Annotated in this window: 209 protein-coding genes, 1 other RNA gene, 16 pseudogenes, 1 CRISPR repeat array, 3 riboswitches and 1 other annotated feature (2 of these 231 running past the window's edge); of the genes and pseudogenes, 57 read left to right on the plus strand and 169 right to left on the minus strand. The window is 33.6% G+C overall.

The features are described from left to right. Both F3I00_RS05050 and F3I00_RS05055 read left to right on the plus strand, forming a co-directional pair. Positions 1–696, plus strand: the 3' end of a protein-coding gene (locus F3I00_RS05050) for an ABC transporter ATP-binding protein (protein WP_020807385.1). 885 nt of this gene lie to the left of the window's left edge; only the last 696 of its 1,581 coding nucleotides appear in the window; its start codon lies off the left edge, out of view; it ends in the stop codon at positions 694–696. After that, positions 696–2,279 (plus strand): ABC transporter ATP-binding protein, encoded by a 1,584-nt coding sequence (locus tag F3I00_RS05055; protein ID WP_020807384.1) that lies wholly within the window; start codon positions 696–698, stop codon positions 2,277–2,279. The genes F3I00_RS05050 and F3I00_RS05055 overlap by 1 nt, the downstream gene beginning before the upstream one ends. Positions 2,280–2,365: 86 nt before the next feature. On the opposite strand, the gene fni is transcribed toward F3I00_RS05055, so the two are convergent. The 4 genes from fni to mvk are packed head-to-tail and all read right to left on the minus strand — an operon-like array spanning position 2,366 to position 6,406. After that, entirely contained in the window at positions 2,366–3,391 is a 1,026-nt protein-coding gene (gene fni / locus F3I00_RS05060) for a type 2 isopentenyl-diphosphate Delta-isomerase (protein WP_020807383.1), read from the minus strand. A gap of 24 nt (positions 3,392–3,415) precedes the next feature. Then, on the minus strand, positions 3,416–4,489 hold the full coding sequence (locus F3I00_RS05065; protein WP_020807382.1) for a phosphomevalonate kinase: 1,074 nt from the start codon (positions 4,487–4,489) through the stop codon (positions 3,416–3,418). A 34-nt stretch (positions 4,490–4,523) separates the two neighbouring features. After that, positions 4,524–5,489 carry a diphosphomevalonate decarboxylase gene (mvaD, locus tag F3I00_RS05070; RefSeq protein ID WP_020807381.1) on the minus strand — a complete coding sequence of 322 codons (966 nt, stop codon included), beginning with the start codon at positions 5,487–5,489 and terminating at the stop codon, positions 4,524–4,526. Beyond that, a complete protein-coding gene (gene mvk / locus F3I00_RS05075; protein WP_020807380.1) occupies positions 5,489–6,406 on the minus strand; it encodes a mevalonate kinase in 918 nt (305 codons plus the stop codon). The genes mvaD and mvk overlap by 1 nt, the downstream gene beginning before the upstream one ends. An 86-nt stretch (positions 6,407–6,492) precedes the next feature. Here mvk and F3I00_RS05080 point away from each other — a divergent pair, with 86 nt between their 5' ends. From F3I00_RS05080 to nth, 7 genes are all read left to right on the plus strand, one after another. Further along, a complete protein-coding gene (locus tag F3I00_RS05080) occupies positions 6,493–9,969 on the plus strand; it encodes a PD-(D/E)XK nuclease family protein (RefSeq protein ID WP_020807379.1) in 3,477 nt (1,158 codons plus the stop codon). Beyond that, on the plus strand, positions 9,970–13,584 hold the full coding sequence (gene addA / locus F3I00_RS05085; RefSeq protein WP_159311020.1) for a helicase-exonuclease AddAB subunit AddA: 3,615 nt from the start codon (positions 9,970–9,972) through the stop codon (positions 13,582–13,584). A 24-nt stretch (positions 13,585–13,608) separates the two neighbouring features. After that, a complete protein-coding gene (locus tag F3I00_RS05090; protein ID WP_020807377.1) occupies positions 13,609–16,422 on the plus strand; it encodes a helicase C-terminal domain-containing protein in 2,814 nt (937 codons plus the stop codon). After that, positions 16,415–16,909 (plus strand): PepSY domain-containing protein, encoded by a 495-nt coding sequence (locus F3I00_RS05095; RefSeq protein WP_159311021.1) that lies wholly within the window; start codon positions 16,415–16,417, stop codon positions 16,907–16,909. Before F3I00_RS05090 ends, F3I00_RS05095 begins: the two co-directional genes overlap by 8 nt. Positions 16,910–16,977: 68 nt before the next feature. Continuing rightward, a complete protein-coding gene (gene asnS / locus F3I00_RS05100; protein WP_003648867.1) occupies positions 16,978–18,276 on the plus strand; it encodes an asparagine--tRNA ligase in 1,299 nt (432 codons plus the stop codon). Positions 18,277–18,343: 67 nt separating this feature from the next. Further along, complete coding sequence (locus F3I00_RS05105; protein WP_020807375.1) at positions 18,344–18,988, plus strand: DnaD domain protein; 645 nt, start codon at positions 18,344–18,346, stop codon at positions 18,986–18,988. An 8-nt stretch (positions 18,989–18,996) separates the two neighbouring features. Beyond that, complete coding sequence (gene nth / locus F3I00_RS05110; protein WP_020807374.1) at positions 18,997–19,626, plus strand: endonuclease III; 630 nt, start codon at positions 18,997–18,999, stop codon at positions 19,624–19,626. Between the two features lie 86 nt (positions 19,627–19,712). Here nth and F3I00_RS05115 read toward each other — a convergent pair whose 3' ends face one another. Together F3I00_RS05115 and recU are read right to left on the minus strand one after the other, a co-directional pair. Continuing rightward, positions 19,713–22,091 carry a PBP1A family penicillin-binding protein gene (locus tag F3I00_RS05115; protein ID WP_020807373.1) on the minus strand — a complete coding sequence of 793 codons (2,379 nt, stop codon included), beginning with the start codon at positions 22,089–22,091 and terminating at the stop codon, positions 19,713–19,715. After that, complete coding sequence (recU, locus tag F3I00_RS05120; protein WP_159311022.1) at positions 22,081–22,710, minus strand: Holliday junction resolvase RecU; 630 nt, start codon at positions 22,708–22,710, stop codon at positions 22,081–22,083. Before recU ends, F3I00_RS05115 begins: the two co-directional genes overlap by 11 nt. Positions 22,711–22,778: 68 nt before the next feature. Between recU and F3I00_RS05125 the strand changes: the two genes are divergently transcribed. The 5 genes from F3I00_RS05125 (at position 22,779) to F3I00_RS05145 (ending at position 26,823) form a co-directional block, all read left to right on the plus strand. Next, positions 22,779–23,348, plus strand: coding sequence for a DUF1273 domain-containing protein (locus tag F3I00_RS05125; protein ID WP_020807372.1), 570 nt, complete (start codon positions 22,779–22,781; stop codon positions 23,346–23,348). Between the two features lie 213 nt (positions 23,349–23,561). Further along, the gene (locus F3I00_RS05130; RefSeq protein WP_003648861.1) at positions 23,562–23,999 is read left to right on the plus strand and encodes a DivIVA domain-containing protein; all 438 of its coding nucleotides are present in this window, start codon (positions 23,562–23,564) and stop codon (positions 23,997–23,999) included. Positions 24,000–24,023: 24 nt separating this feature from the next. Beyond that, positions 24,024–24,390, plus strand: an RNA gene (rnpB, locus tag F3I00_RS05135) — RNase P RNA component class B. Between the two features lie 73 nt (positions 24,391–24,463). Next, positions 24,464–25,588: a class I SAM-dependent RNA methyltransferase gene (locus F3I00_RS05140; protein ID WP_020807371.1), complete on the plus strand. Its 1,125-nt coding sequence runs from the start codon at positions 24,464–24,466 to the stop codon at positions 25,586–25,588. 2 nt (positions 25,589–25,590) lie between these two features. Next, complete coding sequence (locus F3I00_RS05145) at positions 25,591–26,823, plus strand: metallophosphoesterase (protein WP_020807370.1); 1,233 nt, start codon at positions 25,591–25,593, stop codon at positions 26,821–26,823. Between the two features lie 58 nt (positions 26,824–26,881). Here F3I00_RS05145 and F3I00_RS05150 read toward each other — a convergent pair whose 3' ends face one another. Beyond that, positions 26,882–27,805 carry a DegV family protein gene (locus tag F3I00_RS05150; RefSeq protein ID WP_020807369.1) on the minus strand — a complete coding sequence of 308 codons (924 nt, stop codon included), beginning with the start codon at positions 27,803–27,805 and terminating at the stop codon, positions 26,882–26,884. Positions 27,806–27,937: 132 nt separating this feature from the next. Here F3I00_RS05150 and F3I00_RS05155 point away from each other — a divergent pair, with 132 nt between their 5' ends. Genes F3I00_RS05155 through F3I00_RS05180 form a run of 6 tightly spaced genes read left to right on the plus strand, consistent with a single transcriptional unit; the run spans position 27,938 to position 35,579 of the window. Beyond that, positions 27,938–28,282 carry a hypothetical protein gene (locus F3I00_RS05155; RefSeq protein ID WP_020807368.1) on the plus strand — a complete coding sequence of 115 codons (345 nt, stop codon included), beginning with the start codon at positions 27,938–27,940 and terminating at the stop codon, positions 28,280–28,282. Next, a complete protein-coding gene (locus F3I00_RS05160; RefSeq protein WP_003648856.1) occupies positions 28,279–29,958 on the plus strand; it encodes a formate--tetrahydrofolate ligase in 1,680 nt (559 codons plus the stop codon). The genes F3I00_RS05155 and F3I00_RS05160 overlap by 4 nt, the downstream gene beginning before the upstream one ends. Beyond that, positions 29,959–30,423 (plus strand): signal peptidase II, encoded by a 465-nt coding sequence (lspA, locus tag F3I00_RS05165; RefSeq protein ID WP_003648855.1) that lies wholly within the window; start codon positions 29,959–29,961, stop codon positions 30,421–30,423. A gap of 14 nt (positions 30,424–30,437) precedes the next feature. Beyond that, positions 30,438–31,352 (plus strand): RluA family pseudouridine synthase, encoded by a 915-nt coding sequence (locus tag F3I00_RS05170; protein ID WP_020807366.1) that lies wholly within the window; start codon positions 30,438–30,440, stop codon positions 31,350–31,352. Positions 31,353–31,355: 3 nt separating this feature from the next. Next, entirely contained in the window at positions 31,356–32,411 is a 1,056-nt protein-coding gene (locus tag F3I00_RS05175) for a carbamoyl phosphate synthase small subunit (protein ID WP_020807365.1), read from the plus strand. Between the two features lie 3 nt (positions 32,412–32,414). Then, positions 32,415–35,579 carry a carbamoyl phosphate synthase large subunit gene (locus tag F3I00_RS05180; RefSeq protein WP_020807364.1) on the plus strand — a complete coding sequence of 1,055 codons (3,165 nt, stop codon included), beginning with the start codon at positions 32,415–32,417 and terminating at the stop codon, positions 35,577–35,579. A gap of 85 nt (positions 35,580–35,664) precedes the next feature. Here the strand turns inward: F3I00_RS05180 and F3I00_RS05185 are convergent, their stop codons facing one another. Further along, on the minus strand, positions 35,665–37,356 hold the full coding sequence (locus F3I00_RS05185) for an NFACT family protein (RefSeq protein ID WP_020807363.1): 1,692 nt from the start codon (positions 37,354–37,356) through the stop codon (positions 35,665–35,667). 188 nt (positions 37,357–37,544) lie between these two features. Here F3I00_RS05185 and F3I00_RS05190 point away from each other — a divergent pair, with 188 nt between their 5' ends. The 3 genes from F3I00_RS05190 to F3I00_RS05200 all read left to right on the plus strand — a co-directional run bounded on the left by F3I00_RS05190 (position 37,545) and on the right by F3I00_RS05200 (position 40,123). Beyond that, on the plus strand, positions 37,545–37,955 hold the full coding sequence (locus F3I00_RS05190; RefSeq protein ID WP_003648850.1) for a MarR family winged helix-turn-helix transcriptional regulator: 411 nt from the start codon (positions 37,545–37,547) through the stop codon (positions 37,953–37,955). Positions 37,956–38,059: 104 nt separating this feature from the next. After that, the gene (locus F3I00_RS05195; protein WP_020807362.1) at positions 38,060–38,947 is read left to right on the plus strand and encodes a DegV family protein; all 888 of its coding nucleotides are present in this window, start codon (positions 38,060–38,062) and stop codon (positions 38,945–38,947) included. Between the two features lie 84 nt (positions 38,948–39,031). Further along, positions 39,032–40,123: a hypothetical protein gene (locus F3I00_RS05200; protein ID WP_020807361.1), complete on the plus strand. Its 1,092-nt coding sequence runs from the start codon at positions 39,032–39,034 to the stop codon at positions 40,121–40,123. A gap of 69 nt (positions 40,124–40,192) precedes the next feature. On the opposite strand, the gene F3I00_RS05205 is transcribed toward F3I00_RS05200, so the two are convergent. The 10 genes and pseudogenes from F3I00_RS05205 to parE form a co-directional block, all read right to left on the minus strand. Next, positions 40,193–41,077, minus strand: coding sequence for a LysR family transcriptional regulator (locus tag F3I00_RS05205; RefSeq protein WP_020807360.1), 885 nt, complete (start codon positions 41,075–41,077; stop codon positions 40,193–40,195). Between the two features lie 68 nt (positions 41,078–41,145). Then, positions 41,146–42,216: a tyrosine recombinase XerS gene (xerS, locus tag F3I00_RS05210; RefSeq protein WP_020807359.1), complete on the minus strand. Its 1,071-nt coding sequence runs from the start codon at positions 42,214–42,216 to the stop codon at positions 41,146–41,148. A 284-nt stretch (positions 42,217–42,500) separates the two neighbouring features. Next, the gene (locus tag F3I00_RS05215) at positions 42,501–43,550 is read right to left on the minus strand and encodes an IS30-like element ISLga1 family transposase (protein WP_024273054.1); all 1,050 of its coding nucleotides are present in this window, start codon (positions 43,548–43,550) and stop codon (positions 42,501–42,503) included. A gap of 1,223 nt (positions 43,551–44,773) precedes the next feature. After that, the gene (locus tag F3I00_RS05220; RefSeq protein ID WP_003647298.1) at positions 44,774–45,472 is read right to left on the minus strand and encodes a YoaK family protein; all 699 of its coding nucleotides are present in this window, start codon (positions 45,470–45,472) and stop codon (positions 44,774–44,776) included. Positions 45,473–45,539: 67 nt separating this feature from the next. Then, on the minus strand, positions 45,540–46,127 hold the full coding sequence (locus F3I00_RS05225) for a peptidylprolyl isomerase (RefSeq protein WP_020807357.1): 588 nt from the start codon (positions 46,125–46,127) through the stop codon (positions 45,540–45,542). A 62-nt stretch (positions 46,128–46,189) separates the two neighbouring features. Beyond that, complete coding sequence (recQ, locus tag F3I00_RS05230) at positions 46,190–47,983, minus strand: DNA helicase RecQ (protein ID WP_159311023.1); 1,794 nt, start codon at positions 47,981–47,983, stop codon at positions 46,190–46,192. 73 nt (positions 47,984–48,056) lie between these two features. Next, positions 48,057–48,992, minus strand: a complete 936-nt coding sequence (locus F3I00_RS05235; RefSeq protein ID WP_003647301.1) for a manganese-dependent inorganic pyrophosphatase — start codon at positions 48,990–48,992, stop codon at positions 48,057–48,059. 119 nt (positions 48,993–49,111) lie between these two features. Then, positions 49,112–50,064 (minus strand): annotated as a pseudogene (locus F3I00_RS05240) (LysR family transcriptional regulator). Positions 50,065–50,300: 236 nt separating this feature from the next. Next, entirely contained in the window at positions 50,301–52,781 is a 2,481-nt protein-coding gene (gene parC / locus F3I00_RS05245) for a DNA topoisomerase IV subunit A (RefSeq protein WP_065169741.1), read from the minus strand. A gap of 16 nt (positions 52,782–52,797) precedes the next feature. After that, positions 52,798–54,756, minus strand: coding sequence for a DNA topoisomerase IV subunit B (gene parE, locus F3I00_RS05250; protein ID WP_020807354.1), 1,959 nt, complete (start codon positions 54,754–54,756; stop codon positions 52,798–52,800). A 99-nt stretch (positions 54,757–54,855) separates the two neighbouring features. Between parE and plsY the strand changes: the two genes are divergently transcribed. Next, complete coding sequence (gene plsY / locus F3I00_RS05255) at positions 54,856–55,515, plus strand: glycerol-3-phosphate 1-O-acyltransferase PlsY (RefSeq protein ID WP_020807353.1); 660 nt, start codon at positions 54,856–54,858, stop codon at positions 55,513–55,515. A 102-nt stretch (positions 55,516–55,617) separates the two neighbouring features. Here the strand turns inward: plsY and F3I00_RS05260 are convergent, their stop codons facing one another. After that, entirely contained in the window at positions 55,618–56,232 is a 615-nt protein-coding gene (locus tag F3I00_RS05260) for a sugar O-acetyltransferase (protein WP_020807352.1), read from the minus strand. A 128-nt stretch (positions 56,233–56,360) separates the two neighbouring features. Between F3I00_RS05260 and F3I00_RS05265 the strand changes: the two genes are divergently transcribed. Next, positions 56,361–57,011: an endonuclease III domain-containing protein gene (locus tag F3I00_RS05265; protein ID WP_020807351.1), complete on the plus strand. Its 651-nt coding sequence runs from the start codon at positions 56,361–56,363 to the stop codon at positions 57,009–57,011. A gap of 46 nt (positions 57,012–57,057) precedes the next feature. On the opposite strand, the gene F3I00_RS05270 is transcribed toward F3I00_RS05265, so the two are convergent. From F3I00_RS05270 to F3I00_RS10970, 16 genes and pseudogenes are all read right to left on the minus strand, one after another. Further along, positions 57,058–57,933, minus strand: a complete 876-nt coding sequence (locus F3I00_RS05270) for an aldo/keto reductase (protein ID WP_065169824.1) — start codon at positions 57,931–57,933, stop codon at positions 57,058–57,060. Then, on the minus strand, positions 57,902–58,378 hold the full coding sequence (locus tag F3I00_RS05275) for an aldo/keto reductase (RefSeq protein ID WP_020807349.1): 477 nt from the start codon (positions 58,376–58,378) through the stop codon (positions 57,902–57,904). Before F3I00_RS05275 ends, F3I00_RS05270 begins: the two co-directional genes overlap by 32 nt. A gap of 26 nt (positions 58,379–58,404) precedes the next feature. Further along, positions 58,405–59,274, minus strand: coding sequence for an ATP-binding cassette domain-containing protein (locus F3I00_RS05280; RefSeq protein ID WP_020807348.1), 870 nt, complete (start codon positions 59,272–59,274; stop codon positions 58,405–58,407). A 6-nt stretch (positions 59,275–59,280) separates the two neighbouring features. Beyond that, positions 59,281–60,528 (minus strand): tellurium resistance protein TerC, encoded by a 1,248-nt coding sequence (locus tag F3I00_RS05285; RefSeq protein WP_159311024.1) that lies wholly within the window; start codon positions 60,526–60,528, stop codon positions 59,281–59,283. Continuing rightward, positions 60,525–61,640, minus strand: coding sequence for an ABC transporter permease (locus tag F3I00_RS05290; RefSeq protein ID WP_020807346.1), 1,116 nt, complete (start codon positions 61,638–61,640; stop codon positions 60,525–60,527). The genes F3I00_RS05285 and F3I00_RS05290 overlap by 4 nt, the downstream gene beginning before the upstream one ends. Positions 61,641–61,734: 94 nt before the next feature. Next, positions 61,735–62,529, minus strand: coding sequence for a helix-turn-helix domain-containing protein (locus tag F3I00_RS05295; RefSeq protein WP_113533195.1), 795 nt, complete (start codon positions 62,527–62,529; stop codon positions 61,735–61,737). A gap of 41 nt (positions 62,530–62,570) precedes the next feature. Beyond that, a complete protein-coding gene (locus F3I00_RS05300) occupies positions 62,571–62,807 on the minus strand; it encodes a hypothetical protein (protein ID WP_020807344.1) in 237 nt (78 codons plus the stop codon). A 117-nt stretch (positions 62,808–62,924) separates the two neighbouring features. After that, on the minus strand, positions 62,925–63,638 hold the full coding sequence (locus F3I00_RS05305; protein WP_020807343.1) for a Bax inhibitor-1/YccA family protein: 714 nt from the start codon (positions 63,636–63,638) through the stop codon (positions 62,925–62,927). A gap of 106 nt (positions 63,639–63,744) precedes the next feature. After that, the gene (locus F3I00_RS05310; RefSeq protein WP_024272995.1) at positions 63,745–64,794 is read right to left on the minus strand and encodes an IS30-like element ISLga1 family transposase; all 1,050 of its coding nucleotides are present in this window, start codon (positions 64,792–64,794) and stop codon (positions 63,745–63,747) included. A gap of 184 nt (positions 64,795–64,978) precedes the next feature. After that, positions 64,979–65,883 (minus strand): annotated as a pseudogene (locus tag F3I00_RS05315) (amidohydrolase family protein). Beyond that, positions 65,873–67,153: a replication-associated recombination protein A gene (locus F3I00_RS05320; protein ID WP_020807814.1), complete on the minus strand. Its 1,281-nt coding sequence runs from the start codon at positions 67,151–67,153 to the stop codon at positions 65,873–65,875. Before F3I00_RS05320 ends, F3I00_RS05315 begins: the two are co-directional and overlap by 11 nt. A 78-nt stretch (positions 67,154–67,231) precedes the next feature. After that, positions 67,232–67,888, minus strand: coding sequence for an HI_0552 family protein (locus F3I00_RS05325; protein ID WP_020807815.1), 657 nt, complete (start codon positions 67,886–67,888; stop codon positions 67,232–67,234). 1 nt (position 67,889) lies between these two features. Next, entirely contained in the window at positions 67,890–68,381 is a 492-nt protein-coding gene (locus tag F3I00_RS05330) for a GNAT family N-acetyltransferase (RefSeq protein ID WP_020807816.1), read from the minus strand. Positions 68,382–68,512: 131 nt separating this feature from the next. After that, positions 68,513–68,965, minus strand: a complete 453-nt coding sequence (locus F3I00_RS05335) for a GNAT family N-acetyltransferase (protein WP_020807817.1) — start codon at positions 68,963–68,965, stop codon at positions 68,513–68,515. 99 nt (positions 68,966–69,064) lie between these two features. Then, entirely contained in the window at positions 69,065–70,153 is a 1,089-nt protein-coding gene (locus F3I00_RS05340) for an LLM class flavin-dependent oxidoreductase (RefSeq protein WP_024273058.1), read from the minus strand. Positions 70,154–70,280: 127 nt separating this feature from the next. Beyond that, positions 70,281–70,501: pseudogene (locus F3I00_RS10970) on the minus strand (ATPase); the annotation flags it as partial. Positions 70,502–70,705: 204 nt separating this feature from the next. Here F3I00_RS10970 and F3I00_RS05350 point away from each other — a divergent pair. The 3 genes from F3I00_RS05350 to F3I00_RS10915 all read left to right on the plus strand — a co-directional run bounded on the left by F3I00_RS05350 (position 70,706) and on the right by F3I00_RS10915 (position 71,541). Further along, complete coding sequence (locus tag F3I00_RS05350; protein ID WP_020807821.1) at positions 70,706–71,026, plus strand: multidrug efflux SMR transporter; 321 nt, start codon at positions 70,706–70,708, stop codon at positions 71,024–71,026. A gap of 85 nt (positions 71,027–71,111) precedes the next feature. After that, a complete protein-coding gene (locus F3I00_RS10910; protein ID WP_020807822.1) occupies positions 71,112–71,339 on the plus strand; it encodes an NAD(P)H-dependent oxidoreductase in 228 nt (75 codons plus the stop codon). A gap of 1 nt (position 71,340) precedes the next feature. Then, positions 71,341–71,541 (plus strand): NAD(P)H-dependent oxidoreductase, encoded by a 201-nt coding sequence (locus F3I00_RS10915; protein ID WP_035425615.1) that lies wholly within the window; start codon positions 71,341–71,343, stop codon positions 71,539–71,541. Between the two features lie 20 nt (positions 71,542–71,561). On the opposite strand, the gene F3I00_RS05365 is transcribed toward F3I00_RS10915, so the two are convergent. The 13 genes and pseudogenes from F3I00_RS05365 to F3I00_RS10975 form a co-directional block, all read right to left on the minus strand. Beyond that, complete coding sequence (locus tag F3I00_RS05365) at positions 71,562–72,083, minus strand: methylated-DNA--[protein]-cysteine S-methyltransferase (RefSeq protein WP_020807824.1); 522 nt, start codon at positions 72,081–72,083, stop codon at positions 71,562–71,564. Between the two features lie 121 nt (positions 72,084–72,204). Beyond that, positions 72,205–72,651, minus strand: coding sequence for a MarR family winged helix-turn-helix transcriptional regulator (locus F3I00_RS05370; RefSeq protein ID WP_020807825.1), 447 nt, complete (start codon positions 72,649–72,651; stop codon positions 72,205–72,207). 117 nt (positions 72,652–72,768) lie between these two features. Then, a pseudogene (locus F3I00_RS05375) lies at positions 72,769–73,634 on the minus strand (NAD(P)-dependent oxidoreductase). A 73-nt stretch (positions 73,635–73,707) separates the two neighbouring features. Beyond that, a complete protein-coding gene (locus F3I00_RS05380; protein WP_159311025.1) occupies positions 73,708–74,226 on the minus strand; it encodes a GNAT family N-acetyltransferase in 519 nt (172 codons plus the stop codon). A gap of 126 nt (positions 74,227–74,352) precedes the next feature. After that, on the minus strand, positions 74,353–74,982 hold the full coding sequence (locus F3I00_RS05385) for a Crp/Fnr family transcriptional regulator (protein WP_020807827.1): 630 nt from the start codon (positions 74,980–74,982) through the stop codon (positions 74,353–74,355). 17 nt (positions 74,983–74,999) lie between these two features. Then, complete coding sequence (locus F3I00_RS05390) at positions 75,000–75,551, minus strand: hypothetical protein (protein WP_003648812.1); 552 nt, start codon at positions 75,549–75,551, stop codon at positions 75,000–75,002. Next, positions 75,551–75,781 carry a heavy-metal-associated domain-containing protein gene (locus F3I00_RS05395; protein ID WP_020807828.1) on the minus strand — a complete coding sequence of 77 codons (231 nt, stop codon included), beginning with the start codon at positions 75,779–75,781 and terminating at the stop codon, positions 75,551–75,553. The genes F3I00_RS05390 and F3I00_RS05395 overlap by 1 nt, the downstream gene beginning before the upstream one ends. Positions 75,782–75,803: 22 nt before the next feature. After that, on the minus strand, positions 75,804–77,705 hold the full coding sequence (locus F3I00_RS05400) for a heavy metal translocating P-type ATPase (RefSeq protein WP_020807829.1): 1,902 nt from the start codon (positions 77,703–77,705) through the stop codon (positions 75,804–75,806). A gap of 143 nt (positions 77,706–77,848) precedes the next feature. After that, entirely contained in the window at positions 77,849–78,319 is a 471-nt protein-coding gene (locus F3I00_RS05405; RefSeq protein ID WP_020807830.1) for an ABC transporter permease, read from the minus strand. Continuing rightward, positions 78,300–78,951: pseudogene (locus F3I00_RS05410) on the minus strand (ATP-binding cassette domain-containing protein). The gene F3I00_RS05405 and the pseudogene F3I00_RS05410 overlap by 20 nt, the downstream one beginning before the upstream one ends. A gap of 109 nt (positions 78,952–79,060) precedes the next feature. Continuing rightward, positions 79,061–79,447 (minus strand): hypothetical protein, encoded by a 387-nt coding sequence (locus F3I00_RS05415; protein ID WP_003648806.1) that lies wholly within the window; start codon positions 79,445–79,447, stop codon positions 79,061–79,063. 73 nt (positions 79,448–79,520) lie between these two features. Then, positions 79,521–80,453 (minus strand): YafY family protein, encoded by a 933-nt coding sequence (locus tag F3I00_RS05420; RefSeq protein WP_020807832.1) that lies wholly within the window; start codon positions 80,451–80,453, stop codon positions 79,521–79,523. A gap of 341 nt (positions 80,454–80,794) precedes the next feature. Continuing rightward, positions 80,795–80,905: pseudogene (locus F3I00_RS10975) on the minus strand (ABC transporter permease); the annotation flags it as partial. Positions 80,906–80,967: 62 nt separating this feature from the next. Then, a riboswitch (FMN riboswitch) is annotated at positions 80,968–81,081 on the plus strand. A 112-nt stretch (positions 81,082–81,193) separates the two neighbouring features. Between F3I00_RS10975 and F3I00_RS05430 the strand changes: the two are divergent. Then, a complete protein-coding gene (locus F3I00_RS05430; protein ID WP_020807833.1) occupies positions 81,194–81,484 on the plus strand; it encodes a GTP cyclohydrolase II in 291 nt (96 codons plus the stop codon). Beyond that, complete coding sequence (gene ribH / locus F3I00_RS05435; protein WP_020807834.1) at positions 81,484–81,945, plus strand: 6,7-dimethyl-8-ribityllumazine synthase; 462 nt, start codon at positions 81,484–81,486, stop codon at positions 81,943–81,945. Before F3I00_RS05430 ends, ribH begins: the two co-directional genes overlap by 1 nt. A gap of 105 nt (positions 81,946–82,050) precedes the next feature. Here ribH and F3I00_RS05440 read toward each other — a convergent pair whose 3' ends face one another. From F3I00_RS05440 to F3I00_RS10785, 5 genes are all read right to left on the minus strand, one after another. Then, positions 82,051–83,415, minus strand: coding sequence for an FAD-dependent oxidoreductase (locus F3I00_RS05440; protein ID WP_020807835.1), 1,365 nt, complete (start codon positions 83,413–83,415; stop codon positions 82,051–82,053). Between the two features lie 312 nt (positions 83,416–83,727). Then, positions 83,728–86,406: a magnesium-translocating P-type ATPase gene (mgtA, locus tag F3I00_RS05450; RefSeq protein ID WP_020807836.1), complete on the minus strand. Its 2,679-nt coding sequence runs from the start codon at positions 86,404–86,406 to the stop codon at positions 83,728–83,730. Between the two features lie 75 nt (positions 86,407–86,481). Then, positions 86,482–86,648, minus strand: a riboswitch (M-box (ykoK) riboswitch). Positions 86,649–86,751: 103 nt separating this feature from the next. Beyond that, positions 86,752–89,262, minus strand: coding sequence for an excinuclease ABC subunit UvrA (locus F3I00_RS05455; RefSeq protein WP_020807837.1), 2,511 nt, complete (start codon positions 89,260–89,262; stop codon positions 86,752–86,754). Positions 89,263–89,295: 33 nt separating this feature from the next. Then, positions 89,296–89,649 carry a hypothetical protein gene (locus F3I00_RS10780; RefSeq protein ID WP_020807838.1) on the minus strand — a complete coding sequence of 118 codons (354 nt, stop codon included), beginning with the start codon at positions 89,647–89,649 and terminating at the stop codon, positions 89,296–89,298. Beyond that, complete coding sequence (locus F3I00_RS10785) at positions 89,643–90,014, minus strand: MerR family transcriptional regulator (RefSeq protein ID WP_020807839.1); 372 nt, start codon at positions 90,012–90,014, stop codon at positions 89,643–89,645. Before F3I00_RS10785 ends, F3I00_RS10780 begins: the two co-directional genes overlap by 7 nt. 161 nt (positions 90,015–90,175) lie before the next feature. Between F3I00_RS10785 and F3I00_RS05465 the strand changes: the two genes are divergently transcribed. Next, entirely contained in the window at positions 90,176–90,799 is a 624-nt protein-coding gene (locus F3I00_RS05465) for a sugar-binding domain-containing protein (RefSeq protein ID WP_024273060.1), read from the plus strand. A gap of 65 nt (positions 90,800–90,864) precedes the next feature. After that, positions 90,865–91,914: an IS30-like element ISLga1 family transposase gene (locus tag F3I00_RS05470; protein ID WP_159311026.1), complete on the plus strand. Its 1,050-nt coding sequence runs from the start codon at positions 90,865–90,867 to the stop codon at positions 91,912–91,914. 26 nt (positions 91,915–91,940) lie between these two features. On the opposite strand, the pseudogene F3I00_RS05475 reads toward F3I00_RS05470, so the two are convergent. The 4 genes and pseudogenes from F3I00_RS05475 to F3I00_RS05490 all read right to left on the minus strand — a co-directional run. Continuing rightward, positions 91,941–92,276 (minus strand): annotated as a pseudogene (locus F3I00_RS05475) (ABC transporter ATP-binding protein); the annotation flags it as partial. 179 nt (positions 92,277–92,455) lie between these two features. Next, positions 92,456–93,250 carry an SDR family NAD(P)-dependent oxidoreductase gene (locus F3I00_RS05480; protein WP_020806979.1) on the minus strand — a complete coding sequence of 265 codons (795 nt, stop codon included), beginning with the start codon at positions 93,248–93,250 and terminating at the stop codon, positions 92,456–92,458. Between the two features lie 96 nt (positions 93,251–93,346). Next, the gene (locus F3I00_RS05485) at positions 93,347–94,519 is read right to left on the minus strand and encodes a mandelate racemase/muconate lactonizing enzyme family protein (RefSeq protein ID WP_020806980.1); all 1,173 of its coding nucleotides are present in this window, start codon (positions 94,517–94,519) and stop codon (positions 93,347–93,349) included. Between the two features lie 55 nt (positions 94,520–94,574). Then, positions 94,575–94,868 (minus strand): hypothetical protein, encoded by a 294-nt coding sequence (locus tag F3I00_RS05490; RefSeq protein ID WP_020806981.1) that lies wholly within the window; start codon positions 94,866–94,868, stop codon positions 94,575–94,577. Between the two features lie 117 nt (positions 94,869–94,985). On the opposite strand from F3I00_RS05490, the gene F3I00_RS05495 reads away from it, so the two are divergent. Then, on the plus strand, positions 94,986–95,366 hold the full coding sequence (locus F3I00_RS05495) for a helix-turn-helix domain-containing protein (RefSeq protein ID WP_020806982.1): 381 nt from the start codon (positions 94,986–94,988) through the stop codon (positions 95,364–95,366). A 10-nt stretch (positions 95,367–95,376) separates the two neighbouring features. Here F3I00_RS05495 and F3I00_RS05500 read toward each other — a convergent pair whose 3' ends face one another. From F3I00_RS05500 to F3I00_RS05525, 6 genes are all read right to left on the minus strand, one after another. Continuing rightward, complete coding sequence (locus F3I00_RS05500; protein WP_159311027.1) at positions 95,377–96,222, minus strand: N-acyl homoserine lactonase family protein; 846 nt, start codon at positions 96,220–96,222, stop codon at positions 95,377–95,379. Between the two features lie 212 nt (positions 96,223–96,434). Further along, positions 96,435–97,811 (minus strand): branched-chain amino acid transport system II carrier protein, encoded by a 1,377-nt coding sequence (gene brnQ / locus F3I00_RS05505; RefSeq protein WP_020806984.1) that lies wholly within the window; start codon positions 97,809–97,811, stop codon positions 96,435–96,437. A 63-nt stretch (positions 97,812–97,874) separates the two neighbouring features. Next, positions 97,875–98,121: a binding site (T-box leader), on the minus strand. A gap of 152 nt (positions 98,122–98,273) precedes the next feature. Further along, entirely contained in the window at positions 98,274–99,020 is a 747-nt protein-coding gene (locus tag F3I00_RS05510) for a DUF4097 family beta strand repeat-containing protein (RefSeq protein WP_159311028.1), read from the minus strand. A gap of 289 nt (positions 99,021–99,309) precedes the next feature. Further along, positions 99,310–99,933, minus strand: coding sequence for an NUDIX hydrolase (locus F3I00_RS05515; protein ID WP_020806986.1), 624 nt, complete (start codon positions 99,931–99,933; stop codon positions 99,310–99,312). Positions 99,934–99,963: 30 nt separating this feature from the next. Next, on the minus strand, positions 99,964–100,563 hold the full coding sequence (locus F3I00_RS05520) for an HAD family phosphatase (protein WP_020806987.1): 600 nt from the start codon (positions 100,561–100,563) through the stop codon (positions 99,964–99,966). Between the two features lie 89 nt (positions 100,564–100,652). Then, on the minus strand, positions 100,653–102,149 hold the full coding sequence (locus F3I00_RS05525) for an adhesion exoprotein (RefSeq protein ID WP_020806988.1): 1,497 nt from the start codon (positions 102,147–102,149) through the stop codon (positions 100,653–100,655). 11 nt (positions 102,150–102,160) lie between these two features. Between F3I00_RS05525 and F3I00_RS05530 the strand changes: the two are divergent. From F3I00_RS05530 to F3I00_RS05540, 3 genes and pseudogenes are all read left to right on the plus strand, one after another. Beyond that, positions 102,161–102,451: pseudogene (locus F3I00_RS05530) on the plus strand (hypothetical protein); the annotation flags it as partial. 264 nt (positions 102,452–102,715) lie between these two features. Further along, the gene (locus F3I00_RS05535; protein ID WP_020806990.1) at positions 102,716–103,153 is read left to right on the plus strand and encodes a LytTR family DNA-binding domain-containing protein; all 438 of its coding nucleotides are present in this window, start codon (positions 102,716–102,718) and stop codon (positions 103,151–103,153) included. Position 103,154: 1 nt separating this feature from the next. Continuing rightward, the gene (locus F3I00_RS05540; protein ID WP_020806991.1) at positions 103,155–103,568 is read left to right on the plus strand and encodes a DUF3021 domain-containing protein; all 414 of its coding nucleotides are present in this window, start codon (positions 103,155–103,157) and stop codon (positions 103,566–103,568) included. 55 nt (positions 103,569–103,623) lie between these two features. Here F3I00_RS05540 and budA read toward each other — a convergent pair whose 3' ends face one another. From budA to F3I00_RS05655, 23 genes and pseudogenes are all read right to left on the minus strand, one after another. After that, entirely contained in the window at positions 103,624–104,340 is a 717-nt protein-coding gene (budA, locus tag F3I00_RS05545) for an acetolactate decarboxylase (protein ID WP_024273064.1), read from the minus strand. A 19-nt stretch (positions 104,341–104,359) separates the two neighbouring features. Continuing rightward, positions 104,360–106,039 carry an acetolactate synthase AlsS gene (gene alsS, locus F3I00_RS05550; RefSeq protein WP_020806993.1) on the minus strand — a complete coding sequence of 560 codons (1,680 nt, stop codon included), beginning with the start codon at positions 106,037–106,039 and terminating at the stop codon, positions 104,360–104,362. Between the two features lie 131 nt (positions 106,040–106,170). Further along, positions 106,171–106,929 (minus strand): annotated as a pseudogene (fetB, locus tag F3I00_RS05555) (iron export ABC transporter permease subunit FetB). Then, on the minus strand, positions 106,926–107,564 hold the full coding sequence (locus F3I00_RS05560; RefSeq protein WP_020806994.1) for an ATP-binding cassette domain-containing protein: 639 nt from the start codon (positions 107,562–107,564) through the stop codon (positions 106,926–106,928). Before F3I00_RS05560 ends, fetB begins: the two are co-directional and overlap by 4 nt. Before the next feature lie 232 nt (positions 107,565–107,796). Continuing rightward, positions 107,797–108,584, minus strand: a pseudogene (locus F3I00_RS05565) (Rpn family recombination-promoting nuclease/putative transposase). A gap of 370 nt (positions 108,585–108,954) precedes the next feature. After that, positions 108,955–109,332, minus strand: a complete 378-nt coding sequence (locus F3I00_RS05570) for a LysR substrate-binding domain-containing protein (protein WP_081275669.1) — start codon at positions 109,330–109,332, stop codon at positions 108,955–108,957. Between the two features lie 125 nt (positions 109,333–109,457). Continuing rightward, positions 109,458–109,805, minus strand: coding sequence for a LysR family transcriptional regulator (locus F3I00_RS05575; RefSeq protein ID WP_020806996.1), 348 nt, complete (start codon positions 109,803–109,805; stop codon positions 109,458–109,460). Between the two features lie 162 nt (positions 109,806–109,967). Continuing rightward, complete coding sequence (locus tag F3I00_RS05580) at positions 109,968–110,954, minus strand: YeiH family protein (RefSeq protein WP_370519042.1); 987 nt, start codon at positions 110,952–110,954, stop codon at positions 109,968–109,970. Positions 110,955–111,195: 241 nt separating this feature from the next. Continuing rightward, positions 111,196–111,657 carry a hypothetical protein gene (locus F3I00_RS05585; RefSeq protein WP_003648742.1) on the minus strand — a complete coding sequence of 154 codons (462 nt, stop codon included), beginning with the start codon at positions 111,655–111,657 and terminating at the stop codon, positions 111,196–111,198. Between the two features lie 267 nt (positions 111,658–111,924). Then, positions 111,925–112,488 (minus strand): metal-dependent hydrolase, encoded by a 564-nt coding sequence (locus F3I00_RS05590; RefSeq protein WP_020806998.1) that lies wholly within the window; start codon positions 112,486–112,488, stop codon positions 111,925–111,927. 158 nt (positions 112,489–112,646) lie between these two features. Next, positions 112,647–113,249, minus strand: coding sequence for a LysR substrate-binding domain-containing protein (locus F3I00_RS05595; protein WP_020806999.1), 603 nt, complete (start codon positions 113,247–113,249; stop codon positions 112,647–112,649). A gap of 59 nt (positions 113,250–113,308) precedes the next feature. Beyond that, positions 113,309–114,196 carry an aldose 1-epimerase family protein gene (locus tag F3I00_RS05600; protein ID WP_020807000.1) on the minus strand — a complete coding sequence of 296 codons (888 nt, stop codon included), beginning with the start codon at positions 114,194–114,196 and terminating at the stop codon, positions 113,309–113,311. Between the two features lie 27 nt (positions 114,197–114,223). Then, positions 114,224–115,618 (minus strand): ATP-dependent protease ATPase subunit HslU, encoded by a 1,395-nt coding sequence (gene hslU, locus F3I00_RS05605; protein ID WP_020807001.1) that lies wholly within the window; start codon positions 115,616–115,618, stop codon positions 114,224–114,226. A 10-nt stretch (positions 115,619–115,628) separates the two neighbouring features. Continuing rightward, positions 115,629–116,153, minus strand: coding sequence for an ATP-dependent protease subunit HslV (gene hslV / locus F3I00_RS05610; protein ID WP_020807002.1), 525 nt, complete (start codon positions 116,151–116,153; stop codon positions 115,629–115,631). A gap of 3 nt (positions 116,154–116,156) precedes the next feature. Further along, positions 116,157–117,080: a tyrosine recombinase XerC gene (xerC, locus tag F3I00_RS05615; protein WP_003648737.1), complete on the minus strand. Its 924-nt coding sequence runs from the start codon at positions 117,078–117,080 to the stop codon at positions 116,157–116,159. Between the two features lie 2 nt (positions 117,081–117,082). After that, on the minus strand, positions 117,083–118,399 hold the full coding sequence (gene trmFO, locus F3I00_RS05620) for a methylenetetrahydrofolate--tRNA-(uracil(54)-C(5))-methyltransferase (FADH(2)-oxidizing) TrmFO (protein WP_020807003.1): 1,317 nt from the start codon (positions 118,397–118,399) through the stop codon (positions 117,083–117,085). 97 nt (positions 118,400–118,496) lie between these two features. Then, positions 118,497–120,578 (minus strand): type I DNA topoisomerase, encoded by a 2,082-nt coding sequence (topA, locus tag F3I00_RS05625; protein WP_003648735.1) that lies wholly within the window; start codon positions 120,576–120,578, stop codon positions 118,497–118,499. 65 nt (positions 120,579–120,643) lie between these two features. Then, positions 120,644–121,489, minus strand: a complete 846-nt coding sequence (dprA, locus tag F3I00_RS05630) for a DNA-processing protein DprA (protein WP_020807004.1) — start codon at positions 121,487–121,489, stop codon at positions 120,644–120,646. A 51-nt stretch (positions 121,490–121,540) separates the two neighbouring features. Beyond that, positions 121,541–122,293: a ribonuclease HII gene (locus F3I00_RS05635; RefSeq protein ID WP_020807005.1), complete on the minus strand. Its 753-nt coding sequence runs from the start codon at positions 122,291–122,293 to the stop codon at positions 121,541–121,543. Next, on the minus strand, positions 122,290–123,129 hold the full coding sequence (gene ylqF, locus F3I00_RS05640) for a ribosome biogenesis GTPase YlqF (protein WP_020807006.1): 840 nt from the start codon (positions 123,127–123,129) through the stop codon (positions 122,290–122,292). The genes F3I00_RS05635 and ylqF overlap by 4 nt, the downstream gene beginning before the upstream one ends. Before the next feature lies 1 nt (position 123,130). Continuing rightward, positions 123,131–124,579, minus strand: coding sequence for a S41 family peptidase (locus F3I00_RS05645; RefSeq protein WP_065169695.1), 1,449 nt, complete (start codon positions 124,577–124,579; stop codon positions 123,131–123,133). Positions 124,580–124,586: 7 nt separating this feature from the next. Next, on the minus strand, positions 124,587–124,814 hold the full coding sequence (locus tag F3I00_RS05650; protein WP_020807008.1) for a YozE family protein: 228 nt from the start codon (positions 124,812–124,814) through the stop codon (positions 124,587–124,589). Further along, positions 124,814–125,671 (minus strand): DegV family protein, encoded by an 858-nt coding sequence (locus tag F3I00_RS05655; protein ID WP_020807009.1) that lies wholly within the window; start codon positions 125,669–125,671, stop codon positions 124,814–124,816. The genes F3I00_RS05650 and F3I00_RS05655 overlap by 1 nt, the downstream gene beginning before the upstream one ends. Positions 125,672–125,812: 141 nt before the next feature. On the opposite strand from F3I00_RS05655, the gene F3I00_RS05660 reads away from it, so the two are divergent. Continuing rightward, a complete protein-coding gene (locus F3I00_RS05660; protein ID WP_003651163.1) occupies positions 125,813–126,478 on the plus strand; it encodes a hemolysin III family protein in 666 nt (221 codons plus the stop codon). Between the two features lie 48 nt (positions 126,479–126,526). Here F3I00_RS05660 and F3I00_RS05665 read toward each other — a convergent pair whose 3' ends face one another. Then, a complete protein-coding gene (locus F3I00_RS05665) occupies positions 126,527–127,723 on the minus strand; it encodes a CCA tRNA nucleotidyltransferase (RefSeq protein WP_065169694.1) in 1,197 nt (398 codons plus the stop codon). Between the two features lie 55 nt (positions 127,724–127,778). Between F3I00_RS05665 and F3I00_RS05670 the strand changes: the two genes are divergently transcribed. After that, the gene (locus F3I00_RS05670) at positions 127,779–128,669 is read left to right on the plus strand and encodes a YitT family protein (protein WP_020807011.1); all 891 of its coding nucleotides are present in this window, start codon (positions 127,779–127,781) and stop codon (positions 128,667–128,669) included. A 202-nt stretch (positions 128,670–128,871) separates the two neighbouring features. Then, positions 128,872–130,086: an ATP-binding protein gene (locus F3I00_RS05675; protein WP_020807012.1), complete on the plus strand. Its 1,215-nt coding sequence runs from the start codon at positions 128,872–128,874 to the stop codon at positions 130,084–130,086. Positions 130,087–130,332: 246 nt separating this feature from the next. Here F3I00_RS05675 and F3I00_RS05680 read toward each other — a convergent pair whose 3' ends face one another. From F3I00_RS05680 to F3I00_RS05700, 5 genes and pseudogenes are all read right to left on the minus strand, one after another. Beyond that, positions 130,333–131,274, minus strand: a complete 942-nt coding sequence (locus F3I00_RS05680; protein ID WP_159311029.1) for a restriction endonuclease — start codon at positions 131,272–131,274, stop codon at positions 130,333–130,335. A gap of 153 nt (positions 131,275–131,427) precedes the next feature. After that, positions 131,428–131,565: pseudogene (locus tag F3I00_RS05685) on the minus strand (FMN-binding protein); the annotation flags it as partial. 148 nt (positions 131,566–131,713) lie between these two features. Further along, complete coding sequence (locus F3I00_RS05690) at positions 131,714–132,442, minus strand: potassium channel family protein (protein WP_024273065.1); 729 nt, start codon at positions 132,440–132,442, stop codon at positions 131,714–131,716. 5 nt (positions 132,443–132,447) lie between these two features. Then, on the minus strand, positions 132,448–132,984 hold the full coding sequence (locus tag F3I00_RS05695; protein ID WP_133258104.1) for a hypothetical protein: 537 nt from the start codon (positions 132,982–132,984) through the stop codon (positions 132,448–132,450). A 10-nt stretch (positions 132,985–132,994) separates the two neighbouring features. Further along, a pseudogene (locus F3I00_RS05700) lies at positions 132,995–133,540 on the minus strand (restriction endonuclease); the annotation flags it as partial. A 105-nt stretch (positions 133,541–133,645) separates the two neighbouring features. Between F3I00_RS05700 and F3I00_RS05705 the strand changes: the two are divergent. After that, a complete protein-coding gene (locus F3I00_RS05705) occupies positions 133,646–134,695 on the plus strand; it encodes an IS30-like element ISLga1 family transposase (RefSeq protein ID WP_087261310.1) in 1,050 nt (349 codons plus the stop codon). 28 nt (positions 134,696–134,723) lie between these two features. Here F3I00_RS05705 and F3I00_RS05710 read toward each other — a convergent pair whose 3' ends face one another. Beyond that, positions 134,724–135,107, minus strand: coding sequence for a winged helix-turn-helix domain-containing protein (locus tag F3I00_RS05710; protein ID WP_236547629.1), 384 nt, complete (start codon positions 135,105–135,107; stop codon positions 134,724–134,726). A 322-nt stretch (positions 135,108–135,429) separates the two neighbouring features. Next, a complete protein-coding gene (locus F3I00_RS05715; protein WP_198430889.1) occupies positions 135,430–136,812 on the minus strand; it encodes a HEPN domain-containing protein in 1,383 nt (460 codons plus the stop codon). A 130-nt stretch (positions 136,813–136,942) separates the two neighbouring features. Between F3I00_RS05715 and F3I00_RS10795 the strand changes: the two genes are divergently transcribed. Next, positions 136,943–138,076 (plus strand): restriction endonuclease subunit S, encoded by a 1,134-nt coding sequence (locus F3I00_RS10795; RefSeq protein ID WP_159311030.1) that lies wholly within the window; start codon positions 136,943–136,945, stop codon positions 138,074–138,076. A 35-nt stretch (positions 138,077–138,111) separates the two neighbouring features. Here the strand turns inward: F3I00_RS10795 and F3I00_RS05725 are convergent, their stop codons facing one another. From F3I00_RS05725 to F3I00_RS05740, 4 genes are all read right to left on the minus strand, one after another. Further along, the gene (locus F3I00_RS05725) at positions 138,112–139,047 is read right to left on the minus strand and encodes a site-specific integrase (RefSeq protein WP_020807019.1); all 936 of its coding nucleotides are present in this window, start codon (positions 139,045–139,047) and stop codon (positions 138,112–138,114) included. A 70-nt stretch (positions 139,048–139,117) separates the two neighbouring features. Then, positions 139,118–140,326 carry a restriction endonuclease subunit S gene (locus tag F3I00_RS10800; protein WP_020807020.1) on the minus strand — a complete coding sequence of 403 codons (1,209 nt, stop codon included), beginning with the start codon at positions 140,324–140,326 and terminating at the stop codon, positions 139,118–139,120. After that, the gene (locus F3I00_RS05735; protein ID WP_020807021.1) at positions 140,319–141,962 is read right to left on the minus strand and encodes a type I restriction-modification system subunit M; all 1,644 of its coding nucleotides are present in this window, start codon (positions 141,960–141,962) and stop codon (positions 140,319–140,321) included. The genes F3I00_RS10800 and F3I00_RS05735 overlap by 8 nt, the downstream gene beginning before the upstream one ends. A gap of 13 nt (positions 141,963–141,975) precedes the next feature. Continuing rightward, a complete protein-coding gene (locus F3I00_RS05740; RefSeq protein WP_113533101.1) occupies positions 141,976–145,077 on the minus strand; it encodes a type I restriction endonuclease subunit R in 3,102 nt (1,033 codons plus the stop codon). A 289-nt stretch (positions 145,078–145,366) separates the two neighbouring features. On the opposite strand from F3I00_RS05740, the gene F3I00_RS05745 reads away from it, so the two are divergent. Beyond that, on the plus strand, positions 145,367–146,377 hold the full coding sequence (locus F3I00_RS05745; RefSeq protein WP_231110775.1) for a DUF3800 domain-containing protein: 1,011 nt from the start codon (positions 145,367–145,369) through the stop codon (positions 146,375–146,377). Positions 146,378–146,527: 150 nt separating this feature from the next. On the opposite strand, the gene F3I00_RS05750 is transcribed toward F3I00_RS05745, so the two are convergent. The 16 genes from F3I00_RS05750 to F3I00_RS05830 all read right to left on the minus strand — a co-directional run bounded on the left by F3I00_RS05750 (position 146,528) and on the right by F3I00_RS05830 (position 163,748). Further along, positions 146,528–147,787 (minus strand): tetratricopeptide repeat protein, encoded by a 1,260-nt coding sequence (locus tag F3I00_RS05750; RefSeq protein WP_020807023.1) that lies wholly within the window; start codon positions 147,785–147,787, stop codon positions 146,528–146,530. Positions 147,788–147,887: 100 nt separating this feature from the next. Further along, positions 147,888–148,163: an HU family DNA-binding protein gene (locus tag F3I00_RS05755; protein WP_003647403.1), complete on the minus strand. Its 276-nt coding sequence runs from the start codon at positions 148,161–148,163 to the stop codon at positions 147,888–147,890. Positions 148,164–148,327: 164 nt separating this feature from the next. Then, a complete protein-coding gene (gene der / locus F3I00_RS05760) occupies positions 148,328–149,635 on the minus strand; it encodes a ribosome biogenesis GTPase Der (RefSeq protein WP_020807024.1) in 1,308 nt (435 codons plus the stop codon). Between the two features lie 76 nt (positions 149,636–149,711). Then, a complete protein-coding gene (gene rpsA / locus F3I00_RS05765) occupies positions 149,712–150,911 on the minus strand; it encodes a 30S ribosomal protein S1 (RefSeq protein WP_020807025.1) in 1,200 nt (399 codons plus the stop codon). 62 nt (positions 150,912–150,973) lie between these two features. Further along, positions 150,974–151,639 (minus strand): (d)CMP kinase, encoded by a 666-nt coding sequence (cmk, locus tag F3I00_RS05770; RefSeq protein ID WP_020807026.1) that lies wholly within the window; start codon positions 151,637–151,639, stop codon positions 150,974–150,976. Positions 151,640–151,744: 105 nt separating this feature from the next. After that, positions 151,745–152,338: an ECF transporter S component gene (locus F3I00_RS05775; protein WP_003648712.1), complete on the minus strand. Its 594-nt coding sequence runs from the start codon at positions 152,336–152,338 to the stop codon at positions 151,745–151,747. A 79-nt stretch (positions 152,339–152,417) separates the two neighbouring features. Then, positions 152,418–152,528, minus strand: a riboswitch (FMN riboswitch). Between the two features lie 71 nt (positions 152,529–152,599). After that, positions 152,600–153,340: a LysM domain-containing protein gene (locus tag F3I00_RS05780; protein WP_020807027.1), complete on the minus strand. Its 741-nt coding sequence runs from the start codon at positions 153,338–153,340 to the stop codon at positions 152,600–152,602. A 61-nt stretch (positions 153,341–153,401) separates the two neighbouring features. Next, entirely contained in the window at positions 153,402–154,121 is a 720-nt protein-coding gene (locus F3I00_RS05785) for a pseudouridine synthase (protein WP_020807028.1), read from the minus strand. 1 nt (position 154,122) lies between these two features. After that, complete coding sequence (scpB, locus tag F3I00_RS05790; protein WP_020807029.1) at positions 154,123–154,713, minus strand: SMC-Scp complex subunit ScpB; 591 nt, start codon at positions 154,711–154,713, stop codon at positions 154,123–154,125. Then, a complete protein-coding gene (locus F3I00_RS05795) occupies positions 154,703–155,446 on the minus strand; it encodes a ScpA family protein (RefSeq protein ID WP_020807030.1) in 744 nt (247 codons plus the stop codon). The genes scpB and F3I00_RS05795 overlap by 11 nt, the downstream gene beginning before the upstream one ends. Continuing rightward, positions 155,439–155,801, minus strand: a complete 363-nt coding sequence (locus tag F3I00_RS05800; RefSeq protein ID WP_003648707.1) for a hypothetical protein — start codon at positions 155,799–155,801, stop codon at positions 155,439–155,441. The genes F3I00_RS05795 and F3I00_RS05800 overlap by 8 nt, the downstream gene beginning before the upstream one ends. A 5-nt stretch (positions 155,802–155,806) precedes the next feature. Beyond that, positions 155,807–156,697, minus strand: coding sequence for a site-specific tyrosine recombinase XerD (xerD, locus tag F3I00_RS05805; RefSeq protein WP_035425666.1), 891 nt, complete (start codon positions 156,695–156,697; stop codon positions 155,807–155,809). Continuing rightward, positions 156,687–157,580, minus strand: coding sequence for a S1 RNA-binding domain-containing protein (locus F3I00_RS05810; RefSeq protein ID WP_020807032.1), 894 nt, complete (start codon positions 157,578–157,580; stop codon positions 156,687–156,689). The genes xerD and F3I00_RS05810 overlap by 11 nt, the downstream gene beginning before the upstream one ends. Before the next feature lie 113 nt (positions 157,581–157,693). Continuing rightward, positions 157,694–159,463, minus strand: a complete 1,770-nt coding sequence (gene pyk / locus F3I00_RS05815) for a pyruvate kinase (RefSeq protein ID WP_003648704.1) — start codon at positions 159,461–159,463, stop codon at positions 157,694–157,696. Between the two features lie 34 nt (positions 159,464–159,497). Further along, positions 159,498–160,457, minus strand: coding sequence for a 6-phosphofructokinase (pfkA, locus tag F3I00_RS05820; protein ID WP_003648703.1), 960 nt, complete (start codon positions 160,455–160,457; stop codon positions 159,498–159,500). Positions 160,458–160,631: 174 nt separating this feature from the next. Next, positions 160,632–163,748: a DNA polymerase III subunit alpha gene (locus F3I00_RS05830; RefSeq protein ID WP_065169689.1), complete on the minus strand. Its 3,117-nt coding sequence runs from the start codon at positions 163,746–163,748 to the stop codon at positions 160,632–160,634. A gap of 102 nt (positions 163,749–163,850) precedes the next feature. On the opposite strand from F3I00_RS05830, the gene F3I00_RS05835 reads away from it, so the two are divergent. After that, the gene (locus F3I00_RS05835; protein WP_003650447.1) at positions 163,851–164,051 is read left to right on the plus strand and encodes a YjzD family protein; all 201 of its coding nucleotides are present in this window, start codon (positions 163,851–163,853) and stop codon (positions 164,049–164,051) included. A 64-nt stretch (positions 164,052–164,115) separates the two neighbouring features. On the opposite strand, the gene F3I00_RS05840 is transcribed toward F3I00_RS05835, so the two are convergent. From F3I00_RS05840 to uvrC, 8 genes are all read right to left on the minus strand, one after another. Continuing rightward, positions 164,116–165,681, minus strand: coding sequence for a bifunctional UDP-sugar hydrolase/5'-nucleotidase (locus F3I00_RS05840; RefSeq protein WP_020807035.1), 1,566 nt, complete (start codon positions 165,679–165,681; stop codon positions 164,116–164,118). Positions 165,682–165,740: 59 nt separating this feature from the next. After that, a complete protein-coding gene (rpmF, locus tag F3I00_RS05845) occupies positions 165,741–165,932 on the minus strand; it encodes a 50S ribosomal protein L32 (RefSeq protein ID WP_003648698.1) in 192 nt (63 codons plus the stop codon). A 116-nt stretch (positions 165,933–166,048) separates the two neighbouring features. Next, positions 166,049–166,375: a lipopolysaccharide assembly protein LapA domain-containing protein gene (locus tag F3I00_RS05850; RefSeq protein ID WP_003648697.1), complete on the minus strand. Its 327-nt coding sequence runs from the start codon at positions 166,373–166,375 to the stop codon at positions 166,049–166,051. Between the two features lie 9 nt (positions 166,376–166,384). Further along, positions 166,385–167,179, minus strand: coding sequence for an SDR family oxidoreductase (locus tag F3I00_RS05855; RefSeq protein ID WP_020807036.1), 795 nt, complete (start codon positions 167,177–167,179; stop codon positions 166,385–166,387). 4 nt (positions 167,180–167,183) lie between these two features. Beyond that, positions 167,184–168,113 (minus strand): ribonuclease Z, encoded by a 930-nt coding sequence (gene rnz / locus F3I00_RS05860; RefSeq protein ID WP_065169688.1) that lies wholly within the window; start codon positions 168,111–168,113, stop codon positions 167,184–167,186. A gap of 13 nt (positions 168,114–168,126) precedes the next feature. After that, positions 168,127–170,052, minus strand: a complete 1,926-nt coding sequence (locus F3I00_RS05865) for an acyltransferase family protein (protein ID WP_020807038.1) — start codon at positions 170,050–170,052, stop codon at positions 168,127–168,129. Between the two features lie 30 nt (positions 170,053–170,082). Then, the gene (gene obgE, locus F3I00_RS05870; protein WP_020807039.1) at positions 170,083–171,369 is read right to left on the minus strand and encodes a GTPase ObgE; all 1,287 of its coding nucleotides are present in this window, start codon (positions 171,367–171,369) and stop codon (positions 170,083–170,085) included. Positions 171,370–171,476: 107 nt separating this feature from the next. Beyond that, the gene (gene uvrC, locus F3I00_RS05875; protein WP_159311031.1) at positions 171,477–173,279 is read right to left on the minus strand and encodes an excinuclease ABC subunit UvrC; all 1,803 of its coding nucleotides are present in this window, start codon (positions 173,277–173,279) and stop codon (positions 171,477–171,479) included. A gap of 143 nt (positions 173,280–173,422) precedes the next feature. On the opposite strand from uvrC, the gene F3I00_RS05880 reads away from it, so the two are divergent. Beyond that, complete coding sequence (locus tag F3I00_RS05880) at positions 173,423–174,349, plus strand: nucleoside hydrolase (protein WP_020807040.1); 927 nt, start codon at positions 173,423–173,425, stop codon at positions 174,347–174,349. Positions 174,350–174,357: 8 nt separating this feature from the next. Next, positions 174,358–174,969, plus strand: a complete 612-nt coding sequence (locus tag F3I00_RS05885; protein WP_020807041.1) for a DedA family protein — start codon at positions 174,358–174,360, stop codon at positions 174,967–174,969. Positions 174,970–175,043: 74 nt separating this feature from the next. On the opposite strand, the gene F3I00_RS05890 is transcribed toward F3I00_RS05885, so the two are convergent. Then, positions 175,044–175,685: an NAD(P)H-binding protein gene (locus F3I00_RS05890; RefSeq protein ID WP_020807042.1), complete on the minus strand. Its 642-nt coding sequence runs from the start codon at positions 175,683–175,685 to the stop codon at positions 175,044–175,046. 274 nt (positions 175,686–175,959) lie between these two features. Here F3I00_RS05890 and F3I00_RS05895 point away from each other — a divergent pair, with 274 nt between their 5' ends. Further along, positions 175,960–177,312 (plus strand): APC family permease, encoded by a 1,353-nt coding sequence (locus tag F3I00_RS05895; RefSeq protein WP_020807043.1) that lies wholly within the window; start codon positions 175,960–175,962, stop codon positions 177,310–177,312. 68 nt (positions 177,313–177,380) lie between these two features. Here F3I00_RS05895 and F3I00_RS05900 read toward each other — a convergent pair whose 3' ends face one another. The 3 genes from F3I00_RS05900 to F3I00_RS05910 form a co-directional block, all read right to left on the minus strand. Beyond that, positions 177,381–178,184 (minus strand): Rib/alpha-like domain-containing protein, encoded by an 804-nt coding sequence (locus F3I00_RS05900; RefSeq protein WP_020807044.1) that lies wholly within the window; start codon positions 178,182–178,184, stop codon positions 177,381–177,383. A 216-nt stretch (positions 178,185–178,400) separates the two neighbouring features. Further along, entirely contained in the window at positions 178,401–178,784 is a 384-nt protein-coding gene (locus tag F3I00_RS05905) for a DUF1828 domain-containing protein (RefSeq protein WP_020807045.1), read from the minus strand. Between the two features lie 76 nt (positions 178,785–178,860). After that, a complete protein-coding gene (locus tag F3I00_RS05910; protein WP_020807046.1) occupies positions 178,861–179,265 on the minus strand; it encodes a hypothetical protein in 405 nt (134 codons plus the stop codon). A gap of 189 nt (positions 179,266–179,454) precedes the next feature. Here F3I00_RS05910 and F3I00_RS05915 point away from each other — a divergent pair, with 189 nt between their 5' ends. Then, positions 179,455–180,114: a hypothetical protein gene (locus F3I00_RS05915; RefSeq protein WP_024273066.1), complete on the plus strand. Its 660-nt coding sequence runs from the start codon at positions 179,455–179,457 to the stop codon at positions 180,112–180,114. Between the two features lie 29 nt (positions 180,115–180,143). On the opposite strand, the gene F3I00_RS05920 is transcribed toward F3I00_RS05915, so the two are convergent. Next, positions 180,144–180,584, minus strand: a complete 441-nt coding sequence (locus F3I00_RS05920; protein ID WP_020807048.1) for an 8-oxo-dGTP diphosphatase — start codon at positions 180,582–180,584, stop codon at positions 180,144–180,146. A gap of 123 nt (positions 180,585–180,707) precedes the next feature. On the opposite strand from F3I00_RS05920, the gene F3I00_RS05925 reads away from it, so the two are divergent. Beyond that, positions 180,708–181,547: a hypothetical protein gene (locus tag F3I00_RS05925; RefSeq protein ID WP_003648682.1), complete on the plus strand. Its 840-nt coding sequence runs from the start codon at positions 180,708–180,710 to the stop codon at positions 181,545–181,547. Between the two features lie 204 nt (positions 181,548–181,751). Here F3I00_RS05925 and F3I00_RS05930 read toward each other — a convergent pair whose 3' ends face one another. The 12 genes from F3I00_RS05930 to F3I00_RS05985 form a co-directional block, all read right to left on the minus strand. Then, positions 181,752–182,669: a M48 family metalloprotease gene (locus F3I00_RS05930; protein WP_020807049.1), complete on the minus strand. Its 918-nt coding sequence runs from the start codon at positions 182,667–182,669 to the stop codon at positions 181,752–181,754. 89 nt (positions 182,670–182,758) lie between these two features. Beyond that, the gene (locus F3I00_RS05935; RefSeq protein ID WP_020807050.1) at positions 182,759–183,184 is read right to left on the minus strand and encodes an HIRAN domain-containing protein; all 426 of its coding nucleotides are present in this window, start codon (positions 183,182–183,184) and stop codon (positions 182,759–182,761) included. A gap of 290 nt (positions 183,185–183,474) precedes the next feature. Continuing rightward, the gene (locus tag F3I00_RS05940; RefSeq protein WP_020807051.1) at positions 183,475–183,690 is read right to left on the minus strand and encodes a cellobiose-specific PTS system IIB component; all 216 of its coding nucleotides are present in this window, start codon (positions 183,688–183,690) and stop codon (positions 183,475–183,477) included. Between the two features lie 151 nt (positions 183,691–183,841). Next, a CRISPR array of direct repeats spans positions 183,842–184,265; the repeat unit is 28 nt; unit sequence CCTTATTGATCTAACAACCATCTAAAAC. 32 nt (positions 184,266–184,297) lie between these two features. After that, positions 184,298–184,966, minus strand: a complete 669-nt coding sequence (gene csn2 / locus F3I00_RS05945) for a type II-A CRISPR-associated protein Csn2 (protein ID WP_020807052.1) — start codon at positions 184,964–184,966, stop codon at positions 184,298–184,300. Further along, on the minus strand, positions 184,963–185,268 hold the full coding sequence (gene cas2 / locus F3I00_RS05950; protein WP_003648677.1) for a CRISPR-associated endonuclease Cas2: 306 nt from the start codon (positions 185,266–185,268) through the stop codon (positions 184,963–184,965). The genes csn2 and cas2 overlap by 4 nt, the downstream gene beginning before the upstream one ends. Further along, on the minus strand, positions 185,246–186,154 hold the full coding sequence (gene cas1 / locus F3I00_RS05955) for a type II CRISPR-associated endonuclease Cas1 (RefSeq protein ID WP_020807053.1): 909 nt from the start codon (positions 186,152–186,154) through the stop codon (positions 185,246–185,248). Before cas1 ends, cas2 begins: the two co-directional genes overlap by 23 nt. Positions 186,155–186,359: 205 nt before the next feature. Continuing rightward, a complete protein-coding gene (gene cas9, locus F3I00_RS05960) occupies positions 186,360–190,520 on the minus strand; it encodes a type II CRISPR RNA-guided endonuclease Cas9 (RefSeq protein ID WP_020807054.1) in 4,161 nt (1,386 codons plus the stop codon). A gap of 332 nt (positions 190,521–190,852) precedes the next feature. Continuing rightward, positions 190,853–191,839 (minus strand): dTDP-4-dehydrorhamnose reductase, encoded by a 987-nt coding sequence (rfbD, locus tag F3I00_RS05965; protein WP_020807055.1) that lies wholly within the window; start codon positions 191,837–191,839, stop codon positions 190,853–190,855. Between the two features lie 16 nt (positions 191,840–191,855). Next, complete coding sequence (rfbC, locus tag F3I00_RS05970) at positions 191,856–192,464, minus strand: dTDP-4-dehydrorhamnose 3,5-epimerase (RefSeq protein ID WP_003647168.1); 609 nt, start codon at positions 192,462–192,464, stop codon at positions 191,856–191,858. Positions 192,465–192,496: 32 nt separating this feature from the next. After that, a complete protein-coding gene (rfbA, locus tag F3I00_RS05975; protein ID WP_020807056.1) occupies positions 192,497–193,381 on the minus strand; it encodes a glucose-1-phosphate thymidylyltransferase RfbA in 885 nt (294 codons plus the stop codon). Between the two features lie 6 nt (positions 193,382–193,387). Then, positions 193,388–194,425, minus strand: coding sequence for a dTDP-glucose 4,6-dehydratase (rfbB, locus tag F3I00_RS05980; protein WP_003647166.1), 1,038 nt, complete (start codon positions 194,423–194,425; stop codon positions 193,388–193,390). 81 nt (positions 194,426–194,506) lie between these two features. Beyond that, positions 194,507–195,682 (minus strand): methyltransferase domain-containing protein, encoded by a 1,176-nt coding sequence (locus F3I00_RS05985; protein ID WP_020807057.1) that lies wholly within the window; start codon positions 195,680–195,682, stop codon positions 194,507–194,509. Positions 195,683–196,302: 620 nt separating this feature from the next. Here F3I00_RS05985 and F3I00_RS10980 point away from each other — a divergent pair. Beyond that, positions 196,303–196,470, plus strand: a complete 168-nt coding sequence (locus F3I00_RS10980; RefSeq protein ID WP_113533095.1) for a DUF3938 domain-containing protein — start codon at positions 196,303–196,305, stop codon at positions 196,468–196,470. 649 nt (positions 196,471–197,119) lie between these two features. Here F3I00_RS10980 and F3I00_RS05995 read toward each other — a convergent pair. From F3I00_RS05995 to F3I00_RS06005, 3 genes are read right to left on the minus strand one after another with little or no spacing between them, the layout of a single operon-like run. Next, on the minus strand, positions 197,120–198,076 hold the full coding sequence (locus tag F3I00_RS05995) for a hypothetical protein (RefSeq protein ID WP_065169746.1): 957 nt from the start codon (positions 198,074–198,076) through the stop codon (positions 197,120–197,122). 1 nt (position 198,077) lies between these two features. Then, complete coding sequence (locus F3I00_RS06000; protein WP_065169747.1) at positions 198,078–198,653, minus strand: hypothetical protein; 576 nt, start codon at positions 198,651–198,653, stop codon at positions 198,078–198,080. Further along, a complete protein-coding gene (locus F3I00_RS06005) occupies positions 198,650–199,135 on the minus strand; it encodes a hypothetical protein (protein WP_065169748.1) in 486 nt (161 codons plus the stop codon). Before F3I00_RS06005 ends, F3I00_RS06000 begins: the two co-directional genes overlap by 4 nt. 596 nt (positions 199,136–199,731) lie before the next feature. On the opposite strand from F3I00_RS06005, the pseudogene F3I00_RS06010 reads away from it, so the two are divergent. Further along, positions 199,732–200,525 (plus strand): annotated as a pseudogene (locus F3I00_RS06010) (transposase); the annotation flags it as partial. Positions 200,526–200,703: 178 nt separating this feature from the next. Here the strand turns inward: F3I00_RS06010 and F3I00_RS06015 are convergent. After that, positions 200,704–201,951, minus strand: a complete 1,248-nt coding sequence (locus F3I00_RS06015; protein ID WP_215541168.1) for a hypothetical protein — start codon at positions 201,949–201,951, stop codon at positions 200,704–200,706. Positions 201,952–202,076: 125 nt separating this feature from the next. Between F3I00_RS06015 and F3I00_RS06020 the strand changes: the two are divergent. Continuing rightward, a pseudogene (locus F3I00_RS06020) lies at positions 202,077–202,600 on the plus strand (helix-turn-helix domain-containing protein); the annotation flags it as partial. Positions 202,601–202,618: 18 nt separating this feature from the next. On the opposite strand, the gene F3I00_RS06025 reads toward F3I00_RS06020, so the two are convergent. Then, positions 202,619–202,867, minus strand: coding sequence for a HigA family addiction module antitoxin (locus tag F3I00_RS06025; protein WP_020807940.1), 249 nt, complete (start codon positions 202,865–202,867; stop codon positions 202,619–202,621). Positions 202,868–203,379: 512 nt separating this feature from the next. Here F3I00_RS06025 and F3I00_RS06030 point away from each other — a divergent pair. The 3 genes and pseudogenes from F3I00_RS06030 to F3I00_RS10985 all read left to right on the plus strand — a co-directional run. Then, entirely contained in the window at positions 203,380–204,717 is a 1,338-nt protein-coding gene (locus F3I00_RS06030) for an AbiH family protein (protein WP_020807939.1), read from the plus strand. Between the two features lie 95 nt (positions 204,718–204,812). After that, positions 204,813–204,941, plus strand: a complete 129-nt coding sequence (locus F3I00_RS10920) for a hypothetical protein (RefSeq protein WP_020807938.1) — start codon at positions 204,813–204,815, stop codon at positions 204,939–204,941. Between the two features lie 366 nt (positions 204,942–205,307). After that, positions 205,308–205,950, plus strand: a pseudogene (locus tag F3I00_RS10985) (transposase); the annotation flags it as partial. A 410-nt stretch (positions 205,951–206,360) separates the two neighbouring features. Here the strand turns inward: F3I00_RS10985 and F3I00_RS06045 are convergent. The 6 genes from F3I00_RS06045 to F3I00_RS06070 form a co-directional block, all read right to left on the minus strand. Further along, positions 206,361–206,645: a hypothetical protein gene (locus tag F3I00_RS06045; protein ID WP_024273097.1), complete on the minus strand. Its 285-nt coding sequence runs from the start codon at positions 206,643–206,645 to the stop codon at positions 206,361–206,363. Positions 206,646–206,774: 129 nt separating this feature from the next. Continuing rightward, complete coding sequence (locus tag F3I00_RS06050; RefSeq protein WP_020807933.1) at positions 206,775–207,140, minus strand: hypothetical protein; 366 nt, start codon at positions 207,138–207,140, stop codon at positions 206,775–206,777. Continuing rightward, the gene (locus F3I00_RS06055; protein ID WP_020807932.1) at positions 207,140–207,652 is read right to left on the minus strand and encodes a Panacea domain-containing protein; all 513 of its coding nucleotides are present in this window, start codon (positions 207,650–207,652) and stop codon (positions 207,140–207,142) included. Before F3I00_RS06055 ends, F3I00_RS06050 begins: the two co-directional genes overlap by 1 nt. A gap of 64 nt (positions 207,653–207,716) precedes the next feature. Then, the gene (locus F3I00_RS06060) at positions 207,717–207,923 is read right to left on the minus strand and encodes a hypothetical protein (RefSeq protein WP_020807931.1); all 207 of its coding nucleotides are present in this window, start codon (positions 207,921–207,923) and stop codon (positions 207,717–207,719) included. 827 nt (positions 207,924–208,750) lie between these two features. Continuing rightward, the gene (locus F3I00_RS06065; protein ID WP_113532417.1) at positions 208,751–209,239 is read right to left on the minus strand and encodes an AbiH family protein; all 489 of its coding nucleotides are present in this window, start codon (positions 209,237–209,239) and stop codon (positions 208,751–208,753) included. 6 nt (positions 209,240–209,245) lie between these two features. Beyond that, positions 209,246–210,295 carry an IS30-like element ISLga1 family transposase gene (locus F3I00_RS06070; RefSeq protein WP_024273014.1) on the minus strand — a complete coding sequence of 350 codons (1,050 nt, stop codon included), beginning with the start codon at positions 210,293–210,295 and terminating at the stop codon, positions 209,246–209,248. A 447-nt stretch (positions 210,296–210,742) separates the two neighbouring features. Between F3I00_RS06070 and F3I00_RS06075 the strand changes: the two genes are divergently transcribed. Together F3I00_RS06075 and F3I00_RS06080 are read left to right on the plus strand one after the other, a co-directional pair. After that, positions 210,743–211,246 (plus strand): hypothetical protein, encoded by a 504-nt coding sequence (locus tag F3I00_RS06075; protein ID WP_020807953.1) that lies wholly within the window; start codon positions 210,743–210,745, stop codon positions 211,244–211,246. A gap of 89 nt (positions 211,247–211,335) precedes the next feature. Further along, positions 211,336–212,367, plus strand: a pseudogene (locus F3I00_RS06080) (transposase family protein). Between the two features lie 87 nt (positions 212,368–212,454). Here F3I00_RS06080 and F3I00_RS06085 read toward each other — a convergent pair. Both F3I00_RS06085 and F3I00_RS06090 read right to left on the minus strand, forming a co-directional pair. Continuing rightward, complete coding sequence (locus tag F3I00_RS06085; protein WP_113533225.1) at positions 212,455–213,222, minus strand: macro domain-containing protein; 768 nt, start codon at positions 213,220–213,222, stop codon at positions 212,455–212,457. Beyond that, positions 213,219–213,653, minus strand: a complete 435-nt coding sequence (locus F3I00_RS06090; protein ID WP_159311032.1) for a hypothetical protein — start codon at positions 213,651–213,653, stop codon at positions 213,219–213,221. The genes F3I00_RS06085 and F3I00_RS06090 overlap by 4 nt, the downstream gene beginning before the upstream one ends. 163 nt (positions 213,654–213,816) lie before the next feature. Between F3I00_RS06090 and F3I00_RS06095 the strand changes: the two genes are divergently transcribed. Further along, on the plus strand, positions 213,817–214,866 hold the full coding sequence (locus F3I00_RS06095; protein WP_024273054.1) for an IS30-like element ISLga1 family transposase: 1,050 nt from the start codon (positions 213,817–213,819) through the stop codon (positions 214,864–214,866). A 37-nt stretch (positions 214,867–214,903) separates the two neighbouring features. Here F3I00_RS06095 and F3I00_RS06100 read toward each other — a convergent pair whose 3' ends face one another. The 17 genes from F3I00_RS06100 to F3I00_RS06180 all read right to left on the minus strand — a co-directional run. Then, positions 214,904–215,674, minus strand: coding sequence for a tyrosine-protein phosphatase (locus F3I00_RS06100; protein ID WP_020807128.1), 771 nt, complete (start codon positions 215,672–215,674; stop codon positions 214,904–214,906). Between the two features lie 5 nt (positions 215,675–215,679). Further along, positions 215,680–216,441, minus strand: a complete 762-nt coding sequence (locus F3I00_RS06105; RefSeq protein ID WP_065169544.1) for a CpsD/CapB family tyrosine-protein kinase — start codon at positions 216,439–216,441, stop codon at positions 215,680–215,682. Between the two features lie 10 nt (positions 216,442–216,451). After that, positions 216,452–217,312 (minus strand): YveK family protein, encoded by an 861-nt coding sequence (locus tag F3I00_RS06110; protein WP_020807130.1) that lies wholly within the window; start codon positions 217,310–217,312, stop codon positions 216,452–216,454. Between the two features lie 6 nt (positions 217,313–217,318). Then, on the minus strand, positions 217,319–218,323 hold the full coding sequence (locus tag F3I00_RS06115; RefSeq protein WP_020807131.1) for an LCP family protein: 1,005 nt from the start codon (positions 218,321–218,323) through the stop codon (positions 217,319–217,321). Positions 218,324–218,568: 245 nt separating this feature from the next. Continuing rightward, the gene (locus tag F3I00_RS06120; RefSeq protein ID WP_020807132.1) at positions 218,569–219,042 is read right to left on the minus strand and encodes a hypothetical protein; all 474 of its coding nucleotides are present in this window, start codon (positions 219,040–219,042) and stop codon (positions 218,569–218,571) included. Between the two features lie 206 nt (positions 219,043–219,248). Further along, complete coding sequence (locus F3I00_RS06125) at positions 219,249–220,103, minus strand: hypothetical protein (RefSeq protein ID WP_020807133.1); 855 nt, start codon at positions 220,101–220,103, stop codon at positions 219,249–219,251. A gap of 117 nt (positions 220,104–220,220) precedes the next feature. Further along, positions 220,221–220,886 carry a DsbA family oxidoreductase gene (locus tag F3I00_RS06130; RefSeq protein WP_020807134.1) on the minus strand — a complete coding sequence of 222 codons (666 nt, stop codon included), beginning with the start codon at positions 220,884–220,886 and terminating at the stop codon, positions 220,221–220,223. Between the two features lie 67 nt (positions 220,887–220,953). Continuing rightward, positions 220,954–222,222, minus strand: coding sequence for a hypothetical protein (locus tag F3I00_RS06135; RefSeq protein ID WP_020807135.1), 1,269 nt, complete (start codon positions 222,220–222,222; stop codon positions 220,954–220,956). Positions 222,223–222,319: 97 nt separating this feature from the next. Then, positions 222,320–222,850, minus strand: coding sequence for a DUF4767 domain-containing protein (locus tag F3I00_RS06140; RefSeq protein ID WP_020807136.1), 531 nt, complete (start codon positions 222,848–222,850; stop codon positions 222,320–222,322). 242 nt (positions 222,851–223,092) lie between these two features. Next, positions 223,093–223,608, minus strand: coding sequence for a hypothetical protein (locus F3I00_RS06145; protein WP_020807137.1), 516 nt, complete (start codon positions 223,606–223,608; stop codon positions 223,093–223,095). Continuing rightward, positions 223,608–224,084 carry a low molecular weight protein-tyrosine-phosphatase gene (locus tag F3I00_RS06150; protein ID WP_020807138.1) on the minus strand — a complete coding sequence of 159 codons (477 nt, stop codon included), beginning with the start codon at positions 224,082–224,084 and terminating at the stop codon, positions 223,608–223,610. Before F3I00_RS06150 ends, F3I00_RS06145 begins: the two co-directional genes overlap by 1 nt. A gap of 212 nt (positions 224,085–224,296) precedes the next feature. Beyond that, complete coding sequence (gene yihA, locus F3I00_RS06155) at positions 224,297–224,881, minus strand: ribosome biogenesis GTP-binding protein YihA/YsxC (RefSeq protein ID WP_003648639.1); 585 nt, start codon at positions 224,879–224,881, stop codon at positions 224,297–224,299. After that, complete coding sequence (gene clpX / locus F3I00_RS06160; protein ID WP_003648638.1) at positions 224,881–226,146, minus strand: ATP-dependent Clp protease ATP-binding subunit ClpX; 1,266 nt, start codon at positions 226,144–226,146, stop codon at positions 224,881–224,883. Before clpX ends, yihA begins: the two co-directional genes overlap by 1 nt. Before the next feature lie 143 nt (positions 226,147–226,289). Then, on the minus strand, positions 226,290–227,639 hold the full coding sequence (tig, locus tag F3I00_RS06165) for a trigger factor (RefSeq protein ID WP_065169545.1): 1,350 nt from the start codon (positions 227,637–227,639) through the stop codon (positions 226,290–226,292). Between the two features lie 158 nt (positions 227,640–227,797). Continuing rightward, entirely contained in the window at positions 227,798–228,988 is a 1,191-nt protein-coding gene (tuf, locus tag F3I00_RS06170; RefSeq protein ID WP_003648636.1) for an elongation factor Tu, read from the minus strand. Between the two features lie 177 nt (positions 228,989–229,165). Next, on the minus strand, positions 229,166–230,023 hold the full coding sequence (locus tag F3I00_RS06175) for a hypothetical protein (protein WP_020807139.1): 858 nt from the start codon (positions 230,021–230,023) through the stop codon (positions 229,166–229,168). Next, a protein-coding gene (locus F3I00_RS06180) for a ribonuclease J (protein WP_020807140.1) crosses the window boundary here: on the minus strand, positions 230,023–230,686 show its end. The gene runs 1,112 nt beyond the window's last position; only the last 664 of its 1,776 coding nucleotides appear in the window; the start codon falls outside the window, past its right edge; its stop codon occupies positions 230,023–230,025. Before F3I00_RS06180 ends, F3I00_RS06175 begins: the two co-directional genes overlap by 1 nt.

Genomic DNA, 230,686 nt, shown 5'->3' on the forward strand with positions numbered 1-230,686 from the left:
TTACGTCAAGAAATTTCTGAACTACGTCGCAATGAAAAACGGACGGTTAAAGCAAACGCATATGGTGTTTCAGTAAAAAATCTAAAAATTTCATATGATCAAGGTGAAACTATTTCTTATCCTGATTTTACAATTAAAGCTGGAGATAAAGTGTTACTGACTGGTGATTCAGGAACAGGTAAATCTACATTATTTGCAGTTTTACTTGGAAATTTGAAGGCGCAAAGTGGAACTGTTACTTACTTAGATAAAAATAATCAACCACTTGAAAATGCTACAGTAGGTTATTTGCCTCAAGATCCTGTAGTTTTTCCAGTTTCAATTAAAGAAAATATTACGATGTTTACTAAAAAGCTTGAACAACAAGTACTTAATGTAGTTAACAAAGTTCAGCTAAGCACTGATTTAGCTAAAATGCCTGCTGGTATCAATACAGTTGTTGATTTAAAAAATGAAAACTTATCAGGTGGGCAAAGACAAAAAGTGGTTTTGGCAAGGAGTGAAATTCATCATCAGCCATTTGTTTTGATGGATGAAGTAACTAGTGCGATTGATCAAAAAGCCACTGAAAAAATTATTGATGAATTGCTAAAGACAGATCAAACAGTTTTAATGATTGCTCACAACTTTACACCAGAATTGAAGGCCAAGTTTGATCATGAAATAAAGTTAGAAAAGAAGGGAGGACACGAGTAATGAATTTTAGGGAATTAATAAAAATTAATCCAGTTAGATTTTGTCTATTTGTTATAATTACTGTTTTAACACCAATCACATTAATTGGTAATACAGCACTAGTTCAACTAGAAACGACAATTGTTCTGTCACGGAATTTACGTAATTTTATAATTATTTCAGCAATAAGTTTAGTGGTTGCTGCTCTAGGCTATGTATTTATATATATCAGTCAATATTTGATTACATATCAAGCACAAGACTTAAATAATTCAGTTAGAGATAAGATTGTTAAACATTACTTTTATGATGGCAAAAAACATCAAGTTTCTGAGATGCAGAATAGACTGACTAATGATTTACAAATGGTTAATGAAAATTACGTTGGTGCTATTTTTAATTTGCTATATGGTAGTGTCATGATTGTTTCAATTATCATATATTTAATTATGTTAAATTGGATCTTGTTACTAACAATTTGCTTAATTGTAGCAATTACTTTAGTCCTTCCGAAACTAATTGAGAAACCATTACAAAAAGCAAATCAACTTATTTCTGATAGCAATCAGGTTTATTTAGATACTCTGAATGATTGGCTTGCAGGTTTAGAGCAATTAAGACAATTTGCCGCTGGGGCAAAGCTGTTTTCAGTTTCTAAATTAGCAAGTAAGAAGCTTGAAGATGCAAACGTTAAGCAAACTACTTATACCAAATTGCTTAATGCTATTACTGGTATTGCCTCTGCAATTTTTGGTTTGATTATCTTTTTATTGTCAGGTTTTTTAGTTAAGAATGGTTTATTAGAGATTAGTGCACTTCTAATTGTAGGTAATTTTAGATTTTATTTAAATCAAGCTATTAATCAAATTTCAAATGCCCGTGGTCAGATGAAAGGTATTAAAAAACTAGTTACGGAAATAGATAAATCTGCAGAACCTGTCCATTCTTCAAGTAAAGATAGTTCTATTGCTCCTGCGATAATCAAGACAAAATCACTAGGTTTAAAGTTTTCAAATGGAGAAAGTTTAACTTATCCTGATCTTCAAATTAAAGAGGGCGAAAAGATCTTATTAACAGGCGATTCAGGTGCTGGAAAGTCAACTTTATTTAAATTAATTCTTGGAGAATTAAAGCCAAGTTCAGGAAAAATAATATTTGAAGACAAAAATGGCAATCAGATCGTGCCAGACTTACGTAAAATTGGATATCTTCCACAAGACCCAGTAGTTTTTCCCGCTTCGATTTTAGATAATATTACGATGTTTAATGACAAATTAGATAATAAAGTAGCTGAGGCAGTGAAAGAAGTAAATCTTTCTGCAGATCTAAAGAAGTTTGATGAAGGAATAGATAAGAAACTTAACTTGGATAAATTGAATATCTCAGGGGGACAAAGACAGAAGATTGTTTTAGCTCGTGCAAAGGTTCATGATAGTGATATTATTTTGATCGATGAAGGAACAAGTGCAATTGATCAAAAAGCGACAATGGATATTTTGAATAATCTATTAAAAAGTAAGGCAACTATCGTCTTTATTGCTCATAATTTTAATAAAAAAATGCATGATCTATTTGATCGAGAGATTCACTTAGTAAAAGACTAGAAGAAAAAGGCTTTTGTAAAAAATGCAAAAGCCTTTTTCGATGCCTTCAAAAAATGGCTGCAAAATGCAGTCATTAAAGAAAGTAACTAGTTATAAATTTGTCTAGTAAAATTATATAAATCGGTATCAAGATAATATTTAACTTCATCTACCTCAGCAATATTCTTTAATCCAAATAGGGCAGTTAGAAGACGTAACTCATATTTTAGATTTTGAATTGCGACAATCAAGGATTCGGTATCTTGATTAGCAAACTGTAAGAAATAATTTGCAATACCAACATATTGTGCCCCTAAAACTAAGGACTTGAAAATATCTAAAGCATTGGTAATCCCACCGGCTGCGATAATCGTTTTATTAACCGGAATAGTTCGTGCAGCAAGCAAAGTTTTAACTGTTGAAAGACCAATGTCTTCTAAAAACATTAATTTTTGATTTTTTCGTCTTTCATTTTCAATCTGAGCAAAATTAGTTCCGCCACTACCACCTAAGTCAATGATTGAAAAGTCATTGATCAAGAGGGTTCGTAAAGATTCGGGGTCAATTCCCATTCCCACTTCCTTGATGATGATTGGAACATCGACTGCTTGACGAATTGCTTTTAGATTATCAAGCCAATGAAAATCCCGATCTCCTTCAGGCATCACAGCTTCTTGAACACTATTAAGGTGAATTTGAAGGGCGTTAGCATTTAATACCTGCACAATCTTTTGGGCCACTTTAGGTTTAGTAGTTGGATTAACGTTAGCGAAAAGTAGGCCATCAGGATTTTCTTGTCGCGCAATTTCGAAACTTTTGATTTGATCAATTTCTTTTTCAAGAATGCTAGCAGAACCTAACGCCATCGGAATATTTTCTTTAGCAGCTGCTTGAGCTAAGCGTCGATTAATAGTATATGAAGCATCTGATCCACCTGTCATTGCATTGATAAAAAATGGGGCACTAATTTTTTGACCAAACATTTCTGTTGCAATACTTTCTTTGCTAACAGCACTTTCAGGAAGAGCGGGGCGAATTAGATGTATATGCTTGAAATCATTATTTTTATTACTATTAAAAAACATCTTAGCCAATGCTAGATGTTCTTCTTTTCTTTGGGATCTTTGTGACATAATCGTTTCCTAGTATTAAATTAATTAAGCTATTGAATGAACTAAAAAGTTCAGTGGCATAATTCCATTTTCACGCCAAATATTTTTCATTTCTTCAATATCAGTTTGCTCATCAGCAATCACAATGCCGCAATCGCCGTTTCCTGCGCCAGAAGTCTTAGCAGCACCATTAAATTGTTCTGCGATATTAATTAATTTAGTCAGACGTGGAATTTCGATAGCAATATGATTAAGTGCAGCAAAATCTTTTAGCAATTGACGATTTAGACGAATTTGCTTTTGAATTAAAGCAATATTCTTTTCATTAAAGCCCTTAATCATATCAAGAACGCATTGTCTAGATTGTTCTAAGAAAGTATCATATTGGGTCTTAATAAACTTCTTCTTAGCATTAGTCTTATCAACTAATTGTGAAGTTGAGGCGGGCTTTTGACTCCAACCAATTACTAAATTTAATCCTTCAGGGGGAGTTAATAATTGAATTTTTAGACCAGGCCAAGCTTCGTTTAAAACATCGCTAAGAGATTTGGTAGCTAATTCTTGCTTAAGCCATGCCTTGTCAAAAGTTTGATAAGCAAGCCATCCACCATAGACACTGGCAGCAATATCACCAGCTGATCCGTTTCCTTGAACACTATAGTGAGAGATAGCTGAAAGTTTAAAGATAAGATCTTTTGTACAATGTAAGCCATAAAAATTAAGAATTGCCTTTACAGTTGCAACTGTTACAGCTGCAGATGAACCAAGACCATACTTCTTACCATCAGCTGAATCAAGATCAGAATTAACATGTAAGTCATATAAAGACATTGGAACTTTTTGTTCTAAACAAAAACGTTCTGTAAATTTAATCGCAGATAAAATGTATTCAAACGGGTTATCACGATTATCGATTACCATTTGATTGCCTTTACGAATCCAGTGAATAGAATCTTGAGAATACTGCTTAGAGTGAATTAAACCACTAGTGCCAGTGCTCTTAGCAATAGATACACGTACAAATTCATTTACTGCAACTAAAATGGCAGGGCAGTTTTGCTCAAGAACTGCATACTCTCCCGCAATATACAATTTTCCTGGTGCTTGTTCTGTAATCAACGAATATTCCTCTAATCTTTTTATTTTCAAATTACTAAAGCAGAGTAACGCCTGGGCCGAAACTCGCAACGACTATTTTAACATTAGTCAATGATTTCTGAACAGCTGAAATAATTTCTTTTCTATTTCTTAAGGTACAGAGAATTTTTACATTTGGACCAGCATCGATTGTATAGTAACATTCAATGCCTTGCTGCCTTAAATTCTCTACTAATTTAATCGCTTTAATTGTCTCTGGTTCAAAGTATGTGAAGGGCTCATTAGCTGTTAGGTTGCAAGCATGCATTTCATTAGCGCTTAATTCACTGAGCTTGCCAATCTTAGTAAAATCTTTTTCCTTAATTGCTTGTTTTAGTTCAACAATTTCTTGTTTATTTCTAGCTAACCAAGGCTGATAGAAAGGAGATGTTTGAGCTAATTTCATCCCTTTTGTTGAAGAAATTTTCTTTTGTTTTGTATCAACTTCAAGTGCTAATAGGGACAGTTCAAGATCTGGATTTTCATCAATTGGAACAGCATAAGAACTTGCATCATCAATTCCTTTTTGCCATTCGACAAAACCGCCATAAATCGATCTTGTTGCTGATCCTGATCCAAGACGTGCCAATTTCGAAAGTTCTCTTCTTGAAAGATCTAAGCCATAACTTGCAGCAAAGCTGGTTGCTAAAGCTGCAAAGGCAGATGCTGACGAAGCAAGGCCAGCCGAAGTGGGAACGTGGTTAGTAGACTTGATTGTAAAATGATCATTAAAGCCAAATTTTTCTTGTAATAGGTGAATATAATTAAAAACTCGTTTACTTTCTTCAGGTGTTTGCTTTTGACCATTTAAAATAAATGTATCTTCAGTTAGTGAAGAATCATGTTCAAAAGTAGTATCGGTATAAAAGGCATCTAAGGTCATTGATAGACTAGACATGAGCGGGGTCTTCAAAGCTTGATTAGATTTTCCCCAATATTTGATTAGCGCAATGTTAGTATGCGCACGAGCAGTTTTTTTCATTAGATTTCCTCAATCCAGTAATTATCAAAATTTGCTTGAGCCTTTTTGGCAATTTTTTGTGCCGTTTCTTGATCAAGACATAGCGCAATCACGATTCCGCCAAGGCCACCGCCAGATAACTTAGTACCTAAGGCACCATTTTCGTTAGCAATTTTACAAATATTATCAATTTTTTTAGTTGAAAGGTCGAATGAGGCTAAAATGCTTTGAGCTTCGTTAAAGATCTTACCAATTTCTTTAGCATTTTGTTTTAGCCAATTCTCTTGAGTGGCAGTAGCAAGCTCACCAAGACGGGTAATTTGTTTCTTTTTGAGATCACTTTCGTCCATTTGCTTTTTAACTGCTTGAACCGCCACTTTGGTATTTCCAAGTTCGCCAGTATCCATAATCAAGAGGGTAGCACCTAATTTTTGAGAAAGTTGCTGCGGACCATCCTGTTTATTAAAGAAGACTAGATAGTCTGAGCTAACAGTAGCGGCATCAAGTCCAGAAGCTTTACCGTGGTTGATCATTTCTGCATGGTTAGTAATTTCCATGATTTCATCGTGATCTAAATTCAAATTTAAGAATTGTGATAAAGCCTTGGTTGTACCGAGAGCTACAACCGCACTTGAACCTAAACCACGTTCAATTGGAATTTCACCACTATAAGTAATTTTAACGTTAGGTGCATCTGCAACTTTAGCTAACATAGTTTTAACAATATATTTAATGCCGTCATATTCATCTGGTGCATCAAAAAAAGCACCGTGGTAGTGATTTGTATCCATCCAAGTAGGACCAGCAGTTTCTTCAACAGTTGTGCTGATATTTAGGGCTTGAATTGGTAAAGCAAGTGCATTATATCCATACACAACAGAATGTTCACCAATTAGAATCACTTTTCCATGTGCTTTAATTTCAACTTTCTTATTCACGATTATCGTTCCTATATTATAAATTTCATTAAGTCTATTTCGTTTGTTCCATATGCTAAAATATTTGCTAAGGAGACTTGAGACTTATGATTAATGTAATTACTGGTAGACAAGTAGACAACTTGCAAAATGATATTATTGATCAAGCTGTTAAGTCATATTACCAAGATAAAACGCACGATGTTTTTATTATCGTGCCAAACCATATTAAGTTTACCACAGAAGTACGCGCACTTAGCAAGCTCTCTGTTTTAACGAATAAAAAACAAGTAGCAGTTAATAAATTGCACATTTTATCGTTTTCACGACTAGCTTGGTATTTTTTGAAGGATGAAGCAATCAAGTTGCCCCAGATTTTAGATGATGCTGCTAGTGTGATGTTACTTGAGCAAATTGTTAAGGATCATCAGAACGAACTAAAACTATTTCAAAATAAGAATCAGATTACGTCTGGTGCCTTAAAGCAAATGTATGAAGCAATTTTATCCGTTCGGGCTGGAAATATTGAACTAGAAAATATTGATAATGAAAAATTAAATGAAGAAACCAGCTATAAAGTCCATGATTTGCGAATTATCTATGATGATTTTATCGAACGGCTATCTGAAAAATTTGCAACAAAAGATGAAATGCAGCTCCTGCTTAATGAGTTTCTAGCTAAAAGCAACAATTTGAGCAGCATGGAATTTTATTTTTCTGATTTTTCGCATTTTTCCTTGCAGGAATTAACTTCAGTGCGTTTAATTTCAAAAAAAGCTAAAAATACAACTTTAGCGTTTAAGACAAAAGTCGGCAAGATAGACAGTAAAGCGGAACCTGGAGACTATGATTATGTAGTTCAAAGAACAATTGGACAACTAGAGCATTTTTGGCAAAATCAGCAATTAAATTATCAAACTACTGAATTTCCACTCAGTCAGACTAATCCTAGCTCCCTGTTAAATGGTGTTTGGACTAAGACTAGCAGTTTTGATGAAAGTTTGAGTAAATTTTTGCAACCAGTTAAAGCAGATTCTAGATATGCTGAAGCATACTTTGTCGCACGGACAATCTACCAACAAGTTGCTTTAAACCACTATCGCTATCAAGACTTTTTAGTTTTAGCGCCAAATTTAAGTGAATATGAAACTTACTTAACGCCAATTTTGCGTCAAAATAATATTCCCTTCTTCAATGACCTGCAAAAGGAGATGAAATATCATCCCTTGGTTGTTGCAGTAGAAAATCTCCAGCAAATTTTTAAGCGTGGTTTTCAAACAGATAATGTAATTGCGCTAATGAAAACACAGCTGTTTATTCCCGAGTGGTATAAGAGTGTAGCACGTTATCAAAACTATGTGGATTTACTTGAAAACTTTGTGTTGGCACATGGTATTAAGGGAAGTCTTTGGAACAAGCCTTTAAAAAACTTTGTGGATGCGGAAGTAATTGCACTTGATAAGTCAGAGCAAGAGGTGGAAGAACTTGAGCGATTACGTCAATACTTTATCAGTATTCTAAGTAAATTTTTTGAAGAAATAGAAGCAGAGAAAGATCCGCAAGCTGGAGTGACAATTTTTTGGAACTTCTTAATTAAAAATCGAGTTGCAAAAAGACTAGAGGCTTGGCGAAAAGAAGCAAATGATGCTGGAGACTTACAGTTAGCGCAGCAGCCTGAACAAGTTTGGTCAACCCTAAACGATTTGCTAAAGGATTACTTATTGGTAGCCAAGGAATTTTCATTAGAACAATTTTTTGATCTTTTAATTAGTGGATTTAGTGAGGCTAATTTCTCGCAAATTCCATCTACTCTTGATGCAGTTAACATCTCTGAAATGGGAATGGTTCAAGGACAAGGTTATAAGCAAGTATTTATTATTGGGGCAACAAGTAGTAATTTACCGCAGATTGAGAAAATTCCAGGTTTCTTTAGTTCAGAGAACTTGGAACAGCTAAATGATGGGAATAATACTAGTGGCTATTTAGAGGATCAACAAAAAATTAATAATCTAGATCAGAATTATCAGTTTGGTAATGCATTAAGTTTAGCCAGTGATAAGATTTATATTTCCTATCCTGTAATTAATACGGCAAATGAACGATTAGAACCATCTATCTTTTATAAACAACTTCTTAGATTAACCCAGGCAGAAGAGTTTTCACAGCATGATTTACCTAATTCTGCTGATGATCTTTTAACCTTTATGACTAATCCGGAAGCTAGTTTGGGCTATTTAACTTACTTAAAGAGCAAGCAAGCCGTTAAGGTAGATTCTATCTTAGAGATGACTGAGCAGAAAATAGGCGAAGTAGCTCAAAATGTCCTTGAAGGAAGCAACTTTAAGAATATTCCCGAAAATCTCTCACCAGAATTGGCACAGGAACTTTACGGAGATCGGATAGAGACTTCAGTTTCACAACTTGAAACTTATTATCAGAATTCTTTTGAATATTTCTTAAATTACGGCCTACATTTAAAGAAGCGATTTGAAAATGAACTTGATGTAATTCAGGCAGGTAATTATTATCATGAAACTTTTGACTATTTAGTTAAAAAGATTAAAGAGAAAAACTTAAATTTCGCTGATTTAACTGATAGTAAGTTAACAGAGTTACTAATTGAAGTACGAGAGGAATTAAAAGAAAAAGGCAGATATCGTCAACTTTTAAATGATCCATTCAATAAATATTTGTTCCATAAGCTAGACCAAACCACATCTAATGTTGCTCATTATTGGCATAGCAATGTAAATAAAACAACTTTTAGGCCACAATATTCAGAATTAAGTTTCGGTAAAAATCAAAAAGTAACAGGTCTATCCTATAGTTGGAAAGATGAAAATAATAAAAAGAAGATTGTTGATCTACGAGGAAAAATGGACCGAGTTGATCTGGCTAAGGTAAATGATCGAGTTTTAGGAGAGGTAATTGACTATAAGTCTTCTGCTAAAAAGTTTGATTTAGGTCTCTTTGCTAATGGAATTTCGATGCAAATGATTTCGTATTTGGAAGTCTTAAAAAAGAATAATAAGTTTTTTGCTCAAGGTAAAGACTTAGATGTTTTAGGAGCTTTTTATCAAAATATTACTAGCAGCTTAGAACGCTTAAGTAGTGATAAGATGATTCTGAGCAACTATCAAATTAAGGACCTTCTCAAAGAAAGTACTAAGAAACTAATGTATAACGGAATTTTAATTGCTGATGAAGAGATTCTGGACCTGATTGAACCAGGAATGGAGAAAGATCGAGCTAATTCAGAAATATATAGTAGCGTTAAAAGAAAGGTAAATGGCGACATTAGTTGGCCACGAAATCAGAGTTTTACTCCTGATCAATTAGAATTGCTACTGGCATATAATTCCTACTTAATCAAGAATGCTGGTAGTGAGATTTTATCAGGTAAGATTAAACTTGATCCATATACTTACGGACAACAGAGTTCCTTAACTTATTCTGACTTTAAAGATATTTTCTTCTTTGATGCTATGTTAAAAGAAAATAATTACCATAAAATTAAAGCAATTGATAAAAAGACGCTTTTGAACTTAATTAAAGAAAAACTGGATTTGGATGGTGATGAATAGGTGACAAAGTTTACTAAAGAACAAGATCAGGCAATTAATGATTCTGGAAAAGATATCTTAGTTTCTGCATCTGCTGGTTCAGGTAAGACTACAGTTTTAGTTGAGCGAGTTTTAAAAAAAATTCTGTCTGGCACACCGGTTTCTTCTTTACTGATTATTACTTTCACTAAAGCTGCAGCACGTGAAATGAAAGAACGAATCAAACAAAAAATAAGTGATCAACTTGAAGTTGAACCGGATAACCAATTTTTACGTAACCAACTATTAGATATTGATACAGCCAATATTTCTACGATTGATTCTTTTTGTTTAGATGTGATTAGGCGTTTTTACTATGTAATTGACCTTGATCCGCAATTTAGTGTTTTAACTGATGAGACTCAAGGAGAGCTTTTGAAAGAACGCGCTTTGCGAGAGATAGAGGCGGATTATCTTGAAGAAGATAATCAAGACTTTCAGGATTTTTATGATAATTTTTCAGGAGATCGTGATGCAGAAGGAGCCCGCAACTTGCTATTGCAGTTGTATAATACAGTAACGACTCAACCGAATTATGAAAAATTTCTCGATGAGCTGCCAACTTGCTATGAAGTAGGCGACAATTTAATTCAATCTAATTTGTGGCAACAGCAAATAAAGCCGCTTTTACTTAAAGAAGTATCTGATTTAAAAGCAGAAGTAGAAGCTCTACTTGCTGAACCAGAAATAAATGGCTCTGATTTAGCTAAAGTTAAAGAAAATTATGACATTTTTTCTAACCGCCTAGATAGCTTTCTTGAATCTTTAAATAAGGACCAGCCTTATAATGAAATTCGTGCTAGTTTAATGAATTGTAAATTTGAAAAAGCAGTACGAAAATCTAAAAAATGGTCGGATGAAAGCATTGAAGTCTATCAAGAAAGTCAGGACTTAAAATCAGATTTAAATGATCAACTTAAGAAAATTTTTGCTAGCTTTTTTGTAGTTGAAGAAAAAGAGCAAGTAGCAGTCCTTCAAAAATCAGAAAAAATAGTTAAAACAATTGTTGCTGCTGAGAAAAAACTAATTCAAAAATTTGGTCAGTTAAAACGTGAGCAAAATTTAATTGACTATAGCGATATGGAGCAATTTGCCTTTAGTATTTTGACAACAGATACTTCAAACGCGCATATTGCACAAGAATATTATCAAGAAAAATTTAACGAGATTTTGATTGATGAATATCAAGATGTGAACGCGCTGCAAGAAAATATCATTAAAGCCATTAAAAAGAAGGGACAGAACACGCTTTTTATGGTTGGGGATGTCAAGCAGTCAATTTATGGCTTTAGGCAAGCACGACCAGACCTCTTTTTGAGTAAGTATCATACTTATGGCAAAGATAATGATAGTGAAAAAATCATCTTGGCTGATAACTTTAGATCAACAAAAAGGGTTACTAAAACAGTTAATGAACTATTTAATCCAGTTTTAACAACTAATTTTGGTGGCATTGACTATAAGAAAGAAGGTCAATTACAGTTTGGAGCTAGCTATTATCCAGCGGATTTACCGACAGCAAGCGAATACATTTTTACCGATAAAAAGCAAACACAGTCAGCTTATGAGGACCAATATGGCGATGAAATGGATTTTAGCGAAGTTCAGATGGTAATTGCGAGAATTAAGCAATTAAAAGCAGAAAATTTTCAAGTTTGGGATCGAAGAACGCAGCTTAAAAGACCACTTGAGTATTCAGATATTGCAATTATTACACGAACGAGAAGCGATAATTTACAGGTAATGCAGGAATTTGCAAAAGCAGATTTACCTTTATTTGTTACTGATGCGCAAAATTATTTTCAAACTTTTGAGTTGATTATGATTATGAATTACTTGAGGTTGATTGATAATCCTCAGCAAGATATCCCTCTAGTAGCTGTAATGAGATCGCCACTATTTAATTTCAAAGAACCAGAACTTGCACAACTTCGCGTTAAAACTCCAGCGGGCAATTTTTATACTGCACTTACTAGCTTTGCTTCAGTTAACTCGGCTTTAGGGAAGAAATGTAGCGAATTTTTAAAGCAACTTGAAACACTCCGTTCATTTGCTGCTACGCACCGAATTTCTGAGTTAATCTGGAGCATTTACGAAAAAACACATCTTTTAGAAATTGTTACTGGTCTGCCAAACGGGCAACAACGTAGGGTTAATCTTGAATCTTTGTATGAGCGGGCAACTTCGTATGAAAGTGCTGGTTTTAAAGGTTTGTATCAATTCATTAGTTTTATTGAACGAATGAGAAAAAATCAAAAAGATTTAGCTCAACCTCTTTTAAGCGATAAAGCAGATAATGCAGTGAAATTAATGACCATTCATGCTTCTAAGGGACTAGAATTTCCCGTTGTATTTGTAATGGGATTAGGGCATCAGTATCAAACTAGAGACTTAAGCGGGAACTTTACAATTAGTCAAAAAGAACTAGGTTTAACAATAAAAGAAAACAATTATCGTATTGATTCTCTGGTTAAATCTTTAGCCGATGTTCAAAAAAGACAGCAAATGCTTGAAGAAGAAGCGAGAATTTTATATGTTGGCTTAACTAGAGCACAGCAAAAATTGATCTTAGTGGCAAGCGTAAATGAAATTGAAAATAAACAAAAGAAATGGCTAAGCGAGCTTGATCAAAAGAAAGACACAATTCCATTAGTTAAAAAGATTAATGCTCAATCACCGCTTGATTTCTTAGGACCAAAACTAGAACAAAAACATGACTTTGACCAAACTATTCAAAATATGACTTCTGCCTTAGAAGAACAAGATAAGCTCTATTATTTAAAATTCGATCTTGACTTAGAGCCTGAGAAAGTTAAAAGTCAAAATGAGAACAGTCAAGAAGTAAATTCCAAAGTAAATAAGGTAGTCCAAGAATTGTACGACTTTAAGTATCCGTTTGAAGATGCTACTAAGACTACAGCTTATCAATCTGTATCTGAAATTAAAAAGGCTTTTAATGATCCAATCGATAAAGAACTTGAAAACTCTCGTCTTATTTCTTCAAGTAATCGTTATTTGCAACCAATTGATGAAACACCAACATTTTTAGAAGAACAAAAATTTACTGGGGCTGAAATAGGAACGGCAATGCACTTAGTTTTGCAATATTATAATTATGAAGGTAATAAAGACCTAGAAAATTTAGACCAAGAAATCGATCAGCTTGTTGAATTAGGGAAGCTGAATTCTTTAATGGTTCCATATTTGTCTAAAGAAGCTTTAAATTGGTTTGTAATGAGTGATTTTGCTAAAGAATTTTGGAAGCAACCTGATAAATTGCACAGAGAAAGCCAATTTTCAAGTCTCGTTAATGCTAGTGAATTATTTAGTGACTTTTCTGATCCATCCGCGAAGATTTTAGTTCACGGAACGGTGGATGGATATTTTGAAGCAAAAGATGGCCTAGTTTTATTTGATTACAAAACTGACTTTGTTGATAAAACAAATGAAGAGCAAGCAATTGAAAAAATTAAACAAAAATATACGGGACAATTGCGACTATACGAACAAGCCTTAAATGAAATGAATAATGATAAAAAGGTTATTAGAAAATATTTGATTTTGCTTGACGCAAGGAAAGTGGTCCCAGTAGACTAGAAACAGAATAGAAGGGAGATTATTATGAAAAAAGCCTTTACAGATGATGTTTTTGCGGTCGTCGATCTTGAAACTACAGGCACGCAGCGTAATCAAGGCGATCACATTATTCAATTTGGTTGTGCAATCATCAAAAAGCGTAAGGTAGTAAAAACGTATTCATTCTTAATCAATCCTCATCGTGAAATCCCTCAAGCTGTTGAAAATTTAACTCATATTAGTAATAGAGATGTTGCTCAAGCACGCGATTTTAAGTACTATGCTCCCAAAATTCGAAAAATTTTAGAGAATACAATTTTTGTTGCGCATAATGTTAATTTTGATCTCCCTTTTTTGAACTATGAGTTAGTAAATGCTGGCTTAGAGCCATTAACAGGAAAGGCAATTGACACAGTTGAATTAGCTCAAATTGCTTTTCCAACTTTTCCATCCTATAAATTACGCGACTTAACTGCTCGTTTAAAAATTAAGCATTTAAATCCCCACCGAGCTGATTCAGATGCTTTAGTAACAGCTAAGTTATTGCTAAAGGTTATTAAAAAACTTGAAAATCATCCTCAGGCAACGTTAAATACTTTAACTTCTTTATCTAAAGGCTTATTACGAGATACTGATTATATTTTTTATGAAATAGGTCAAGTTGCTCGTCAAACAAAGAGACCACTAGATAAAGATTTGATTCAAGTAAAGCATTTAATTCTTAAGAAACAAATTGGATCTACGCGGCAAATTGGAACTGCAAGTAAAGGCGAGTTCCCTCAAAGTGATGATGAGAAGAAGAAGTTATTTAAGAAAAATTTGCGATTTAGACGTGGTCAAGTAAGTTTAATTAATCGACTGCATGAATTCGTCTATAGTGATACAGATAACTCGTTAGTGGTTGAGGCACCAAATGGAAGTGGAAAAACTTTTAGCTATTTAATGGCGTATGCATATGAACTTTATTCAGGGAGAAAATTAGTTGTAGCAACGCCTACGAAGGTCTTGCAAGAACAGATACTAAAACAAGAGATACCGCAACTTTTAAGGGTAACTCACTTAGATTTAGACGCTCAAATTGTTAAATCAAGCAGTCACTATTTAGATTTAGACGGTTTCTATAATTCACTATATCAAACTGATAATCCAATTCAGCAAACTCTAATTTTACAAATGGGAATTTTGATTTGGCTTACTGAAACTGAAACTGGTGATTTAGATGAACTACAGTTAACTAATTATCAAGCACCATTATTCGCTGCAATTGAACATCCCGGGGATGCAAGAATTGGAACTGCATTTGCAGAATATGATTTTTGGAATCTGGCTCGGAGCAGACAAGAGCAAGCTGATATTTTAATTACGAATCATGCCTATTTGGCAAACCATTATATGGATTCAATTTGGGGACAAAACCCATTTTTAGTTGTAGATGAGGCTCATCGTTTTGTTGAAAATGTTGCAAGTTCAAGAAATGATTCGCTCCAGTTTGAAAGCTTTTGGGGCATGTGCAGCCATTTGCGCAACTTGCTTTTTTATGCAGAAGATAGTGCAAAAGTTAGATTTGGCAATAATATCGAGTTTAAGATAATTTTGGATAAACTTGAAAAAAATACCAACGATTTAATCCACTCGATAAACAAAGTTCAGCAAGCACTTTATGATAATCGAAATTTTGCTACCAGTCGGGAAGACAGAATACAAAATGCGGTTAGTTTAGGCTTTCAAGGACAGGATTTATTTAGAAGTGTTCCTCAGTTTAAACGTTTGCTAAGTCAAATGCAGGATAATATTGAAATTGTTCGTCAAGAAACAAATCAATTATTATTTTTGTTATATCATCAGCAAAAGAATCTTTTGACAAGTGATGATGTTTTAATAAGAGACTTACAAGAAGAGATAGACCATCTTGACTATTATTCAGAACAGAATTACCTTTTATTAGATCAGCTAAGCGAACCACAAAAATTAGATCATGAAGGATTTGTTTTGGAAATTAGTAACGAGGAAGATCCCTTATCAACCAATTTGACTTGGTTAATGCTTGATCCTGAAGAAGAAGTGCAACAATTATATCAATATTTTGACAAAAAGTTGTTTATTTCAGCTACTTTAGCGCAACAAGATGATTTTTCATATACAATTAAGAACCTATATTTAGATCCTGAAAAAACACTAACTTATCGTGCTAAGCCATCTTTTAAGGTTGAAAAACATTTAAAAATCTATGCACTCTCTGATAATGATGCGCCTGAAGATCCAAATAATCCTGAATATGAAGAGTTTATCAGTAATTTGCTTACACAAATTAAAAATTACAATCATATTTTGGTTTTGTTTACAAATTTAGATGTTATTCGTGATGTCTTTAGTAAGTTAAGTGAAAATAATAATTTAAAAGATTATGAAATTTTAGCTCAGGGATTAACTGGTTCAAATGAAAAGATTGCTAAGCGTTTTGGAATTGCTGAAAAAGCTGTTTTACTTGGGGCAAATAGTTTCTGGGAAGGAATTGACTTCAAGCATAATGGGGTAGACTTGGCAATTGTTACGCGCTTACCATTTGAATCGCCTGATCAGCCAGAAGTAAAATTGCGAACAGAATGTTTAAAAAAGCAGGTTGGTGCTAACAAAATTTTTGAAGTTGACACTTTGCCAAGGGCTATTTTGCGGTTTAGACAGGGATGTGGTCGCTTGATTAGGAATGAGCGTGATCATGGCATCTTTGTAATTTTAGACCAGCGTGTTTGGAATAAATCTTATGGTGAGCAATTTTTAGCTGGCCTTCCTGTAAGTGCCAAAAAAGTCAGCAAACAACAACTACTAAATGTTTTAAGGAATAGTAAGCAGAATGAATAAATATGTAAAAAAAGGGCTTAAAATTACTGGAATTGTGGTCGGAGTTATTGCAGTAATATATTTATGTTTATGTTTTGTGTTTTACTTTGCAACTAAACGGGCAGATGATCAAGTTAAACAAACTAATGAAATTGCACTTGAAAAAACACCAATTACTACGATCACCAAAAATTATCATCTGAGCCGAAGTGTAGAAAGTAATAGTTTAGCTGGGACTAGTAAGAAGGGAAAGAAGTATTACTTCATCTATTTGCCAAAAAGCAAAAAAGCTTATCTTTATCAAGCAAATAAAGGAAAAAGCGAAGAGCAAATATTAAAGATTTTTAATGAGGCTCATCCTGGACATGATAATCTTAAATGCCAATTAGGTTGGTACAAAGGAATGCCAGTCTGGGAAGTGACTTATAACAAGAAAAACGGCAATTATGGCTATGTTCTTTACAACTTTAAAAACGGAAAAGAATTAGCCTATGCGGACAATTTGTAAATTTGTTAAACTAACGAGCAATTTTTTAGTATAATAAAATTAAATTTAATTAAAAAGGTTGGTAAGTAATGACAGAATTAATCTCAATTAAAGATTCTTCTAAACATGTAGACCAAGAAGTTAAGATGCATGTTTGGTTAACTGATAAACGATCAAGTGGTAAGATTATCTTCTTGCAATTACGTGACGGAACTGCATTTTTCCAAGGCGTTGTTCGTAAGAACGATGTTTCTGAAGAAGTTTTTGAAGCAGCTAAGTCTTTACGTCAAGAAGCTAGTTTTTATATTACTGGTACTGTTCATGAGGATAAGCGTTCTCACTTCGGTTATGAAATTCAAATTTCAGATTTAAAAATTGTTTCTAATAATGAAGGCTACCCAATCGGTAACAAGGAACATGGTGTTGACTTCTTACTTGATAATCGTCACTTATGGCTAAGATCAAAGCGTCCATTTGCTATTATGCAAATTAGAAATACTATGTTTAAAGCAACTGTTGACTTCTTTGAAAAAGAAGGATTTATTAAATTTGATGCACCTATTTTTATGCATTCTGCTCCAGAAGGTACTACACAATTATTCCACGTAGAATACTTCAACAATGATGCTTACTTATCACAGTCTGGTCAATTGTATGGTGAAGCTGGTGCCATGGCTTACGGTAAGATCTTTACTTTTGGTCCAACATTTAGAGCGGAAGAATCTAAAGGCCGTCGTCACATGACAGAATTCTGGATGATGGAACCAGAAATGGCTTGGATGCACCAAGATGAATCCTTAGATATTCAAGAAAGATATTTAGCATACATGGTTAAGCAAGTTCTTGAAAATAATGAATACGAATTAAGAATCTTGGGTAGAGATCCTGAAAAATTGCGTCCAACTACTGAAGGTAACTTTACTCGTCTTCCTTACGATGATGCTATTAAAATGCTTCAAGAAGCTGGTCGTGATATTAAATGGGGTGACGACTTTGGTGCCCCAGATGAAGGATATATTTCAGAACAATTTGATCGTCCAGTCTTCATCGTTAACTACCCAACCACAATTAAGCCTTTCTACATGAAGAAGAATCCTGATAATCCTAAAGAATACTTATGTGCTGATGTAATTGCACCAGAAGGATACGGTGAAATTTTTGGTGGTTCTGAACGTGAAGGAAACTACGAAATTTTGAAAAAGCAAATTGAAGAAGCAGGGCTAAACTTAGAAGATTACCAATGGTACCTTGACTTGCGTAAATTTGGTGGCGTTCCTCACTCTGGCTTTGGTATGGGATTTGAGCGTACGATTGCTTGGATTTGTAAGTTAGATCATATTCGTGAAGCTATTCCATTCCCAAGATTGATTAACAGAATGCAACCATAATCAATAATTTAATATAATATAAAAAGTTGAACTATTTTAGTTCAGCTTTTTTTGAAAGGAAAAATGTATGGCGTCTTTTGCGGCTATCCAAAATGAAGGATTTACAGTCATTTCTAATAGTCTATTACGTTACTATCCCTCTTTAAAAATATCTGAAATTGAAGCAATGCTTTTATTGCAATTAGAATCATTCAAACAAATGAATAATTTCTTTCCAAGCAATAATGATTTATCAGAAAGAATGAATTTATCGCCAGTCGAAGTGTCGCAGCTAATTCAGGATTTAATTGATAAGGAATTACTTGAATTAGGGCAAAAGAGAGATAGCGAAGGTAGAATTACAAATTTTTATGATCTCAAGCCTTTATATCAAAAATTAGACACAATTATTGAAGAGAGAGAGACGAATGCTAACGATCAAGTTCGTTCAGGAGAACTAATAGAAGAAAGACAATCAGTAAATCCATTGCAAGAGTTAGTGAGACAATTTGAAATTGAGTTTGGACGTCTTTTAAGTCCAATTGAAAAGCAAGAAATTGCTGCTTGGCTTAATATTGACCATTACAATCCAGAGATAGTTAAATTGGCTTTGCGTGAAGCAATTTTAGCGCAGGTATATAATTTTAAGTATGTTGATCGAATTTTATTGAATTGGCAACGACATGGTCTGACAACTACAGATCAAATTAAAAATTTCCTGCAACGAAACTAGGTGATTAAATGGAAAAATTATTATCGGATGAAGAAGCTCGATTAGTTTTAAAAAGAATTTTATCTCTTTATCCGGATGCTAAAGGAGAGCTTCACTGGGATACAAAGTTTCATTTACTCTGTGCAGTTTTAATGAGTGCCCAAACTACTGATAAGATGGTTAATAAAACAACACCTAAATTTTTTAATGACTATCCTGACAGCGCCAGCTTAGCCCAAGCTAATATTAGAGATATCGAAGCACATATTCGCACCATTGGTTTGTATCGCACAAAGGCTAAGCATTTAAAGGAAACAGCACAGATCATTACAGACAAGTTCAATGGTGAAATTCCCCAGGATAAAAGGACTTTAATGACATTACCTGGCGTAGGAGAGAAAACAGCTAATGTTGTTTTAGCAGAAGGTTTTAAAATACCTGCAATTGCAGTTGATACTCATGTATCCCGTATTTCTAAAAGATTTAAGATAGTGGGGGAAAAAGCTACTCCCCACGAGGTAGAACAACGTCTTGAAGAATTACTCCCAAAAGAAGAATGGATTCGGACGCATCATGCAATGATTTTATTTGGTCGATATACAATGCCAGCTAGAACTAAAGATCAAGATCCGTATTCTTTTTTACCACCTTTAAAATGACTTTTTTTAATTAAAATACAATGCAAAAAAGCTCCAGAAGGCATCTCTGATATGATGCTTCTGGAGCTTTTATTTGATTTCAATAATTAATGATTATTACTGGAATTATTTCCCTGATGTTGTTGTTGATTTTGGTTATTTTGATTATTTGTATTTTGCTGGGAATTGTTATTTTGATTATCGGATTTATTTTCCGTTTGCTGATTATTGTTTTGATTCTGATTATTTGAATTATTATTGTTATTAGAAGTTGATGACTGCTTTTGACTCGATGATTGTTGTTCAGCATGACTTGATGAAGAGCTACTTTGAGAATGAGATTGCCCCTTAGATGATGTATCATCTTCTGTATCAAATCTCGTATCAACGTCGTCATCTTCATCTTTCCGTTTATCAACGGTTACTTCGCTATAAGGATTTTTTGGCGCATGGCCTTTGACAAATAATTGCCAGCTTGAATTGCTTGCAGTAGGAGAAACTACTTTATCTTGGGTACCATTAGCAATTCTGCGTCTAACAACTGTGCTAGGCTTTGTCCAATCTTTATTAGCTTTATCTGTCATGAGATAAGACATCATTTGCTTATATAGAAGTTGAGCTGAAGAAGAACCAACGCCTGAAGGGGTACCATCTTTCAAGTTATCGTATCCAGTCCAAATACCCATTGAATAAAGTTTAGTATAACCGACAAACCATGAATCTTTTGGCGAGTTCTTGTATTGAGGATATCTTACCAATTCTTCATCTGAATATTTAACAGTACCAGTTTTACCAGCTTCATATAAGTTTTTAATTCGAGCTTGTGTACCAGAACCCTTAGTTAACACACCCTTAAGCATATCAGTCATGATATATGCGGTTGATTCCTTCATTACTCTAGTACCACTGCTATCATAATTTCTAGTTAAACCATCCGGTGTTTCAATTTTAGAAACAAATTGTGGCTTGTGGTAAACACCATTATTAGCAAAAGCACCAAAAGCGCCTGCCATTTGAAGAGAAGAAGCATTAGCACCGATTGCAACTGATAAACCAGAATCAGAAGGAACGTTAACGCCAAGCTTTCTTGCAAAGAGCGATGCACGTGCAACTCCAACCCTGCTTAAGGTCTTAACTGCAGGGACGTTTCTGGATTGTTCTAGAGCATGGCGCATAGTCATTTTACCTTCGTATTTATTATCCCAGTCATAAAGCTGAATATTAGTACCAGGGTAAACATACTTAGAGTCGTCCAGTATATGAGAAGTTGGCCAGTTAAGATATTCAATTGCTGGACCATAATCTAATACGGGCTTAACAGTTGATCCAGTTGAACGGCCAGTTTGAACAGCGCGATTTAACCCTAATTGAACAGAAGGTAGCTTACGGCCACCAATAATAGCAATAACGTGACCAGTCCTTGGATCAATAATTGTTGCACCAACTTGCATCTTATCGTTAGTAAATGGAACTGATCCATTGTTTACTAGGTCATAAAGCTTTTGTTGTGCATCTTGATCAATATTAACTGTAATCTTTAAGTTGTCATTATAAGGATTAAATCCTTTGCTCTTAACTTCGCTGATTACTTCTTTAATATATGGATCGTCAACCTTCCTTAATTCTGAAGTTGCATTGTTCTTCTTTGGTTGTAATCCTTGAGTGATTGGCTCATTAACAGCTTGTGTATATTGAGACTTAGTAATCTTGTCGTTTTTAAGCATTGCTCTTAAAACAATATCTCTTCTATATTTAGCCTTTTCTGGATAAACATATGGATCATAGGTAACTGGTGCATTAGGCATCCCTGCCAGAAGAGCAGTTTGTGCTAAATCAAGATCCTTTAAATCCTTGCCATAGTAGAAATCTGCTGCAGTACCCATTCCATAGTTACCGTAATTCATATATACCTTATTAATATAGAACTCTAAAATTTGCTCTTTACTAAATTCTCGTTCAACTTTCATTGAAAGCCATGCTTCTTGTGCTTTTCTACGAAGAGTTCTTTGCGAAGCAGCAGTTGAAAAAACAGAAAGCTTAACTAATTGCTGAGTGATAGTTGATCCACCGGCAGCCACGCCCTTGCTTTTAGCGTTAACTAGGACAGAACCAACAATTCGAATTGGATCAAGCCCAATACCTTCTTTATAAAAACGCCTATCTTCGACAGAGACAATAGCATTTTTGAGTTCTTTAGGAATTTCATCATTATTAACGTAAGTTCTTTTTTCAGAACCTAAAGAAAGAAGAAATTTCCCATCTCGAGTATAAAGGCTACTCGTTCCTCCACTTTGAAGTTGAGCTTGTGAAATGCTAGGAGCGTCTTTAGCGTAATACGCAAATAGTCCTACCCCAGAAACAATGATTAACATTGCCACAATAAAGAACCATTTAATTATTTGTAGCCAAATTCTTTTACGTGGTTTACCTTCGGGGTGAAGGTTAGCCATTCTAGAATTGGTTGGCTTTTGATTGTTATCTGCCATTCTTTTTGTTCCTATCTATAAAATTATCTATTGCATCCAAGTAAGGAAGTGTTGGTCGAAATCCACTTTTGATTTCAATTGAATTGTCAATCAGCTCTTGAAGTGTCATCGAACTCTTATGCGGTGTTTTCCAAGCTTTAATTACAAAACTCGCTGGAGTTACAAAATAGCGATTAAGAGTTACGAAGCGGATTATTGTAAAACAAATTCCTTTTTGCTTTAAACATCTTTCAAGATGGATGATCTGATGTTCATGGAAATTTTTCAAAGGGAAAGATCTTTTATTTCTCGTTTCTTTAGCTTCAAAATCTAAATATCGACCTTGATAAACGCCATTATAATCAGTTGTAGAAGCCTGCCTAAAGTAAGCTTCTTTAATGACTGTACGAGAACGTTTGGGATAATCTACTTTGACAATTTGAACCGGAGTTGGCTTTTTATGAACTACAGCAATATCTTCAAGAAGATAATACTTATTAGATTCATTGATTTGTTGCTCTAGGTTCATTCCACGATCAGAAAATACAACATCTTTACGATGTTTTTGCTTTCTTGGATGCAGAAGGTCAGTTTGATCTTTAGTATAATGTGTTAGACTGCCTGTTGGATATTTTACCATCAACATCACTCCTGTTTAGCATTATAGCAAAGATTTTAAATCATTTTTAGAGAAAGAAAGGATCATCAATGAAGCGTCTATGGGTTACTGGATATCGTTCGTATGAATTAAGTATCTTTAGTGATAAGGATCCTAAGTTAACTGTAATTAAATATACTCTAACTAATTATTTTAAAAGCTTACTTGAAGAGGGAAAAATTGACTGGATAATTAGTGGCGCAAACTTAGGAATTGAGCAATGGGCATTAGAAGCAGCAATTCAACTTCAGAATGAATACAGCATTCATACGGCTTTGATGACGCCTTATTTAGAATTTTCTAAAAGATGGAATGAAAATAATCAGATGAAGTATCAAAATTTAACCGAACAAGTTGATTTCACTGCTGCTACTTCAAATTATCCCTATATGAGTCCAGCACAATTAAAAAATTATCAAAGTTTCATGTTGGAACATACCGACCGCGCAGTTCTGATTTATGATCCTGAACATCCTGGTAAGCCCAAATATGATTATGAAGCCATCCAAAAGTATCAAGAGGGACATGATTACCCTGTAGATATAATTGACTTTTATGATTTGCAGGAATCAGCAGAAGAATATGAAGAAAATCATCGACAAGAAATTAATTTTTATTAGATTTTAGAGTAATTTTTTTGCTTGTAGCTTATATAAGACTAATTTAATAAGAAATTTTTTAGAAACAGGGGCTATTATTGCCTGAAGAAAATTTATAACTTATACTAGTTGTATACGATATGGTGAGTGCCATTGAGCTAATAACTAGTTAACACCTTATCGCCTAAATTAAAGACAGACATTAGTCTGCAATTAAGGAGTTTGACGAAATAAATGGCAAGTTTAAATGATATTCAACTAAATCCACAAAGTATTTTAAAAAAGCAATTTAGGACCAAAATGAAGGGGTATGACTCAGATGAGGTAGATTCATACCTTGATACGATTATTTCTGACTATAGTACTTTTGCGACAATTATTGAAGATTTACAGGCACAAATTAGTGAGTTAAAAGCTCAACAAAAACAGGCACCAACTCAGAGTGATGCTCCTAAGTTAGATTTCAAAAATGAAGAAGTTGAGGATGATGTTAAGACGTACACTCCTCATAATATCCAGAAACCTATAGTAAATAGCGCAAATGAAGAAAAAGAAGCTCCTGAATTAACTACTAACGTAGCTATGATTCAACGTATTTCTACTTTGGAGCGTAAAGTCTACAACCTTGAGCAAAGAATGAATCAACAAGATAGAACTTACCAAGCTAATTAAAACTATGATATAATTGTTATTGCAAATTTCGAGCGATCGCGGTTAGCTTATGCTAGCTGAGGAAAGTCCACGCACGCACAAGCTGAGATGCTTGTAGTTTTTGTACTCAGCCCAATAAGCTGGGGGACTTGTTTTATCAAGTTACGGCGGAAAAAGCACTAAATCATTTTTGACATGTGTGACTATCCTGAAAAGTGCCACAGTGACGAAGCAGCAAGGGAAACTTTGCTGGTGGAACGAGGTAAACCCTGCAAGCGGGCAACCCAAATTTGGTAGGGGCGCTTTCGTCTAAGTAAATGAACTAAAGACGAAGTCATTTTTAATGAAGATAGATGGTCGCTGAAGATAAGGTTTAACCGGATCTTATTGGAACAGAACGTGGCTTATAGAGATTTGTAGGTTAGGGTTGAGCTTTGGCTCAACCTTTTTTTATAGAAAAATTTAGTATAGATAGAGAATAAATAATGAAAGAATATACATTATATGCGACAATGGGCGCTGGATTTGAAAGCGTTGTTGCAAAAGAATTAAATAATCTAGGCTATGAGACTAGTACCGAGAATGGACGTGTATTTTTTAAAGGTACACAAAAGGATGTTGTAAAGACCAATTTATGGCTTAGAAGTGCTGATCGAATCAAAATTTTATTAAAAGAATTCAAGGCATTTAGCTTTGATCAATTGTACGATGAAGTTTATAGCTATGATTGGGCAGAATTATTACCAGTTGATGCACAATTTCCTGTGAAGGGAAGAAGTGTTCGTAGTAAATTACACTCTGAGCCTGATGTGCAATCAATTGTTAAAAAAGCAATTGTAGATAAGCTGACCGATCAATATCGGAGACGTGGCTTTTTACCTGAAAGTGGAGCTGAGTATCCTTTAGATATTCATATTTATAAAGATGTAGCACGGTTAAGCTTAGATACAACTGGCCAGAGTTTATTTAAGCGTGGATATCGAGTTGAACATGGTGGAGCACCTTTAAAGGAAAATTTTGCAGCTGGATTAATTGAATTAACACCATTTGATGGCTCTCATCCTTTTATCGATCCTATGACTGGATCAGGCACGATTGCAATCGAAGCAGCCCTAAAGGCTAAAAATATAGCTCCAGGTATTTGGAGAGAGTTTGCTTTTGATAATTTTGACTGGTTTGATAAAAAAATTCATCCCGAATTAGTGGAAGAAGCAAAAACTAAAGAAAAACAAGAGCATGCTCCAATTTTAGCAAGCGATATTGATCAGTCAATTTTAGAAATTGCTAAGGTTAACGCACATAATGCTGGCGTGTTACAAGATATTAAATTTAAACAAGTAGCTGTAAAAGACTTTGCGACCGACTTAGAAAATGGGGTAATTATTGCTAATCCACCTTATGGTAAGCGATTGAAAGACCGCGAGGCAGCTGAAAAAATTTATGAAGAAATGGGACAAACTTTGCGTCCATTATCTTCATTTAGTCAGTATTATTTAACCTCTGATCCGCAATTTGAAAAATTCTTTGGTGCTAGAGCTACTAAAAAACGAAAATTTTACAATGGTAATTTAAGAACTGATTATTATCAATATTGGGCAAATAAGAGATAAAAATGTTAACGCAAGACAAAAAGACGAGCTTTTGGGTCATTAGTGATACTCATTTAATTGCAGATAGCTTACATGATGATGGTCAGGCTTTTTCTCAAATGCAAAAAACTAGTCAGGGCAAGGATCTTTATTATCAAGAAACTGCTCTTAGTGCTTTTGTTAGAATGGCAGAAGAAAAGAAGCCTGCAGCAATTATTGTTACGGGGGATGTAACTTTTAATGGAGAGCGGGTTTCAGCTGAGAGATTTGCGGAAATTTTTAAACCTTTGACTAAAACTAAACTTCTTGTTCTTCCTGGAAATCATGATATTTATGATGGATGGGCAAGAGAATTTCATGGTAAAAAGCAATATTATGCTGGGCAGATTAGTCCTCGAATGTGGCGTAATATTTTTAGAACTTCTTATGAAACTGCAGTTAGCGTTGATAATAGTTCATTAGCCTATAGTGTTCAGTTGAACCCAGATTATTTGTTAATCTTAGCAGATTCTAACGATTATGGAAAAGAAGAATCATCTACTGCTCCAGCTACAGCAGGCTTTTTAGGTAAAGAACAAAGAAAGTGGATTAAAGAGCAGCTTCAATATGCTAGTCAGAATAACTTGCGTGTAATTTTCTGTATGCATCATAATCTTTATGCACATAATCCAGCAGTAAATAAAGGCTATGTGGTTGATGACTATCGAGAATTACGTAAATTATTAGCTCAATATAATGTAAAACTAGTTTTTTCTGGTCATATTCATGCTCAAAATATCATGTCACCGCAAAATTCATGTCCAGCAACGGAAGTTGTAACTGCATGCTTTTGCTCTAATGATCAAGGGTATGGTGTAGTTAAAGTTTCTCCAAAAGAAATTAGCTACACATGTCACCATTTTAAGATGAAAGACTATCTAACTGATAAAGAAAAGCAAAATTGGACTTTGACTCATTTTCATGATTATTTAGAAAACATTCAGTTAGGGACTATTTCTGCAGAATTAATGCAAGAAGATTTGTATCGAAATCATGATGATTTAAAGAGTGTTCGACAGATGGGTCGTCTTTTTGGCGAAATGAACTATTATTTCTTTACTGGCAAGAATCATATCGATTTTGACGAATTACAAAAACTAAAAAAGTCTGAAATCTATCAACGACTAATTTCAGAAAATCCTCAATATGAATTATATTTGCAGACTCTATATGATACTTCTGTACATGATAACTTACATGTGAAAATTAAGTATTAAAAGGCAAATTAACTAAAAAAGGCAAGTACTATATGAAATTTATAGTACTTGCCTTTTTTTAATCTTCAACTACTTGAGAATTAATATTTAAAAGTGGCTTACCATTTTTATCAAAATAAGAATCTAAGTCTCGGCACCAGATCATTGCCATTGTATGTTGACCAACGTGAACTCCAACAACTGGACCGATAATACTTTGATCAACTTTAATTTTTGGAAAACTCGTTTGATAATCATTAATCCACGCAGCTTCTCTTTCTTCATCGTCAGCATGAAAAATTGTTAGCTGAATTGGATAAGGCATGTTAGAAGTTAGGCGACTGAAATCTTTTTTAATATGATTATAAGCACGTTTATACTGTCTTTCTTTTGCAATTGCAGAAATCTTACCTTCGTTTTGAACGTCCATAGATAAGATAGGCTTGATTTTTAAAATAGAACCAACAAAGCTAGCCGCATTTGATAAACGTCCGGTTCGTTTTAAGTGATTAAGATTATCTACCATAAATCTAACATCAGTAGTATTTCGTAGATCCTTTAAGTCATGCATGATTAGATTAATATCAGCTCCAGCCTTAACTAATCGACCAGCTAAGATTGCTGCATCTGCTTCTCCAGCACATGTGATTTTACAGTCAAAGGGATGAATATTAATACGCGTTTCTTCATTTGCTACGCTTAAGACATTACTATAAAAACTAGAAATACCACTTGAGAGCGTAATAATAATTAGATCTGTATAACCCTCATTAATATACTTTTCAACATATCTTTTAACTGTTCCGATTGATGGCTGAGAAGTGGTAGGAAGAGTTGTAGAGCTATTTAATTTTTTATAAAATTCATGAAAACCAATATCAATTAAATCAAGATATTCTTTATTGTCCCAAATAATTGGAATTGGTAGTACATCAATACCATATTTCTCACATTGTTCTTTCGTTAAATAAGATGAACTGTCAGTTAAAACGCCGATTTTCATAATATTAATTTCCTCCATATTCTTGCTTAATATTATAGTCTAGAACACAACTTTAAACAAAAACGTAAATCTGTTTTATTTTTGTTACAATAGAGATAATTAATAAATAGGGTGTGACCTAAATTCTAAATTATGAAAAAACATTTTATTTTTTTAGGAGCTGCCGGTGTAATTTATTACTCCTGGCTCTTAGCACTAATTTTTGTAGCCTTTATTGTTGGGTATGAAAGTAACAAGTCAATTAGTTATCCTGCAATTGCTTTAGGAACTATTTTTGCAATTATTGTTATTTATACCTGGCTTAATTCTTATTTTCAAAAAGAAGCAAGTGTTTATTGGTTAAAATTACCATATCGTCAAAAAATTCAGCTTCAGGACTTAAAAATTAAGTGGCAATGGAAGGCATTCGACATATATGAAGCAAGAGGTAAACTTAATACTTATTTGCTTTTAGCACTTAAGAGAAAGAAGAAATGAATTTGAAGTCAGATATCGAGATCGCTCAGAATACTAAAGAATTACCAATTACAGAAATTGCACAAAAGATAGATCTTCAACCAGAAGAAATTGAACTTTACGGTAATGATAAAGCTAAGATTAGCTGGAAAGGTATTAACCGAATTAAGAAGAGCCAAAAACTGGGAAAGTTAATCTTAGTTACGTCAATTAGTCCTACTCCTGCCGGTGAAGGTAAATCGACCATTACTATTGGTTTGGGGGATGCTATTAGCAACCAACTCCATAAAAACACTTTAATTGCTTTAAGAGAGCCCTCAATGGGTCCTGTTTTTGGATTGAAGGGTGGAGCTACTGGTGGTGGTTATGCACAAATTATTCCGATGGAAGACATTAATTTGCATTTTACTGGAGATATGCATGCTTTAACTAGTGCAATTGATACTTTAGCTGCTTTGGTCGATAATTATATTTACCAAGACAATAGTTTAAAGTTAGATCCAAATCGGATTTTGTTGAAGCGCGGAATTGACGTTAATGATCGTACTTTAAGAAAAATCACTATCGGTCAAGGATCACGTTTTAATGGAATCGAACATGAAGCTAGCTTTGCAATTACTGTAGCCAACGAACTCATGGCTATTTTGTGTTTAGCAACTGATATTAATGATTTAAAAAAGAGAATTGGAAATATTCTTGTTGGCTTTTCAGTAAAAGATGAACCTGTTTATGTTAAAGACTTAGGGTTTGAAGGAGCAATTGCTGCTTTACTATCAACTGCATTAAAGCCAAACTTAGTTCAAACGCTTGAACATACTCCAGCTATTGTTCATGGAGGTCCATTTGCTAATATTGCTCATGGTGCTAACTCAGTAATTGCTACTAACACAGCCTTACATTTAAGTGATTATGTTTTAACTGAAGCAGGTTTTGGTGCAGACCTTGGTGGTCAAAAGTTTATGGACTTTGTATCAAATCATTTAGATAAACGACCAGATGCCGTTGTAGTAGTGGCAACTGTGAGAGCATTAAAATATCAAGCTGAAGAAAGTACAGATCACTTAGATAAAGAGAACATTCCTGCTTTAGAAAAGGGATTTGCTAACTTGAAGCGTCATATGGAAAATATGGCTCATTATGGTGTACCAGTAATGGTCTTGATTAATAAATTCGCTAGTGATACTGATCAGGAATTGTCTAAATTAAAGGAATTAGTTCAAAATGATGGCTTTGACTGCGAAGTTGTTTCTTACCATGATGAAGGTTCAAGAGGCGGAATCAAGGCAGCTGAAAAAGTTGTTGAGTTAACTGGTAAAGCTAGTGACTTTACTCCTGTTTATGAGCCTGAGGATTCTGTAGAAGATAAAATCGCTAAAATTGCTCATAAGATTTATCATGCAAAGGATATCGAATATTCGGATAAGGCAAAGAAGCAATTAGCAGAAATTAAGAAGATGGGCAAAGATCAATTACCAGTAATTATTGCTAAGACGCAATATAGTTTTACCGATAAAAAGAAGATTCTTGGAGCACCAGAGGACTTTACTCTTCATGTTAAAGACCTTGCTCTTAAGAATGGTGCGGGCTTTATCGTGGTAGCAACTGGTTCAATTTTAGACATGCCAGGACTTCCTAAGCATCCTGCTGCTTTAGATATCGATGTAGACAATAATGGAAAGATTTCAGGATTATTCTAAATGAAGAGAGCTAAGCAAGTCTTATATTTAGTAATTTCTTTACTAGTGGTTGTTGCTGATCAATGGTTAAAAAACTATATTGTTACTAATTTTAAAATAGGTGACGAGAAAACTATTATTCCAGGAATTCTTTCATTTACGTATTTACAAAATGATGGAGCTGCATGGAATATTTTTAGCGGTCAAATGATCTTGTTTTACTTAATTAGTATCGCTGCAATTGCGGTGGTAGTTTATTATCTTTTTAATCCTAAATATAAAAATTGGCTTTTCGATACTGGTTTAGCCCTAGTTTTGGGAGGAATTGTCGGCAATTTTATTGATCGATTGCACTTGAAATATGTAATTGATATGCTGCAATTAGATTTTGTTCAGTTTAATATTTTCAATATTGCTGACAGTGCTATTACAGTTGGAATTGTCCTTGTTTTTATCTATTTGATATTTATAAGTGAAAAGGATTAAAGGCTGAAAGTTAAATGACCGAAAATTATCAATTAGTAATTGAAAAAGAAAAAGGACGCTTAGATAAAGTGATTGCTGAAAAGATTAAAGATCTAAGCCGAACAAAAATCAAAGAGCTAGTTAACGATAAAGATATTCTAGTTAATAATAAGGCCGAGAAAGTGTCATATAAGGTGCAAGCCGGTGATTTAATTGATATTACTGTTCCTCCAGCTAAACCATTATCTTTAGAGGCGCAAAATTTAAATCTTGATATTGTTTATGAAGACGCAGACGTGATTGTAGTTAATAAGCCGCAAGGGATGGTAGTTCATCCTTCCGCTGGTCATCCTGATCATACTCTAGTTAATGGTTTGCTATATCATACGCATGAATTAGCTGATAGTCCTGAAGGTTTTCGACCAGGTATCGTTCATCGAATTGATAAGGATACTTCCGGGCTGTTGATGGTAGCTAAGAATGATAAAGCTCGTGAAAGTTTAGAAAAGCAACTAGCAGAAAAAATAAATAAGAGAGAATATTTAGCAATTGTTCATGGTAACTTTGAAACAAAAAATGGGGTTATTGATGCTCCGATTGGTAGAAATCCTAATAATCGGAAACAAATGGCAGTTAATCCTAAAGGGAAAGCTGCAGTAACTCATTTTACTGTACTTGAACAATTTAAAGACTATAGTTTAGTTAAATGTGTTCTTGAAACAGGCAGGACTCATCAAATTAGGGTTCACATGAAATATATTGGTCATCCTTTAGCTGGAGATCCTTTATATGGACCTAAAAAGACATTGACAGGCCATGGTCAATTTCTGCATGCCGAAACTTTAGGTTTTTATCAACCATCTACACACAAATGGCTGGAGTTTTCTGCACCATTACCAGCTATTTTTGAAAAACAACTAGAAAATTTAAGACGAGAAACGAAGCATTAATTTATGAAACGATATTTAATTCTTGAAGATGGCACAGCATTTTCGGGACACGGTTTTGGTGCACCGATTACTGCTACAGGCGAACTTGCCATTCAAACTAGTAATTTTGGCTATCAGGAAGCTATTTCAGATCCTGCTAATTTTGGTAAAATCTTAGCTTTTACAACACCAATGATTGGAGGTAGTGGTATTAATGCCATCGATTACGAATCAATCGATCCAAGCGTGCGCGGAATAATTGCTAATGATATTGCCTTTCATATTTCTGCAAATCCAACTTTTCAAGACTTAAATGATTTTTTAAAGGAAAAAAGAATACCGGCAATCTATGGTGTTGATACACGGGCGTTAGTTCAAAAACTAAAAAATAAACAAGTAATCAAGGCATCAATTATGGATACCAATGATGCCCATGCATTTGATCAAATTAAGGCGCTTGTTTTGCCTAAAAATAAAACAGCTCAAATTTCTACTACGCATCCCTATGCTGCACCAAATGTTGGTAAAACTGTTGCTGTGATTGATTTAGGTTTAAAACATTCATTGCTACGATCCCTTTCATTACGCAAAATTAATAGTGTTGTTTTACCACACAATGCATCAATATACGACATTATTAATTTACGAGCAGACGCAATTGTGATTTCTAATGGACCAGGTAGGGTAGAAGAAGTTGCACCTTTTTTGAAGCCTGTTTTTGATAAATTTTATGGAAAATTACCAATTCTAGGAATTGGATTAGGCTTTCTTGCCATTAGTAATTTCTTAAATTTAGAGCTTTTAGACTTAATTCCGGCTTATAACGGTAGTAATTTTCCCGTTATTGAACAGACTAATAATCGAATTTGGCAAACGGCAATGAATATTGATCAATTAGTTGTTCCAGATAGTTTATCATTGAATCTTTCACGTAAATATTTTGACCTAAAGTCAGATTTATTAGCTGGTTTCAGTATTAAAAATGATAAAGTTTTGGCAACTGCATTCAATCCAGAAGGTTCACCAGGTAACTTTGATGCAGCTAGTATTTATGATCAGTTTTTGAATATGATGGAGTAAATTATGCCTTTACATAATGAAATTAATAAAGTTCTTGTGATTGGGGCCGGGCCAAGTATCGTTGGAGAAGTTACAGAGTTGGACATTCTAGCTAAACAAGCTTTAGCTGCATTTGAAGAAAGTAGTATTCAAGTTGTTCTAATTAATCCTAATCCTGCAACAGTAACAACTGATCCTCGTCCAGATGTAAACGTTTATCTTGAGCCAATGACGCTTCCCTTTGTGAAACGTATTATCCGAATGGAAAAGCCAGATGCTATTATTCCAGCTTTTGGAGGAAAGCCAGCCTTAAGACTTACTAAAGAGTTATTAGAATCTGGAATTTTAGCTCAAATGAACATTGAGCTATTAACCATTAATAGTTTGGCTTTAAGTTTATCAACACCTCATAATTTTTATACTTTCCTTAAGGCAAATAAGATTGCTGTGGCTAATCAATGGATCTTAGAAAAAGAAGAAGATTTAAGACGCATAGTTGAACATGCTCACTTTCCACTTCTTTTGTCAAAGAAACAGCATTATCGTCCAGATAATATGATCTCATTGAGCAATTTAACACAATTAGAGCAGTATTTTTTGGATGAAGAAAATGACGACCATTTTAATTGGCAAGACTATCGATTAAGTGAAGATCTCTCTAATTGGGAAGAATTGATTTTTGATATTGTCCGTGATAATAATGGCAATTTCTGTTTTGTTGGTAATACTGGTAGCTTAGAACCAGTAGGTATCAATTCTTCTGATTCTTTACTAGTTACGCCCATTTTAACCAGGAATAACAATCAGATTCAAAGATTACGAAATTGTTGTCGCAAAATTGCTAATTGCCTTAATTTGCATGGTGCATTAAGTATTCATTTTGCTGTTAAACAGAGTGGTGAATCTTTTAACTATAAAGTGTTAAGTATAAAGCCACGCCTAACACAAACTAGCCTACTTTCATATAGAAGTGGTGTTTATTCAATTGGCTATGTAACTGCAAAAATTGCACTTGGATATAATTTAAATGAAATAACTGATCCGCAATCTGGTATTTCAGCCGCAGTTGATCCAGTACAAGACGCTTGCTTTGTAAAATTACCTTATTGGTCATTTACTGAAGCAGGCTATAATCACTATGCTTTAAACAATAAGACTACTTCAGGGGGACAAGCACTTGGAATAGGTCGTAATTTTGAAAGTGCATTTTTAAAAGCCTTGCAATCAACAACTGGTTTTTCTAATAATGTAACAACTTTTAATAAAGAATGTGCTAAGAGTGAAGAACAGTTACTACAAGATTTAAGTCATCCTAATGAAATGCATTTAGTAACACTTTTAGCTGCCTTAGCTAAAGGAATTAGTTATCATAAGTTACACAAACTTTTACATGTTCATTTAGTATTTTTGCAGAAATTTAATCATATTTTGATTTTATTAAAAAAGCTGCAAGCAGATGAATTAACTCCTGATTTGTTACTTAAAGTAAAAAAGAACGGGTTTTCTAATCGATTAATTGCTGAAATTATTGGACGAGAAGAAAAAGCAATTGCTGATCTATGTACAAAATGGTCAATTAAGCCAAGTTATATTGAAATTGATGGTACAGCTGGATTAATACATCCTAATATTAAGGCAGTTTATAGTAGTTATGGGATTGAGGACGAAGTAAAACCATTAGCTAATTCTAAAAAATGTCTTCTTTTAGGGCTAAAACCATTTCAGGTATCTCTAACTGGAGAATTTGATTACATGCTCTATCATGCAGCGAAAACATTGAAAGAGCAGGAAATTAGCCCAGTAATTATTAGTAATAATCCTGAAAGTGTTAGTGCTGCTTATGATGTATGTGACCGGGTTTATTTTGAACCAATTACTTTAGAAAATATTTTAGAAGTAGCTTGGAAAGAAAATATTACTGAAGTTGTAACTCAGTTTTCTGGTAAACAAATTAATCAGTATCGAATTCAGCTTTTAGAGCATGGGCTGACGATTTTAGGACAACCTAATTTAAAAGAGATTTTAAAAGAAGACCATGCTGAAGAGGTATATCAAGCAGGTGTTAATCCTGTTCCTGCTCTTCAATGTGATAATGAGAAAAATATTTTTGCTTTTGTAAAGGATAATGGTTTTCCAGCTTTGATCGGTGGTACCAGCAATGGCAAGAAACAAAAGTCTGCTGTTGTTTTTGATTTACCTGCCTTACAAAGATATATTGCCGAGAATTCATTAGAACATATAACGGTTTCTAAGTTCATTGAAGGCAAAAAATACGAAGTCACTGCTATTTCTGATGGTAAAAATGTTACTATTCCTGGAATTATTGAACATTTCGAACAAACTGGATCACATGCCAGTGACTCAATAGCTGTTTATCGCCCCCAAAACTTATCAACTAATGATCAGCGTAGGTTACGCGATAGTGCAATTAGTATTGCAACTAAATTACACTTAAGAGGACCAGTTAATTTACATTTTTTATTAGCTCATGATCAGATATACTTATTGCAAATGAAGAGTTATTCAGGCCATAATGTAGCCTTTTTAACTAAAGCTTTGAAAAGAGATATCACTGCAATTACCATGAAAGTTCTTTTGGGAAGTAAGCTGTCTGAATTAGAATTACCTAGTGACATTTGGCCATCAAATAACCTAATTCATGTTAAAATGCCTGTATTTTCTTATTTATCTTACCAAAGTGAAAATACCTTTGATTCCAAGATGAAGACGTCTGGAAGCGTAATCGGACGTGCTAAGCATTTACCAACAGCCTTATTTAAGGGGTATGAAGGTAGTGATTTAATGATTTCGACATATGGGACCGTATTTATTTCTGTTAAAGATTCTGAGAAACAGAATGCAATTAAAATAGCTGCGAGATTCCACCAGTTAGGATTTAAATTGCTTGCTACTGAGGGAACAGCTAATGTTTTAGCTGAAGAAGGTATTACAACTGGAATTATTGGAAAGGTTCAAGAGGGTAGCAATAGTTTATTAGAAAAAATTAAGCAACATCGCATTAATTTAGTCATTAACGTTACTAGTTTATCTGACTCTGCTAGTCATGATGCAATCATGATTAAGGATGCAGCTTTAAGTACGCATATTCCTGTCTTTTCTAGTTTACAATCTGCGCAAGATGTACTAACGGTGCTTGAAACCTTAGCAATGACTACACAGCCATTATAAAACTAAATATTTAAAATTATGTAAACTAGAGGAAGCATAAAAACGCTCAATTTATAGAAAATGAAATCTATAAGTTGAGCGTTTTTTATATTTTTTTACTTAAAACGTCGTGTTCATCAGGGGTTACTTCAATTGAATTTTGACCAGTATAGATAACGAAACCAGGTTTAGCTCCATTTGGTTTCTTAATTCTTTTTACTTGAACATAATCTACGGGAACATGACCAGAAGTTTTTCCTTTTGAAAAGTATGCTGCAATTTCAGCTGCTTCTTTAATGTCTTCATCGCTTGGACTGCTATCTTGTAATATTACGTGAGAGCCAGGCATGTTCTTAACATGGAACCAATAATCACGTTTGTCAGCCTTTTTTAAAGTTAACCAGTCATTTTGATAATTGTTTTTTCCAACTAATACTTTCTTTCCATCACTCAATTTGAAAGTATTCAAATTCTTTTCGCTAATTTTCTTCTTGCGTCGACGGTTGTGAGTCTGTTCTTTCAAATAACCTTGATTAATTAATTCATCCCTGATTGCATCAATATCTTGAGGATCAGCATTATCAATCGCGGTCTGAATAGAATCAAAATAATCTAAATTTTCATTGGCTACTTTTATCTGCTCGTTAACGTGTTTAATTGAATTACGTAATTTTTGATAACGAGTAAAGTATTTCTGAGCATTTCTAGCAGGAGAGAGAGCAGGATCAAGTTTTATTTTCAATGGTTGATTATTTTCATAATAATTTGGTAAGTCAATACTTTCCATACCAGGTTTTACCTCATGAAGATAAGCATTAAGTAATTCGCCCTTGATTCGATAGCCTTCAGAATTTTCAGCTTGATCTAATTGTTTACGTAATTTAATAATTTTCTTCTTGAGCTTTTTAAGTTCATTATTAACGATATTTTCAACTTTTTTAGACTTTTGTTTTACCCATTTGCGATTAGCTTGCTCGCGGTAAAAGTTATCAAGAGTTTCGTTGATATCGTCATTAGAGTAAATCAGATTTAGCTCAAGATGATAGGGAAGATAAGTATATACTCTATCTTTATGCTTAATAGTCTGTAAAACATACCCCTTAGGTCTATTAAATTGATTAAAAAATGTTTGCAAGGAGCTATAGGAAAAGTCATCTTCTAGATAACCTGTGAATTCTTTTTTATCATCTCCATCTAAACCGTTAAATTGCTTTACAAAATCTATCGGTTCAGGATATTTTTTCTTTAAATCGTTGAAATGGTCTAAAGATAAGTGAAAACCATTAAGTCCTGGTAAAAGCGGTGGTAATTCATAAGATGCATGCGGAAGTAATAAACGAGCCCGGTTTTCATCAGGATTAATTCTCTTAAGCAAGTCAATAATCTTATTATCATCAGCATTATATAAGATGACATTACTGTGACGCCCCATTAATTCAACTGATAAGATAAGTTGCATTTCGTCGCCAAGCTCATTTCGATTAGAAAAATAAAAATTAACAATTCTTTCTACGCCGACTTGCTCAACTTTTTTAAGAATTGAACCTTCTAAGTATTTACGTAGAACCATGACAAAAGTGGGGGCAACATCAGGATTTGTAATTGTATCTGTTGTAATATAAAAACGCGGATTTTGAGCATTTGCAGAAATTAATAGACGTTGATTTGTACGATCTTTTCTAAAATTTAAAACTAAGTCTTGTTCGAATGGTTGATAGATTTTTGTAAGCTTTCCTCCAGTTAAAGTAGGATAGAGATTTTGTAAAAGACTATGAATAAATAAGCCATCAAAAGCCATAAGTGTCCTCCTTAAAAATAGTATATATATTATACTCTTTAATACTATAAATTTCCTTAGTTACCAATTACGTGATTTTTTCACAAATATTGTTAAATTTTCACAAGCCTTGTGAAAACTTAAATTATGTCTTAGAATTATTGTTGATTAGACAAAATGGGAAATATAAGCATAGGTGGTAAATAAAAATGGATGTCCTAATATTTAATAGTGTTAGTGAAAGTATTAAGCGGGCGATTAATAAAAAATGTGGGTTAAATCTTTCTCAAACTCGTTTATTACTTTTCTTCGACCGTCATCAGAATGAAACATTGACGATGGGAGAATTAGCACAAGCACTAAGTATATCGCTTTCTACCTTAAGTAGACAAATTAAGCAGAAAAAAACTGCTGCTTTAATTCAAGTTGAACGTTCAAAGAAGGATTCTAGTAAATCTTTAAATTTGAATGCTGAAGGACTAGCCAAAGCCCAGGAACTAAAAGATGTTTTAAGACAAATCGAGGCGCAGGTTTTTTCTACTTGGAGTCAAGAAAAAATTCAAGATTTTGATAGTAAGATGCAAATTGTTGTTAACAACTTAATGGCAGATGAGTTATAAATCAACGATTATATTTAAAAAACAATTGATTTTATGATATAATTTCATCTTGATAAGTAGTATTGCAGCATGTGCCATTTTAATTTTAAGGTAGGTTTTCACACGTGAAGATAGCACTCATTACAGATAGTACTAGTGATATAAGCCTAGAAGAAGCCAAGGCCAACGATATTACTGTAGTACCAATCCCAGTTATCATTGGAGATAAGCAATATATGGATGGGATAGATATTACTGCGGAAAAACTTTTTGAGCTAGAACGCGATGGAGCACCTTTTCCGAAGACTTCGCAACCTAGTCCAGGTACTATGCTTGAACTATGTCAGAAATTAAAAGATGAAGGCTATGAAGCAATTATCGCTATTCCATTAACGTCAGGTATTTCCGGTTTCTACAATAGCTTAGTTAACTTAGCACATAATCATCCTGAATTTAATCTTTACCCTTATGATCCAGCAATGACAGTTCGTTCAATGGGAAACTTAGTACTTGCAGCCGCCAAAATGATTAAAAATGGGTGGGAACCTAAAGAAATTTTAGCTAAGCTTGATGAAATCAGAGATACAATCGATGTTTTATTTGTTGTAGATGACTTAAATAATTTAGTTCGTGGTGGCAGATTAAGTAATGCGAGCGCCTTTATTGGTACTATGCTTCAAATTAAGCCACTGTTAACATTTAAAAAAGATGATTATCAAATTGTAAGCTTTGATAAAGTACGTTCAATGAAGCGTGCGGTAAAGAAAGCAGAAAATATCACTATTGAACGAATAAATAATTCACCAATTAAAGATAAAATAGCATTAACCGTTTATAATTCAAATGACTTAGAACAAGCTACTAAGGTTAAAGATGATTTTCAAGCCGCTTTCCCTAATATGACCATCAAAATGTTCAATTTTAGTTCTGTGATTGCCACATATTTAGGAGAGAAATCTCTTGGTATTACTTGGATGGCAGACATTGATAAAATGGACTTTAGTAAAAAATAATCATATGAAAAATAGGAGAGCTAGAGTTGCTTTCCTATTTTTTTAATAAATAAAGAAAAACTAAAGTGAGAGTGAACTAAATTAATGAAAAATAAATTTTTAAAAATTTTAGGCTTAGTCGCAGGGGTAGGATTTACGTTAGTAATAGTCTTTCAAGTGATTTTAGCAATGAATACGAGCGCTATCAAAAATTCAACTCCCGCAACTGTTAACTCAGCTACAAGTAATAGTAGTGATAAAGAAATTATTGCTGAAGCATTAAATACTGATTTTAAGAGTTACAAATTTAAAGTAAAGAATTCACCTGGAATTGAGGCTACTAGAACTTGGTCAGGCAAATATCAAAATGACCCGCTTAAAGCACAAGCTAAAGTAGATAAGACTTCTATGTGGCTAAATGGAGATAAGGTATATCAGAAGATGTGGGATAATACCGGAAGTCCAAAATGGAAGGCTTCATCTACAATGACGCCTAACAAGGTAGTCAGTCAGTTTGATCCAGCTATTATCTTAAGTGGAAGTAAAGCAATTAAGAATGATATGAAACTGAAAAAATCTGGCTCTGTTTATCGTGTTAGCTATAGCGGAAGTAGTTTACGTTTCTGGAATGAAACCCACAAGAAGCTAATTAAAAAGCTTAAGGGTAATGCTTCAGGTCTTGATAACGAAGGTGCACTTAAGCAACTAAAAGTTGAATATACTTTAAAAGAAAAAAGTGGACACCTAGTTTTGACTAGTTTTTCATTTTATTTGCGTTTTGCTTATGCTGGTTATAATATCTCGCAAGAGGGTACGTATTCAGAAATCAATGCTATTAAAGTAAGTACACCTAATGCATTAAAATCGAAGTCCTCTACCAAGAAGAGCCACAGAGTGTACCATCCAAAAGCTGATGATAGTTTTGATATCAATATAGATTCAGAAAACTCACATTCTTCTCAATCTAGTCAATCAAGTTCAAGCTCAAGTAGTCAGCAATCTAGTTCATCACAAAGTAGTAAATCTGAAGAGCATAATGATGCTAAGCAAGATTCACAAAACCAAAGTAACGCAACAAGCCAGTCAGCAGACAATAAAGAATCTAACCAACAGTCGCAAAACAATAATACAAATACTAATAATCAACAAGGGCAAAATCAAAATAATCAGCAGCCTGCATCAGGTCAGAGTCATTAGAAATAGATAATTTAAAAAGCTTTGAAAAATCCAATTTGGAATTTCAAAGCTTTTTTTACTGGACTAAACTTATTTTTCATTTTTTATAGAATTACGTAATAATTTAAGAAATAAACGCGCAACGTTTGATAGTTGAACTCGTGAATTCCAAATTAACCGATTGTGATCAATTATTTTGGGTTGAAGTGGAATAAAACAAAGGTTACTCTCCGGAGAAAGTTGAAGTAAATCTTTATAAATTAGTAGGCAATATAGTCCTTTTTCTACTAGATATTGCAGATTATCAGGTAAATTAAATGTGGCTACGATATTTAATTTTTGCGGATCAGTACACCAATCTCTAAAGTTATCAGAATCAGCTGTATGCTTAGAAATAATAAGTGGATATTTCTGAAGGTCTTCAGGGACAATATATGGTTGCTTGGCAAGAGGATGATCTTTACTTACAATTATTCCATATTCATTATTTTCAGGAAGCGTAAGGCTATTAAAGTTTTGAGTCGTGTCATATTGTCCCATTGTAATTCCAAAGTCTAAAATACCACGCTCAATTTTCCCTTCGATCATAGAAGAATTCCCATTAAAAACATGAATTTTTACTTGAGGGTAATTTTTAACAATATTATTTACAATATCCATTACACGCTTAATTGCAATACTTTCTCCAGCTCCAATATATAATTCACCAGAAATGATTTTAGAATGTTTTAAATTTTGTTGTGTCTTATTAGCTAAAGAAATAATTTCTTCAGCATGTTCTTGAAGATAATAGCCTTCCTGAGTTAACGTAATTTCTTGATGTCCGCGGTAAAACAAGGTTACACCAAGTTCTTCTTCTAGATTTTTTAACTGTCTTGACAAGGATGGCTGACTAATATGAAGAGAATTAGCAGCTTTTGATATATTTTTTTCTTCGCAAACTGCCAGAAAGTATCTTAAAACTCTTAACTCCATAAGTGATACCTCTCATTTTTAATATAAACTATCATATTTATTATAATTAAAATAGTACTATACTTAAATTAATCTTGATTCTTATGTCTATTGATCTTATTGAGAGCAGCTTTTTGCTTTTTTTGATCTACGTGAGTATACAAGTCAGTTGCCGTAGTTCCTTTTTGACCTAATTGTTGTGCTACGAGAACTTGATCTTTAGTTACTTCGTACAGCTCACTGGCCAAAGTATGGCGTAATTTATGCGGTGTTAGAGGTTTTCCAAAAGCAGCAGAATATTTATTGACCATCTTTTCAACAGCATTTGCAGTCATTCTTCTGGTTTCTCCATGCCATCTGGTTAAAAAGAAGGCTATATCATCTCTATCTGCATGGTAGCGATCGGCACGTATTTCTTGATATTTTTTTAAATAAGGAATAGTCCAGTCAGCAATCGGGACACTATCTTTTTGACCACCTTTTCTAATCACATCAAGCATTTCATCTTTTAAGTTAATATTACGAACATTCACACTAACACATTCTGAAACTCTAATTCCTGTACCTAAAATCAGTGCAATAATAGCTATGTCACGTTCATGATTTTTTTTGAAAGAAGGTAGAGACTGTTTATTACATTTATGCTCGTATTCATTTTCAATAAAATCTAAAAATTGATATTTTAAATCACCCATGTACATATGAGATTCTAGAACATGAGCTCGGTAATTCAATGTCTTAGTATCATTCAACGAATTAATTTTTAACATGACATTACGATCAAAGTATGGTTCTCCATGATTATTGTCTGAGGTAATTGTTAAGAATTTATATAAAGAACGCAGGGCATTAATTGATCGATTAATTGTAGTAGGTGAGTTTAATCGTCCTTGTTGGTTTTTGGTGTGTTTAAGATGATGAATATAAAGCATAACATCATTTCGTTGCATGTCTTCTAGTGTCACTAGTTCAATTTCTTTATTGGAAGAAGCTGTAGATAATTTATTTTGTCTCAACCAATCAAAAAAGCGACGAATTTCTGTTAAATATTGGTATGTTGTAGTTAATGAATGAGTGGTGCCAAGATTATATTCTTTTACAAAATCAGGCATATTCGCCAACTCTTGTTTAATTAAGGATAAATATTTGTTAGTTTCCAATTTATAGTCTCCTCGAACATAGGTTTGTATATATTATATCTTATTTAAGCAATTTAGTCTTGTCCCCTAATCTTTTCTAAGTAGGAGAGGGGGGAGAGTATCCATAAGTAAGAAGAAATTAGATAAATAATAACCTGAAAATGTAGAAGTTAATTTATAGATTGCTAGGAGGAACATAACTAAAATTGGAATGCGAAAATTCTAAGGTAATTTAATAATTGATGAACTGAAAAGTTACTTTAAATTAATTTCGTAAATTGCAATAATAAATTGAACACTTTTGGTTAAGCTGCTTGATAGATTCGATCTAATTCTCTTTCAAAGATTTCATCTGGTGTATGATAAGCTAAGATCTTTCTTGGCAATGAGTTGCACCAGGTTTCAATATCAATGATATTTTGTAAAGAATAGTTAGCTATTGCTTCTCCTTTAGGAATGAATCTGCGAATAAGACCATTGTGTCTTTCAACTGTTCCCTTATCACAAGAAGTGTAAGGATGGGCATAGTAAACCAGTGTATTGGATGCTTCTTCTAGGTTGGACAGATCCGCAAATTCTGAACCATTATCAGTGGTAATAGTTTTAAAAATATCATTCCAGTGTTCACTGTATTGTCTTTGGAGTTCTTTAAAGGCTTGCATGACACTGATAGAAGTCTTGTCGGGAATACGAATAATTAAGAATTCACGACTCATGCGCTCAGATAAGGTTAACAGCACTTCATCATCTTTAGTCTTATGTCCAAGAACCAAATCGCATTCCCAATGACCGAATTCATTACGTTCACTAATTTCTTTTGGACGTTCTTCAATACTTCTGCCAAGCTTTTTCTTGTTTTTGCGAACACGATGAAGCTTGGTATTGCGTTTAAGCTTCTCAGGCAAGTCGTAATTATAAATGCCTAATAAGCCCTTATCAACGTAATTATAAAGAGTTTTGGTGCAGACAACATCGCTGCTAGAGAATTCGCCAGCAGCAGTGGCACGATTACTGCAAACATCAAGCGACCAACCGTCTTTAAAGAAATGTTTGTGGACATAGTGAATAAATTGAGTTTTTTTGAGAAAGTCTGATTTGCGCCCACAATTTTTACGATGAGCTTGATATACATCATGTCCTTGAGTAGCCTTGTATCTTTTGACTTTACCATGATACAGTTTTACAGTGCCACGTTTAATCTCATAACTGATAGTAGAAGGAGAACAGTTGAGTTCACGAGCAATTGCACGCAAAGAGCAGCCATCTTTCAAACGCAATTGAATAATAACTCGCTCTTCAAATGATAAATGCTTTCCTTTAACGTGCTGGTTCATGGTAGAATGTAAAGAGTCCATTTTGACCTCCAATAGAAAGTTTTTGTGGTTATTAACATTCTATCAAACAGGTCCGAATGGACTTTTTATTTTTCTAAAGTGTTCAATTTGATTTTACAATCAACGTTTAAATTAATTTTGCTAATTTCACGATAATTAAGGGGTTGATTATATATTTAAAATTTGATTGAAAGTAGTATTTATGAGCTATATATTTACTAACTGAGGCGTTAAGGCTGTATAAATGTTTGGATTTAATTAGAGGAGAGCGGGATATAATTTCTAATTAAACATTAAACTAATTCACAGGAATTTTTTGCTGAAACTTACAGCTTTTTGGTATGTATGAGGAGGTTTTGTTCTTAGTATTTTGAAGACACCGATAAGACACTAATCAAGTGTAATTTTAAAGGTAAAAATAGAATTTTATAATAATTAAATGTAATTTGTAAGCATTAATTATCAGCAAAACATTGATGTTTCGGGAGAGTCTCTTATGCCTTTCATTAAAATTATTGTTTTAATGAAAGACCATTACGTATATATTGATAATTCTAGACTTTAATTTTAATAAGAAAATAAATTAAAATACCCGCAATAACAATTGATAGATAAAAATTATTATGACCAGGTTTACTATGATTATGCTTTATCTCTTTTTACCTTTTATTTTGAATGTTTCATAATAATTTTAAGAAATATTCAACTTAGTATCTAGCATATCCGAACTAACATGATCTAATTAAAAGCTTACTGGATTTAGATAAAAGAAATGTATCATGAACAAAAAAGTTTCGCATCCAGTAATTTATGAGTTCTTATAGCTAACAACTTAACAACTATTAATCAAGAACCATTTTAAAAGGCGTAGAATCGTCATCTCAACACTAAAGAAATAATCTAATCTGATTAATTGATAAAAATCTTTAGCTTAGTATTTTCAGCTGATTAATAAATGAAATAGAGGCTAAGAAAATTTCTGACTGTAAAAAGATTAATGTATTCTAATTGAAATGCTAGTAGATTTAAAAATGATTTTTAAAAAGTAACTTTTGATAAATAGTAGATAATTAGTTGATTGATGGTTGGGCTGTTGATTGTGATTAATTACAAATATGATATATTTTTATGTTCTACTTTACATAATATATATTACGCGAAGTATAGTCAAGATGAACTAAGCTACTCTCTTTTATAAGTAAAAAAAACTTTGAGTTTTATCATTCTCAAAGTTTCTCTATTAATTATTCATTTTTAGAAAAAGATAGTTTTTTTCTTTTATTTAAAGAGATCGTATAAACGATATTAATTGCTCCTAAAAGTAAAACAGCAAACCAAATAGTTTTTAAAACAAAGATCTTTTGGAGCAATGCTGATACAATTGCACCAAGTGCAAATGCAATAACCAAGAACATATAGTTAACAGCTGCGTTATGTTGTGACTTATCTTCACCAAAGAAATATGCGCTCCAAGCAACTACAGATTTTTTTAAGTTGCCAGTTGTAAATGCATTATTATATCCCATACCTTCAATTTTACTAAATGATGCATTCTGAACCGCTAAACCAAACGCAATTACCGGAACTACATAATAATTTGGTACGTTTTTAGGAACGAAACCAACGCCCAAGCAAATAAATAGAATTGGAAATAAACAAAATACACGCCAATAATTACTTTTTACATACTTATGAAAAAGTCCAACAAGTAGTAATCCTAAGGTAAAAGCAATAAACGTTGTTGCCCTGTTTAACATACCTGCAATATTATGGTCAGCAAATGCTGACGCAAAGAAGATGACGTTCCCTGTCTGTCCAGCAGATAAAGTATGTCCCCGTTGAATATAAGTGTAAGCATCAATAAATCCCGCAGAAAAAGTCAATGCAGTAGCTAAAATACGCGATTCAGATGGACGATATTTTTCATCTGAAAATATACCCACGATTAACCTCCAAGTTATAGTGAAAACAAATTAAAAACATGATCAATTTAGACCATGTTTAATTTGTTTAATCTTCAATATGAATACTCTTAATAATCACATCTTCTTTTGGCTTATCATTTGCTTTGTCACGTGGAACCTTTGCAATTTCATCAACAACATCCATACCTTTGATCACTTGACCAAAAACAGTATGGCGACCATCAAGCCATGGTGTTCCACCTTGCTTGTATGCCTTAACTAATTCTTTAGGATAACCTGCAGCATCCATTTCTTTAATCATGCGTTTAGGTACGTTTTTATTTTGAACAATAAAGAATTGGCTGCCATTTGTATTAGGCCCAGAATTAGCCATGGAAAGCGCACCACGTACATTGAATAATTTGTTTGAAAATTCATCTTCAAAAGGATGTCCCCAAATACTTTCACCACCAGTACCGTCACCCTTTGGATCACCGCCCTGGATCATGAAATCACTAATTACTCGATGAAAAGTAGTGCCATCATAATAGCCTTTTTTAGCTAAACGGACAAAATTTTCAACAGTCATTGGAGCTTCTTTTTCAAATAATTGAATTTTAATATCTCCATGATTTGTTTGAATTAAGGCTTTTGGACCTTTTGCATTTTCTAGGTCTAATTGTGGATATTCCATGCTAATCCTCCTGAATTTTATACTATTCTAATTTATTTTACACTTTATTTAACTACACTTCATTAGTCTGCGTCTTCTTTCAAGTAATTTTTGATTGCAGCTAGCATAATTTGACCATAGGATTTAAGCTTAGCTTGACCTACTCCTGAAATATTTAAAAATTCTGCTTTTGTCTTAGGTTTTTGCAGTGCCATTTCTCTTAAAGACTTATCTGAAAAGATATAAAAAGCTGGTATCCCCTGTTTTTTAGCTAAATCTAAACGAACTTCTTTTAAGCGAACAAATAAGTCATTCTCTTCTTTCGGAATTTGATTATAGGTTTGACTTAATTTTTCTATTTTTTTAGAAATCTTTTGAGTTACACGCTTTTTATTATCTAAAACGTCCCATCCTAAGTTAGTCACATGAACTACTGGATATTGACTATCAGTCAGTTGTAAATAATTATGGCTAATTAGATAGTTTATTAAGTTTATGACCCTACTCTTTCCAATCTTTAAACTGCCATAATGCCTTAAATGAGCTGCATCAATTTCTCTCATGCGTTGATCATTTGCTCCTGAAACTACATCAGCAACTACAGTCTTGCCAAAACGACCATCCAATTCATAAATAGTTGCAATAATGCTTTTACTTTCTGACGTAATGTCTTTTTCAATAAAGCTTCCTAAACAATTAGAACACTTACCACAGGGATCACACCTTTGTCCAAAATAACTGACAATAAACTGTTGTAAACACTCTGTGGTATTAACATATTTAGTAATCATAGCTAGTTTTTGATACTGTATTTTTTGATATTCATCAGCTAAATCAGATTGTTCAATAAACCAACGATAGAGCCGGATATCTTTAGGATGATAGATCAGGATACCCTCGCAACGCTCACCGTCTCTACCTGCTCTGCCAGCTTCTTGATAATACGATTCTAAGTTTGGCGTACTGTTAGCATGAATTACAAAGCGCACATTTCTTTTGTCAATCCCCATTCCAAAAGCATTAGTAGCAACTATCACTTGTACTTTATCGAATTGAAAAGCATCTTGTACATCTGATCTCTCTTCATTAGAAAGACCAGCATGGTAACTAGCTGTTAGAATACCATTTTGAGCTAAATAGTCAGTTAATTCTTCAACATGTTTTCTTGTACTGGCATATATAATTCCAGATTCATTAGGGTGCTTTTTAATATAGTCTAAAAGATACAAGTTAGTATTTTTAGGATTATCCACTACCTTGAAACTTAGATTTGGCCTTGCAAATGAAGTAATAACATAATTTTTATTAGGTATCTGCAATTGTTCTGCTATGTCTTTTTGAACTGAGGGTGTGGCAGTTGCAGTTAAGGCCAAAATATTCGGATTACTCTTAATTGATTTGACGCCATCCATTATTTGGCGATACGCTGGTCGAAAATCATGTCCCCACTGTGAAATACAATGTGCTTCATCGACTGCTACTAATGAAATATCTAAGAAGTTTAGCTGATAGCGAAAATAATCCATTGCTAATCGCTCAGGAGTCACATACAGAAGCTTTATTTTGCCTTCATATGCTTGTCTTAAAATTGGATTTACTTCTTCTTGAGGAGTCGCCGAATTTAGGGCTGCCGCATTAATACCATTTTGCTTTAAGGAATCAATTTGGTCTTTCATTAGCGAAATTAAGGGAGAAATTACTAAAGTCAAACCAGTATTAACTAAGGCGGGAATTTGATAGCACATTGATTTTCCTGCACCAGTTGGCATTACTGCTAGAACATTTTCTCCTTTAAGAACTAAATCAATAACTTTTTCTTGTCCTGGGCGAAATGTTGTGTAGCCAAATACATCTTTTAATACTTGTAATGATTTCATTTTTCCTAATTAAATAAAAAAACAAGTATGAAGGATCATACCTGTCTTTTCTAAAATTGAACTAAATAATAACTTAAGCTTCAAAAGCATTAGTTAATGGAGGAACAACTTGCTTCTTTCTTGAAACAACACCTGGTAACTTAACTTCTGAATCTGACAATTTAGTATTAAATGCCTTTTCAAACTTAGCTTTTGATTCATCACTACCTACTACTAAAGCTTCTGAATCTGAATCAAGAATATTAGTAATCAAAAGCATGAACATATCGTAGCCTTCACTCTTTGAAGCTTCATCCATAGCCTTTAAGAAAGCTTCTTTACGTTCTAAAGCCTCTGGCAAGTCAACAACATTAATTTGTGCTACACGAACGTTGCTGCCATTTAATTCAAAGCTCTTAGCGTCTAAATCGATTAAGTCTTCTTCTGACTTATCAGCAATATTGGTACCAGCTTTTAGCATTTTAAGACCATATTCTTTGTAGTTAACACCAGCAATGTTGGCTAAAGCTTCTACAGCTTCTTTGTCTTGATCTGTAGTAGTTGGTGATTTTAATAATAAAGTATCTGAAATAATAGCTGAGAGCATAATTCCAGCAATATCTTGTGGAATTTCAATTTCTTTTTCGTTGTACATTTGCCACATAATTGTACTTGTACAACCAACTGGAGCTGCACGGTAGTATAAAGGATCAGCGGTATTAAAGTTCATGATACGGTGGTGATCTACTACGTGAGTCACTTTAACTTTATCAATGTCAGAAACACTTTGTTGAGGTTCATTGTGGTCAACAAGCATAACTGCATCAACTTCGTTTGAAGCAGTTTTAATTACACGAGGTGCAGTAAAACCGAATTTATTCAAGGCATACTTAGTTTCATCGTTAGCTTCGCCCAAAGCTACTGCTTCAGTATCGTAACCTAATTTATTTTGTAAGTATGAGTATGCAATTGCAGTTCCGATTGCATCTGTATCAGGATTTTGGTGACCAAAAATCAATTCTTTTGCCATTATATAGAGCTCCTTTAAAATTATATCTACTTAATATTTTAGATTAAAATTTGAACTTAAGCAAATCAATCCCGCACTAAAAAGCATTGCTTTTAGTTATAAAAACAATGCTTCTAAAACTAGATATTAACTTTAACCTCTTCTAATCGACTATCATAATCTTTTTCATTAATAAATTTATCCCATTCTTTTAAGAAATTAACTAATCGAGGTATCTCACTCTTGTTTTTACGATAAATAAAGCAACTTTCAAAGTTTGTTTCATGCTTTGGCTCTAATGGAGAGAGCGTGATTTGAGCCTTGTGAGCCTTATAGAAGCTCTTTGAAACATAAGTGTCGTAATCAGTTTGTTCCGCAAATTTTATTAGTTGATAAGGAGCAGTAAAAGTAACTGGAGTTAGCAACTCATTATTTGGAAATTCAGTAGCATAAAATCGACGCACAATTTGAGGCAAGTAGTAATCCTTAGGGTAAGTTACCCACTTATGTTGTGCTAACTTATAAAATTTCGTTTCTGGATTATGAGTTAAAAATACTACTGATTCTGGATAAATTTGTTTAGCCATATATTGCTTCATGTTTTTACAGTAGCATTGTGATCTGGCATATAAAGAACTGCTAAGTCTAATTGATTATTATCTAATTTGTCCCAAAGCTCTGTTCTATTGTAAAAGCCGACATGTAAGGTTATCTCTGGATATTTCTGGTTAAATTCAATTAGAAATTGATCGATAACCCTAGCTTCAATAGTGGACAATACACCTAATGAAATAGTCCCAGTATCTGATTTTGTATATTGCTGGATACTATCAACGGCATTATTAACTGTTGAAAATAGTGCCTTGGCTGTTTCCTCCATTTTTAGACCAGCATCAGTTAAATAGAGCTTTTTCCCCATTTGACCAAATAAGGGAGATCCAACTGCACGTTCCAATTTCTTAATTTGTTGAGTTAATGCAGGTTGGGTTATTCCTAAGATTTGAGCTGCTTGAGTGTAACTCATGTTATCAATTAATTGAAGAAAGTAACGTAAAGATTTCGCAGATAGAACTGCATCAGTATTTGTTTTCATGATTGAATGCCTCTTATATAAATCTGGAATAACATCTAATTGATATAAATTTAAAATACATACAATTATTTTCTGATAGCCTTTTATAAAGCCTATTATTCATCCTACACTTTTTATCATAACACCTGTATCTAGATAATGAAAATATTTACATAAAATATAAGCTATTTTTCTATAATTATTTATCTTAATAAAAAAGCTAAGAGTAGCTTTAAAATGCTATTCTTAGCTTTCATTTAAAATAAGTCTTCTGTTCTATCTCTTCCGTCTGGTAATGGTTGACCTAGCGTTAATGAAATTGGTGTTCCATCTGTCATTGGATCTAAAACAAATGAACCATTTGAATATCGATCACCTAATGGAAATTCAGATGTATTTAATTCGATATGACGATCACTAGAAGTAGTTAAATGCAAGATATGATTCTCGCCGTAGCTACTAATTGCCATGATTCGATGAGGTTTAGTTTTAAGTTCACGTAGTACTAATACACCTCGTTTAGCACGAGTTACCTTGTTTATTAAGTTAAGTTTTAGCTGCTTAAATGCCCCACGTTGAGTAATAATCCCAATATGAATCAAGTCAACATATTTAGGATCGGCAAGAACATAATTTACGATATAATCATTGTCTTTAAGGTTAACGGATTTAACCCCTACTGCTTTAGAACCCGAAGTAGGAATTTCGCTAATATCAAATCTGACTGCATATGCTTGATTAGTTATTAAGGTGATTTCTTGCTTACTATCTGGTTTAACTTGATCAATTCTTACGACTTTACTGTCTTTACTCTTAAGCTTAATTGCAGTGATCGCACGAGATTTATAAGTTCTAGTTGGCTGCAAATCAGCTAAGGTAACTTGTTTAATATAGCCATCGTTTGTGGCAATTAAAAAGTTCAAACTTGCTTTTAAGTCATTAATTTCAAATACTCGAATGATTTCTTCGTCATTATCAAGTCCGATTTCTTGAGAAAGGTGTTGACCAGTTTCTTTCCACTTTGTTTCTATTAATTCATGGACTGGTCGATAAATAAGGTTTCCTTTATTGGTGAAAATATAAAGGTTATCTAAGGTTGACATTGTCTTTTCAAAAATAACCTTATCGCCATCAGGTAATCCATTATCACTTGTGTCAGTCGACTGGAAGGAACGAATGGATGAGCGTTTTAAGTAGCCATCTTTACTTACTAATACACGAACGTCTTCATCGGCAACTAAAGCTTTTTCGTTAATTTCAATTTTAGCCGCTTTAGCTGTGATTTCAGTTCTTCTTGGAGAACCAAATTCTTTTTTGACCGCGTTTAATTCTTTAACTACAACTTTTTCTAGAACTTTATTGTCGCTTAAAATTTTATTGAATTTGTCAATCTTTTTATTTAGTTCTGTTTGTTCTTTCTTAAGTTGGTTAACATCAGTATTAGTTAAACGGTACAGTTGCAAAGAAACAATAGCTTCTGCTTGATTAGGAGTAAATTCATATTTAGCAATTAAATTATTTTTAGCATCCTTTTTATCTTTAGAAGATCTAATTGTCTTAATAACTTGATCTAAAATATCCAGCGCATGAATCAAACCTTCAACGATTTCTAGTCGCTGCTTTGCCTTTTTTAAATCAAATTCAGTTCTTTTAGTAACAACCTCTTTTTTATGGGTTAAATATGAAGATAAAATTCGTTTCAAGCCAACTTGAACGGGAGTCATACGGTCAATTGCAACCATATTGAAGTTATATGAAACTTGCAAATCAGTGTTCTTAAAAAGATAGTTCAAAATATTTTGACTGTCTGCACCCTTTTTTAATTCAATAACGATTGAAAGTCCATGACGGTCAGTCTCGTCTCTTACTTCGGAAATTCCATCAATTTCCTTATTTAAACGGATTTCATCAATTTTCTTGACCATCATCGCCTTGTTGACGCCAAAAGGAACTTCAGTAACTACGATTTGTTGACGGTGTCCCTTAATATCTTGAATAGTGGTCTTAGAGCGAACTTGTATTCTTCCACGACCAGTTTCATAAGCTTCCTTAATGCCTTTTGTTCCAAGTACAATACCACCAGTTGGAAAATCTGGTCCTTTGACAAATTCCATTAAATCATCTGTGGTGGCATCGGGATGTTTCAAGAGATAAACAGCTGCGTCAATAACTTCAGCTAGGTTATGTGGCGGAATTTCTGTCGCATATCCAGCTGAAATTCCAGTTGAACCATTAACTAATAAATTAGGAAAATGCGCAGGTAGGACAGTTGGTTCATATTCTGTGTCATCAAAGTTCAAAATCATTTGAACTGTTTCTTTATCAATATCCTGTAAAAGCAAATTAGAAATTTTACTTAAACGAGATTCCGTATAACGCATTGCTGCTGGACCATCCCCATCCATCGATCCATTATTACCGTGCATCTCGATCAAGGGTTCACGCATCTTCCAGTCTTGAGATAAGTGAACTAGCGCACCATAAATAGAACTATCTCCATGAGGGTGAAAGTTACCCATTACATTTCCGACAGCCTTAGCAGCTTTTTTATAAGGTTTGTCATATGTATTATTATCTTTATACATTGCATAAAGAATACGACGTTGAACAGGTTTCAAACCATCTCGAATGTCAGGAAGAGCACGTTCTTGGATAATATATTTTGAATATCGTCCAAATCTTTCTCCCATAACTTCTTCAAGAGGTAATTCCCTAATTCTTTCAGTAGTTTTTACCATTTAAAAATCTAACCTCTTAATCTCTACTTGTTTCTAGAATTGAACCATCTTCGCCCATGCGGAATTTAACATTTTCGTCGATCCATTTTCTTCTCGGAGCAACCTTATCTCCCATCAAGGTTGTCACACGCTTTTCAGCAAGTTGTGCATCATCAATCTTAACTCTAATTAAAGTACGAGTTTCAGGATTCATGGTAGTTTCCCATAACTGATCAGCGTTCATTTCACCTAAACCTTTAAACCGCTGTAAAGCAAATCCTTTACCCATATCTTTAGAGTCTTCACTTAGTTCTTCATCAGTCCAAGCATATTTGATCTTAGCCTTTGCACCGTTTCCCTTTTGAAGCTTGTAAAGTGGTGGAAGTGCGATATAAACGCGCCCTGCTTCAACCATTGGACGCATATATCTGTAAAAGAAGGTTAACAACAAAATTTGAATATGAGCACCATCAGTATCCGCATCTGTCATGATGATGATTTTATCGTAATTAGCATCTTTAATTTGAAAATCAGAACCAACGCCAGCTCCAATAGTATGAATCATAGTGTTAATTTCTTCATTCTTAAAGATATCTTGTAATTTAGCTTTTTGTGTATTCAATACTTTACCACGCAATGGTAAGATTGCTTGAAATTTTCGATCTCGGCCTTGTTTTGCAGATCCTCCAGCTGAGTCACCCTCGACTAGGAATAATTCATTTTTCTTAGGATTACGTGATTGAGCAGGGGTTAATTTTCCAGAAAGAATTTCTTTCTTTCGTCTCTTTTTGCCGCTTCGACTTTCATCTCTGGCCTTTTTAGCAGCTTCACGCGCATCCCTAGCCTTTTGAGCTTTTTGAACTAAACTTTGGGCAAATTCTCCATTTTCCATTAAGTAATAAGAAAGTTGCTCGTAAACAATGCTATCAACAACACTTCTTGCTTGTGGAGTACCTAATTTACCCTTGGTCTGTCCTTCAAACTCTAATAATTCTTCAGGGATCTTAACAGATAAGACTGCACTTAGGCCTTCACGGTAATCACTACCTTCTAGACCCTTATCTTTATTTTTTAACAAGCCCTGCTTTTTAGCATAATCATTAAAAGCTTTAGTAAATCCACTTCTTGCACCTGCCTCATGACTACCACCATCAGCAGTACGAACATTGTTTACAAATGAAACAAAGTTTTCTGAGTACCCATCGTTATACTGACCAGCGAATTCTACCTCAATGCCATTTTGCTGACCAGAAAAGTAGAATACATCTCCCATCGTATCTTTATCTTCATTTAAGTAAGATACAAATGACTTAATTCCATCTTCATAGAGAAATTCATCATGATGTTCGGGTTCGCGTTCATCGGTTAAAGTAAATTTAACACCCTTTAAAAGAAATGCTGATTCACGAATTCGTTCTTGAATAGTTTCATAATTATAGGTAGTAGTTGAAAAGATAGTCGCATCTGGTTTAAAAGTAATCGTGGTACCATTCTTATCTTTAGTTTTACCCAAATGCTTAAGAGTGCCAATCGGATGTCCACCATTTTCAAATTCTTCTTCATAAGCCTGTCCGTCTCTAACGACTCTAACCTTTAGATAAGAAGATAATGCGTTTACGACAGAAGAGCCGACACCGTGCAAGCCTCCAGAGGTTTGATAATTTTTCTCAGTAAACTTACCACCTGCGTGCAAAACAGTCAGAATAACCTCAATTGTTGGAATTCCTGATGCATGCATTCCGGTTGGCATTCCACGTCCAAAGTCCTGAACTGTAACCGAATTATCTTTATGAATAGTTACGTTAATTTCTTTACCATAACCAGCCATTGCTTCATCAACTGAGTTATCAACGATTTCGTAAACTAGTTGATTTAGACCATGTCGATCAGTTGAACCGATATACATTCCTGGACGTTTTCTTACTGCCTCTAGTCCATGAAGAATCTGGATCGAAGAATCATCATATGAACTGGTCGTTTTATTTGTTTTAGCCAAATAAATGCCTCCATTTTTAACAGACAATCAAAATCAATCCCACAGCTATTATAATCTCTGTTAAAATAGCTTTAGATTTTAAATGGGGTTGAAAATTAAATGTCTACGTTGAATTATTTACTAGTTTTTATTTTAGCATACTTAATTGGGTCCTTTCCTACAGGTGTGTTAGTCGGAAAAATATTTTTTCATGAAGATATAAGAAATTTTGGATCAGGAAACATTGGAACAACTAATTCATTCAGAGTAATGGGACCGATAGCTGGAAGTGCGGTTTTAGTTATTGATGTATTAAAAGGAACACTTGCTACCGATTTGCCTTTAATTTTCCATTTAAAGGGACCAAAGTATTTATTATTAATTGCCGGTGCCTGCGCTATTTTAGGTCATACTTTCTCAATCTTTCTAAAATTCAAGGGAGGAAAAGCGGTAGCAACTAGTGCGGGTGTATTCCTAGGCTACAATCTAAAATTCTTTGGACTATGTGCAGTAGTTTTTTTACCAATGCTCTTTATTACTTCATACGTAAGTTTATCTAGTTTAGTTTCAATAGTGATAATTTTTATTTGTTCTTTCTGGTTTCATGATATCTTTCTGACTATTATTACTGGAATCATGATGGTCTTATTGTTTGTAAGACACCGTTCTAATATTAAACGATTAATCAATCATGAAGAAAATATTGTTCCTTTTGGATTATGGTATTGGTATAAAAAATCCCATGGATTACTCAATAGTAAATCTAAAATAAATAAATAGTAAGAACAAAAGACTGCTAAAGTTAATGCTTTAACAGTCTTTTTTCATAGTTATTATACTTCATTCAAACAAATGTTCGCAAGGCGATTCTATAGCAAATTTTTAGTAAGGATAATTATCTAAGCGATCTTTTTCGGTGATTTTTCTTACTACCCGACCTGGAACTCCTAAAACAAGTGAATTATCAGGAATATTTTTAGTTACTACGCTCCCTGCTCCGATAACACAGTTCTTACCAATAGTTACGCCCGGACAGACAGTCACGTTACTTGCTAGCCAACAGTTATCGCCAATTGTAATTGGAGCACCATATTCGATATCAGCAATTTTCCCATCTTTTTGAAGACGTGCATTACGTTGCTCAGGCAATAAGGAATGAAGTGGAGTTACTAATGAAGTATTTGGACCACACATTACATTATCACCAATCGTTACAGGACAAGTATCTAAAATAGTTAGGTTAAAATTGGCATAAAAATTCTTACCTAGTTTAGTAAATTTTCCATAGTCAACCTTAATTGGTCCTTGTAAATACACTCCTGTTTCATGATCTGGAAATAATTCATCAATAATTGCTTTTCTAACTTCTTTATCTTCATCGGCGGTTTGATTATAGTCCCTACTTAAACGATGAGCTTTCGTTGAAATTCTGCTTAACTCCTCAGTGTCTGGACGATATGGTAAACCGGCGAGCATTTTTTTAGTATTTTCTTCCATTATCAAAACCTAGTTTCTTATCTTTATCTTTATCTTTTTATTTTATCTATTAGTACCTAAAATATCATATTTTTGTTAAATTGAATGCTTAAGATTATGATAATTAATTAGTTAGTGGAGGAATAATAATGAAAAAGATCAATTTGAATGAACTCTATGACTTAATGTACGACCACTTAGATCCTAATGGCTGGTGGCCTGGGAGAAGCGACTGGCAAGTAATTTGGTCAACAATTTTGATTCAAAATACTAATTGGAAAAATGTTGATAAGGCCTTAGCAACTCTGTACCAAGCCACTAATTTTTGGCCAGAGAACATCTTAAAGATGCCCGATGATAAATTAGAAAAGGCCATTGCTTCTGCTGGCTTCTATACTAGAAAAGCTGCCACTCTGAAAAGATTGGCAACCTACTTTCAGAAATATGATTTTGACCTAGATAAATGTCGCCAATTATCTAAAGACCAGTTACGTTCTGAACTGCTTAGCATTAAAGGAATTGGTCCAGAAACAGCAGATGTAATCTTAATGTATGGTATTCAGAAAGGCGAGTTCGTCGTTGATAAATATGCTAGACGATTATTTAATTGTTTAGATTACCAACTTCCAGTTTCTTATCAAAAGGCAAAAGATTTAGTTGAAGCTAATGTCGATCATTTTACACTGCGTAATTATCAGAATTTTCATGCGATGATTGTTATATTTAACCAGCAATATAAACTTCCAAAAGATTTTGAAAATACTTTTTTGAATGGTTATCAATTAATAATTGAAAAGTAAAAGAGACTAGTACTAAGCTAGCCTCTTTTGTATTAGATTGACCTAATTATTCTGAATCACGAAGTTGTCTCAAACTTTCACCAAAGATGTTATCAATAGCAGCTGGATCACGGTGGTCGAAGAATTGACTTTCGCCCTTGTCTAGTTCCTTAATCTTTGCCATTTCATCTTGTGTTAGTTTAAAGTCAAAGATATTAATATTCTCTTTTTGATGTTCATCATGAACAGCCTTGGGAATAACTACGATGCTCTTTTGAGTTAACCAACGTAAGATAACTTGTCCAACAGTTTTATGATGATTCTCAGCAATTTCTTTCAAAACTTTATTATTGAAAATGTCGTGCTTACCATTTGCAAATTGTGCCCAAGCCTCAACTGCTACGTCTCTTCCTTGGAAGAACTTAACATCATTAGTTTGCTGGAACCAAGGACTAATTTCAATTTGATTAATTGCTGGCTTGTCTTCATGAGCTAATTCCAAGTTCATATATTGATCAGGATAAAAATTTGATAAACCAATTGAGCGAATTTTACCTGCGCGCTTAGCGGCTGCTAAAGCATCCCAAGCACCAAAAGTATCGCCATAGGGTTGGTGAAGTAATACCAAATCGATGTAATCAGTACCTAATTCTTTTAAGTCATGATCAATTGCCCTTGTAGCCTTTTCATACGACATATTTGAAACCCAAATCTTAGTAGTTAAAAAGATGTCATCTCTATTAACAGCACTCTCAGCAATAGCTTCACCGACTGCAATTTGGTTGTCATATGCCTCAGCAGTATCAATCATTCTATACCCATTTGCTAAAGCCATTTCTACTGTTTGTCTTGCTTTTTCATGGTCCGGAATTCTAAACACGCCTAAACCTAACTGAGGCATTTTATTACCATCATTTAATGTAATTGTTGGAACTTCTGTCATAGTATAGTCCTCCTTTTTCTAACAACTTCATTTTAGTGCTAGAAAAGTAATAAATAAAATAAATAAGACTATTTTCAGAGTCATTAATTAAATACTGAGTCCAATTATGTTCACGATTACGGTTATCATCCATCACGCCTTCTAGGTCATGCGCTTTATATAGCGCCTCGCGTGTGTGGACTTCGTCTTTACTTAAATTAATCTTGATAGCTTCTTCTAAGACATCTAAGTGGTGTGCCTTTGTAGCCCCAACAATCGGAGCAGTAACCTTAGTTTTAAGCCATGCTAGGGCAATTGTTGCCATTGAAGTATTGTGATTTTGAGCTATTTTTTCCACTTCATCAATAATTGGGCGATCAATATCGACAGTTTTACCATACTTATCTTTTTCTGAAAAAAGATCTTGTTTTCTTCTAATAGTTTGCGTACCAAATGGATGTGCCAATCGACCACTAGCTAAGGAGCTATAAATTAACCATAGAATTTATTAAATAGATTTTCTAAAGACATTTTCGTAACTGAAAATGAAATATTATTTTTAATCAAATAATTCGTTATTTGATTAAATGTTTCTTGATTTATATTATCAATTGCTATAAGACTAGTTTTATTTGGTAAAGTTTGAACTTCAACATTGTTCAGAATATCAGTAAGTAGAGCCGAACTCTTAAATTCTAAGTACCGCTCAGTTTCTGCCTTGTTATTAAAGTCTTCAATTATCTTCCCATCTTTTAAAAATAAGACTTGGTCCGCATATTGTTGGAGATTTTGCAATAAGTGGGATGCCATAATTATTAGCTTGTTTTGCGACCGCAAATCCAATAAAACTTGTGAAATTAATTGGACGTTCTGTTGATCAAGGCCATTCATAACTTCATCTAAAAGCATCACTGGAGTGTTGGCTGCCACTACCATTGCAAAGCATAAACGTTGTTTCATTCCTAATGAATAAGTTTCAACTTTTCGACTGACGTAGCTTTCCATTTTAAGAGTAGAAATAATCTTTTCAATACTTTCAGGATTATTTTTCCATAAATTAGCATAGAGTTTTAAATGATCTTTACCAGTCATAAAAGGAAATAAGTCACTTTGATCAGGAAAAGCACAAATTTTTTTGTGTAATCTAACAATTGTCTTCTCATTCTTGTATTGCAAATTATCGTACGCAATATATCCATTCTGCGGTTTCAAATTATTTAAGATGACATTCATTAAAGTAGATTTTCCTGTGCCATTTGGTGCAACTAATCCATAAATCTTACCACTTTGAAAACTATAATTTAAATTATCTAAGACTATATGATTCCCAAATGATAATTTAATATTTTTTAATTCAAGCATTTAATCTCATCTCCTTATCAGTTTAATTCTCTTTGACCTACTAATAATTAACATAAAAATTTCAATAATTACAATTGACAACATTAGTGGAACTATACCGGAATTAAATCCCCATCCTGGTGAATCCATTAGATAGGACAAATTTCCGGACAAGCTTTCTCCAATAGTAAAATAAGTCATTGGTAAACTTTGTAAAATTGGGTAGACAAATCCCATACCTAAAGAGAAATATAGAACTTTCCCACTTACTGCAAAGACGCTTGCTAATAATTCGGCTACATATTCACTTTTAAAAATAATTGAAAGTAAAATAGTAAGTCTAATAAATAGAAAAACAATTAAAATAGCAAATGTTCCAAACTGAATAAAGTAATTACCAAGCGTTGGATATTTAAAGGGCTGAATAAAATATAGTCTTCCAGTATAAAACGTTGTCCTTAGCTTAAATGAACCAAAACCATATCGAGGTGCAGTACACAAAGTGACCACGATAAAAGCTAGTAAGTAGTTGAAAAGTACACCTATTTCAACTACCCCAGTTTTAATCCAGAGAATAGTATTTTTGCTTAATGGGATATCTTTCAACACTGAATAGTATTTGCAATCATTAGTTACGATATCAGCTGCAAAAAGAACTACAAAAATAATTAGAATTAATGTTGTCCAACCAGAAATAGAATTTTGTAATATTTGTAAAGTCGTTTTCTCTTCAACAATATTTTTAGTTAGTGGCTGTTTGCTTTTAGCTAGTGCATCATAAAAATGAGCTGTTCGTTGATAAGCAAAGTGTCCATCTTCACGGTAATTATCATTCTGATAGTACTGAGAGGGATATAAGAACTGCTGATTTTCATCTACAAAAATCAAGTGATCAACGTATTTGTACCACTTACTTGAATAAATTACATATTCTTTCCAGTTGTTTGCCTTAATTCCATTAATTCGATGCTTATCAAAATTTAAAATATCTGGATACGTTTTGATTGCATTAACATATCCCTCATTAGGTACTTCATGAGTATTCTTAGATTCTTGCATTTCCTTTATTTTAGTTGTTGCTTTATTTAAGAATAATGTATATCTACGATACTCTCCGTTAATGGCATAGGGATCAACCTTTTCAATTAATTGACGATTGGGCACGCTAACTAATCCAAAATATAGAGAAAAGATAAAAGTTAAAGCAAATAAGCCAATATTTTTAGGGTTTGTGAAAAAACGTTTTAATTGAAATGAAAAATACTGCTTCTTCATTGCTTTTTCCTCCCTGCTGCCAAATATTGAAATAAGATAAGTAAAAATATCGACCATATTAATAAAACGCAATATCCTGTTAATAAATTAATGCTATTTAAATTTAGTTTATTGGCCAAATTGCCATTTAGTAAATCAGTTAAATTTAGGTATGGAAAAGGCAAAAATACTAGCCATTTTAGAGTAGCCTTAGGTAAAAACAATAAGGCATAAAGAATAACTTCAATAAAAATCGTTAAATAAACATTTTTAGTTAACTGATTTAAAAATAGGCTCAAACTAGTAGTAAAGATTATTAGGCCTGAAAGATATACTAAAAATAAAAAGCAATATAGCCATAGAGGAATAGCTAATATACTAGTAGTATAAAAAATCACTGGATAATTTAAAGTAACAAACCCATGACGTAAACCGGCAAATATATATGCTAGTATTATCCCTAATAAAAGCGGCAAAAAAACTAATGTAGAATTAATAATAATTTTTCCAAATACTTCATCTTTAAAACGATAAGGAATATTTTTTAAGATAGACTGATGTCGTAAATTAATAATCCAACTATCACTTGAAATAAAAGAAAGATAAAAAAATATAATAGTTCCTAAAACCGACAAAATATAAATTAGATATGTCGCAGAACTTTCATTATTCATAAAAATTGGAATTTTATGCTTAATTAGGTAATCTGTTTTATTCAATTCTTGCTTGATAAAGAATTGTGATGGTACGTTTAAAGTTTTAGCGCCTGCGTAGTGGTTGTGATAACCAGCTTGCATAGTATTTAATAAGTTGCGATAACTAGTCAGATATTGAACAGGATCTACAAAAACTTGACTATTTTGTAGACTAGCTAGCTCTTGTGACTGCTTGTTTAAGTTGTCATATGTGCTTTTATAAGTCGGTCTTTTTAGCATTTCGCTATCAAAATAATTTGCATTTGCTTGAAGAGACTGACCATAATTCTCCCAGCTTTTTGCTCCGTCTCCTATCTTTTGTTTTTCAACTATAAATAAAGAAAAGATAATAAACAGCACGAGTAGTATAATGAGAAGTTGATTTTTCTTAGACTTTAAACCAATTAATAGGTTTGATTTGAGATATGTTGGGTTCATCTGTAACACTTCTTAAAATTTATTTTAAGTATTAGTATGAATGGAAAATAAAAAAATGCTTAAATGTTTCATATTTGAAACACTTAAGCATAAGTTAAGGTAAGACCGTGTATATCTCTTTAAGATCATAATCTTTAAAAAAGTCTATGATTTTACTAGCTTCTTTTTGATTACCAGTAAAAAAATTTTGATAATAGTTTTTAATAATCCTATAAATGGCTAAATCAGGAAGTTTAGCTAAACTATCAATTATCTGATAGCCCCATTTGGCACAATCAGTTTGATGATTTTTATAGCAGTTATGGAAATAATTTATACAGATAGAACCAATCAACCGTTGTACATCAAAGGACAAAGAATTTATATTCTTTTGCTTTGTGAGTTGCTGCATATAAAAGGTTAAATCGTCAAAACTAAAAATAAGCATTGAATTACAAAACAACTGAAGCGTGTAAACGTTATTCCACCATTTTTCTACATTAAATAATTTTCTTTTTATTTCATTACGAGTATTTAAACTTATTTTATCTAATTGATTATTTAATATAGCGTTGATCAAAAGTGAAGATAGTTTGATTGTTTGATCACAATTTGATACTTGTATTTTTTTATTTAATTCTTGTACCTCATGTTTATTTTTATTATTAAAAGCAACTAAAATTTCCACTTTTAATCTATCGCTTTTACTAGTAGAACCTGCATTATTTATGAAATCATTTAGGTTAATATTATTTGCTTCTAAAATCGCAAACAAGTCCTTTGCGCTAATTTCATTTAATCCTCGTTCAACTTTAGAATAAAAAGATTTACTAATGATTCCGTGAATAAACTGATCTTGCGTTAGTCCTAACATTTTTCGCTTATTTCTTAGCATCGTGCCAATTTCCATAGTTTTCACTTCCTCGTATTTAGATTGACATGTTTAGTCTTTTACAGCATCTTATGCTTCTTCATTCTCTCTTCAAAAATACCATTTACTAGCTTCGTCATTTGTTGCTTTTCTTCTTCGGTTGGTTCAACACCTTTTTCAAAAGCGCTATATAAATCGGGATGCTCTCTAGCAATTAGTTTACAAGTTCCTTCAGTGGCATGCTTACGAAAAATAGCTGGTATTTTCTTTAAATATTCTGGCTTAACTAAGGCAATAATTTTCTCATTTGCTGTCATTTTTACATACTTCCTTTCTTTCAATTTAGTGATATTTTAACGACAGATCGTTTAATTTTCAAAAACATTTATTAAAAGTAAAAAAACGTTCAAGTTATTAAGCTTGAACGCTAAAGACTAATTATTATCATTAGAACCAAAAATATCTAAGAACTGTAGGAACAAGTTAACAAAATCCAAATATAATTGAAGCGCCCCTAGTACTGCTAGACCATTTGTTGAAAGCTCTCCATCAAACTGCAAATAGATATTCTTCATTCTTTGAGCATCCCAAGCAGTTAAAATAGTAAAAATAATGACTGCAATAAAAGAGAAAATATAATCTATTGTTGGATTTTTTAAGAAAAGGTTGATGAGCATGGCTACTATTAAGCCAATTAAGGCTGCTGATGCATAGGATCCAATTCTACTTAAGTCACGTTTTGTTACTGTTCCTAGAATAGCCATTACAATAAAGACACTTGCTGAAGCTACAAAGGCTGAAGCAATATCTTCGCCACTATAAGCACCAGCAATAAAGGCAAAAGTCACACCATATACAATTGCTGTGAGCATTAGCAAAACAAAGCTCATTACTGGACTTCTAGTAGCATTAAAATTAATGACTAAAGTTAAAGCTATTGGTAAGAGAAGTAAAAACCACATTGCCCAAGGATGATGATTCATTAAATTAAGCATCTGTTTAGCAAAAACAGTCATTGTTAGGTATGAACTTACAGCAGATACTAAAACTGCTAAAGCCATTAAACCATATAGTTTACTTAGAAATGTATTTAGGCCAGATTCATCGACTAAGTGCCGGCGTTCTGGTTCTTGATCAAAGTTATACATAATACATCCTCCAATCTCTACTCTTCATCTTTAATGTAGCACTTAGTCAGAACAAAGAAAAAAGAAATATATTCGTAAATTGCAATAATAAATTGAACACTTTTGGTTAAGCTGCTTGATAGATTCGATCTAATTCTCTTTCAAAGATTTCATCTGGTGTATGATAAGCTAAGATCTTTCTTGGCAATGAGTTGCACCAGGTTTCAATGTCAATGATATTTTGTAAAGAATAGTTAGCTATTGCTTCTCCTTTAGGAATGAATCTGCGAATAAGACCATTGTGTCTTTCAACTGTTCCCTTATCACAAGAAGTGTAAGGATGGGCATAGTAAACCAGTGTATTGGAGGCTTCTTCTAGGTTGGAAAGATCCGCAAATTCTGAACCATTATCAGTGGTAATAGTTTTAAAAATATCATTCCAGTGTTCACTGTATTGTCTTTGGAGTTCTTTAAAGGCCTGCATGACACTGATAGAAGTCTTGTCGGGAATACGAATAATTAAGAATTCACGACTCATGCGCTCAGATAAGGTTAACAGCACTTCATCATCTTTAGTCTTATGTCCAAGGACCAAATCGCATTCCCAATGACCGAATTCATTACGTTCACTAATTTCTTTTGGACGTTCTTCAATACTTCTGCCAAGCTTTTTCTTGTTTTTGCGAACACGATGAAGCTTGGTATTGCGTTTAAGCTTCTCAGGCAAGTCGTAATTATAAATGCCTAATAAGCCCTTATCAACGTAATTATAAAGAGTTTTGGTGCAGACAACATCGCTGCTAGAGAATTCGCCAGCAACAGTGGCACGATTACTGCAAACATCAAGCGACCAACCGTCTTTAAAGAAATGTTTGTGGACATAGTGAATAAATTGATTTTTTTTGAGAAAGTCTGATTTACGCCCACAATTTTTACGATGAGCTTGATATACATCATGTCCTTGAGTAGCCTTGTATCTTTTGACTTTACCATGATACAGTTTTACAGTGCCACGTTTAACCTCATAACTGATAGTAGAAGGAGAACAGTTGAGTTCACGAGCAATTGCACGCAAAGAGCAGCCATCTTTCAAACGCAATTGAATAATAACTCGCTCTTCAAATGATAAATGCTTTCCTTTAACGTGCCGATTCATGGTAGAATGTAAAGAGTCCATTTTGACCTCCAATAGAAAGTTTTTGTGGTTATTAACATTCTATCAAACAGGTCCGAATGGACTTTTTATTTTTCTAAAGTGTTCAATTTGATTTTACAATCAACGAAAGAAATATATTATAAAATTTTTGTAATAAAAAGACTGAGCAGTTCTTTAACCACTCAGTCTTGCATAAACGAACAAGTTATTTAATCATATGTTGGTAATTTGTCTCAAAGATCTTCTTATCATATAAATCGGAAATATTAAGATTCTCAATTGCATCAGTGACTATCTTATCAGCACCTGCTGGCATAACTGCAAATGGTGCATCAGTTCCAAACAAAACATGATTAATACCAAAATAATCAAGTGCTAATCGTAAAGCAGGAGTATTACCTAAGATAGCTGTATCTACATAGAAATTCTTAAACATTTCTGCATGCTCTTGATCTAAAATATGATCAATTCTACCACTAAAGAACGGCACCATTGCACCAGCGTGATGAACAAGAATCTTTAAGTCGGGTGCCTTTTTGAAAATATCACTTTGAACTAGCTGCAACATTGCTTGCGATAATTCATATTCCCAAGAAAAGACTAAATTATTATCTGGCTTACGATTATCAAATACAGGATGAAGCCATAACGGAAGATTTAGTTTTGCTGCTTTTAATAAAATAGGTTCAAATTCCGGATCAGCAATGCTTTTTCCTAAATGACGTGTGAAAATTTGTGCTCCCACTAAATAAGGACTTTTCTCAATATTCTCTAGAATCTTAAGTGAGGCAGGGATGTTATTCATAGCTAGCATCCCTACTCCAGCTTCAAAATACTTTGGATGATTTGCAACAATACCAGCTAATTCTTGATTAGCATATTGGGCAATCTTACTTACCTCGTCTCCGTCAACAAAGTCTTCTGATTAATATTTGCAAAAGAAACAACTTGCTTAGTATTTTTATTAGGCCACTTGGCTATTCTTTCATCTAAATTAACTAAAGTCTCTATCTTAATAAAGGGATACTTTTGCGGAATTGTCGCATCAATATCAAGCATTGCTTGATAAAATTCCGGCGTTAAAATATGTGCAAACGCATCAATTTTCATAGTTATTACCTTCTTTATCATAATCCTTACCATAAATATATTGATGCAGCTTCAAATACTGCTGTTCAAACTTTTTCTCACTTGCGTTGTCTTTGGCAAAATAATACCGCTTTCCTTCGAGTCCTTTAGGCATATAATTTTGCTTTGCGATCTGAAAGGGCTGCGCAAATGGATTGTCAATCAGTCCACCACCAGTTATTTCTTCAGAATGTTTATAGTGCATATCGCGGAGTCCTCGCGGCATTGGATGATTACTTGGATGATCAGTATCTTCGTCTAATTTTTGCCAAATTTCATCGAAAACACCTGACTTTGGCGATAAACACATCAGCATTGTTGCAAACATCAAAGGATATTTTGCCTTAGGCATCCCAATTTTTTCTGCTTGATTAGCCGCAACTACAATCTGGGTAGCTTGCTCAGGATTAGCTAAGCCAATATAAGTATAAGGAATTTCTCGCAGACGTCTGACTACTGAAGGTAAATCACCATTTTTTAATAAAACTGCTAAATAATATAAAGATGCGTCTGTGTTAGAACCGGCCATAGAATCGGAATAGGCAGCTAAGTAATCATAGTGTTTCGTGGCTTTTCGGTCATAGGCAAAATGTTGTCCTTTTACAAATTGCGTTACTTCTTCAACTGAAAGGTTTTCATTAACTGCATGAATAGTTTCTAAAAGATTTAATGCTACTCGTAAATCCCCATCGGCAGAAATGGCAATAATCTTAACTGCTTTTCGGTCAATATTTTCATCTTTAAAATGAAAGACTTCTTTTAAAGCACGGACTAAAACTTGTTCAATATCTTCATCACTTAACGTTTTGAATTCAAAAATCTGACACCGTGATCGCACTGCTGGCACAATCGACATAATAGGATTTTCAGTAGTTGCCCCAATTAAAAGAATACGTCCATTTTCTAAATAAGGCAGCAGAAAATCTTGCAGCGTAGTGGTCATCCGGTGAATCTCATCAATTAATAAAACAAAGGATTGATAAGGATATGTATTAATGATCTGTGTAAGCTTAGCTTTATTATCAATTGAAGCGTTAAAAGTTGCCAATGGATAGTCAAATTCACGAGCAATAATTTGAGCTAAACTAGTCTTTCCCGTTCCTGGTGGTCCCCAGAGAAGCAGTGAGATTGGCACATGTTTTTTAATAATTTGATAAAGAGGACGTTCCTTTTCAATTAAATCTTTTTGACCTACAAACTGTGATAAATCCTTAGGTCTAATTAAATCTGCTAATGGCTTTCTTATTGGCATAAAATTCACTCACTTACTTATAGTAAATTAAATCTCACCCTAATTATTAGCACAGTTGCTGGTTTTAGACAAATTTATCTAACGCTCTATTTTTTCATATAACGGCAATAATTGCTTAATCCCATCCAAAATAAATTCTTCCATACTTTCAACTTGATCTTGATTTCTAAAAGCAAACTTGCCCAGCAAGAAACTTGTTTTGATGGCTTCTTCATTAAATGTAGTTTGCTTTTGTGTGTCTTTTAAATAATCATTCAAGGACAAATGATCTACAAATTCCATCTCATTTTTGTCCCATAAGTACCAGTTACTAATTTTGCGATTCTTTGCCCAAGTTGGAATATCAGCTAATAATTTATTATATTGTTCAGAACTGTCACCACGTTTTTCACTCTTATAATGTTGAAACATTAAATAAACTTGCAGTTGCTTTTTATCAAGCATTACACCGATGCAGGGGCTTTTATCAGCCAAGGTATTTAAACGATAAGCTGCCCAATAATGATCGCGCAAGTTCCAACCATTTGTCCAACTTTCGACATGAACTTTAGCAAATTTATCTTGTGGTAATTTTAGATAAACACTAAGATTTACCTTTTTCCACGTTTGCCAAACATCTTTAAAACTTGCTTTTATTTGCGCTAGCTCCTCTTCAGAATATTCCTCTTTCAGCTTTTTAAAAGAAAATTCGTCACGATCAAAAATTGCATACATTTCTTCAGTTAATTTAGTCATTTTATAAAGCCCTTATCATATTTACACTAGTAACACCAGTTGGATCTGGAATATCATCACTAGTTTTTCCTTCATTATGAAAACCACGTTTTTCATAAAATTTAATCAATTTCGGTAAACAAGTTAAAGATATAGCTTGACGATTTTGCTTTCTGGCCTCTTGCGTCATTGCTTCAATTAATTTTGTCGCTACGCCTTGTTTGCGGTATTCAGGCAAGACCGCTAAACTCAAGACCATTTGATAGCGATCATCTTTTTGATTAGGATGATTTTCAAAATATAATTCATCTTCAATATAGCGTTTATTAAAAGTAGGACCAAAAATATGACCAATTACTTTGCCATCTTCTTGTGCTACCAAAAAAGTATCAGGATAATTTTCAATTCTTCCAACCATATCATTTCTGGTTTGTTCCTTGGTCATCTTAAATGCAGCAGATTCTAGATTTACTACTTCTCCTAAATCATCCATCGTTACTCTACGAATAATCATGGTATTCACTTCTTCCTATCTTTTAATTAAAAAATATCATCATCTTGTTTTATCTGCAATATAAAAAAGCTACAAAAGTTAGTAACTCTTGTAGCTCATTATGTCTAATAAATATCTTTAACTCTTTTTTTCTACCTGTAAACTAATAAATTCACTTCAACTTTAAAAGCTTCGTTTCCTGGCATCTTTCCTGATTCGTGTTTACAGAACTTAAATCCCTTGTGCAAATATAATTCTTTTGCGGGATTACCCGTTAATACTTCTAAATAAACTGGCCGTTTCATTTTATTTAATGAAAACTCTATTAACTTACTCCCAACTCCTTGTTTTTGAAAACTTGGATCTACGTAAAGCCAAGCAAGTTCATCATCACTAAACGCTACAAAACCAATAACTTTTTTATCTTTTTGTCCAACATAAATATTATACGAAAATAGATCTTCTTCATATGCTGCAATTTTTAAAGGTTTTAAAGCCCCACTTAAATTAGCAGCTTCTAATTCTTGTTTTCTTGCTTGATCATGAATCTGACATAACCTATCGAAATCAGCTTCATGATACTCTCTAATCTCTAGTTTATCCACAACAATTATATTCTCTTTGCTTTCACCAATTATTTCTATCTATTATGATAATTCTACCATTGGTAGTTCAGCAAAACGAGATCTTGTTACAGCGTAGCTTTACTTATTATTCTTCCACTTCAATCTGAGACGTTCTTTTTCATCTTTTTCCCGAAAATACGTCTTAACTCTAGGAACTACTTCTTCTCCATAAATTCTAATTGCGTTCATAACATCTTCATGTGGCATTGAAGCAATCGGTAAATGAAGATAGAATCGCGTTAAGCCTAGTTCTTCCATTACTTTAATAATCTTATTTGCAACAGTTTCGCTATCACCAACAAAAATTGCACCATTTTCTCCAACCGATTCAAGATATTGCTCATACGTCATTCCATTCCATTGCGGTCTTTCCGTACTAATTTGATCAACTAACAATTTAGTAGGATAGAAATAATCTTTAATGGCTTTTTCTTTATCTTGATCTAACCAACCCCAAGAATGAGCAGCAATCGGCATCTTCGTTAAATCATTGCCAACTTTTTCTGCAACTCTTCTGTACAACTTAATTAGTGGTTTAAAGTGCAAAGGATCACTGCCAATTATCGCATAAACGATTGGCAAACCCAACTCTGCAGTGCGAATAGTCGATTCTATGCTTCCACCAGTAGCAACAGAAATAGGGATTGGCTTTTTTGTACGCGGATAAATTCCTTTATGATCAACTCTAGGTGTAAATTTTCCTTTTGGCCAATCAAGAATTTCTTCTTTGTTCATTTTAAGCAGCATTTCGAGCTTTTCAATAAATAATTCATCGTAATTATCTAAATCATAGCCGAATAAATCAAATGCCTCAGTGAATGATCCACGTCCTGCCATGATTTCAACTCTACCAGGCGCAATTGCGTCAATAGTTGCGTATTGTTCGTAAACTCTAATTGGATTAATTGTTGGTAGATTTGTAGTAGCACTTGAAAGATGGATTTGCTTAGTTTTCGAAGCAGCAGCTGCTAAAATGATTTCCGGTGCTGAGACAGCAAAGTCTTTGCGATGGTGTTCACCGATTGCAAATGCATCAATATTCAATTTATCTGCAAGAATAATTCCTTCTAATAAATCTCTGATTCTTTGGTCATGACTAATTGCTTTTCCTGTTTCTTCTAATGGTGTAGTTTCACCAAATGATGAGATAGCTAATTCAATATCAATTTTATCAACTCCTAAATTTACTTACTTTTAGTAAGCAGAATAATAGCATATGATTTTTTGAAATGCAAGAGATGAAAAAACGTCTATATTTACACGGAAATATATGTAAATATAGACATCTTATGTATCAGCTCTTTAACAACCAATCAATCACGTTAATTTGTTTAACACCATTATCATCATAACTTCCTGGATCTTGAGTCAAAAGAATTTTGGGATAATTATCTTTAATTTCCAAAATGGTGCAATTTCTCTTTGATATGTCTTTTCATCTTGAACCGTCAAACTAACTTGATAGTACTCTTTTAGACCATCGTGAATAGCTACAAAGTCGACTTCTTTATTGCCGATATAATATTGTAATTTTGAAAAAGAATCACTGGCTACCAGACAGAGATTCACTGAATAACTAGAATTCTAATAATAGATTTGCTAAGATAACTGTAGTTAAATAAACGCTTCCGCCGGGAAGTAAACAAATAAGAGTAATTATATATCTCATTAGGCCTTTGAAGAGATATACAATTACTCTTTTCTTTTGGAGGAATTTATATGACTTGGATTTATTTAGTAATTGCAGGAATTGTCGAAGTTGTCTGGTCAACGACGATGAAATTGAGCCAAGGATTTACTAAAATTGGTTGGGCAATTGCAACAATTATTGGGATGATAGCTAGTTTTGCAGGGTTAATTATAGCAACGAAACATTTACCAATTGGAATCGCGTATCCAGTTTGGACAGGAATTGGAGCTGTTGGATCAGTACTAGTTGGTGTATTCTTATTTCATGATCAAATGAATATGATGACATGGATTTTTGTCATTTTATTAATTGTTTCAATTATCGGAATTAAAACTACTGCTGGACATTAAAAATAATATTTATTTATTACTCTCTTGACTATAACGCAACGTTACACTTTATACTGACTAAAATTGAATTAGGAGAGATAACAAAATGAAAATAACAATTTTTCTATTTCACCCCGACTTAAAAATGTCTAGTGTAAATCAAGCGCTAATTAAAAGTATAACAACAGAAGTTAAAAATATTTACGAACTTTACCCAGATGAAAATATCAATATTAAAGCAGAACAAGATGCTCTAGTAAAAAGTGACCGGATCATTTTTCAGTTTCCAATGTACTGGTACAGCGTTCCCCCCACTTATGAAAAAATGGTTTGATTTGGTTCTTGAACATGGCTGGGCTTATGGTAGTAAAGGACACGCACTTGATAACAAGGAAGTGCTAGTTGCGGTCAGTACGGGTGCACATTTAGCTGATTATCAACTTGGTTCCAAGCAAAATCACACAATTAATGAATATCTATTACCTTTATTTAGTACATTTACCTCGACTCGAATGAAAATTCTTAAACTAGCGTAACTACCGCTTAAACAAAGTCGTCATTTATAGTTAGCCGGTAGTGAAAACTTACTAATATCAATTCCTTCCAACTGCAAAAGTTGGATTTTTTTGTCAATTCCCCCACTATAACCGGTAAGATTGCCATTACTACCAATTACACGATGGCAAGGTACAATTAAAGCAATATGATTTCTACCTACTGCACTCTCTACTGCTCGAATGGGTAAATGATCTGCTCGCCCAGCTACTTTTTCTGCAATTTTTTTATAAGTAGTAACTTCACCGTAAGGAATTTCTAGTAAGGCTAACCAGACCTGATTTTGAAAATTTGTTCCAATTAAATGTAATTTAGGTAAAAACTTAGGATTCTTTCCTTCAAAATAGAGATCAAGCCATCTAATAGCATCATCTAAATATTTATTTTTACCAAGTTGATGATCTTTAGCTAAATTATCAGCATAAAAGCGATCAATACGAAGCCACAAGCCAGTTAAGCCTTGCTCATCACTAGCTAGTAAAATTTGACCAACAGGAGAATTATAATAAGCAATTTTTTGCATTTTACCACCTCTTTCCATTAATAGTGATACGTGATTTAGATAATTAAAATATCATTTTAATATCAAAAATTATCATAAAAAAGAAAAATGAGCTTTACACCAAAAAATGAAGCTCATTTTCCTACTTTTCTTCTAAATTTTTAATAGCTCTTACCAACAATTGATCGAACTCATCACGCTGCTTCTGAGTAAAGCCTTTGGTCATCTTACCTTCCATTTGGTTAAATTCTTTAGCAAAAGCAGCAGTTCGAGAATCAATATCCGCTATTACTACTGGCATTAATTTAATACGCTTTAATCTTGAATCATCTGAATCTTCGATTAATTTTACAGCATTTTTCTGAATCAGATGTTTTACTAACCCATTAGCCATTGGTCGCGTAATTCCCAAAACATCTGGCAAGTCACGCTGATACACAACTTGATCTTGATGATGATATAAATACATAACTACTTCAATTTGTGATTTAGTAAAAGGAACGCCCTGTCGTAATAATATTTGAGTAATCTCCTTTGACAAAAGAATATCTAATTTTTTAACTTTATTGATGTAATTATATATTTTCATTGATCTCACTATAATTCTGGTTTAGTTCTATTTTTTAAGATAAAAGTGAGTACAAAACAAATTAGTGAAACCACAGCAGCTGCCGCATTTTATCAGCTAATGATGTTCTGAAACTCATTACTTCCACCACAACTTAATCAAAGCTTGTGTTCCATCATTGCCCAATTTCTTTTGGTCAACCAAGATTTCATATAAATGCCTTGCTTCTTCAGTCGCAGGCAGATCTAACTGCATCTTATCAGCTTCTTATAAGGCAATACGCAAATCTTTTAAAAAATGTTTAGCCAAAAAAACAGGTGTATAATCACCCTGCAATATTTTTGGACCATATGAATCTAGACTAAAATTTTCTGCTGCACCAGACTGCAAGGTTTGACAAATTTGTTCTAAATTTAAATGTGCCGCTTTAGCATATACCAGCATTTCGGTCATGCCAGTCATGGTTCTCCAGCAATCATAATTTGATTAGCCATCTTAGCATGTTGTCCACTACCATAACTGCCAAAATAATTTAATTTGCTAGCAAAGGTTATGAATAAATCATGCAAATGATTAAGGTCTTCTTTATGGCCACCGATCATGGCCGTTAAAGTTCCATTTTTGGCGCCAATATCCCCATCAGAAACCGGAGCGTCTAAGATATGTAAGCCTTTTTCTTCACCAATTTGATCAATCTTTTGTGCCAGACTAGGTTTACTCGTGGTCATATCGACAACATATTGACCAGCTTTGGCGACAATCAAGATACCATCCTGACCAAAATAAATATCTTCAACATCTTTTGGAAAGCCAACCATAGTGAATAAAATATCAACTTTTTTAGTTAGTTCAGCTGGATTGTCCGCCCATTTAGCCCCATTATCCAAAACTTTTTGCGCATGAGCTTTTGTTCTATTATAGACAGTTACATCATAATTATTTTTCCGTAAGTTATTAATAATCCCTGTACCCATTACACCGATACCGATAAATCCAATTTTCATAATTTTTGTTTCCTTTAATTAGATGCTACTAAAAAAGAGGGATGCAATTAAGCCCCCTCTATTCATTCTAAAACTATAAATTTAATTCAAAAGCAACACGGTATGAATCAATTGGATCCATATTCTTAATATTGCCACGTTTTACAAAGCCAGCGTCTTCAACAATATGCCAAACTACGTCGTTAGTTCGAAAAGTATCAACGCGATAATTCCTTATGCTTTCCGCATAGTGCATTGAAGTCAAACTGCTCATTAAATAGCTAGCAAGGTGCATCCCGCGATACTCATCAGAAATTGCAACGCGATGAATGGCCACATAAGGATCAAGATCACTCTTCCATTTACCATCAATCTGCTTGTAATTAGGATCAGGTCCATCCGTAATTGCAGTATAAACAGCATTTTTCTGATCAACGATTAAGACCCAAGCGGCCCCGTCTTTAATATCGGCTGTAATAGTCTCAACATTGGTATAACCACTTTGCCATTGCGGATTTTCCTCTTCTTTTAAAAACTTTTTTGCCTCATCAATAATCGGCATGATTTGTTCAAGGTCATTTTTGGCTGCTTGACGAATATAAATTAGTGACATATTGTCTCCCTCCTTTAATAAAATTTTATCAAAGGAGCATCTCCTTTTTGAATTTAAAAACTACTCTTTATTAATTTCCGATAATCAAAAAATCCACGAACCAGTTAGTTCGTAGATCTTTAATAACTATAATAAATCAATATGACGTAGTTTTCGTTTTAAGCTCCCCTGCTTCTCTAACAGTACAAATTTACGCGATAAAGTTTCGGGAGTAGTGCCTAAATACAAGGCTAAATCTTTCATTTTTAGGGGCAAAGTAAATGAATTTTTATTCACTTGTTTTGCATAAGCCTGTAAATAACTCAATAGTCGATCTTCTACCTTAGGCAAACTTAATAATTGAATTTGCTTATGCATAGCACGTACTTTAATAATATTTTGTTCTAAGAGTTGAATACTTAATTCTGGCTTCTTTTTCATTAAAGCTAAAAAATCATTTCGGTTGAGTAAACAAATATCACTATTTTCTGTAGCTTCCACATAAGTATTCGTATTTGCTTCACCAAATAACCAGTTTTCACCCGCATAATCACCCGTCTTTAAAATCTGGGTAATATTTTCACGGCCATTTTCGTCTAAAGTATAAAGGCGGGCACCACCATGAGCAACAATTACTAAATTATTACTTGAAGTAGGATCCATTACTAATTCACCATTTTGATAATTTTGATGGTGAACTAGTTCTTCTATTTGCATTTGATCATTTATTGGTAATGCATTAAATAATGGAACTAAATGTACACATAACTCTGCCATCTAAAAACTTCCTTTAGTTAAAAATCATCGTCGTCATCATCTTCTTCAGTATATAATCTTTCACGCAATTCATGACCTAAAAAGTTTTGCGATTGACGGATTTGTTCCTTAATCCAGGCTAGCAGTTCAATCAAATTAGCACTCAATTCTGGCCAAGTTTCTTTTTGAGTTAAGGCAATTGCTTTAGTAATAAATAAAATTTGTGTATCAAAGTCTTTTACTAAAGCGAAAAGTTGATCTTGACCATTTTCGTACTTACTTGCTCCATTCTCCTCAAGCATAGTATATTCTTTAAATTGATCAGTAGTGGTAGGAATACTTTCGCCGTTATTAACTAAAATTTGATTTAACTGGTTAAACTCATTCTGTTCATATCTGATCCACTCATCAGCACGCTGTTCTAAAAATAAACTAGCCGACCCCTTGGCGAAGAACTTAGCTTGATCTATTTTCAAAGTATGGATTAATAAATTAGCAATAATGTGATCCACCATTGCACCCGCTGTAGGCGTATGATGATCAATATCACTTTGCTTTAATTCTGCCTTGTATGCTTCCTCAGCCTTCATTAGTCTAGCTCCTTTGCCTTTACACCCTTGACTTCATAGCCCATCTTTTCGATTGCTGTTTTAACATCGTCAACATTAGCCTTATCAGTATTCATCATGAACTTTAACTTACCGGCATTAAATAATACCTTGATTTGATCTGTACCATCGACATCTTCAACTGCCTTTTCAATCTTGGTTAAACAAGATGGGCAAGTCATGCCACCTAACTTCATCATTACTTTTTGCATAAAAATCTTCCTTTCTTATTCCTTACATGTTTAATGCTAAATCTTTTTCTTTATCAGAAAATTGATGGCCGTCAACTTTTCGATGATTTTTAATTAAACGCATGCCGTTTAAGATTACGACCAAGATACTGAATTCATGAATAAACATGCCATTAGCCATCTCGACATAACCTGTAAATAATCCAATAAACAATAACAACACAGTTAACAATGCAATCCCAATATTTTCATTCATATTTAAAACCGTTCGTTTAGAAATTGATAAAGCATCGGCAATTTTACGCAAATCATTTTTAACTAAAACAATATCTGAAACATCGACTGCAACGTCCGTACCGCTACCGATCGCAATAGCAATATCGGCATTAGCTAACGCCGGACTATCATTGATGCCGTCACCGATAAAGGCAACATGATGACCATTTTCTTGTTCCTTCTTAACAAATTGTGCCTTATCTGCTGGCAACATTTGCCCATGAATTTCATCAATTGGCAAATCAGCCGCAATTTGTTGGGCAGTTTCTTGATTATCACCTGAAAGCATAATCAACTTCTTAATACCTAGTTGCTTCAATTGCCTTAATGCAGTTTCTGCTTCTGGGCGAAGACGATCTTTAATGCCGAAAACAGCCAATTTACTTTGATTACTATTAGTTAAGACTACAACAGAGTTTCCCAAATTACTTAATTTATCAACCACTTGAGTTAATTTAGAATTAGCAAAGGTATTTTCCTCAATTAAAGCTAAATTCCCTAAATAATATTTTTCTCGATCCAAGTCAGCTATCATCCCGTTGCCCTTAACTGTCTTAGTCTCGATTTGATCAATCTTCTGCTCACTTAGTTTAGCCATTGCTTTGGCTAACGGGTGATTACTTTGAGATTCAATATTGGCAGCAAGATTAATAATTTCATCCTTATTACCACTCAAAACTTCAATTTTATTTACCTCAGGATGGCCAACTGTTAACGTACCGGTTTTATCAAAGGCAATCTCATCAACTTTACGAGCCGCATCCATTACTTGTGAGCCTTTAAACATCACGCCGTTCTTAGCCCCATTACCGATACCAGCGACAGTTGAAACGGGAACGCCAATAACCAAAGCACCGGGACAGCCTAGAACCATTACTGTAATCGTTAATTTGAAGTCTCTAGTAATTAAGCCTACGATAATCGCAATCACTAATACCGCTGGAGTATAGTATTTAGAAAAACGATTGATTAATTTTTCAGTATGAGACTTAGAATCTTGAGCTTCTTCTACCATTTCGATAATTTTACCAAAGGTAGTATCGTTTCCAGCTGCTGTAGTTTCTACCGTCAAGGTACCATCTTCTAGAATTGTTCCGGCATAGACTTGATCACCTTGTTTTTTATCAGCTGGTTTTGACTCACCATTAACATTGGCTTCATTTAAATAGCCTGAACCTGCGACAATTTTTCCATCAACTGGGACTTGATCGCCGGTTTTAATCAAAATCTTTTCACCAAGATCAATAAAATCTATGTCCTCTTCTTCCGTTGCTCCGTCATCTTGCAAAACCAACGCAGTTTTTGGCGCCATTTTAGTTAAATCAGACACAGCTTTACGAGTCTTTTTAAGAGTAAGTTCTTCTAGAACATCACCTAATGCAAAAAGCCAGGTAACAATCGCCGCTTCATTAAATTCGCCAATAACAATAGCACCAATTACTGCTAACGATACTAAGACATCAATAGAAACTAATTTTACTTTTAATGATGAAATAGCTGTTAACAAAATTGGAATTAAGCCAATAATTCCTACTATTAGCATCAAAACTTGATAAGCAGCATTGATATGGAATAACCACTTAGCTGTTTCCGCAAATAAAATCAGCACAGTATTAAGTGCCAAAATTATCTTTTGATGTTTAACAAAAAATTGTTGAATCTTTACCATTTACATTCTCCTTTGTTTTACATGTTTTAGTTTAGGAGAAATGAGTTTTACAAAAATTGATAACCATCAAGAAAAAGCACTTAATATTGTAAATTAAGTGCTCGTACTTTTAGTAAGATTATTTGAATTTAACTTTTTGTTTATTACGCTTCTTGATTTATCCGCCTAATATCGCGTCCCTGCGTCAATCTAATGACTAACCAAATCATCGCGTAAGCAAGGATAAAAATAAATAAAATTTGCCAATTAATCAACCAATTATTTAAAAACATCATTATTGAAAATAATGCAAGGGTTCCAATAAGATGAAAAATAAATGCTAGTAAATACGATAAGTCCGTTTTAAATAGAAAACTTAATTCGCCAATCAAACCACTGCAAATGAAGACGATAAAAACACTATTTATCGAAACAACCGTTAACCAAAGGGTATCTATATGAAAAATAAATTTTAAAACAAAACCGATAATCACTAATTGCACGATTGCCCGAATTACGCTAATTAAAATATCTTTGGTTAATCCCAGCTTTTCTTTTGCGGAAATTGCAATTGATACTAATACTAGCGCAAAAGCTAAAACTAAGGATAAGTTGCTAACCGTTACATTTTTCATTTACTAAGCCCCTACTTTTAATTTCTAAAACATTTTTAGCTACTTGAATTTCACTCTGATCATGAGTCACTTGTACAATAGTTGTCCCTTGTCGATGGACAGATTCAATCAAACGATGAACTATTTCTTTACTTTTTCCATCTAATCCCGTTGTAACTTCATCAAGTAATAGCACTTTGGGTAAGAAGACAATACTTCGAATTAAAGCAACTCTTTGTTTTTCACCGCCTGACAAAGAATTTATTTCTTTATTTAAAAATTCAGCTGGTAAATCTACAATCTTTAATAATGAATCTAGCCTGACTAAATCTACTTCTTTATTTCTGATTTGATAGGGAAAAGATAAATTATCTTTAACAGTTTTGCCAAAAAGAACCGGCTGCTGAAAGCAGTACATTACTTGTCGACGATACTTAATTGGGTCTAATTTTTGAATCTCGCTACCATGATAAAAAATAGTGCCCGAACTGGGACTGATTAAGTTCGCAATTAATTTTAGAATTGTACTTTTCCCGCTCCCGTGGACCAATTAAAGTTAAAAAGTCACCATTTTTTATCCCAAAAGATAGATTATTTAAAATAGTTCGTTTTCCCACTTGATAATTAACGTTTTTCAGTTCAATTATTGTCATTGATTATTCCTTTAAATCTTTTCTTTCAATTATAGTACTTTTGCATAATCAAGATTTAAGTGAAAAAGCGTAAAAAATAAAAGTTTGGAGCTAATCTCCAAACTTTTTACTATATTTTCTGTTCAACATCATGAATTTTAACCACTAATACTGCTCGAATCCAATCAAATTGTGCTTTCATTTGATCAAAATATGCACCTTCATTAATAAATTGACCACTACCGTGAATATGATACCCGCGACCCATACCAGCGGTTCCTTGATAATTATAAGAACCAATCGTAATCGTTAATTCATGCTTAGGATCTTTCTTGAAATCCTGTTCAATTGAATGCATCCCAGCAGCCGGAATCAAAATAGTATCATCCGCAACCACATTAATATATTGTGACCAAGTATTAACCACACTAGCTGGATTGCCATTGATGGAAATAATCGTTGCTGGTCCTTTATCTTCTAAAACGTCTAAAAAATCTTCGTTCATTATCTTTGTCATAAATTCTACCTCCTAAAACCTTTCAGTTTTACTTTATTCTTTAATCCTGACAACCTATGTCAGAATTAGCAAATTAATATTGCCGAATTATTTCATTTAACTTTTCCAAATAGCTATCCTTTAATTCTTTTGGCTTTAATACTTTTACTTCAGAACCCAGAGATATCAAATAGTCGACTAAATAATGTAGTTCTTCCTTGTTATATTTACCATTCAGATATATTTTTCCATGCTTATGGTCAATCTGCATGATTGGGTATGAATTATACTCAACTTTTTGTTCACCGATTTTGGTTAACTGACATTGATAAGGGATGCAATAATGCTCCCGTTCATATTGCCGGAAGCTATCAAGTAATTGCTCTTTATTCATCACCGATTGTTTAGTATTTAGTAGCTTTACTGTTTCAAATTTATCAAGCCGCAAGACAAACCAACGTTTTAAATCCAAATTATAAGCATGACAAAACCAATTCCCTGCTTGATAGAATATATCAAGCAACTGCAATTTTTGTTCTTCTTTAATAAACTGAAAATTTCGCGCTAAAATTACGCTATTATTCAGACAAGCTTTAAGTAGCAAAGTAAAAAAAGGCACTTCATTCAAGCTTGGCTGACTAATATAGTGAACAAATTCTTTTTGAAGACTAATTTGGTTTTGTACTTTTTGAGGTAGATTCTTTAGTAATTTAGTCTGAATCTTTTGATATTCATTACTGTATGGCGTTTCACTAAGATTTTTTATTGCCTGTAAAGCGAAAAAGATAGCGTTGATCTCTTGCGTATTAAAACGGATGGGCAATAGTAACTTACTATTAGTAATGTGATAACCACCACTACGCCCAGTTTCACTATAAAAAGCTAAGCCTAACTGCTCTAGATCGGTAATATCTCGCAAAGCTGTTCGCTCAGAAATTGCAAATTTTTCTTCTAGTTCTTTTAAATGAAAGATCTTTTTATCGGTTAAGTATAGTAGTTCTTGATTAAGTCGTTCAGATTTTTTCATAGTTGTGCAAGCTTTCCTGTCAAAAAATGTCAGTCTTTTATTCTATAATAATGCTGATAGGCGTTCAGGACAAGGAAGGTCATACTATGGTAGATATTTTAACTAAACAAACCAGCAATCAAAAATTTTCATTTAAATGAAATTTACGTTGACGATGTTGAGGCAGCAAAAAAAGATTTAGGTGTTTTAGAAATCACGCCTAAAACCGCTAGTTACCTAGACCACCGAACTCACCCAATCTTTATGAGAAAGTTTGAGTTTTAGCAGTTAGTTCACCATTTTAAACATAAAGAAACATAATAAATTCCAGTATCAATCCACCGAAATTTGTGATGTTTTGTTTATTCTTTTACCAAATGGATTTCACGGTCGAATAATTTACGCATCCCTTCATTGAAGTTATGTGCAATAAAAACAATCGTTGCTTTACTTTTCAGTAAATTCTTTAAAAGAGCCCTATAAATATCATTTGACAAAAAAGAAAAGCAGCTTTATGCCGAATGAGAATTAAATAAATGTTCTTCGAGGCAGGGTGAAATTCCCGACCGGCGATAAAGTCCGCAACCCGCGCAAGCGGTTGAACCCTTAATGGTACCGATAGTTATAGTCTAGATGGAAGAAGGATAATTTTAATCTACGCTTATTTGCGTACTTGAATTATTTTTTAACTTGCATACTATTTCTGAACCTCGAAGTTTAGCTTCGAGGTTCTTTTTTTGTTCTGTTAGGAAGTGATTTAAATGGAAAAAGACCAATATTATATGAATTTAGCTTTACAAGAAGCTAAAAAAGGACGCTTCCAAACTTGGAAGAATCCTTTGGTTGGTGCTGTGATTTTCAAAGAATTGAAGATCAAAGAAATCAATTTGCTAACTAATAATCCTGATAAAATTGACCAATTAAACGATTACGGTATTAAGATTAATAAACGTATTCCATTAGAAATTGCACCTAATGATGTTGATCGTTTTTACCTACAAACTAAGAAAAAGAGATTTCATCATTTATTAGAACTCAAGGAGGCTGAATAGTGACTGAATATACTGGAAACTTCACTAATACTCATGGAAAAATCGCGATTGTCGTAGCTAAATTTAATGAAATTGTTACTAAAAATTTGGTTCGCGGTGCTAAAGAAACACTTCATCAATTCGGAATCCAAGACGATGAAATTGATGTCATCTGGGTACCAGGAGCATTTGAAATAGGCTTCACTGCTCAAAAACTAATTAAATCTGATAAATATGCTGGAATTATGACTCTCGGTGCAGTAATCAAGGGTGAAACTGATCATTATGCCATGATTATTCAAAACGTAACTAATGCGATTATGCAGATGAATTTACAAGCTAAAGTTCCAGTCACTTTTGGTATTTTAACTACAGAAAATATTGAACAAGCTTTGCAAAGGGCGGGCCTAAAAGCAGGCAACGAAGGCTCTTCTACTGCCCAAAGTTTACTTGAAATGATCTCCCTCAATGAGCAATTGTAATTACTAACTATTTTATCCAAACACAACTAAATCCAACAAAAAACTAGCCATGTTGTAAAAACATGACTAGTTTTTCTTGATAACTTATCTTTATTAATGACTAAATTAGAATCTTGCCATACCTAAGGCATGTTGTGCAGCTAAGTTAAGCAAACTCCATTGACGATCAAATCCTGGTTGGAAGAAGAAGTCTTGTTCAGCCAAGTCTTCCAAACGCATCTTATGACTAATTGCTAAAGCTAAAACATTGCCTTGAGCAGTAATATCATACTTGGAAAGTACTGCACCACCTAAGATTTGGTGAGTGTATGGATTAAAGGTTAAGCTGACATATACCTTAGGATTATCTGCTTCTGGAACATAAGCTGGACGCATATAGTCTTCGTAGAAACTAGTTTGATAATCAATCTTATTTCTAGCAGCTGAGAATTGGTTTAATCCAGCTGTAGCAAAGTGATAGTCAAACACACTAAGAGCTGAAGCACCGATAACACCCTTGAAGGCACGATCTGGCTTATCTTCGAAGATATGATCAACTACATATTGAGCTTCTCTTCTAGTAGTAGTGGCTAAGGCAATTGGCATTGGTTTACCGGCTGGAATCGAAAGCGGCAGAATTGCATCCCCAATTGCATAAACATCTTTTACATTAGTTCTCAAATATGGATCAGTCTTAATCCACCCTCTTTGATCTAAATCAACTACGCCCTTTAGCCAGTCAGTGTTAGGCATTACACCTGCTGAAACAACAACTAGATCAGCTGGGACATCACCTTGATCAGTTTTAACACTTTCAACTTTTCCATTACCATTAAAGCCTTCAATTTTGACACCCATCTTCAAGTCCATATTTTTCTTAAAGGCAGGTTCCAAAACATCGAGTAATTCAGAATTAAGATAGGTTCCTAATGGGCGATCAATCATATCCATTAAGATTACATGCTTGCCAGCTTTAGCAAATACTTCGCTAGCTTCGGTACCGATATAACCAGCACCAACAATAGCAACATTTTTAATTGCTGGATCGTTAACAGCACTCATCAACTTAGAAGCCCAGTCACGTCCACGCATCAAATAGATATTCTTGAGATCATTACCTGGCACAGGTAAAACTTTAGGAGTTACGCCTGAAGAAAGAATCAACCTATCATATTGGACTTCCTCTTCAGAATTATTAGTTAAGTCCTTAACTGTAACAGTCTTATTTTCAGGATGAATAGCAGTTACTTCATGGTTGGCATAAACATGACCGCCCTTCTTTTCAACATCTTCTGGGGCAAAGTTTCTAACGTCATCTTCTGCTGTAACTTTATTTTCTAAGTACAACTGCATCCCACAGGACATAAATGAAATAAAGTCGCCAGCTTCGTAAACAGTTACATCTACATCATTATATTTATCTAACAGCTCAATTGCTGATTCATGACCACCATGTGAAGCACCAACAATTACAATTTTACGTTTATCCATAAAATCCTCCTAACACAATAGTTTCTTCTTTACAGTGTTAATGGTAACATTTATTATTTAATATCCATCATATTTTGCTCAAAACTAATTGACAAAAATCAAATTCTATCTATCATTAGCAGCAACCACCAAAACCATCATTATCGTAACCATGATGACGACCGCACATATGATGCATCATGCCAAATGGCATTTCCATGCCCATATGACGACAACGACGCATCATTTCATCAAAATCATCATTAACATGTTAGAAATTGGTTGCATCAAGGAATTAACCCATGATTCTTTAAAGAAAATGTTTCTTGTTAATTAAATCAAATATTTTTCTGATTTCAAATACCACTTCTTTACTAAAGTAGTTAAAGCAATATATAAGATTAGCAAAAGAAATACAATTGCTAAAAAGTACATTGGAATTGGACCAAATTTTATTGCTTTAACTATTGGTGTAATAAATGGTAAGACAGTTCCCACCACTGCCATCCCGATTGTTGCCCAAGTAACAATTGCTGTAGCATGTTGCTTAATAAATGGTAGTTTGGGATCTCTAAGTGCATGAATAACCATTTCTTGGGTCCAAAGTGATTCAATAAACCATCCTGTACAAAAGATGGCTGAGAAAATTAATTTTTGCGTTGTGCTAGCTGCTGCATAAATAGTTCCCGTTACTTGCGGACAAACCATAAAGAAAAGTAAAGCAAAAGTTATGATATCAAAAATAGAGGACGTTGGACCAAAGTAGAACATAAACTTCGGTAGCTTCTTTGTACTCCACTTTCTAGGCTCTGATAAATAATGCTTATTCATAGTATCAAATGGAATAGATAAGCAACTAGTTCCATACATCAAGTCTAAAATTAAAAGTTGAATTGGAAGCATTGGTAAGAATGGCAAAAACGAAGAAGCTACTAAAATTGATAAAATATTACCAAAATTAGAAGAAAGCGTAATTTTAATATATTTCATCGTATTGCCAAATACTTGACGGCCAATTTGTACTCCCTTTTCTAAAATCATTAAATCTTTGTGGAGCAAAATTATATCTGCTGACTTTTTAGCAATGTCCACCGCTGTATCAACTGAGATAGCAACATCTGCCGCTTTCATTGCAGGAGCATCATTGATTCCATCTCCCATATAAGCTACGGTATGACCATCTTGTCTAAGTAAGTCAATAATCTGAGCTTTTTGTTGTGGAGATAATTTTACAAAAACATCGCATGCTTGCACCATTTGTTTTAATTCAGCGTCAGTCTTATTTTCAAGGTCTTTTCCCTGATAAACTCGATCAATATTTAAACCTACTTGCTTCCCTACATTTCGCGTAACTGCTTCATTATCTCCAGTTAAAATTTTGACTGTAATGCCATCTTCTTTTAAGGCAGTCAATGCTGCCTTAGCACTGTCTTTTGGTGGATCTAAAAATGCTAAAAATCCAACTAAGATTAATTCATTCTCATCATCAATGCTAAATTCACCAACAGGAGCTGGATTCTTTTTATATCCTAAAAGAACAACACGTAAACCATCCTGATTCATCTCATCAATTTCAGTTAAAATTTTCTGACGTTGATCTTCATCAAGTGGACTTATTGCACCATCTATTTCTACTCTGTTAGAACAAGCAAGCATTTCTTCAGCAGCACCTTTAGTTACCAAAATATGTTCGTGTTGCTGGTTAATAACGACAACGCTCATACGTCTTCTCTTAAAATCAAAAGGTATTTCATCAATCTTTCTGTAGTTTTGATTAATTTTCTTTGTATCTAACTCTCCTTGAGCAGCATCAATAACTGCTTTATCAATTAAATCTTTCATCCCTGTTTGATAATAACTATTCAAGTATGAAAGCTCTAATACTTTTGGCTTTTCTTCTAAGTTTAAATTATAGTGTCGTTCTAAAACCACTTTATCTTGTGTTAAGGTACCAGTCTTATCAGTGCAAAGAATATCAGCTGAGCCAAAGTTTTGGATTGAATTCATTCTTTTAACAATGGTTTCATGCTTAGCCATTTCAACAGACCCCTTAACTAAATTGCTGGTCACAATAACTGGCAACATTTCTGGCGTTAAACCAACAGCCGTTGCAATAGCAAAAATTAATGCATTTAGCCAATCGCCTTTAGTTAAACCATTAATCAAAAACACTAGTGGTGCAATTACAGCTGTCATGATTAGTAATATTTTAGAAACATTTTTAATTCCAATGTCAAAAGTTGTCTCTTTGTTTTTATTCTGAGCAAGAGTACGGGCCAGATTTCCAAAAACGGTTTTGTCACCTGTAGCAAAAACGACGCCCATTCCAGAACCAGAAACAATATTTGTTCCTTCATAAAGGATATTTGGATAATCTAAGTAATTATCACTTCCTTTTGGCTTCTGATCTGCCATCTTTTCAACTGGACTTGACTCTCCATTTAATGAGCTCGCTGAACAAAATAAGTCTTTACTCTTTAACAAATACATATCTGCTGGCACTAAATCTCCAGCAGCTAAATTAATAATATCGCCAACTACTACATCTTTAGTTGGTAATTCTTTATCTTCGCCAGCTCGTTTAACATTTGTAGTTACAGAAACCATATTTAGCAATGAATCAACCGCATCACTTGTTTTTACATTTTGAATAAAACTAGTAATTCCTGAAATCAGAACCATCATAATCATGATAATTACGGTACTCAAATCTTTTTGATCAGCTGGCACAAAAACATAGTTAGTTAAAAAAGATAAACCTGCTAAAAATAACAACACACCAGTAAAAGGTGTCATAAAAGCATCGATTAAAAAATGTAATTTTGGATGATGTTCTTTATTCGAGACCTCATTTAAGCCATCTTGCTCCAAGCGTTGTTTTGCTTGAACAGGATTTAATCCATTAATTGTTGTATGCAATTGCTTTAAGACTTCATTTTTTTCTTGTCTAGCAATTTGTTTAGCCAAAGTCGCATTAGTTACTACGCGATCTTTAGAGTTGAATTTTAACATAGTAATCTCTCCCTCTAAAAAATCGGCAAACAAACAAAAAGACCAACACAAAAACTGCATTGGTCTTAACTTAGCGATTTATACTCGTCGTTCAGTTTTAACACTACGTAACGTGAAATTTTTCAACTAGCTGACTGGGAAAAGCCTTAAGTCGACAATTCCTGTTTAACCCGTTGGCATCTCTAGATGTTGCTGGGCATCAGCGTATATTTACGTAGGAGTCTCACCTAACAGTTCATTTGCTTCTTTATTCAATTAACGGTTAATAGATTAAACAATTATTCTTTATTATTCAAGCATGTTTATAAATTCTTTACTTTTACTCTAAATCCATACATCAAATAATTAATCTAAGTTAAATTGTTTTAGATAATTAGCTAAATACTCTACAGTTAAACTTTGCGGATCTTTAATTAATTCTAGTGGTCGGCCTTGTGCTACAATACGACCACCATTTTCACCACCTTGTGGTCCCAGATCTAGCATATAATCTGCATTAACAACTAAATTCAGGTCATGTGTAATCGTAATAATAGTTGCACCTTGATCAAGCAATTTTTGCATGACTTCAACTAGGACTTTAACATCCAGGGGATGCAGACCAATTGTTGGTTCATCAAAGACAAATAAAGTATCGTCTTGCTTATGACTTAAGTGAGTCACTAATTTTAAACGCTGTGCTTCTCCACCAGATAAAGTTGGCGTACTTTCACCTAAGTGCAGGTAATCTAAACCAACTTCTTTAAGCAACTGCAAATCACGTTCAATCTTTGGCACACGCTTAAAAACAGGAATCGCTTCGTTAACATCAAGATTCAAAACATCCACAATTGACATATCATGCCACTTTATTTTTTGAATTCCAGGATTATAGCGGTCGCCATGACAAGTTGGACAAGTTTGCTGCATATCAGGCAAGAATTGAATATCTAAAGTAACAATTCCTGTTCCACCACAAGTTGGACAAGCACCTTCTTTATTGTTGTAAGAAAAATAGCTTGGCGTATAATGTTTTTCTTTAGCCAAAGACTGTTTTGCAAAAAGTTTACGCAAATTATCCATAATTGAGGTATAAGTAGCAACTGTTGAACGCGTACTCTTGCCAATTGGTGAAGCATCCACGCTAACCACATTATTAATTGGACAATCAAAATTCTTAATTTGTTTAGGTAGTGGTTCACTTTTATCTTGTGCCTTGATTGCAGGAACTAATGAATCTAGAATCAAACTAGTTTTTCCAGCTCCAGAAAAGCCCGTCACACTAGTTAATTGATTCAAAGGGATACCTGCTTGAACATCTTTCAAGTTGAAGTAATCTTCTACTTCAAAACTAATTTGATCTGAATTAACCTGATCGCTAACTTTTCTAGCCATTAAATGTGCTTTCCCATTTAAATATGGTGCAATTAGTGACTGCTTATCTTTCTTAATTTCTTCAGGACTGTCTTGATCTAAAATTTGACCACCTTGTTCACCTGAACCTGGACCAATTTCAATAATCTCATCAGCAGCTTTAATAATATCAACGTTGTGATCAACAACTACTAAAGAATTACCCTGATCAACTAATTTGCGCAAAACTTTAATTAAGCCATCAACGTTAGCTGGATGCAAGCCAATCGAGGGTTCATCTAAGACATATAAAACGCCAGTTGTTTCTGTACGTAGTGTTCTCGCTAATTGAATTCTCTGAAGTTCACCAGTTGATAAAGTGTTGCCAGCTCGCTCCATAGTTAAATAATCTAGTCCTAAATCAAGCAACGGCTGCAGATTATTAAGAAATTCATTGATCAAAGAGCTAGCCATTTTATGCATATCTTCAGGCAATTTTGCTAATACTTCCTTACTCCAAGCTGGCAAATCCCCTAGCTGCATTTGTTGAACTTGATAAATATTTTTACCATTAACTAACTGCTTCAAAAGTTCTGGACGAAGACGCGTACCATGACAAACTGGACAAGTTGAATAAGTGAAAAATTCTGCAATTCTCTTTTGTGCACGTTCACTTTTACTACTTTTTGCTGAGCGCAAAACTGCTTGGTGGGCATTTTCATACAAAGCATTAAAATCATGAAATACCCGACCTGTTCCAGACAAAAAGTCCATCTTATATTTTTTCTCAGGACCATTTAAGACAAAACCTTTTTCTTTATCCGTTAAATCCTTATAAGGAATATCAATCCTTACTCCAGCATGTTGAGCTACGCTTGGCATAAAGTTTCTTCCTGGTAAGCTCCATGAAGCAACTGCTCCGTCCTCAATTGATAAATTAGGATCAGCAATTAGTTTACTGTCATCAAGCTGACGAACTTTTCCAGTTCCACCACATTCTTGACAAGCACCATCAGAATTAAAAGCAAAATCTTCAGCGCTTGGTACATAAAACTTAACACCGCATGTTGGACAAGTAATTTGTCCCATTTCTTCACCTGACTTAGACATAGCTTCCGCGATATCTAAACTTGGAGCTACGCGGTGACCGTTAGGACAAACTGGCGAACCTAATCTTGAAAAAATCAAACGTAAAACGTTAAATGTTTCGGTTGTTGTCCCAACAGTTGCCCGTTCATTTGGAATACTTGGACGCTGGCGCAAAGCTAAAGCAGACGGAATATGTTTAACCGAAGTAACGTCAGCTTGTGCACCTTGTTTAATTCTACGACGCATATATGTAGAAAGTGCATCTAAATATCTTCTTGATCCTTCTTCATATAAAATTCCCATTGCTAAAGAAGACTTACCTGATCCAGACAAGCCTGAAATAGCAACAAATTTATGAAGTGGAATATTTACATCAATATTTTTTAAATTATGGACTCTCGCACCTTTAATTTCTATTTGAGTTGGTAATTCCAAATTAAACTCCTATCTAAAGCTTCAATTTTTTCTTTATTTTAAAATTTTATATGTTAAAATACCATTTTTTGTTAGACCAAGTTTTTCAATATTTAAGCCAATATTGAACTGCCACAAGTCGTTGCCAATTTTAAAATTGTTATCTTGAGCATATTTTCTAATTACAGCTAAACCTTTTTCAATTCCTGCACCAGTATTTGCATAGGTATCAACTTTTGCCTGCGGTAAATCTGTAAGAAAACCTGATAAGTTCTTATTAGCCATGACACCAGCACCTAATTCTTGGTAAAACTGACTATATGCCGAAGCAATTTCTGCTTCCGAACAATCAACTTTAAAATCAAAACACCAAAAATCATGATCTGGTAAAAAACATTTCTTTACCATATAAAATCGACATTGGTTAATCGAAAGTTATCATTTTCTTTTTGACGCAAAATGGATAAAATTTGCTTTAAATTTTGGATACGTAGTTCGATCTTATTTTTTAAAGGTATTAATTTTTTATTTAATGCATCCCTGCTAGAATCGCCCAAATAATCTTTAATTTCTTCTACCAAAAGTCCTAAATCACGTAATCCCAAGATAAAACCAATTTGATAGAGTTGCTCATAACTATAGTAGCGATAACCAGTTTCTTCGATCTTCATTGGCTTAAAGACATCTTTTTGATCATAAAATATCAAAGTTCGTCTGGTAGTGCCTGCAAGTTTAGCAAATTCAGAAATTGATAATAATTTATCATTGGCCACTCTCAACATTCCTTTCTTAATTATTCTCTATAAATAAAATAAACTGTGACGCGAGGTTACAGTCAAGGGATTTAATTTATTAAACCATTTTCAAATCTATTTACTCTCCCCAAGCGTAAAATATAGATAAGAGAAAACATTACTAGAAAGGAAAATCATCTATGGAATCTGCACTATATCCAATTCAAAATAAATATCGGTTTAACACTTTAATGAATGGCACTTGGCAATTTGAAACTGATCCAAATTCTGTTGGCTTAGACCAGGGATGGAATAAAGAGTTGCCTAATCCTGAAGAAATGCCTGTACCAGGTACGTTTGCAGAATTAACTACCAAGCGAGACCGTAAATACTATACTGGAGACTTTTGGTATCAAAAAGACTTCTTTATTCCTTCATTTCTAAAGAAGAAAGAACTTTATATACGCTTTGGTTCAGTTACTCATCGTGCAAAAGTATTTATTAATGGAAATGAAGTCGATCAACATGAAGGTGGTTTTTTACCATTTCAAGTAAAAATTTCTAATTATATTAATTACAACCAAACTAATCGTGTAACTGTTTTAGTCAATAACGAATTATCTGAAAAAGCTATTCCTTGTGGCACCGAAGAAATCCTAGATAATGGTCAAAAACTTGCTCAACCATACTTTGATTTCTTCAATTATTCTGGCATTATGCGCAATGTTTGGCTCTTAGCACTCCCTCAAAGCCAAATCACTAATTTCAAACTAAATTATCAATTCGTTGATTGTAAAATCAAATTGAACACTTTAGAAAAATAAAAAGTCCATTCGGACCTGTTTGATAGAATGTTAATAACCACAAAAACTTTCTATTGGAGGTCAAAATGGACTCTTTACATTCTACCATGAATCGGCACGTTAAAGGAAAGCATTTATCATTTGAAGAGCGAGTTATTATTCAATTGCGTTTGAAAGATGGCTGCTCTTTGCGTGCAATTGCTCGTGAACTCAACTGTTCTCCTTCTACTATCAGTTATGAGGTTAAACGTGGCACTGTAAAACTGTATCATGGTAAAGTCAAAAGATACAAGGCTACTCAAGGACATGATGTATATCAAGCTCATCGTAAAAATTGTGGGCGTAAATCAGACTTTCTCAAAAAAAATCAATTTATTCACTATGTCCACAAACATTTCTTTAAAGACGGTTGGTCGCTTGATGTTTGCAGTAATCGTGCCACTGTTGCTGGCGAATTCTCTAGCAGCGATGTTGTCTGCACCAAAACTCCTTATAATTACGTTGATAAGGGCTTATTAGGCATTTATAATTACGACTTGCCTGAGAAGCTTAAACGCAATACCAAGCTTCATCGTGTTCGCAAAAACAAGAAAAAGCTTGGCAGAAGTATTGAAGAACGTCCAAAAGAAATTAGTGAACGTAATGAATTCGGTCATTGGGAATGCGATTTGGTTCTTGGACATAAGACTAAAGATGATGAAGTGCTGTTAACCTTATCTGAGCGCATGAGTCGTGAATTCTTAATTATTCGTATTCCCGACAAGACTTCTATCAGTGTCATGCAAGCCTTTAAAGAACTCCAAAGACAATACAGTGAACACTGGAATGATATTTTTAAAACTATTACCACTGATAATGGTTCAGAATTTGCGGATCTGTCCAACCTAGAAGAAGCATCCAATACACTGGTTTACTATGCCCATCCTTACACTTCTTGTGATAAGGGAACAGTTGAAAGACACAATGGTCTTATTCGCAGATTCATTCCTAAAGGAGAAGCAATAGCTAACTATTCTTTACAAAATATCATTGATATTGAAACCTGGTGCAACTCATTGCCAAGAAAGATCTTAGCTTATCATACACCAGATGAAATCTTTGAAAGAGAATTAGATCGAATCTATCAAGCAGCTTAACCAAAAGTGTTCAATTTATTATTGCAATTTACGACCATATTATTTTGTACCTTTGCAGTCTGATTAATATCATTTTTAAAGAAATAGCGACCAATTCTTTTACGTATTTGATGTAAATAATTCTGTGTTTCTTTACTATATAAATAATCTGATCCCGATATTAGCCCAAGTCTGACAGCGTCACAGCCTAAAGCTAAACACATAAACAGAATAAAGCCCAATAAATTCATATTTCTAAGATAGTTATATGCTGGCGTCATTAAATATTGTGATAATGAGTCAATTGCCATTCCTATAAAAACCATAAAGAAAATCAGAATAAATAATTTTTTATTTGATTTAAATAGTTTTTTTATGCTCATTTCTATCTCCAAGTAAGTAAAATTTAATTATGTTTTAATTAAATTTTACAACTTCACACTTACAACTTCAATATTCTAAAAAGTATTAGAAATACGACAAACCATTTAAATCTACAAAAAAGCAGAATTTAGATTACTTTCGAACTAAATTCTGCTTTTAAGTTTTAGATAAATATTTTTTAATACAAAGTTGGGACCAACCCACCATCAAGTCTTAAGGCTTCACCAGAAAACGAAGATGAATACGGGCTCGCAACAAAAGCAGTAAACCTTCCTACTTCTGCTGGTCTAATTAAACGTTGAATCTGAGATAAGGGACGATGATTTTTCATAAAGTCACTTTCCCATTGGTCTTTAGGTAAATCCGAGTCTTTATACATATCGACTAGCATCTGCTCTACACCTTCAGTTAAAGTAGAACCTGGCATAATTGTATTTACAGTTACATGCGTCCCCACTGTTAACTTAGATAAACTTTTAGCTAAAGACAAGTTCATTGTCTTAGTTAAGCTATACTGTGGCATTTCTCCAGATGGCATTACAGCCTCTTCACTAGCAATAAAAATAATACGTCCAAAATCTTGTTTAAGCATCTTAGGAAGATAAAATTTAGCCAAAGCATTACCAGAATAAAAATTAACATCAATAAAATGTTGCCAAGTTTCTTCTGATATATCAAAGTAATTCATTGGCTTAAAAATGCCCATATTGTTAACTAATACATCAACTTTAGGAATTTGCTTAAACAATTCTTCACGCTCTTCTGCAATTGAAATATCATATGCAGCGCCTTGAGGATTAGTATTAGGAAACTTTTTCTTGATTTCATTAACTACTTGATCAACAGTCTCTTTTTTACGACCATTAATAATGACATCGGCACCTTCACGAGCCATTTCAATTGCAATTGCTTTTCCGATTCCTTTAGTTGAACCGGTTATTAAACTTACTTTTCCCTTTAATCCAAGATCCATGATTTACCTCCAATGTTTTGGCTTACTTTTTATTAGCAATAATTATAGACCAAAAAGTTATTCTTTGCTAGCAAATTATCAGAGGTATCCTTAATTTCACTTAATTGTAACTACTCTGCTATGTTTAAAAGCATAATCAGATATTTCATTGCCAATCCCCGGTCGATCAGGGACAGTAAATACACCACTCTCAGGCTCATAATCATACTTAGTCAAGCTAAGCATTTTGGACATTTCAGTGTTGATATTATATTCGTGGATGACAAAATTAGGAATTGCAGCTTCTAAGTTTAATGAAACGGAAGTTGCTAAATTACTTCCAGCTACATGGATCTGCACACCAATCTCATTTGTGTCTGCCATATCACAGATCTTTTTAACTTCTGTTACACCTCCTGCAGTACAGATATCTGGCTGAGCAACTTGGATGCTATTTTGATAAAAAGTACGTTTGAAATCCCAACGAGAATACATTCGCTCACCAGAAGCAATATTTAAACCTGTTTCTTGATGAACATAACTTAACAAATCGGGATCTGGCTTTACTGGCTCTTCAAAATATAAGATATTGTATTTTGAAGACATCTTGCCATATTGAACAGCTGATAATTTATCAGTTAAAGCATGATTTTCTAAGATCAATTCACCATTTTCTTCTAAAACATTACGAACAGCCTTAATTCTCTCTTCGGCTAAGTTTAAATAATTAGGTGATAAAAAGGCTGTCTGTCTTTGCCACGGAATTTGTTTTCCCTGCTCATCAAATGTTAAAAAGTTAATTTTAACAGTCTTAAATCCCTTTTCTAAGGCAATTTTTGTATTATTTACATAATCTTGAGCTGAAGCTGCAGGCTTTCTTGACTCTCCCCATCCCATTTGGAGCTGACTAGCATAAGCTTTTAAATGATCTCGTTGTTTGCCACCAAGTAATTCCCACAGTGGAGCTTGATAATACTTTCCCTTAATATCCCATAAAGCAATATCAAAAGCTGAAATAGCGCCAAAAATTACAGGACCTGCATTTTTACCAAAGAAACTATTTCTGTATAATTTCTGCCAGATGACCTCATGCTCTAAGGGATTCATCCCGATTAACATGGGAGCTAATTCTTTCATTTCAATAAAAGCAGCTTCTTTTGCTCCGCCATATGATAGAGCAACTTCACCATCGCCATAAATACCCCTGTCAGTATAAATACGACAAAAAGACGGCTGCCAATTATCTTCTACTGGATCACTATATAATAGATCGATTTTAGTTATTTTCATTTTTTCTTTACCTAATAAAAAATATCAAACTAGAACGTTTGATATTTTTAGTATTCTATCCAACAACTGAAAAAATTCTAACTTCTGGTTCAGCAGTCCAAGTAGGTTTTAAGCCTGGAAAAACATGTTTAGTAAACATTTCACTCTTGAGATAATCTTGTGCATGTTCTACTGAATCAAAGCCGTGTAATACCTGCACATCTTCATCGCGAACAAGTAATGCCTTACTTTCAGCGCCTGGAATAGTTTCTAAAAATGGTTTACGGTAATCACTATAAACATTTGCAGCTGCCTTTCTATTTTCTGCTGGGATCTGCATCGTAACTTCTAAATAAGCTTTTACTGCCATATCAATTTTCCTTTCTGTTTTAATCAACTTACATTTTTATAGTAAGATAAAGTTGAAAGGATTTATATATATTAAAAAGAGTTTTAGCTACTAAAGAATTATTGAGTGAGGTCAATTATGTATCAAAGAAAATTACCAAAAGAATACTATTGTACTGTTGATTACGCATTAGATATCTTTGGCGGAAAATGGAAACCAAGACTCTTGTGTATCTTAGGACACAAAAAGTCTATGAGATATGGTGAAATAAAAGAGCAGATGGAAAATATTTCTGATGCAGCATTAGCTGATTCGCTTAAGGAATTGCAGCAACAAGATATCATTGAAAGAAAACAGTATAATGAAATGCCAATTCGCGTCGAATATTCATTAACAAATAAGGGAAAAACGTTGCTGCCAGTTTTAAATACAATTTCAAATTGGGCCATCAAAAATAGCACCCCCGACATATATAAAGGGATGCATTTTAATGATGTGCATAAAGACTTGTTTAAATAGAATTTACTACTTAAAATTCAAATATCTCAGGCTTTTCCTCAATCCCGTGACAAGCTAATGATCTTATACAATTTGGATCTAAGCTTTCTTTTCTAACCCACTCAAGTGACTTCTTTTGAGCACTTTTATCCATTGAAATACCAGAGGTTACCATTTCCTTCCAAGATTTTTCACCATAGCCACCATCTCCATAATAAAGGAAATATTTGCCATTGCTATTAGTGATCTTGGTAGCGACTAATCCAGCAGTGTGTCCTGGGATATTAATGAGTTCAATACTCTTATCTCCCAATAAATCATAAGATCTACCAAATGGGCCTTGATTGTCGTTCCAATCATACAAATTTAAATCCATACCATCCCACCATTTTTTCTTAAAACGAATATAGGGATGTTTCTTAGCATACTCATATTCTGACCGTGCTATCATAATATTCTTGGCATCTTTGAATTGACGTAAACCATTGGCGTGATCACAGTCAAGATGTGAAATAATGACATAGTCAATATCACTTGGCTTAATTTCTAATTTAGCTAGTTGTTCACTCGCTGTCATCCCTTTTGGAACCACGCCTTGATTAACGTGATATAAAAGTGAAGAACCTAAGGACTTAATTTGAGCCTTTTTATCAAAAACACCATTTGGACTCATTGAACGGTCCCAACCTGTATCGAGCAAGATTAATTTATCTGGTGTTTCAACTAAAAATACATTTACTGGTAACCAAATTTTAGGTGATTTCTTAATTGAAAAGCCAGCAGCCTTGGCAGCTGAGCAATGATCTCCACCAAATGCTAATTCAGGCTCAATTCTAACTTTTCCAGTATTAATTATATGAACTTTATATTCTGACATAATTATTACCTCATAAAATATTTTAGTTTATAAAAATATTCTATGAAGAAATACGCAAATTTAACACTACATAATTGTCAAAAATGTCTAAAAATAAGTTGCTAAGTTAGTTAACTCCTTTGAAATCAAATCTAGGATAAATTTTCGATCAACATCATCTTTGTGCTTTAGATAAAAAATATCTGCTGAAGTTAATCAGCAGATATTTTCAATTAATCTTCTTCTAAAGTTGAAGCTAATTTTTTATTTTTAACAAAATGAACAACTAATCCAATTGCCAAACCAACTAAAGCTGGCACAAGCCATGAAAGCCCCATGTTAGCTAAGGGTAAATGGTTTCTTACAGAAGCTACTGCTAAACCAAATGAGCTTTGACTGACAACACTTGGAAAGGCTACAACCATATCGCCCAAGGCCGGAACAACTGTAAAGACGATTACAAAGAAATATACAACTCCATCAGTCTTAAACAATGGTGAGCAGACAGACAATAAAATTAATACCATTGATAATGGGTATAAGAACATCAGCATTGGAGTTGACCATGCAATGATTGTATCTAAACCAAAGTTAGCAGCTAAGAATGAAGCTAAACAGCTAAGTGCTAGCCAAGCGTGGTAGCTAACTTGTGGGAAGTGTTTGTGGAAGTCTTGAGCAAAAGCAGCAACTAAACCAACAGCAGTGGTCAAGCAAGTAACAGTTAATAAAAATGCAAGTAAAGCTTGACCGAAGACACCGCCATAAACATTAACGATTTGATTAAATGCAACACCACCGTTGTCTGAAACTTTAAAGCGGCCTAATGACATTGCACCCATTAAGATCAATAATAAGTAGATAAAACCGATAGCTAGCACAGCTAACAAACCAGACTTAGCAACAACTTTTGAAACACTTTTAGCATTCTTTTGTCCCATTCCGCGTACTGCTGTAACAACAGTTACACCGAAGGCTAGTCCTGCCAAAGCATCCATTGTGTTGTATCCTTCTAAGAATCCGCTTACTAAAGCGCCATGCTTGTAAGCAGCAGTTACAGCTGCGGTTTGTGGGTTACCTAATGGACGAGCAAAAGCTACAAGGAATACTAAGAATAGTAGAGATAAAAATAGTGGGTTTAATACTTTACCAACATTAGATAAGATGTTGTTTTGATGGTAAGAAAAACCAAAAGCTGCTAAGAAAAACAAAGCAGAAAAGATTAATAAGGCTGTTCCTTGCATATTTTTAGGAACAAATGGTGCAATCCCAACTGTAAATGAAACAGTTGCAGTTCTCGGTGTACCAAATAAAGGACCAATTGTAGCATGGATCAAGACCATAAATACAACTGCAAAACCAGCACCTAGCGGTTTTCCGATATCATAAACGCCATCAGCATGCGTAATTGCAACAGCTAAAACGGATAATAAAGGCAGTAATACACCCGTGATTAAAAATCCAACTGCGGCTGTACCCCAATTTGCTCCAGCGAGTTGTCCCAAGTGCAATGGGAAAATCAAGTTACCAGCCCCAAAGAATAAACCGAATAGCAAGGAAGCGACCACTAAATAATCCTTCCATGTTAATTTTCGTGATGTATGATCTGTCATCATATTCTTTCCCTCCAAAAAATATCTCTGAATACAAAAAAGCCCCTCAACTAAATTACTTAGTTGAGGGACGCTTCAGCGTGGTACCACCCTTTGTTCGTATTGCTATCACTAGTAATACCTTTTCACGTGCAGTCAATTACTTGACGATACGTAGGCACTATAATGGGTGCTCCCACTTCTTCTCACTTAAAATTAAGAATCAGAACTCGAAAGTGATTTTCACTTAATCTTATAATTTATCTCCTCACACCTAACGAGATTCGCTGAAAATTAAGATTATGCTACTCTTCTTTCTCTTTGTTTTCAGATTAATTAAATTTGTTAATAATCATTTTAATATAAACATCATAAATGTCAACAGTTTTTTATAAATTTGTTTTTTGCTTATTCAATATTCATTATTTAAAAATAAACCATTTTTTAAATCTTCAATGATCAGCCAGTTTCTTTTCAACTAAATTACTTAACCGTATTATCACCAGATAAAGTACTTAAAATAATAGTACCAGCATTATTTGTACTATCTCCTTCGGCAGCTGCTTCATTTTTTCCGAATAACGAATTATCTCCACTTAAAGTACTTAGTTGATATTGAGCAGCTTTTACATCTTCAACTAAGTTATCGCCCGAAGTAGTTGAAACCTTAAATTGATCAAGGACTAAACTATTTTTCAGTGTAAAATCATCACTTACTAGTTGGGCTTTTCCTTGTTTTACTGTAACTTCTTTGAGATTAATATCTCCTGAAGTTGTAGTTAATTTAACTTCGTCAGTTTGTACTGTTCTTAGACTTACATCTCCGCTTACAATAGAGATAACTAAAGAATCAAGATTTAGATTCTTAAAATCTGCATCACCACTTACTGAGGAAACTTTTACCGCACCTAATTGATGACCATCAGGAACTGTAACAACTAAAGCACCACTATCGCTTTGACTAACTATATTTACTTCAATAAAATCTTTTCTCCAAAACTTTCCGTGCTTACGCTCTACTCTCGGTTCTTCAATTTCAAGTGTATCATCTTTAAGCTCAACGCTCGGCTTTTCATCTTCAGATCCACAATAGTGAACTTCAAACTTATTACCAGTTTCAACTTTAAGATCAAGATCAATTAAATCAAGATTCAAATTATTAAAACTATCACTGCTTAAAACTTCATCAACAACTGTATCTTTAGTTTCGTCATTTTTATTGAAAAACATTTTATATACCTCTTTTTATTATTCATTAACTAATCTTATTTGAATTTAATTTTACTATCATATAGATGCTTTTCAATGAAATTTGACTAAGTGGTTAAAAATTATACCTAACATGCAACAAAAAACAACCTAAGCTATTTTTTACTAACTTTATTATCAAACTATTCAACCACTATAAAATACGAAAGCCACATTCTGATAAGGACATTCATTCTTTACCAAAATGTGGCTATTATATTTGCATAAAAAAACGCCCCAAGCAATATTTCTTGGAGCTATTTTATTGATCTTATTCAAATTTAGTATCCCAGTCAGGATCATTATTTGCATCAAAACACATTGCAATTTGTTCTTTAGTATTTCGTCCAAGTGAAAGTTTAGGTAAATTATCTAAATTAAAATAATCACATGCATCCGTTTCATCATTTGGCGTAAACTTTCCACTAATTTCCTTACATAAATAAAATATTTTCGTAATATTAGTCGCAATAACAGGCTTATTATGATGATTCCGATCTTGCACTGCAATAATCTTAATCGGTTCTACTATTCTTCCCGCTTCTTCACGAGCTTCTTTAACGCAATTTTGAGCAGTAGTTTGATCATAATCATTCCAGCCACCAGGCAATGACCACTCCTGTGTCTTTTTTTCACGAACAAGCAATATTCTATTATCTTTAAAAATTGCAGCTCGTGTATCAATTTTTGGAGTTTGATAACCTTCATCACCTAAAAAAAGAGTCTTAAGTTTCTCTTCCGGAATTCCAGTTCTAGCTGACATCATCTCGCCAGCAATACGACGAATTTCTTCGTAACGTTCTCGATCAAAAACATCATGTCCATATCTTAATCCAGCTTGAGCCAAACTTTGTAAGTCCATTGCCCAATTTGCAATTTGATCATTTGTCTTCATTCTTCAATCACCTAAAACTTTATAGTTAAATTAATGACTAGCAATATAGTCTTGTAATTCGCCTAGCTTATCGATTTTAAAAGTAAAAGCTTGCATGCCCAATTTCTTTGCTGCATTAGTGTTTGCCTTTAAATCATCAATAAATAAACTTTCTTCTGGCTTTAAAATATACCGAGCAATTAATTTCTCATAAATCCTTCTATCTGGCTTCATTAACTTCTCTTGAGCAGAGAAAACATAACCATCGAAATAATTCCCCATTTCCGAATTCTTGACAAAATTAGCAAATTGCATCCCTGTGTTAGACAAACCATAGATCTTATAACCATCTTGACGCAATTTTTCCATGTAGTTAAAAACTGGCTCATAGAAATCAACATTTTCGGGCCAAGTTGCCATAATTTGTTTAACCTTGCTTTTTAATTGGTCGGGAACACGATCTATAAATATTTCAGTTGCCTCTTTTTCCGTAATCTTGCCAGCATCAATCTCGCTCCACTCTTTAGATTCAAAAATTGTCTTTCTCAATAAATCGTGGTCTGCTGGCCTTAGCTCATAATGATTCAAAATTTCATCGGGATTATAATTCATAATGACATTTCCAAAATCAAAGATAATATTTTTAAGCATTAACTTACCTTCTATTTTTAAAATCTATAATTAAAATATGCGCTTTTTAATAAAATCTTGCAAGGAAATGCAAAATTAATTATATAGATCTATAATCTTTTATTTTTTTTACCTCTACTAAGCATAAATATCAAAGTTAATAACCCCGTAATAATATCAATGAGTTTATTAACGGTTTGCGAAGAATTCAATTCGTCAGAACTATCCATAATTGTTGGCTTTATTTGCTTAAACTGCTCTCTTGTTTGACGTAATTTTTCATATTCTTCATTTAGATCTGAACTTTCTTGATTATCTTGGTTATCGCTTGATTTTTTACTTAATCCAATAGTAAATATCTGAGGTAGAACACTTTCTTTAAAGTATTGTCTTTCACTATTTTCGTTAAAGTCATCAAATACAACCCTATATCCTTGCTCTTTCAATACTTTCAATGGAATTTCAGTACTATATAAATCATTAATTAAATCACCAACGCGCCCAGAAAGTTTTCCGGAAGAAGTAATAGAGTGACCATGATCATCTATATCGATAAAATTAATAATTGCTGTTTGAACAATTTTGCTATTATCTGTCAAATCAGTTTGTTGATCTACATTTTCATGATCTATTGCAGCTTGAGAATCTGATTCATGATCGTGATTTAGATTAATATATAAAGTATCGTCATTATTGTTTATCTTTTCATAGACTACAGTTAAATCTTGTCCTGGATTTGCTGGAGTTACTGTAGCTAAAGTTGCTTGATAGCCGCTTACTTTCGGCACATTTTGATCATTTTTAACTTTACTTGCATCATTAGAGTCCGATTCAAATTGAGGCTTTGGTGCACCTTGAATAGCAGCTCCCGCTTCATCAACTGGAATCAAATGACCATTAGGGTGGTATTGAACTGTAATGGTTTGATCATCTAAAGTTACAGATTTTTGATTAATGAAATCTAAATCTGCATGATATCCCTGAACTATGGGAATTTTAACTTCTTGATATCTTTCCTCATCCGCACGCCAAGTTTTATCATAAACACCATTAGGAATTACTTTTTTGACTATATTATTGACTGTAATTGTTCGAAACCAGTTAATTGTTTGAATGACTGTCTTTGGCGGATTCGGGCATCCCTCAAAATTAACAATCAGCTTACTCTTTCTGTGATATAAAGATGGATCAACCCAGTCTACAGGATTATTTATGTTTACAACTTCAACAGCAGATATAAAAGTGATAATAAAAATTGGACAGTAATCATTTGAACTTCCAAAAAATTGCACATCTCCGTTATGATTAAAGCCATTAGCCACTAGCTTATAACCTTGTTCTTCAAAGTGCTTGATTTTAAATTGAGGATCATAATTAATTGGTGTATTTGCTAAACCCGAAACAGTATCTTCGGTTAATAATTGATTATTAGTAGTTAGATCCACGTACCGGATTTTTGCTTTTTGCATTGTATTAGTTGGTTTCATATTGAGTTTAAAAGTAACTATATATTCTTTATTTAAATCATTAGGTGTTACCTTTTCTCCGCCAACTACTACTCGATCAGGAATATAGCCTGGAAGTGTTGAAGTACCAATTAATTGCATGCTCTTTTCTTTTGGCTGAAAGCTCAACTTTTGCAGTTGCTAACTTCGGGATTGTATTTTTAGTTGCCAAAATTTTAGAATATCTAATTCAATACTTTGGTGCAAAAAAGACAGCAAAATATTCACAGATTATGAATATTATTATCAGTAGATCATTCATTAGAAAGGTTGCTGTTACCCTATTTTTAAATGTTATTTTGATTATTCTGTCATTATTTATTCCAAAAATAGCTATGATTCTGTACTTAGTTATTCCGGTTACTTCATTTTTGTTTCCTGTTAAACACAATAAGATAGTTTGATTAAATTACAATTCTTTATGTCAAATATTTATTTATAACTAGCTTGTATATATTTTAATTTCTTAAACAAAATGCGAAAAAAAGAGCAATGAGTTCTTCAAAATAGAAGATCATTGTTCTTTTTTTATATTTTTTCAAAAAATCTTATTTAATACTCGTTAATTTATTATTTTTTACCGATTATTGCATCTTTTTAACCGATAACAAGCAAAATAAAGTTTTTTTATTTCTAATCTCTATAATAAAAATTGAAAGGAGTTAAAAATGAAATTCAAATTATTCATTGAGCCAAGTAAAGCAGAAATAGTGGAAGCCTATGTACATCAAAGAAGTGATTTCTCAGCTCAACTAAAAGAGTTTGTTTTATCAAATGGCAATTCAAATACAATTGTAGCTTACGATGATAAAGATTTAACTATGGTCAGTTTTTCAGATATTGTCATGATTACAATTGCTGAAAATAAGGTTCTAGCCATCTGTAATAATGACAAGCAATATCATATTAGAAAACGACTGTATCAACTGACTGATCTTCTTCCATCCAACTTTTGGAAAATCAATAAATCAGCGATAGCCAATCGAAACTATATTGACCACTTTGAAGAAACCAAAAACTCTGGAGTCAATATTATTATGAAAAATGGACTAACTGATTACGTTTCAAGACGTTGTTTTGCCAAAATCAGAAAGGAACTGAATTAAAATGAAAGAATTTATCCGCAATTTTATTAAAAGTGGCCTACAAGCTGCGGGGTTTGGACCCTTAATATTAGTGATTTTTTACTATATCTATTCTGTCACTATTAATTTCCATACTATTTCAGTTCAAGATGTAAATAAAAATATTGTATCAAGTCTTTTACTTGCCTTTATTGCTGGTGGCATTAACGCAATCTTTAAGGTTGAAAGGATTCCACTCGGTCTTGCAACAACAATTGACGCTATTGTCATCTATCTTGATTATCTTCTCTTCTACGTTCTTAACGATTGGATCAAGTTACAAATTATTCCATTTCTTGTTTTCACAGTCATCTACATTATTGGTTACTTAATTATCTGGCTATGTATTTACCATCAAGTAAAAAATCAAGTCCAAAAATTGAATCAAAAACTATAAACAAAAAATGCGTATTATCTTCGTCTCAAAAACGTTGATAATACGCACTTTTCGTTTAGCCTTCTGCTTTTTTAATTTGATCATGCATATCTGCTATATCTAAATCTTTATCTAAAAATTCCTGGTTATCTAATGGCAAATGCTGGTCGATCGTAGTAAATGGCTGTAAATAAACTGTTGCTTCACTGACATCAAAGTTTAACAAGTGGCCTCCAATTGACTTATCATCTGCTAAAAAATGTAGGTGAAATCCCGGTGCTGCCATTCCTTGAAACATTTTTGGTGCAAAGTAACCTATTACTGTCCCTGAAACATCAGATTTTTCAAATACGGCTTGTTCATTTGCTACGGCAAGCAATTGTTTATAAGGTCTAGTTTGCTTCTCAACTACTCGTGTTCTAACAGCTGAAAACTTACCTACAATCTTAACTGCAAAAAATACATTTTTATAAGGATAAGTTTTCAAAATGTGCTCTTCTAACTCTTTTTTGGTCAAATTTCTAGCAGTAAACTTATCTTTTATCTGCTCAAAATGAACTGTCGCAAAAGGCACTTTCTCTTCAGGTTTTAAAACTCTGATTTCTCCATTACTTTGAGCCAAATAAGGTGTATGGTCTAGCACAATCATTTCACCATCAAGACCACTTGCTGTGCCAATGCCCCAATCACCATGCTTTAACAAGTCTGCAATTGTCATTGTTCCATCAAATAATCCAGGCACCAGCATCCCTAAAGTACCATGCTGGAATACTTTGCTTTCATATTTTTCCATTGTATTTTCCTTTCCAGAGTTAATGAATCTGGTCATCTAACAACGTCTTGCCTAATGTTTGGTTGAAACTATAATCAACTGGCACATCAACAATTGTTGGTCCATTTTCTTTAAAGGCTTGATCTAAAACCTTATTTAAATCAGCTGCCTTTTCAACGCGGTACCCTTTGGCACCAAAACTTTCTGCATATTTAACAAAATCAATTGGTCCAAACTTAACAGCCGCTGAATCTCCATACTTCATTTCTTCTTGGAACTTTACCATATCATAGTTTCCATCATTCCAGATAATATGCACTATATTTAAACCTAAACGTACTGCTGTCTCTAAATCTTGCGAAGAGAACATAAAACCGCCATCCCCTGACATAGAAACAATCTTAGTATTTGGTCTAACTAAAGCAGCTGAAATTGCCCAAGGAAGCGCAACTCCTAGTGTCTGCATCCCATTACTAAATAGCAAATGTCTTGGCTCATAGCTTCTAAAGTGTCTTGCCATCCAAATATAGAAACTACCCACGTCTACTGTCACTGTCATATCATCAGTTACCCTATCTTGCAAAGCTTGAATGATACTTAGGGGATGACTTTTAATTTGGTCTTTAGTCACAGTAGGTGTAGTATCACGCTTTTGCAAAGTCTTACGCAAAGAATCTAAGTATTCTTTAGATTCTTCAGGCATTGTATAGCCCTTCATGTATGGTAGAAGGAAATCTAGAGTTTGCGAAATATCTCCAACTAACTCGCGTTCAGGTTGATAGTTCTTATCAATTTCTGCACGCATCGAATCGATCACGACAATGTTAGCACTTCGATCTGAATTCCAGTTACGTGGTTCATATTCAATCGGATCATAGCCAATTGCAATTACTAGGTCACTCTTTTTAAGCAATTGATCTCCTGGTTGGTTTCTAAAAAGTCCTACACGACCAAAGAAATCATCCTCTAATTCACGTGGAATAATTCCTGCTCCCTGGAAAGTTTCAACTACAGGTAAATGAGTTTCAGCAATTAAACGTCTGATTGCATTAGTTGTTTCAGGATCAGAAGCTCTCATTCCGAGCAAAAGTACCGGTAATTTGGCGGTTTTAATACGCTGAGAAAGCAAGGTTGATTCAATCGGACTTGCTGGTCCAAGCTTTGGAGCTTCTATTGGTGCAATCACACTGGTCTTTACTTCTCCGTCAGTTACGTCTTGTGGAACTGAAACGAAACTTGCGCCCTGCTTAGCAGCTTCTGCTTCTTGATAGGCATTTGCAATTACTTCGGAAATATTCTCTGGTTCTTGAACTTCAGCACTATATTTAGTAATTGGTTCAAACAAAGCTGCATTTTTCATGCTCTGGTGAGTTAAACGCAAAAGATCTGTTCGTTGAACTTGCCCAGAAATTGCCAAGACGGGATCTCCTTCCGCTGTCGCCGTCACTAAACCAGTTGCTAAATTTGATGCTCCAGGACCTGAAGTTGTCAATACTACACCTGGTTTTCCAGTAATTCGCCCCACTCCAGCAGCCATAAAAGCTGCGTTCTGCTCATGACGAGTCAAAATAAATTTTGGTGTACGTGGATTCTTAGAATGTTCAAGCAATTCAAATACGCGATCAATTTTTGCTCCAGGAATCCCAAAAACGAATTTTACGTCATGATTGATTAAACTATCCACGATAGCGTTAGCACCGTAATACTTTTCTTCTGTCACGACAAATTCCCTTCTTCCATTTATTTCATATTCTTACTTACAATTTACAAGTATACATACAAAACAAATGACTTTCAAGTAAGCGGATTTTTCACAAAAAATAGGCCTATTGACATTCAAGTCTGGCCTATTTATTTCAATTGCATTCTCTCATTAAAATAATTTCGATAAGCTAAGTAGCCTGCAATTACAGCCCCTAAACTTGTTGCGCATAAAAGCATAAAAGTAATCATAATTTGATACTTAATTGCATAAATCGGATTAACGCCAGCAAAAATCAAACCTGACATCATTCCCGGTAAGTTAACCAAGCCAACAGTCTTAGCCGAATCAATTGTTGGTTGCATGGCTGTTTTGATGCTTCTTCTTAAAATTGGCATCTAGGCTGTTTTAATATCACTACCTAAGGCTATTTTTTCTAGTATTGACTGACGCAAATCATGAAAACTTTCATTTAATGACTTATAACAGAGACCGACAGCTACCATTTCATTACCTGCAATCATTCCAGTAATAGGAATAACTTGCATTGGTATCGGTTTAATCACACCCGAAAAAATTAAAATTGCTAAGGTTGCGTATGTGCCGACAGCTTCCGCAATAACAGAATTATAAAATTTCTTATCAGGATTAGGATCTCGCTGATTGGCATTCCACGATGCATTAAAAATAATAACTAAGGTTGATACAAAAGTTAACCAATAATTATTTACATGAAAAATAAACTTTAGAACATAGCCAATAATTATTAGCTGGACAATTGCACGAATCACGCTAATTAAAATATCTTTGGTTAAACCAAGTTTCTCTTTAGCAGAAATTGCAATTGAAACTAGGACCAGCGCGAAGGCAAAGACTAACGACCAATTGCTTACCATTACATTTTTCATTTAAGAATGCCGCCTTTTTCAATTCGAACAATATGTTGTGCTGATTCAATTTCACTTTGATCATGCGTTACCTGAATAATTGTAACGTCTTTCCGATGAACTTGCTCAATCAGATGATGAACAATTTCTTTACTAGCTTGATCTAAACCTGTAGTAACTTCATCTAAAAGTAAAACCTCCGGTAAAAACAACAAATTTCTAATTAGGGCTATTCGCTGCTTTTCACCACCTGATAAGCTATTAATATCTTTATCTAAATATTCTGCTCCTAAGTTTACATCGCGTAACAACTGATATACACGCTCTTGATCAACTTTGAGATTTCTAATTTCATATGGGAAGGATAAATTATCTGATACTTTCTCTCCAAACAAAGATGGTTGCTGAAAACAATACGAAACATTTCTACGATATATTAGCGGATCGATTTTCATAATATCTTTGCCATTAAATAAAATCTTGCCATGATTTGGATTAATTAGATTAGCAATTAATTTCAAAATTGTGCTTTTCCCTGCACCAGACGGACCAATAAGGGTTAAAAATGCTTTTTCTTCTACTTCAAAGGATATATTTTGTAGAATTTGCTTTTGATTAGCTTGATAAGCTATATTTTCTAGTTTTAAAATAGCCATCATCTTTTCTCCATCACAAAATTAAATGTTCTTTTTCATTATTATTAACTATAATCCTTTTTAGAAGAGGAATAAATATAGTTAATATCTTAACTATCACACTAGCAATGCAAAATTTAACGCGTTCATTTTATACATTAGTTAGAAATTTAAATAAAATAAGCACTAACAACATTCTACTTAAAGTATCGGTGGTTATCAGTGCTTTTTAATTTTTTGGATAAAAATAGTTTTACTTTAAAAAGTCCTCTAATTCCTCATCAGAAAAATCATCACTATAATCCTGTTTTAATTCTTGCAAGATCTGTTCATCGCTTTGATTCATTCTCTTTAGAATCTTAACTATTTTCCGTATATCAAAAATTCTTGCTTCTCTTCTTCCTTGCTCCAACCCCTGTTCTACACCTTGTGCAAGTGCCATTTCTTTAATTTGTTCCGTATTCATCACATGTTCACTCCATTCTTCTGTTTTACGATAATTATCCATTGTCTTTTTGATTCGTTTGATAAATTCACTATTTGTAGTATTTTTACCTTCCATCAACGAATAGAAATCTTCTAGTCCTTGACTAACGCTGCCTTTCTTCCCTTTGCTGTTTAAGTATATTATCTCAGATTCGTCGTTCAGTTCAACAAATTTATCTTCCCTAGCAGAGTAAGTGAAAGTATATCGCTTCAAGCCTTTGCCTTTAGGATCAAACGGTAAAACAAATATTACATAGACAGCCGTTAATTCACCATATCCTTCACCTTGATGTAAAAAGCCGTCTTCCATCATCTTATACATGTAGTAGCGTGCTCGTTTATCCAAGTCTTTTTGCGGTGCACTTGCATCTCTATATCGTATCTTCTACCCTTACTGTCTTTTATTAAAACATCTAGTACAGAAAACTTTTCTTCCTTATTGAATGCAATCCTTTCCTGTGTTCGTACAGTAAGACCTTGAATATCTAAATCTGGAAAAACTTCATGCAAAAACATCCTGCAATTCACAGGATCTTTCATTACATTTTGAAACATCAGATCGTCTGTGATACCTAATAGTTTCGCTACATCTGGCTTTTTCTCTTCTTTCACGAAAAAGTCCTCCTAATAAATAGTTTAAGGAATCAATCCTCACTATCGATTACGCAAATGCGACGTTTTTTTTCGTAATAATTAATTTCAAATAAAAAAAGAGAACATATCACTCAAGTCTTGGAGTGTATGTCCTATTTAGATACAGTTATTTAATATTATTTACCATAGTTTTTTATAGCATCTTTGGCTAGACGGTCTGCTTCTTCTTTCTAACGAGGGAATAACAAAATATATTTCTTTAATTTACCATTACTCAAAAAGAGGATAATTTTACACTAATGCTGTAAATCATCCTCTTTTTAAATTCAGTTTAATTTGATATAACGATCCGTTGATCTGCTACTTGCTCAATAAAGTACTTATCATGTTCAATCAACAACATAGCTGGCTTAATCGGTACATAAGTTATATCTTTCGTTTTTTCAGGATCATGCATGAGAACACTAATTCCTTCATTATTTTTAACTAGATTTAAGATCGATTTTATGTTGTGGCTGGCAAAAGAAAATTGAGGCTCAAACCCGCTTTCTCGGCAAAGGTCAAATACTGTGTGATATAACATCTCTTCACCTGAATAGAAGACAAAGTTTTCATTTTTTAAATCAGCTAGTTTTAGAGATTTTTTTGCAGCTAAAGGATGCTCAGAATTTAGACAAGCACAGAAAGAGATTCTTGACCAACTGTAAATTCCTCAAAATCGGATTTATAGCCATACGTAGTTCTTACAAAAGCAAAATCCAATTTACCCTGCTGGAATAAATTTGTTAAATAGTTTATTTCACCTTCTTTAATAATTATTCTCAAATTTGGGTTCTATCTTTTAAAGCTACTTATTTGATCAAAAAAAGAATAATTCCAAAAAATCGGTAAAACACCAATAATAATCTTATCGTACCGATCCTGAATACAGTTTCTCAAATCAGACAAAGCTTGATCGTTCAATTTGATTATTTTTTGAGCAGCTGGAAAAAGAATTTTTGCATACTCGGTCATTCTTACTTGACGATTTGACCTGATAAATAGCTCGCAGTTCAGTTCTCTTTCAAGTGATTTAATTTGTTTTGACACACTACTTTGGTTTATAAACAAATTTGCTGCAGTTTCTGAAAAACTCAAAGTAGAAGCCAATTCTACAAAAGTTTTTAATTTATTAATTTCCATAGTTATCATCCTTTTAGGCTTTAAATCCAATAAAGGAAATTATTCTAAATGAATCAAGATAAATAAGCTTGTTTTAGAAAAAGCCAAACTAATTAATTTTTTTATAAACATATAAAGAGGCGATTGCATAAGATTTAAGATACAATCGCCTTTTTACTATATTTAAAAGAATAATTTACTCATGATAATCATGAAAATCATCAAACAAGTTGAACTAATTGCTGCAGCACCAAAAACTGTGCCACCGCGCTTAAAGATCACATTGAAGTTAACTGAAATTCCAAGCGCAGCCATTGCCATTCCTAAGAATACGTATGCTGCTTGAACCAAACCATCCAAAACTACTGGCGGAAATGGTAAGAATGTTCCTAAAACACTAGTTAAGATGAAACCACCTAAGAACCATGGAATTGGCAATTTTTTAGGTGCTTGCGTGTGATCCGCTGCACTCTCTTTAACTAGTCTTCGCTGATACCAGTAACCAACAATCAGGGCAACAGGCGCTAAAAGTAAAACACGAGAAAGTTTCATAATCAAGGCGCTATCTAAACTAGCTTCGCCAAATGCATTTCCAGCTGCAACAGCGTGAGCAATTTCATGTAGAGATCCACCAGCTACAATTCCAAACTGTGAATCAGTCAATCCCAGCATTGGCTTGATCACAATTTCAAGTAATGTAAAGACTGTTCCCATTACACAAACTACTGCAACCGCAAGAACTTCGTTTTCTCTTTTACGTTCTTCATCGCGGCTTTCAATTTGAGGAGAAACACCCATTACTGCAGCTGCTCCGCAAATACCAGTACCACAAGCAGATAAAGCTGCTAATTCATCTTCTGCACCAAACTTTTTACTTAACCAATAAGTTAAAATAATTGTACCGCTAACGCCTAACATTGCCACTAAAATAGTCTTAATGCCAGCATCAGCCAACTTGGTTAGATTAAGCCTAAAGCCTAGCAAGATAATTCCAAGTCTCAAGAACTTATTAGAAATAAATCCAATTCCGGGTGCTGCCTCTTCTCTAACCCCTACTGGTAAAACCTGTAAAGATATTCCTAATAGCAACGCAATTACTAAAGCACCGATTAAATTGAGATATGGCAATTTAGCAATAAAAATTCCAGCGACAGAACAGATTAAGGTCATTACTGCTGCTAGACCGAATGATCTACTTTTAACAATACTTATCAATAAAAAATACCTCCAGTTTAATTGCCTATTCCAACCCAGGAAAATTTACGGAATCTGCAATTTTGTAGTGTTATAAATTGATTCTCTCTAGAAAGCGAAATTTTATAGATACTATATTATCGGATTTTAAACTGGAAGTAAATTAATATGCTCATTAAATCACAATTATTTTAACTGATATAAAAAGGATGAAAGCTTAAATTGTACTTTCATCCTTCAATTTTGTGAGATTATTCATAAAGTCTTTAAGATCAATCACTGTTTCAAAAGTGATAAAAAACAGTAATGCCTTAATCCATGAGCGACTAAGCAAGAAAAAGAAGATGACTATTATTACCATGAAGCCAATAGCCATAAACAAAGCTAAAAATGTCATCCCTGCACCAAACGAATTCATAATTTCTTTAAGACTGCTTGGCTCATTTTTAACTAATAATGACAAGGCGCGATATTGCTTGCTACTTCTGATTCTAAAAGAAAGTATGGTAAAGATCATTGCGATGATAATCATTAAAGAACCCAGCAATTGAAATGACATACTCATCGCTGGCTGTCTAAAAATAAGTATTCCACCAACAATTAAAAATAAATCAGCAATCAAGTTATAACGCAGACGCTTATGTTCTAATTTGGCAAAAATTAAATCGTTTGAATCCATAATTCATATCCTTTAATAGTTTCGTTATTATCAGTATACTGGCTAAATTAAAAATGACCAAGAGCAATTTTAACTCTTGGCCACTTTACTTTCTATTATCGCCCTTTGTGGACTGTGTCATTTTCAACTGGAATAGCCTGACTTTTCATATCTATCACAACATATAAAAGACTAATTAAACCAGCTATTACTAATAATTGGGACATACTAGGACTCCTCTCTTGGAATCTTCCCCCACTAATTATCTTACAGGTGCGCAATGACTTTTCAAAACAAAAAGACTTGCGTCGCTGGTGTTAAGGAAATCCAGATCCAGTAAAAAGTTATCGTTATTACAGCTAAATAGGACATAATAGTTAAAAAATTTTCAAAACAGCCACCAACTTTATAATGAAACGGTGACTTTTTCTTTTTCTTATAAAATGGAGCTAACCACTCTACTCCCTGTTTACTGAAACTATCTTGAATTAAATGCAAAAAATAGCCAATTACTAGACCAAACCAAAGTGCACTCCAGTAATTCTGCGAAGTTAAATTATTAATCCGAATAGGGATAAATTTATTCATTAAATAATATAAACCACCAGAAAAAATTGCCCAACCAAGAAAAGAATGTGTAATCCCGCGATGTCTAAGAAAAAGGCTGAAGTTAATTACTGATTTCTTACTTGCTGAACTGTTGTATTCGTCAATGTCAGGTAAAGAAGCGCCGATTGCAGTTGCAGCTAGAATAATAATGTTGTTAACTGGATCAATTAACAAGCGATTCGTTAACAATAAACTTAGTTCGATGATTGCAATACTGCAAATCCGATGCGACTTAGTCAGCACTTCTTTTCACCCTCTCTATAGAACATACATTCTATTGTACCAAACTTCGCACCAGAATGGGAACTTGTATATCGCAAGGGTGGAAAAAACGTTCAGCTTTTTACACTGGACGTTTAAAATACACCAATCAAGGCAATACTTTACATAATTATTTTACTTTAATTAATATTTTCTCTCATCATCTTACTAAATTCTGCTACTCTTGCATCATCTGGCTTAGCAAGTAAGACATACTTCTCACGCAATTGCTTACCATCCCTGAGCAAAAATAATTTCTGCACCTGATCGTCATTTACATGACTTGCAGTCATTTCATTCATTATTAAGTAACCTGACCCTGATTCAACCATCAAAATTGCTTCACCTAAAGTTTCAACTGCGATGAGATCGTTCTTTATTCTCAAAATATCTTTCAGATAATGATACTCGCTTTTCTCATCAGCTACTGAAGCAACCATAATACATGGCATATTTCTCAACTCACCTAATTCAACAGTTTGCTGATACTTATTAAAATTACCTGCCTGAACTAAGGCAAGTAAGGCAATCTCACTTACTGAATAGCTTGCAAGCGCTTGATAAATGTCATTTCTAGAATTAACTAAGACTGCATCTACTTCACCATTTTGAATCTTAGCTTCAATCTCATCATAGCCAACTGGTTCTAAATCAATTTTTTCATTTTCATGTAAAGTCTGCCACTTAGATGACGCCTGTTCTAATTCATGTCTACCCAAATTCTTTAGATATCCGATTCTCATTTTTTCACCTATATACAAAATAAGACTTTGATCTCTCAACCAAAGTCTTAAATCTTTAATTACTTAGCCTTATCGTGGAAAGCCATTGTAAAACCATTCTCCCAAACTTCGTTTGGAGCAATGTGATTCATTCCACGCTTGTGCTCTAATTGACCATCACTATCTAAGGTGTCTGCAATACCCCACCATGGTTCAATACAAATGTAATTACCAGATTTAGGATATTGTGACCATAAACCAACAAATGGCGCATTTTCCATTTTAACGTTGATATGATAATCACTCTTATCAGTTCTAATAGAAATCTTATTAGGTTGCTTTAATTCAAAGACCCAAGCATCATCCTTAAATAATTCATCACTAATTTCAAACAGTGAATCTGTTGCAAGCAATGAACGATTATCCCAGTCAAGGTAAGGTGCCTTCAATGGAATCTTCACATGATCCATGGATGGGGCAAATTTGAAGTAATAATCATTCTTAGTCAAACCATTATCAGTTGGTAAATTAAAGCCAGGGTGGCCACCGATACCAAAGATCATTTCCTTAGTATCTGTATTAGTTACCGTAAAGTGTTCTGACAACAAGTTATTGACTAAGCTGTAAGTTACTCTTAACTCAAAATCAAATGGATACATTTTTTTAGTATCTTCATTAGAAGTCAGAAGAAAAACAATGTGCTTATCGTCTTGTTCTTCAACAGTAAACTTCGAATCTCTTGCAAAACCATGTTGTCCCATATGATAAGTCTTACCATCATAAGTATATTGATCGTCCTTTAAGCGACCAACTACAGGGAACAAAACTGGCGCATGACGACCCCAAATTTTAGGATCAGCTTGCCAAATATATTCTCGACCACTGTTTACATCTTTAACGCTTTGGATTTCAGCACCCTGATCAGAAAGCGTTACTGTTAAAAAATTATTTTTTAATTGATAATCCATAATTTAACTTCTCTTTATCTACTAAAATTACAAAATAAATTTTGTTAAGTCCTTATTGATAATTATATCACTCAATTTTTGGTCAACATACTTCTGAGTAATAGTAATTTCGCCCATATTCATATCTGGACCCTCGTAAAGAACATCTTCAAGCAATTTTTCTAAGATAGTTGCTAAACGACGAGCACCAATGTTATCAGTACCTTGATTTACTTCAAAGGCAATTTGAGCAATACGGTCAATTGCCTCTTGAGTGAAGACTAGCTTAATACCGTCAGCTTTAAGAAGTGCAATATATTGCTTCAAAAGTGAGTTTTGAGGATCCTTCAAGATCTTAACAAAATCTTCTTGAGTTAAGGCGTTTAACTCAACCCGAATTGGAAAACGACCTTGCAATTCTGGAATTAAATCGCTTGGCTTACTTTCAGCAAAGGCACCAGCTGCAATAAAGAGAATGTGGTCAGTTGAAACAGGGCCATACTTAGTTGAAACAGTTGATCCTTCAACAATTGGCAAGATATCTCTTTGGACACCTTCACGAGAAACTTCACCAGAAGTCTTCTTGTTGCCAGCGGTAATCTTATCAATTTCATCGATAAAGATAATTCCATTTTGCTGGGTTCGTTCAATTGCGCGTTGGTAGAGAGAATCGTAATTAATTAACTTCTTAGATTCTTCTTGGATTAAAACTTCACGTGCATCCGATACCTTCAAGGTACGCTTAACAGTCTTCTTAGGCATTAAATCTCCCAACAAGCTCGACATATCAATTCCCATTTGGCCCATCATATCGCCCATTGGATTAACCTTAGGTGCTTGTTCAACTTCAATTGTTACTTCACGATTTTCAAGTAAGCCCTTATTAAGTTGATCAGCTACGCTAAGACGTTCATTTCGAATATCGTCAGTTACTTCTTCATTATCTTGAGCTTGGTTCATGTTGAAGTTGCCAGAAAGCATCTGCATCATTTGCTGCATTGAATTTTCACGGTTTTCACGCTTAATGCCTGGAACGATTAACTTAACTAAGCGGTTATTTGCCTTCTTAGTTGCTTGTACTTTAACACGGTCGAATTGTTCTTTTTCTTCCATGCGAACGGCTTCTTCAACTAAGTCACGCACCATTGATTCAACATCGCGTCCAACGTAACCTACTTCAGTAAACTTAGTCGCTTCAACTTTTACAAAAGGTGCGTCAACAATTTTAGCTAAACGACGTGCAATTTCAGTTTTACCAACACCAGTAGGACCAGCCATTAACATATTCTTGGGGGTAATATCTTGTTGCATCTGCTTAGGTAGCTGCAAACGACGGTAGCGATTATATAAAGCTACAGCAACAGATTTTTTAGCTTCGTTTTGGCCAATAATATATTTATCAAGTAAATCTACAATTTGTTTTGGAGTTTTTTCTTCAGTCAAAATATTTCACCTAGATTTCATCAGTAGTAATGTGGTCATCAGTAAAGACATCAATTCCAGAAGCAATCTTAACTGCTTCTTTGGCAATTTCACTCGCACTCATGCCACTACTATGGCGAGTCATAGCAATTGCTGCTGCTTGTGCAAAATTACCACCTGAACCAATAGCTACCACATTTTCATCTGGTTCAAGAACTTCACCATTACCAGAAATCAATAATAAATCTTTGTCATTAAAGGCAATTACCATCGCTTGCAATTTAGCTAAAGTTGGGTCTTTTCTCCAGCTTTGTGCCATTTCTACAGCTGCTCTACGTAAATCGCCTGAGTATGTTTCAAGCTTTCCTTCAAGCATATCTTGCAAGCTAACTGCATCTGCAACTCCGCCGGCAAAGCCAATTACTACTTGATCGTGATAAATTCTTCTGATCTTTTTAGCAGTTGCCTTAGCGATTACCTTTTCACCTAAAGTAACTTGACCATCACCTGCGATGGCTGTTTGATTGTTGTATCTAACAGAACAAATTGTTGTCATATATTATGCCTCGTCTTTCTTATCTTTTCTTGGGAAAAATTTTTGATAATCTGCTTGTAAATGCTTCATCGTAACATGAGTATAAATCTGCGTCGTAGATAAAGATTCATGTCCCAACAATTCCTGGACACTTCTCAGGTCCGCCCCATTATTGAGCATTTCAGTTGCAAAAGAGTGTCTAAGCATGTGGGGATGAACCTTGCCGCCAACTCCAGCTTTAATGAACACTTGCTGCATGATGTATTCAATCCCACGTCCAGTTAGCTTCTGTCCGCGATTATTCAAAAAAACATAGCCTAAATCTTCATTTTGACCAAGAAGAGCTGGTCGAACATCATCACGATATTCTTTTAAAGCATCAAGTGCATCTTTTCCGAAAGGAACATAGCGATCTTTATTACCCTTCCCATGAACTAAGATAATTTTTAAATCAAAATCAATCTGATCTAGCTTCAAAGATGCCATCTCACTTAGCCGCATCCCAGTCGCATAAAAAAGCTCAAACATGGCGCGATTTCTCACTACCAATCTGTCATGCCCCACAAGACTATCAAAGACTTGGCGCATCTCTTTTTCGTAGAAAAACTGTGGTAGTTTCTTTTCGCCCAATCTTAAGCTAATTGTCTGCATGGGATCATTTTCTAACACTTCTCGCTTAACGAGAAAGCGATAAAAAGATCTCAAACTCGACATCTTACGCGCTTGAGTTGTTCTAGACCTATTCTGTGTAGCTAAATTTTGTAAGAAAATTTCAACATCGCGACTTTTAACTTTATCCCAGCCGCTAAAGCCACCATTTTCTTTAAAAAATTGCTTCGCTTCATCTAGATCATTTAAGTAAGAGCTTACAGTATTTTTACTATAATTACGTTCATAGTTCAAGTAATCTTGGAATTGTTTGATTAACTTATCATTTTCTTTAGACATTATTAATCAAGCTTCTTTTCTTCCTTAAAGGCTTCAAGATCTTTCAATGCTCGCTTAGAAATTTCCAGGTGTCTTTCCTGCTTATTTCTAACCTTATAATCTAGTTTTGGTAATAATGCATAAGATGCATTCATTGGCTGGAAGTGTTTAGCACTAGTAGTTGTGATGTAATGAGCCATCGATCCTAAAGCTGTTGACTTAGGAAATACTAATGTTTCTTCGCCTATGGCTTCTCTTGCTGCATTGATCCCAGCAATTAAACCAGAACCTGCACTTTCTACATAACCTTCTACCCCAGTCATTTGTCCCGCAAAAAATAGACCAGCTTGTTTTCTAGCTTCATAATTTGCATTTAAAACTTCAGGACTAGCAATGTAAGTGTTGCGGTGCATTTTACCATAACGGACGAATTTTGCATTTTCAAGACCTGGAATCATTGAAAAGACTCTCTTTTGTTCGCCATATTTTAAATGAGTTTGGAAACCAACAATGTTGTACATCGTGCTTGCCGCATTATCTTGACGTAGTTGCACAACTGCATATGGAGTCTTTCCTGTCTTAGGATCTTCTAAACCAACAGGCTTAAGTGGCCCAAAGAGCATTGTTTTTTCTCCTCTTTTTGCCATAACTTCAATTGGCATGCAGCCTTCAAAGACATTTTTATCTTCAAAGCCATGCAAAGTAGCAGTTTCTGCACTAACTAAGTTTTTATAGAAATTATAGAATTCTTCCTTAGTCATTGGACAGTTCAAGTAAGCTGCTTCACCTTTGTCATAGCGAGATTTCTTATAAACAATGTCACGATCAATTGAGCTTGCAGCTACAATTGGCGCAGCCGCATCAAAGAAATGAAGTGAATCAGTACCACAAAATTCCTTAATCTGTTCTGCCAATGTATCTGAAGTGAGTGGTCCAGTCGCAATAATGGTTATCCCATCTTTTGGGATCTTAGTAATCTCTTCTTCATGAACGCGCACATTCGGCAAGTCCTTTAGAGTTTTTGTAACCACTGAACTAAACTTATCCCGATCAACTGCTAAAGCTCCGCCCGCAGGTACAGCTGTTTCATCAGCAGCCTTCATAATTAAAGAATCAAGCTGACGCATTTCCTCTTTTAACAAACCAACGGCGTTTGAAAGTTGGTTTGATCTCATTGAATTAGTACATACTAATTCGGCAAAATTTGCAGTTTCATGAGCAGGTGTGTTTTTCTTTGGTCGCATTTCATATAAATCTACTTCAATGCCACGCTTAGCCAATTGCCATGCAGCTTCACTTCCTGCAAGGCCTCCGCCAATTACGGTTACATTTTTTACCATGCAATCTTTCCTTTCTGCTCGACTCTTTCAAGTCTATATAAAAATGATATCATTAAACCGCTTTCGTTTTAATGATATCATTGATTTTTATAATAATTTAATTTTCTTCTGGTTCTTCACGATAATCGCCGTTTGGACAAAGAATAACTAGTCCCTTCTTGTTCTTCTTTTGAACTAAGAAATGACCATCATTTGGACAATTACGACCAATTGGTTGATCCCAAGATACAAAGTCGCAATCTGGATAACGAGAGCAACCATAGAACTTGCGATTACGTTTAGACTTCTTTTCAATAACTTCTCCCTTACCACACTTAGGACAAGTTACACCAACCTTTTTAACAATTGGCTTAGTATTACGGCAATCTGGGAAGCGTGAGCAAGCATAAAACTTACCATAACGTCCCATCTTAATTACCATCGGTGCACCACAAATGTCGCAATTAAAGCCAGCTGGTTCATCCTTAATTTGAACTTTTTCAATTTGTTGATCAGCCTTGTCTAATTCTTTAGAAAATGGTTTGTAGTATTCATCTACGACTTTGATCCAGTTCTTTTTGCCTACTTCAACGCCATCAAGATCATCTTCTAGTTGAGCAGTAAAGTCAACGTTAACTATATCTGGGAAAAATTCTTCGATTAGTTTATCAACGATTTCACCTAGTTCAGTAGGCACAATTGATCTTCCCTCAAGTTTTACGTAATAACGTTTTTGAATCGTATCAATTGTTGGTGCATAAGTTGATGGACGACCAACGCCATTTTCTTCAAGAGCTCTAACTAAACTAGCTTCAGTGTATCTTGCAGGTGGCTGGGTAAAGTGCTGACGGTCATCAGTCTTCTTAAGCTTAACCTTATCGCCTTCGTTTAACTCAGGTAATTCATTATTCTTTTCCTTTTGATTATCGTAAACCTTAGTAAAGCCAGCAAACTTAAGTTTTGATCCAGTTGTTCTAAAGGTAACATCATTTTGTTCAATATCTGCTCTTACAGTGTCGTAAACAGCTGGTGTCATTTGACTAGCAATAAATCTTGACCAAATTAAAGTGTAGAGGCGATATTCTTCAGTTGTTAGATATTCTTTAACTGAAGCTGGTGTTCTAAAAGCTGAAGTTGGACGAATTGCTTCGTGGGCGTCCTGAGCATCAGCATCGTTTTTAAAGTGTTGCGGCTTGATTGCTGCATAATTTGCACCATATTCTTCATGGATAAATTTTGAAGCTTCATGCTTAGCAACATTAGCAATACGCTTAGAATCAGTACGCATATAAGTGATTAAACCAACTGATCCCTTACCAAGGTTGACCCCTTCATAAAGAGATTGAGCAATTCTCATTGTTCGACGAGTACGATATCCTAAACGCTTGTTGGCTTCTTGCTGCATAGTTGAAGTAGTAAAAGGAGCAGCAGGCTGACGTCTTCTTTCTTTTTTAACTACTTTAGTAACTTCAAAATTCTTACGTTTATCAATCTGTTTTAAGATATCCTGAACTGCTTCATTATTTGGTAAGTCTTGCTTCTTACCCTTAATGCCATAAAAGGCACCCTTGAATTTTTCCTTACCCTTTTCAAAATCAGCATCAATTGTCCAGTATTCTTCTGGCTTAAAATTCTTAATCTCGTTTTCACGGTCAATTACTAACTTCAAGGCAATTGATTGAACACGTCCAGCAGACAGGCCCTTCTTAACTTTTTGCCACAAGATAGGGCTGATTGAATAACCAACCAAGCGGTCAAGAACACGCCGTGCTTGTTGAGCATCGACAATATCCATATCAATGGTTCTAGGATTCTTAAAGGCATTTTTAACCGCATCTTTAGTAATTTCGTTAAAAGCAACGCGGTTGTGCTCTTTAGGATCTAAGTTTAAAGCATGAGCTACGTGCCAAGCAATAGCTTCTCCTTCACGATCGGGGTCAGAAGCAAGATAAACATACTTTGCTTTTTTAGCTTCGCTCTTTAATTCTTTAATCGTATCGCCTTTTCCACGAATGGAAATATACTTTGGTTCATAATCGTGTTCGACGTCAACTCCCATTTGGGACTTAGGCAAATCGCGAATATGACCTTTTGAGGCGATAACATGATAATTTCTACCTAAATATTTTTCAATTGTCTTAGCCTTATGTGGAGACTCGACAATAACTAAATTCTTTTTATATTTTCGTTTAGTAGGCATAAAATGCCCCTTCCTTGCACAATTTCTACCAAATTCTAAAATACCAAAAATTTCACTCTTGTCAACTAAAGCAAGTTTCTAAAATCAGCATTAACTAGTGGATATGCACCAGCAGCAATTAGCTCGTTAGGCCCCTCAGACAGGGGACTTGAGACTGGTCCAGGAACCGCAAAAATATTGCGATTTTCTTCTAAAGCAATATTTGCAGTAATTAAAGAACCAGATCTTTTTCTAGCTTCAGTGACAATTATATTTTTACTTAAACCCGCAAGAATGCGATTACGTTCAGGAAAGCGATAAGGACGCGGGGGTGTGTCTGGTAAATATTCACTAATTAATAAACCCTTAGCCACAATTTCTTCTTGCAATTCCTTATTTTCTTGCGGATAAAAATGATTCAATCCATTTCCAACCACGGCAATTGTTTTACCATTATTTTTCAAGGCTTCCTGATGAGCAATCCCATCAACTCCGCGAGCCAAACCACTAGCAATTACAAAATCTTGCTCTATTAGCTGCGGAATTAACTGTTTTAAAACAAACCGGCTGTAATTTGTGGGTTGTCTTGCGCCAACTATAGTCGTAATTTCTTTTTTAAGCAAGGATAAATCTCCTCTAGTAAAAAGAATCGTCGGTGCATTGTACATCTCGCGGAGTCCTTCTGGATAGATTGAATCAAAGATAGTGACAACATCACACTGCAATTTAATTCTTTCAATCCAAGAATTAAATTTATCATTTCTCATCGCAGCTAAAACAAGATTTTGGATATTTGATTTTAATGATAAACTCTCTATTTTGTCAACTGTTACTTCTTCGCCAGCCGTAAAATTTTCAGCGATTTTACCCAAAGTTGTAGTACCGACGCCATGTTGCAATTTTAATCTTAAGCAAAATTCTTTTAAATTCATAAAATAAAACCTCCACTATCAAGTACGCAAAAGTGAAGGTTTATTTTTTATTTATTTTTCGTATTCGCTAACTGGTGCAAAAGATCGACGATGAATTGGTGTTGGACCATACTTTTTCAAGGCTTCCATGTGCTCACGTGTACCATATCCTGCATTGTGCTTAAAATCATACTCTGGATAAACTTCACCATAGGCATCCATCAAATTGTCACGGAAAACTTTAGCCACAATACTAGCAGCAGCAATTGAATTAGACTTAGCATCCCCGTGAATCAATTTGATTTGTGGAATATTCAGTGGTACATTCATCGCATCGACTAACAAGGCAGCTGGCTTTACTTTTAAGCCTTGAACAGCATGCGCCATTGCCAGGCGGTCAGCTTCATAGATGTTAATCCGATCAATTACATCATTATTAGCTAAGCCAACGCTAACGCTGACTGCTTTGGCCAGAATTTGAGGAAAAAGCGCCTTTCTCTTTTTAGGAGATAGTTTCTTTGAATCGTTAACGTCAATCAAATCAAAATTATGGGGCAAAATAACAGCAGCTGTAACTACAGGCCCAGCTAGTGGTCCTCTTCCTACTTCGTCAACTCCAGCAACAAGTTGATTTTTTTGCCAAAATTCTTTTTCATAAGAAAAACGATTTTGAAACTGAGCAAGTGCTTGCGAACGTTTAAGCTGTCTTTTTTCGTAGCTAACTAAGAGCTTTTGCACGCCTTTTCTTTCATCAGCACGTAATTCTTCTAATTGTTCGCTACTTACTTCTCCTTGAAGCAAGTTTTTTATTTCAGTAATGGTCATCTAAGATCAAACGTAATCCTTCCCAATTTTCCTTTACGTAAACGTTGAAGCATAAAGAGTGAAAACTTGTCATAATCATCCCGCATGCCATATTTATTAGTCATAGCTAGTAATAAATCCGGATTAGACATATTTTCAAGCTCCTCACTAGTTGCTTGGGCAAATTTGGCAAGATCCTTTTGATAGTTTTGCTTCAAAAATTCAATTACAAATAAGGCGACGTCATCAGGATGAAAAACATCGGCCTTAATTGCACCACAAGCTGCTAACTTATAGCCTACCTCTTGATCAGAAAATTTAGGCCATAAAATTCCTGGTGTATCTAGAATTTGAACATTCGTCTTGGTCTTTAACCAACTTTGACCACGAGTTACACCAGGCTTGTCTCCTACAATTGCCGCATTTCTTCCAACCATTCGGTTAATAATCGTCGATTTGCCGCAATTTGGAATTCCAGCAATCGCTACGCGGATCATCGGATTAGAAGCACCCTTTGCAATCAACTTCTCTGTTTTTTTCTTACCAGCTAATTTAATAATCTTAAACAAACTCGTCATATTAGTATTATGCTGAGCATCCATTGAGATGACGAAATTGCCCTCATCTTGGAAATAACGAGTCCATTTTTTAGTCTGAATTGGGTCAGCTAAATCTGACTTATTCAAGATAATAATATGAGGTTTCTTCTTGGTTAATTGTCCAATCATTGGATTACGAGAAGAAACTGGAAGACGCGCATCTAAAACTTCAATTAAGACGTCAATCAAGTCTAATTTGTCTTCAAGTTGATTTTTAGCCTTGTTCATATGTCCTGGATACCATTGAATAGTTGCCATTTTAGTCCTCCATATCCTTTAGATTTAAGCTCAACGCTTTCTTTAAAGCAGGATTATTATCTTGTAATTTTTGAGCAACTGCTAGATAAAGCTGAGCTTGTACTTGCCCATTTACTATACCATCTGTTGTCAAGTCATGTTCTTTTTGAAATTTAATTACAGCATTCTTGGTTTCATCATCAAAAACGCCAGTAACATGCTTGGGTAAATAGCCTAAGGCAGTTAAATATTGCTGCAAGGTAACCACATCAACACCAGTCATGGACTTCTTCAAAACGCTCATACTTTGGAATTGCGGCAATTTTGCTAAAGGTGATTCAGAAACTGGATAAGTTGGCTTAAGCCCCTTTTGATTAATCCAAGTTCCATTTGGCGTCAACCATTTAGCAACTGTATATTTATACTCTGAATCCTCAGTTTGTCCTACTTGCTGAACAGTTCCTTTACCATAGCTTGTTTGACCAACTGAAACCCCGCAATGATTTTGCACTAAAGCAGCTGTAAAGATTTCACTTGCACTAGCAGTATTTCCATTAATTAAAATAATTGGCTTGAGTGAAGTATGAAAGTCTCCTGAAAGCTTCTTATCAGAGCGAATTACTTCTTTTTCCTTGCGGTCCTTGTATTGCATAATAATCTTCTTGTTTGGCAAGAAATAAGATGCAGATTTCAAAGCAGCATTCATTTCACCGCCTGGATTATCCTGCAAATCAATAATTAACCTAGGATATTTTTGAGTGTTGATTGACTTTAAGGCACTCTTCAAGTCCTTAGCAGTATTCACGTCAAACTGCGTAATTGTAATAATGGTCGCATTACCTTCTGTACGTTTAGTTAAGCTAGACTGCGAAATTTTAGCGCGCTTTAAAGTAACATTAAAGGTTGAATTAGCACGCTTGAGTTTCAGCGTTACTTTGGTGCCAACTTTTCCTCTAACTAAGGAAGCGACTTTAGTGAACTGAGCCGCGCTGACTTTTTTATTATCAACAGCCACAATTTCATCGCCAGGCTTAATAGTACTCTTTGAAGCTGGAGAATTAGCAACAATAGAGTCCACAACAACTTTATTGTTGCGTACTGCCATCTGAATACCAACTCCGCCAAAAGTTGAGCCTTCTAAGATGTTATTAACTTGTTCTTGTTTCGCGCCACTTAATCCTTCTGAAAAAGGATCATTAAGACTATCAAGCATCCCGTTAATTGCCCCTTGGCGCAATGTTTGCGATGAAACTTTTTTATAATATGAACCTTGTAATTGCTCATACACTTTTTCAACTTGATAAAAAGGCGACTTTAATTCCTTAACTTCCATAATTCCAAAGGTCAAACCTGCACCAATCGCTGCACCAGCTATACCAGTTAACAAAAATTGGGCATATTTGGGAAGATGTTTCTTTTTATTTTTTGTAGTCTTCTTTTGATGAGAATTATTGGGTTCTACTTCTGCCATATTAGCCTCAGTTCATATTGTCTAAATATAATTGATATGCCTTGTCAAAAACACTCATGCTTGGCAAATAGCCAGCGTTTAACTCTAAGTAGTCTGATAACTTTTCATAGTCTTCTTCTTGTTTTGGAAAAGAACTATCGTGTTGAGCATTATTAGCAAATTGAACAATATCGTCTACCGATCCTGGATTTCTTTGCGTCATTAAAAAGCGATAAAAGCTTTCACGATAAGCCATTAATACTCCTCCATTGTATAGAATACTGCATATGCTCCGCTACCTGCGTGAGTTGAAATAATCGGACTCGTTACTCGAGTTAAAACCTTGATATCAGGATTAATTTCTTTAATCTTTTCAGTCCAAACTTTCATATCTTCGGGAGTATCAACATAAGAAATTGCTACTTCTTTAATTTCCTGCTTGTGTTCTTCGATATCTTTTAAAACGCGTTTATCGCAATTTTTAGAAAATTTCTTACCGCGTCCTTTTTTAGCGACTTCAAGATGACCACCTGGCATGTGCAATTCAATTCGGATATTTAATAAGGTAGCAATCTTACCCGCAAGCGGTCCAAGACGACCTCCTTTAATTAAATTATTGAGGTTTACAACCATCATATAGAGTTTTTGATGTTCTTTAAGTCGCTCAACGTGGGCGACAATTTCTTCAAGACTCTTACCTTCTTTGGCATCTTTAGCTGCAGCTAGTACTTGGTATGCTTCTGCTCGATCAGTTAAGCCAGAATCAATCAAAGTTACTTCTTTGCTCTTACCAATCAAATCCGCAGCTTGTCTAGCAGCCTCAATTGTTCCACTTAAAGAGTGAGCAAGAAAAATACCAACAACTTGACTGCCATCATCAGTCAAATCTTTAAATACTTTTTCAAAAACTCCAATTGATGGTTGACTGGTTTTAGGCAATTCTTTTGATGCATCCATCTTTTTCACAAATTCTTCGCGGCTAATGTCAACGCCATCTGTGTAAGTCTGACCATTAATGGTAATGGTTAACGGAACCACGGTAATGCCATATTTATCAATTTCTTCAGGAGTTAATTGAACTGAGGAATCAGTTACTACTTTAATCTTAGCCATGCTAGCTCCTATCCCCTATTCTTCTTTTATTATTATTCTATGTTAGAATTTATTAAGTACAACCTCAAGTATATCAAAAATACAAAAATGAGTTAAAATTTATTAAATAGATTATAAAAGTATATAAGGCGGAATCAATGAATGTCTTTTAAACAATTGTGGCAAGAGCCAAAAAATCGCTCAAAAACATACAACATTTTAAATAATATTTTTAGTGCTATTACTCACGGGATTGGTTTTTGCCTAGCAGTAGCTGGATTAGTAATTTTAATTGTAAAAGCTGCCCATACAGGAAGTGCGGTAAGAGTAACTGCCTTTACTCTTTATGGTTCAAGTTTGATTATTCTCTATCTCTTTTCAACACTCTACCATAGTTTGATTTTTACTAGAGCTAGAAGGGTTTTCCAGATATTTGATCACTCCTCAATTTTTATTTTAATTACTGGAACTTATACACCCTATACTCTCGTTGCAATTGGCGGAGCTAAAGGTTGGGTAATGTTTAGCATTATCTTAGCTCTAGCAATCTTTGGCATCTTGTTTTATATTTTCAATCAAGGAAAACACGTTGTCTTAGATACGATTTTATACGTATTAATGGGCTGGATTGTCATCATTGCTTCTAGCACCCTTTATCCTGTTCTTGGACCAACTGGCTTTTGGCTCCTAGTTTGGGGCGGAATTGCTTATACTGTTGGTGCTATTTTATTTTCAATGCGCGGAGTTCCTTATATACATGTGATTTGGCACATGTTTGTTTTACTCGGATCAATCTTGATGTATTTTTCTATTTTATTTTACGTTTAAAAAAGGCAAGTAGTGATTTTTCACTGCTCGCCTTTTTGCTAGCTATTTTTAATTATTTAAAGAAAGGAATTCAGTAATTGCTGCTTCGTTGTTGCTAATTACTCCTTCAAGGACTGCCTTCTTAATTTCTTCTAGTAGTAGACCCACTCTTGGTCCAGCTGGAATACCATTTTTTAATAAAAAGTGGCCATTAATCACTAGATCGTGGCTATTTTTAATTGGCAAAGCTTCATAACCATCAACCAAAGCACTGCCGTTAATTGGCTGACCTAAAATATGCGCCAAATCAATGGTCGAAGCAATAGTTTCTAAGCCAGCTTGATATAAGTCATAATTATTTGGGGCACGTGAACTAATTAAGTCAAAGAAAGCAACAATGTCAGCGACTTGACGCTCCATTGCATTAGAATTCTTCCACATCCGCATAAAAGAAGGAATCTTCTCATTTGGTAATTTTAGTAAAATAATCATCAAAGCCCATAGATTAGCTTCAGTAGTAGGACTAAAATTGAGTTGAGGATAAATAGCCAAATTCTCTTTTTTACCTTTAAAACCTGGAACTTCTTCAGATAAACCAGTGTCTAAGAAAATCTGAAAAGCCTTTTGGCTACCGGGAGCAATCCCCATTTTAACAAATTCGTCGCGAATTCGTTCAACAGAAATCTTACTGAGCAATTCATGATTATCGCTAATTGCTTGCTCAGTTTCTGGTTCAAGCGTAAATTGCAATTGACTCATAAAACGAACTGCCCTCATCATTCTTAAGGCATCTTCGTGGAAGCGGTTCTCAGCTTTACCAACTGCACGGATTAGATGCTTGTCTAAATCACCCAAACCATCGAAGTGATCAATGACATTGCCATCAACATCCATGGCTAAAGCATTAATTGTGAAGTCTCTTCTCTTCAAGTCTTCTGACAAGTTCTGAACAAAAGTTACGTGATCGGGCCTACGGAAGTCTTGATATCCTGATTCCGTTCTAAAAGTTGTAACCTCGTAACTTTCACCTTCATAAAGAACTGTCACTGTCCCATGTTTGATTCCCGTATCAATTGTCTTTTTAAAAATTTGCTTAATTTCCATTGGATAAGCACTTGTTGCAATATCAACATCATGGATATGACGATTTAAGAGCAAGTCTCTAACACTGCCTCCAACAAAATAAGCCTCATAACCCGCTTCATTAATTTGTTTTAAAACTGGAAGCGCGGCGGTAAAAACTTCCGGTAAATTGGTAATCTTCATATATTCCCTATTCCCCTTAATTATTCCTTAGTTTTGTAAGAAAGAAGGAAGTAACATGACTAAGATTTTCAATAAACAACTCTTTAAACAATTATTTTTCATAACTCTTGGTTGTAGTATTTATGCTTTTAGCTTAGATGCCATCAGTATCCCTAACAAACTAGCTGATGGTGGAATAAGTGGTATTGCGCTTTTACTTAGATATTGGTTCCATATCAATCCTGGTCTATCAACGTTACTTCTAAATATCCCCTTAATTATAATCGGATATCGTTTTATGGGCAAACGGCTACTTGCCTTGACCATTTGGGGCACGCTTTGTCTATCCTTCTTTTTATCATTTTGGTTACACATTCCTATTATAAACCAATTAGATTTAGAACATGATCTTTTTATTGCGGGTGTCTTGGCAGGACTTTTTTCTGGCTTTGGCATCGGAATTGTCTTTAAATATGGCGGCACCACCGGTGGAACCGATATTATTGCTAGGATATTAGATTTAAAGTTAGGTATACCTGTTGGGAAGTCGCTTCTTGGTCTTGATGCTTTTGTTTTGACAATTTCCTTAACTTACTTAGACATTAAGCATATGATCTACACGTTACTTGCGAGTTTTGTATTAGCGCGAATTACTGATTCAATCCAAGCAGGCGCTTACGCAGCACGTGGACTTTTTATTATTTCTGATAAGTATGAACAAATTGCTAAGATGATTGATGTGCAGCTAGATCGCGGCTATACATTTTTAAATGCCGAAGGTGGCTATGATCACTCCGCTAAGAAAATGATTTATTGTGTGGTTTCTCCTAGAGAAATTAGCCAGGTCAAAGAATTAATTTTGCGTGAAGATCCCAATGCCTTTGTTTCCGTAGTTGATGTACATGAAGCATTAGGCCAAGGCTTTACTTATGAAAGAAAAAAGAGACATATTTTCTTTAGAAGATAGTAAGAAATAACCTAGCCATTGTGGTTAGGTTTCTTTTTTTGTACTTAACTCCAAAAATAAGTAAAAAATATAGATAATTTGGAGTTAACTCCAAAAACTTGCTAAAAAAGATCAAAGTTTGGAGTTAACTCCAAACTTTTGCTAAAATATATTTATAAATATACATACTTTATATATGCCAATCGTTTACTATGGAGAAAAAATGCAAAAATATGTTAATCGTCCTGAATATTTGGACTTCTTAAAAAGATGGCAAAATAAACAAATTATTAAAGTAGTATCTGGTGTACGTCGTGCTGGAAAATCTACTCTCTTCTACCTATTTCGTAATTATTTAAAGGAACATGAAGGAGTTAAAGATGAACAATTCATTAGTATCAATTTTGAAAATATGAAATATGATAATCTTCGCAATGCTCAAGATTTATATGATTATCTCGAAAATAAGATTCTCCCTGACCAAATGAATTATATTTTTCTTGACGAAATACAACACGTTAAAGAATTTGAGAGAGTTGTTGATTCACTCTTCTTAAAAGATAATGTCGATATCTATTTAACTGGTTCTAATGCATATTTCTTAAGCAGTGAAATTGCTACACTACTTACTGGTAGATATGTAGAACTTAAAATCTTGCCATTATCTTTTTCTGAATTTGTTGCTTGGCATAAACAGAACGATAAGTTTACTAATAATGATGACATGTTCAATAAATATCTTGAAAGTTCTTTTCCTTATACCTTATTTATTGATACTCCTAAAGAAAGAAATGAATATCTTCAAGGCGTTTACTCTACAATTGTCTTAACTGATATTGTTTCTCGTTTAAATATTAAAGACACACCAGTTTTGGAGCGAGTTATTCAAAGCCTCTACTCTTCAATAGGCAGTCAGGTTTCTATTAATAAGATAACTAATACTCTCAAAAGTGCTGGGTATTCCTCTAGCAACAAAACGGTTGATCGATACTTAGGCGGTATTCTAGACAGTCTATTAATGTATGAAGCAAAAAGATATGATATCCATGGTCGTCAACTCCTAAATAGTCAGAGTAAATATTATGGTGTTGATATGGGAATTAGGAATATTCTCCTGCCTGACCATCAAGAAGATTTTGGACATATTATTGAAAATATTGTTTATTTAGAGTTACTTAGACGCAATAAAGCAGTTTATGTTGGAGAAAGCAATAAATATGACGTAGATTTTGTCGGAATTAACGATATGAATGAGCTTTCCTATTATCAAGTTGCTTTAACTACTATGGATGAAAAAGTGCTAAAACGTGAATTGAGATCGCTAGAGCAAATTCGTGATTCTTACCCTAAATATCTGTTAACTTTAGACACTATCAACCGCACAGCAAATTACAACGGTATCCAAAAACTTAATTTAATCGATTGGCTATTAAGCTAATTAACATGGCAATAGATTGATGTTAGATCTGATGCCATATTTTATATTCCTTAATTCTTGCGAGAGTTAAAATAAGAATTCTATGATATCAATGAGTTTCAATACTTCACAAAAACAAAAATTTATTTTTCAATCTATTTACGGTTAAAAAAAGGTCGAAAAGATTTTCGACCTTTTTTATTGCGCGCGTAAACTTGTTGCTTCATTCAAACCAACTATAATTTTAGCTTATAATCTTTTGAATTTTTATTCTTCAAAGAAATCATCATCAATATCATACAATTCATAATTTTGACGAATTTGTACCCCCACTTTGTACTGAATCATCAAATTTGTCAGCATTTCCCCATCAACTAATGCAATATTCAACTGCTTTGCTGCATCCCTTGCATCATTAGTAAACGAAGAAGTAGTAATAAATACACCACGATCTGCTTGTTTACGTCTAAGTGCACCAAAAAAGCTATTAATTTCAGGACTACCTACAATATTTTTTTCTGAATATCTTTTAACTTGCACGTATACTGTACGCAAACCTAATGGATCTTGATTAATGATTCCGTCAATACCACCGTCATTAGATTTCTGAGTTACGACGGATTGTCCGTTAGTCCCTTTATATCCCATATCATTTAAAAGCTGAACCATCATATGTTCAAATTGATAAGGATCCGTACTACGTAATTTAACAATTAATTGTTCAGATAAATCACTACTTTGCTTATCAAACCAGTCTTTTATTTGTTTTTCAGTTAATTCAAAAGTTTGATCTTCAGTGATATCATTATCAATTTCTTTTTTATTTTTTAACTTATTTTGATGTTCAATGTACGCTGGCTGAGAATGAACGAAATCACGTGTAATATTCAATCCGTATTTAGCTAATGCTTCTTTTCCTGTTTCACTTATCCTATAGATACTTCTTCTAGGTGAATTAAATAAACCCGATAATTTTAACTCACTTAAGGCCCATCCGACACGATTATATGCGATTAAATCGTGATATTTAGATGCATATCTTAAATTAGCAAGTTCTTCAGGTAAATCAACTTCATCAAGTACTGCTTGATCCAATTCTTTCCCTATCCATTCTCTTTTAGTACTTGCCACCTGCAATACAGGACCAAGAAAAGCATCCCATGTCGGCATTCCATTATCACTATGCTTTAAAGTTCTATAATCAATCATTTCTTTTTCCCTGACATTTTTGTTATATATTATTTTTAGTGCAGTTAAATATCCATCTTTAAATGCGCCATAATTTTTAATTTAAATTATACCAAGAAACGGTCGAAAAGCTTTTCGACCGTTTTTACAACCGCATTGTGATTGTAAATTATTTTATTCCTTCACATTTTTCAAAGCCTTGCGGACGGCTTCGCTGATTGCCCGACTTGTAGCAAATGCACCAGAAACCGCATCAACATCTGGAGTGTTTTCTTTAACAATACGCTCTGGAATAACCTTAATTATATTCCTTACCTTTGTTATCGCTTACAAGGAATATTATAAGTGTTGACTACGGCTTTGTATAATAATTAGCAGCGTTGAGTTGTGATTGTGTTATTTAATTTTGGATAAAAATAAGCTACCTGCCATGGTTTGTGGCAGGTAGCTTGAGTTGGCGCTATTTCTGTTTTAACTTTTGAATTTCTTCCTTTAAATCGTGGTTTTGTTTTTCAATTTCATCCAACTTTTGCATGATCTTTTCTAGTTGCACGTCTTTATCGTCCGCCTTATTATCCTCCCTCACAAAATATGTCGTAATCGAACTTGTTAACATCCCAATTACACCAATTCCTACTAGCATTAAAACTAAGGCTACTATTTTTCCTACAAAGGTATGCGGAGATATGTCACCATAGCCAACAGTCGTTGCAGTGGCAATTGCCCACCAAAATGACTGAGCTAAGGAAACATGCTCGGTCATAGAATAAGTAATTGCGCCAACAATTAAAAGGCTAAGACTAGTGTATAAAAGATAAATTAAACCATTAGTATAAAGAATTTTTCTCAATCTACCAGTTAAACCAACTAAGCGCAAAACTCTAAGCAACCGTATAAGTCTTGCTAGTCTCCCTAGTCGAGCTAATCTGAAAAGTGTAAAAAATCCATTTACAGGGATGATTGATAATAAATCAAAAATATTATGTTTGAAGAAACTCCACTTATCTTCTGCGATAGTCAGTCGATAAAAATAGTCTATCGCAAAAATTACTAAGATACCATTGTCTACCCACATCCATATTCCAGTATTTAAATTAATAACTGAAGCATAGTCTAGGATAACAAGAATAATGGATATTACGGCTAAAATAGCCATAGTGAAATTATATAGTTTTTCTTTTTTGGACATTTGCTTTAATTATTATTTTGTTCCATATTATGTTGAGTTTGTAATTCACCAGAAGTTTTCATATTATCTGGTACTGCTTCAAGTGCCTGCTTAGAACTCATATTGTTATGTTGCATTAAATAAAGTGACGGTGACACCCCATATTTGTTTACAAAATCTGATAAAGAATTAGCTGGCGGCAGTTGAGACTGTGGCTGCGTATTCTGAGATTGATTAGTTTGAGTTGTATTATTTTGTTTGGGTTTTGTGACAGATTGTTGTGAATTAGCCCTGTTTTGTTGAGGCTGACTTTGCACATTACTCTTAGCAGATTGTTGTACATTTTGAGATTGAACGCTCTGCTTTTTAACTGGTTTATTACTACTTTTTTCAACTTTTTGCTTGCTTTTACTACTCTTTACACTTCTTTTCTTTATGAGTGACGCATTATTCGTACTTTTTACATGTTTCACTGTAGAACTATGATTTGAACATCCAGTCATGGTAAATAAGTATAATAAACTTAAACATCCAGTTATTATTTTAAATTTTGTATTCTTCATATCTATTTTCTTAATCCTTATCCTCAAAAAAATCATCTAGTTCGTAAGTCGTAATAACTTTCTTAGTTACGTATAACTCATATTTAGCAACTAAATCTAATAAATGCTCACCATCAATTAAAGTAATTACTCGTGTGCCAGCACGGGATGCTTTTATAGCATCTCTTGTAAAAGTTGAAGTAGTAATGAAAATGCCATATTCAGCTCTAAACTTATCCATTGCTCCACGAAATTTATCAATTTCTGGTGATGATACTGAATTACTAGGATCCCATCTTTTAGCTTGTATCGCAACACGTGCCGTCCTAAAATCATCAGTTCTAATATAGCCATAACCATCAAGTCCGCCATCACCTGTAAGTTTAGTACCAATATTTTCATCAATATCTACATTCATTTTTGTTACTAAACCACGACAAAATAGTTCAAACTTTGCAGGACTTAAACTGAGCAGCGCATCAAGAAGTTTACTCTTCCAATCTTCCTCATCAGTTATTGCTTCATCTTCCTTAATGTCTTTTTGAGAATTTTTTACTTTTTTATTCTTATTAATTTTCGTTGATTGTAAAATCAAATTGAACACTTTAGAAAAATAAAAAGTCCATTCGGACCTGTTTGATAGAATGTTAATAACCACAAAAACTTTCTATTGGAGGTCAAAATGGACTCTTTACATTCTACCATGAACCAGCACGTTAAAGGAAAGCATTTATCATTTGAAGAGCGAGTTATTATTCAATTGCGTTTGAAAGATGGCTGCTCTTTGCGTGCAATTGCTCGTGAACTCAACTGTTCTCCTTCTACTATCAGTTATGAGATTAAACGTGGCACTGTAAAACTGTATCATGGTAAAGTCAAAAGATACAAGGCTACTCAAGGACATGATGTATATCAAGCTCATCGTAAAAATTGTGGGCGCAAATCAGACTTTCTCAAAAAAACTCAATTTATTCACTATGTCCACAAACATTTCTTTAAAGACGGTTGGTCGCTTGATGTTTGCAGTAATCGTGCCACTGCTGCTGGCGAATTCTCTAGCAGCGATGTTGTCTGCACCAAAACTCTTTATAATTACGTTGATAAGGGCTTATTAGGCATTTATAATTACGACTTGCCTGAGAAGCTTAAACGCAATACCAAGCTTCATCGTGTTCGCAAAAACAAGAAAAAGCTTGGCAGAAGTATTGAAGAACGTCCAAAAGAAATTAGTGAACGTAATGAATTCGGTCATTGGGAATGCGATTTGGTTCTTGGACATAAGACTAAAGATGATGAAGTGCTGTTAACCTTATCTGAGCGCATGAGTCGTGAATTCTTAATTATTCGTATTCCCGACAAGACTTCTATCAGTGTCATGCAAGCCTTTAAAGAACTCCAAAGACAATACAGTGAACACTGGAATGATATTTTTAAAACTATTACCACTGATAATGGTTCAGAATTTGCGGATCTGTACAACCTAGAAGAAGCCTCCAATACACTGGTTTACTATGCCCATCCTTACACTTCTTGTGATAAGGGAACAGTTGAAAGACACAATGGTCTTATTCGCAGATTCATTCCTAAAGGAGAAGCAATAGCTAACTATTCTTTACAAAATATCATTGATATTGAAACCTGGTGCAACTCATTGCCAAGAAAGATCTTAGCTTATCATACACCAGATGAAATCTTTGAAAGAGAATTAGATCGAATCTATCAAGCAGCTTAACCAAAAGTGTTCAATTTATTATTGCAATTTACGTCTTATTAATTTTTTCTTGCCATTGAGGAAGTGAAATTTCGTAAACTGAAGTACTTAATTCTTCACTGGTTCCATTGTATTGGCGTCCCTTTTCAGTCAAAGTTACTATGCCCTGTTTGGGTCTTTCGAGCATTCCCGCCATAATTAAATTAGAAATAGCAAAGTTAAAGGCGAAATTAAACGGTAAGTATTTTCTTCCCTTTCTTGATGTTTTATACATAGTTAGTATATTTTCTGGGATATTTTCGTCGCTTTCAACTACTGCTCTTTTTAGATCTTTAGTAGTTGACTGACCACCAACTTGTTTCAACTCATCAATTATTGGTTTCATTAAATAGGCTTGTTGATCTTGCCTATTCATGTTTGTGAAATTAGTCATTATTGTTTTCCATCTTCTAGTATTAAATTTCAAAACTAGTATATCAAAATTATTACCATAGATTTACTCTCTTCTTGTTTGGGAGCATGCATTTTTTCGAGCCAAGAAAGTTTATTTCGGATACTTTTAAACTTTTGTATAAATAAAAATCCTATTAAATCAAAGTCCATAGTTCATGTAATACTAAGATTTAATAGAATTTTTCTACTCCTGTTTTTCCGATCAAATATCATGTTATATTAAAGCAATTCTTAATTTAAAATATGTCTATCTAATTACAGACTATCTGAGGAAGCCCATAAGACAAAAGGGCTATAAAATATCAAATTATTTCAGAACTAAATATTTTATTTATTTGATTAAATTCTTTCTGTTCACTTAAATCTATCATTCCTAATTCTTGTAGAATGAATACTTGTACTAAATATTGAAGTAGTTGTACTGAATGCCATAAATCTGTTGTATTTTCAATAATTTCTCCTTTTTTATTTCCATGAACAATAAAAACTCGTGTATTCTTTATTAACTCTGCCCACTTTTTTATATTCATACCTATATCTTTTTCAACCTTATTTATGAATTCATCAGAAAAAGTACATAACATCTTTTTTATTTTATTAAGTAGACACTCGTCTTTTTTTAATTTTTTCCCTCTTCTATAAAATATAACTTTTTCTTTTCTATAAAATGCTTCGATTCCTTGTGTTAAATTTATTAGCATATTTTGCATACTCATTGTATAGCTAACTGTTAATAAATAGTCTTGTATTAATATCTTTAATTCTGAACTAGCATTAAACCAATTTGACACTATTTTGTTGAAATTAATATCTGTATTAAATTGAAACGTATAAAATGCACTTAATTCAGGCATTTCTTTGGGCGATCTCGTTTCTAAAAAATATACATCTTCAGAAACCTGAGTAGCTTTATCCCCTTTTATCCCACGTTTTGATAATTGTGTTGTATTAACTGGCCAAGCAAGGATTACTGACAATATCTTTCTAAATTCAGTGGCGAAGTATATTGCATCAGAAGTTGAAATGTTATTTTCGCCTTTTATTAATAAATACGCTTTATTAGTATAGATAACATTTCGGTTTTCATTTTTACTTCTTTCAGAAATATCTTCCACTAAAAACACATTAAATACTCGTCCTTCAAAAGTAAACTTAGACAAAAATATGTTATCAGAACTAACTATTGATAAAGACATATCATCTTTAACCACAAATTTCTGTGCTGGAGCAATCCATCTATCTAACATATCGTAATCTAAAATCAAATTATTTAATGTGACTTTTTCATCTGGAAGATAATCTGTTATGGAAAACTGTATTAAATTCCATGATTGTTTTGTTATAGCAAAGGGAAAATGAAGCGTATCACTTTTGGCAATATTAGGAATAAATATGTAATATATATTACTATCAGCGACACATCCAAAAATATTGTTAATCCGTCTTAATTTTGTCCCAAAAGTAATAGCTCCATGTTTTAATGGCCATCCTTGGAAAAGATCTAATGTCATCAATCCATTTTTATAATTCAAAGTACCATATTTAAACTTATCTTTATCTGTTAACAAATTAGTATAAGATTTTAGAGGCATCCAACCAGCATCAATTGAAAAATCATCTAACATATTTTTCTTTAAAAGTAAGTTATATTTCATATTAGCCTCAGCATTTAGATTATCACTCAATCTTGTCATCTCGACTTTCTATATACTATAAATTACTATAATCTCTACATTTTAATCTTTAATTACAAAAACAAGTATATCAAAGATTATTATTCTAAATTCATATATTCTTGTTTGGGAGCAACGTAAGTTGGGAGATATTACTAAGCGTATTAGTAGAAAAAATTTAAATTTAGATTCAACGCTACCTTTAACTATCTCTGCTCAATATGGATTAGTAGATCAGCGTAAATTTTTTGATAAACAGATTGCAAGTAAAAAACTAGAAAATTATCTTTTATTAAAGAATGGCGAGTTTGCTTATAATAAAAGCTATTCAAAAGATTATCCTTTCGGAGCTATTAAACGATTAAATAATTATAAATTAGGTGTTTTATCGACTCTGTATATTGCCTTTAAACCAGTTTCTATAAATACTGATTACTTAGAAGAGTATTTTGATTCAACAAAATGGTATAAAGAAATTTATAAACGAGCCACCGAAGGAGCAAGAAATCATGGTTTATTGAATATCAGTCCTCAAGATTTTTTTGAGCTGAATTTGAGCATCCCGAATAATAGAATTGAACAAGAAAGAATATCAAAAATTTTAAAATTATTGTCTTTGGTTATCACGCTTCAGCAACGAAAATTGGAACAATTAAAAACTATAAAACAAGAGTTAATAAAAAGAGTATTTTCTAACCATAATTGGGAAACTGTTAGATTTAAAGATATAGTTCAATTAAACCGAGGATTAACTTACCATCCTTCTGATATAACTAATAATGCAGGAGTTAGAGTATTGCGGTCATCTAATATTCAGAATTCGAAGTTAGTTTATAATCATGATGATGTATTTGTAAAAAAGAATATAACTGATCCTCAACATTCTTTAAGACAATATGACATTCTAATAACAGCTGCTAATGGTACAGTAAGTTTAGTTGGTAAACACGCTTTATACCTGTATGACGATGAAAATCAAGCAGGTGGATTTATGATTCTTTTGCATGCGAAGAATCTCTTTTTTATTAATTGTTTATTAGATTCCGATTGGTATAAGCGTCAATTAGCTAGATTAATAACTGGTGGAAATGGATCAATTGGTAACTTAAAAATATCAGATTTACAAAAAACACTCGTAAAAATTCCAAAAGATTCGATTCAACAATCTATAGGAACCACATTTTATAAATTAGATCAAAAAATTGAATTAAAAGAAAAAAAAGTTATAAATCTTAATAACTTAAAACAATTCCTTCTCCAAAACATGTTTATCTAGCACAAAAGGACATCACTACCCGATGTCCTTTTTGTTTAACCTAATTGTGATAAATGATGTAAAATTTTATCATTATCTTTATTTTCAAGTTCACGAATAATGTGAATATATGTTTCCTGCGTTGTAGTCGTATTACTATGTCCTAATCTTTTAGCTACGCTAGCTATAGAAACCCCTTCATATAAAAGTAGCGAAGCATGAGTATGACGCAAACCGTGGATTGAGATGATCGGAATATCTAATTTTTCACAATATGTTGCCAGCTTCTGATTTAACGTAGAATTATATACTCGCTGATCTTTATCAAAGAATATCAATTGATCATCTTCTTTAGAACGAATTAAGGATTGGAATTGCTGCATTAATTGCCAGTCTATCATAACAGAACGATTAGATGATTCATTCTTAGTAGGTTGAAAATGACCTTCTTTTTCTTTGTAATTCCATGATTTATTAATAATTATCCTCTGTTTTTCAAAATCAAAGTCTTCTTTAGTTAAAGCTAACGCTTCAGCAAATCGTAAACCAGTTTTAGCAATTAGTAAAAAGAACCAGTCCCAATTAAGTTCAGAACTTAAATCTAATGATCTAAGTAACTTTTGCAAATCAAACAAATTTAAATACTTTATTTTCTTTTCACTAGGACTGCATCCCTTAATAATTGCACGCCTTGTTGGATCGCTTTTTAGTAACCCATCGTCTACCGCGTCAAATAGTCTAGCTTTTAGATGATGATGAAAATCTAAAGTTGTAGTCTTTTCATGATTACGTGCATACAAATTTAGAATCTGTTGATAGTTACGACGATTAAGTTCATTCATATGTAGATTCGGTGCAAGTTCTTTCAATCGCTTTTGAACTAAATAATACTTATCAAGAGTAACTTGTCGAACAGCATTATCTTTGTAAATATGAATCCAATCAAGGTAATACTTGTAAAATAGCTTGGTGCTATATTTCTTTTGTGACATAGAAAAACCTCCTTAAACAATTAAGTCACGTACTTAATTGTTTAAGGAGGTTATATTTTTGCAAGAGTTTTTAGATAAACATATTTTGGAGAAGGAATTGCTTGATACTAGTTAGCTTTTTAATTTGAATCTTACTTAACTTAATTGATTTATCAATTTGCTTGAATAAAGATGATATTCTTTGTTCCTCCTCTCTATCAGATGGAACTTGAATTAAAATCTTTTCGAATAAAGGAAATTTTAAGTTCCATGTATCTGATGTTAATCCCTGTGAATGCTGTCTAAAATTAAAAAGCATTCTTTTGTTTTTAAAATAATAGTAATAAAAATTTGGATTTTCTTCTTTTTTTGGCGTAATAACAGTATATGCTGGACTAACAATTCCATTATATTTTGATACACCAACAGCTCCTTGCCACATGCGCATTGAATTATAAGCTAAATCATTTATTTTTACTTCTTTGTAATTGCTCTTATCATTAGATGAATTGTCTTTTCTATCATTCTCTGAAAAAGGATATACTCCTTTGGAAATGGATACTGATAAAAGCATTCCATTTTTATTTCTTTGATTTCGTTCTTTAAAAATAGAACTTATTTTTTGCAAATTCCATTCTTGTGTAGAAAGCTTAATTTTTTTAATGCCTTGAGTGTTCGGAAAAACATCTTGAAGTAAAGCAGATTTCATGCTATTTAAATCATTCAATTTTCGTTGCTGAAGTTCAATATGTTTATTAAGGATGTCAAATAATTTTTCTAATTTATTTTGTTCCTCTATATTTGGTAGAAATAAACGTACTTGCTCAAACCAACTATAAGTAATATTTAAAAGACCATCCATTCTAGCAGATGAAGAAATATATTTACGCAATTGAGGATCCATCTTTCTGGTTTGAAAATATACTTCAAGAAAATATGGATTAATATCTTTCTTGGCCTTAAAACTATGATATACCTTTGGAACTAAAGCTTCTGAATAAGTTTTTAACATAAATACAGTTCCAAAGGGCGCAATTTTAGAATTACCATGATTATAGGAAAGATTGCCTTTTTTTAATAGCGTATATTTCTTTTTTTCGGCACCAGCAATTACTGATGAAAATCTATTTGATTGTGTCATCCACCCTTGTTTAGCAGAAATAGTTAAAACTGGAAGATTCATGTTACCATTATTTCCCTCAACGCGCTGAGTAATATCTTTTAACTTACGTTGCTCCCATTCGTCAGTGAAGCCTTTAAACCGCAATGCTGGTACTCTTTTATCGTCACTTTTAGTCACGAGTTTCTTCCTCCAATTCCTTAATAATGGCGTTTAATCCATCCATTATATCGTCATCGTCAGATGTCAATTCTTTAAGCATCCCTACTAATTCTTTCTGGTTTTTTTGAATTTCAATATTAGTTTCATGAAGATCAGCAGCCACTTTCTTCAAATCAACAGGTGGTTCTGGAACGAAAGTATCAACGTATCGAGGAATGTTTAAATTAAAATCATTTTCTTTAATTTCATCGAATGAAGCTACATGAGCATAACGTTCAACATCTTTACGCTCTTTATAAGTATTGATTATCTTATCAATATCTTCATCTCTCAAAACGTTTTGGTTTTTACCTTTTTCAAATCCCTTAGATGCATCAATGAACAGAACATCTTTATTAGCCTTGTTTTTCTTAAGAACTAATATAACCGTCGGAATTCCTGTTGAATAGAACAAGCCTGCAGGCATCCCAATAATTGCATCAATTTGATTCTTTTTAAGTAAAGCTTCACGAATTTTGCCTTCTTTTGCTCCTCTAAAGAGAACACCATGAGGTAAAACAATTGCCATAGTTCCGTTTTGATCTAGGTGATACAAACCGTGCAGTAAAAATGCATAATCAGCTTTAGTCTTTGGAGCTAATCCATAATCTTTGAAACGTGGATCTTTTAATTTACGATCACTATTATCCCAACGTTGCGAATATGGAGGGTTAGCAACAACGACATCGAAATTTCGAGGATGATCAATTCCTTGTGCATCCACTCCATCTGGCCAATCCTGTTCGAGAGTATCGGCATTCTTCAATGTCATTCGATCATAAGAGACATCATTCATTAATAAATTCATACGTGCTAAGTTATATGTAGTAGTATTTAACTCTTGACCATAATATAAAATTTTATTTTTTATCTCTTTTTGAACAGTTAGCAATAGTGAACCACTTCCACATGCAAAATCATATACAGATGGCTTACTAATGCTTTGGTCAAAAGAAACAGTGGCAAGCTTAGCTAATACTTCAGAGACTCGATGCGGAGTATAGAATTCTCCAGCTTTCTTACCAGAATTTTCTGCAAATTTAGCAATCAGAAATTCATATATCTCAGCTAATATATCTTTGCCGTTATCATCTTGATAATCTACTTGATCAACTAAATCTATAATTTGTGTTAATGCTTTTGCTCTCGCTGCAGTAGTATTACCTAATCGTGAATTATTTAAATTCATATCATCGAATACACCAGTGAAGTCTTGAGTAGCTTTGCTATTCAAGCGTAAGTTATTATCAAAACTCTCAAACATATTTTGAAATGTATCAGGTGTAATCGTATTATTATTTACTTCATCGACAATCGTCCGCCACATATATTGTGGTTCAATTGCATATCCCAATGAACCAGCAATATCATCCAAATAATCAGCAAGATACTCGCCACTTGCTTCTTTGGCATATTCTTCATTAATGCCACTAATATCATCCGGGTTTTCATCAAACACTTTATTATCAAATAAATACTTTTCTCGTCTTTCAGACAAATAACGGTAAAACATGAAACCTAAAATATAATTTCTATATTCAGAAGCATCCATGTTTCCTCTTAATCGATTAGCCATTTCCCAGATTTGGCTTGTCACTTCTTTAGCTGTAGTCATTTATATATTTCTCCTAATATTTCTTAGTAATGTCGTCCGCAAATTCACTTAAAGTTTCTCTTAGTCTTCTTCGATATTTAATTTTAGCTAATGCTCTAACCTTTTCATCTTCTGCATCAGTCTTATAAACCAGCGATGCTTCACGAATAATGTTATCTAAATCTCCATCGATGTTTAAATCATCCATCCCTTGAACGTGGTTATAGATAATTTCATTAACTCTTTGATTGTCTTTAATATCTACTAAGCCCCATTTGCGCTTGTAAGCAAGGATCTCTTCACGCATAGAGCGATTAGAATAAGTTTCTAATAATTCATCAATATCATCTTGTTTTACAGGATATGTAGGAGCTGTCAAGTTGTTTTCTAAAATACTATCTGCAAATTGATTAATCTGCTCTGCTTTCTTGCGATCTTCCATCCGATCAGAAAGTTCTCTAATCTTCTTGGCAGTCTTTCGTGCTTCTTCTTCCTGCTTTTCATGCTTTTGATTCATTAACTCAGCTATTAATTGTTTCAGGTAGGTGTACGATACCTTGACTTCTTTGACATGCTCCATACTCAAATCAATAGCTTCAAAATCAACATTCCTGCGTTTAGCAATTCTCTTCTTTAAGGTAATAGCTAACGTTGTAGTTAAGACTTCTTCTTGTTTTTGAGATAATCCAATTTCTTTCAAAAACTTTTCAGGAGATTTTTCATCATACTGATCATCTTGTTTAGCCATTGACATCAAATGGTTATATTGCTGTAAGTCTTTTAGCATTTGATCCTGTCTATTGGCTTCTAAGTCTTGAGGCACGCTCGTAAAATTATTGGTAGTGTCACTCAGACTATTAACAACTTTCTTTAGCTCTTTTTTTACTTCTTTGAAGCTAGGCGAAATTATACCAGTCGTCGTTGGTACCTTTAATGCTTGTTGTTCATTAGCAGAATTTTTATCGCCATATTCAGCTAAAGCTTTTTTCATTAGCTTTTCGCTTTGAACTGGCCAACGATAGTTTACAATTCGTCCAAATGGCTTAGTCTGCATATCATAAACACGGTTTGTTCTGGAATATGCCTGAATTAAAGCAGAGCCTTGCAGAGTCCGATCTACATACAAAGTATTTAATTGCGGAGCATCAAATCCCGTCAGCAACTGGTCAACTACAATAACAAGATCAACGTAGTTTCCATCATAAATTGTTCGATTTAACCTCGAAACTAACTGCTCCGTATACTCTTTCGCGTCTTTAACACCAAAACTAGTGCCAAATTGCTCATTATAGTCTTTAATTGCTTCTTCAAGAGACATATTGTTTTCTAACTGATTGTCACTATTAGAATTATCTTGACTAAAAGTAATGCCAATCTTTAAAGGCTTTTTACGCAATTCGTTCTGTTTCTTAAATTCTCGGTAAAACATCATTGCCATTGGTGTTGAAGCTTTATTACCTCCAACGTGAGTAGTAAATAAGGCGTTATATTCACTATTTCTTGAGCGCTTGTCCCAATTATCTAAAACGTCTTTAACAACTAACTCGACGTGCTTTTGATTGTTATCATAAACACTGGGCTCAATCATGTCGTCCATATCTTCTGGTTGAAGATTTTCAATTCTATCTTGAATTTGTTTTTCACTATAGTTAGGATATCTTGCCTTAAAATAGGCTGGTAAGTATTGTTCTTTTAAGACTTCATCAGATAGTGTCGTTTCAAAATCAACTTTAAATCCTAGAACATTTCCGTCCCTAATAGCGTCAACAATGGTATAAGCATGAATCAAATCTCCAAAAATATCTCTTGTAGTAGGAGCTTTATCAAAATTAGGTGTACCGGTATAACCTACCCAAGCAGATCTAGTAAAAGTAGACTTAATGCTTTGAAGCATATCACCAGCAGTTGAACGATGGGCTTCATCGACAATAAATAAGATATTCTTCTTGGCAATGTCATTAATACCTTTCCTGTCTTTGACTAAAGCGGCCATCTTCTGAATAGACGTTACTATAATCCCATTACCTTTAGATTTTATTTTGTTAGCTAATACCCATCGATTTGCTGCATCAGTAACCACACCGCCATTACCATTTTCTCCTTTTTCAGGATCATAAGCACTATATTCATCAACGGTCTGATTAGTAAGAGCAACACGATCAACTAAGAATATAACCTTGTCTACATTTGGCAATCTTGAAGCAAGCCAAGCCGTCTTAAAAGACGAAATAGTTTTACCTGAACCAGTCGCATGCCAAATATATCCAATTTCTTGGTCGTTAATATCAAAATCATGTTGCCGAACTTTGTCAATTATTGAGCTAGCTGCATAAACTTGGTATGGGCGCATAACTTTAATCATTTGTTTTCTTGGCGTACCATCTAAAATCATATAGTTAGTAGCCATTTGATGCGCCATTGGTATTGACAACATGCTTGCAGTAAACTCATGCCAATCTAACACAGGAGTATTATCTTCTTTACGCTGCCACTGAAAGGCAAAAGTCTTATTAAACATCTCATCTGTAGTTCTTGCCATGTATTTTGCATCATGTGGTGTCATCCCTACTAAAATTTGTAAGGTAGAAAAGATATCACCATATTGTTGTTCATGAATATAGCGATGCATTTGATTCAGCGCTTCATCAACATCGTGATAGTCTGATTTTTCTTCAATTTGAATTATTGGCAATCCATTAATCAACAAAGTTGTATCAAAACGTCGATCAGGATAGCCAGGAATTACTGCATTTCTTTCAATTTGGTTAACGACTTGGTACCTAGTATTACCGGCACCGATTTGAGCTTGATCAAATACAGTTAAGTACACATGTTTTCCTGAATCTAAGTCAACCTCGACTTGGGACACACCATTAAGACCATATAAAAATTGACCTGCTTCATATGGCGTTTTTAAGTTGGTGATAATTCGTTTTACTTGTGCAAATTCACCCTCAGATAATGGTTCATCTAATTTGTCACGATTATTCTCTTCTAGAATATTTTTAAAGTTACTCCAAAGCTGGTCTGTAGTTTTAATTGAAGGTTCATATTTCCATTGTTTAACTCCGCCAAGAGTTTCTAATTTATGGATTAATTTATCTTCAAAAATTAACTCTGCTTTTTCGATAGCCATTCATTTTCTCCTACTCATAATATCTCTATGTATTATTCTATCTGACTTTCGTTGTAAAGAAACGAAAAATATCGAAAAACAAAAGTTTATCCCACTTTAATTTTACATAATAAAAAATATGAATAAAAAAATACAATTTCAAAAATATTTTCCTTGTTCGCTTTCTTTCAGAATTTACGTTCGATATAATACTTCTATCAAATTTACTTGGAGAAAAATCATGATCTTAAAGAAACTCTTCTAACCTCGCCGTCATATCAAAGAATTTCGTATTTTTATTGATGAAAGCATTTCTTTTCAATCTCAATCTGACAATACAACTGAAAAGTTCTATACAGGCTTTTTAGTCATCCCCACCTTTCAACTAAAAGATTTATATAACCGATATTTTCAAAAAATTTATCATTCTCGTTATAAAAAAGAGAAAAAGAGTGTAAATGTTTCAGACACGATGAATCGATTAGCGTTAGATATTGTTAAGCCTTTTCTAACTAATGCTTATATTTACCAACGCCCTACTTATCATAAGCACGATAATTCTCTTGATAATACGATTATGCAACAAGTATTAATGCTTCAATCTTACATTTACCCAATTAAGAGAATTATTGAAGATCTACGTCAGCAAAATCCTGTTGTTAACTTAAAATTAAATATTTACCTTGATCAAACTAATTTAAATTCTCAGCTTGAAAGTGAATATTTTAGCTGCAAGCTACTTTCTCAAATAATCAAAAATCTAGGCGAGAAAAACAACATATTTTTTACTTATCAAACATGTGATAGTAAAGAAGAATTAGGCATTCAAATGGCAGATATGTTCGTCGGTGCTTATCGCAAGCAAGAAAAATATGCTGCAAACGATGACAATACTACTCTCATTCCTTTTAACATTACATCAATGATTGATACACTAAATTTTCAAAATCAAGATACTTTCTTGAAATTATATGGTTTAGTAAGTATTACTATGAAAGATCCCACTAAAAAAGATTTAACAGCTTTCAAGAAATTTCTAAAAAATGAGCTAGATTCTGATTCTTACCAATATCCAAAAAGAAATAACTTTAATACTATAAGAGCCAAATTAACTAAAGCAAAAAATAAAACTTATCAAGAAGAATTCAATCGCAAACTTGTCAGAATCTTAGTTTCACTAAATAAGTCCTTGACTAAAATTTATGGAGTCAAATTACCCAAAGCTTATATCAAAAACTTAAGTCAAAAATATAACCGTAATAACTGCAATCGCACAATCGCTAATATGCAGAGAAATATAAATAAACTACAAAAAGTATAATTAAGTATCTTTAAAGTTTTTAAACTGAAGCTAAGTCTGAGAAAGTTTAACAAACAATTGGATAAATTACTATAAAAAAATACCCCTCAAATTATCTTTGAGAGGTATTCTTTACGATCAAAAGCTATTACTTTCTAAACAGTCGCTTTATTATTCTTCACTATTCAATTCATCTAACATATCTTGCATATCAATATCGTCAGGTTGAATTTGCAGATACTTCTTGATCAATTCCTTAGTTGTTGGGATCTCACGCAACTCATAGAACAAGTTAATCATCTGTCTTAAGAAGCTTGCATTCTTTTGAAAGGCTGGATATGCCAGTAAGAATTCACTCTTAGCCTTATCATAGTCTTCAAGTCTTTGATATGAGATAGCCATATTCCAGTGAGCTTGTGGTTCAAGTTCTTCATCATCAAGATCCTTAAATAAGGCGATATTAGCTTCATCTTGGTGCTGGTGTAGATATAAGTTAGATAACTGCAAACGTAAGTCACTATTGTCTGGTGCGATTTCTAGCCCCTTCTTAAGCAAGCGTTCTGCTTCGTCTAACTGATTTAAGTTAGCAGCTGCTTTAGCACCTAAGCTATATAAGACCTCATCTAGTTCATTATAAGAAAGTCCCGTCTGAGCAGTTCTCAATACTTCTTCATTGTTATCCTCTGCTGCATAAGCCTGTGCAAGTAATGGATAGGCATTTACATAGTCAGGTTGAGTTTCTATTACTTGATCTAAGTACTTAATTGCTGCCTTATTATCGCCCGCAGATAACATAATTAAACCTGCTTCATATAATGCATCAATGCTCAAAATATCATTTTCATGACTCTTAATCTCGTTGGCCGCTTCTTCGTACTCACCTAATTTTGCAAGACAGGCAGCGATTCTTTGACTTAGGACTACTTCGCCAAAGGTCTTGTTTTCTTTTGCAAGCTCGCGGTATAGTCCTAATGCTTCACCATAATCGCCACTTAAGTAGTCAAGTTCAGCTAAGCCAAAGTTAATTGCATCTTCTTCAGGAGCTAATTTATGCGCTTCTAGAAGCTTTTGACGCGCTGTTTCAATCAGACCATTACTTTGGTAATAATCAGCTAAATCAAGCAAGCTCTCGATATAAGCATCACTTTCCGGCTTTACATCATATAGAAGCTGCAAACCATCATCTTCATCGCCATCATTTAGTAAAATTTCAGCTAAGTATACCTTAAACAAATCTTCTCTTGGAAACTGAGCAATCAAATAGCGGTAAACTGCCTTAGAAAGATCAGTAAAACCAAGATCAGTTAAGTTTTCAGCTAAAGAAGCTAAAACTTCCGGATCATCATTTTCAAGTGCTTTTTTAAGAAGAATATGATTATCAGAAAAGTCATGGTTTTGAATTGCATCTAGTAGTTGTTCAGAATAAGTCATTTTTTCACTCTTTTCATTTGTGCTAACACAATAATTGTACACAAAAAACGTGCCAAGCTATACAACTTAGCACGTTTTTATTTTGCTAGTAACTGAACAATTACTTAACAGCATCCTTAAGAGCCTTACCTGGCTTGAATGCAGGAACCTTAGAAGCTGGGATTTCGATTTCAGCCCCAGTTTGTGGGTTACGACCCTTACGAGCTGCACGGTGACGTACTTCAAAAGTACCGAAACCGATCAATTGAACTTTTTCACCTTTAGCAAGATCTTCTTGAATAGAGCTAAAGATTGCATCAACTGCAGCAGCAACTTCTTTCTTGGTTAAGTCAGTTTTAGCAGCAACTTCAGAAACTAATTCTGCCTTGTTTGCCATTCCACTTCACCTCCCGAAATGAACTAATAGTATTTTAAAACAAAACCTTTAAAAAATAAGAAAAATGATTTATTCATTTATTCCCTGCAATAAAATTAGCACACTAAGACGCTTAGTTGCAAGCTTTTTCGAAGATATATCCCTATTTTTTTGAAATTTTAGGCTTATTTACGTTTTCTAGCTAAGATTTTAATTGGTGTTCCTACAAAATCAAAGTTTTGGCGCAATTGATTGATTAAAAATCTCTGATATGAGAAGTGCAATAATTCTGGATCATTTACAAAAACAACAAATGTCGGCGGAGTTACTGCAACTTGCGTCATGTAGTAGATTCTTAATCTCTTTCCGTTAACAAGTGGCGTTGGCGTAATTCTGGTTGCCTCAAGTAGCAAGTCATTCAAGACACTAGACTTAATGCGACGAGTTTGATTATCGTGAACTTCTTTAACTAGTTTCAAAATATCAGGAACTCTTTGACCAGTCTTTGCCGAAACAAAAACAATTGGAGCGTAGTCCAAGTATTGGAACTCCTGTCTAATTGTATTTTCAAAGTCCTTCATGCTTGTGCTATCTTTTTTAGGAAGATCCCACTTATTTACGACAATAATTACTCCTCGGCCTGCATCGTGAGCATAGCCAGCAACATGTTTATCTTGTTCACGAATGCCTGTGCTAGCGTCTAAAACTAAAAGTGTAATATCACTTTCTTCAATAGCACTAATCGCTCTTAGAACTGAATACTTTTCAGTCTTCTCATAGACCTTGCCTCGGCGTCTAATGCCGGCAGTATCAACAATAGTATACTTTTGCCCATCATTAGTAAAAGTCGTGTCTATGGCGTCTCTCGTTGTCCCTTCAATGTTAGAAACAATTACACGTTGTTCACCTAAAATAGCATTTACCAGTGAGGATTTTCCTACATTAGGACGACCAATTACACTAAAGCGAATCGAATCATCTTCATGTTGATTGGCCTTATCGCCGAATTCACCAACAATTGCATCAAGTAAATCACCCATCCCAGTTCCGTGACTACCAGAAACAGGAATTGGGTCGCCCAAACCTAAACTATAGAAATCATAAATATCAGTTCTTTGTTCAGGATTATCAGCCTTGTTAACTGCTAAAATAATTGGCTTCTTAGTTCGATAAAGCATCTTAGCAATTGTTTCATCCATATTAGTCATGTGCTGGGTCACATCTCCCAACATGACAATTACATCAGCTTCATCAATCGCAATTTCAGCTTGAGCCTTAATTTGCTCTTCGATTTCACCGGAGTCTAAAGTAATACCACCAGTATCAATTAGGATAAATTCATGGCCCATCCATTCAGCACGAGCATAAATTCTATCTCTGGTGACGCCAGCTTTATCCTCGACAATAGCTACGCGAGAATTAATAATTCTATTAAAAATAGTTGATTTACCAACATTTGGTCGTCCAACTAATGCAACGATGGGTAATGACATATTATTTCTACCCCTTTCTATTTATCTAAGAAATAAAAAAAGCTGACCGGAGTCAGCTTTTTTAGACGAATGACGATTAATCCTTATCTTTAAGTTGATCACCAATAATGTCACCTAAAGCAAAACCGTTGTCATTGTCATTCATGTACTTATCAGCTACAGAATCTTGACGACGACGTGGACGTGAGTTTTCACTCTTAGCAGCATTAGGATCAGCTTGCTTGATTGACAATGAGATTCTTCTGTCACTTGGGTCAACGCTCAAAACTTTAACTTTAACAGTTTGACCAACCTTTAAAACATCACTTGGCTTATCAACGTGCTTGTTAGCAATTTCTGAAACGTGTACTAAACCTTGGATTCCATCAGCTACTTCGATGAATGCACCGAATGAAGTTAAAGTCTTAACTTCACCTTCAATGATGTCGCCTTCATGTAAACCTTCAGTAGCTTCTTCAAATGGGGATGGTAAAGTTTGCTTAATTGACAGGGAGATTCTGTGTCTATCGTCATCAATACCGATAACTTTAACCTTAACATCTTGACCAGCCTTCAATACATCACTTGGCTTGTCAACATGCTTGTAAGAAATTTCTGAAATGTGAACTAAACCGTCCACACCACCAACGTCAACAAAGGCACCAAAACCAGTTAAACGTGATACTTTACCTTCAACAGTATCACCTACAACTAATTGTGAAGCAACGTTTTCGAATGCTTCTTCACGTTCCTTTTCGATTAAGTCTTTTCTTGAAAGAATTAATCTGTTCTTGTTAGGATCAATTTCAGTGATCTTCAAGTTCATCTTCTTGCCAATGTAAGGCTTCAAGTCAGAAACGTAACGGTTAGAAATAAGTGATGCTGGTAAGAAACCACGTGTACCAACGTCAACTAATAAACCACCGCGAACAGCACCAGTTACAGTACCTTCAACAGTCTTGCCTTCTTCAAAGACCTTTTCTAATTCCTTGTAAGCTTCTCTTTCCTTCAAACGAGTAACTGAGAAGAAGAATTCGCCGTTTTCTTTATCGCCACCAGCTCTTCTAAGAACTAAAGCTTCAAACTTATCACCAGGTTTTACCAATTGGTTCAAATCTGCGTTACGGTCATTAGTGAATTCACGTTTAGTGATTACACCTTCAACACCTGCATTTTCAACACCAACAGCGATTTGTCCATCTTCAACACTTAAAACTTCAACGTTAACAATGTTGCCGACTTCAACTCCCTGCATTTCTTTTAGAGCATCTAAGAATTGATTACTATTATCTGTCATAATTACCTCCCAATATCATACTTTATTTTAAAGTACTTGATGTCTTTTTTCCACACTTTTGTTTAATTTTTTTGCTTTTTTTGAATTATCTCGCTGATTTTAGCTACAACCTCATCAATAGTAAGGTTTGTTGTATCTAATTCAATTGCATCCGCTGCTTTTTTTAATGGTGAAATTTCACGATGAGAATCTTTATAGTCGCGAACTTCAATATCATGTTCAATATCTTTCAAGTCTTGGTGAATTCCTTTTTCTTGAAAATCTAAAAAGCGTCTCTTAGCTCTTGATGCAACACTAGCGATTAAGAAGATCTTTACCTCAGCATCTGGTAAAACTGTCGTCCCAATATCACGGCCATCCATAATAACATTATGCTTACCAGCCATTTCACGCTGTAATTCAACCATCTTTTCACGAATTGACTTCAAGGCTGACACTTGAGAAACATTCTCAGTAATTTCTGGAGTTCTAATGGCAATTGACACATCCTTGCCATTTACATAAACCTTCTGTTCTCCATCTTCTTGCTTAAATTCAATTGTGCTCTTGTCAACCTGGTCTAAGATCGCCTTTTCATCCCCATAGTCAACGTGATTGTCGTGTGCAATTAATGTACATGCTCGATACATTGCACCAGTATCGATGTAAATATAGCCTAAATTATGCGCGATAATTTTAGCAACTGTACTCTTCCCCGCTGATGCAGGACCATCAATAGCTACTTGCATTAAAAAATTGAGTCCTTTCTTTTTCATTCAAAGTAAATTCTACCATAAAACAAAAACCAGAAGTCACTCGACTTCTGGCTAAACATAATTCTTTTAGAAAATATTTTAGAAATTACGTCTTACAAACTTCTCTAGAACAGGTAATAAAGTTTTCGCTAAAATCAAAACAACAATACTGTTAATCAAACCCTTAATTAAGTTGAAAGGAATAATAGCAGAAACAACGTAAGTTAAAAGTGATGAGTTTAACTTAAATCCCATTAAAGAAATATACATTGGAGTTAGAACAAAATAATTTGCTAGTGACATTACTACCGTTAAAGCTAGTGTACCGACAATTAAACCAAAAATTTGATATTTTACTTTATCCTCATGTTTTTTACTGATGAAATAAAATGGCAAGATATAAGCTAAACTTGCTAAAAACGCAGCTAGTTGTCCAATCATTGAAATTGGATTAAAACCAGAAATAAAAAGACTCAATAATGACTTAAAGAGTGCAATCATTGTTCCGCCCAATGGTCCAAAAACTAAGGTGCTCAAGGCAACAAGTGAATCCGAAAAGTCCATCTTCAAATAATCAAAGCCTGGAATAATTGGGACTTCAATTTTCATAATTAAAAATGCCAATGCACCAATCATTGCCCAAGCAAGCCAATAAGCAAGTCTGACATGACTTAAACTAGTTTTTCTTTGCATGATGATTCCTCCATAACATACAAAAGGCCTGTTGCCTCAGCAACAGACCTTATTAATCTAAATCATGTTTAGTTTTTTAGTCTGTCTTCTTCCATCTAGACTTTAACTATCGGTACCTAAGGTTCAACTACATCGTAGCTCGCGGACTCTAACCGCCGGTCGGGAATTTCACCTTGCCCTGAAGACAACATCCTTTTATTTACTTTTTACAAGTAAATGATAATACTTCTTAACTAAATTGTAAATAATAATGTTTTTTAATTACTTAAGTTTAATTGATTGACCAATACTAATACTATCAGCTGATTCTAAACCATTAAGCTGCTCTAAATGATGCACTGAAGTGTTATTTTCACGAGCAATTTTTGATAAAGAATCGCCTTCTTGAACAGTGTAAGAACTTGGAGCTTGATTTTGTGACGAGCTGCTTCCACTGTTATTCTGCCAGGTATTTTGATTATTTTGGTATGAATTTTGGTTTGCTTGTTGAGTTTGGTCTTGAGTGGTAGTTTGACTAGCACTAGAAGCATAAGATTGGGTACTGCTTTGGCTAGTTTGACTACTTTGAGACTGACTAGTTACAGCTGGAGTTACGTCATGAGATTGGCTTGACGATTTCTTCTCTTCTTTCTTCACACTACTCTTAGACTTACTCTTCTTCGAAGAACTACGCTTAGGCTTTTTACTCTTAGATTTATGAGACTTAGAAGAACTCTTTGAAACTTTAACACTCTTTTCAGCCAAGTTATTAGAATTAGAGTGCAACTTTGAAGAAACAATCGGAATCAAGGCAATCAAAATTATTGCAACTATAATCAACCCAGCCCATAACTGACTATGGTTTGTACCCTTAGAGTTCTTATCTGGACGACTAGGAGTTGGTTCGGGTGCAGGCTCTGAACGGTGGCGATGATGCATCGCACTTCTAGACGTTGTCGGACGTTCAAAATGCTTGTAAGGACCCTTAGGTTCTTGATTGTCCTGAGATTTATTTTCCTTCATTCCAAAATCCTCCACAATTATAGATTATTAGTTTTATTTTATCATAGCTTGACAAGTAGCGTTAGTCAGATAAGTGATTTAACCGAGAGACTTCTTCATGCGTTAATTCACGATATTCACCTGAAGTCAGTGATTTTAAAGTCAAGAAAGCATACTTTTCACGAGATAATTTTTCAACAAAATGATGAACTGCTTCAAACATCCTCTTAACTTGGTGATAATGCCCCTCATGAATTGTTAATTGAACAATTTGAGTATTTTTCTTTTCATCAGTCTTCAAAATCTTCAATTTTGCTGGCGCACTCTTACGTCCATCAATTCGAACCCCATGTGTAAGAGAGTGAATATCTTCTGGAGAAAGAAGTCCTTTAATTTTTGCCACATAAACCTTTGGTACTTCATTACGAGGATGCATCAACTTATTAGCTAATTCACCATCATTAGTCATTAATAATAAGCCTGAAGTATCATAATCAAGACGACCAACTGGATATAAGCGATATGGTACATCTTCAAAAAAGTCAACAACAGTCTTTCTTCCCTTATCATCTTTTACTGAAGAAATTACGCCACGAGGTTTGTAAAACAAATATGTGTGGGGTGTTTCTTTCTCAATTGGAACTCCATTTACTTCAATTTTGTCGCTCGGTTCAACTTTCGTTCCCAGCTTAGTAATTCTTTTACCATTAACAGTTACTTGCCCAGCTGTAATCATTTTCTCAGCCTTACGTCTTGACGCAACGCCAGCTTGTGCAATTACTTTTTGCAATCTTTCAGCCATTTTACTCTCCTTCATCAAAATTTATTTCTTTGCTATTTCTCTCATCCTGATCAAATAAGTTCACAGGATTGTCATCTGATTCAAACTCTTCTATTACTGGTAAATCAGCCAAACTTTCATAGTTAAAATACTGTAAGAAATAGTCTGTAGTCACATATAAGTTAGGGTGGCCAGGTACGTCTTTTTTACCATTTACTTTAATCAGTCCACGCCAAACTAAAGTCTGCAATGCTCCTGATGAGTTAACACCTCGTAAATCATCAATTTCAACCCGTGTTATCGGTTGACGATATGCAATAATTGAAAGTATTTCGAGAGCTGACTGACTTAAGTTCTTCGATAAGTCTTTTTGGAAAAATTTAGAAATAACATCTCCGCATTCTGCACTGGTAGTTAATTTATAAGTATGATTAATGCAGATCAGTTGTAAGCCAGAGTTCTCATCATTTTTAAGTCGATCTTTTAGATGATTTGCTAACTCTCGTAATGCCGATGGTGAAATTTCTAATAATTGTAATAAATTATCTGTTTCCAAACCATCATCCCCTGCTGCATAAAGGAGAGCTTCTAATTGTGCTTCTTTACTTGCCATTAGTCTCAACTTTCTCTAATTCTAGGTCACCAAAGTCTCTATTTTGCTTTACTAAAATTTTATGATCACGACATAATTCTAAAACTGCTAAAAACAAACCAATTACATGATCAAGATCCTGAAAATTCTTAATACAGTCAAAAAAGCTAACCTTTTTTCTATGGTGAAGTTTATCCTTTAAAAATGTCGTCATTTCTTCAATTGAAGTTTCATGAACTTCTATTTGCCCTACTTGTGGTTTTCTTAATTTAAAGCGCTCCAAAACGACCTTAAAAGTATTAGCCAGCTCATCACTTGTAATTTCTCCTAAGGGAAGAGGTTCAACTTCTTTTTTAGGCGAAACAGATGGATCTTTAGCCACAGTAATTGGCATTTCTTCATCTCGCTTCTTAAAGTATTCCGCAATTCTTTGAAAAACTGAATATTGGACCAGCTGCTCAACTAGTTCAGCACGCGGGTCTTCCTGATATTGATCTTCTTCAACAAAGTCATTTTTGGGAAGTAAATATTGTGATTTAATTCTAAGAAGAGTTGATGCCATCACAAAATACTCGCCAGCAATTTGCAAGTCTAAAGTCTGCCAGCGAGCCAAATTAGCTAAGTATTGTCCAGTAATCTTCGCAATTGGAATATCGTAAATATCTATCTTTTGTGATCTAATTAAGTGCAAAAGTAGATCTAATGGTCCCGTAAAATTTGGAAGATCTAAAGTTAATTCATCGACATTATTCATCGGTCTTATCTTCCTTTAAATAGCTTAATAAAAAGGCCCAGTCAGGTAAAGCGGTAATCATTTTATCAGGATAAAGATGCTTTAGATCTTTCATTACCAAGCGTTTGGTTTCTGAATCACGCATTGTTGGATCAAGAGATAGATAGCGAATAATTATAAAGTCTTTTTCTTCTTGAATGCCAATAATACCTCTTGCGTTACCCTTTTCTTTATAAATAAGAACTTCAAATTGATTAGAATCACTAGTATATAACTTCATCTCTTCTTGTAAGTTCTTAATATTTTTAAAATCTGGAAGATAAGACAAATATCCCATTACAGTTTTTTCATAGTCTTTTTTATATTTGCTGATCATAATATTTAAGCACGTGGATGTGCTTGATTATAAACCTCCAAAATATGCTTCTGCGTCAGATTAGTATAGATCTGCGTAGTTGTAATATCACTATGACCCAAAATTTCTTGAACTACACGCAAATCTGCCCCGTTTTCAAGCAAATGAGTAGCGAAAGTATGTCTCAAAGTATGGGGAGTAACATTTTTAGTTATTCCAACCAGCTGACAATACTTTTTTATCTTCTGCCAAACAGCCTGTCTCGTTAGTTGATGACCATGATTGTTTAGAAAAATTACATCAGTAAATTGACCGCTTTTTAGTACTTGAGCGTCCCTAACATCCTTTTGATACTTTTCAAGCCACGATAAAGCAACTTCAGTAATTGGTACAAGTCGTTCTTTCGAACCTTTACCACGAACTCTAATAATTTTTAAATCAGAATGAATATCACCAGTTCGTAAATTTATTAATTCACTCACCCGCATTCCAGTTGCGTAAAGTAACTCTAGCATCGCACGATCTCTAATTCCTAATGGCGTATTCGTATCAGGAGCCGCAAGTAATTTATCTACTTCTTCTTCGCTTAAAGCGGTTGGCAATCTTCGTTCACTTTTTGGGGAATCGATTTTTATTAATGGATCACGTTCAATTATATCCTGTCTTAAGAGCCATTGATAGAATTTTCTCAAACTAGAGATCATTCGACTAATTGAAGTTGTTGCCTTGCCCTTGTCTTTTTGCGTAGCAAGAAAAGCGTCAACAACTAAATAGTCAACTTCCCAGCTTGTTTCATTTTGATCTTGTAAATAATCTAAATATTCTTCTAAATCAGTTCGATAAGAAATAATGGTATTAGGACTTAAGCCACGTTCCACTTGACTGAAACGTAAATAATCTTCTAAATTATCCTTCATCGTTTGTGTCTGATTCATCTTTTTCTACCAAGCTAATTGTTCCTGCATCTTTATCTTCAGTAATTAATCTATTTTTTAATAAATGACCTAAAGCGCGTTTAAAGGCTGACTTAGAGATACCAAAGTGATTCTTAATTTCTTGAGCATCGCTTTTATCATAAAAAGGTAAGGTCTTAGTTGCTTCACGGCGTAAACTTACTAAAATCATTTGAGCATCATCATCAATCTCCTCAAAGCCTCGAGGAAGAACGCTCAAATTCAATCTACCATATTGACTAACCCCGATTACGCGTGCCTTAATTTTTTGCCCTAGACGCAAGGGACGGAACATTTCAGACTTATGGACAAAGGCTAAGTAATATTGATCAGTAATTACAAAAGATCCAACTTCATAGTTACGGTACACAGTACCAGACATATTTTTGTTTTCCAAATGCGCAGGAAAATTGGCAGCTAACTGTTCAAAAACATCTTCTTCTGCCATCTTAGCCCAAATACGTTCCTTATCATCGGTCTCAAGGCGTACCAACAAACGATCATCTTTCTTTGGCCATTGATCTTTTTCAAGTGGAAGATCATCTAAAGAAACAACAACGTCTTTATCATTTAATCCGATATCTAAAAATACACCCAAATCACGGCGCACTTCAGTTACTGTAGCCCAACCATACTGATCTTTTTGAGCAAAAGGATAAAATTGCGTCATTTCCTTCTTTTTATCCTTATTTTCATAGATAAAGCCCTGTACTTCGTCACCTAAATGGATTGGTTCATCTTGTGTAACTTCTATTTTTTTTAATTCAAAAGTTACGCCATCAACCTGTACATAAAAAGCAGTTTGATTTTCATCAGTAACTTTTCCTTTTCTTATTTCACCTAACATATCAGCGCCTCAATCCTTCTAATTTGTCTGTCACCTATATAGTATAAGGAAAAAAAGACAAAAATAAAATAGCCAGCTTTCGCTGACTATTTTAATAAGCTAATTAATTTAGATTAAAGGTTAGTTGCTTCACCTTGGTAAACAGCACCACGACGAGCATCAACAGTAATCTTAGAACCATCCTTGATCTTTTCAACTGCATCAGTAGCACCAACAACAACTGGGATACCAAGTGAAAGACCAACAACAGCTGCGTGGCTAGTTAAACCTGAAGCTTCAACTACCATACCTGAAGCCTTCTTGATTGCTGGTAAGTAATCCTTATCAGTAGTCTTAGCAACTAAGATGTCACCATCTTGAACTTTGCTGTTTGCTTCTTCAGCAGAAGTTGCAACTACAGCTTTACCAATAACTGATTGTTCACCAACACCTAAACCTTTAACAAGTTGGGTACCGATCAATTGTAACTTCATCAAGTTAGTAGTACCAGTTTCACCCAAAGGAACACCAGCAACGATAATTACCAAGTCGCCGTCTTTTGCAAGACCAGTTTCTTTAGCAAGTTCTGCTGCCTTGTCAAACATTTCTTCAGTAGTCTTAGGCTTTTCAACCAACATTGGCTTTACACCCCAAACAACACCTAATGAGTGTTCGATCTTTTCGTCGAAAGTCATAGCAATGATATCAGCGTTTGGACGGTACTTAGAAATCATACGTGCAGTGTAACCAGATTCAGTTGCTGCAATAATAGTCTTAACGCCCAATTCTTCAGCAGTTCTAACAACTGATTCACCAATAGCTTCAGTAACGTTTGAACCCTTGTATTCTTCAAATCTTTGAAGAGCTAACTTGTTACGCTTAGCAAGTTGCTTTTCAGTACGCATGTCAATTTCAGCCATAGCCTTAACAGCTTTAACTGGGTAAAGACCATTAGCAGATTCACCTGAAAGCATAGTTGCGTCAGTACCATCAAGAACAGCGTTAGCAACGTCAGTAACTTCGGCACGAGTTGGACGTGGGTTTTCTTGCATTGAGTCAAGCATTTGAGTAGCAGTAATAACTGGCTTACCTAATGCGTTACATCTTCTGATTAATTCCTTTTGTACGAATGGAACATTGATAAATGGAATTTCAACACCCATGTCACCACGAGCAACCATTAAACCATCAGAAACCTTTAAGATTTCATCGATGTTATCAATACCTTCTTGTGATTCAATCTTAGGGAAGATCTTTACGTATTCACAGTGTGCTTCTTCAAGCAATTGACGAATGTCAAGAACATCTTGTGCTTTACGAACAAATGAAGCAAAGATGAAGTTGATACCTTCCTTTAAACCGAACTTAATATCGTTAGTATCTTTTTCAGTGATACCTGGGAGGCGAATTTCAACACCAGGAGCGTTAACACCCTTCTTAGAACCAATTAAACCAGTGTTTTGAGCTTCACAAACTAATTCTCTCTTAGTGTCATCTTTTTCCTTAATCAAAAGGTCAACTAAACCATCATCGATTAATACGTGACCACCAACGTGAGTATCATCGTAAAGTCCATCATAGGTAACGTGGATCATGTCCTTGTTACCCTTCTTAGTGTCATCCATAGAAATACGGATAGTATCACCAGTGTTAATAGTGAACTTGCCGCCTTCTTGTTCAGTAGTTCTAATTTCGGCACCCTTAGTATCAAGAGCAATGCCAAGAAGTTTACCAGTCTTCTTTTCAATCTCACGAACCATGTTCATACGTGCACGGTGTTCTTCGTGGTCACCGTGTGAGAAGTTGAAGCGGAATACGTTTGCACCTGCTTCAGCTAATTTAGTAATAGTCTCAACATCGTTTGAGGCTGGCCCTAAAGTACTAACAATTTTAGTTTTCTTCATCTTGAAAAAATCTCCTATAATACAAAATCAAAAACTACTTGGCTAAGTCTTTGTTTAATGAGTATAACGCATAATTACCGTGGTGTTTTGCATCAAACAAATCAAGAATATCATGGTGAGAAAGCTTGTTGTTTTCAATTCCAACAGCTAAGCCGCCTTTACCTTCAAGTAACAACTTAACAGCATAAGCACCCATCTCGCTTGCTAATACACGATCACGAGTTGTTGGGCTTCCACCACGTTGCATGTGACCTAAGATATTAGCACGAGCATCAAAGTCGCCATACTTAAGAAGTTCATCCTTAAATTTATTAGCGTCCATAACACCTTCTGCTAAAACAACAATTCCATGCTTCTTGCCATTAGCAAATCCTTGCTTCAAGTTTTCAGCAATTTCCTTAATGTCATAAGGCTCTTCTGGGATAACAATTGCATCTGCGCCAGTAGCAACACCAACGTGCATTGCAATATCTCCACAATCACGACCCATAACATTTACAACAAATACACGTTGGTGACTTGTTGCAGTATCACGAATTTTATCAATAGCTTCCATTGCAGTATTACATGCAGTGTCAAAGCCAATTGTGAAATCAGTGTAAGGAATATCATTGTCGATTGAACCAGGAAGACCAATAGCATTATAACCATGTCTTGTAAGCTTCAATGCACCATGGTAAGAACCATCACCACCGATGACAACTAAAGCATCGATTCCGTGCTTCTTTAATTGTTCGATTCCCTTAAGTTGAACTTCTTCTTCCTTAAATTCTGGGAAACGAGCTGAATAAAGAAAGGTACCGCCGCGGTTAATCTTGTCCGCAACTGTTTCAGAAGTCATTTGGAAAATATCGCCAGCAACTAAACCAGCATATCCATAACGAATTCCGCAAACTTCGATACCGTTTGCCAAAGCTGTACGTGTAACAGCTCTAATGGCAGCGTTCATACCAGGGGCATCTCCACCACTAGTTAAAATACCAATCCGTTTCATGAATTCACCTCTACGATTTTCTGTGTTTTACTCACATCGGTTTTATCGTACCATTTTTTTAACTCATTGTCTTCAAAAATAATCCTATTTTTTTCGTTAATAAAACCTGCTAAATAAATGTTTTCGCTTTCAATCCTATCAGAATCTATTTTGCTAGAATTTAAAAGTTTTAAATTAATCTTTAAAATTAACTTTGCGAGCATTTGAAAGTAAAAACTGCGTCTTTGTCGGACTAAAGCGATCACTTTGCGTCTTCACCTGCAATAAATATATTTCGCCAATCTTTAAATTTTCTCCTACTTTCTCCCATACCTGAGGAAAGATCGTAAAATCTTTATCGCCACTACTATCGCTAAAGACCGCGAAAGCCATATTATCACCTTTTTTAGTGGTGATTTGCTTTATCTTCATTAATTTGCCAACTGCAATCCCCTGTTCATTGTTTTCAAAAGCCTGCAATCTTTTTGCGTTATACTTTCTAGCATATTTTTGAACAGCAATGATTGGGTTAATTCCAGTACTAAAGCCCATTGCTTCTACTTCCATCGCTGATTTTTCAGCAGCAGTTGGCATTTTTTCTTCTTCGATTTTGGGCTCCAAAGTTTCAAATAAAGATAAATTTGAACCTGCCATCTTTACACTTTCAACTAGGTCTTTATTTATTTTTAAAAGTTCATTTCGATTTGGAGCTAGTCGATCAAAAGCACCTGCTTTAATTAAATTTGCAATAGCATCAGCACTCAACAAATTATTATCAATCTTCCACAAGAAATCAGTCATTGACTTAATCGGACGCTTAATTTCTAATATTTGTTTCAGCAAATCACTTCTTAATCCGCGAACTGCCTTCAAGCCAACTAAAATTTTGCCGTTTTCAAGCGAAAAATCCGCCTTACTGTTCTCAATATCTGGTGGCAAAGCCTTAATTCCAGCTTCTTGTGCTTGCATCAAGTATTGAGCGATCTTATTACGATTACCAATATTACTGTTCAAAAGAGAAAGATAAAAAGCGCCAGGATAATGAACCTTAAAATAGGCAAGCCAAAAGGCGATTTTACTATATGCAACTGCATGCGAACGGTTAAATCCATAATTAGCAAACTGAGCAATATAATCATAAACCTGCTCTGCTATCTCTTTTCGTCTGCCAAGTTTTACAGCGCCTTGAATAAACTTCTCTCGTTCTTTTTGGATCACATCAGCGTTTTTCTTAGACATAGCTCGCCTTAAAAGATCGGCTTCACCTAAAGAAAAACCAGCTAAAACTTGAGCCGTCTGCATAACTTGCTCTTGATAAACTAAAACGCCATAAGTTGGTCCTAAGATTTTTTTTAAGCTAGGATCAGGATATTGAACTTTTTCCTTGCCATGTTTTCTATTAATGAAATGACCAATATTATTCATTGGACCTGGGCGATATAAAGCATTTACAGCGACAATGTCTTCAAAACTGTCAGGATGAAGCTGCTCTAAAACGCGCTTAATTCCATCGGATTCAAATTGGAAGACGGCATCTGTGTCACCACGCTGAAATAAAGCAAGCGTTTCTTGATCATTTAACGGAATCTGATTAGGATCAATTTCAACTCCTTCTGACTTTAATGCTGCAATAATATTGCCTAAAATAGTTAAGTTTCTTAAGCCTAAAAAGTCAATTTTCAATAATCCTAAGGACTCAACATTTAATTTGGTTTGCTGCGTTACAGGTATTCCTAAAGGTCCCGCCTGTAAGCCCACAATCTCTGCTAATGAATCATCAGTGATTACTAAACCAGCTGCATGAATTGAATAATGACGCGGCAAATTTTCTAAATGCTCAGCAGTCGCAAATAGAATTTTACTAAAAGCATTTGTATTAACTAAAAGCTGTAACTCTTTTGATTTTTGATATGCTTCTGCTAAAGTGATTTTTCCTTTTGCATGCGGGATTGCATCTAACCAGCGATAGGTTTCAACTTTATTTAGTCCAAAAACACGACAAACATCTTTTAAAACTTGCTTAGCAGCCAAAGTACCAAAGGTTAAAATTTGGGCGGCGTGATTCATCCCGTATTTTTCAAACATATATTTTATTACTTCATCACGTCGATTATCTGGAATATCTAAGTCAATATCTGGCATTTGCTGACGAGCGGGATTTAAGAAACGTTCAAATAACAAATTATATTCAAGTGGATCGACTTCAGTAATTCTTAAAGCATATGAAACAAGTGAGCCAGCAGCTGAGCCTCGTCCAGGTCCAGTTGTAATGTGAACACTATGGGCAAAGTTCATCACATCCCACACAATAAGAAAATAATCATCAAATCCCATCTCATTGATTACTTTTAGTTCATAATCTAATCTTGCTTGGTATTTTTCCGGAATCCTTCCCTTAAATCTTTTAGCAAGTCCATTTTGTGCTAATGAATGCAAATATTCTTTTGATGTTGGAAACTTATTTTGTTTGAACTTTGGCAATTGAGGATCTTGAAACGTAATCTGAGCACTGCAAATTTGACCTATTTTTTCAGCGTTTTCTAAAGCATCTTCAATCCCAAATTTTCGATAATTAACCTGCAATTCTTCGCTATTTTTTAAGTAATGCGAACCAGCTTGCTTAGCTAATTGCTCCACATTTTCTAAATGGGTGTTACTCTTAATAGCTTGCAGAGTTCTTCTTAAAAATTGTTCGTTACGATTAAGATATTGTCCGTCTTCAACCGCAGTTAACAATAACTCAAATTGCGTTGCTAATGAACGAAGATAATTTATATATTCTTGCTGTCCTTGATCAGCATAAACGCCTAAATAAATTGATGAAGATGTAGGAACAGAATCTTTCAGTGTACGGATATAATTAGCTCCCATTTTAGGATTGTTAGCTTGCAGCATCTTTAGTTCGCTATGTATGTTACTAGGCGTAATTATAACTAAGTGACCGAGATATTTTTTTAATTCTTCAAGCTCTAAAACATTTTCTTTTTCACCATTTTCGGTTAAAAGATTGACCGCACTTGATAAACGCAAAATATTTTTATATCCTTGATCGTCTTTAGCAATGACAATTAAATCATACTTATTTGCCTGGTCAACCAAGCCGTTGATTCTTAACTGCATCCCTAATAAAGGCTTAATTCCAGCTTCTTTTGCAGCTTTATAAAAATTAACTAAGCCATAGGTAATATTTACATCCGTCAAGGCGAGTGCAGAATAACCTTTTTTCTTTGCATTTTTAGCTAAATCTTTAACTTTAGTTGGACTCTCCAGTAATGTAAAACTACTAAGGTTTTGCAGACTCACTGCTCCCATATGCTCACCCTTTCTAATAATTTAAGTATAGCAAATTCTCTCTTCTTGGCTTGCGTAAAACTCTTATTTTTGCTAAGATACCTAGCGAAAGAAGGAGAAATTATGCGCTATATTATTACTATGGTTTGGTCATGCATTTTTTGCGAAGTTATCGGTTTTATCGCTGCATCTTTAACTCAGATGCAATTTAATCCTATGCAATCTTTGATTATTGGCGCAGTCTTTGGCTTGCTATTCGCAATTATTATTCCCGCCATTACTGCCAAGAGTTACAAAGACAAGAGTAAGTACAACAAACTTTAATTGAACTAAATTTGAACATTTTAAAAAGCTGTTTCGTAATGAAACAGCTTTTTTAGTACCTTAATTAATAAAATTTGTAGTTTTTAGCAGTATCTACTTTAATATCACCATGAGTTAAGTATTCGCTAAACATTTGAACGTAGTCCTGATCAAAGATCTTTTCAATCTTATCCATGCTGTAAGCTGGATAAAATCCTCCGCCTAAAGCACGATAATTATTGACAGCTAACTTGTATACCTTATCATTTTCAAGATCTTTCCCATTTAAGGTTACTTTAGTCAATCGATGACCAACTGGTCTTGAAAGATCAGCTTCATATTTTACTGGGTAGAAAAGATCAAAATGATAAAGCATTGGCTTAGGTGTAATCCAACGATCAATAAATTTGATTTTACCGTCTTTATCTTTTTCTAAGAATCCAGCTGAATATTCAATAATTTCTTTTAATTCTTTTCCAGTCAACTTAACAATGCAGAGTTGATTTGCATATGGATAGTTTAATAATACTTCGCGCATTGTTACATTCTTTGAAAAGCCATGGGCAGATTCAGACATAATTGCTGTTGCTGAAACATCTGCCCCAGTAAACCAAAGTTGCATTTGTTGAATAAGATTGATAAAAGGTGCTCCCTCAATTCTGCCTTTGATAGCATCATCAATTGGTGCAGGTTCAGATAAATGCGCAATAGGTTGATCTAGCCATTTTTGTGTTTCTTCATCAAGACTCTTAACGATCTTTTCAATTGCTGGATCTGGTGCATAATCTTTACTATCAATCAATTTGGTAGTCATATCATTGATTTTAACTTTACCATTCGTGTCTTTATCAAAATCAATGATCACTTTACCTACTGCTTCTCCGCGGTAGCCTGGCTGAACAATGGCCGTGTTACGAGTAACTAAGTTCAAGCGACGATGTTGGTGTCCAGTTAAAAAGACATCAATTTCCGGGATTTCAGTTAAAATCTTATAGCCCTCATTTTCGCCTGTATGAGGCTCAGTTGCTTTACCAGTCAATGGATCACTTTCAAAACCACCATGATATAGAGCACAAAGAATATCTACTTGTGGACGCAATTTTTTAGCTAATTTAGCAAGTGCTTCATAACCAGAAACAAACTTTAAGCCTTTAATATGATCCTCTGACTCCCAGTGAGAGATATACTGAGTAGTAATTCCCATAATACCTATCTTTAGACCAGCTTTTTCAACAATTGTATATTCTTTTCCAAAGAAAGGTACATTAGTATCTGCATCCAAAACATTATCATTGATAAATGGAGCACGATTGTTATCAACATAGTACGATAAATAATCCAAACCATAATTAAAGTCATGGTTACCTAATGCACGTGCATCATATCCCACTTCATTATAAGCTTCAGTAAATTTACGCAATCCTTCGTCTTCAGGCAACTTTTGAGTATAGCTAGCTAAGGGGGAACCTTGTAGACAATCTCCGCTATCAGTAACTAGGACATTGTCTGCACCATATTTTTCTTTTTCACTTTTAACCACGCTACTTACGCGACTAAGAGAAATTGGAGCATCATAGTTGTCTTTATTTTGATAATCAGTTGGCATCAAAAAGCCATGCGTATCACTTGAGTGTAATATAACTAATTTCATTAATACCTATTCCTTTAATCAAAAATTACATAAAAAAAGACACCCCACGGTGTCTTTAATTAATCGTTATTTTGTTGCTTTTTTTCGTTAGCAACTTGACGGCCTTTGTAAAAGCCCTTTGGTGAAACGCGGTGGCTTAAACGGTATTCACCAGTAGTAGCATCGTAATGCATTGCTGGTGTGGTTAATTTAATATGACCACGACGTGAACGTTTCTTTTGCTTAGAAGTTTTTCTTGCAGGAACTGCCATTAGTTAGATCTCCTTTTTTATAGAATTGAGACTTGCGAACCTTTAAATAAACAAATTCACTAAATACTCACGTATTTCAATAATACAATCTAAGAGCTGATAAATCAAGTCCAATCTTATTTTGTAGCTTCAGAATTGTTAACTTTCTTTAATTCAGCAATCTGTTTATCTTTAGATTCAATTTCACTCTGGTATTTATTATCTAATTCTTTCTTCTGTTTTGCTAGTGCTTTTTTTACATCAGGAGAAACTTTTTCTCCTTTTCCAATTAGAAGTGAAACTAAAGCACCTAGTAAAAGCATAATAACTAAAACAATTATCAACGGCATTTTAGGTTGGAAAAAGCCAAAATTAATTGCCACTGGTTCAGTATTTAAACAGGCGAAAATTACAAGCACTAAAACAATTATTAGCCCAATTACTAAATTTCTTTGCTTATTCATTATTATCTCCTACTTTCTACTAGCAAACTTTAAACTTGCCCAATCACCAATGCGTGGGAAAATCTGATAAAGTTTTGCTAAAGTAGCTAGACTTAATGGTAAATTCAATTCGCGACGATTAGAACCAAAGAAATGAACTACTTGCCAAGCTACATCATCAGGATCGAGCATAAAACGTTGTATATTATTTGCATAAGATCCACTTTCATCTGCGATATTAAAGAAATTAGTGTAAACTGGTCCAGGATTTACTGTCATAACCTTAACACCAAATGGCTTTAATTCTAAACGTAAAACATTTGAAAATTGAATAATAGCTGCCTTAGTTGCACTATATGCTGCAGTTTTAGTAGTAGGTACAATTCCAGCAATCGAACCGAAGTTGATAATTTGGCCAGCTTTTTGGTCAATCATTACTCGAGCAACAAGACGAGTAAAGTACATTAGGCCTAAGACATTAGTTTGGAACATTTCAGTTACTACTTGAGGTGAAGTCTCTAAAAATTCTTTAAAGACGCCAAAACCAGCTGCATTAACTAGATAATCAATATGGTCAACATGACTAATAATTTCATTAAAGGCACGATCAATTTGATCAGCTTTACTAATATCAGTTGGAAATACAAATACGTCGTTTCCTGAAAGTTGACGAGCTTCATTAGCAATTTCTTCTAATTTATCTTGATGACGGGCCATTAAAATGACAGTGGCGCCGCGACTTGCACTCTCTAACACAATCGAGCGTCCAATACCACTTGAAGCTCCAGTAACTACTACGACTTTATCCCTCAATGAATTACTCATATTATTATCCCCTCAATGTAATTTCAAAACTGTCTAAATCATTGGCTAAACGAGTATGTTTAAAAATTTTTCTCGCTTCATGCTCTAGTTGCTTACCCGCTTTTCCTGTATAGCGCGCAGAAATATGAGTCAAATAAAGCTTTCCTACATGATGATCTCTCGCTATACGAGCAGCATCTAAGCAGGTTGAATGGAAATAACGATGAGCCATTTTTTCTTCATCACCATTAAAAGTAGATTCATGAACTAGAACATCTGCATGATCAGCTAATTCGCCAATATTTTCCGTTGGACGCGTATCATAGATAATCGTAACAACTCGACCTGGACGCTCTTTACCAAGGAAATCTCGTCCATCTAACTTTTGACCATCACTCAACGTAATCGTCTTTCCAGCTTTCAGTTGACCAAGAAGCGGACCGTTTGGCACATTATATTCTGCCACCTTATCCATTAGCAACTCTCCAGGACGTGGCTTTTCAACCACACGAAAACCAAAACTTGGTACACGGTGATCTAGTCGAGCAGTGTAGACGGCAAAAAGATTGTTTTCAAAAATTAAACCGTCTTCTTTTAAAACAACGTATTTAATTGGATATGATACCCGAGTTTTTGAAACTCTCAAAGAAGTTTGCACAAATTGTTCAATTCCGGCAGGGCCATAAATTGTTAATGGATCACCATCGCCTTGAAAAGAACGAGATGAAAGAAAACCTGGCAAACCAAAAATATGATCACCATGAGTATGCGAAATAAAAATTCGCGTTACCTTTCTAGGTCTAATATTAGTCTTTAAAATTTGATGTTGTGTAGCTTCGCCTACATCAAATAACCATACTTCATTTAATTCATCTAATAATTTAAGTGCGGTACAAGAAACATTCCTACTCTTTGACGGCTGCCCAGCACTTGTTCCTAAAAATTGTATTTCCATGAAAACCCTATTTCTAATATTTTCCTTTCGTAACCAATGTTTTAGTTACATAGGCACTATAAAACTTTGATCCTTCTGTAGTTGGGTGCGTATGATCATCATAGAACCAATCTTGATGACTCCCGGCAAACTCATGCCATTTGATAATGGTTAAGTTAGGGTATTTTTTCGCTGCTGCATCCAATTCACCATTAACTTGATCTTGCCAATCACGTGTCGGAACATGTGTATTAATCCAAAAAACTTGTCGCTTTGGTCCAATAATTTGCATTAAACGATCAAGTTCTTTAGGCGCAAAAGCACCATTTGTTCCTAAACCGATCAAGACATTATTATTTAAAGCACCTTTTTTCTTATACTCTTCAAAAAGTGGAATTGTGTCACCAAGTTGTCTAGAAACAGCTGCATCAACAATTAAATGCGGCATTAGTTTTTGCAAGTTTTGACTAGAGCCTGCCATTACAGAATCTCCAATTGCAGTTACTTGAATTTTTTGTGCTAATTGCAAGTCAACTTGAGAAATACCATATTTTTCAAAATCTTTATTCACGGGTTTAGTTGTTGCTGCTTTTTTAGCTTGCGCTAAAATTTCTGCTTTTGAAGTTGTTGACTTTTTCTTTTTAGACTGTGCTTCTTTAATTAACTTTTTATTCTTTTTCAGTTGCTTGTTTCGGTTTGATTTAATTTGAGTTGCTAGTTCTGAATGATTAGGATTTTCGGCTTTTACAGTTGGTGCCTTAAGAATTCCAAAACTACCTAAAATAAAGACAACTATTCCAGTCGCAAATAAAGCTTTTGATTGATAATGGTTAGCTTGTAAATTTAGGGCTTTTGATAAAAACTGACGCAATTTTTCCCAATCAATTCGTCCAAATGGTTTTTCAATAAAACGATAACTTAATTCTGCAATTACTAAAATTAATATAATTTCGATTAAATGGTACAAAATTACATGGTCTGCAATATCTTTAACCTTATCTTCAAAAAAGATCATCACTGGAAACTGATATAAATAAATTCCATATGACCGTGAACCAATCCAGCTAAATACAGGATTAGTCAGCCACTTATTCCAGCTGCTACCAGGATGAGCAATTACCCCTACAAAAATCATTGTTACTAAAGAGAATAAAAACATCCCGCCACGGTAAGCAAAAGCTTTTTGTGGATTAAAAATCGGACTAGTAGACATCAATAAAATACCGACTAAGGCTATTGCTCCAATTACGTTTAAGAGTCGTCTATCGCCTTTTTCAAGGTTGGCACTTAACTTCCATGTTGGCCAAAAGACGGCTAACATTGCACCCAGGCCTAATGAAAAGAATCTCGTATCTGTTCCATAGTAAATTCTACTTGTATCAACACCTGGCTTAAATAAAAACGCCATCTCTAAAGCTGAAAATACAGTTAAGGCTGTAATAATCCAAAAAATTATTTTTTTCTTTTTAGCTAATTTAACTAATAGAAAAACTACTAGTGGCCAAATAATATAAAACTGCCCTTCAATTGACATTGTCCATAAATGAACGAAGGGAGATTCATTGGAAGCAAAACGCTCGAAATAACTCTGACCATTCTTGATTTGCCAAAAATTATAAACATTTAATAGGTTGGCAACTACTATTTGATTTAATTTAGCTAAAAGATTTTGCTGAAAAAGTAAGATATAGGCACTACATCCCCATAAAAGAGCAATCATTTGGGGGTATAATTTCTTAATTCTTCTTACATAAAAAGACTTAAAGTCATACTTTCCCCGCTCTTCATAGGCATGAAACATGTGGTCCGTAACTAAATATCCAGATAGTACTAAAAATATCGGCACACCCAAATATCCACCCATAAATCGATTTGGATTAAGGTGATATAGAATTACTCCAATAACAGCTAAAGCACGAAGTCCGGCATAGCCTGTAATAAAGCGGTTCTTTCTTTTCAAAAGTATTACTCCCAACTTTTTTAAATTTTATTAATCTACAAATTCAAAAGTGAAGTCAGCTATTGATACATCGTCACCATTTACTGCTCCCTTTTCTCTTAAAGCATCATCTACACCCATCCGCTTTAATTTACGAGCAAGAAGCATAATTCCATCAGTATGATCTAGATTAGTTCTTTGAACAAGACGCTCTAACTTATTGCCAGTAACGACAAAGCTATGCTCACCAGTTCGTTCAACCTTAAATCCATCATCTTCAGGCTTTTTATAAACATATTCTTTTTCGGCAACTTTAATTTCTGCTGGTTTTTCAGCTTCTTCTTTTGCAACTTCTTCAACTAGATCTGCTGTCTTACCCATTAGTTCGCTAACACCCTGATGGGTAACACTAGAAATAGGATATACCGTCTTATCTCCTAATTTCTTCTTAAATTCAGCAAGTTTTTCTTCGCTACCAGGGATATCCATTTGCGTAGCTACAATAAGTTCTTTCTTACTTGTTAAGTCCTTAGTGTAGCCTGCTAATTCCTTACGAATAGTTTCATAATCTTCATAAGCATCTCTACCATTATTTGGATCCATTGAAACTAAGTGCAAAATTACTTTTGTACGTTCAACATGCCGTAAGAATTGAATTCCAAGTCCAACACCCTTAGATGCACCTTCAATTAATCCTGGTAAATCTGCCATTGAAAAGTCTCGTCCGTCTGGCAAAACGACCATTCCTAAATTTGGTGTCAAAGTAGTAAATTCATAAGCTGCAATCTTTGGCTTTGCCTTAGTTACAACAGATAGAAGTGTTGACTTCCCAACTGATGGAAATCCTACTAGTCCTACATCTGCCAATACCTTTAATTCTAAGCGTAAGGTTCGAAATTCTCCTGGCTCACCATTTTCAGCAATTTCTGGAGCTGTTCTGGTTGGGGTAGCAAAGTGAATATTGCCTCTGCCTCCTTTTCCGCCATGAGCAACTACAAGCTCTTGACCATTTTTAACTAAGTCACCTAAAAGTTCGCCGGTATTAAAGTCGTAGACACTTGTTCCCATTGGAACTTTTAAGCGGACATCTTTAGCTCCGCGACCATATTGGGATTTAATGCGGCCATTTTCACCATTATCTGCCTTAAACTTACGTCTAAAGCGAAAATCCATTAAAGTTCTCAAACCGGAATCAGCGACTAAAATAATACTGCCGCCTCGTCCGCCGTCTCCACCAGCCGGACCGCCAAGTGGAACATATTTTTCATGACGAAAAGCAACTGCTCCATCGCCACCTTTTCCTGCTTGTACATCTATTTTTGTTTGGTCGACAAACATTAAGTATGCCTCCTTTTATATATCAAGTTATAATTAAAAAAATTCTTAAGGTTTCTTAACTATGATACCATATCAAGCCCTATTAAATCAGGTCTTTTCTCGTTATTTTACAAACTCAATTTAACAGTTTGTGCTTGTGGAAGAGTTAAACCCGCATCTCGTAATTCTTCGATTGAAGCTTCTTTAATTTTCTTTAAAGATCCAAACTTTCGTAAAAGCTTATTTCTAGACTTAGGACCAATCCCTTTTATCTCATCTAACTTACTTGAAAGTGCATTTTTAGCATGAGTTCTTCTATGAAAAGTAATTGCAAAGCGGTGAACTTCATCCTGAATTCTTGTCATTAAGTAGAATCCTTCTGATTTCGGATTTAAAGGAATTAGCTTTAATTCTTCTCCTTGAGTAGGATCACCAAAAATTAAGTGATTAGTGCGGTGATGGTCATCTTTAACCATCCCTGCTACAGGAATATTGACATTTAATTCATTTCTCAACACATCTAAGCAAGCATCAACCTGAATTTGACCACCATCCATTAAAATCAGGTCAGGCATTTTCTTGTGTTCTTTCAAAAGACGACTATAACGCCTTCTCACTACTTCACGTGTATTTCCTACTTCGTCAGCCGCATTTTGGTGTTCTACTTCGCCTTTCAATTTATACTTCCGATATTCATGTTTATCTGGTTCACCATCAGTAAACACAACCAAGGCAGAAACAGGATCAGCTCCTTGGATATGAGAGTGGTCGAAACTTTCAATTCGATTGCCATATGGTAAACCCAAAGCATCAAAAATCTCTTTTTGTGCTCCTTTAGTTTTTCTATTACCTAATTCTAACAAGCGGAATTTTTCATCTAACTTCAACTTAGCATTGTCATGTGCCATCTCTAGTAAGGCACGTTTTTGACCTCTTTGCGGAGTTCTTACAGTTACGCCTAAAACTTCAGCTAATGCTTCATTATCAATACCAGCTGGGACCAAAACTTCTTTGGGTAAAACACGATTTCTTTGGCCATAGAATTGCGCAATAAAAGATACAAATGCATCCTGTGGTTCATTAGTATCTGTTAATGGAAATAATCTAGTTTCCCGACGTAATAATTTAGCCTGTCTTAAGAAAAATACTTGAATCGAAATCCATGATTTATCAACATAAAAGTTAAAAATATCTCTCTGGGTATGATCATTAGAAATAATTTTTTGTTTTTCAACAGTTTGTTCAATATATTTTAACTGATCTCTAAATTCAGCCGCCCGCTCAAACTCCAAATCCATTGAAGCCTGAGTCATTTTTTCAGTTAAGTCTTGCTTAACTTGTGAAATATCGCCGTTTAAGAAACGCTTTATTTTTCTTATTTGCTTGTCATAAGCGCTCTTTGGGACCTCTTTAAAGCATGCACCGAGACATTGTCCCATATGATAGTAAAGACACGGGCGTCCCTGATGACCTGAACATCTTCTTAGCGGCCAAACCTTTTGGATAAACTTAAGCGTTGCTTGAGCCGCATAAACATTTGGATACGGTCCAAAATAGTAGCCATGATCTTTATGAACAATTGATGTTAAACGAGTTTGCGGGTCCCTTTCGTTAGTAATTTCAATATATGGGTAACCCGTACCTTGTTTTAGTTGGACGTTATAGTATGGTTGATATTTTTTAATTAAAGTAATTTCCAGTAAAAAAGATTCTTTATCAGATGAAACTGTAATAATGTCAAAATCACGAATTTCACGAACAAGTTCAGCTCGCCGACCAACTTGCTTACTCTTAAAATAGGAACGAACGCGGTTCTTTAAATTCTTAGACTTTCCCACATAAATCACATTGCCATTTATATCTTTCATTAAATAGCAACCTGGTTTATCTGGTAAAAGCTTTAGTTTATTTTCAATGTGTTCCGTTGCCATCAATTATTTTTCCTTCCTATTAAAATTCCCATAGTATTTTATCACGTTCCTTCTTAAAACCAAGTAAGATGTCTTTTTTATTTACCTTATACCATATCTTTTTATAAAATAGTTAAGTAAACAAAATGAAAGGTCGCAAATAAATGAAAAATATTTATTTTAATCATGATGGAAACATCGATGATTTGGTCTCACTTCTTTTACTATTGCAAGCACCTGATATCAAACTAATTGGAATTAGCGCAATTGACGGTGACGGATATATTGATCCAGCGGTAGAAGCTTGTCGAAAAATGGTAGATAAATTTAACTTACGCGGTGACAAGCTAGAAGTAGCTCGCTCAAATTCGCGTGCAATTCATCAATTTCCAAAAGAATGGCGAATGGCAACTTATTCCTTTAATTACTTCCCTATTCTAAATGAAAGTGGAGAAATTAAAACACCAGAAGCTGCTTTGCCTGCTCATTTAGACATGATTGATAAAATAAAAAAGTCAGATGGACCAGTTACCTTAGTCATGACAGGACCAATTACTGACTTAGCAAGAGCTTTAGATGAAGATGATTCTATTCAGTCAAAGATTGATAAAGTTTACTGGATGGGTGGTTCATTAGATGGACATGGCAATGTAGTTAGTGTCGATGCAGACGGAACACAGGAATGGAATGCTTTCTGGGATCCAGAAGCTGTAAAACGCGTTTTAGATTCAGACCTTAAGATTCAAATGGTTGGTCTTGAAAGTACTGAAGAACTTCCATTAACTGATGAACTTCGGCAGCACTGGGCAAGTTTAAGAAAATATCCAGCCATTGACTTAGTTGGTTTAGGATACAGTCTAATTATCTCTGTACCTAATGCAGAGCTATACTTGTGGGACGTTTTAACAACTATGTCAGCACTCTACCCTGAGCTTGTTGAAACTCGTCAGGTAAAAGCTAATGTAATCACATCAGGCTTAGCAAGTGGACGAATGTTCATTGATCCTAATGGAAAAGAAATTACTGAAGTTACAAAGGCAGATAAAGATTCATTCTTTGAAAAAATAGACAAAATTTTAGAAAGACAATAAATATATAGATGACAACTTGGTTAACACAATTTATCGAAAGCTTTGGCTATATTGCCATTATTCTTTTAATTGCCGTTGAAAATATTTTCCCTCCAATTCCCTCTGAGGTAATTTTGACACTAGGAGGTTTCTTAGTTAGTGGAACAAAGTTAACTCTAATTGGAGTTATCCTTGCGTCTACTCTAGGTTCAATTATTGGAGCCATTATTTTATTCTCAATTAGTAGAAATCTAACCTTACCGCGCTTAGAGAAACTACTTGAAACTAAACTATTTAAACTTCTAGGTTTCAAAAAAGACGATGCACAAAAAGCGATTAACTGGTTTGACAAACACGGAATTGGCGCAATTTTTTATGGTCGCTGTATTCCAGTTGTTAGAAGTTTAATCTCCATTCCTGCAGGTATTGCCCATGTTGGCTGGACTAAGTTTTTAATTTTAACTACTTTGGGAAGTTTAGTTTGGAACAGTGTTTTAGTTGGATTAGGACACTATATGGGAAAAAACTGGCAAGTTGTAGTCAGAATCTTCGATGACTACACGCTCGTAATTATTGCCCTTTTATTAATTTTATTTATTTACTTCGGGATTAAATGGTACAAAACTAGAATCAAGAAGTAGGATTTATATTGTAGATATAATACACAAAAAGAACGGTCATGACCGTTCTTTTTACGTTTCATTAATTTTAATTTTTAATACCAAGCAGGCTTGTCACCATCAGTACCTGCTTTATCTAATCCAACATTTGCCTTAACATCCTTGGTTGGATTTTCAATTAAATCAGCAATATAATCCGCTACACTTAAACGTGATACTTCAGTTCCCCTAAATGGAGTTGTGGCACCAACAGTCTTCTCATAATTAATTTCATTTTTATTAGTTAGCCAAGCTGGTCTAATAATGGTGTAATCTAGATTACTTGCCGTAATCTGATCAGCAGCTGCCCGATAAGTTGTCAAATATGAGCCTAAGATATTTTTATTCCATTCTCCAAATTTACCAGGCACTTCATCATAGATTCCTAAGGAAGAGACCCAGATCAAACGTTTAATACCGTTTGCATTCATTGCTTTAACTACAGTTTTTGCCTGATCTTCAATATTTGAACCAGCTAAATTTGCATAAACGAGATCTACATCTGCCAAAGCTTCTTTTAACTCATTAAAATTGCTTGCGTCTCCCTTAATTACCTTTTCTCTAGCGTCATTAATTTGCTTTAACTTATTAGGATGACGTAGATATAAAACCATCTTAATATCGTTCTTCTTTAATAGCATTGGTTCAACTAATTGAGCAATTTGACCAGCAGCACCTAAAATAGCAATTTTTGTCATTTTTATTTTCCTCACATTATAAAAATCATAATTTCAATTCTAATAAAAGCATCTCAAATTCTTATTTAGCTAAAGTGCAAACTTGAATAATTTCAGTCATAATTTTCTCCTTACCTAGCTATCCTTACTTACAATTTAATAGTAATACTTATTATTAATAAGTCAACCACTTGTTATTGATTTTATTAGCTTTTCTTTAAATTTCGTATAGATTTACTTTTTCAAAGCATTACAATAGATAAAGGAGAACGTTACTAGATAGAGAGGTAAAAACATGACTAATAATAATTCTGTACCTAAGAAACTCTCCTTTATATCAATATATTTCTTAGGTATTAATGCGGTCATTGGATCAGGAACTTTTCTGCTACCTTCTGTAATTTATCGTTACATGAACCTAACAGCAATTCTTGTTCTTCTATGTACTGCTGTCACTGTCAGCATGATTGCTTTGTGCTATGCTGACTTATCAAGCCGTTTTACACAATCAGGAGCAGCATGGCTTTATTCCTATAACGCCTTTGGTCGCTTTGCTGGTTATGAACTCGGCATTTTCACTTGGTTTTTAGGTTGTACAACTCTTTCAGCTGAAGTAGTAGCTTTACTTACTGTCCTCAAGAGTTTTCTGCCGATTTTCAAAAATAATGCTGTCTATATTGGTAGTATTATTTTCTTAATTTTATTATTTTCAGTTATTAATTTCTTTGGTAGATCTTGGGTAAAAATTGTTAATAATATTTCAGCAGCTGCAAAGATAATTACTTTAATTGTCTTTATTATCATCGGAGCTTTCTTCATTAAAAAATCAAACTTCACTCCCGTAATTCCGCATGCGGCTTTAACCGGTGTTACACCATTCTTCAAACATTTTGGCGATGCATTTACACCAATCTTTTATTTGTTTACTGGCTTTTCATTTATTCCGATTGCTGCAAAACAAATGAATAATCCAGAAAAGAATATTCCTCGAGTTTTGGTTGCCGTAATGACTAGTGTCACAATTCTTGATTGCTTAATGCTTTTAGTAGCAATTGGTTTAAGTGGTCAAAAATTAGGATCTTATTCTAATCCTCTAGCTAGTGCCTTAAAAACTGGCGTTGGTCAATGGGGTTTTGCTTTCATGATTATTGGAATGCTGATTTCAATTTTTGGTGTTGCTTTCAGCGCATCATTTAATACTCCATCATTAATTGCTTCTCTTGCTAATGAACATGGAATGTTACCAAAATGGATTGGAAAGAAAAATAAGCATGATGCACCTTGGGTAGGAATTATTTTCACAGCAATTCTATCTGCTGCCTTGGCTACTCAAAGCTACTTATTCCTTGTTTCATGTACTGTCTTAGCATCATTTGTTCAGTATGTTCCATCAATTTTAGCCGTTATTAAGTTTAAGCACAGTAATGAATATCCAACTCATGGTTTTTCTCTTCCTGGGAAATACACCATTCCAATTATTGCTTTAATTATTTCTTGCTATATGGTAACCAATTTTACGCCAAAGACATTACTTTTAGGCGTAGTAGTTGCTGTACTTGCTGCTGCATGTTATTTCTTTATTGATAAAGATGAAAAATTAGAAAAAGAGCATGAAAACTTCTTAGCTAAACTAAGACATATAAAATAAAAATTTGGATAAATTAAAGAGCTTACGATTTTAAATCGCAAGCTCTTTTTTTAGTTTCTATAATATTTTTAAAGTCTATTTTTTATCTTTTTGCCGAAGATAGCAACTGCACCAATTGCTGCTACTAGTAACCCACCAATTACTACTAACGGGTTAACAGCCTTTCCTTCAGTTTCTGGTAATTGCGTAGCTACTGAAACAGGATTGGAAGATTTTTTACTATTTTTCTTATTATCTTTAGTATTGTTTACTACGCTGACATTCTTTTCAGTTACCGTAGTAGAACCAAGATCTTTCACTACTACATCTTTATTAGTTTTTTCGCTACTATTCTTACTTGTATTTTCTTTAGCTACATCTTTCTTTACACTAGTAGTTTGCTTGGAAGCATTATCTTGCTGATCAGTAGCTGAAGTGGCAGAACCATTATTTAAGTCTTTCTTGCTTGCCTTGCTATCTTGACTTACAGCAGTATCTTTAACAGTTACATAAACTGCAAGCCTTGACCTTGATCCGTCAGGAAAAGTCACATAAACAGTGCCGTAACTAGTACCTACCTTGTTAATTTCAGGAGTCTTATCCCAGTTGGCAACTGTACCAGCTGGAACTGTACTCCAATTAGAAATACCACTTGTTGCATCTGGTAAAACTCCTTTGGTAGTGGTTAAAGTTTTAACTGATAAAGGATTAGTATAAGCTTGTAAGTTTTTATGTTGCTCAAGCTGAGTTTGATAAGTCTTTGCTTGCTCAGCACCTGCATTTACACTATCAGTACTTGCTGCAAAAGCAGTACCATTTAAACTTAAAGAAGCCAGCAACGCTGCTGTTCCTAAACCAGTCATTATGTTTCTTTTCTTAATTTGTCTCATCATAATTCACGCTCCTCAGCAAGGTAAGCTATACTTTAACTTGCTGTTCTATTTACTTTTATTATACAGTAGTTTTACAAAAATATTACAAATTAATAGATTTTTTACATTCTTTGTAATATTTTAAGAAATCGCTACTTTTAGCGCTTTCATTATCTTTATATCATATCTATTTTTAAAAGCCAAAGTTTATACTTGAGATCACGATGAGATATTTTTCTAACTAGCTAGATAAGTTAAAGCAACTTGCAACTGAGTTAGATCGCTCAAAGTCTGGGCCATATTCTCTAGATCAACAATCTGATAAATTTCTGAATTATCTTCATCAAATTCAAAACCAGCACCAATTACAATATCAGCTGCTTCTTCAAGTAAATCCAAATTTTCTTGAGCTGGATCTAATTTGAACAATGTTCCACCATCATCTGTAATTCGGTACGCGCCGTTCTTTTCCTTCTCGATCCAGCAATACACTAAATCACCATAAGCACCAATTAGCGGTGTTGCAACTTCAATGTCTTCTCCAGCTTGAATAAATTGAATATTTTGTTTTAACCAGTCGAATGAAGCATGTTTAATTAATTTTAATTCAGATTCTTCCATTTTTATCACTCCCCTATTTTCAACAAATTATAACCTAAAATGGCAAAAAAAAAGAAGCCTGATTATAGTGACTTCTTTAATATCTATTAAGTTGAGCAAACTCAACTACTCGATTCAATAATTGAGTAAAGTTATTAACTTCACTCCTCAAATCGCGACTATTGATATAATCACGAGTTAATTCACCACGATCATCAAGCAAAACGCCAAATTCACTAGCTAAACGTGCAACATCAGCCGCAATACTTGAAAAACTTCCAATATTATCATCAATCATTCTAGCGGTGAAAACACGATCATTTAAAGCATAAGTTCCATTAGGATATACAATCAAATTAAAGTGGATCATATCATTTAACCCATCGACAACATTAGTAGAAACCCGGTACTCATTATCATCGACTGGCTCAATAGAAAATGCAGAACTGATTCCATTATCATCTCTAAAAGATTTCATCATAACGTCTTCAAGATCATACATAAGATTGACCTCCAACCTCTTTATTTAACAAATTAATTAACTACACTTTCTATTATATCTTTTCTCTCGCCGAATTTGTTCTTTAAGCTTCTAAATTTGAAAAATATATATTATTTTCATATAAAGTTAAAATAGTCTAATTTTTCTATCTTATATCGAGAATTTTGGTTATAATAAAGAAAGTTTTAAGTGGAGGAATTTAATTTGAAAAAGTTAATTGTTGGTGCTTTAAGTTGTGGTCTTTTGTTACTTGCAGGTTGCCGTAATAACTTAGTGGAACCTAAACATAAGTCTTCCGCGGATGATTATGCAATCATTCAATCTTCTTCTCATAAGAAGTCACATAAGAAAGTGGAACAGCCTAAAAAGAAGAGCGAAGATAAAAAGAAAAAAGATAAAGATAAAGATAAGTCTAAAGATGAAAATAAAAAGATGGATGTTCAAATTGACACCCTTAATAAGAATGAAAATAACTCAAGCTCAGAAGCTCAAAGTTCCAGTTCAGCTCTTCCATCTTTAAATAATTCTAAGCGCGAAAACAGTACTGAAACCAATAGAAGCTTAAAATCAAACTTTGGTACTTCTTTATATACTCTTCCTCGTCAAAATTATAGTTATTACACTCCAAAAAGCAATTACTATTACAGTAATAATTGGTCAACTAATAATAACACCGGTTCAAGCCATCAAAATTCAGCTGTAAGTAATTCTAAATCAGAACCAAGTACATCAACTTCAAGTTCTTCATCCAATGATGCTTCAACTTCAACTGAAGAAAAGCAATCACCAACTACTCAGAATAATGATTCTAATTCAAGCGAATCAAGTGAAGATGTTCAAAATGACTAATATGAAAGGCACTCTGTTGAGTACTTTTTTTAGTAGGTTTGATCTATTTTCTCATCTAGTAAATGTTCGCTTAAATTTTTATCAAAGAAAACTGGCAAATCGTGATCAAAATTATAGGCTAATTTTTTACTTGTCAATTCTTCCTTTGTCATCCAGGTCAATTTTCCTTCATCAGAAGCTTTTACTGTTCCAGTAAACTCAGTAGCTACATAAAAAAATACTAAATATCGTTCATCATTTTTGTCAAAGAATTGTTTTACTCCAACTAAGTGCGGATTCTTGATTAAGAGGCCTGTTTCTTCCTTTATTTCTCTAACTACAGAATCATGAAAAGACTCATGCGATTCAACGTGGCCACCGGGAAACGTTAAACCAGGCCAAACAGGATCATTTCGATCAAGAACTAAAATTTTATCTTTTTTCTTAATCATACACATATTAGTTAAAGTTACAGGCTCAGAACGTTTCATCATTTAAGGTTTCACTTTCTATAATAATTAAGTTTTATTTTACTACTATCGATTCATTTTTCTAAATACTTATTTATTAGTATAATTAATATACATAGATTAGAGTTTTAGAAGGAATTAAAAATGACTTTGCAAATTAATACCCGTGTTGATTCTATCACATGGCCACTAAACCAAAACTTAACTAACCAAGAGATAATTTCTCAATTAGAGTTAACTGTAACTGAAAATGGACAGCTTATTTCAAATGACAATTTAAGTATTAATAAAAAGGCTGTTAACCGTTCAGAAGCAGGCGTTTATCCGGTAATCATCACTGCAATTGGTTCTAATAACGAATATGCAACTAAGAAAATTCAAGCCTGGGTCACTGATAAGAATAATGTAAATAGTGCTACTCGCCCTCCAGTGCAACCTACTCCTGCTCCACAATATAAGACACCATCTCAAACACCTAGTCCAAAAAAGAAAAGCAAGAAAAAAGTTGTCTATATTGTGCTTGGCGTTCTTGTATTACTAATTGCAATTATTTTTGGTATTTCTGCCTGCCAAGCACATAATGATACTGTTCAAAATGAACAAGCTCAAAGTAATGCGCTCAATAATACTAATAGCAAGTTAGATAATTTGTCAGAGCAAAACAAGCAACTAATGCAACAAAACAAAGAATTGCAGAATGCAATCAATAATTATAAGCAAGATCAAAATAAGGAAGAATTGCAGAATCAATTAGATCAAATTAAGAATGAAAATCAACAATTGAAAAATAATGCAGCTAATAATCAAGCCTTGCAAAACCAAATTGATCAACTAGGTTCTACAATTGATCAAATTAAGCAAAATCCTAATCAAGCTGATTCTTTGCTGAATCAAATGAAAAATAATCAAAATGAATTTATGCAAAATTTGAATGCAACTTTTCAAAAATTGGTTAGCGATTTTCAACAATTGATTGGTAAATAAGTGTACTTTAAAAAGGATGTTTCTGGTGTATAGAAACATCCTTTTTTGGTGGCTCTATGTAGCGTGATACCCATCTTGTTGTCTGGCCTCAGGATTATCTCCATATACGTGGAGAAAACTAAAAGTTCCTTGATTTATCAGTCCATTACTTTTGAACAATAAAACAAAAAGACCCAACATCAAAAATGATGCTGGTCCTCTCTTCTACTCAATCTTATCGCTATTCTTCAACCGTTCTATTCTCTTATCTAGCGGAGGATGATCAGAAAATAGTCGATCAATCCAATTACCTGGATGTGGTAAGTTAAAGTATAAATGCTCCAAAGCTAAATCTTGAGAATTAATTTCTGGTGTTGATTCGCTTTCTTCCATTTTTTCAAGTTTAGACAAAGCTGAAATCAATCCGCTTGGTTCACGTGTTAAGTCAACTGAACCTATATCGGCCAAATATTCTCTTTGACGCGAAACTAATAAAAACAATAACTTAGCTAGTGGAATACCAATAATCGAAATAATCCCACCAACTATAATTAAAAACATAGCAAAAAATTTAATAATCAGTCCTAGCCAGCCCTTGCTTTCGCTAGTCAATACTCCCCAACCAAATAATACGATTCCAATCCCAGTTATGGTAATCAAACTGGTCAAAGCACTAGCTAGAACAGTAATGCGTGTATCATAATTTCTAATATGAGAAAGTTCATGTCCGATAACTCCTTGCACTTCTTTCTTGTTCATCATGCTCAACAGCCCCTGCGTAAGAGCCAAACTTGCATGTTCAGGATCGCGTCCTGTTGCAAAAGCATTCGGATCTGAATCAGGAGTAATGTAAATTTTAGGAACTGGTAAGCCTCCTGCTAGACAGAGTTCCTCAACAAGCTCGTATATTTCAGGATCACTTTCTTTAGTAATTTCAACCGCATTCGTAACTTTCATTAAATGCTGCGTGGCATCAAAATATACGTGTGCAATATAGATCAAACCAATGATAAAAAATCCAATCCCAACATATTTTGTAAAAATCATTCCAAGAAAAATACTTAATATAAGTAATAAAGCAGTATACAATCCCAAAATGATCCATGTATTCCGCTTATTTTGTTCTATTTGTTTATATAGCATTTCCCACTCCAACTATTATGCTAAAAATCTATGAGCTTAATTCCCTAAAACCTTTAATAAAAATATTTATTTACCTTATTTAAAATATTCTAATTTGCCAAGTAAACTTTGATTACCAACTCAAAATTTTTACCATCCCAATGGAAGTTTTTTACTCGACCAAATAAAAGATTACCAGAGTCAATCAAACGACTAAAAATTAAATTATGTTCACGTGGAATATAACCTAATTTTAGCCCAGCCGGTGTAGCTACAGAAATAGCATTTTTATCGTACTTATTATCAGCCTCACGTATTAATAGAACGGGATCATTCTCTTTTAGACGAGGAATTACCTTATCTTCAAGATGTAAATAGTCAGAACCACGTACTTCACAACCATATAGAAATGTGCTGTGACTCTCTCCTGATTGTTTATAAAAGACTTTTTTCAAATCAGTAACCTGATTTTCTAACTTATCAATTCTATCCATTAAGTCTGTGATTAAAACATCATCATTTCTATAAATACTCATTGTCCGGTCGACCTCCTTTTTATATTCCCAACTCTATGCTTACTATAAATTTTTTAAGTCAATTATTCAACAGAATCATGAATTTTATCCTCAGACGAAATATCTTTAAATCTTTCTAGTTAAAATAGTTGCACCATTATAATATTAGAAAATAAACATACCGCGCCCTGAGGAAAAGATCCGCGATGATTCTTTGCTTGTCTAATTTCATGTAATCCATAAAATTAAATGGAAATTGAATAGTAATCTAGTTTCATTAAAATTACTTTACCTTGTCAAGTACTTGTAATTTAATCGCACCAAACTCCGTCTTTAAGTAAGAAACCCAACATTAAGGCAGCAATTTGATCTGCATAGTCACCTAATTCTGCTTCGCTGCGAACTTGAATTTTATAATCTAAACCAACTTTCTTTGATGTTTTTCTCATGTGAGCAGCCATAAAATCTGATGCTGCACCTGAACCACATACCAAAAAAACATTCTTAGTCATTTTTAAATTATCCATTAATATTATTTTTCTTGACACTTATATGGTATAAAATAGGCACTTACATTTAAAATAGACTTTTGCACTGTAGGGTGAAAAACGGTTTGGAAGATAATAAAAAAGGCACATTGCAAAAGCAATGAACCAGTAGTGTAATTACGACTAATAACTTTATTGATCTAACAACCATCTAAAACCGCCTTTTTGTCCGCCTTCTTTGATTAACTGATCTAAACCTTATTGATCTAACAACCATCTAAAACTGTTGTCGCTGATTTCATTAATTATGCAAAGATCTAAGCCTTATTGATCTAACAACCATCTAAAACTATTCAGCATTACAACTCGTACCGACGATAGATCTAAGCCTTATTGATCTAACAACCATCTAAAACACGGGTATGGATACGATGAATAATGCGATAGATCTAAGCCTTATTGATCTAACAACCATCTAAAACTGCTTTATCTTGGAATAGTGCTTTCCAACCGATCTAAGCCTTATTGATCTAACAACCATCTAAAACATCAGAACTAAACATATACTTTAGCAGAGGGATCTAAGCCTTATTGATCTAACAACCATCTAAAACCGAAATTTTATAATCAGTTTTTAATCAGATAGTTAGTACCAATCAACAAGATCTTGATCAATGTAGAAATAATCAACATCTTTTGGAAAAAACAGAAAATCCGCAGATGTGAATTCTATTAAAATTAATTTCAACTTCATTTCTTTTAACAGATCATTTAACATCCCTACCTGAGCTAAATTTAAGTAATGAGCTACATTACAAGCAACAGGTATAGAATGGAGATTATAATTTTGATGTATTTTTAAGATCGATTCAATTATAGCATATGGTTCTTCTAAAAACTTAGTATCTAAATGTAGATTTTCTAACTTTAAAAATTTCTTCAAGTCTTCATTAAATTCAAGTTCTAATGGTAGATCTTCAAGTAGCAACGAATCTTGAATTATCCCTTCTAGTTTATGGTACGTTTTTAATATTTCATTACGATCTGCTTCATTAAGCACTTCAATGTATTCTTTTATAATTACGGGCATATACTTGTCAAAAATATTTTGATTTAATACCGGGTCAGCAATAAAATCAAAATCTTTAATTATATTCAACTGATTATAATCATCATCTGAACTTAGGAGCATATCCTTTTTACCTTGAAAGCTCTGAACCACGTCCCGATAAACTATTGGACTAGAAGTTGCAATTACTTTTATTCCACTATTTTTCATAACCATCTTTTTATGAGATAAATAAGATAAAATCATAGAATCACTGTCCGATCTGAACTATTTCTCACATCATCAACTGGATTGCCAACCAAAAAATGCATATCATTGTATTGCTTCTCAGTAACCATTAAAGATTGAACAACGCCACTAGTTGGTAAAAAACTTTTAATTCGATTTTCCAAAAAAGTTGCTGTTTTTCTACTTACGCATACTCTTTCATAGATAGAATATTGAATCATTAAGAATCCTTCGTTAATCAGCCTCTTACGGAATTGACGATACTCTCTTCTTTCACTAGCTGTATCAACAGGTAAATCAAACATTATCATTAATCGCATCATTCGGTACCTCATCAGTTAGCTCCATTTCTATTTTCACCTTATCAATTTCCCCACTTAAAAATCTTAGGCAATCTCTAACATAAACTGTAATTGCATTAGAAAGTAAAGTCTTTCTACCGTTGAACTTTATTTCTAAACTAAGCAATTCTACTAATCCAAACTTAATATCAGGTGTAAATTCATCAATATTTTCATGTGCTTTAACCCAATAATCAACAAAAGGTCTAAAGGGTTCCATTAAATCTGATCCTAGATTAAATTGATTTTCTTGAGAATGATGATGAATACCCAAATAAGATAAATACCCATTTACTGCAATTTCACGATTAAAAGCTGAAAGTAAAATAGCATATCCATAATCTAAAGCTGCATTAATTACACCAGAATTTCTTCTTATAAAGTCTTTACCAAACATATTGATAAAATATTTTCTAGCTGCGGCTGCTTCTCGATTAGTTGAATCATTCAATTCCATTTGATCTAATTCATTTTGAACATCATCCCAAACTAAATTATAATTTTGCAACGCCTTAATTTGATTTTGAATCTTCCTTGCTACAATTTTCGTCCATAGAAGCTCTTTCCGCTTCTCATCCCAATTAAATTGACTTTTTAATTTAGCCAGACTTCTACTATTCGGATAGTAATCAATTGTTTCACTGACAGGTTGATATTTAGCATCAACAAAAATTATTTTAGATTGATTTTCAGCTAGCTTACTAATTAGTGCACTTGTAATTACTGCTTGAGAAGTTGATACCAATAATAAATTAATATCACTAATCGGTATCTGATTAATCCCATCTTTTGTCTGCACAATCATCATATTCATTGAATACGTTAATTTAGCATGTTGCGTAATTATTACCGATCGCCATCCCATATATTTCCTCCTTGTATCTTTTACCTATACATGATATTATTAATTTGTTGGGTAGCTCCCAACACTAAACTTTATTGATCTAACAACCAGATTTAAAATCAAGCAATGCATCTTTTGATGCAAAGTTTCAATACTTGTCCCGAGCTATCGAGGGACTTTTTTTATGCAAAAAATAGGGAATCACATTGGTGGTTCCCTATTTTCTTTACAAATCTGAAATCTTAACGCGTTTTTCAAATAGACCTGTTGGAGATTGATAAATTAATTTTGCATTCTCAGATAATTTTACACCTGTAGGAATCTGTAATTTTCCCAATTCCGTAGATAATCCTAAAGACTTAATTTTAGGCATTACAGCATTATCATGTAATCCATTCAACACCTGCAAAATTGTATCTTTTTTCACATCTAACGATAAATTAATAAATTTTTCTCTTCCAGCATGTAATTTATCTCTAAATTTATTAATATCAAATAATGGTAAATATTTATCAATATTTGTAAGAATTTCATCATATGCTTCAATCAAAGCTTTCTCTTCATCCGTATCATTTTCACAATTATCTGTAATTGCTTGCATAGCATCTTGAGATAAAGTTAATTGCTTAGCATTATATACATATGTTGAACTTCCAAGCATAAACTTCTTGTCACCATCTAAAATTACTTGCTTATATGGAACTTTTGATTTAACAATTTCAAATGAACTAATTGTTTTATTTTTCTTTCCATTTTTGTTATACATAATTTCAGGTTCAAGCACCTGCTTCAAATAAGCATTATAGTGACCTTTTTTCTCAGCTTTTCTTAAATTAACTAATTCACGCATTGGTACTCCGAACACGCGATATTCGGTTTCCTTTTTCTTATTAATCCTAGCAATAACCATATAAGCATCGGAATTATTTGTATATCCGCCATATATTTCAGTAGGCATATCTTTCTTTTTAGGAATTAGATTACGTGATTTTTTTGTATCACGCGATAAACGCGGATAAACAGTCATCTTAAACATTTCCTGATCGCGAGTTTCAGTTTCTCGAGAAACAAGCATGTATTTATAATCATATGCATGTTTCAATTTTTCAATTATATCTTTTTTATCAAAAACCTTTTTCTTAGTTTCAAGACTGATAATATCGTTACCCTTGTTTTCAAAAATTTGCGAAATAAAATTATATTTTCTTGTTTTATCATAAATTATCTTTTCTTTTTTAGGATCAGAACTAAATTTTTTATATTGTCCATATACAAAGAAAGGACGTAAATAAGGATAAACCTGATAAAGAAGATTACCACAAATAGCTGAAAGATACGCATCAATAGCATGATGATAATCGTTGACTTCTCTACTCTTATATAAATTCAAATGCTTTCGCAAATAATGATTATATCGCGCTTTAACAACTATTATTTCAGTATCAGGATACTTAGATTGCAAAATCGTTGAAGCTAATTTAATAATTTGACTCGTTTCAACCAGTTGTCTATGTATGAAGCCTGAAGATTCATATTTATTTATCTTATCTGGATCAATAATTAAATTATTATACTTAGTCTTAGTAATTAATCCTTGATCTTTCCATTTTTCCCACATATGACGAATCGTTATTCCTAAGTCAGCCGCCATGTGATTTCCATATAATTTAACTGGTACATTATCAGATTTACCATTATTTACTGCTTTTTTAACTAAAACTCGGTTTTCCAGAGAATCATCTTTAATAAAGCTTTGTGGAAGAATGTGATCTATATCATATTGTTCTAGTTCATCAATATCAATTGGTTCACCCGTATAAGCATCCCTACCAAGTTGCATAAAGTATAAATAATATTTATCTTTCAACAATTTTTGATCTTTAGCAACCCGTTCCAACTCATTTCTAATAGCCTCCGATGCTAATTCATTAGATAATTCTTTATAAACTTTGCGCAATTTATTTGCTCGAGTTTGACTTATTTTAGCTTTATCGTCTGCATCTCTAGTAAATTCAATTGCGATTTGTTTAGGAACTTTTCCTGAGGCCGCTTTAACAATGTCATCAACCACTTTAACGACTTGGCGGATTGCTTTCTTATTAGCTGGTGACGTATAAGCCTCATTTAAAATGTCTTCTACACTGGTATTAACTAATAAATTTTGGTTGGCAACTGCAATAGCATCTTTAAAATCAGCCTGATTTACAATTTGCATAAAGTTATTTTGACTATCCCAAAGTTGTTCAATAATAGTTTGACCATTATTATCAGTTAATTGTGATAATAATTTTTTCGATAATTGACCCCAACCTTGCATTCTAATCTTGCTTAGTTTATCAATTTGTCTATCACTGAGCCATTTTATAGTTTTCAATTTATCTTTATAAATAGCCTTATCTTCAAAAATAGTTGACCATTCGATAATCCGTTCAAAATCTTTATCATAGTTAAGATCATCAATTTGTTGATCAAAAATCTTCAAATTTCTTAATTTATTATAAGTTGTCAATCCAGAATTAAATTTCTTTTCATCTGCTAATCCCTTAATTTCAACATTAATAAGATTATAATTCTCTTTCAAATAGGATTTAAGCTTATTGGTAGTTACCGTTGAATTCTTCTTAAACAAGTTATTATATAGTTCTTGTTTTAAAGGCACAGATATTCTTTTACCATTAATTTTTATGTTATTAAGTTCATTTAATACTGTAAACTTTTGATAAAGTAAACTATTAGCTGGTAAAACATCTTCACCTAATAAGTAAGTATCTTTAGTTGTCATTCGTTTAATGAACTTGTTTGCTGACGCCATTCGATCTACTTTTTGATCAAAATTCCAAGGAGTAATTTGACCTTGCTCCTTACGTATCATCCAGGCAAAATTTTGATTTTTCTTTGTTTGTTTATTTTTTGTAGATTCGTTTGGTGAAATTAATGGTCCTACATAATAAGGAACTCTAAATCTAATCAGTTCATCAAGCTTATATGGTGCTTGCTTTAAATGTGAAGAAACAGGATTTGCCTCTTTTAAAAACGGATAGTACTTTCCTTGATTTTTAATAATTCTATCTAATTCAAGCTGATGAAGTTGATATGGAATTACACCATTTTCATTTGTCCTCTGTTTTGGCATAAATGAATCTAAGGCAATTGCATCTAAAATTTCTTGTGATGCCTTTGAATCATCTAGATTCTTTTTAACTTCTTTATAAAAATCTTCTTTTGATAAAGTTTTCTTACTTCCCAAGACATCTTTAGCCTGAAGAAGTTTTCCATGACGATTGTTGACATACAAGTCATAAGCCAAGGCTAATTTCTTAGCCTTATCTCGATCAGGATGATCTGAAATAACTTGTTTCAATAGTTTCAAATCATCTGAATGCTTATTATACTTATCGATCATTGATTCAGATAAAGTCTTTCCCTCTTCAACAATGTTACTTAAAGTAATTGCGTTAGCCAAATTCCTGATTACTAACAGAATTTCTTGTTCATTTTCATTAAGGTCCCCAATTAGATTTTCAAACTTATTATCTGCATCCACATCAGTAAGCTTAAATTCCCAGTCGTCTGCTTCATCTTTACTAATGTTTTTTAACAAAATAGTTTCAAATTTAGTTTTGTAACCTAAAATAGCATTTATTATTTGCTTAGAAACATCTTTTATTAACTTAGTACGCTCCTTATTCTCAGTTTTTAAAGAAAGTAATTGATGAATTGACTTAACTTTATTTATCTTAAAAACATTCTTATCTCGAATAATTTTTTCAATTTCTAATGCATTACTACTATCAAGCTCTACAGTAAATTCTGAGTCTAATCTTTCATATAACTCATTTAATTTCTCCAAACTATCTTTTACATCTATTTTTGAAGCTTCGAAGTCTTTAACAGGTGTATTGTATAAAAAATTACCGCGATATTTCACAATGTGATGAATTGCAAGATAAATTTCTCTTAAGTCAAATTTCTTATCTTCACTCATCAAGTCATAACGCAAATGATATATAGTTGGATAATTGCAATAAAACTTCTTATCTTCTAAGGCAGTAGGAAAAACTATAGAAGATGCATTTTTCCTTTTATCTAAAGGTGAAAGACCAGATTCTTTTAAACGAGCAAAAAAATAAGGATCTACTTCCGTCATATACGGATCAAATATCTCTTCTAGTAGTTTTAAGCGCCATTTTCTTCTTTTTATTCTTCTCCGTGTTGTTCTAAAAGCACGACGATCAGCTGCTGAATTTCCTGCATCAAATAGATGAGAACCAATAGCAGTTTTCCCATGCATTCGTAGAATAGTATTTTGAAAATCCATTGCTACCCAGCCACACGAATTAGTCCCGATATCCAGGCCCACAATATATTCATTTTTTATTTTGGTCATTTTTTACCTTTCTAGCACTTAAGCGCTTTCTTATATCATAAAAATAATATGAGCAACCCCTTGATTAGATTTCATTGATCTAACAGCCATCTAAAACTACTAACTAAACTCAAAAGATCTGCTCACATTTATATTTTACTACTAACTTACTATTTTCTAAAGAAGAACTTACAAAAAAGCTCTATATAACCTGTAACTATTACTGATACTTTTTCACTAAATTTTCCTAATATGAGTATAAATTCATTATACATTGCACCAACGCAAAAAAAGAACTAAGCCTCAAAACGCTTAGTTCCATTTCAATTCAGTATTATTCAATTAAAAAAAGTCTATTTCTTCAATTCGTCGAAGAAACCGTCATCTTTTAAGATATCTAAGTAACGGCTAATAGCATCAGTCCAGGTTGGAAGTGGCTTGAAACCATTTTTTTCTAACTTGCTCTTGTCTAAACGAGAGTTAAATGGACGAACTGCCTTAGATAAGCCATATTCTTCAGTAGTTACAGGAGTAACCTTTGTCTTGTAGCCAGCTTGACGATAAATTTCTTTAGTGAAATCGTACCAAGAAATGTACCCAGTCTTAGTACCGTTTTCATCATAGCCACTTTCAGTTGCTGGTAGTTCTGAATTAGTTGCGTGGTAGTAGCCATATTTATCAGTTTCAATCATATCTACCAAAAGACGAGCTAAGTCAAAAGTATAAGTTGGGGTACCAATCTGATCACTAACAACCTTAACTTCGTCGTGATTTGAACCAACCTTAAGCATAGTCTTGATAAAGTTTGAGCCATTTACACCAAATACCCAAGCAATTCTAACAATGAAATACTTGTCTAAAGTATTAGCAACAGCTTCTTCCCCGCCAAGCTTGGTTTCACCATAAACATTCAAAGGCTTATAGCCCTTAAAGTCTGGTTCCCAAGGGGTAGTTCCCTGGCCATCGAAGACATAGTCAGTTGACAAGTAAACCATTGGGGCATCTAATTTCTTTGCAACGTTAGCGATGTTTTGAGTTCCGTCAACATTAACCTTGCGAACAGCTGCAACCTTATCGTCATCTTCAGCCATATCAACTGCAGTCCAAGCAGCACAGTGAACAATAACATCAGGATTTACTTCAGAAATAACCTTGTTTACGGCTTTTGCATCAGTAATATCTAAAGAAACATAAGGTGCCTTAGTAACGCTACTTCCGTCAGCAACACCAGCATATTCAGGTGCCAAGTCAGAACCAACACCTTCATAGCCACGCTTAGCAAGTTCATTCATTACGTCATGGCCAAGTTGACCATTAACGCCAGTTACAAAAACTTTCATTCATTTACCTCACTAATTAAAACTTAAAAGTATCCTTTAAGCCCTTCCATTCTTGATCACGTTCAGCCATGTTGAGCTTGGTACCATCATCAAGAGTGTAACCAGAAGCATCTGGACTACCTGGGTAATCACCTTTAAGGTGTGGCCATTCAATGCCAATTTCAGGATCGTTCCAAGCCATACCACCTTCATCGTTTGGATGCCAGAAGTCATTAACTTTGTAACAAAATTCCGCTACATCGCTTAAAACAAGGAAACCATGAGCAAAACCTTGTGGGATTAAGAATTGCTTCTTGTTTTCTGCAGTTAACTCAACACCGTACCACTTACCATAAGTCTTAGATTCACTACGAAGGTCAACAGCAACATCAAATACGCTACCACGAACTGCGCGAACTAATTTAATTTGTGGGTACTTCTTTTGGAAGTGTAAACCACGAAGCACACCCTTAGTTGAACTTGATTGGTTATCTTGAACAAAGTTAATGCTAAAGCCAGCATCCATCATGTCTCTTTGGTTAAAAGTTTCCATGAAGTAGCCACGATCGTCTCCATGAACAGTTGGTGTAATAACTGCTAAACCTTCAATGCCACCAACATTTTTTTCAACTTTAATTTGTCCCATTTTTAAAAAGCTTCTTTCTTTAATTAAAAATATTAATAACGAACTTTACCTTCAGCAACTGACTTTAAGTGCTTGCCATATGGACTCTTGCCATAGTGCTTTGCTGCTTCAAGGAGTTGATCTTTATCAATCCAACCATGTACATAGGCAATTTCTTCAGGAGCAGATACTGAAACTCCTTGACGCTCTTCAATCATTTTTACGTAGTTTGAAGCGTCAACTAGGCTTTGCATTGTACCAGTGTCAAGCCATGCATAACCACGACCTAAAAGTTGTACACCTAAGTCGCCATCTTGCAAGTACATATCGTTTAAACTAGTAATCTCCACTTCGCCACGTGCACTTGGCTTAACTTGAGCAGCTTTTTCACTTACTCCAGCTGGATAGAAGTAAAGACCAGTTACAGCGTAATTACTCTTTGGGTGTTCTGGTTTTTCTTCGATAGAAATTGCGTTACCATTTTTATCAAAGTCAACTACACCAAAACGTTCAGGATCATTTACGTAGTAACCAAATACCGTCGCCTTACCCTTTTGTGCATCTTCAGCAGCATTCTTAAGTAAATCAGTAAAACCGTTGCCGTAGAAAATGTTGTCACCTAAGACCATGGCGCAAGGTTCACCATTAATGAAATCTTCGCCCAAAGTAAATGCTTGTGCTAAGCCATCTGGAGTTGGTTGTACCTTGTAAGAAAGGTTAACTCCAAATTGTGAACCATCACCTAATAACTCCTTAAAACGTGGAGTATCAGCTGGAGTAGAAATAACTAAAATATCTTTAATACCAGCTAGCATTAAAGTAGATAATGGGTAATAAATCATCGGCTTGTCGTAAACTGGTAATAATTGCTTACTAGTTACTAGAGTCAATGGATATAAACGAGTACCTGAACCGCCTGCTAAAATAATTCCCTTCATGCTGAATTAGTCCTTATCTAAAACTTGCTTCTTGCCGTACATTTCATCGTAGTAGTTTTGGTAATCACCAGAAATGATGTTTTCCCACCATTCTTTGTTATCGAGGTACCATTGAATAGTCTTCTTGATACCATCTTTAAACATAGTTTCTGGAAGCCAACCTAATTCATTGTGGATCTTTTCAGGATCAATTGCGTAGCGACGATCATGTCCCTTACGGTCAGTAACGTGTTCAATTAATGAGTAAGGCTTGTCTAAGTAGTCACAGATAAGCTTAACAATGTCAATGTTGTGCATTTCGTTGTGTCCACCGATGTTGTAGACTTCGCCTGGAGTACCTTTTTCTAAGATAAGATCAATTGCCTTGCAGTGATCTTCAACGTATAACCAGTCACGAACGTTCTTACCATCACCGTAAACTGGTAATTTTTCATTATTTAAGGCTCTTTGAATCATCAAAGGAATCAATTTTTCTGGGAATTGATATGGACCATAGTTGTTAGAACAACGTGAAATAGTTACTGGCAAGTGGAAAGTTCTACCATATGCACCAACCAATAAGTCTGCACTCGCCTTACTTGATGAGTATGGGCTTGAAGTATGAAGCGGAGTATCTTCGTGGAAGAAAAGATCTGGACGATCTAATGGTAAGTCACCGTATACTTCGTCAGTTGATACTTGGTGGAAACGCTTGATACCGTACTTACGGCAAGCATCCATCAAAACAGAAGTACCAATAATGTTAGTTTCTAAGAAAATTTCTGGATTTTCAATAGAACGGTCAACGTGACTTTCAGCAGCAAAGTTAACTACTACATCAGGTTTTTCTTCTTCAAATAACTTGTAAACACCTTCACGATCACGGATATCTAATTTAACAAACTTGAAGTTAGGATTATCCATGACATCCTTCAAAGTAGATAAGTTACCTGCATAAGTTAAACTATCTAAACAGATAATTTCATAGTCAGGATGTTTCTTTAACATGTAAAAAATAAAGTTTGAACCGATAAAACCGGCACCACCAGTAACAATAACTTTCATATTATTCCTCCAAATATTTTTGAGTTCATATGAAGTATATAACATTACGTTACGTCACCTTCAAGCCTAAAAATAAAAAAACTATGTTTTTTTACAAATAAAGTATCCAACGTCTTTAGTAATGTGGAATCCTCCACTTACTTTTTCGTCGACATAGTTTTTAAATTCGTTATAGTGATCTAATAAAATTGCATTCTGATTGCCGTGACAAGATAAAATGTAAGAAATTACTGGCGTAGATTCAGATAACTCAATAGCATCTTGATATTTATGACAAGAAACGTCTGTAAAGTCTTTACTTAAAATTTCTGCACCATTATCGAGACCAAAACGATCATATAGATTGGTAGAAGATAAAACTATTTCAGGATTAAATTCTTGAACTAAATCAGTAATTTCATGCATATGGCGCTTTGAATAAGTTGCACAGGCAAAAGATGCACCCTTTTTCATTACCCGGCGAACTTCTTTTAGAGTCTTGGGAATATCGTCACAATAAAAAAGCATGTGATTAGCAATTACCAGGTCAAAAGTATTATCGGCAAAGGGAATCTTTTGAGCGTCAAAAATTGCATATTGAAATTCAGAGTTATCGCCAATTTCATTCTTAGCATCGGCTAAGATTCCTTCTGAAATATCAGATAAAACTATTGTTAAACCTTTTGGCAGTTTATCTAAATTCTGAGACCATAAAGCACCGTTACCAGCACCCAATTCAAGAATCTTCATCCCTGGCTTTAAATCAAGCTGCTTAAACAGCCAATGGAACCATCCCTCTTTATTGAGAGAATAATCTCGGTGTAGCCTAATTCGAGCAGAAATATTTGAAGCATTCTGATATTGCGTACTTAAAGACTGATTCATTGAAGTTAAATGAATTAAATTTAACATTTTGCTCCAATCAACTTCTTGACCAGCCTTCAAGGTGCTACTCGTAGAATCAATAGCAGTTGCCACATTCTGCATTTCTTTAAGTCGTTCTTCTACTAGTCTTTTTTGAATTTGAAGTGAGTCAAGTAACAACTGTCTGTCCCCTGAACCTAAGGTCATCTCTCGAATATCGCTTAGAGAAAATCCTAGGTATTTTAATAGAAGAATTTGCTGCAGCTTTGCAAAATCTGTATCAGTATAACGTCTAGCACCACTCGCAGTATGCGTTGATGGTTTTAATAAATTTTTTTGATCATAATATCGAATCGTACGAATCGACACATGGGCTTTTTTCGCAAATTCACCGCTTGTGTAGTATTTTGGCATTTTTTAATCCCACTACTGTTTCAATCTAGGTTGAGTCAACCATTCATTTGGAAATTTTAATAAATTTAGTATTTCTTGTATATCTATGGAGTTCAGGTGCTTTTTTAACAAATTTAACCTTTTTCGAATAGTATTATTCAAAATTTTAAACTCAGTTGGACTTAAGAAACATTGCATACTTACAAAGACTGAATAGGCATATCTTCTACTATTCTTATCCTCAATATTATACTTTGAATGTAAAGCACTAAAATATTTTGAATCAGCCCTACACCTAAAATCTAGCAAACGGTTGTTATGAGCACAGACATTTCTTAATTCATGAATATTCTCAATAAATGAAATCATAATTTCAAGAGCAAAGGGCTAATTCAAACATCCCTAATTTATTCTGCATTTCTATTCCAAATTTTGATTTCCATATTCTTCCCACCTATTAGGATCCACGAATTATCTTCTTAAATCTCAATACTTAACCTTTTATTGAAACGAGCAAGCTCTACTGGATAAACTACTACTTATCAACTTTTTGGTCAAAATTAGCTCTATCTTTTAAGTTTTATTAATTATACTTAAAATAGTTCAGTATCTTATCTGTACTTTCACTCAATTAAGTCATTATGTGCCAAAGTAAACTTTTATTAAAAATAATTACGTTTTTTATCTTTACTCCGGAAGAAGATAGTCAGTCTATCGTTCTATTTACAGTAATTAGCACGATTGGGGACATTCTAATCTATTCTTCATGTGACTATGATTATACAGTACTAATTTCTACAAATAGATAATACCTTTTTATTCTTAAGTTTAAAATATATTAATCTCCAATTTATTAAAAGCAGTAGCTTTTTGAGTAGAAGTATTTTTATCTAATTCTTCATAAAGATCTTTCTCATAATTAAATTAAAGATATAGGTTACCTTCCCTATGTATCAGCTTAATGACAAAACTCTTATAAATAATTTCATCAAAACTGTGCTTCACGCTCTACGTAAAAGAAGAAATGTTATATGTTTTTACTTGGTTAAAAATGGCTGACTGTAAAATTAAACAAATGAACAAGTTCATCTAGACATGTTTGAATAGAATATCAACAATCACAAAAACATCTATTTGAGAGTACAAATTAGATAAAAAATTTAGTGAATAATAAAATCATCTCTTCAAATTCATATATTCAACTGGCAGTTTTAATTTTGCTGATTTATCAAGTTTTGAAGAAGTATCAAGGATCTTGAACTATTATCTCTATCCTTATACCTCTTATGATAAAAATAGTTAAGAAGGTTATCAATGTTACATCTTTGTATAGTTCAATAAGCATATTGGTATGTCATATATCATCAAATGAAATATTTGAAATAGAATCCAATCGTAATTAAACGCGTTCAAGCTATTAAAATAAAACAGAGCTTGGATCAATAACAATAATTGCAATCATAGTCTTTTTCTCTTCTCATCTACTTTGTTTTTTAAATCATCACTAACTTGAATTAAAAAGTTTTTATAAAACTTCTTCCACCAATCTTCTTCAGTTAGATTCTCTTCCTCATCATCTTGAGATTCATTAAACCATTGTCTAATTAATGGTATTATTTCATTATATATCAACAAATATTGATTATAAATCACACTATCAGTAGTACTCTCTTCATCAATTAAAAATATGCCACGATACTTATCTTCATTTGATTCTATAGTATTATTGACATCTATTTTTAACTCTAAATTTTTGTGCTCACCAAATGAAAGAGTCAATCTAATTTGTCTCAAAGAAGATGATTCCAGCAAAAATGAAAGTGTACTTAAAATATTCATTATGCCTGACCCATCTGCAGAAACTGTATTTAATAAATCTTCGGTATTACCTTTAAATCCATTAATTGAATCAATACTTAATATTTTGTCTGAGTTGGTGTAATCAGCGCTACTATTATATACCATAGAGATTAGCCAAATAATTATTCTACTGTCAATTCCATGAGGTACCTGTGCTATTTCATTTCTGCCCTTAAATCCAAAAATCTTTCTCAAAAGCGTCAATGCACCTGAGTTCTTATTAATAATAAGATATTTTTTTTGATTTAAAGTATACAATATTATCCAAAAATTATCTTCTGTTGATGTATTATCTATATTAGAAGTTCTATAGTAGCTAATATTGTAAAAATTAAAATTAATTTGATTGCTTCCAAAAGTTTCTTTCTTAAATTTTGGAAATGCAGTGTTTACTTCAACTTTACTGATAGTATTCTGTTTATCTGCTAACACTGAAGTATTATTTTTTACTTCTTCAATTTTTGCACCTATCTTTTCAATACTAATATTTTGATCTTTTTCATTAGTTTTAGTATTCTGCTTTTCCATGAAAATCCATCTTGTTGTATTTGACATATTAAACTCCTATTTTCATTTTATTTGTTTTAATTATTAATTTTCTTTTATTTTTATTTTCCTTAATTGTTAAATAGATTGTATCAGATTTATTTCCACTTATTTCATTCGCCATAACAGATATAGGAATAACCATATCTTCTGAGTCTAATTTACAAATATGCAAATCACGATTTTCTTGAACAACGGATTTATCACAGCTTGCAGATACAAAATCTGGAACTTTCAATATTACTTCTAAATTAAAATTAAGGATCTTTCTAGCATCATCACAATGAATCTTTGCATAAATTGTTGCTGGCTTTTTTTCATTCATTGATAAATTTTCATCTTTTTTATTTAAAAATTGCCTCCCAGTATTTAAATATAATTCAACAGATATTTTACTTTTGTAATAATAATCCTCAATTAAATTTATAAGATACGTAAAAAAAACACTATATATAGAAATATCAAGTGATAAATTTTTCTTAGGAATAATTGGAATAATACGAGTCAAGTTGAAAAAGTGTGCACAACTCAAACTAAAGATTATAATCATTAAAGGCTTTAATAAATTCTTATATAACTTTTTCATTGAATAATCAACTGTAATTCTTTCTTTAAAAAAGCTTTTATTTTTTCTTCTATATCTTCATTCATTATTACAATGCCATTTGAATAGACAATTACATCATCACTACTATTTCCTAAAGAAATTTTGTTAATTTCTATTGAATTATCACAATATAATAAATTTAAGCTTTGTAACAAATACTTGAAACATAATTCTGAATTATGTTTGTTTTTAAGTCCCTTTAAAGTTTTACGTAACTCCCCATAGAAGGTTTCATCATCTTCTTGTAATTCAATATCATACACAGTTAAATCAATTTTCTTAAAATCTTTGATTAAATCAATCATTAATCTAGAATTAATGATTAATTGATAATAGCCTTCTCTCTGATACTTTTTTATTAATGAGTAATAGTCTATTTTAGATTCATCATATGTTACCAATTCATAAATTTTATCTTTATCTTTAAATTTATAAAAAATTTTATCTTTTTTATATTTCATTATAGCCACCAAATACTTCACTCTTGTGAATTAACAGTAAAAAAATATAATTCAATTTTAAATCAAACCATATAAATAGTCACTTTGTATTTTTAACATAATAGCCATTTTTTCTTTTAACTATCACTTTATCCAATTCAAATATTATTCCCTATACACAAAACTCTGATTTATTCATCAAATACTTATACTATTCTTGTCATTTTTATTATACAAAAAAAGAGGTATAAGTCTCACTGCATTAAATCTTCTAATCCCAATAAGTTGACTACTTATGTCCTCTCTTAATGATTGTATTAAAATTCAACATCATATTAAAGGTACTAGTATCATTTTTTCTGATTATTCTGAAAAAATTGATGACAAGTCTCAGAAAGTCTTGATAGCTGACTTATTCAGAACTCTTTTTTTATTGCTATTCTACTAATCTTAAACATGATGGTCACTATTTTTCTAACGTTCGTTTCATTACTACCAATGCTAGTAAACTTTAGTTAAGAAAATAAAAAGTTCTGTGTAATACTTCTCTTAGGAGACTGTAGCTTAATCTAATCTTATTAATGAATGTTATCATAATTCTAATTATTATAGACATAAATAGGTTCCACCAATCTTTGCAATCTACTTTTTCTGAAATAGAAAGCTTATTTAGTGCAGATAAAGACTTTAATTATTGGAAAATAATCAGTCATTACCCGCATTGTGAATTAGTTAGATAAACTCAAGAAAAGGATATTATTAAATGGCTTATGCAGCTTAAAGGCATTCCGAAAAAGCATGCGCAAAAGACTTCAAATAAGTTGAAAGATCTGTCTAACAAGGCTTATCCTGTTGTTTCTGAAAACAGCGTAGAAGTCGAGCAGGTGCAATATTATGCTCAAAGACTAATTAACTTAAACGAACAAAGAAAAAATTTAATTTCTAGAATGGTTAAACTAGCTAAATCTTTACCCAATCATGATCTTGAAAATCTAGAAAGTATTCTCGCTTTGTCCAAACTACGGCTATTAGAGTATTAGCTGAATTAGGAAGCATCCGTAGATTTTCTAATCCTAATATGATCAATGCTTTTATCGGTATTGATCCGGGACGCTATCAATCTGGTGAAATGGATGCTAGTTTAAGTATTACTAAACGCGGTAATGCAATAGCACGTAAACTGCTTTATCGTGCTATTGGACAAATAGATAATGCGGCTAAAACTAATCCTTGTCATATAGCAGATTATTATGAAAGCAAAAAGCTATCCTCTCAAACCAAAGGGTTTAAAAAGATAGCTATTGCTTCAATTCATAAATTAATCAGAACTATTTATGCTCTGATTACCAATGATCAACCATATGATTACAACGTAGCCACACATAATCAAAAAGACTTTGGTCGTAATTAATTGATCAACTTTATTATAGACCTAAGCTTGTAAAAGCGACATGTTTTACAGGTTTATTTGTCGTACCTTTTTTCTGAAATAATTCATCCTATATTTGCTACACTCAAAAATAAAGTAAAGCATCTTGTTGTGATTGACCCTACATGGAAAATTTACATGTAGTAATAGTTGAACTGCTTTATCGCCACAATTTTCCTACAATAAAGGATAAAATTCCAAATATGATCGTCATAATCAACTGAGTACGCGGTATTCCTCCTGTATTTTTATCTTCTAACATCCATTTATATATCAAAATAATCACTTCAATAATATTAAAGATTATCCAAACTATTAAACAAAAGAAACTAAAATGATCGTTTAGACCTCTTCCTTCAAGAAAAATTAGAATGATAATACATGCTGCAAAATCTAGAAATAATGTTATCACAATTCCAAGTTTTTTTACAAATTCATCAAATTTCTCAGTCCAAAAAGGTAAGGTAAATATCCAAAAAATCATAACTAAATACACTATAAGAAAACCCATACTTATTTTATTAGTTAACTCAACTTTATATTTTACATCACCGAATTTTTGAGTTAATTTTATCAATACACTGCTATTTACCAAAAATTTAATATATTTATGAAAATATAAACATACGCCATACACAATCGCTCCTAATCCATTAGCAAGTAACACAGGAATAGCTATCATATTAAAGAAAATAGGATGCTTGTTTATACAATCTAAATTTCTTTTTCCTAAGCGATAATAATAAAGTGTTTTTTTCTCTTTATTTGTCCTTTCTTCTATTATTATTCCAATTTTTTCAGTATTGAATAGTTTTTTTATGTGCGGAAGATTCAAATAAAATCTATTTTTGCCACTAACAAAAGGCACCTTACAAAAATCAATTACCTGCTTTTTACAGTAAGAAGTATCATAAATATGTTTTACTAAACTTACTTTTCTTTCTTTAATATATTCTAATGGGGTTATTCCTAAATATCTGTACTTTTTACCTCGGTTAGCAAAAATATAAAGTTCAATTGGTTTATTAAAATTTGGTCTCAAAACTTGCTTCTCTTCGTCATTATCGGGTACATATAATCTCAATTTAAAACAGGGCTCTGTAAGTATTATGGCGATAATAATAGAAATAAAATAAATCCAATAAATTATACTTACACTATAAATTTTTTCTAAATCTAAATGTGATATCACTATAGAAATGACTATCAAGAAAATAATCCTTAATAAATATATTAATACCCTAAACCAGTTGCTTCGATATTTACGTATCCAATGGGTTCTAAAGATTTTATTTATTTGATCAATAACCAATATAAATAAAATCAACATAATATAATTAAATGACTGACCATGAAAGAATCTACAAAAACCTAATATAATAATTAAAATTATCCATTCTATAATCATTAAAAGAAATTGCTTTATATATTTCATCTTTCTATCCCAATTACCCTTATTTTTGCATAAAGAAATAGGCCATAGCCTCTCTCCTTCTTCGACCAATTCAATTAAGTTTACTAGGAGTTTGCGCTATGTCCTCTTTTAACGATTATATTAAATTTTCTCTGGATATTGAAGATCAAAACATTGTTTTTACTGATTATTTTAAAAAATATATTAACGGTAAATATCATAATCTCTATGTTGCAGAGCTTATTCAGCCTGCTTGTCCTTACTGCCATTCCAATAATCTTAAACACAATGGTCATTATATTTCTAACGTGCGTTTTATTACTGCTAATGCTAGCTATCCTGTTACTATCCGACTTAAAAAACAACGCGTTCTTTGCAATGACTGCCTTAAAAGATCAATGGCTCAATCTAACCTTGTTAATAAATATTGCCACATCTCTAACGCTTCTAAACGTAAGGTCTTAGCTGCTCTTACAGAAGATCGCTCTATGACCAGTATTGCTCGTGAGCATAACCTATAGTTAATACTGTTCAAAGAGTCTTAGAATCTTGTTCTCCTAAGTTCTACGATGATTTAGATCAGCTTCCTGAGTATTTAGCTTTTGATGAATTTAAAGACGTTGGCAAAAAAACGCACTTTATTGTTAATGAATAAATATACTTATACTCTAAGCAAATCTAATTTGCTTAATTTGATCGTATTCTTTGCTGTTTTTATCCCAACATTTCTTGTTTCAATATCATTCTGAATATTTAAAAAGAATTTTGGTGATACACCAAATAACTTTCCTAATCTTACATAAGTATCTACTGTAGTTTTTCTTTCATCATGAAGACTATCTAAAATTCTTGATGGAGACACCTCAATTTCCTTAGCCACTGCATAAGCCGATAAGTTTAGAGGCTTCATAAATTTCTTTACTTAAAACTTCACTTATCTTTGAAATTTGTGTAGTATTCTTTCTTTAACATCATTATTTTCCTTCTTATTATCTTGTTATGCTAGCGATAATCAACAATCTCTAAATTTGGTGTTTGAATAATAAAGTGAATTCAATATTAATCATTCATAGTAATACTATCCTTTTCTATTATATTCAAGTTTTTTATGGGAATGGATGGAATATAATACCACATAAATTACTTTAGCAAGCAATTAGTCATCTGACTAAAACTCATTTTTGTAATATAACAGATTATTATAAACCTAAGCTTGTAAAAACGACATGTTTACAAGCTTATTTATCGAACTTTCTTTTAATACAAAAATATGAGCAAAAAACTAAAGCTGAACACTTTATTGAGTTTAACTTTACATAGAAATGAATCATAACACCATATTACGTGTAGACGGTTTGACAAATAGCAATTTTTTATTAAAAATATGAACCGTATATATATAGATTCGAGGTAATAATATTGATGCAAAATAACACTTTAAATGAGCTATTGATTATTGGAAACGGTTTCGATTTACAATGTAAACTAAAAACTAAGTACACAGACTTCTTTTCAAAAAAATATGGTATTGATTTTCTAACCGAAAAATATATTGAAAAGTTCCCTGAACAGACGGTTATACAATGTAAACAAAAAGCAATAGATTTTTTTATTAATGTATTTAAAGAAAAACTTTATAATTTAAATGTTGAAAAATTTATTCAGTCAAATTCTGATTCTTACGGATATTTAATCAACTATTTCAAACAAATTTTTAGACAAAACTTCTCTGATTTCGAACCTACTCTTACTAATTGGGACATTATTTTCATAAGCTCTTATGTTTTAATGAGTAATAGTGATAAATTTCAGTGGGTAGACATTGAAAAAATGATATTTAAAACAGTTACTATTGTTTTTAAAAACAAGAAAGAAATTTTTTCAAATTCAGAATTTCCAAATGATCAAGCACGAATGAAATTCATTAATATAGTCCAATACTGTTTCAAAGATAATAAAGATCTTTCGACTAGTATGCTCGATAGCCTTAAAAAGTTTGAAAAATCTTTTGCTTTATATATTAAAAATCTCATTTATAAATCCAAAGATCATTATTTTAAAAGATCTGAAAAATTATTAAAATATCTAACATCATCCTACAATGAAGAAATAGTACACCTTGACGTTATCAACTTTAATTATTCTTTAGATGAAAATATCGTTAACCAAATGATTCACGAAAAAAGGTTTTCAAACATAACCTTTAATAGTTGGACGAATATACACGGGGTTGCATCGTGGAATGATTCATATACTAGGTCACAAATAAACAAATTACATTCTAATTATAAAAGGTTAGCCCCACCTATATTCGGAATTGATTGGCATGACATTTCCGATACAACTAATGACATAGACTTTAATGATCCGAGAATTATATTTACCAAATCTTTTAGATTAATTGATAATCAAGTTAACAATATGAGAGATAAAAAACATCAATTTCAAAAAAATATAAATAAAATTATCTTCTTCGGCCATTCTTTAGGACATGCTGATTATTCTTACTTCGAATCATTATTTGACATTTATAATATATATGATAGTAATATTGAATTAAACTTCTATTACAAAAAAGGTAGCAGTGATTTCTTAGATAGACTCAGTGCTCAAAAAACTCTTGAAGAAATTATAAAGTTACTCACCTCTTACGGTCAAACATCAACTAATCAGCACGGAGAAAATATTGTCAATAAACTATTACTAGAGCAACGGTTAAATCTTTTACCGAGCCCGTCTATCAATAAAGGTACACTTTAGTGACAGCTTAGCATCGTTAATAAACCTTCACGGATTTAAAATTGAAGTGCAACACGAATCGTTAAACAAAAAGGCCATGAAGACCTAAACTTGAAATGACTAAAAATCAAGAAAGTAAGATCTTCATGACCAATTCAAATTCTAGCATTTCTAAGCACTATCATCAATTAACCAGTTTACAGCGTGGACAAATTCAAGCAGTGTCTGAGAAAAAACGACAGTAGCACTTCCCCCTGCTACTGTCGTTTTGGTTTTATTCGCCTCTATACTTTTTCCTGTTGATGGATATCTATGATATTCTATCGACAGGATTTTTTATTGCATAAAACATTCTAAGCTAAATAGTGAATTGATTATCCGACGGAATAATTAATTCACTATTTTTTGTTCTAATCGTAGGATGGAGATAGAAGTAAAACAATATGTCGTGGCCTCTTTAGACGCTTGATGCCGTGCAAAAAACTGACAGTTTTGCTTATGACTTTAGTAACCTCTTCAAAGAATGTGGACACTTGATGTCGAATTTAGAAAATTAGATCTATCTTCCTAAACAAATATGTTTTACTACTAATCTTTAGGAGATATTTATTATGCAAGTTGTACTCGAAATTGATATAAGCAGGTCTACTTCTACTATCTGTGAATTAATTGGTCAAAGCAAAAATGAAATAACAATTACTAATGATCGTTCAGACTTTACCCTGCTATTAAAGGATTTAGCTACTTTTTATAAATCATATTCTCAGCTACAGGCATCTATTCTCGTAGATTGCAAGCTTTTCTAGAGGACTATGGCTATAACTATATAATTATTAATCCTCTTAAAGCTAAAAAAGAAATGAATCTAGGTCTGTGCCATAATAAAAATGGTAAAAATGATACTTATTATCCAGCCTTAATTCAAAGATTATATAACCAACCAATTAATAAAATACAAATTAATATGTATCATCAGCTTAATGTGCTGAGAAGATTTTATGATCAGCTAACGTCTGACTTAGTAATAGCCAAAAGAAGGCTCCATTAGGTTCTTCAATCTACTTTTTTCGAAATAAAAAACCCATTTAATGCAACTAAAGGATCTAATTATTGGAAAATAATCAGTCATTATCCGCATTGCGAATTAGTTAGACAAGTTAACTTATGCAACTTAAATGCATTGCAAAAAAACATGCTCAAAAGACTGCAACTAAGTTAAAAGATTTGGCTAACAAGACTTATCTGGTTGTTTCAAAAATTATACAAGTATCGAAGTAAAGTGAGTAGATAAATCATTAAATCCACTTTTATTATGATTAAAAGCAAAAGTTCTTTTCTCAAACTCATCAGTTATTTGTGTTGCATGACTTTTACCTTGGCTAACGTCTATTCCTATAAAATTCACAAGATCACCTCACAATATTTATTGAGGCTAATATATTTCACTTACTCAATTTCTAAAATACGATCTTAACGATCAACAACCTAAATCTAGCTTTAAAAGAAAAATATATCAACGGGCCAGTTTGACAAACGAATTATCAATTCTTTCCTGTTGTCGACCTCAACCTCAACTTAATTTTAAACAAAAAAATAAGAGGTGAATTATAACATCGTCATGTTACAATTCATCTCCTACTTTAGGTTGTTTGACAAACAGCCAATTATTTCATTATTTTTAAGAATGCTAACCCGGCAATTATCATTAACATACTTACACTTATAACAAGAGTTACAATCCCAGTAGTAAATTTATATTTAGCATCCTTTTCATCATTTCCGTATAGTTTTTTTATGCCTACCAAAAGTGTCATTATTATTATATACATAATAATAACATAAATTCCTCCAATAATGAGCGCATATCCTATTGAAGCTATTCCCCACAATTTAACATCATGAAATAAATTTCCTAAAACTTGAACTGAACCCATCATTGCAAACGACATTGCAGTAAAAATAGCTAATATTCCGACAAATTCGGAATAAATATGTCCTACTTTTCTTTTTGCATTTTTAGCTATTTGTTCAGCATCCGATGTTTGACTTAAAATATAATCTCTTTGATAACAGCTTAATTAAATATGTCGTTCAAATCTCAAAAGATTATTGGTAATTCTTCTTCTATTTTCATTCTCATCTCTTTTATTTAAATCTTTAGCAATTTCATCGTTAGAATATATAGCAAACTTTTCATCGTTTAATAACGCTTCAAATTTATTTTCAGTAATTTCTTCTAGTAACGCAAAGTTACTCTTTAAATTTTTAAACTTTTCTTTCTCTAAATGATAGATAATATCACTAATTTCTGGATACGATCTACAATAACTCTCTTGTTCTCCTAAAAAAATTAAACTATCAATTAATTGATCATTATCCTTATCTTGATCTAATTTAATAGTAAACTTATTTATAAGTCCTTCAATAAAGTTTCTTCTATCCATTATTTTAATTCTGATTCATTACTTTGGAAACAGGCTAATATTTCATTATCTTTATAATCTTGCGCTTCATAATTCATTATTTTATCTTTATAGTTATACCAACTAGGATCTTTATGTGTCAATCCTACTAATTTCCATGTAGGAATTTTAATTAAGTTTAATGTAAAATCAGTAATTTCTTTCCGAACTTTATTAGTTATTTCAATTTCGGGAATTTGTTTTTGAAATTGACCATTAGAATCAAAATAAGCATTTACATATTTATTTGTAATCGGTCCTGCACCATTATCTCTAAAAGTACGATAAACATTTTTTTGAACCGGACCATATTGCCATTTTGAAAAAGTTCCGTTTACTATACCATATTTATACTTACATAGAGTAAATCCTTGTAAAAAAAATAATATTTTCTGAAGTTGCAAATTTGTGACAGACATATTATTTTTTTTAGCTATATCTATCACAAAATTCGCAACAGCAATAGGTTCTTGAGCTTGTAAAATTTCTGCCATAATTTTGCCCCCCTCAATAAGACATCCATATTAATATAGCATATAATATTTTTCTCTACAATATTTAGTTGCTGTCATTAAGAATATATAATTTTCCGAATTTAAATTTTTTAGTCCAATAATTCCCTCCAATATCTTTAAATACAACTACTAGATTTTTTTGTTTTACTAGGTCCTTTAAATATACTGTTCTTAGTTTTTCCACATCTACTCTATAGAATTCACTTTCCTCATTTTTATCAATTGTCTTGTAATCTTTCTTTTGCAGCACGTTACTAATTTCTTTTTCTTCGTTCCAAAATAAGACTTGACTTTCGGTAATTTCATCACTATTTAACTTTTTCCAATCTTCCTCAGTACATATTCCTTTATAAGATAGTTTTGTATTTTTATTAAATCTATTAATAGCATAAATAGTTCAAATTTTTGAATTAAATTTATAATATTTTACTGAATTCTCTTGTTCAACTACATAATCTCCATCTAAGATCACTTCAATTATTCGCGGCTTATAAGCAAACAAAAAAGTACCTATACTTATAATAGAACTAATACCAATCCAATTTTTTAGACCAACAGAATATTGATGGGGCTATACAATTAGAAAACCTACAAGCCATAGAAAAATACTAGCTATTAAAATACGATAATTTTCCACTTTGCTTTTAAAAGTTTCTATCTCTCCTCTATTTTTTTCAATATGTACAATAATTACAATTAATAAAACTGATACTATTTCTATACTTATCCCCAAATATTTGAAAAATCTAGGCCAAATTGAGCAACCTATTATATAAAGTAAAAGCGCAACTATACAAACATTTTCTAAATTAATAATGCTATACAAATTATTTTTTCATTATCTCACCATTTTATTTTTATTTATAAACTCAATTACTTATCAGACTTAAAAAAATAATGTATTGTATCATTAGTTCTTAAAAAAATTAAAGTATATTACAATACAGTATTTTAGAAGACGTTTATCTATAATCTTAGCAGATAAATGATTATTTTTATCTTCTAAATTTAATTCTCTGTTAAGATCAATATATTTTCTCTTTTATTTCTTATAATATTAAATCTCATATAATTGAACTAAAAATTCCTTAGAGAAAGAAAATTTAAATTTTTTGCGTTATTATAATCTACTACAAAAATTCTACTCAATACAAATTTTCTATCAGCTATTTTCACATACTTATTAACAAAGTCCAAAGATGAAAATTCATGTTTATATGAATAAACAATTAATTCTGCACCATTTTTTAAGGACTCACAAATTTTCTTCCACCACCAACTATCTGATTCACCAATAGATGATCCATAAATAATATACAGTTCGGTTTCTTTCAAGAGTGTAGAATATTTAACATCATATCGTGCCCAATATTCTTTATTAAATCTATCTAAATCTTTATTATCTTTAAATCTTTCACAATTTGATCCGAACAATAAGCTACGTGGAATACTTTCTTGACCATGTGGATGAATTATATCAGTGTTAATGTAGCAACTCCATTCTGTCTTATTATTCCAATTATTAAGATTATATTTATTCGTAAATTGCAATAATAAATTGAACACTTTTAGTTAAGCTGCTTGATAGATTCGATCTAATTCTCTTTCAAAGATTTCATCTGGTGTGTGATAAGCTAAAATTTTTCTTGGCAATGAGTTGCACCAGGTTTCAATGTCAATGATATTTTGTAAAGAATAGTTAGCTATTGCTTCTCCTTTAGGAATGAATCTGCGAATAAGACCATTGTGTCTTTCAACTGTTCCCTTATCACAAGAAGTGTAAGGATGGGCATAGTAAACCAGTGTATTGGATGCTTCTTCTAGGTTGTACAGATCCGCAAATTCTGAACCATTATCAGTGGTAATAGTTTTAAAAATATCATTCCAGTGTTCACTGTATTGTCTTTGGAGTTCTTTAAAGGCCTGCATGACACTGATAGAAGTCTTGTCGGGAATACGAATAATTAAGAATTCACGACTCATGCGCTCAGATAAGGTTAACAGCACTTCATCATCTTTAGTCTTATGTCCAAGGACCAAATCGCATTCCCAATGACCGAATTCATTACGTTCACTAATTTCTTTTGGACGTTCTTCAATACTTCTGCCAAGCTTTTTCTTGTTTTTGCGAACACGATGAAGCTTGGTATTGCGTTTAAGCTTCTCAGGCAAGTCGTAATTATAAATGCCTAATAAGCCCTTATCAACGTAATTATAAAGAGTTTTGGTGCAGACAACATCGCTGCTAGAGAATTCGCCAGCAACAGTGGCACGATTACTGCAAACATCAAGCGACCAACCGTCTTTAAAGAAATGTTTGTGGACATAGTGAATAAATTGATTTTTTTTGAGAAAGTCTGATTTACGCCCACAATTTTTACGATGAGCTTGATATACATCATGTCCTTGAGTAGCCTTGTATCTTTTGACTTTACCATGATACAGTTTTACAGTGCCACGTTTAACCTCATAACTGATAGTAGAAGGAGAACAGTTGAGTTCACGAGCAATTGCACGCAAAGAGCAGCCATCTTTCAAACGCAATTGAATAATAACTCGCTCTTCAAATGATAAATGCTTTCCTTTAACGTGCCGATTCATGGTAGAATGTAAAGAGTCCATTTTGACCTCCAATAGAAAGTTTTTGTGGTTATTAACATTCTATCAAACAGGTCCGAATGGACTTTTTATTTTTCTAAAGTGTTCAATTTGATTTTACAATCAACGAAATGTATTTAAATAAAAAATAATTCCTGGATTATCAAGTTTTTTATCTTTAAACTTTCGCTTAATACACCAACAAAAATATTGATAAAAGCCATATTTAATACTTTCGCTTGAGTCAAATCGTTTTGCTGCATTCTTATCTCTTCTATATTGTATTGACATTTCCTTCAGCTAATTGCTTCATTAAAATCCAAGAATTTAAACTATCATTTTTAGTGTTCATGACTTACCTAACTTTTAATTTCTATAATTATTATATTTAATTAATCAATTCAGCTTTTATTTTTAATCATAGTATATAATAATTATATACTATGATTAAAATTATTATTGGAGTATAAAGTGTTAAAACAAGATTTATCTTTAAAAAATATAATTTATAAAAGTAAGTATTCATTCAGACTTAAAAATCCCGATGAATTAAAAAAGAAATTAAATCTTTTAAAACTTAATTCAAATCAGATTGATTCTTTGATTAACGAATTACAGTTCAAAATTAATAGTAACAGGAGATTATCACTTATAAATGCAATTCTTACATTTATCCTTTCTATTCTTTCTCTATACATTTCATCATCCGCATTTTTATTTTCCGCCTGCTTTCAAAATATATTTGAGTTATCTTCTTCTAAACAAAAAGGTATCTTTTTTGAAGATATGATGAACACAACCATGTTTAAAGAGATTGAAAACATATTACTTTTCTTTACACAACCAAGTAGACTTTTTTCAATTCTAATTTCTTTTTTCATTTTATGTCTAGGGATTTCCTTTTTTCATACTTACGGTTTAAAAAAAAGACTCTCTATCTTATATGCATATCAAAGAGAACTAGAATCTTATTGATTTTAGTTGATTCTATACTTTTTCCTGTTGATTGATATCTATGATATTCTATCGACAGGATTTTTTTATTGCATAAAGAAAAAGAGGCCATAGCCTCTCTTAACAATTATATTAAATTTTCTCTTGATATTGAAGATCAAAACATTGTTTTTTCTGATTATTTTAAAAAGTTTATTGATGGTAAATTTCATAAGGTCTACTTAGCTGAGATTATTCAGTCTTCTTGTCCTTATTGCCATTCCCATAATCTTAAACATAATGATCACTATACTTCTAATGTACGCTTTATTACTGCCGATGCTAGTCATCCAGTATCTATTAGACTCAAAAAGCAACGTGTTCTCTGCAATAACTGCCTTAAAAGATCTATGGCTCAATCTAACCTTGTTAATAAATAGTGCCACATCTCTAATAGTTCTAAGCGTAAAGTCTTAGCTGTTCTTACTGAAGATCGTTCGATGACAAGTATTGCTCGTGAGCAAAATGTCTCAGTCAATACTGTTCAGAGAGTTTTAGAATCTTGCTCTTCTAAGTTTTACGATGAGTTTGATCGCTTGCCTAAACATTTGGCTTTTGACGAATTTAAGGGCGTTGGCAAGAAGCTGCACTTTATCTGTCTAGACGGCAATTCTCATCAAGTAGTCCAGATCCTTAGAACACGTTTTAAACCTGAAATTCTACACTACTTCTACAAGTTTACTCCGCAGGCTCGTGCTATGGTCAAATAAGAAGCAAAGCCGTGAATAATAAGCTATTAAAATCTACCTGGAAACTTTATCTCATGAAGTATGACAAGCTCAATAAGAAAGCGCTTTATTATGACTAGCATTTCAAAGACTATCTCACTCAAGAGCACGTTGTTTTAGATGGCTTAGACTGCAATGAAAAGCTTGAAAACACATATTGAGTTATGCAGGACTTTATGGCTGCTATTCAAAACAAAGATGAAAAAAAGATTATTCATTTACTTCATTCAAAACAAGCTGTCGGTAAACAAATGCATCAGACAGTATTAACTTTTAAACGTAATTATACTAGCGTACTATACTTATGGCTATAGCAGTTTTAGCCATCTATTAATTAGAATCAGACTAGAAGAAAATATCATAAAAGAAAAGTAAGAGGAGGAACCACGACATCATTATGTTATAATTCATCCCCTACTTAAAATTATATTGGCTCTACCGAATTCTTGATCACAGCATCGATTATATATTAAATATACTAAGCTGTTCTACAATTCTTTCCTCAATTTCTCTAGTATTTTCTTGCAACCAAATTAATTCTGATTCTTCATCTCCGACTACTGACAAGTATTTTACAGATTCAAACTTAATATTTTTTCTATAAACTTCCGATCCTGGTAAGATTATTCCATCAACATTTATACTATTATTTAAATTAATATCATCTCTTTTTAAAAATATGTTTGTTTTCCATATATCATGATCTGTATTTAAATTTTTTTCTACTTCTTTATCGGTATAAGAAGAGTAATTTGATTGATAAATATGAATATATACAGGAATATCAATTTCAGATAAATAATATTCCATAATTTCTTTAACTTCTTCCCATTTTAAACCACCATTTCCTGTACCTAATTGTGGAAAAGAAATCGATTCAATATTTCTATTCTTATATTCCTCAACAAATTTTTTTAACCCCATTTCAATATATTCAATTTTCGATTTATTACGCCAACGCTTTTTAGTAGGAAAATTTAAAACCCATCTTTTTCGAATATTACCGGTATTTTTTTTTCGATATATCTCTGGCTCTTCTTTACTCAACATTAACTGTCCGGGTTGAAATTTTCCTTTATCACATAAATATTTATAACGCTTAAACATTTGTGGATAAAATTTTTTAAAGTCTTTTGCAATTCCTTTTCCCATTACTCCCACTGTATTTACTGTATTTACAAGAGTTTGAGCTGGTGATAAAAACAAATTTTTATTTGTATAAATTATCATTGTTTTTCATCTTCTTTTATTAATTCAATTGTTGCATTTTCTTCTACTTTCTTAAGTATTTCCTTTTCTTCGGGTTTTAAATTCAACGGCATATTATTAGAAGTAAGATACCACTTTTCTTCATTAACATTTCTATATACATCGAAATATTCATGATTATAATACAATTTTGAATAATATTTACTAATCTTCTTATACTTTTTATTAGTCCATTTAGCTGTAGCTAATATCCAATCTGGTTGATGAAAAACTCCTACCGTTTTTTGCTCACCATTTATATCTATTACTTTAAAAATTATCCTTCTTAATTCAGAATTATACACTCGAAAAATTTTATCTTTATATCTTTTTATATACATAAATGGTTTATTAATAACCTTTATATCCTCTTTTAGAATTTCACTTGAAATAGACTTTGGATACATTTCCATTATATTAGGAGTTTTATCTATTGATTCTAATTTTCCAGCATCATTAAAAAAAATAGTTCGTTGATTGTAAAATCAAATTGAACACTTTAGAAAAATAAAAAGTCCATTCGGACCTGTTTGATAGAATGTTAATAACCACAAAAACTTTCTATTGGAGGTCAAAATGGACTCTTTACATTCTACCATGAACCAGCACGTTAAAGGAAAGCATTTATCATTTGAAGAGCGAGTTATTATTCAATTGCGTTTGAAAGATGGCTGCTCTTTGCGTGCAATTGCTCGTGAACTCAACTGTTCTCCTTCTACTATCAGTTATGAGATTAAACGTGGCACTGTAAAACTGTATCATGGTAAAGTCAAAAGATACAAGGCTACTCAAGGACATGATGTATATCAAGCTCATCGTAAAAATTGTGGGCGCAAATCAGACTTTCTCAAAAAAACTCAATTTATTCACTATGTCCACAAACATTTCTTTAAAGACGGTTGGTCGCTTGATGTTTGCAGTAATCGTGCCACTGCTGCTGGCGAATTCTCTAGCAGCGATGTTGTCTGCACCAAAACTCTTTATAATTACGTTGATAAGGGCTTATTAGGCATTTATAATTACGACTTGCCTGAGAAGCTTAAACGCAATACCAAGCTTCATCGTGTTCGCAAAAACAAGAAAAAGCTTGGCAGAAGTATTGAAGAACGTCCAAAAGAAATTAGTGAACGTAATGAATTCGGTCATTGGGAATGCGATTTGGTTCTTGGACATAAGACTAAAGATGATGAAGTGCTGTTAACCTTATCTGAGCGCATGAGTCGTGAATTCTTAATTATTCGTATTCCCGACAAGACTTCTATCAGTGTCATGCAAGCCTTTAAAGAACTCCAAAGACAATACAGTGAACACTGGAATGATATTTTTAAAACTATTACCACTGATAATGGTTCAGAATTTGCGGATCTGTCCAACCTAGAAGAAGCATCCAATACACTGGTTTACTATGCCCATCCTTACACTTCTTGTGATAAGGGAACAGTTGAAAGACACAATGGTCTTATTCGCAGATTCATTCCTAAAGGAGAAGCAATAGCTAACTATTCTTTACAAAATATCATTGATATTGAAACCTGGTGCAACTCATTGCCAAGAAAGATCTTAGCTTATCATACACCAGATGAAATCTTTGAAAGAGAATTAGATCGAATCTATCAAGCAGCTTAACCAAAAGTGTTCAATTTATTATTGCAATTTACGAAATTTAAAATAACCAAAATTTTTTCTTTTTTTTCAATGGTCTCCAATTTAAGTTAACATTATCTGAATTAATAATGTTTCGCGCATTTTGCTTAAAGCTATTAGCAACATCCAATCCTTGCGTCTTTTCTAACTTTTCATAAGCGTCATGCATACGACTTTCTCGTTTTGGCAATGTATGGGCATCTGAAGCAAAAGTTGCTACTTGTCCTGCTTCTACAAATCTATCAGCTAATTTTTCAATCTCCCTACCGAATACTCCCACATACGAACTAGCTGTAATTTGGGTTAAACATCCTTGTTCGATAAATTCCTGTAACTTTTCAGGATGGGCTAAGATCCCAGAATTTCTTTCAGGATGAACAATGATTGGTGTAATACCTCGACCAAGCAGATTGAAGGTCATATCCTTGGCATAAGTTGGTACATCTTCACTTGGAAATTCCAATAACATATATCTGCCATCTTCATCACAAAAGAGAATATCATCATCGTCCAGAGCTTGAGGTAAATTACCATTTAAACGAACTTCTTGACTAGGAAAGACTGTTAAAGGAATATTATTTTCTTCTAGCGCTTTCTGAAAATCAGCAGTTTCTTTTATGATATCTTTTTTATGATTTAGGTACTTTCCGTTTAAAGTATGAGGTGTCATTAATGCATGAGTAATTCCATCCGCTACTGCTGCCTCAGCTAGTCCTAATGATGAATCTAAATCAGGAGATCCATCATCAATACCTGGCAATATATGTGAGTGAATATCAACTAAAACCATTTTTTCTACTTCGATTCTCCATCTTTTTGTTGACCATAGCCATATCCATAGCCGTAACCATATCCATAACCATCTGGACCAGTTCTTACGTCATTCATTACATATCCTAAAACATGGGTTTTAGTTAACTTAAGCATTTCTAAGGCACGTTCAATACCGGCCTTTTGGGTAACGCCTTGACGAACAACAAGTACTACCCCATCCATTTCACCAGCAAGAATTTGGGTATCAGAAACTTCAAGAACAGGAGCAAGGTCTAAAACAACTAAATCATAGTGCTCTTTAACCATATTCAAAAATGCACGCATTCTATTAGAACCTAATAATTGTGCAGGGTTAGGTGGAATCGGACCAGCTGGCATAACTGAAAGATTTGGAATAATATCTTCTTTTACAATATCTGCCATGTCAACTTCATTAGAATGTGAAGTTAAAATTGTCGTCAATCCTACTCGATTAGGAATATCAAATGTTTGATGTAGTGTAGGTCTATGTAAGTCAGCATCAATTAACAAAACCTTTTTTCCTGCTTGAGCCATAGTTACAGCTGTATTAACTGTAACCGTTGATTTACCTTCACTAATATTAGCAGAAGTAAAGGCTAAAGCCTTGATCTGATGATCGACGCTTGTAAAGTCAATATTAGTCTTAACAGTTCTAAATTGTTCACTAACTGGATTTTGTGGCTTTGCTACAGTGATTAACTTAGCTCCATATTGCATAGTTTCATCAGTACCACGTTTTTTACGTCTATTAAACAATCCCATTTATACGCTCCTATACTCGTTTCTTTTTACCAGAATTATTATTGTTATTAATACTAAACTTATTAGATAAGTGGAAGTGTGATACATGACCCAAATTAGTTAATCCTAATTCCTTAGTCAAGTAATCATCGTCTCTAACAGTAGTATTAAATGAATCACGTAAAACAATCAACGCAACACTAATAATTAAGCCAAGTACGATTCCGGCTAAAGTAAAGAGTGTAGTCTTAGGGAAGGTCTTAGTACCACGTGCAGCTGGTGAAACAATAGTTACATTGTTAACATTCATAATGCTCTTAATCTTGCTCTTAAACGTTTGAGCTACTGCATTTGCAATAGCTTGAGCCTTTTCAGGATCATTACTCTTAGCACTAATAGTAAACACTTGAGACTGTTGTTGAGTAGTAACAGAAACAGCTTTTTGCATTTCTTTAGCACTGACATTATATCCACGACCAGCTCTTCTAACTACTGCCGGCTCAGCTGGACTAACTAACTTCTTAGTACCATCTGCTAGTGTACGATACTTAGCCTTCTTAGCAGGTTTCACTACTTCAGTAGGATTTTTGATCCACTTAGAAGCATCTTTTAGGATAACTGGACTTGTTACAATGTCTTTGTAAGTGTTAATTACTTGTACATCAGCCTGTTGCGCAGTCAATGCTTGGCCAGCATCATTTGCATTACGCTTCTGGTTAACTAAGATTTGAGTAGTTGAAGTATATTTAGGTTCAACCACAAAAGCAGCTAAGATAAAACCAACTGCTCCTAAACCAACTGTCCATAAAATAATAGACCAGATATGTGCTCGAAGGAGCATCCATAATCTACGTAAATCGATTGTATTTTCAGTTTTTGTACTGTTTTCCACTTTTTCCTATTCTCCTGTCTTTAAGGTTTCCGGCTTAAGCCCTAAGGCAGCACGTAACTTATTACTAATTCTTTGACACTCTGCTTGACTAACTGATTCATAGGCAACGCCGCCTTCCCAGTCTCCTTGTCCATGAGCGTAGTCAGTAGTTACATTATCAGTTGCATGACGATAATTCTGAGCTAAAGCAACCATATTGTCAAAAGTTAAATTCGTCATGGTTTGCTTAGAAACTGAGTTCAAGAATGGTTGATTCACGACTGTCTTGTAAGAAATGGAACTCTTTAATAATGCCATAATTACGAGTCTTTGTCTCTCTTGACGCCCATAATCTCCTCGAGGATCATCATACCGCATTCTACTAAATGCCAAAGCTTTCTTCCCATTCATATGATAAGTTGCGCCCTTAGTAAAATGATAACCTTCATAATCAAAGGTTAATGGTGACTTAACTGTCACTCCTCCAACTTGATCAATTGCCTTCTCTAATCCTCCCATGTTTACCATTACGTAAGCATCAGTTGGAATATTAAAGTACTTTTTGATCGTTTTGACAGTTTCGTCTACACCACCATAAGTATAAGCTGAATTAATCTTGGCCGGTGAATAATCTGGATAACTCGGTAAGTTAACTTTCATGTCTCGAGGTAAGCTAACAACTGTAGTCTTATTAGTCTTAGGATTAATCACCATCATCATGATGGTATCAGTTCTACCCTTGTAAGAACGGCCAAATTCACCTGTATCTGTTCCTAATAAAAGCAAGCTCATTGGCTTTTTGTCTTTAAGAGTGTCGCTAACCTTTCGATCACTAATTTCGTTACTCATCGGATTATACATATTGTTAGTGGCAACATGGATATTGTGCCAAGCGATAATAACCGCAATGATATCTACCACAAGGAAAACACCTAATACAATCCAAAAGATACGCCAAAACTTTTTACGTCGATGATGACGGTGATGATGTGAGCGATGTCTTAATTCATTATCACTATTATTATGATCCATTTTATTCCTCTTTTATTTTTCGTTTTTTAGTAACACTAAAAATCATTATACAAAAAATATTTGAAAATTCATAGAAAATTCACAATTAGCATAAAAAAACACTTTTATTAAATTCAAAACATGATCTAAATAGCGATCTAACCACCTTCACGGATATAAGTATACTTTCACCCCCCCATAAAATCAATATGACTTCGTTTAAAAACTCATTATGTTATTTATTTAAGAGAGGATCTTACTTATTTTTACAGTGATTTTCGTAATTTTAAAAGCAGATCTTTTTTCACTCTCTGCAAGGTTCTTCTGGAGCATCCCGCCCGCTCAACCAATCCAGAAATCTCTTTCTGCGCCAGCAAATGCTCAAAGAACAAAAGTCGCTCAATCTTGTTTAACTTCTTAACTTCATCCTTCAAAACAACTAAGCTATCCCAATCAACCTCAAGCCTTGAAAAATCTTTTGCGTTATCTATTTCTTGATTTTTTTCTCTACGCTGAATCTTTCTTAATTCATCTAGCGTATGCCAAAGAATCTTTTTAAAAGCTAGCTTATCCATATTTTGACCTGGACTTTCTTCAATCATCCCCGCATAAATCAAAACACCATCTTGAAACAAATCAGCATAGTCTTGATAATCTCGCCTTACGCCGGCTGCCTTAATTGCTCCACCAACTAAACGACGATTTTCCCATGCTTTAATAAAACTTTCTTCTCTAATCATGTGACCATTCCTTTTAAGTAATGTCACAAGCGCTTGTGCATTGAGCATCATATCAAGAAGAAAATCTTATTAAAATCCAAGATCTGCCAGTTGCAAAGCCTTGCCAGGACTAACTTTCTATTATTTTTGCTCTAACTACTTTCCTGCATTCACTATGAACAGCAACTCAATTTCTGGTAACGAAAAAACACGCTCAAAAAAGCGTGTTACAAGATTGATTTAATTCTTCTAGACAATCGGTAAATCAGATTATGGTCCTGCACTTGCCAGTCTTTGATATCAAAAAAGTCAGCACAATGGCGACCATAATTTTTATGAAATTCTTCAATTGCTTCTTCAGCAAGCTCAGTTAAGTTCATGGCATTCTGGATTTTAGTTAAGTAAAAGTATTCTTGATTAGCAACCAAGTTATTCTTTCGACACTTGCAGAGATTCAAATGAAAGCCATGCGAATTAGCATACTTCACTAGCATCTGTCCTAAAACATGATTATGAGTAATTCCCTCAGCTAACCGCTTATACAAGTGCGGCGCACAATCTTCAAACTCAAAGTTATAACTACAGCCATTCTCTTGATAAGAAAAAGTCACTTTTCCATCTTCTTGTTGTACTGTCTGCATATGATGCAGACCAATCCAGAAAGTATGCTTTTCAGAATGAGCTCTCATTGAAAAATAAGCGATCTCTCCTAAAGAAATTGTATGACGATAATAAAAGCCAAGTTCTTTTTGCAGCTTCTTTTGTAAAACCGCTCCTAAAATCATTTGATCTTTTAACAAATGATTAATCAACTGACGGCTGTTTTTCTGGCATAAAATAATACCATCTTTTTTATCAAAAATTACTGTCTGATATTTTCCTCTAATTGGTCTTTGATGGAAATCATATAGAGCTACCATATTCTCATTTAATTCATAGTTTGAATTTTCAGATACAAATGGTACAAGGTCCGACGTGATTGCCATGGTTTCTAATCTCTGCCTAATTAGATCTTTGGACCAGTTATTTAAGTCTTCATTATCTGGTAGTCCAACGTTAAAAAGATTTAGTTTGTTTTTCATTTTCATCTCCTTTTCAAAATTATATAACAGATATTATTCAGAACTATAATAATACCAGAAAATCACCATATAAAAAAGATCCTACGCTTATAAAAACGTAGGATCTTAAAATAACTTCTAAAAGTTCAAAAACTCTGCTGGCTTCATCCCTAAGGCTGCTCCAATCGCTGTCTTAAAGGTTGAAACATCTTGAACACCATCAAATTGCTGACCATTAATGATAAAGTAAGGTACTGATTCAACGCCACGGCTTTCTAAATTAGCTTCTTCCTGCATAACTACTTCTTGATAGTCATTTGAAGCAAGAACTTTTTTAACTGCAGAAACATCTAACTTATTCTTCTTAGCAATTTCTAATAAGACATCATGATCGGCTAATTCCTTATTTTCAGTAAAGTATGCATAGAACAAATCATCAGCTAAATTTGCAGTTAATTTAGAATCATGGTAAGTGTCCTTAGCCCATTGAACCATTCGGTGAGCATCCATCGTGTTAGTGTTATAAGCAGTTGCCTCATTAATTGTTAGACCTGCTGCTTTGCCTAATGTTTTAACGTGATCATAAGCTGCGTTTGCTTTACTTAACGGCATTGCCTTTTCATAGGCTAAAAGAGCAGCATTCGTATTCTTAGTTGATTTTGGTGCATCTAAGTCGATCTGGAAAGCATTAAGGTCATATTCAATCTTGTCTTCAACACCTAATTCTTTAATTGCTCTTTGTAAGTAAGTTTCACCAATGTAGCAGTATGGACATGCGTAATCGCCCCAAATTGAAATTCTCATTTTCAACTCTTCTTTCTCTTAATTACACTCTCACTTCTACAATAGAAACTTTGAGCAAAGAAAGCAACTATTTCCGCTTGCGTTTTAATTCTTCTTTAGTCGCAACTAAGTCAATAATCTTCTTTGGTGCTAGATTTGGATACATATGAGTCAAATATGCTAATAATTCAACGAAGTTCAATAAATAACTAGTTAAGTTATTCTCTTTCATCATCCCGCCAGTAAAATTATTTTCTTTAACATTTGCAAATAAATAAAAATCATGGACAGTGCCTAGCTTTTGATAAGTCAACAAATCACTAAAAACATCATTAATTTGCTTACGAATTTCTTGACCATCATTTATTTCACGTTTTACCGGCAAATCAATGGCATATGCGACATCCCCGCCGTGGACTAAGCCTAAGTAGGACTTCTCTTCAAGCATCATATCGCTGATCTCTTTAAATTTTTCATCAGTAAAATCCATGTTAACTTCTAGCGTAGTCAAATATCCTGCTAAAGCCTCTACCAAGTCATCCTCAGTCTTAAAAGCCGGCGTGATTAGATAAACATATCGGTCGGTTCTAACAAATAAGAGAAAATAAGTTAAATCTAAACGCTGTAAATTCTTGCTATACTTAATTAACGCTTTTTCAAAGCGCAGACCTTCTGGAATTTCTAAATCAAACTGACCGCCTTGATAAGGAACACGGTAAATTTGCCAAAAATCTTCTATCTTAAAGCCATTAATTTCTCGATCTTCAAAAGCAGACTTATTAAGTAATTTAGCTGGAGCTGGGCGCTTTCTCTCTAAGTCTTTTATGACCGCAACTGGATTAAGAAGCTGGCGGTTGGCATATTCCATTAACATGACTTGAATATCATGATAAGTCGACATATTTTGATCGCTAGTATCATGGAAAAAAACATCCCCCAGCTGGTCAGTATAGTTAACTACTAGTACGTAATCGCCAATTGCTCCTTCACTGACTAATTCTTCTGCAAAATCAACTACATCTTCAACGCGGTTTTCTGCTTCCTTAAATTTATCCTCAGAAAGCTTCTGACTAGGACGTTTTAACTTTCTCATAGCGTCTACGTTAAAGAGGTCATCTTCTAAGTCGCCTTTTAAGACATCAATAAATTCATGATAATCTAAGTCAAGTTTTTGGACAAAAGTGCCAATCAACCTAAAAATTAACCCTTCAGCTCTTGATGGCTGATAAGAACGCCTCAAATTATCGCTAATGAAGGTTTCTTCAAAATTAGGCGTCTGTACAACTATTGCTAGATCAATTGTATTCGGTGTTTCATACACCATATCGAGCAATTCTTTCATTCTATTACTTAACATTTTTATTCCCTACCTATTCCGATCATCTCACTTGTCATCTATTATACGGATATTTATTTTTAGAAACAAAAAGGTCTGCCAGACGCAGACTTTTCGGCTAGATATTTTCACCATTCATAATATTTGAAAAACTACCATTTAATGACTTATCTTGGCTGACATGTAAGTTAACAACATTGCCTTTACTTGATTCATCTACCAGGACAATCGGCTTTTGCTTGTGCCAGCAGAAAAGAAAAGTCCTATGTTGACCATCTTTAGTCAAGTCATGATTATAAATAGCCATTACATCATAGTCATAATGATGCTCGCCTTGAGGACTCCAGCCAATACTAATCTTTTTACCGTTTAGCTTAAAAGTATCTTTTTTAAAGGCATCCGGATAAATGCGGCTTGCAGTAGTCAGCTTATTCTTACCATCATACTTAGTGTAAGTTTGCTTCTTGTTCTTACCATATTTATCCATTTCTTTAGCAAGTTTTTGATCCTTCTTTTTGTCCCAGTGCTTCTTTTGGACAGTTTTTGAACTCTTTGTGCTACTATTACTAGTCGAATTTGAATTATTTGAACAAGCACTAGCCCCGATTAAACTGAGGGCTACTGCACTCATTAGTAATATTTTTTTCATAGGCGTTTCTCCTTTTCTTTCATTATTATCCTACCATTTAATTTTGATCTTTGGAGCTTTTTAAGCTTATAGAAAAAGTGTAATTTCACTTTTAAGAAATTACATTTTAAATAGAAGAAACTTAGTAGTAAAAGACTAATTACCCTTCTGATATATTAAGCTGTTAATTGCTGCAATTAAATTTTCTTTTACAGGCACACCTTTCATGATAACAGTTAAATTTTCATCTATAAGACTATCTTTTACAAATCATGTTGATATTTTTTCAAAAGCACAACCGAAATCCAAATTGAAATAAATGATGGTAAGACAATCACTACTAAAAGATCTGGATTTAAAATACGGACAGTTTTGATCATCTTAGTAATGGTATGAATTTTAGCAATATTATTGAAAATTGATTGGTACACTGTAACATAAATTAGCGACCACTGAATACAATATTCAATTAAGGTTAATGTGATCTCTGAAATCTGATGAAACTTATTGAATTTTTTCAATCCTTCATAGAGAAAAAGACCTGAAAGAATGACCAGGGCTCCCAAAAGCAGGAACAGATTTCCCAGCTTCATATCGTGGATTCGATTAATAAATAAAGCAGCAATACCGAAAAAGATTAAAAAGTTAATGGTACTAAAAATTAGTAACACCAAAAATAAAATAATTGCCTTCAAGAAGTAAAAGCGATTTTTAGAAGTAAAAATATACCCCATAATTACTATCGCTAAAATAATTAAAAAAATTGGTAAAACTTGCATTATTTGCCTGACTTTTCGATCTTATTAATCAAAGCTTCACAGCCGCGATAAATATCTTGATATGCAGCCTCAAAATCACCCGTATACCATGGATCATCTACGTCCATCATTGAACCAGTAAAAGATAAGAGTTTATATTCTTTTCTTTCTGGATCTCCTGCCGAAATGTGATTCATATCAAAAAAGTTTTCTTCATCCATACCAACAATATAATCATACTTAGCGTAGTCGCTTTTAACCATTTTTCTAGCTTGACGATGATTAAAAGGAATACCATGTTCATTCATCACTCTTTGTGAACGTACATCAATATCGTGTCCAACGCCGCCAATAATTGCATCTTCAGTTGTAGCAGCAGATGCAATTTCATATTCATCTTCCTTACCCAGATCCTTGACAATTTTCTTAGTAATATATTCAGCCATTGGTGAACGGCAAATATTACCATGACAAACAAACAAGATTTTCTTAGTCATTTTTCTCCCTTATTTCTTTAAAGTATATATTTCAATTCTAAAGCTAATTCATTTATTTAAGCAAGAAAAAATACCGATTAGAGTCTATCAGCTCCAACCGGTATTTTTCTTTTTTCAAAGGTTGTTGAAATATTATTAGTTCAATATTTTCAACGTCTTTTATTATAACAAAGTTAGACGGATTTAATCATTAAATTATGCAATTTTTTAAATTACATTTTATCCTCGATCCAGTCCCAGAATTTATCCACGTTTAGTTTAGAAACACTAGAAAATGGTAAAAAAGATACATTCTCTTGTTTTAAGTCTAGGCTCTTACCAATCTTCTGCTTAATTTGGCTTGCTTCCATCTTCTTAAGTTTATCCATCTTAGTTGCTACAACTAAAATTGGAATATCTAGATAGAGTGCATAATTAAACATATTAATATCATCAGCAGTTGGATCATGACGCGCATCAACTAAAAGGACAAGCCCTTTCAAGTCAGCGCGAGTTTCAAGATAATCCTGAATCATTTCACCAAAAGCAGCTCTTTGCTTTTTGGAAACTTTCGCATAGCCATAACCTGGTACGTCAACCAAATATAGCTCATTATTTACTTTATAAAAATTAAGCGTTTGAGTTTTACCTGGTTGTTGAGAAGTACGAGCTAATTTACGACGATTAACAATAGTATTGATTAAGCTTGATTTACCAACATTTGAACGTCCAGCTAAAGCAAACTCTGGCAGATCATCCTTAGGATATTGCTTTTCGGAAACGGCACTAATTACAAATTCTGTATCTACGACTTTCATTATTTAGCCGCCTTACTTGTTTCTTGAGACTCATTCTCTTTATAAGTAATCTTAGGCTGCGCATGCTTAGTAATAACATCCTTGGTAACTTCTACCTTCTCAATATTATCTTCGCTTGGCGTGCGATACATTACGTCCATCAATGAATTTTCAACGATTGAACGTAATCCACGTGCACCCATATGACGACTAATTGCCATATCAGCAATCGCCTTAAGAGCACCATCAGTAAATTCAAGATCAACATTGTCAAGAGACAGCAATTTCTTATATTGCTTTACTAAAGCATTCTTTGGCTCAGTCAAAATTCTAATTAAGTCTTCAGTACTCAATTTATCAAGTGTAGTGATAATCGGAATACGACCAATAAATTCAGGAATCAAGCCAAATTTAACTAAGTCCCCAGTTGTAAGATTCTTTTGCCAGTCGTCTGCATCTACTTGGTTAAGACCATTTTCAGCACCAAAACCGATCGTCTTCTTGCCAAGACGATTCTTAACGATATTTTCAATGCCATCAAATGCACCACCAACAATGAATAAGATATTAGTAGTATCAATCTTAATCATCTGTTGTTGTGGATGCTTACGTCCACCTTGTGGTGGAACAGAAGCAATAGTTCCTTCTAAGATCTTAAGAAGAGATTGCTGTACACCTTCACCAGAAACATCACGCGTAATTGAAACATTCTCTGCTTTTTTAGAAATCTTATCAATTTCATCGATGTAAATAATTCCGCGCTGTGCACGTTCTAGATCATAGTCAGCATTTTGCAATAATTTAAGTAAGATGTTTTCTACATCTTCACCAACATAACCAGCTTCAGTTAAAGTTGTTGCATCTGCAATAGCAAATGGGACATTCAAGATTTTAGCCAAGGTTTGAGCTAGATAGGTCTTACCGGAACCAGTTGGCCCAATCAAAGCAATATTTGACTTTTGCAATTCAGTTCCAGAACTATCAATATCCATTTGACTAATACGTTTATAGTGATTATAAACAGCAACTGAAAGGACCTTCTTGGCACGATCTTGGCCAATTACGTATTCATCTAGTTGCTTTTTTATTTCCATTGGCTTAGGCAGATCTTTGGTTTCTTTGATAGAATCTGCTTTTAATTCATCATCAATAATTTTTTTGGAAAGATCAATACATTCGTTACAAATGTAGACTCCATTTCCAGCCACAATTTTTTTAACTTGTGACTGTGGTTTACCGCAAAAAGAACATTTTACTTCTTCTTGTTCAGTAATTTCGTTAGCCATGAGCCTTCCTCCTTTTCACTTACTTTATGTCAAAATAAGCTTAGCAGTTCACTTTGGCAGAGTAAAGAAAATTGTCTTATTAATTGATAGTAAAGAAAAAAGCGACTGTCATAGCCGCCTTTTCTTTAACTAGTTATCAACTATTACTTATCAGCCTTTTTTTCGTCTTCTTTGGTTGACTTCTTAGCAGTTGATTTCTTAGTAGCTTTCTTAGCAACTTGCTTTGCCTTGTCAGCAACTAAATCAATTGCTTTTCTAATAGCAATATCATGCTTAAGCATGTCATCACTCAAGCTACGACGAACAACTTTTTCATCCATGTTGTAGTCGTGTGCTAAGTCTTTAATCTCTTGCTTAATTTCATCAGCACTTGCATCAAGTTTTTCTTTAGCAACAATTGCTTCTAAAACAAGGTTAGTCTTAACACGTTCTGCAGCACCCTTAGCTAATTGTTCACGTAATTGAGCTTCAGTAGTACCAGTCAACTTGAAGTAAGTTTGTGGATCAATACCTTGACGTTGCATGTTGCCTAAGTATTGGTTCAATTGATTTTGAACGTCTTCATCAATCATTGCTTGAGGAACTTCATCAATGGTTGCATTTTCAACTGCACCCTTGATTGCAGCATCTTGGATAGCGTCTTTTGCGTCTTCTTCCTTGTGCTTCTTCAAGTCCTTCTTGATCTTATCTTTTAATTCATCAAGTGATTCTACTGAATCATCAACGTCTTTAGCAAACTCGTCATCTAACTTAGGTAATTCCTTAGATTTCACTTCATGAATGTTAGTAGCAAAGTGTGCTTCTTTACCAGCTAAGTCTTTTGCACCGTAATCTTCTGGGAAGGTTACAACAACGTCTACATCATCGCCAGCCTTGTGACCAATAAGTTGATCTTCAAAGCCAGGAATGAAAGTACCTGAACCTAATTCTAATGAGTAGTTTTGAGCACTACCGCCATCAAATGGCTTACCATCAATAGTACCAGTGTAGTCGATAGTAACAGTATCACCTTTAGCAGCTTTACCGTCCTTCAATACTAATTCAGCATTTTGTTCACGACGCTTGTTTAATTCTGCATCTACGTCTTTAACTAAAACGCGAGTACTTTGCTTAGGAACTTCTATACCCTTGTAGTCACCTAATTTAACTTCTGGCTTAACAGAAACAGTAGCCTTCATTTCCCAAGGCTTGTTCTTATCCATTGAAACAGGAGTAATTTGTGGTTGACCAACTGGATCAATACCAGCTTCTTTAACTGCAGCAGCATAAGCTTCTGGTAAAACAATGTTTAAAGCATCTTCGTAAAGAGCTTCCTCACCATAAAATTGATCAAAAACAACACGAGAAACGTGTCCCTTACGGAAACCAGGTACACGTAAGTTCTTCTTAACACGTTTGAAAGCTTGATCTAAGCCTTTTTTTACTTCTTCTTGTGAGATTTCAAAAGTTAATTCACCGGATGTTTTACCGGTCTTTTCCCATTTTACAGACATTAATTAAATACCTCCGATGTCAAATTTGGGTTTGCTATTGCACACTTAACTATATTACCCTAAACGCTGCTAAAACACAAATCCAGAGAGAGATTTATTAAATTTTTGAATAAAAAAAAGATGTATCCTAAGATACATCTTTTTTAAGAAGTCTGGAATTAGTCAAGAATTTCAGTAACTTGACCAGCACCAACAGTCTTACCACCTTCACGGATAGTAAACTTAGTACCTTTTTCAATGGCAACTGGCTTGATCAATTCAACAGTGAATTCAACGTTATCACCAGGCATAACCATTTCAGTACCTTCTGGCAATTCAATCTTACCAGTTACATCAGTAGTGTGGAAGTAGAATTGTGGACGGTAATCTGAGAAGAATGGAGTGTGACGACCACCTTCATCTTTGTTCAAGATATAAACTTGACCCTTGAACTTCTTGTGGGTTTGGATTGAACCAGGTGCAGCTAAAACTTGACCACGTTCAACTTGGTCACGGTCAATACCACGAAGCAATACACCAACGTTATCGCCGGCTTCACCAAGATCAAGAGTCTTGTGGAACATTTCCAAACCAGTAACAGTTGATTTTTCAACCTTGTCAGTTAAACCAACGATTTCAACTTCGTCACCAACTTTAACAGTACCACGATCGATACGACCAGAAGCAACAGTACCACGACCAGTGATAGTAAATACGTCTTCAACTGGCATTAAGAATGGCTTGTCAGTATCACGTTCTGGAGTTGGAATGTATTCGTCAACAGTTTCCATTAATTTTCTGATAACGTCTTGTTGTTCTGGGTCACCTTGAAGTGCCTTCAAAGCTGAACCACGGATAACAGGAACATCGTCACCAGGGTAATCGTATTCAGTTAACAAGTCACGTACTTCCATTTCAACCAAGTCGATCAATTCTGGATCGTCAACTAAGTCAACCTTGTTTAAGAATACAACGATGTACTTAACACCAACTTGACGAGCAAGTAAGATGTGTTCACGAGTTTGTGGCATAGGACCATCAGTTGCAGCAACAACTAAGATAGCACCATCCATTTGTGCAGCACCAGTAATCATGTTCTTGATGTAGTCAGCGTGGCCTGGAGCATCCATGTGAGCGTAGTGACGATTCTTAGTTTCGTATTCTACGTGAGCGGTATTAATAGTAATACCACGTTCCTTTTCTTCTGGAGCAGCATCGATTTGTGAGTAATCTTCAGCTTGTGCCAAACCGTCTTCTGCCAAAACAGTAGTAATAGCTGCAGTTAAAGTGGTCTTACCATGGTCAACGTGGCCGATAGTACCAATGTTAACGTGCGGCTTAGTTCTTTCGTAATGTTCTTTTTCTGCCATTAATATGACCCTCCTGTAAATTTGCAAGAAGTCCGTTGAGTAAGTAACGGATAATTCTCTGTTGATTATTATACTACTTTCAAAGGTAAAAGCCTAGCTCGTACCCCTTTGAAAATATCCTTTATTGATTATACTAGATCCAGAGAAAATGTAAACCTTTTTTGCTCAATATCGGGACTAAAAATCAGAATTTGTTGCTTTTTCATATGCCAAATATTCATATATTTTATTTAGAAGTTTCTGATTTACTCCGCCTTCTTTTTTCTCAAGGTATTTTCTGAAATCATGAGCAAATTGGTCCGGATCTTTAATATAATCTCTTAAGCGTGGATAAAGCATCCCTAAACAAACATTCATTTCGCCAATCATTAAAGGTAATTTGCTTGGATCTTGCCTAAAATAATCAGCTAAACTTACGCAAACTTCTCGATAAATTGGACTTTTTTCAAGTAAGTCAGTTTCCTTAGGAATAAACTCTTTTGATTCTCCCAAAATATAAACTTGAATTTTTTCGTTATCTCCAAGTTTCACCAAGTCTTCGCATAATGAAAGCCGTAATGCAAAATTAGGAGATGGATCTATCAAAATACTTTTTGCTAGATTAGTAAAATTTTCTACGCTTAAACAGTATAAGAGTAAATAATCTCTCTCCTGAATATACTTAAGCTTTTTAAAATTTTTCATTATTTCTAGCTGCTTAATTTGGCTAACTGGTTCAATCTTGAGCGGTAACTTTTTATCAAGTAAGTACTCTAATTGCTTAGCTTCAATTGCATAATGCTGAAACTTCAAAATCTTAAGATAAGTGTCGTAAACCTTCTTATTAGAAAAAAGGTCAGGCTCCTCTTTAATTAAAGAATATGCCTGATCTCCCTTCTCTTGACTTAAGTATATTTCACATAACTCACAAACAATATCTGAATCATGGCCTAATCGTAAAGCTTCAAGCAAATATTGTTTAGCTTGCGGCAAGTCATTATGTTCTTTAGCTTCCTTAGCTAAAAGCAAAAAATTGTCTTTGCTTGCATGTGTCATTATGCTTTTGCCTTCTTTTGTTCTGAATCTTTTTTATGATAATTTCTTCTATTTTGACGCTTTTCTGAATTATTTTCTTGGTTGTTTCGTCTAGCCATTGCACGATGTCTATTTTGGTTAACTTCCATTACAACTGGCAAAACAACCGGACGACGACCTGTTTGCTTGTAAAGATACTTTTCAACATCATTACGAACATCTTGCTTTAATTCAGTCCAGTCAAATTTCTTATGTTCAAAGTTATTGTTAACTGCTTCTTTGATTACATCAGAAGCACCATTCATCAAAGCATGGTTAGCCTTAATGTAAACAAAACCTCTAGTTGAAACACGTGGTTCTGAAATGATTTTCTTTTTCTTTCTATCGATAGTAACAGCAGCGATAAAGACGCCATCATCAGATAAAACTTCACGGTCTCTTAAAACAATGTTACCAACGTCCCCAACACCAGAACCATCAATCATGATATCTTCACCAGGAACAGCATCGGTACGATAGAAACGACCCTTTTCTAAAGCGTAAGCATCCCCATTATGTGGTAAGAAAATATCTTTCTTATTCATTCCAGCTTCAATTGCTAAATCTTTATGAATTTCAAGTAAACGGTATTCGCCAATAACTGGAATTAAGAACTTAGGCTTCAATGTATCAATTAGCAATTGC

It is taken from the genome of Lactobacillus sp. JM1 (genome assembly GCF_009834385.1).
GTDB classification, from domain to species: Bacteria; Bacillota; Bacilli; order Lactobacillales; family Lactobacillaceae; genus Lactobacillus; species Lactobacillus paragasseri.

Excerpts from the sequence above, each read along its gene's own strand:
- F3I00_RS05660 (WP_003651163.1), top strand. The coding sequence starts at position 125,813 with ATGTCTTTTAAACAATTGTGGCAAGAGCCAAAAAATCGCTCAAAAACA.
- F3I00_RS05500 (WP_159311027.1), bottom strand. The coding sequence starts at position 96,222 with ATGTCAGAATATAAAGTTCATATAATTAATACTGGAAAAGTTAGAATT.
- F3I00_RS05995 (WP_065169746.1), bottom strand. The coding sequence starts at position 198,076 with ATGTCAAATACAACAAGATGGATTTTCATGGAAAAGCAGAATACTAAA.
- tig (WP_065169545.1), bottom strand. The coding sequence starts at position 227,639 with ATGTCTGTAAAATGGGAAAAGACCGGTAAAACATCCGGTGAATTAACT.
- tuf (WP_003648636.1), bottom strand. The coding sequence starts at position 228,988 with ATGGCAGAAAAAGAACATTACGAAAGAACTAAGCCGCACGTTAACATT.
- plsY (WP_020807353.1), top strand. The coding sequence starts at position 54,856 with ATGTCTACGTTGAATTATTTACTAGTTTTTATTTTAGCATACTTAATT.
- F3I00_RS05290 (WP_020807346.1), bottom strand. The coding sequence starts at position 61,640 with ATGAACCCAACATATCTCAAATCAAACCTATTAATTGGTTTAAAGTCT.
- F3I00_RS05300 (WP_020807344.1), bottom strand. The coding sequence starts at position 62,807 with ATGACAGCAAATGAGAAAATTATTGCCTTAGTTAAGCCAGAATATTTA.
- F3I00_RS05540 (WP_020806991.1), top strand. The coding sequence starts at position 103,155 with ATGAAAGAATTTATCCGCAATTTTATTAAAAGTGGCCTACAAGCTGCG.
- F3I00_RS05885 (WP_020807041.1), top strand. The coding sequence starts at position 174,358 with ATGACAACTTGGTTAACACAATTTATCGAAAGCTTTGGCTATATTGCC.
- F3I00_RS05855 (WP_020807036.1), bottom strand. The coding sequence starts at position 167,179 with ATGAGTAATTCATTGAGGGATAAAGTCGTAGTAGTTACTGGAGCTTCA.
- F3I00_RS06025 (WP_020807940.1), bottom strand. The coding sequence starts at position 202,867 with ATGAAGCCTCTAAACTTATCGGCTTATGCAGTGGCTAAGGAAATTGAG.
- F3I00_RS05235 (WP_003647301.1), bottom strand. The coding sequence starts at position 48,992 with ATGGCAAAAGAATTGATTTTTGGTCACCAAAATCCTGATACAGATGCA.
- F3I00_RS05485 (WP_020806980.1), bottom strand. The coding sequence starts at position 94,519 with ATGAAAATAACTAAAATCGATCTATTATATAGTGATCCAGTAGAAGAT.
- F3I00_RS06015 (WP_215541168.1), bottom strand. The coding sequence starts at position 201,951 with ATGATTATAGAATGGATAATTTTAATTATTATATTAGGTTTTTGTAGA.
- F3I00_RS10980 (WP_113533095.1), top strand. The coding sequence starts at position 196,303 with ATGTGCCAAAGTAAACTTTTATTAAAAATAATTACGTTTTTTATCTTT.
- F3I00_RS05710 (WP_236547629.1), bottom strand. The coding sequence starts at position 135,107 with ATGACTAATTTCACAAACATGAATAGGCAAGATCAACAAGCCTATTTA.
- F3I00_RS06070 (WP_024273014.1), bottom strand. The coding sequence starts at position 210,295 with ATGGACTCTTTACATTCTACCATGAATCGGCACGTTAAAGGAAAGCAT.
- F3I00_RS05055 (WP_020807384.1), top strand. The coding sequence starts at position 696 with ATGAATTTTAGGGAATTAATAAAAATTAATCCAGTTAGATTTTGTCTA.
- F3I00_RS05575 (WP_020806996.1), bottom strand. The coding sequence starts at position 109,805 with ATGGAAATTAATAAATTAAAAACTTTTGTAGAATTGGCTTCTACTTTG.
- F3I00_RS05145 (WP_020807370.1), top strand. The coding sequence starts at position 25,591 with ATGTTAACGCAAGACAAAAAGACGAGCTTTTGGGTCATTAGTGATACT.
- F3I00_RS05155 (WP_020807368.1), top strand. The coding sequence starts at position 27,938 with ATGAAAAAACATTTTATTTTTTTAGGAGCTGCCGGTGTAATTTATTAC.
- recQ (WP_159311023.1), bottom strand. The coding sequence starts at position 47,983 with ATGAAATCATTACAAGTATTAAAAGATGTATTTGGCTACACAACATTT.
- F3I00_RS06130 (WP_020807134.1), bottom strand. The coding sequence starts at position 220,886 with ATGAGAATTTCAATTTGGGGCGATTACGCATGTCCATACTGCTACATT.
- cmk (WP_020807026.1), bottom strand. The coding sequence starts at position 151,639 with ATGCAAGTAGCTATTGATGGTCCTGCATCAGCGGGGAAGAGTACAGTT.
- F3I00_RS05265 (WP_020807351.1), top strand. The coding sequence starts at position 56,361 with ATGAAAAAGATCAATTTGAATGAACTCTATGACTTAATGTACGACCAC.
- fni (WP_020807383.1), bottom strand. The coding sequence starts at position 3,391 with ATGTCACAAAGATCCCAAAGAAAAGAAGAACATCTAGCATTGGCTAAG.
- trmFO (WP_020807003.1), bottom strand. The coding sequence starts at position 118,399 with ATGGTAAAAAATGTAACCGTAATTGGCGGAGGCCTTGCAGGAAGTGAA.
- F3I00_RS05515 (WP_020806986.1), bottom strand. The coding sequence starts at position 99,933 with ATGAAGACAAATGATCAAATTGCAAATTGGGCAATGGACTTACAAAGT.
- F3I00_RS05385 (WP_020807827.1), bottom strand. The coding sequence starts at position 74,982 with ATGGCAGAGTTATGTGTACATTTAGTTCCATTATTTAATGCATTACCA.
- F3I00_RS05080 (WP_020807379.1), top strand. The coding sequence starts at position 6,493 with ATGATTAATGTAATTACTGGTAGACAAGTAGACAACTTGCAAAATGAT.
- F3I00_RS05320 (WP_020807814.1), bottom strand. The coding sequence starts at position 67,153 with ATGCCAATAAGAAAGCCATTAGCAGATTTAATTAGACCTAAGGATTTA.
- F3I00_RS05495 (WP_020806982.1), top strand. The coding sequence starts at position 94,986 with ATGTATCAAAGAAAATTACCAAAAGAATACTATTGTACTGTTGATTAC.
- F3I00_RS05795 (WP_020807030.1), bottom strand. The coding sequence starts at position 155,446 with ATGAATAATGTCGATGAATTAACTTTAGATCTTCCAAATTTTACGGGA.
- F3I00_RS05840 (WP_020807035.1), bottom strand. The coding sequence starts at position 165,681 with ATGAAATTAGTTATATTACACTCAAGTGATACGCATGGCTTTTTGATG.
- F3I00_RS05285 (WP_159311024.1), bottom strand. The coding sequence starts at position 60,528 with ATGAAGAAGCAGTATTTTTCATTTCAATTAAAACGTTTTTTCACAAAC.
- F3I00_RS05735 (WP_020807021.1), bottom strand. The coding sequence starts at position 141,962 with ATGACTACAGCTAAAGAAGTGACAAGCCAAATCTGGGAAATGGCTAAT.
- F3I00_RS05935 (WP_020807050.1), bottom strand. The coding sequence starts at position 183,184 with ATGAGTATTTATAGAAATGATGATGTTTTAATCACAGACTTAATGGAT.
- F3I00_RS05225 (WP_020807357.1), bottom strand. The coding sequence starts at position 46,127 with ATGGAATATCCACAATTAGACCTAGAAAATGCAAAAGGTCCAAAAGCC.
- nth (WP_020807374.1), top strand. The coding sequence starts at position 18,997 with ATGGAAAAATTATTATCGGATGAAGAAGCTCGATTAGTTTTAAAAAGA.
- F3I00_RS05175 (WP_020807365.1), top strand. The coding sequence starts at position 31,356 with ATGAAACGATATTTAATTCTTGAAGATGGCACAGCATTTTCGGGACAC.
- F3I00_RS10910 (WP_020807822.1), top strand. The coding sequence starts at position 71,112 with ATGAAAATAACAATTTTTCTATTTCACCCCGACTTAAAAATGTCTAGT.
- rpsA (WP_020807025.1), bottom strand. The coding sequence starts at position 150,911 with ATGACAGATAATAGTAATCAATTCTTAGATGCTCTAAAAGAAATGCAG.
- F3I00_RS05850 (WP_003648697.1), bottom strand. The coding sequence starts at position 166,375 with ATGAATAAGCAAAGAAATTTAGTAATTGGGCTAATAATTGTTTTAGTG.
- F3I00_RS05150 (WP_020807369.1), bottom strand. The coding sequence starts at position 27,805 with ATGAAAATCGGCGTTTTAACTGACAGTTCATCTTATTTAACGAAAGAA.
- clpX (WP_003648638.1), bottom strand. The coding sequence starts at position 226,146 with ATGGCTAACGAAATTACTGAACAAGAAGAAGTAAAATGTTCTTTTTGC.
- F3I00_RS06090 (WP_159311032.1), bottom strand. The coding sequence starts at position 213,653 with ATGGAAATGTATCCAAAGTCTATTTCAAGTGAAATTCTAAAAGAGGAT.
- F3I00_RS06045 (WP_024273097.1), bottom strand. The coding sequence starts at position 206,645 with ATGTCGTTTGCAATGATGGGTTCAGTTCAAGTTTTAGGAAATTTATTT.
- F3I00_RS06095 (WP_024273054.1), top strand. The coding sequence starts at position 213,817 with ATGGACTCTTTACATTCTACCATGAACCAGCACGTTAAAGGAAAGCAT.
- F3I00_RS05190 (WP_003648850.1), top strand. The coding sequence starts at position 37,545 with ATGGATGTCCTAATATTTAATAGTGTTAGTGAAAGTATTAAGCGGGCG.
- F3I00_RS05325 (WP_020807815.1), bottom strand. The coding sequence starts at position 67,888 with ATGACTAAATTAACTGAAGAAATGTATGCAATTTTTGATCGTGACGAA.
- F3I00_RS05510 (WP_159311028.1), bottom strand. The coding sequence starts at position 99,020 with ATGTTTTTCAATAAAAATGACGAAACTAAAGATACAGTTGTTGATGAA.
- F3I00_RS06100 (WP_020807128.1), bottom strand. The coding sequence starts at position 215,674 with ATGGTTTTAGTTGATATTCACTCACATATATTGCCAGGTATTGATGAT.
- F3I00_RS05105 (WP_020807375.1), top strand. The coding sequence starts at position 18,344 with ATGGCGTCTTTTGCGGCTATCCAAAATGAAGGATTTACAGTCATTTCT.
- F3I00_RS05470 (WP_159311026.1), top strand. The coding sequence starts at position 90,865 with ATGGACTCTTTACATTCTACCATGAATCGGCACGTTAAAGGAAAGCAT.
- rfbD (WP_020807055.1), bottom strand. The coding sequence starts at position 191,839 with ATGAAAGTTTTTGTAACTGGCGTTAATGGTCAACTTGGCCATGACGTA.
- F3I00_RS05525 (WP_020806988.1), bottom strand. The coding sequence starts at position 102,149 with ATGCAATTAATTGGTACTTCAACACTTCCAGGCTATATTCCTGATCGA.
- F3I00_RS05125 (WP_020807372.1), top strand. The coding sequence starts at position 22,779 with ATGAAGCGTCTATGGGTTACTGGATATCGTTCGTATGAATTAAGTATC.
- F3I00_RS05390 (WP_003648812.1), bottom strand. The coding sequence starts at position 75,551 with ATGAAGGCTGAGGAAGCATACAAGGCAGAATTAAAGCAAAGTGATATT.
- F3I00_RS05090 (WP_020807377.1), top strand. The coding sequence starts at position 13,609 with ATGAAAAAAGCCTTTACAGATGATGTTTTTGCGGTCGTCGATCTTGAA.
- F3I00_RS05370 (WP_020807825.1), bottom strand. The coding sequence starts at position 72,651 with ATGAAAATATATAATTACATCAATAAAGTTAAAAAATTAGATATTCTT.
- F3I00_RS05400 (WP_020807829.1), bottom strand. The coding sequence starts at position 77,705 with ATGGTAAAGATTCAACAATTTTTTGTTAAACATCAAAAGATAATTTTG.
- F3I00_RS05430 (WP_020807833.1), top strand. The coding sequence starts at position 81,194 with ATGGAAAAAGACCAATATTATATGAATTTAGCTTTACAAGAAGCTAAA.
- F3I00_RS06105 (WP_065169544.1), bottom strand. The coding sequence starts at position 216,441 with ATGGGATTGTTTAATAGACGTAAAAAACGTGGTACTGATGAAACTATG.
- F3I00_RS05905 (WP_020807045.1), bottom strand. The coding sequence starts at position 178,784 with ATGGAAGAATCTGAATTAAAATTAATTAAACATGCTTCATTCGACTGG.
- F3I00_RS05490 (WP_020806981.1), bottom strand. The coding sequence starts at position 94,868 with ATGGCAGTAAAAGCTTATTTAGAAGTTACGATGCAGATCCCAGCAGAA.
- F3I00_RS05675 (WP_020807012.1), top strand. The coding sequence starts at position 128,872 with ATGCAAAAATATGTTAATCGTCCTGAATATTTGGACTTCTTAAAAAGA.
- scpB (WP_020807029.1), bottom strand. The coding sequence starts at position 154,713 with ATGGCAAGTAAAGAAGCACAATTAGAAGCTCTCCTTTATGCAGCAGGG.
- F3I00_RS05925 (WP_003648682.1), top strand. The coding sequence starts at position 180,708 with ATGACTTTGCAAATTAATACCCGTGTTGATTCTATCACATGGCCACTA.
- dprA (WP_020807004.1), bottom strand. The coding sequence starts at position 121,489 with ATGAATTTAAAAGAATTTTGCTTAAGATTAAAATTGCAACATGGCGTC.
- F3I00_RS05115 (WP_020807373.1), bottom strand. The coding sequence starts at position 22,091 with ATGGCAGATAACAATCAAAAGCCAACCAATTCTAGAATGGCTAACCTT.
- rfbB (WP_003647166.1), bottom strand. The coding sequence starts at position 194,425 with ATGAAAGTTATTGTTACTGGTGGTGCCGGTTTTATCGGTTCAAACTTT.
- F3I00_RS05535 (WP_020806990.1), top strand. The coding sequence starts at position 102,716 with ATGAAATTCAAATTATTCATTGAGCCAAGTAAAGCAGAAATAGTGGAA.
- mvaD (WP_020807381.1), bottom strand. The coding sequence starts at position 5,489 with ATGAAAAAAACTGCTCGTGCGCATACTAACATTGCGCTAATCAAATAT.
- F3I00_RS06120 (WP_020807132.1), bottom strand. The coding sequence starts at position 219,042 with ATGATTAGAGAAGAAAGTTTTATTAAAGCATGGGAAAATCGTCGTTTA.
- F3I00_RS06050 (WP_020807933.1), bottom strand. The coding sequence starts at position 207,140 with ATGGATAGAAGAAACTTTATTGAAGGACTTATAAATAAGTTTACTATT.
- cas9 (WP_020807054.1), bottom strand. The coding sequence starts at position 190,520 with ATGACCAAAATAAAAAATGAATATATTGTGGGCCTGGATATCGGGACT.
- F3I00_RS05895 (WP_020807043.1), top strand. The coding sequence starts at position 175,960 with ATGACTAATAATAATTCTGTACCTAAGAAACTCTCCTTTATATCAATA.
- F3I00_RS05180 (WP_020807364.1), top strand. The coding sequence starts at position 32,415 with ATGCCTTTACATAATGAAATTAATAAAGTTCTTGTGATTGGGGCCGGG.
- F3I00_RS05910 (WP_020807046.1), bottom strand. The coding sequence starts at position 179,265 with ATGTATGATCTTGAAGACGTTATGATGAAATCTTTTAGAGATGATAAT.
- csn2 (WP_020807052.1), bottom strand. The coding sequence starts at position 184,966 with ATGATTTTATCTTATTTATCTCATAAAAAGATGGTTATGAAAAATAGT.
- xerC (WP_003648737.1), bottom strand. The coding sequence starts at position 117,080 with ATGTCTAAAGAAAATGATAAGTTAATCAAACAATTCCAAGATTACTTG.
- F3I00_RS05985 (WP_020807057.1), bottom strand. The coding sequence starts at position 195,682 with ATGCCAAAATACTACACAAGCGGTGAATTTGCGAAAAAAGCCCATGTG.
- F3I00_RS05775 (WP_003648712.1), bottom strand. The coding sequence starts at position 152,338 with ATGCAAAGAAAAACTAGTTTAAGTCATGTCAGACTTGCTTATTGGCTT.
- F3I00_RS06140 (WP_020807136.1), bottom strand. The coding sequence starts at position 222,850 with ATGAAAAAAATATTACTAATGAGTGCAGTAGCCCTCAGTTTAATCGGG.
- F3I00_RS05810 (WP_020807032.1), bottom strand. The coding sequence starts at position 157,580 with ATGTTAGGTGAAATAAGAAAAGGAAAAGTTACTGATGAAAATCAAACT.
- F3I00_RS06135 (WP_020807135.1), bottom strand. The coding sequence starts at position 222,222 with ATGTTAAGTAATAGAATGAAAGAATTGCTCGATATGGTGTATGAAACA.
- uvrC (WP_159311031.1), bottom strand. The coding sequence starts at position 173,279 with ATGGCAACGGAACACATTGAAAATAAACTAAAGCTTTTACCAGATAAA.
- F3I00_RS05920 (WP_020807048.1), bottom strand. The coding sequence starts at position 180,584 with ATGAAACGTTCTGAGCCTGTAACTTTAACTAATATGTGTATGATTAAG.
- F3I00_RS05750 (WP_020807023.1), bottom strand. The coding sequence starts at position 147,787 with ATGACTTATTCTGAACAACTACTAGATGCAATTCAAAACCATGACTTT.
- F3I00_RS06150 (WP_020807138.1), bottom strand. The coding sequence starts at position 224,084 with ATGACTAAGAAAATCTTGTTTGTTTGTCATGGTAATATTTGCCGTTCA.
- F3I00_RS06125 (WP_020807133.1), bottom strand. The coding sequence starts at position 220,103 with ATGAAAAACAAACTAAATCTTTTTAACGTTGGACTACCAGATAATGAA.
- F3I00_RS06175 (WP_020807139.1), bottom strand. The coding sequence starts at position 230,023 with ATGACACATGCAAGCAAAGACAATTTTTTGCTTTTAGCTAAGGAAGCT.
- F3I00_RS05880 (WP_020807040.1), top strand. The coding sequence starts at position 173,423 with ATGAAAAATATTTATTTTAATCATGATGGAAACATCGATGATTTGGTC.
- F3I00_RS05585 (WP_003648742.1), bottom strand. The coding sequence starts at position 111,657 with ATGGATTCAAACGATTTAATTTTTGCCAAATTAGAACATAAGCGTCTG.
- F3I00_RS05560 (WP_020806994.1), bottom strand. The coding sequence starts at position 107,564 with ATGGCTATTTTAAAACTAGAAAATATAGCTTATCAAGCTAATCAAAAG.
- F3I00_RS05755 (WP_003647403.1), bottom strand. The coding sequence starts at position 148,163 with ATGGCAAACAAGGCAGAATTAGTTTCTGAAGTTGCTGCTAAAACTGAC.
- pyk (WP_003648704.1), bottom strand. The coding sequence starts at position 159,463 with ATGAAGAAAACTAAAATTGTTAGTACTTTAGGGCCAGCCTCAAACGAT.
- F3I00_RS05480 (WP_020806979.1), bottom strand. The coding sequence starts at position 93,250 with ATGGATCTTGGATTAAAGGGAAAAGTAAGTTTAATAACCGGTTCAACT.
- F3I00_RS05740 (WP_113533101.1), bottom strand. The coding sequence starts at position 145,077 with ATGGCTATCGAAAAAGCAGAGTTAATTTTTGAAGATAAATTAATCCAT.
- F3I00_RS05415 (WP_003648806.1), bottom strand. The coding sequence starts at position 79,447 with ATGACAAAGATAATGAACGAAGATTTTTTAGACGTTTTAGAAGATAAA.
- obgE (WP_020807039.1), bottom strand. The coding sequence starts at position 171,369 with ATGTTTGTCGACCAAACAAAAATAGATGTACAAGCAGGAAAAGGTGGC.
- F3I00_RS05705 (WP_087261310.1), top strand. The coding sequence starts at position 133,646 with ATGGACTCTTTACATTCTACCATGAACCAGCACGTTAAAGGAAAGCAT.
- F3I00_RS05785 (WP_020807028.1), bottom strand. The coding sequence starts at position 154,121 with ATGGCTGAAAGATTGCAAAAAGTAATTGCACAAGCTGGCGTTGCGTCA.
- F3I00_RS05200 (WP_020807361.1), top strand. The coding sequence starts at position 39,032 with ATGAAAAATAAATTTTTAAAAATTTTAGGCTTAGTCGCAGGGGTAGGA.
- F3I00_RS05600 (WP_020807000.1), bottom strand. The coding sequence starts at position 114,196 with ATGGATTATCAATTAAAAAATAATTTTTTAACAGTAACGCTTTCTGAT.
- hslV (WP_020807002.1), bottom strand. The coding sequence starts at position 116,153 with ATGACAACAATTTGTTCTGTTAGATACAACAATCAAACAGCCATCGCA.
- F3I00_RS05440 (WP_020807835.1), bottom strand. The coding sequence starts at position 83,415 with ATGGATAAACGTAAAATTGTAATTGTTGGTGCTTCACATGGTGGTCAT.
- F3I00_RS05380 (WP_159311025.1), bottom strand. The coding sequence starts at position 74,226 with ATGTCACTAATTTATATTCGTCAAGCAGCCAAAAATGACCTTGAACAA.
- F3I00_RS06030 (WP_020807939.1), top strand. The coding sequence starts at position 203,380 with ATGCAAAATAACACTTTAAATGAGCTATTGATTATTGGAAACGGTTTC.
- F3I00_RS05215 (WP_024273054.1), bottom strand. The coding sequence starts at position 43,550 with ATGGACTCTTTACATTCTACCATGAACCAGCACGTTAAAGGAAAGCAT.
- recU (WP_159311022.1), bottom strand. The coding sequence starts at position 22,710 with ATGGTAAAATATCCAACAGGCAGTCTAACACATTATACTAAAGATCAA.
- F3I00_RS05780 (WP_020807027.1), bottom strand. The coding sequence starts at position 153,340 with ATGAAGGAAAATAAATCTCAGGACAATCAAGAACCTAAGGGTCCTTAC.
- F3I00_RS05650 (WP_020807008.1), bottom strand. The coding sequence starts at position 124,814 with ATGGCTTATCGTGAAAGCTTTTATCGCTTTTTAATGACGCAAAGAAAT.
- F3I00_RS06085 (WP_113533225.1), bottom strand. The coding sequence starts at position 213,222 with ATGATAATTTATACAAATAAAAATTTGTTTTTATCACCAGCTCAAACT.
- F3I00_RS05330 (WP_020807816.1), bottom strand. The coding sequence starts at position 68,381 with ATGATTATTCGTAGAGTAACGATGGATGATTTAGGAGAAGTAGTAAAT.
- F3I00_RS05395 (WP_020807828.1), bottom strand. The coding sequence starts at position 75,781 with ATGCAAAAAGTAATGATGAAGTTAGGTGGCATGACTTGCCCATCTTGT.
- lspA (WP_003648855.1), top strand. The coding sequence starts at position 29,959 with ATGAAGAGAGCTAAGCAAGTCTTATATTTAGTAATTTCTTTACTAGTG.
- F3I00_RS05900 (WP_020807044.1), bottom strand. The coding sequence starts at position 178,184 with ATGATGAGACAAATTAAGAAAAGAAACATAATGACTGGTTTAGGAACA.
- F3I00_RS05405 (WP_020807830.1), bottom strand. The coding sequence starts at position 78,319 with ATGAAAAATGTAACGGTTAGCAACTTATCCTTAGTTTTAGCTTTTGCG.
- F3I00_RS05420 (WP_020807832.1), bottom strand. The coding sequence starts at position 80,453 with ATGAAAAAATCTGAACGACTTAATCAAGAACTACTATACTTAACCGAT.
- F3I00_RS05645 (WP_065169695.1), bottom strand. The coding sequence starts at position 124,579 with ATGGCAGAAGTAGAACCCAATAATTCTCATCAAAAGAAGACTACAAAA.
- F3I00_RS05160 (WP_003648856.1), top strand. The coding sequence starts at position 28,279 with ATGAATTTGAAGTCAGATATCGAGATCGCTCAGAATACTAAAGAATTA.
- F3I00_RS05940 (WP_020807051.1), bottom strand. The coding sequence starts at position 183,690 with ATGGATAATTTAAAAATGACTAAGAATGTTTTTTTGGTATGTGGTTCA.
- F3I00_RS05295 (WP_113533195.1), bottom strand. The coding sequence starts at position 62,529 with ATGGAAATTGGCACGATGCTAAGAAATAAGCGAAAAATGTTAGGACTA.
- F3I00_RS05800 (WP_003648707.1), bottom strand. The coding sequence starts at position 155,801 with ATGATCAGCAAATATAAAAAAGACTATGAAAAAACTGTAATGGGATAT.
- rnz (WP_065169688.1), bottom strand. The coding sequence starts at position 168,113 with ATGGAAATACAATTTTTAGGAACAAGTGCTGGGCAGCCGTCAAAGAGT.
- der (WP_020807024.1), bottom strand. The coding sequence starts at position 149,635 with ATGTCATTACCCATCGTTGCATTAGTTGGACGACCAAATGTTGGTAAA.
- F3I00_RS05270 (WP_065169824.1), bottom strand. The coding sequence starts at position 57,933 with ATGACAGAAGTTCCAACAATTACATTAAATGATGGTAATAAAATGCCT.
- F3I00_RS05670 (WP_020807011.1), top strand. The coding sequence starts at position 127,779 with ATGACTAAGATTTTCAATAAACAACTCTTTAAACAATTATTTTTCATA.
- F3I00_RS05680 (WP_159311029.1), bottom strand. The coding sequence starts at position 131,274 with ATGATTGATTATAGAACTTTAAAGCATAGTGATAATGGAATGCCGACA.
- F3I00_RS05835 (WP_003650447.1), top strand. The coding sequence starts at position 163,851 with ATGCGCTATATTATTACTATGGTTTGGTCATGCATTTTTTGCGAAGTT.
- pfkA (WP_003648703.1), bottom strand. The coding sequence starts at position 160,457 with ATGAAACGGATTGGTATTTTAACTAGTGGTGGAGATGCCCCTGGTATG.
- F3I00_RS05350 (WP_020807821.1), top strand. The coding sequence starts at position 70,706 with ATGACTTGGATTTATTTAGTAATTGCAGGAATTGTCGAAGTTGTCTGG.
- F3I00_RS05635 (WP_020807005.1), bottom strand. The coding sequence starts at position 122,293 with ATGACCATTACTGAAATAAAAAACTTGCTTCAAGGAGAAGTAAGTAGC.
- F3I00_RS05695 (WP_133258104.1), bottom strand. The coding sequence starts at position 132,984 with ATGAAGAATACAAAATTTAAAATAATAACTGGATGTTTAAGTTTATTA.
- cas2 (WP_003648677.1), bottom strand. The coding sequence starts at position 185,268 with ATGCGATTAATGATAATGTTTGATTTACCTGTTGATACAGCTAGTGAA.
- F3I00_RS05930 (WP_020807049.1), bottom strand. The coding sequence starts at position 182,669 with ATGCTATATAAACAAATAGAACAAAATAAGCGGAATACATGGATCATT.
- rfbC (WP_003647168.1), bottom strand. The coding sequence starts at position 192,464 with ATGGGACAAATTAAAGTTGAAAAAAATGTTGGTGGCATTGAAGGTTTA.
- budA (WP_024273064.1), bottom strand. The coding sequence starts at position 104,340 with ATGGAAAAATATGAAAGCAAAGTATTCCAGCATGGTACTTTAGGGATG.
- F3I00_RS05520 (WP_020806987.1), bottom strand. The coding sequence starts at position 100,563 with ATGCTTAAAAATATTATCTTTGATTTTGGAAATGTCATTATGAATTAT.
- F3I00_RS06115 (WP_020807131.1), bottom strand. The coding sequence starts at position 218,323 with ATGGATCATAATAATAGTGATAATGAATTAAGACATCGCTCACATCAT.
- F3I00_RS05655 (WP_020807009.1), bottom strand. The coding sequence starts at position 125,671 with ATGGCTAAGATTAAAGTAGTAACTGATTCCTCAGTTCAATTAACTCCT.
- F3I00_RS05185 (WP_020807363.1), bottom strand. The coding sequence starts at position 37,356 with ATGGCTTTTGATGGCTTATTTATTCATAGTCTTTTACAAAATCTCTAT.
- F3I00_RS05130 (WP_003648861.1), top strand. The coding sequence starts at position 23,562 with ATGGCAAGTTTAAATGATATTCAACTAAATCCACAAAGTATTTTAAAA.
- xerD (WP_035425666.1), bottom strand. The coding sequence starts at position 156,697 with ATGAAGGATAATTTAGAAGATTATTTACGTTTCAGTCAAGTGGAACGT.
- ylqF (WP_020807006.1), bottom strand. The coding sequence starts at position 123,129 with ATGGCAACTATTCAATGGTATCCAGGACATATGAACAAGGCTAAAAAT.
- F3I00_RS05690 (WP_024273065.1), bottom strand. The coding sequence starts at position 132,442 with ATGTCCAAAAAAGAAAAACTATATAATTTCACTATGGCTATTTTAGCC.
- F3I00_RS05580 (WP_370519042.1), bottom strand. The coding sequence starts at position 110,954 with ATGACCTTAATCTGTTCTGTCGCTGGAATTTTTATTGCTAAATTGCCA.
- F3I00_RS05170 (WP_020807366.1), top strand. The coding sequence starts at position 30,438 with ATGACCGAAAATTATCAATTAGTAATTGAAAAAGAAAAAGGACGCTTA.
- yihA (WP_003648639.1), bottom strand. The coding sequence starts at position 224,881 with ATGAAAGTCGTAGATACAGAATTTGTAATTAGTGCCGTTTCCGAAAAG.
- F3I00_RS05890 (WP_020807042.1), bottom strand. The coding sequence starts at position 175,685 with ATGACAAAAATTGCTATTTTAGGTGCTGCTGGTCAAATTGCTCAATTA.
- F3I00_RS05140 (WP_020807371.1), top strand. The coding sequence starts at position 24,464 with ATGAAAGAATATACATTATATGCGACAATGGGCGCTGGATTTGAAAGC.
- F3I00_RS05830 (WP_065169689.1), bottom strand. The coding sequence starts at position 163,748 with ATGGGAGCAGTGAGTCTGCAAAACCTTAGTAGTTTTACATTACTGGAG.
- F3I00_RS06055 (WP_020807932.1), bottom strand. The coding sequence starts at position 207,652 with ATGGCAGAAATTTTACAAGCTCAAGAACCTATTGCTGTTGCGAATTTT.
- F3I00_RS05310 (WP_024272995.1), bottom strand. The coding sequence starts at position 64,794 with ATGGACTCTTTACATTCTACCATGAATCGGCACGTTAAAGGAAAGCAT.
- F3I00_RS05260 (WP_020807352.1), bottom strand. The coding sequence starts at position 56,232 with ATGGAAGAAAATACTAAAAAAATGCTCGCCGGTTTACCATATCGTCCA.
- F3I00_RS06005 (WP_065169748.1), bottom strand. The coding sequence starts at position 199,135 with ATGAAATATAAAAAAGATAAAATTTTTTATAAATTTAAAGATAAAGAT.
- mgtA (WP_020807836.1), bottom strand. The coding sequence starts at position 86,406 with ATGTTAAAATTCAACTCTAAAGATCGCGTAGTAACTAATGCGACTTTG.
- F3I00_RS05725 (WP_020807019.1), bottom strand. The coding sequence starts at position 139,047 with ATGTCACAAAAGAAATATAGCACCAAGCTATTTTACAAGTATTACCTT.
- rpmF (WP_003648698.1), bottom strand. The coding sequence starts at position 165,932 with ATGGCAGTTCCTGCAAGAAAAACTTCTAAGCAAAAGAAACGTTCACGT.
- F3I00_RS10920 (WP_020807938.1), top strand. The coding sequence starts at position 204,813 with ATGACTAAAAATCAAGAAAGTAAGATCTTCATGACCAATTCAAATTCT.
- topA (WP_003648735.1), bottom strand. The coding sequence starts at position 120,578 with ATGCCTACTAAACGAAAATATAAAAAGAATTTAGTTATTGTCGAGTCT.
- F3I00_RS06000 (WP_065169747.1), bottom strand. The coding sequence starts at position 198,653 with ATGAAAAAGTTATATAAGAATTTATTAAAGCCTTTAATGATTATAATC.
- rfbA (WP_020807056.1), bottom strand. The coding sequence starts at position 193,381 with ATGAAGGGAATTATTTTAGCAGGCGGTTCAGGTACTCGTTTATATCCA.
- F3I00_RS05095 (WP_159311021.1), top strand. The coding sequence starts at position 16,415 with ATGAATAAATATGTAAAAAAAGGGCTTAAAATTACTGGAATTGTGGTC.
- brnQ (WP_020806984.1), bottom strand. The coding sequence starts at position 97,811 with ATGACAGATCATACATCACGAAAATTAACATGGAAGGATTATTTAGTG.
- F3I00_RS05465 (WP_024273060.1), top strand. The coding sequence starts at position 90,176 with ATGGAATCTGCACTATATCCAATTCAAAATAAATATCGGTTTAACACT.
- F3I00_RS05665 (WP_065169694.1), bottom strand. The coding sequence starts at position 127,723 with ATGAAGATTACCAATTTACCGGAAGTTTTTACCGCCGCGCTTCCAGTT.
- F3I00_RS05365 (WP_020807824.1), bottom strand. The coding sequence starts at position 72,083 with ATGCAAAAAATTGCTTATTATAATTCTCCTGTTGGTCAAATTTTACTA.
- parC (WP_065169741.1), bottom strand. The coding sequence starts at position 52,781 with ATGGTAAAAACTACTGAAAGAATTAGGGAATTACCTCTTGAAGAAGTT.
- asnS (WP_003648867.1), top strand. The coding sequence starts at position 16,978 with ATGACAGAATTAATCTCAATTAAAGATTCTTCTAAACATGTAGACCAA.
- cas1 (WP_020807053.1), bottom strand. The coding sequence starts at position 186,154 with ATGGGATGGCGATCGGTAATAATTACGCAACATGCTAAATTAACGTAT.
- F3I00_RS05205 (WP_020807360.1), bottom strand. The coding sequence starts at position 41,077 with ATGGAGTTAAGAGTTTTAAGATACTTTCTGGCAGTTTGCGAAGAAAAA.
- F3I00_RS05595 (WP_020806999.1), bottom strand. The coding sequence starts at position 113,249 with ATGAGAATCGGATATCTAAAGAATTTGGGTAGACATGAATTAGAACAG.
- F3I00_RS06145 (WP_020807137.1), bottom strand. The coding sequence starts at position 223,608 with ATGCAAGTTTTACCAATTTTTTTAATTATTTTAGCGATAGTAATTATG.
- F3I00_RS05280 (WP_020807348.1), bottom strand. The coding sequence starts at position 59,274 with ATGCTTGAATTAAAAAATATTAAATTATCATTTGGGAATCATATAGTC.
- F3I00_RS10780 (WP_020807838.1), bottom strand. The coding sequence starts at position 89,649 with ATGGTAAAGAAATGTTTTTTACCAGATCATGATTTTTGGTGTTTTGAT.
- F3I00_RS05305 (WP_020807343.1), bottom strand. The coding sequence starts at position 63,638 with ATGTATAACTTTGATCAAGAACCAGAACGCCGGCACTTAGTCGATGAA.